General features: G+C 62.6%; 204 protein-coding genes, 1 tRNA gene, 1 other RNA gene, 2 pseudogenes and 1 riboswitch (1 of these 209 running past the window's edge). Of the genes and pseudogenes, 100 read left to right on the forward strand and 108 right to left on the reverse strand.

Annotated elements, in window-relative coordinates:
- The 4 genes from ACU5AY_RS16250 to ACU5AY_RS16265 all read left to right on the forward strand — a co-directional run.
- On the forward strand, positions 1 to 336 hold the 3' end of the coding sequence (locus ACU5AY_RS16250; RefSeq protein ID WP_446829039.1) for a glucokinase. The gene continues 690 nt to the left of window position 1, outside the view; the window shows 336 of its 1026 coding nt (coding positions 691-1026); its start codon lies off the left edge, out of view; the stop codon is at positions 334 to 336.
- 177 nt (positions 337 to 513) lie between these two features.
- Positions 514 to 2241: an ABC transporter ATP-binding protein gene (locus ACU5AY_RS16255; protein WP_446825968.1), complete on the forward strand. Its 1728-nt coding sequence runs from the start codon at positions 514 to 516 to the stop codon at positions 2239 to 2241.
- A gap of 26 nt (positions 2242 to 2267) precedes the next feature.
- Positions 2268 to 3098, forward strand: a complete 831-nt coding sequence (dapB, locus tag ACU5AY_RS16260; RefSeq protein ID WP_446826979.1) for a 4-hydroxy-tetrahydrodipicolinate reductase — start codon at positions 2268 to 2270, stop codon at positions 3096 to 3098.
- A gap of 21 nt (positions 3099 to 3119) precedes the next feature.
- Entirely contained in the window at positions 3120 to 3755 is a 636-nt protein-coding gene (locus ACU5AY_RS16265) for a 2,3-bisphosphoglycerate-dependent phosphoglycerate mutase (RefSeq protein WP_261931615.1), read from the forward strand.
- 69 nt (positions 3756 to 3824) lie between these two features.
- Here the strand turns inward: ACU5AY_RS16265 and ACU5AY_RS16270 are convergent, their stop codons facing one another.
- Entirely contained in the window at positions 3825 to 4913 is a 1089-nt protein-coding gene (locus ACU5AY_RS16270; protein WP_446826980.1) for a citrate synthase/methylcitrate synthase, read from the reverse strand.
- A gap of 77 nt (positions 4914 to 4990) precedes the next feature.
- Here ACU5AY_RS16270 and ACU5AY_RS16275 point away from each other — a divergent pair, with 77 nt between their 5' ends.
- The gene (locus tag ACU5AY_RS16275; protein ID WP_446826981.1) at positions 4991 to 6211 is read left to right on the forward strand and encodes a citrate/2-methylcitrate synthase; all 1221 of its coding nucleotides are present in this window, start codon (positions 4991 to 4993) and stop codon (positions 6209 to 6211) included.
- Between the two features lie 14 nt (positions 6212 to 6225).
- On the opposite strand, the gene polA is transcribed toward ACU5AY_RS16275, so the two are convergent.
- A complete protein-coding gene (polA, locus tag ACU5AY_RS16280; protein WP_446826982.1) occupies positions 6226 to 9183 on the reverse strand; it encodes a DNA polymerase I in 2958 nt (985 codons plus the stop codon).
- A gap of 621 nt (positions 9184 to 9804) precedes the next feature.
- On the opposite strand from polA, the gene ACU5AY_RS16285 reads away from it, so the two are divergent.
- Together ACU5AY_RS16285 and ACU5AY_RS16290 are read left to right on the forward strand one after the other, a co-directional pair.
- Positions 9805 to 10221 carry a MarR family winged helix-turn-helix transcriptional regulator gene (locus tag ACU5AY_RS16285; RefSeq protein WP_446829040.1) on the forward strand — a complete coding sequence of 139 codons (417 nt, stop codon included), beginning with the start codon at positions 9805 to 9807 and terminating at the stop codon, positions 10219 to 10221.
- Positions 10222 to 10321: 100 nt separating this feature from the next.
- Positions 10322 to 11707: a dipeptidase gene (locus ACU5AY_RS16290; RefSeq protein ID WP_446826983.1), complete on the forward strand. Its 1386-nt coding sequence runs from the start codon at positions 10322 to 10324 to the stop codon at positions 11705 to 11707.
- 64 nt (positions 11708 to 11771) lie between these two features.
- On the opposite strand, the gene ACU5AY_RS16295 is transcribed toward ACU5AY_RS16290, so the two are convergent.
- Positions 11772 to 14312 (reverse strand): methyl-accepting chemotaxis protein, encoded by a 2541-nt coding sequence (locus ACU5AY_RS16295; RefSeq protein ID WP_446826984.1) that lies wholly within the window; start codon positions 14310 to 14312, stop codon positions 11772 to 11774.
- 438 nt (positions 14313 to 14750) lie between these two features.
- Between ACU5AY_RS16295 and ACU5AY_RS16300 the strand changes: the two genes are divergently transcribed.
- The 3 genes from ACU5AY_RS16300 (at position 14751) to dnaJ (ending at position 20403) form a co-directional block, all read left to right on the forward strand.
- A complete protein-coding gene (locus ACU5AY_RS16300; RefSeq protein WP_446826985.1) occupies positions 14751 to 16979 on the forward strand; it encodes a transglycosylase domain-containing protein in 2229 nt (742 codons plus the stop codon).
- A 274-nt stretch (positions 16980 to 17253) separates the two neighbouring features.
- Positions 17254 to 19164 (forward strand): molecular chaperone DnaK, encoded by a 1911-nt coding sequence (dnaK, locus tag ACU5AY_RS16305; protein WP_446826986.1) that lies wholly within the window; start codon positions 17254 to 17256, stop codon positions 19162 to 19164.
- Positions 19165 to 19257: 93 nt separating this feature from the next.
- Positions 19258 to 20403, forward strand: coding sequence for a molecular chaperone DnaJ (gene dnaJ, locus ACU5AY_RS16310; protein WP_446825725.1), 1146 nt, complete (start codon positions 19258 to 19260; stop codon positions 20401 to 20403).
- 93 nt (positions 20404 to 20496) lie between these two features.
- Here the strand turns inward: dnaJ and ACU5AY_RS16315 are convergent, their stop codons facing one another.
- Both ACU5AY_RS16315 and ACU5AY_RS16320 read right to left on the reverse strand, forming a co-directional pair.
- A complete protein-coding gene (locus ACU5AY_RS16315; protein ID WP_446826987.1) occupies positions 20497 to 21717 on the reverse strand; it encodes an aminopeptidase P family protein in 1221 nt (406 codons plus the stop codon).
- A 164-nt stretch (positions 21718 to 21881) separates the two neighbouring features.
- A complete protein-coding gene (locus ACU5AY_RS16320) occupies positions 21882 to 22088 on the reverse strand; it encodes a SlyX family protein (protein WP_446826988.1) in 207 nt (68 codons plus the stop codon).
- 102 nt (positions 22089 to 22190) lie between these two features.
- On the opposite strand from ACU5AY_RS16320, the gene recF reads away from it, so the two are divergent.
- The 3 genes from recF to ACU5AY_RS16335 all read left to right on the forward strand — a co-directional run bounded on the left by recF (position 22191) and on the right by ACU5AY_RS16335 (position 24819).
- Positions 22191 to 23315, forward strand: a complete 1125-nt coding sequence (gene recF / locus ACU5AY_RS16325) for a DNA replication/repair protein RecF (RefSeq protein ID WP_446826989.1) — start codon at positions 22191 to 22193, stop codon at positions 23313 to 23315.
- Positions 23316 to 23573: 258 nt separating this feature from the next.
- Positions 23574 to 24350, forward strand: a complete 777-nt coding sequence (locus ACU5AY_RS16330) for a molybdopterin-synthase adenylyltransferase MoeB (RefSeq protein ID WP_446826990.1) — start codon at positions 23574 to 23576, stop codon at positions 24348 to 24350.
- Positions 24343 to 24819, forward strand: coding sequence for a GNAT family N-acetyltransferase (locus tag ACU5AY_RS16335; RefSeq protein WP_446826991.1), 477 nt, complete (start codon positions 24343 to 24345; stop codon positions 24817 to 24819). The genes ACU5AY_RS16330 and ACU5AY_RS16335 overlap by 8 nt, the downstream gene beginning before the upstream one ends.
- Before the next feature lie 16 nt (positions 24820 to 24835).
- Here ACU5AY_RS16335 and ACU5AY_RS16340 read toward each other — a convergent pair whose 3' ends face one another.
- Entirely contained in the window at positions 24836 to 25840 is a 1005-nt protein-coding gene (locus tag ACU5AY_RS16340) for a 2-hydroxyacid dehydrogenase (protein WP_446826992.1), read from the reverse strand.
- Positions 25841 to 26017: 177 nt separating this feature from the next.
- Between ACU5AY_RS16340 and ACU5AY_RS16345 the strand changes: the two genes are divergently transcribed.
- A complete protein-coding gene (locus tag ACU5AY_RS16345; RefSeq protein WP_446826993.1) occupies positions 26018 to 26557 on the forward strand; it encodes an SH3 domain-containing protein in 540 nt (179 codons plus the stop codon).
- Here the strand turns inward: ACU5AY_RS16345 and ACU5AY_RS16350 are convergent.
- Positions 26550 to 27542 carry an adenosine kinase gene (locus tag ACU5AY_RS16350; protein WP_446825733.1) on the reverse strand — a complete coding sequence of 331 codons (993 nt, stop codon included), beginning with the start codon at positions 27540 to 27542 and terminating at the stop codon, positions 26550 to 26552. The two genes, ACU5AY_RS16345 and ACU5AY_RS16350, sit on opposite strands and share 8 nt — an antisense overlap.
- A 355-nt stretch (positions 27543 to 27897) precedes the next feature.
- Here ACU5AY_RS16350 and ACU5AY_RS16355 point away from each other — a divergent pair, with 355 nt between their 5' ends.
- Both ACU5AY_RS16355 and ACU5AY_RS16360 read left to right on the forward strand, forming a co-directional pair.
- Positions 27898 to 28842, forward strand: coding sequence for an AEC family transporter (locus ACU5AY_RS16355; RefSeq protein WP_446826994.1), 945 nt, complete (start codon positions 27898 to 27900; stop codon positions 28840 to 28842).
- A 125-nt stretch (positions 28843 to 28967) separates the two neighbouring features.
- A complete protein-coding gene (locus tag ACU5AY_RS16360; protein WP_446826995.1) occupies positions 28968 to 30131 on the forward strand; it encodes a patatin-like phospholipase family protein in 1164 nt (387 codons plus the stop codon).
- 53 nt (positions 30132 to 30184) lie between these two features.
- Here ACU5AY_RS16360 and ACU5AY_RS16365 read toward each other — a convergent pair whose 3' ends face one another.
- Positions 30185 to 30910, reverse strand: coding sequence for a c-type cytochrome (locus tag ACU5AY_RS16365; RefSeq protein WP_446826996.1), 726 nt, complete (start codon positions 30908 to 30910; stop codon positions 30185 to 30187).
- Between the two features lie 153 nt (positions 30911 to 31063).
- Here ACU5AY_RS16365 and ACU5AY_RS16370 point away from each other — a divergent pair, with 153 nt between their 5' ends.
- A complete protein-coding gene (locus ACU5AY_RS16370) occupies positions 31064 to 31819 on the forward strand; it encodes a 3-deoxy-manno-octulosonate cytidylyltransferase (RefSeq protein ID WP_446826997.1) in 756 nt (251 codons plus the stop codon).
- Positions 31820 to 31845: 26 nt separating this feature from the next.
- On the forward strand, positions 31846 to 32700 hold the full coding sequence (locus ACU5AY_RS16375; RefSeq protein WP_446826998.1) for a prephenate dehydratase: 855 nt from the start codon (positions 31846 to 31848) through the stop codon (positions 32698 to 32700).
- A 52-nt stretch (positions 32701 to 32752) separates the two neighbouring features.
- Here the strand turns inward: ACU5AY_RS16375 and nudC are convergent, their stop codons facing one another.
- Together nudC and ACU5AY_RS16385 are read right to left on the reverse strand one after the other, a co-directional pair.
- Positions 32753 to 33715 carry an NAD(+) diphosphatase gene (nudC, locus tag ACU5AY_RS16380; protein ID WP_446826999.1) on the reverse strand — a complete coding sequence of 321 codons (963 nt, stop codon included), beginning with the start codon at positions 33713 to 33715 and terminating at the stop codon, positions 32753 to 32755.
- The gene (locus ACU5AY_RS16385; RefSeq protein WP_446827000.1) at positions 33712 to 34122 is read right to left on the reverse strand and encodes an HIT domain-containing protein; all 411 of its coding nucleotides are present in this window, start codon (positions 34120 to 34122) and stop codon (positions 33712 to 33714) included. Before ACU5AY_RS16385 ends, nudC begins: the two co-directional genes overlap by 4 nt.
- Before the next feature lie 179 nt (positions 34123 to 34301).
- Here ACU5AY_RS16385 and ffs point away from each other — a divergent pair.
- The 4 genes from ffs (at position 34302) to ACU5AY_RS16405 (ending at position 37376) form a co-directional block, all read left to right on the forward strand.
- Positions 34302 to 34398, forward strand: an RNA gene (gene ffs / locus ACU5AY_RS16390) — signal recognition particle sRNA small type.
- 90 nt (positions 34399 to 34488) lie between these two features.
- A complete protein-coding gene (locus tag ACU5AY_RS16395; protein ID WP_446827001.1) occupies positions 34489 to 36375 on the forward strand; it encodes a DNA polymerase III subunit gamma/tau in 1887 nt (628 codons plus the stop codon).
- Between the two features lie 33 nt (positions 36376 to 36408).
- On the forward strand, positions 36409 to 36732 hold the full coding sequence (locus ACU5AY_RS16400) for a YbaB/EbfC family nucleoid-associated protein (protein WP_446825742.1): 324 nt from the start codon (positions 36409 to 36411) through the stop codon (positions 36730 to 36732).
- A 32-nt stretch (positions 36733 to 36764) separates the two neighbouring features.
- Positions 36765 to 37376 carry a LysE family translocator gene (locus ACU5AY_RS16405; protein WP_446827002.1) on the forward strand — a complete coding sequence of 204 codons (612 nt, stop codon included), beginning with the start codon at positions 36765 to 36767 and terminating at the stop codon, positions 37374 to 37376.
- Between the two features lie 63 nt (positions 37377 to 37439).
- On the opposite strand, the gene ACU5AY_RS16410 is transcribed toward ACU5AY_RS16405, so the two are convergent.
- Together ACU5AY_RS16410 and ACU5AY_RS16415 are read right to left on the reverse strand one after the other, a co-directional pair.
- Positions 37440 to 37961, reverse strand: a complete 522-nt coding sequence (locus tag ACU5AY_RS16410) for a DUF992 domain-containing protein (RefSeq protein ID WP_446827003.1) — start codon at positions 37959 to 37961, stop codon at positions 37440 to 37442.
- Positions 37962 to 38134: 173 nt separating this feature from the next.
- On the reverse strand, positions 38135 to 38749 hold the full coding sequence (locus ACU5AY_RS16415; protein WP_446827004.1) for an MOSC domain-containing protein: 615 nt from the start codon (positions 38747 to 38749) through the stop codon (positions 38135 to 38137).
- Positions 38750 to 38815: 66 nt separating this feature from the next.
- Here ACU5AY_RS16415 and recR point away from each other — a divergent pair, with 66 nt between their 5' ends.
- The 4 genes from recR to ACU5AY_RS16435 all read left to right on the forward strand — a co-directional run bounded on the left by recR (position 38816) and on the right by ACU5AY_RS16435 (position 41743).
- Positions 38816 to 39421 carry a recombination mediator RecR gene (recR, locus tag ACU5AY_RS16420; RefSeq protein WP_446827005.1) on the forward strand — a complete coding sequence of 202 codons (606 nt, stop codon included), beginning with the start codon at positions 38816 to 38818 and terminating at the stop codon, positions 39419 to 39421.
- A gap of 319 nt (positions 39422 to 39740) precedes the next feature.
- The gene (locus ACU5AY_RS16425; RefSeq protein WP_446829041.1) at positions 39741 to 41006 is read left to right on the forward strand and encodes a lytic murein transglycosylase; all 1266 of its coding nucleotides are present in this window, start codon (positions 39741 to 39743) and stop codon (positions 41004 to 41006) included.
- Between the two features lie 108 nt (positions 41007 to 41114).
- Positions 41115 to 41306 (forward strand): hypothetical protein, encoded by a 192-nt coding sequence (locus ACU5AY_RS16430; protein ID WP_446827006.1) that lies wholly within the window; start codon positions 41115 to 41117, stop codon positions 41304 to 41306.
- 17 nt (positions 41307 to 41323) lie between these two features.
- Positions 41324 to 41743 carry a type II toxin-antitoxin system VapC family toxin gene (locus ACU5AY_RS16435; protein ID WP_446827007.1) on the forward strand — a complete coding sequence of 140 codons (420 nt, stop codon included), beginning with the start codon at positions 41324 to 41326 and terminating at the stop codon, positions 41741 to 41743.
- 56 nt (positions 41744 to 41799) lie between these two features.
- Here the strand turns inward: ACU5AY_RS16435 and ACU5AY_RS16440 are convergent, their stop codons facing one another.
- The gene (locus tag ACU5AY_RS16440; RefSeq protein ID WP_446827008.1) at positions 41800 to 43422 is read right to left on the reverse strand and encodes an MFS transporter; all 1623 of its coding nucleotides are present in this window, start codon (positions 43420 to 43422) and stop codon (positions 41800 to 41802) included.
- Positions 43423 to 43741: 319 nt separating this feature from the next.
- On the opposite strand from ACU5AY_RS16440, the gene rimP reads away from it, so the two are divergent.
- The 5 genes from rimP to ACU5AY_RS16465 all read left to right on the forward strand — a co-directional run bounded on the left by rimP (position 43742) and on the right by ACU5AY_RS16465 (position 50708).
- The gene (rimP, locus tag ACU5AY_RS16445; RefSeq protein ID WP_446827009.1) at positions 43742 to 44338 is read left to right on the forward strand and encodes a ribosome maturation factor RimP; all 597 of its coding nucleotides are present in this window, start codon (positions 43742 to 43744) and stop codon (positions 44336 to 44338) included.
- 63 nt (positions 44339 to 44401) lie between these two features.
- Positions 44402 to 46024, forward strand: a complete 1623-nt coding sequence (nusA, locus tag ACU5AY_RS16450; RefSeq protein ID WP_446827010.1) for a transcription termination factor NusA — start codon at positions 44402 to 44404, stop codon at positions 46022 to 46024.
- Positions 46024 to 46716, forward strand: coding sequence for an RNA-binding protein (locus tag ACU5AY_RS16455; RefSeq protein ID WP_446827011.1), 693 nt, complete (start codon positions 46024 to 46026; stop codon positions 46714 to 46716). The genes nusA and ACU5AY_RS16455 overlap by 1 nt, the downstream gene beginning before the upstream one ends.
- A 102-nt stretch (positions 46717 to 46818) precedes the next feature.
- The gene (gene infB / locus ACU5AY_RS16460) at positions 46819 to 49488 is read left to right on the forward strand and encodes a translation initiation factor IF-2 (RefSeq protein ID WP_446827012.1); all 2670 of its coding nucleotides are present in this window, start codon (positions 46819 to 46821) and stop codon (positions 49486 to 49488) included.
- A gap of 392 nt (positions 49489 to 49880) precedes the next feature.
- Positions 49881 to 50708 (forward strand): class I SAM-dependent methyltransferase, encoded by an 828-nt coding sequence (locus ACU5AY_RS16465; RefSeq protein ID WP_446827013.1) that lies wholly within the window; start codon positions 49881 to 49883, stop codon positions 50706 to 50708.
- Between the two features lie 343 nt (positions 50709 to 51051).
- Here the strand turns inward: ACU5AY_RS16465 and ACU5AY_RS16470 are convergent, their stop codons facing one another.
- Complete coding sequence (locus tag ACU5AY_RS16470; RefSeq protein ID WP_446825755.1) at positions 51052 to 51309, reverse strand: type II toxin-antitoxin system VapB family antitoxin; 258 nt, start codon at positions 51307 to 51309, stop codon at positions 51052 to 51054.
- 266 nt (positions 51310 to 51575) lie between these two features.
- Here ACU5AY_RS16470 and rbfA point away from each other — a divergent pair, with 266 nt between their 5' ends.
- From rbfA to ACU5AY_RS16495, 5 genes are all read left to right on the forward strand, one after another.
- Positions 51576 to 51983: a 30S ribosome-binding factor RbfA gene (rbfA, locus tag ACU5AY_RS16475; RefSeq protein ID WP_446827014.1), complete on the forward strand. Its 408-nt coding sequence runs from the start codon at positions 51576 to 51578 to the stop codon at positions 51981 to 51983.
- A gap of 9 nt (positions 51984 to 51992) precedes the next feature.
- A complete protein-coding gene (gene truB / locus ACU5AY_RS16480) occupies positions 51993 to 52922 on the forward strand; it encodes a tRNA pseudouridine(55) synthase TruB (RefSeq protein WP_446827015.1) in 930 nt (309 codons plus the stop codon).
- 377 nt (positions 52923 to 53299) lie between these two features.
- Positions 53300 to 53509 (forward strand): cold-shock protein, encoded by a 210-nt coding sequence (locus ACU5AY_RS16485; protein ID WP_446825758.1) that lies wholly within the window; start codon positions 53300 to 53302, stop codon positions 53507 to 53509.
- A 358-nt stretch (positions 53510 to 53867) separates the two neighbouring features.
- Positions 53868 to 54248, forward strand: coding sequence for a DUF6481 family protein (locus ACU5AY_RS16490; protein ID WP_446827016.1), 381 nt, complete (start codon positions 53868 to 53870; stop codon positions 54246 to 54248).
- Between the two features lie 125 nt (positions 54249 to 54373).
- Positions 54374 to 54649, forward strand: a complete 276-nt coding sequence (locus ACU5AY_RS16495) for a hypothetical protein (protein WP_446827017.1) — start codon at positions 54374 to 54376, stop codon at positions 54647 to 54649.
- Between the two features lie 120 nt (positions 54650 to 54769).
- Here ACU5AY_RS16495 and ACU5AY_RS16500 read toward each other — a convergent pair whose 3' ends face one another.
- Complete coding sequence (locus ACU5AY_RS16500; RefSeq protein WP_446827018.1) at positions 54770 to 55474, reverse strand: anti-sigma factor; 705 nt, start codon at positions 55472 to 55474, stop codon at positions 54770 to 54772.
- On the reverse strand, positions 55471 to 56016 hold the full coding sequence (locus ACU5AY_RS16505) for a sigma-70 family RNA polymerase sigma factor (protein ID WP_446825971.1): 546 nt from the start codon (positions 56014 to 56016) through the stop codon (positions 55471 to 55473). Before ACU5AY_RS16505 ends, ACU5AY_RS16500 begins: the two co-directional genes overlap by 4 nt.
- Before the next feature lie 216 nt (positions 56017 to 56232).
- On the opposite strand from ACU5AY_RS16505, the gene ACU5AY_RS16510 reads away from it, so the two are divergent.
- On the forward strand, positions 56233 to 57024 hold the full coding sequence (locus tag ACU5AY_RS16510; protein ID WP_446827019.1) for a DUF4394 domain-containing protein: 792 nt from the start codon (positions 56233 to 56235) through the stop codon (positions 57022 to 57024).
- Between the two features lie 1065 nt (positions 57025 to 58089).
- Here the strand turns inward: ACU5AY_RS16510 and ACU5AY_RS16515 are convergent.
- The gene (locus ACU5AY_RS16515; RefSeq protein WP_446827020.1) at positions 58090 to 59034 is read right to left on the reverse strand and encodes a DUF4238 domain-containing protein; all 945 of its coding nucleotides are present in this window, start codon (positions 59032 to 59034) and stop codon (positions 58090 to 58092) included.
- Positions 59035 to 60146: 1112 nt separating this feature from the next.
- Entirely contained in the window at positions 60147 to 60452 is a 306-nt protein-coding gene (locus ACU5AY_RS16520; RefSeq protein ID WP_446827021.1) for a hypothetical protein, read from the reverse strand.
- A gap of 479 nt (positions 60453 to 60931) precedes the next feature.
- Between ACU5AY_RS16520 and rpsO the strand changes: the two genes are divergently transcribed.
- From rpsO to ACU5AY_RS16545, 5 genes are all read left to right on the forward strand, one after another.
- On the forward strand, positions 60932 to 61201 hold the full coding sequence (gene rpsO / locus ACU5AY_RS16525) for a 30S ribosomal protein S15 (protein ID WP_261931662.1): 270 nt from the start codon (positions 60932 to 60934) through the stop codon (positions 61199 to 61201).
- 368 nt (positions 61202 to 61569) lie between these two features.
- The gene (gene pnp, locus ACU5AY_RS16530) at positions 61570 to 63705 is read left to right on the forward strand and encodes a polyribonucleotide nucleotidyltransferase (protein ID WP_446827022.1); all 2136 of its coding nucleotides are present in this window, start codon (positions 61570 to 61572) and stop codon (positions 63703 to 63705) included.
- A 123-nt stretch (positions 63706 to 63828) separates the two neighbouring features.
- Positions 63829 to 64848, forward strand: a complete 1020-nt coding sequence (locus ACU5AY_RS16535; RefSeq protein WP_446827023.1) for a class I SAM-dependent methyltransferase — start codon at positions 63829 to 63831, stop codon at positions 64846 to 64848.
- A 125-nt stretch (positions 64849 to 64973) separates the two neighbouring features.
- Positions 64974 to 65996: an AraC family transcriptional regulator ligand-binding domain-containing protein gene (locus tag ACU5AY_RS16540; RefSeq protein ID WP_446827024.1), complete on the forward strand. Its 1023-nt coding sequence runs from the start codon at positions 64974 to 64976 to the stop codon at positions 65994 to 65996.
- A gap of 44 nt (positions 65997 to 66040) precedes the next feature.
- Entirely contained in the window at positions 66041 to 66451 is a 411-nt protein-coding gene (locus tag ACU5AY_RS16545; RefSeq protein ID WP_446825770.1) for a helix-turn-helix domain-containing protein, read from the forward strand.
- 49 nt (positions 66452 to 66500) lie between these two features.
- On the opposite strand, the gene fabI is transcribed toward ACU5AY_RS16545, so the two are convergent.
- From fabI to fabA, 3 genes are all read right to left on the reverse strand, one after another.
- Complete coding sequence (fabI, locus tag ACU5AY_RS16550) at positions 66501 to 67307, reverse strand: enoyl-ACP reductase FabI (RefSeq protein WP_446825771.1); 807 nt, start codon at positions 67305 to 67307, stop codon at positions 66501 to 66503.
- A gap of 5 nt (positions 67308 to 67312) precedes the next feature.
- Positions 67313 to 68536: a beta-ketoacyl-ACP synthase I gene (fabB, locus tag ACU5AY_RS16555; protein WP_446829042.1), complete on the reverse strand. Its 1224-nt coding sequence runs from the start codon at positions 68534 to 68536 to the stop codon at positions 67313 to 67315.
- Between the two features lie 88 nt (positions 68537 to 68624).
- Entirely contained in the window at positions 68625 to 69140 is a 516-nt protein-coding gene (gene fabA, locus ACU5AY_RS16560) for a 3-hydroxyacyl-[acyl-carrier-protein] dehydratase FabA (RefSeq protein ID WP_446825772.1), read from the reverse strand.
- Positions 69141 to 69445: 305 nt separating this feature from the next.
- Between fabA and irrA the strand changes: the two genes are divergently transcribed.
- Positions 69446 to 69865 carry an iron response transcriptional regulator IrrA gene (irrA, locus tag ACU5AY_RS16565; RefSeq protein WP_446825773.1) on the forward strand — a complete coding sequence of 140 codons (420 nt, stop codon included), beginning with the start codon at positions 69446 to 69448 and terminating at the stop codon, positions 69863 to 69865.
- A gap of 38 nt (positions 69866 to 69903) precedes the next feature.
- On the opposite strand, the gene ACU5AY_RS16570 is transcribed toward irrA, so the two are convergent.
- Complete coding sequence (locus ACU5AY_RS16570; RefSeq protein WP_446827025.1) at positions 69904 to 70539, reverse strand: trimeric intracellular cation channel family protein; 636 nt, start codon at positions 70537 to 70539, stop codon at positions 69904 to 69906.
- Between the two features lie 220 nt (positions 70540 to 70759).
- On the opposite strand from ACU5AY_RS16570, the gene ACU5AY_RS16575 reads away from it, so the two are divergent.
- Positions 70760 to 71236 carry a hypothetical protein gene (locus ACU5AY_RS16575; RefSeq protein WP_446827026.1) on the forward strand — a complete coding sequence of 159 codons (477 nt, stop codon included), beginning with the start codon at positions 70760 to 70762 and terminating at the stop codon, positions 71234 to 71236.
- Between the two features lie 72 nt (positions 71237 to 71308).
- Here ACU5AY_RS16575 and ACU5AY_RS16580 read toward each other — a convergent pair whose 3' ends face one another.
- From ACU5AY_RS16580 to ACU5AY_RS16590, 3 genes are all read right to left on the reverse strand, one after another.
- Positions 71309 to 72025 carry an outer membrane protein gene (locus tag ACU5AY_RS16580; RefSeq protein WP_446827027.1) on the reverse strand — a complete coding sequence of 239 codons (717 nt, stop codon included), beginning with the start codon at positions 72023 to 72025 and terminating at the stop codon, positions 71309 to 71311.
- A 125-nt stretch (positions 72026 to 72150) separates the two neighbouring features.
- Positions 72151 to 72783 (reverse strand): nucleoside/nucleotide kinase family protein, encoded by a 633-nt coding sequence (locus ACU5AY_RS16585; RefSeq protein WP_446827028.1) that lies wholly within the window; start codon positions 72781 to 72783, stop codon positions 72151 to 72153.
- A complete protein-coding gene (locus ACU5AY_RS16590; protein WP_446827029.1) occupies positions 72780 to 72941 on the reverse strand; it encodes a hypothetical protein in 162 nt (53 codons plus the stop codon). Before ACU5AY_RS16590 ends, ACU5AY_RS16585 begins: the two co-directional genes overlap by 4 nt.
- Before the next feature lie 60 nt (positions 72942 to 73001).
- On the opposite strand from ACU5AY_RS16590, the gene ACU5AY_RS16595 reads away from it, so the two are divergent.
- Positions 73002 to 74018 carry an NAD(P)-dependent oxidoreductase gene (locus ACU5AY_RS16595; protein WP_446827030.1) on the forward strand — a complete coding sequence of 339 codons (1017 nt, stop codon included), beginning with the start codon at positions 73002 to 73004 and terminating at the stop codon, positions 74016 to 74018.
- A gap of 13 nt (positions 74019 to 74031) precedes the next feature.
- Here the strand turns inward: ACU5AY_RS16595 and ACU5AY_RS16600 are convergent.
- Positions 74032 to 74107: transfer RNA gene (locus ACU5AY_RS16600), tRNA-Ala, on the reverse strand.
- A gap of 151 nt (positions 74108 to 74258) precedes the next feature.
- Positions 74259 to 74651: a TIGR02300 family protein gene (locus ACU5AY_RS16605; protein WP_446825780.1), complete on the reverse strand. Its 393-nt coding sequence runs from the start codon at positions 74649 to 74651 to the stop codon at positions 74259 to 74261.
- A gap of 285 nt (positions 74652 to 74936) precedes the next feature.
- Between ACU5AY_RS16605 and cmk the strand changes: the two genes are divergently transcribed.
- Together cmk and rpsA are read left to right on the forward strand one after the other, a co-directional pair.
- The gene (cmk, locus tag ACU5AY_RS16610) at positions 74937 to 75566 is read left to right on the forward strand and encodes a (d)CMP kinase (RefSeq protein ID WP_446827031.1); all 630 of its coding nucleotides are present in this window, start codon (positions 74937 to 74939) and stop codon (positions 75564 to 75566) included.
- 143 nt (positions 75567 to 75709) lie between these two features.
- Entirely contained in the window at positions 75710 to 77413 is a 1704-nt protein-coding gene (gene rpsA / locus ACU5AY_RS16615) for a 30S ribosomal protein S1 (RefSeq protein WP_446825782.1), read from the forward strand.
- Positions 77414 to 77491: 78 nt separating this feature from the next.
- Here the strand turns inward: rpsA and ACU5AY_RS16620 are convergent, their stop codons facing one another.
- A complete protein-coding gene (locus ACU5AY_RS16620; protein WP_446827032.1) occupies positions 77492 to 79093 on the reverse strand; it encodes a hypothetical protein in 1602 nt (533 codons plus the stop codon).
- 281 nt (positions 79094 to 79374) lie between these two features.
- Here ACU5AY_RS16620 and ACU5AY_RS16625 point away from each other — a divergent pair, with 281 nt between their 5' ends.
- Complete coding sequence (locus tag ACU5AY_RS16625) at positions 79375 to 80763, forward strand: nicotinate phosphoribosyltransferase (protein ID WP_446827033.1); 1389 nt, start codon at positions 79375 to 79377, stop codon at positions 80761 to 80763.
- A gap of 12 nt (positions 80764 to 80775) precedes the next feature.
- Here ACU5AY_RS16625 and ACU5AY_RS16630 read toward each other — a convergent pair whose 3' ends face one another.
- Both ACU5AY_RS16630 and ACU5AY_RS16635 read right to left on the reverse strand, forming a co-directional pair.
- Complete coding sequence (locus ACU5AY_RS16630) at positions 80776 to 81150, reverse strand: hypothetical protein (protein ID WP_446827034.1); 375 nt, start codon at positions 81148 to 81150, stop codon at positions 80776 to 80778.
- 150 nt (positions 81151 to 81300) lie between these two features.
- Positions 81301 to 81924, reverse strand: a complete 624-nt coding sequence (locus tag ACU5AY_RS16635) for a ribonuclease D (RefSeq protein ID WP_446825786.1) — start codon at positions 81922 to 81924, stop codon at positions 81301 to 81303.
- Positions 81925 to 82105: 181 nt separating this feature from the next.
- On the opposite strand from ACU5AY_RS16635, the gene ACU5AY_RS16640 reads away from it, so the two are divergent.
- Genes ACU5AY_RS16640 through ACU5AY_RS16650 form a run of 3 tightly spaced genes read left to right on the forward strand, consistent with a single transcriptional unit; the run spans position 82106 to position 83667 of the window.
- Positions 82106 to 82675, forward strand: a complete 570-nt coding sequence (locus ACU5AY_RS16640) for a nucleoside 2-deoxyribosyltransferase (RefSeq protein ID WP_446827035.1) — start codon at positions 82106 to 82108, stop codon at positions 82673 to 82675.
- A 21-nt stretch (positions 82676 to 82696) separates the two neighbouring features.
- Entirely contained in the window at positions 82697 to 83047 is a 351-nt protein-coding gene (locus ACU5AY_RS16645; protein WP_446825788.1) for a hypothetical protein, read from the forward strand.
- Complete coding sequence (locus ACU5AY_RS16650) at positions 83044 to 83667, forward strand: DedA family protein (protein ID WP_446825789.1); 624 nt, start codon at positions 83044 to 83046, stop codon at positions 83665 to 83667. The genes ACU5AY_RS16645 and ACU5AY_RS16650 overlap by 4 nt, the downstream gene beginning before the upstream one ends.
- Positions 83668 to 83732: 65 nt before the next feature.
- Here the strand turns inward: ACU5AY_RS16650 and ACU5AY_RS16655 are convergent, their stop codons facing one another.
- From ACU5AY_RS16655 to ACU5AY_RS16715, 13 genes are all read right to left on the reverse strand, one after another.
- A complete protein-coding gene (locus ACU5AY_RS16655) occupies positions 83733 to 85454 on the reverse strand; it encodes an ABC transporter substrate-binding protein (RefSeq protein ID WP_446825790.1) in 1722 nt (573 codons plus the stop codon).
- An 83-nt stretch (positions 85455 to 85537) separates the two neighbouring features.
- On the reverse strand, positions 85538 to 85819 hold the full coding sequence (locus ACU5AY_RS16660) for a DUF2160 domain-containing protein (protein ID WP_446825791.1): 282 nt from the start codon (positions 85817 to 85819) through the stop codon (positions 85538 to 85540).
- A 10-nt stretch (positions 85820 to 85829) separates the two neighbouring features.
- A complete protein-coding gene (locus ACU5AY_RS16665; RefSeq protein ID WP_446827036.1) occupies positions 85830 to 86654 on the reverse strand; it encodes a carbohydrate ABC transporter permease in 825 nt (274 codons plus the stop codon).
- A gap of 14 nt (positions 86655 to 86668) precedes the next feature.
- A complete protein-coding gene (locus tag ACU5AY_RS16670) occupies positions 86669 to 87535 on the reverse strand; it encodes a carbohydrate ABC transporter permease (protein ID WP_446825793.1) in 867 nt (288 codons plus the stop codon).
- 3 nt (positions 87536 to 87538) lie between these two features.
- Positions 87539 to 88609 (reverse strand): ABC transporter ATP-binding protein, encoded by a 1071-nt coding sequence (locus ACU5AY_RS16675; protein ID WP_446825794.1) that lies wholly within the window; start codon positions 88607 to 88609, stop codon positions 87539 to 87541.
- 18 nt (positions 88610 to 88627) lie between these two features.
- Complete coding sequence (locus ACU5AY_RS16680; protein WP_446827037.1) at positions 88628 to 89698, reverse strand: ABC transporter ATP-binding protein; 1071 nt, start codon at positions 89696 to 89698, stop codon at positions 88628 to 88630.
- 58 nt (positions 89699 to 89756) lie between these two features.
- On the reverse strand, positions 89757 to 91268 hold the full coding sequence (glpD, locus tag ACU5AY_RS16685; RefSeq protein ID WP_446827038.1) for a glycerol-3-phosphate dehydrogenase: 1512 nt from the start codon (positions 91266 to 91268) through the stop codon (positions 89757 to 89759).
- A gap of 101 nt (positions 91269 to 91369) precedes the next feature.
- Positions 91370 to 92161 (reverse strand): DeoR/GlpR family DNA-binding transcription regulator, encoded by a 792-nt coding sequence (locus ACU5AY_RS16690; RefSeq protein ID WP_446827039.1) that lies wholly within the window; start codon positions 92159 to 92161, stop codon positions 91370 to 91372.
- 129 nt (positions 92162 to 92290) lie between these two features.
- Positions 92291 to 93241 (reverse strand): substrate-binding domain-containing protein, encoded by a 951-nt coding sequence (locus tag ACU5AY_RS16695; protein WP_446827040.1) that lies wholly within the window; start codon positions 93239 to 93241, stop codon positions 92291 to 92293.
- A gap of 113 nt (positions 93242 to 93354) precedes the next feature.
- The gene (locus ACU5AY_RS16700) at positions 93355 to 94374 is read right to left on the reverse strand and encodes an ABC transporter permease (protein ID WP_446827041.1); all 1020 of its coding nucleotides are present in this window, start codon (positions 94372 to 94374) and stop codon (positions 93355 to 93357) included.
- Positions 94371 to 95915 carry a sugar ABC transporter ATP-binding protein gene (locus ACU5AY_RS16705; RefSeq protein ID WP_446827042.1) on the reverse strand — a complete coding sequence of 515 codons (1545 nt, stop codon included), beginning with the start codon at positions 95913 to 95915 and terminating at the stop codon, positions 94371 to 94373. Before ACU5AY_RS16705 ends, ACU5AY_RS16700 begins: the two co-directional genes overlap by 4 nt.
- Before the next feature lie 32 nt (positions 95916 to 95947).
- Positions 95948 to 96697 carry an SDR family oxidoreductase gene (locus tag ACU5AY_RS16710; RefSeq protein ID WP_446827043.1) on the reverse strand — a complete coding sequence of 250 codons (750 nt, stop codon included), beginning with the start codon at positions 96695 to 96697 and terminating at the stop codon, positions 95948 to 95950.
- A gap of 24 nt (positions 96698 to 96721) precedes the next feature.
- A complete protein-coding gene (locus ACU5AY_RS16715) occupies positions 96722 to 98239 on the reverse strand; it encodes a UxaA family hydrolase (RefSeq protein ID WP_446827044.1) in 1518 nt (505 codons plus the stop codon).
- Between the two features lie 115 nt (positions 98240 to 98354).
- On the opposite strand from ACU5AY_RS16715, the gene ACU5AY_RS16720 reads away from it, so the two are divergent.
- From ACU5AY_RS16720 to ACU5AY_RS16730, 3 genes are read left to right on the forward strand one after another with little or no spacing between them, the layout of a single operon-like run.
- On the forward strand, positions 98355 to 99062 hold the full coding sequence (locus ACU5AY_RS16720; protein ID WP_446827045.1) for a GntR family transcriptional regulator: 708 nt from the start codon (positions 98355 to 98357) through the stop codon (positions 99060 to 99062).
- 39 nt (positions 99063 to 99101) lie between these two features.
- Positions 99102 to 100154, forward strand: a complete 1053-nt coding sequence (locus ACU5AY_RS16725) for an aldo/keto reductase (protein WP_446827046.1) — start codon at positions 99102 to 99104, stop codon at positions 100152 to 100154.
- The gene (locus ACU5AY_RS16730; protein ID WP_446827047.1) at positions 100144 to 100575 is read left to right on the forward strand and encodes an RbsD/FucU family protein; all 432 of its coding nucleotides are present in this window, start codon (positions 100144 to 100146) and stop codon (positions 100573 to 100575) included. The genes ACU5AY_RS16725 and ACU5AY_RS16730 overlap by 11 nt, the downstream gene beginning before the upstream one ends.
- A gap of 63 nt (positions 100576 to 100638) precedes the next feature.
- On the opposite strand, the gene ACU5AY_RS16735 is transcribed toward ACU5AY_RS16730, so the two are convergent.
- Together ACU5AY_RS16735 and ACU5AY_RS16740 are read right to left on the reverse strand one after the other, a co-directional pair.
- Positions 100639 to 101808, reverse strand: coding sequence for a nucleotide sugar dehydrogenase (locus ACU5AY_RS16735; protein WP_446825806.1), 1170 nt, complete (start codon positions 101806 to 101808; stop codon positions 100639 to 100641).
- Between the two features lie 154 nt (positions 101809 to 101962).
- Entirely contained in the window at positions 101963 to 104440 is a 2478-nt protein-coding gene (locus ACU5AY_RS16740) for a heavy metal translocating P-type ATPase (RefSeq protein ID WP_446827048.1), read from the reverse strand.
- Positions 104441 to 104638: 198 nt separating this feature from the next.
- Here ACU5AY_RS16740 and ACU5AY_RS16745 point away from each other — a divergent pair, with 198 nt between their 5' ends.
- The gene (locus ACU5AY_RS16745; protein WP_446825808.1) at positions 104639 to 104866 is read left to right on the forward strand and encodes a heavy-metal-associated domain-containing protein; all 228 of its coding nucleotides are present in this window, start codon (positions 104639 to 104641) and stop codon (positions 104864 to 104866) included.
- A 118-nt stretch (positions 104867 to 104984) separates the two neighbouring features.
- On the opposite strand, the gene ACU5AY_RS16750 is transcribed toward ACU5AY_RS16745, so the two are convergent.
- Entirely contained in the window at positions 104985 to 106088 is a 1104-nt protein-coding gene (locus ACU5AY_RS16750; protein WP_446827049.1) for a hypothetical protein, read from the reverse strand.
- 325 nt (positions 106089 to 106413) lie between these two features.
- Here ACU5AY_RS16750 and ACU5AY_RS16755 point away from each other — a divergent pair, with 325 nt between their 5' ends.
- The 3 genes from ACU5AY_RS16755 to ACU5AY_RS16765 are packed head-to-tail and all read left to right on the forward strand — an operon-like array spanning position 106414 to position 109382.
- Positions 106414 to 107331 (forward strand): hypothetical protein, encoded by a 918-nt coding sequence (locus tag ACU5AY_RS16755; protein ID WP_446827050.1) that lies wholly within the window; start codon positions 106414 to 106416, stop codon positions 107329 to 107331.
- Positions 107332 to 107351: 20 nt separating this feature from the next.
- Positions 107352 to 108536 carry an amidase gene (locus ACU5AY_RS16760; protein ID WP_446829043.1) on the forward strand — a complete coding sequence of 395 codons (1185 nt, stop codon included), beginning with the start codon at positions 107352 to 107354 and terminating at the stop codon, positions 108534 to 108536.
- Between the two features lie 57 nt (positions 108537 to 108593).
- A complete protein-coding gene (locus ACU5AY_RS16765; protein WP_446827051.1) occupies positions 108594 to 109382 on the forward strand; it encodes a GNAT family N-acetyltransferase in 789 nt (262 codons plus the stop codon).
- Between the two features lie 22 nt (positions 109383 to 109404).
- On the opposite strand, the gene ACU5AY_RS16770 is transcribed toward ACU5AY_RS16765, so the two are convergent.
- The 8 genes from ACU5AY_RS16770 to ACU5AY_RS16805 form a co-directional block, all read right to left on the reverse strand.
- Positions 109405 to 110169, reverse strand: a complete 765-nt coding sequence (locus tag ACU5AY_RS16770; RefSeq protein WP_446827052.1) for a hydroxymethylpyrimidine/phosphomethylpyrimidine kinase — start codon at positions 110167 to 110169, stop codon at positions 109405 to 109407.
- Positions 110160 to 110765: a thiamine phosphate synthase gene (locus ACU5AY_RS16775; protein ID WP_446827053.1), complete on the reverse strand. Its 606-nt coding sequence runs from the start codon at positions 110763 to 110765 to the stop codon at positions 110160 to 110162. Before ACU5AY_RS16775 ends, ACU5AY_RS16770 begins: the two co-directional genes overlap by 10 nt.
- Complete coding sequence (locus ACU5AY_RS16780; protein WP_446827054.1) at positions 110762 to 111535, reverse strand: thiazole synthase; 774 nt, start codon at positions 111533 to 111535, stop codon at positions 110762 to 110764. The genes ACU5AY_RS16775 and ACU5AY_RS16780 overlap by 4 nt, the downstream gene beginning before the upstream one ends.
- A 2-nt stretch (positions 111536 to 111537) precedes the next feature.
- Positions 111538 to 111735, reverse strand: a complete 198-nt coding sequence (thiS, locus tag ACU5AY_RS16785) for a sulfur carrier protein ThiS (protein ID WP_446827055.1) — start codon at positions 111733 to 111735, stop codon at positions 111538 to 111540.
- Entirely contained in the window at positions 111732 to 112712 is a 981-nt protein-coding gene (thiO, locus tag ACU5AY_RS16790) for a glycine oxidase ThiO (protein ID WP_446827056.1), read from the reverse strand. The genes thiS and thiO overlap by 4 nt, the downstream gene beginning before the upstream one ends.
- A gap of 163 nt (positions 112713 to 112875) precedes the next feature.
- Positions 112876 to 114693 carry a phosphomethylpyrimidine synthase ThiC gene (thiC, locus tag ACU5AY_RS16795; protein ID WP_446827057.1) on the reverse strand — a complete coding sequence of 606 codons (1818 nt, stop codon included), beginning with the start codon at positions 114691 to 114693 and terminating at the stop codon, positions 112876 to 112878.
- A gap of 92 nt (positions 114694 to 114785) precedes the next feature.
- A riboswitch (TPP riboswitch) is annotated at positions 114786 to 114908 on the reverse strand.
- A gap of 60 nt (positions 114909 to 114968) precedes the next feature.
- A complete protein-coding gene (locus ACU5AY_RS16800; RefSeq protein ID WP_446827058.1) occupies positions 114969 to 115751 on the reverse strand; it encodes a LamB/YcsF family protein in 783 nt (260 codons plus the stop codon).
- A gap of 70 nt (positions 115752 to 115821) precedes the next feature.
- Positions 115822 to 116757, reverse strand: coding sequence for a LysR family transcriptional regulator (locus ACU5AY_RS16805; RefSeq protein WP_446827059.1), 936 nt, complete (start codon positions 116755 to 116757; stop codon positions 115822 to 115824).
- 183 nt (positions 116758 to 116940) lie between these two features.
- Here ACU5AY_RS16805 and mmsB point away from each other — a divergent pair, with 183 nt between their 5' ends.
- The 7 genes from mmsB (at position 116941) to ACU5AY_RS16840 (ending at position 123259) form a co-directional block, all read left to right on the forward strand.
- The gene (gene mmsB / locus ACU5AY_RS16810; RefSeq protein ID WP_446827060.1) at positions 116941 to 117834 is read left to right on the forward strand and encodes a 3-hydroxyisobutyrate dehydrogenase; all 894 of its coding nucleotides are present in this window, start codon (positions 116941 to 116943) and stop codon (positions 117832 to 117834) included.
- Positions 117835 to 118031: 197 nt separating this feature from the next.
- Complete coding sequence (locus ACU5AY_RS16815) at positions 118032 to 119243, forward strand: ABC transporter substrate-binding protein (RefSeq protein ID WP_446825822.1); 1212 nt, start codon at positions 118032 to 118034, stop codon at positions 119241 to 119243.
- A gap of 97 nt (positions 119244 to 119340) precedes the next feature.
- The gene (locus tag ACU5AY_RS16820; protein ID WP_446825823.1) at positions 119341 to 120105 is read left to right on the forward strand and encodes an ABC transporter ATP-binding protein; all 765 of its coding nucleotides are present in this window, start codon (positions 119341 to 119343) and stop codon (positions 120103 to 120105) included.
- Entirely contained in the window at positions 120102 to 120824 is a 723-nt protein-coding gene (locus ACU5AY_RS16825) for an ABC transporter ATP-binding protein (RefSeq protein WP_446825824.1), read from the forward strand. The genes ACU5AY_RS16820 and ACU5AY_RS16825 overlap by 4 nt, the downstream gene beginning before the upstream one ends.
- A 13-nt stretch (positions 120825 to 120837) precedes the next feature.
- On the forward strand, positions 120838 to 121734 hold the full coding sequence (locus ACU5AY_RS16830) for a branched-chain amino acid ABC transporter permease (RefSeq protein WP_446827061.1): 897 nt from the start codon (positions 120838 to 120840) through the stop codon (positions 121732 to 121734).
- 23 nt (positions 121735 to 121757) lie between these two features.
- Complete coding sequence (locus ACU5AY_RS16835; RefSeq protein ID WP_446827062.1) at positions 121758 to 122750, forward strand: branched-chain amino acid ABC transporter permease; 993 nt, start codon at positions 121758 to 121760, stop codon at positions 122748 to 122750.
- 266 nt (positions 122751 to 123016) lie between these two features.
- Positions 123017 to 123259 carry a hypothetical protein gene (locus tag ACU5AY_RS16840; protein WP_446825827.1) on the forward strand — a complete coding sequence of 81 codons (243 nt, stop codon included), beginning with the start codon at positions 123017 to 123019 and terminating at the stop codon, positions 123257 to 123259.
- Between the two features lie 19 nt (positions 123260 to 123278).
- Here ACU5AY_RS16840 and ACU5AY_RS16845 read toward each other — a convergent pair whose 3' ends face one another.
- From ACU5AY_RS16845 to ACU5AY_RS16920, 16 genes are all read right to left on the reverse strand, one after another.
- Positions 123279 to 124352 carry an alginate lyase family protein gene (locus tag ACU5AY_RS16845; protein WP_446827063.1) on the reverse strand — a complete coding sequence of 358 codons (1074 nt, stop codon included), beginning with the start codon at positions 124350 to 124352 and terminating at the stop codon, positions 123279 to 123281.
- A 4-nt stretch (positions 124353 to 124356) separates the two neighbouring features.
- Positions 124357 to 127110 (reverse strand): tetratricopeptide repeat protein, encoded by a 2754-nt coding sequence (locus ACU5AY_RS16850; protein ID WP_446827064.1) that lies wholly within the window; start codon positions 127108 to 127110, stop codon positions 124357 to 124359.
- Positions 127111 to 127136: 26 nt separating this feature from the next.
- Entirely contained in the window at positions 127137 to 127766 is a 630-nt protein-coding gene (locus tag ACU5AY_RS16855; protein WP_446827065.1) for an alginate O-acetyltransferase AlgF, read from the reverse strand.
- Positions 127763 to 129133: an alginate O-acetyltransferase AlgX-related protein gene (locus ACU5AY_RS16860; RefSeq protein WP_446827066.1), complete on the reverse strand. Its 1371-nt coding sequence runs from the start codon at positions 129131 to 129133 to the stop codon at positions 127763 to 127765. Before ACU5AY_RS16860 ends, ACU5AY_RS16855 begins: the two co-directional genes overlap by 4 nt.
- A gap of 2 nt (positions 129134 to 129135) precedes the next feature.
- Entirely contained in the window at positions 129136 to 129993 is an 858-nt protein-coding gene (locus ACU5AY_RS16865; protein WP_446827067.1) for a hypothetical protein, read from the reverse strand.
- The gene (locus ACU5AY_RS16870) at positions 129986 to 131128 is read right to left on the reverse strand and encodes an alginate O-acetyltransferase (RefSeq protein ID WP_446827068.1); all 1143 of its coding nucleotides are present in this window, start codon (positions 131126 to 131128) and stop codon (positions 129986 to 129988) included. Before ACU5AY_RS16870 ends, ACU5AY_RS16865 begins: the two co-directional genes overlap by 8 nt.
- Positions 131129 to 131140: 12 nt before the next feature.
- Entirely contained in the window at positions 131141 to 132568 is a 1428-nt protein-coding gene (locus ACU5AY_RS16875) for an MBOAT family O-acyltransferase (protein WP_446827069.1), read from the reverse strand.
- On the reverse strand, positions 132568 to 134127 hold the full coding sequence (locus ACU5AY_RS16880) for a right-handed parallel beta-helix repeat-containing protein (protein WP_446827070.1): 1560 nt from the start codon (positions 134125 to 134127) through the stop codon (positions 132568 to 132570). Before ACU5AY_RS16880 ends, ACU5AY_RS16875 begins: the two co-directional genes overlap by 1 nt.
- Before the next feature lie 12 nt (positions 134128 to 134139).
- Positions 134140 to 135555, reverse strand: coding sequence for a mannose-1-phosphate guanylyltransferase/mannose-6-phosphate isomerase (locus ACU5AY_RS16885; RefSeq protein WP_446825836.1), 1416 nt, complete (start codon positions 135553 to 135555; stop codon positions 134140 to 134142).
- 63 nt (positions 135556 to 135618) lie between these two features.
- Positions 135619 to 136710 (reverse strand): pilus assembly protein PilZ, encoded by a 1092-nt coding sequence (locus ACU5AY_RS16890; RefSeq protein WP_446829044.1) that lies wholly within the window; start codon positions 136708 to 136710, stop codon positions 135619 to 135621.
- A gap of 49 nt (positions 136711 to 136759) precedes the next feature.
- Positions 136760 to 138241, reverse strand: coding sequence for a glycosyltransferase (locus tag ACU5AY_RS16895; RefSeq protein ID WP_446827071.1), 1482 nt, complete (start codon positions 138239 to 138241; stop codon positions 136760 to 136762).
- Positions 138242 to 138252: 11 nt separating this feature from the next.
- Complete coding sequence (locus ACU5AY_RS16900; protein WP_446827072.1) at positions 138253 to 139572, reverse strand: nucleotide sugar dehydrogenase; 1320 nt, start codon at positions 139570 to 139572, stop codon at positions 138253 to 138255.
- 262 nt (positions 139573 to 139834) lie between these two features.
- Positions 139835 to 140503 (reverse strand): response regulator transcription factor, encoded by a 669-nt coding sequence (locus ACU5AY_RS16905; protein WP_446827073.1) that lies wholly within the window; start codon positions 140501 to 140503, stop codon positions 139835 to 139837.
- Between the two features lie 523 nt (positions 140504 to 141026).
- Positions 141027 to 142055, reverse strand: a complete 1029-nt coding sequence (speB, locus tag ACU5AY_RS16910; protein WP_446827074.1) for an agmatinase — start codon at positions 142053 to 142055, stop codon at positions 141027 to 141029.
- A 92-nt stretch (positions 142056 to 142147) separates the two neighbouring features.
- Positions 142148 to 143629, reverse strand: coding sequence for a protein adenylyltransferase SelO (locus ACU5AY_RS16915; RefSeq protein ID WP_446827075.1), 1482 nt, complete (start codon positions 143627 to 143629; stop codon positions 142148 to 142150).
- Positions 143630 to 143721: 92 nt separating this feature from the next.
- On the reverse strand, positions 143722 to 144777 hold the full coding sequence (locus ACU5AY_RS16920; RefSeq protein ID WP_446825843.1) for a LacI family DNA-binding transcriptional regulator: 1056 nt from the start codon (positions 144775 to 144777) through the stop codon (positions 143722 to 143724).
- Positions 144778 to 144942: 165 nt separating this feature from the next.
- Here ACU5AY_RS16920 and ACU5AY_RS16925 point away from each other — a divergent pair, with 165 nt between their 5' ends.
- From ACU5AY_RS16925 to ACU5AY_RS16935, 3 genes are all read left to right on the forward strand, one after another.
- Complete coding sequence (locus tag ACU5AY_RS16925) at positions 144943 to 146466, forward strand: sugar ABC transporter ATP-binding protein (RefSeq protein WP_446827076.1); 1524 nt, start codon at positions 144943 to 144945, stop codon at positions 146464 to 146466.
- 67 nt (positions 146467 to 146533) lie between these two features.
- Positions 146534 to 147544, forward strand: a complete 1011-nt coding sequence (locus ACU5AY_RS16930) for an ABC transporter permease (protein WP_446825973.1) — start codon at positions 146534 to 146536, stop codon at positions 147542 to 147544.
- A 71-nt stretch (positions 147545 to 147615) separates the two neighbouring features.
- Positions 147616 to 148560 (forward strand): substrate-binding domain-containing protein, encoded by a 945-nt coding sequence (locus tag ACU5AY_RS16935; protein WP_446827077.1) that lies wholly within the window; start codon positions 147616 to 147618, stop codon positions 148558 to 148560.
- A gap of 85 nt (positions 148561 to 148645) precedes the next feature.
- On the opposite strand, the gene ACU5AY_RS16940 is transcribed toward ACU5AY_RS16935, so the two are convergent.
- The 10 genes from ACU5AY_RS16940 to ACU5AY_RS16985 all read right to left on the reverse strand — a co-directional run bounded on the left by ACU5AY_RS16940 (position 148646) and on the right by ACU5AY_RS16985 (position 159943).
- Positions 148646 to 149788, reverse strand: coding sequence for a Gfo/Idh/MocA family protein (locus ACU5AY_RS16940; protein WP_446827078.1), 1143 nt, complete (start codon positions 149786 to 149788; stop codon positions 148646 to 148648).
- 42 nt (positions 149789 to 149830) lie between these two features.
- Complete coding sequence (locus ACU5AY_RS16945; RefSeq protein WP_446827079.1) at positions 149831 to 150616, reverse strand: ThuA domain-containing protein; 786 nt, start codon at positions 150614 to 150616, stop codon at positions 149831 to 149833.
- A gap of 82 nt (positions 150617 to 150698) precedes the next feature.
- Entirely contained in the window at positions 150699 to 151703 is a 1005-nt protein-coding gene (locus ACU5AY_RS16950) for an ABC transporter ATP-binding protein (RefSeq protein ID WP_446827080.1), read from the reverse strand.
- A gap of 18 nt (positions 151704 to 151721) precedes the next feature.
- Positions 151722 to 152552: a carbohydrate ABC transporter permease gene (locus ACU5AY_RS16955; protein ID WP_446825849.1), complete on the reverse strand. Its 831-nt coding sequence runs from the start codon at positions 152550 to 152552 to the stop codon at positions 151722 to 151724.
- Positions 152549 to 153529, reverse strand: a complete 981-nt coding sequence (locus ACU5AY_RS16960; RefSeq protein WP_446827081.1) for a carbohydrate ABC transporter permease — start codon at positions 153527 to 153529, stop codon at positions 152549 to 152551. The genes ACU5AY_RS16955 and ACU5AY_RS16960 overlap by 4 nt, the downstream gene beginning before the upstream one ends.
- A gap of 120 nt (positions 153530 to 153649) precedes the next feature.
- A complete protein-coding gene (locus ACU5AY_RS16965) occupies positions 153650 to 154924 on the reverse strand; it encodes an ABC transporter substrate-binding protein (RefSeq protein ID WP_446829045.1) in 1275 nt (424 codons plus the stop codon).
- A 189-nt stretch (positions 154925 to 155113) separates the two neighbouring features.
- Positions 155114 to 156142 (reverse strand): substrate-binding domain-containing protein, encoded by a 1029-nt coding sequence (locus ACU5AY_RS16970; RefSeq protein WP_446827082.1) that lies wholly within the window; start codon positions 156140 to 156142, stop codon positions 155114 to 155116.
- 184 nt (positions 156143 to 156326) lie between these two features.
- Entirely contained in the window at positions 156327 to 157457 is a 1131-nt protein-coding gene (locus tag ACU5AY_RS16975) for an NAD(P)/FAD-dependent oxidoreductase (protein WP_446827083.1), read from the reverse strand.
- 54 nt (positions 157458 to 157511) lie between these two features.
- Positions 157512 to 159029: an amino acid ABC transporter permease/ATP-binding protein gene (locus tag ACU5AY_RS16980; protein ID WP_446827084.1), complete on the reverse strand. Its 1518-nt coding sequence runs from the start codon at positions 159027 to 159029 to the stop codon at positions 157512 to 157514.
- Between the two features lie 86 nt (positions 159030 to 159115).
- A complete protein-coding gene (locus ACU5AY_RS16985) occupies positions 159116 to 159943 on the reverse strand; it encodes an ABC transporter substrate-binding protein (RefSeq protein ID WP_446829046.1) in 828 nt (275 codons plus the stop codon).
- A gap of 255 nt (positions 159944 to 160198) precedes the next feature.
- On the opposite strand from ACU5AY_RS16985, the gene ACU5AY_RS16990 reads away from it, so the two are divergent.
- On the forward strand, positions 160199 to 161266 hold the full coding sequence (locus tag ACU5AY_RS16990; RefSeq protein ID WP_446827085.1) for a LacI family DNA-binding transcriptional regulator: 1068 nt from the start codon (positions 160199 to 160201) through the stop codon (positions 161264 to 161266).
- Positions 161267 to 161270: 4 nt separating this feature from the next.
- On the opposite strand, the gene bglB is transcribed toward ACU5AY_RS16990, so the two are convergent.
- The 5 genes from bglB to ACU5AY_RS17015 form a co-directional block, all read right to left on the reverse strand.
- Positions 161271 to 162359, reverse strand: a complete 1089-nt coding sequence (gene bglB, locus ACU5AY_RS16995) for a beta-galactosidase BglB (protein WP_446827086.1) — start codon at positions 162357 to 162359, stop codon at positions 161271 to 161273.
- Positions 162360 to 162385: 26 nt separating this feature from the next.
- Positions 162386 to 164896, reverse strand: coding sequence for a hypothetical protein (locus tag ACU5AY_RS17000; protein ID WP_446827087.1), 2511 nt, complete (start codon positions 164894 to 164896; stop codon positions 162386 to 162388).
- 209 nt (positions 164897 to 165105) lie between these two features.
- Positions 165106 to 166164: a LacI family DNA-binding transcriptional regulator gene (locus ACU5AY_RS17005; RefSeq protein WP_446827088.1), complete on the reverse strand. Its 1059-nt coding sequence runs from the start codon at positions 166162 to 166164 to the stop codon at positions 165106 to 165108.
- 94 nt (positions 166165 to 166258) lie between these two features.
- Positions 166259 to 167623 (reverse strand): sensor histidine kinase, encoded by a 1365-nt coding sequence (locus tag ACU5AY_RS17010; protein ID WP_446827089.1) that lies wholly within the window; start codon positions 167621 to 167623, stop codon positions 166259 to 166261.
- The gene (locus tag ACU5AY_RS17015) at positions 167620 to 168279 is read right to left on the reverse strand and encodes a response regulator transcription factor (RefSeq protein WP_446825856.1); all 660 of its coding nucleotides are present in this window, start codon (positions 168277 to 168279) and stop codon (positions 167620 to 167622) included. Before ACU5AY_RS17015 ends, ACU5AY_RS17010 begins: the two co-directional genes overlap by 4 nt.
- 138 nt (positions 168280 to 168417) lie before the next feature.
- Here ACU5AY_RS17015 and ACU5AY_RS17020 point away from each other — a divergent pair, with 138 nt between their 5' ends.
- Genes ACU5AY_RS17020 through ACU5AY_RS17040 form a run of 5 tightly spaced genes read left to right on the forward strand, consistent with a single transcriptional unit; the run spans position 168418 to position 172704 of the window.
- Entirely contained in the window at positions 168418 to 168696 is a 279-nt protein-coding gene (locus tag ACU5AY_RS17020) for a PepSY domain-containing protein (RefSeq protein WP_446827090.1), read from the forward strand.
- A 39-nt stretch (positions 168697 to 168735) separates the two neighbouring features.
- Positions 168736 to 169062, forward strand: coding sequence for a hypothetical protein (locus ACU5AY_RS17025; protein WP_446827091.1), 327 nt, complete (start codon positions 168736 to 168738; stop codon positions 169060 to 169062).
- Between the two features lie 32 nt (positions 169063 to 169094).
- Entirely contained in the window at positions 169095 to 169565 is a 471-nt protein-coding gene (locus ACU5AY_RS17030; RefSeq protein WP_446829047.1) for a DUF2271 domain-containing protein, read from the forward strand.
- An 18-nt stretch (positions 169566 to 169583) separates the two neighbouring features.
- Entirely contained in the window at positions 169584 to 171782 is a 2199-nt protein-coding gene (locus ACU5AY_RS17035) for a PepSY domain-containing protein (protein WP_446827092.1), read from the forward strand.
- Entirely contained in the window at positions 171763 to 172704 is a 942-nt protein-coding gene (locus ACU5AY_RS17040) for an FAD:protein FMN transferase (protein ID WP_446827093.1), read from the forward strand. The genes ACU5AY_RS17035 and ACU5AY_RS17040 overlap by 20 nt, the downstream gene beginning before the upstream one ends.
- Before the next feature lie 89 nt (positions 172705 to 172793).
- Here the strand turns inward: ACU5AY_RS17040 and melA (ACU5AY_RS17045) are convergent, their stop codons facing one another.
- From melA (ACU5AY_RS17045) to melA (ACU5AY_RS17070), 6 genes are all read right to left on the reverse strand, one after another.
- The gene (gene melA / locus ACU5AY_RS17045) at positions 172794 to 174146 is read right to left on the reverse strand and encodes an alpha-galactosidase (RefSeq protein WP_446825861.1); all 1353 of its coding nucleotides are present in this window, start codon (positions 174144 to 174146) and stop codon (positions 172794 to 172796) included.
- Between the two features lie 16 nt (positions 174147 to 174162).
- Complete coding sequence (locus ACU5AY_RS17050) at positions 174163 to 175821, reverse strand: ABC transporter ATP-binding protein (protein WP_446827094.1); 1659 nt, start codon at positions 175819 to 175821, stop codon at positions 174163 to 174165.
- Between the two features lie 19 nt (positions 175822 to 175840).
- Entirely contained in the window at positions 175841 to 176962 is a 1122-nt protein-coding gene (locus ACU5AY_RS17055; protein ID WP_446827095.1) for an ABC transporter permease, read from the reverse strand.
- A complete protein-coding gene (locus ACU5AY_RS17060; RefSeq protein WP_446825864.1) occupies positions 176962 to 177969 on the reverse strand; it encodes an ABC transporter permease in 1008 nt (335 codons plus the stop codon). Before ACU5AY_RS17060 ends, ACU5AY_RS17055 begins: the two co-directional genes overlap by 1 nt.
- A gap of 113 nt (positions 177970 to 178082) precedes the next feature.
- Positions 178083 to 180128: an ABC transporter substrate-binding protein gene (locus ACU5AY_RS17065; RefSeq protein ID WP_446829048.1), complete on the reverse strand. Its 2046-nt coding sequence runs from the start codon at positions 180126 to 180128 to the stop codon at positions 178083 to 178085.
- Between the two features lie 148 nt (positions 180129 to 180276).
- Positions 180277 to 181737, reverse strand: coding sequence for an alpha-galactosidase (gene melA / locus ACU5AY_RS17070; RefSeq protein WP_446827096.1), 1461 nt, complete (start codon positions 181735 to 181737; stop codon positions 180277 to 180279).
- A 205-nt stretch (positions 181738 to 181942) separates the two neighbouring features.
- Between melA (ACU5AY_RS17070) and ACU5AY_RS17075 the strand changes: the two genes are divergently transcribed.
- The 10 genes from ACU5AY_RS17075 to ACU5AY_RS17120 all read left to right on the forward strand — a co-directional run bounded on the left by ACU5AY_RS17075 (position 181943) and on the right by ACU5AY_RS17120 (position 190740).
- Positions 181943 to 182785: a helix-turn-helix domain-containing protein gene (locus ACU5AY_RS17075; protein WP_446825866.1), complete on the forward strand. Its 843-nt coding sequence runs from the start codon at positions 181943 to 181945 to the stop codon at positions 182783 to 182785.
- Between the two features lie 201 nt (positions 182786 to 182986).
- Positions 182987 to 183958, forward strand: a complete 972-nt coding sequence (locus tag ACU5AY_RS17080) for a LysR family transcriptional regulator (protein WP_446825867.1) — start codon at positions 182987 to 182989, stop codon at positions 183956 to 183958.
- Positions 183955 to 185424, forward strand: coding sequence for an NAD(P)-binding domain-containing protein (locus ACU5AY_RS17085; protein WP_446827097.1), 1470 nt, complete (start codon positions 183955 to 183957; stop codon positions 185422 to 185424). The genes ACU5AY_RS17080 and ACU5AY_RS17085 overlap by 4 nt, the downstream gene beginning before the upstream one ends.
- Positions 185421 to 185903 carry a CMD domain-containing protein gene (locus ACU5AY_RS17090; protein ID WP_446827098.1) on the forward strand — a complete coding sequence of 161 codons (483 nt, stop codon included), beginning with the start codon at positions 185421 to 185423 and terminating at the stop codon, positions 185901 to 185903. Before ACU5AY_RS17085 ends, ACU5AY_RS17090 begins: the two co-directional genes overlap by 4 nt.
- On the forward strand, positions 185903 to 186466 hold the full coding sequence (locus ACU5AY_RS17095) for a peroxidase-related enzyme (RefSeq protein ID WP_446827099.1): 564 nt from the start codon (positions 185903 to 185905) through the stop codon (positions 186464 to 186466). The genes ACU5AY_RS17090 and ACU5AY_RS17095 overlap by 1 nt, the downstream gene beginning before the upstream one ends.
- Before the next feature lie 72 nt (positions 186467 to 186538).
- Positions 186539 to 187279 (forward strand): amino acid ABC transporter ATP-binding protein, encoded by a 741-nt coding sequence (locus tag ACU5AY_RS17100; RefSeq protein WP_446825871.1) that lies wholly within the window; start codon positions 186539 to 186541, stop codon positions 187277 to 187279.
- Between the two features lie 15 nt (positions 187280 to 187294).
- Positions 187295 to 188122: a transporter substrate-binding domain-containing protein gene (locus ACU5AY_RS17105; protein ID WP_446827100.1), complete on the forward strand. Its 828-nt coding sequence runs from the start codon at positions 187295 to 187297 to the stop codon at positions 188120 to 188122.
- Positions 188123 to 188189: 67 nt separating this feature from the next.
- On the forward strand, positions 188190 to 188897 hold the full coding sequence (locus ACU5AY_RS17110) for an amino acid ABC transporter permease (protein WP_446827101.1): 708 nt from the start codon (positions 188190 to 188192) through the stop codon (positions 188895 to 188897).
- 15 nt (positions 188898 to 188912) lie between these two features.
- On the forward strand, positions 188913 to 189605 hold the full coding sequence (locus ACU5AY_RS17115; protein ID WP_446827102.1) for an amino acid ABC transporter permease: 693 nt from the start codon (positions 188913 to 188915) through the stop codon (positions 189603 to 189605).
- 313 nt (positions 189606 to 189918) lie between these two features.
- A complete protein-coding gene (locus ACU5AY_RS17120) occupies positions 189919 to 190740 on the forward strand; it encodes a M55 family metallopeptidase (protein ID WP_446827103.1) in 822 nt (273 codons plus the stop codon).
- A gap of 16 nt (positions 190741 to 190756) precedes the next feature.
- On the opposite strand, the gene ACU5AY_RS17125 is transcribed toward ACU5AY_RS17120, so the two are convergent.
- The 5 genes from ACU5AY_RS17125 to ACU5AY_RS17145 form a co-directional block, all read right to left on the reverse strand.
- A complete protein-coding gene (locus tag ACU5AY_RS17125) occupies positions 190757 to 191806 on the reverse strand; it encodes a DmpA family aminopeptidase (RefSeq protein ID WP_446827104.1) in 1050 nt (349 codons plus the stop codon).
- Positions 191807 to 191809: 3 nt separating this feature from the next.
- Complete coding sequence (locus ACU5AY_RS17130) at positions 191810 to 192628, reverse strand: ABC transporter permease subunit (RefSeq protein WP_446827105.1); 819 nt, start codon at positions 192626 to 192628, stop codon at positions 191810 to 191812.
- A gap of 105 nt (positions 192629 to 192733) precedes the next feature.
- Complete coding sequence (locus ACU5AY_RS17135; protein WP_446827106.1) at positions 192734 to 193654, reverse strand: ABC transporter permease subunit; 921 nt, start codon at positions 193652 to 193654, stop codon at positions 192734 to 192736.
- Positions 193655 to 193713: 59 nt separating this feature from the next.
- On the reverse strand, positions 193714 to 195249 hold the full coding sequence (locus ACU5AY_RS17140; protein WP_446827107.1) for a glutathione ABC transporter substrate-binding protein: 1536 nt from the start codon (positions 195247 to 195249) through the stop codon (positions 193714 to 193716).
- Positions 195250 to 195288: 39 nt separating this feature from the next.
- Complete coding sequence (locus tag ACU5AY_RS17145) at positions 195289 to 197157, reverse strand: ABC transporter ATP-binding protein (RefSeq protein ID WP_446827108.1); 1869 nt, start codon at positions 197155 to 197157, stop codon at positions 195289 to 195291.
- Between the two features lie 195 nt (positions 197158 to 197352).
- Between ACU5AY_RS17145 and ACU5AY_RS17150 the strand changes: the two genes are divergently transcribed.
- Positions 197353 to 198282, forward strand: coding sequence for an isoaspartyl peptidase/L-asparaginase family protein (locus ACU5AY_RS17150; protein WP_446827109.1), 930 nt, complete (start codon positions 197353 to 197355; stop codon positions 198280 to 198282).
- Between the two features lie 16 nt (positions 198283 to 198298).
- Here the strand turns inward: ACU5AY_RS17150 and ACU5AY_RS17155 are convergent, their stop codons facing one another.
- Complete coding sequence (locus ACU5AY_RS17155) at positions 198299 to 199153, reverse strand: D-amino-acid transaminase (RefSeq protein ID WP_446827110.1); 855 nt, start codon at positions 199151 to 199153, stop codon at positions 198299 to 198301.
- A 120-nt stretch (positions 199154 to 199273) separates the two neighbouring features.
- On the opposite strand from ACU5AY_RS17155, the gene ACU5AY_RS17160 reads away from it, so the two are divergent.
- Positions 199274 to 200203: a LysR family transcriptional regulator gene (locus tag ACU5AY_RS17160; RefSeq protein WP_446827111.1), complete on the forward strand. Its 930-nt coding sequence runs from the start codon at positions 199274 to 199276 to the stop codon at positions 200201 to 200203.
- A 53-nt stretch (positions 200204 to 200256) separates the two neighbouring features.
- Here the strand turns inward: ACU5AY_RS17160 and ACU5AY_RS17165 are convergent, their stop codons facing one another.
- The 3 genes from ACU5AY_RS17165 to ACU5AY_RS17175 are packed head-to-tail and all read right to left on the reverse strand — an operon-like array spanning position 200257 to position 203812.
- Positions 200257 to 201672: an FAD-binding oxidoreductase gene (locus ACU5AY_RS17165; RefSeq protein ID WP_446827112.1), complete on the reverse strand. Its 1416-nt coding sequence runs from the start codon at positions 201670 to 201672 to the stop codon at positions 200257 to 200259.
- Positions 201673 to 201695: 23 nt separating this feature from the next.
- Positions 201696 to 202775: a 2Fe-2S iron-sulfur cluster-binding protein gene (locus ACU5AY_RS17170; RefSeq protein ID WP_446827113.1), complete on the reverse strand. Its 1080-nt coding sequence runs from the start codon at positions 202773 to 202775 to the stop codon at positions 201696 to 201698.
- The gene (locus ACU5AY_RS17175; protein WP_446827114.1) at positions 202772 to 203812 is read right to left on the reverse strand and encodes an aromatic ring-hydroxylating dioxygenase subunit alpha; all 1041 of its coding nucleotides are present in this window, start codon (positions 203810 to 203812) and stop codon (positions 202772 to 202774) included. The genes ACU5AY_RS17170 and ACU5AY_RS17175 overlap by 4 nt, the downstream gene beginning before the upstream one ends.
- A gap of 120 nt (positions 203813 to 203932) precedes the next feature.
- Between ACU5AY_RS17175 and ACU5AY_RS17180 the strand changes: the two genes are divergently transcribed.
- From ACU5AY_RS17180 to ACU5AY_RS17215, 8 genes are all read left to right on the forward strand, one after another.
- Positions 203933 to 204862 (forward strand): LysR family transcriptional regulator, encoded by a 930-nt coding sequence (locus ACU5AY_RS17180; protein ID WP_446827115.1) that lies wholly within the window; start codon positions 203933 to 203935, stop codon positions 204860 to 204862.
- A gap of 173 nt (positions 204863 to 205035) precedes the next feature.
- Entirely contained in the window at positions 205036 to 205863 is an 828-nt protein-coding gene (locus ACU5AY_RS17185; RefSeq protein WP_446827116.1) for a transporter substrate-binding domain-containing protein, read from the forward strand.
- Between the two features lie 92 nt (positions 205864 to 205955).
- Positions 205956 to 206594: an amino acid ABC transporter permease gene (locus tag ACU5AY_RS17190; RefSeq protein WP_446825889.1), complete on the forward strand. Its 639-nt coding sequence runs from the start codon at positions 205956 to 205958 to the stop codon at positions 206592 to 206594.
- Positions 206594 to 207256 (forward strand): amino acid ABC transporter permease, encoded by a 663-nt coding sequence (locus tag ACU5AY_RS17195; protein WP_446827117.1) that lies wholly within the window; start codon positions 206594 to 206596, stop codon positions 207254 to 207256. Before ACU5AY_RS17190 ends, ACU5AY_RS17195 begins: the two co-directional genes overlap by 1 nt.
- A gap of 2 nt (positions 207257 to 207258) precedes the next feature.
- Positions 207259 to 208050 carry an amino acid ABC transporter ATP-binding protein gene (locus tag ACU5AY_RS17200; RefSeq protein WP_446827118.1) on the forward strand — a complete coding sequence of 264 codons (792 nt, stop codon included), beginning with the start codon at positions 207259 to 207261 and terminating at the stop codon, positions 208048 to 208050.
- Between the two features lie 43 nt (positions 208051 to 208093).
- Positions 208094 to 208831 (forward strand): histidine utilization repressor, encoded by a 738-nt coding sequence (gene hutC, locus ACU5AY_RS17205; RefSeq protein WP_446827119.1) that lies wholly within the window; start codon positions 208094 to 208096, stop codon positions 208829 to 208831.
- A 45-nt stretch (positions 208832 to 208876) separates the two neighbouring features.
- Positions 208877 to 209995: a histidinol-phosphate transaminase gene (gene hisC / locus ACU5AY_RS17210; protein WP_446827120.1), complete on the forward strand. Its 1119-nt coding sequence runs from the start codon at positions 208877 to 208879 to the stop codon at positions 209993 to 209995.
- Between the two features lie 520 nt (positions 209996 to 210515).
- Positions 210516 to 211160 carry a BA14K family protein gene (locus ACU5AY_RS17215; RefSeq protein WP_446827121.1) on the forward strand — a complete coding sequence of 215 codons (645 nt, stop codon included), beginning with the start codon at positions 210516 to 210518 and terminating at the stop codon, positions 211158 to 211160.
- A 40-nt stretch (positions 211161 to 211200) separates the two neighbouring features.
- Here ACU5AY_RS17215 and ACU5AY_RS17220 read toward each other — a convergent pair whose 3' ends face one another.
- From ACU5AY_RS17220 to ACU5AY_RS17230, 3 genes are all read right to left on the reverse strand, one after another.
- Positions 211201 to 212265 (reverse strand): NAD(P)/FAD-dependent oxidoreductase, encoded by a 1065-nt coding sequence (locus ACU5AY_RS17220; protein ID WP_446827122.1) that lies wholly within the window; start codon positions 212263 to 212265, stop codon positions 211201 to 211203.
- Positions 212181 to 212417, reverse strand: coding sequence for a hypothetical protein (locus tag ACU5AY_RS17225; protein WP_446827123.1), 237 nt, complete (start codon positions 212415 to 212417; stop codon positions 212181 to 212183). The genes ACU5AY_RS17220 and ACU5AY_RS17225 overlap by 85 nt, the downstream gene beginning before the upstream one ends.
- A gap of 163 nt (positions 212418 to 212580) precedes the next feature.
- Positions 212581 to 213483 carry a formate/nitrite transporter family protein gene (locus tag ACU5AY_RS17230; RefSeq protein WP_446827124.1) on the reverse strand — a complete coding sequence of 301 codons (903 nt, stop codon included), beginning with the start codon at positions 213481 to 213483 and terminating at the stop codon, positions 212581 to 212583.
- 164 nt (positions 213484 to 213647) lie between these two features.
- Between ACU5AY_RS17230 and ACU5AY_RS17235 the strand changes: the two genes are divergently transcribed.
- The 3 genes from ACU5AY_RS17235 (at position 213648) to ACU5AY_RS17245 (ending at position 218727) form a co-directional block, all read left to right on the forward strand.
- A complete protein-coding gene (locus ACU5AY_RS17235; RefSeq protein ID WP_446829049.1) occupies positions 213648 to 214709 on the forward strand; it encodes a DNA topoisomerase IB in 1062 nt (353 codons plus the stop codon).
- Between the two features lie 146 nt (positions 214710 to 214855).
- A complete protein-coding gene (locus ACU5AY_RS17240; RefSeq protein ID WP_446827125.1) occupies positions 214856 to 217180 on the forward strand; it encodes an FdhF/YdeP family oxidoreductase in 2325 nt (774 codons plus the stop codon).
- Positions 217181 to 218013: 833 nt separating this feature from the next.
- Positions 218014 to 218727 (forward strand): sucrase ferredoxin, encoded by a 714-nt coding sequence (locus ACU5AY_RS17245; protein ID WP_446827126.1) that lies wholly within the window; start codon positions 218014 to 218016, stop codon positions 218725 to 218727.
- Here the strand turns inward: ACU5AY_RS17245 and ACU5AY_RS17250 are convergent.
- Genes ACU5AY_RS17250 through ACU5AY_RS17265 form a run of 4 tightly spaced genes read right to left on the reverse strand, consistent with a single transcriptional unit; the run spans position 218724 to position 222467 of the window.
- On the reverse strand, positions 218724 to 219659 hold the full coding sequence (locus tag ACU5AY_RS17250) for an ABC transporter substrate-binding protein (protein WP_446827127.1): 936 nt from the start codon (positions 219657 to 219659) through the stop codon (positions 218724 to 218726). The genes ACU5AY_RS17245 and ACU5AY_RS17250 overlap by 4 nt on opposite strands.
- Complete coding sequence (locus tag ACU5AY_RS17255) at positions 219656 to 220702, reverse strand: FecCD family ABC transporter permease (protein ID WP_446827128.1); 1047 nt, start codon at positions 220700 to 220702, stop codon at positions 219656 to 219658. The genes ACU5AY_RS17250 and ACU5AY_RS17255 overlap by 4 nt, the downstream gene beginning before the upstream one ends.
- Positions 220699 to 221682 (reverse strand): FecCD family ABC transporter permease, encoded by a 984-nt coding sequence (locus ACU5AY_RS17260; protein WP_446827129.1) that lies wholly within the window; start codon positions 221680 to 221682, stop codon positions 220699 to 220701. The genes ACU5AY_RS17255 and ACU5AY_RS17260 overlap by 4 nt, the downstream gene beginning before the upstream one ends.
- An 8-nt stretch (positions 221683 to 221690) precedes the next feature.
- On the reverse strand, positions 221691 to 222467 hold the full coding sequence (locus tag ACU5AY_RS17265; protein WP_446827130.1) for an ABC transporter ATP-binding protein: 777 nt from the start codon (positions 222465 to 222467) through the stop codon (positions 221691 to 221693).
- A gap of 231 nt (positions 222468 to 222698) precedes the next feature.
- Between ACU5AY_RS17265 and ACU5AY_RS17270 the strand changes: the two genes are divergently transcribed.
- Positions 222699 to 224897: a TonB-dependent siderophore receptor gene (locus ACU5AY_RS17270; RefSeq protein ID WP_446827131.1), complete on the forward strand. Its 2199-nt coding sequence runs from the start codon at positions 222699 to 222701 to the stop codon at positions 224895 to 224897.
- A 46-nt stretch (positions 224898 to 224943) separates the two neighbouring features.
- Here the strand turns inward: ACU5AY_RS17270 and ACU5AY_RS17275 are convergent, their stop codons facing one another.
- On the reverse strand, positions 224944 to 226293 hold the full coding sequence (locus ACU5AY_RS17275; RefSeq protein WP_446827132.1) for an aminotransferase-like domain-containing protein: 1350 nt from the start codon (positions 226291 to 226293) through the stop codon (positions 224944 to 224946).
- 257 nt (positions 226294 to 226550) lie between these two features.
- Between ACU5AY_RS17275 and ACU5AY_RS17280 the strand changes: the two are divergent.
- Both ACU5AY_RS17280 and ACU5AY_RS17285 read left to right on the forward strand, forming a co-directional pair.
- Positions 226551 to 226768 (forward strand): annotated as a pseudogene (locus ACU5AY_RS17280) (transposase); the annotation flags it as partial.
- A pseudogene (locus ACU5AY_RS17285) lies at positions 226763 to 227083 on the forward strand (glycine cleavage T C-terminal barrel domain-containing protein); the annotation flags it as partial. The pseudogenes ACU5AY_RS17280 and ACU5AY_RS17285, both read left to right, overlap by 6 nt.
- Positions 227084 to 227244 lie beyond the last annotated feature (161 nt).

Below are 227244 nucleotides of genomic sequence, written 5' to 3' on the forward strand. Positions count from 1 at the left end.
GAAAAGGGCCTCGACGGCTCCGACCCGCAGGCGAAGGAAACCCTCTCCCTGTTCGCAACCTATCTCGGCCGCGTCGCCGGCGACCTCGCCCTCACCTTCATGGCGAAGGGCGGCGTCTTCATTTCCGGCGGCATTCCGCAGAAGATCATGCCGGCCCTGAAGGCCGGCGGCTTCCGCGCCGCATTCGAGGACAAGGCGCCGCACAACAAGGCCATGTCCGGCATTGCGACCTATGTCGTCACCCATCCACTGGCGGCGCTTGCCGGACTTGCCGCCTACGCGCGCGCACCCGGCGGCTTCAGCGTGGCGACCGAGGGCCGCCGCTGGCATCGCTAGGACGGCGTCCCCTGTGGCCTGTCGTCCTATAGCCAAAAGGCAAGCGCTTCTTTATACAGCCGCTTGATCCGGCGCCGGCGGCGCCGGCCATGTTTTCGACAAGACAGGTCACACCTTTTGAGTAAGAAGAAACAGGCCATCGACACGCAAGGCATCTGGGTCATCCTGAAAAGGGTGATGCGGGAAAATGCCAAGGACCATGTCAAGGGCTACGCATTTGCCATCGGCTGCCTCATCACCATCTCCGCCTCCACTGCGTTTACCGCCTGGATCATGAAGACCGTCGTGGACGAGGCCTTCGCCAAGCAGCGCGCCGACATCATCTGGGTGGTCTGCCTGTCGCTGTTCAGCGCCTTCGTTTTGCGCGGCTTCGCGACCTATGGCCAGGCCGTCGCCCTTTCGAAGATCAGCAACAACATCGTCGCCCGCTACCAGCGACGGGTCTTCGCGCATCTGATGACGCTTTCGAGCAGCTTTTATGCCGAAGCCCGCTCCGCGCGCATCGCCGCCCAGCTGAACGGCAACATCGGCGGCATCGCCGGGATCCTCAACCTGACCGTGACCACGGCGGCGCGCGACCTCCTGAGCCTGATCGGCCTGATCGGCGTGATGATCGTCCAGGATCCGGTGCTGTCGTTCTTTGTCCTGATATTCGCCCCGATCCTGCTGTTCGGCATCCGCTACCTGTCGAAGCGCCTCAGAACCGCGTCACGGGAATCGACCCTCGTCGGCGCCCAGGTGTTCGGAGCCATGCAGGAAACGATCGCCGGCATCTCGATCGTCAAGGCCTTCACCATGGAGCCTCAACTCCAGAGCAAGATCGACAAGCTGATCGACTGGTCGGAAAACCGCGCCAACCGGATCGCCCGCCTGAGCGAGCGCACCGCGCCGCTGACCGACACGTTCGCCGGCGTGGCGATTGCCTCGGTACTCGCCTATTCCGCCTATCGCTCGATCTACTTCCATGTCCTGCCCGGCGCATTCTTCTCCTTCGTCACCGCACTCCTGATGGCCTATGATCCGGCGCGGCGCCTGGCGCGCGTGCAGCTCAGCTTCGAGCGGGCCGCGGTCAATGCCAGCATGCTCTATGAAGTGCTCGACATGGAGCCGCCGCAGCGTGACAAGGACGGCGCGAAGGCACTCGTGGTCGACAAGGCCACCGTCGAATTCCGCAACGTCTGCTTCAGCTACAGCGACGGCGGCCGCATGATCCTCGACAATGTCAGCTTCACCGCCGAGGGCGGCAAGACGACCGCGCTCGTCGGGCCGTCCGGCGCCGGCAAGTCGACGGTCATCAATCTCGTTCCGCGCTTTTTCGACCCGGTGTCGGGCGAGGTGCTGATCGACGGGCAGAACATCGCCGACATCACCAAGGTGTCGCTGCGCCACAGCCTCGCCTATGTCTCGCAGCAGCCGTATCTGTTCGAAGGTTCGATCCGCGACAACATCCGTTACGGCCGGCCCGACGCGACCGACGCGGAGGTCGAGGAGGCGGCGCGTCACGCCTATGCCCACGACTTCATCATGCAGCAGGAGAACGGCTACGACACGCCGCTCGGCGAAAACGGAGTCACGCTGTCGGGTGGCCAGCGCCAGCGCCTGTCGATTGCCCGCGCCATCGTCCGCAATGCGCCGATCCTGCTTCTCGACGAGGCGACTTCCGCTCTCGACACGGAATCGGAGGCCGCGGTACAGAAGGCGCTTGATGTCGCCATGAGCGGGCGTACCGTGATCGTCATCGCGCATCGCCTGTCGACCATCGCCGACGCCGACAAGATCGTCGTGATGAACGACGGCCGGGTCATCGAGGAAGGCACGCACGACACGCTGGCGCGGCAGGACAACGGCCTTTATGCACGACTGAACAGCCTGCAGCTGGACGCGCTCGGCCTTCACGCCGACTGACAGGGACCAAGGGACGAGGAACGGGAATGAGCGGATCCGATATGAAGCTGGTGGTGGTCGGCGCGGCCGGGCGGATGGGGCAGACGCTGATCCGTCTCGTCCACACCACGCCGGGCGTCGTCCTGCACGCCACCGTCGAGCGCGAGGGTTCGCCGTTTATCGGCAAGGATGCAGGCGAGCTCGCCGGCCTCGGCCCGATCGGCGTGACCGTCACCGACGATCCGCTGAAGGCCTTCCTCGAGGCGGAAGGCGTCCTTGACTTTACCTCGCCCGCCTCGAGCGTTAAGTTTTCGGGGCTCGCAGCGCAGGCCCGCATCGTGCATGTCATCGGCACGACGGGATGCTCTACCGACGACGAGGCGAAATTCGAAGCCGCGGCGCGCCACGCCCGTATCATCCGCTCCGGCAATATGAGCCTCGGCGTCAATCTGCTCAGCGTCCTGACCGAACAGGCCGCGCGCGCGCTCGGCCCGGACGCCTGGGACATCGAAATCCTGGAAATGCACCACAAGCACAAGGTCGACGCGCCGTCCGGCACCGCCATGCTGCTGGGCAACGCCGCCGCCAAGGGGCGCGGCATCGATCTCGCCTCGCATTCCGTGCGCGTGCGCGACGGTCATACCGGCGCACGCCAGGCCGGCACGATCGGCTTTGCCACGCTGCGCGGCGGCTCGGTGATCGGCGATCATTCGGTCGTCATTGCCGGTGAAGGCGAGGTCATCACGCTGTCCCACAGCGCCGGCGACCGCACGATTTTCGCCCGCGGCGCGCTTACCGCCGCCCTCTGGGCCCGCGGCGAGAAGCCCGGCCTCTATTCCATGCTCGACGTGCTCGGGCTGTCGAAATCCAATTCTTGACCATCAACTGAGGACAAACGGATGAGCGGAACACTTGTGCTGGTGCGCCACGGCCAGAGCGAATGGAACCTGAAGAACCTGTTTACCGGCTGGAAGGACCCGGACCTGACCGAGCTCGGCGTCCAGGAGGCCAATGCCGGCGGCAAGGCGCTTGCCGACTACGGCATCAAGTTCGACATCGCCTTCACCTCGGCGCTGTCGCGCGCCCAGCGGACCTGCCAGATCGTCCTCGACAATGTCGGCCAGTCAGGTCTCGAGACGATCCGCGACGAAGCGCTCAACGAGCGCGACTACGGTGATCTCGCCGGCCTCAACAAGGACGATGCCCGCGAGAAATGGGGTGAGGAGCAGGTTCACATCTGGCGCCGCTCCTACGACGTTCCGCCGCCCGGCGGCGAAAGCCTGAAGGACACCGGCGCCCGCGTCTGGCCCTACTACATGATGGAAATCCTGCCGCGCGTCCTGCGTGGCGAGAAGGTGCTGGTCGCCGCCCACGGCAATTCGCTGCGCTCGCTGGTCATGGTGCTCGACCGGATGAGCCGCGAGGAGATCCTCAAGCTCAACCTCGCGACTGGCGTGCCGATGGTCTACAAGCTCAACGCAGATTCGACCGTCGCCTCCAAGGACGTGCTCGGCGACATGTCCGGCGCCCACTGAGCGGCAGACCGAAACCAACCAAAGGCCGGGCCATCTGCCCGGCCTTTTCTTCTAGCCTCCGCTCGACGCCTATCGCGGCATCTCGCCGATATAGACCGAGGCCGGGCGCAGCAGGCGGCCCTTGCGCTGCTGTTCCATGGCGTGGCCGATCCAGCCGGCCGTGCGCGCGGCGGCGAAGACGGGCGTGAAGGCCTGGCGCGGAATCTGCAGCGCATCAAGCAGGATGGCTGTGTAGAATTCGACATTGGTGTCGAGCTTGCGGTCCGGCTTGTGGATCGCAAGCGCCTTGCGGGCATAGACTTCCACCCTGGCCGCCAGGCCCAGATCGCGGCCGGCCGTGTCCAGCCGTTCCACCGCCGCCTTCAGGACGTCGGCGCGCGGATCGCGGACCCGGTAGATGCGGTGGCCGAAACCCATCAGCCGTTCGCCGCGCGACAGCGCATCGTCGATCCAGCTTTCGATCCGGTCCACCGAGCCGATGTCGTCCAGCATGTTCAGCACGGGTTCCGGCGCGCCGCCGTGCAGCGGGCCGCTCAGCGCGCAATAGGCGGCGGTCACGGCCATGAACAGGTCGGCGCCGGTGGAGGCGACCACCCGGCCGGCGAAGGTGGAGGCATTCATGCCGTGGTCGGAGACGGTGATCAGATAGGCGTTCAACGCCGCCGTCTCGCTGTCCGTTGCCGCCTCGCCCCGAAGCATGCGCAGGAAGTCGGCGGCCTGTCCGAGCCCGGGGTCGGGCCGGACGAGATCGAGCCCGTTGGCACGCCGAACCAGACCGGCGGCGATCACCGGCATCGCCCCGAGAAGGGCGACCTCCGGACGTGTTTCGCCGTGCTGCCGGATGGCGGCGACAGCGGCGCGGAAACCGTCAACGATCGGCATGCCGTCCGTCACCGCGAAGATTGCCGGCATGCGGGCATGGGCGTCGAGGCGGGCGCGGCCAAGGTCGCGCGCCAGGTCCGCCGCGTCATGCGGCGTCCCGCTTGCCAGCGACCATAGCCTTGCCGTCACCGCTTCGAAGCTCTGGCTGAAGGCGAGATCGGCCACGCGCGCGCCGGCGATCACCAGTTCGCCTTTCTCGCCATCGACATGCGACAACAGCGTTTCTGCGGCAACGACACCTTCGAGCCCGACCACGGGCATGGATTGGATGGTCATGGATCATGCTCCTTTCATGTTTGACGAGAAGCATGTCGCTCTTTTCATATTGATCAATCTTGATTAGCATGATCAATATGAAAAACACATCCGATCCGCTCTATCTCAGTGCCCGCGAAGCCGCCGCCGAACTCTCCGTCTCGCCGGCAACGCTCTATGCCTATGTCAGCCGCGGCCTTGTCCGCTCCGAGGCCACCGCCGAGTCGCGTGCCAAGCGCTACCGGGCCGATGATGTGCGCGCCCTGAAGAACCGGCGCGCGCCGGCCGGCACTCCCAAGTCCAGCGATGCCGACAGGGTTGCGGTCCTCGATTCCGCTATCTCGACGCTGACCGCCCACGGCCCGCTTTATCGCGGCGTGCTGGCGGTGCGGCTTGCGGATCATGCGACGCTGGAAGAGACGGCAACGCTTTTATGGGATGTCGACGAGGCCGATCCGTTCTCAGTCGAGAACCTGCCCTCCGCGTCCGAAACGCTGGACGCGGTCCGCCAGTCGACCCTGCCCTTCTCGCCGCTTGCGCGGACAATGGCCATCATGTCGGTCGCCGGCGAGGAAGACCCGCGGGCGTTCAACCGCTCGATAACGGGCAGGACGCAGACCGGCGCACGGGTCATGCGGCTCGCCGCGGCCGCCATTCTCGGGGCACAACCGTCGAGCACGCCGATCCATCGGCAGCTGGCAGAGGCCTGGGCGCCCGACAACCGGGTGGCGGAAGACCTGATCCGCCGGGCGCTGGTGTTGCTCGCCGAACATGAGCTCAACGCGTCCGCCTACACCGTGCGCTGCGCGGTCTCTACCGGGCTCAATCTCTATGACGCCACCGTCGCGGGTCTTGCGGCGGTCAAGGGGCCGCGCCACGGCGGCGCCGGGCCGCTTGCCGCGCGGCTGATCGATACGCTTGCCAATGGCGATCTCGCCAACGGCATTCGGGAGCGGGTGGCGCTTGGCGAACGCTTTGCGGGCTTTGGCCATGCCGTCTACCCCGGCGGCGATCCGCGGGCCGACCATCTGCTCGCAGCGCTCAAGAAGGCAGGCGCGGATCCGCGCTTTGCCGTCGATGCGCCGCGCCTGATCCGCGAGGCAACCGGGCTTCATCCGACGATCGATTATGCGATTGCGGCCATGACCCGCATGCTTGGCCTGCCGGTCGGACATGAACTGGCGATCTTCGCGCTCGCCCGCACCGCCGGCTGGATCGCCCATGCCATCGAGCAACAGGACGCCGACGTGCTCATACGCCCGCGGGCGCGCTACACTGGCCCTGCTCCGGCGCGGATGCAGCCGACCGAAGCGATCTAGCGGTCAAGCGAATATCAGTGCGCCTCGTCCCAGTTGGTCGCGGCGCGGGCATCCACCTTCAGTGGCACCTTCATCGAAAGTGCCGGCATGGTGGCGTTTTCCATGGTGGAAACGACCACCGGGATCGTCTTTTCGACCTCGGCGTCCTCAACCTCGAAGATCAGTTCGTCGTGGACCTGCAGCAGCATGCGGGCCGAAAGCTTCGCGTTCTCCAGCACCGGCTCCATCTGGATCATGGCGCGGCGGATGATATCGGCCGCAGAACCCTGGATCGGCGCATTGATGGCCGCGCGCTCGTTGAAGGCGCGCACCTGCGGGTTCGACGACTTGATTTCCGGATAATGGATCCGACGGCCGAAGATGGTCTCCACATAGCCCTGCTCGCGGGCCGCCGCCTTGGTGCTTTCCATGTAGTCCTTGATGCCCGGAAAGCGCTCGAAATACTTCTTGATGTAGTCGCCCGCCTCCGAACGCTCGATGCCGAGCTGGTTGGCAAGGCCGAAGGCGGAAATGCCGTAGATGATGCCGAAGTTGATCGCCTTGGCGCGGCGACGCACCTCCGACGGCATGCCTTCGACCGGCACGCCGAACATTTCGGATGCCGTCATCGCGTGAATGTCGATGCCGTCGGCGAAGGCCTGCTTCAATTGCGGGATTTCGGCGACATGGGCGAGCACGCGCAGTTCGATTTGGCTGTAGTCGGCCGACAAGAGCTTGTGGCCGGGCGTCGAGACGAACGCCGTGCGGATCTTGCGGCCCTCGGCGGTGCGGACCGGGATGTTCTGCAGGTTCGGATCGGAGGACGACAGACGGCCGGTGGTCGTGGCCGCCAGCGAATAGGACGTGTGCACGCGCTTCGTCTGCGGGTGGATGAAGCCCGGCAGCGCATCGGTATAGGTCGACTTCAGCTTCGTCAGCTGGCGCCAGTCGACGATCTTGCGCGGCAGTTCATGGCCCGTCGCCGCGAGGTCTTCCAGAACCTGCGCCGAGGTCGACCATTGCCCGGTCTTGGTCTTCGAGCCGCCGGGCAAGCCCATCTTGCCGAACAGGATGTCGCCCAGCTGCTTGGGCGAGCCGATGTTGAAGGTTTCGCCGGCGAGCTTGAAGATCTCGTCCTCCAGCGCCGCCGCCCCTTGCGCAAAATCGCCCGAGAGGCGCGAGAGGATCTGCCGGTCGACGGAAATGCCGCGCTCTTCCATACGGGCGAGCACCGGCAACAGCGGCCGTTCCAGCCGCTCGTAGACGCGCGTCAGCCGGTCAGCCGCCAGGCGCGGCTTCAACACCATCCAGAGCCGCAGCGTGACGTCGGCGTCTTCGGCCGCGTAGGCCGTCGCCTTGTCGATCGCCACCATGTCGAAGGTGACGGAGGATTTGCCGGAGCCGGCGACTTCCTTGTAGGGGATCGGCGTGTGGCCAAGCCAGCGCTCCGACAGTGCATCCATGCCATGCGAATTCGCGCCGGCATCGAGCACATAGGAGAGCAGCATCGTGTCATCGAAACTCTTCGTCTCGATGCCGTAGCGCTTCATCAGCAGGTAGTCGTATTTGAGGTTCTGCGCGACCTTGAGGACGGTTTCGTCCTCCAAAAGATCCTTCAGCCGTGCCAGTGCATCCTTCATCGGGATCTGGTTTTCGACGAGGCCGCCGCCCAGAAGATCGCCGGTGCCGCTCTGATGGGCGAGCGGCACATAGGCCGCGCGGATCGACAGGCCGGACGGGTCCTTCTTGTTGTCGGCAAGCGCCAGCGAAAAGCCGACGAGATCGGCCTGCATCGCGTCAAGCGACGTCGTCTCGGTGTCGAAGGCGACGATGCCGGTTTCGCGCGCCGCCGCAATCCACTCATCGAGCGTCTTCAGGTCGCGGATCGTCACATAGGCCGACGGGTCGATCTTGGCGCCGGCAAAGGCCTCGGCCCGCGCCTTGGCGAGATCGGCAGGCGTCGGGTCGCCGCTGCCGGCATCCGAGCTTGCGGCGGACGTGTTGGCGGCAGCTGGCTTTGCGTCACCTTCGCCGACATCCGGTCCATGCGCCTCGTCGGCGGTCTCGACCTCGATGCCGGCGGCGTCGACCGCGGAAGCGTCGGTGCCGGTCGCCTCGGCGACGCGGCGGGTGAGCGTGGTGAATTCCATCGCCTTGAGGAAAGCGATCAGCTTCGGACCGTCCTGCGGCTCGAGGATCAGACCGTCGAGGTCGACCTCCATCGGCGCATCGGTCCTGAGCGTCACCAGCTGGCGCGAGATGCGCACCAGCTCGGTGTTGGCGATGATGTTCTCGCGGCGCTTGACCTGCTTGATCTCTTCCGCGCGCGAAAGCAGCGTATCGAGGTCGCCGAACTCTTCCAGCAGCTGGGCGGCCGTCTTCGGGCCGATGCCGGGAACGCCGGGAACGTTGTCTGTCGAATCGCCGGTCAGCGACTGCAGGTCGATCATCTTTTCCGGCGGCACGCCCCATTTCTCGATCACTTCCGGTATCGAGATCTGCTTGTCCTTCATGCTGTCGTACATGTGGACATTGGCGGTGACGAGCTGCATCAGATCCTTGTCGGACGAGACGATGGTGACGTCGGCGCCGGCCTTTTCGGCATGCCGGGCATAGGTGGCGATAATGTCGTCGGCCTCGAAGCCTTCGGTCTCGATGCAGGGCAGGTTGAAGGCGCGGGTGGCTTCGCGGATCAGGCCGAACTGCGGCACCAGCTCTTCCGGCGGCGCCGAGCGGTTGGCCTTGTATTCCGGATAGATTTCCTTGCGGAAGGTCTTCGAGGAATAGTCGAAGATGACCGCGAAATGGGTCGGTGTGACGCCCACCGAGGTGTCGCGCGCATCCGTCAGGAGCTTCCACAGCATGTTGCAGAAGCCGGAGACGGCGCCGACCGGAAGACCGTCGGATTTGCGGGTCAGCGGCGGCAGCGCGTGAAAGGCGCGGAAGATGAATCCGGAGCCGTCGACGAGGAAAAGATGATCACCTGTTTTCATGGGGAGCATGGATAGCGCGCGTCGAACCAAAGGTCCATCGGGGTTTTGGCGGCACGCGACCGCAAAAATGGATAGCAGACATTGAAATGCCATATTTGCAGGACGATATAATTACTAAGCGGCCCTTACCAAAGCCGCTTGACCGGAGATGATTCCCCCTCATCCCGGCCTCTGCGGACAGTCGATCAGGCCCCCTCTGATGATCCTGTAACCGCATTTATAAAACCGCCACGGCCCGTCCCCCGCCGTGGCGGTTTTCTTTTGCCCGAAGACGGGGGAAAAGCGGTGAAACCGCCTCACCGAAAGCTCACCATTTCGTTACCAATTTGTAATGATCCCGCGGCCTTGTTTCCCTTGAAAAGACACATTCGGAAGTACATTTCTTAGTCATCGGCGCAACGAAAACGCCGCAGTCTGATGCAAGGCCTGTCCCCCGCCTTATCAGACTTCGGACAAAGGCCTTACCCCCCTCTCCGGGCCTTTGTCCCCCCATCCCAGGCCGCCATGGTTTCCCCTCCGACCATGGCGGCCTTTCTTTTTTCATCTTCCTTTTCGTCGATCCGGCGCCACCTTGCCCAAGTGCTGAAACAAGCCTATTCAGAAGGCATGCCAAGCGATCAACTGGATTCGGCCGCCTATCTCGCAGGCCAGCTCGCCAAGGGATTTACCAGGTCCCTGCAGCTGCGCGCCGCCGCACTCGGGTTTTCTCCGGGCCATCTGCCGATCCTGATCGAATTGTGGGCCGAAGACGGCCTGACCCAGCGCCAGCTTCTCGAACGCATAGACATCGAGCAGCCGACCATGGCCAACACGTTGTCGCGTATGGAGAAGGCGGCGCTCATCGAGCGGCGCGCCCATCCGACCGACCGCCGAGCCCAGCTCATTTTCCTCACCGATAAGGCGAAGGCCATGGAGGCCGATGCGCGGCGGGCGGCGGAAGAAGCCGAGGAGGCGCTGTTTGCCGGCTTTCGCCAGTTCGAAAAAGAGCTGATGCTGGAATATATGCGCCGGGCGCTGGGCAATGCCCGCACTCTCTGACCTGGCCTACAGCTGCGGCAAATTCCATCTCGAAAGCCGCTCGCCTTTGTCCTAAGTTGCCCCCCGACTCCATACCTTTGCCCACCACAAGGATTTGCAGATGACCGAACTATCGTCCGTTCTCGATTGCGCCGACAAGAATTTTCCCTCCAGCCTGGAAACGCTATTCGAGCTTTGCCGGATCAAGTCGATCTCGACCGATCCGGCCTACAAGGCCGAATGCCGTTCGGCTGCCGAATGGCTGGCGAAATACCTGACCGGCATCGGCTTCGAGGCATCGGTGCGCGACACGCCCGGCCATCCGATGGTCGTCGGCCATCATGCCGGTGCCAGCGCCGATGCGCCGCATGTCCTCTTCTACGGCCATTACGACGTGCAGCCGGTCGATCCGATCGAACTCTGGGACAATGATCCCTTCGACCCGGCGGTGCGCGAGGTGGAAGGACACAAGGCCATCACCGGCCGCGGCACGTCCGACGACAAGGGCCAGCTGATGACCTTCGTCGAAGCCTGCCGGGCCTACAAGGAAATCCACGGCGCGCTGCCGGTGAAGGTGACCATCCTGTTCGAGGGCGAGGAAGAATCCGGTTCACCGTCGCTGAAACCCTTCCTCGACGCCAATGCCGAGGAACTGAAGGCCGATTTCGCGCTCGTCTGCGATACCGGCATGTGGGACCGCGATACGCCGGCGATCTGCGCCGGGCTGCGCGGCCTCGTCGGCGAGGAAATCACCATCACCGCCGCCGACCGCGACCTGCATTCCGGCATGTTCGGAGGTGCCGCGGCTAATCCGCTCCATATCATGTCCAGCATTCTCGCCGGCCTGCACGACGAGACGGGCCGCGTGACGCTCGACGGCTTCTACGAGGGCGTCGAGGAGACGCCCACGCAGATCAAGGCGATGTGGGACAAGCTCGGCCAGACGGACGAGGCCTTCCTCGGCCAGGTCGGCCTGTCGGTTCCCGCCGGCGAAAAGGGTCGCTCGGCGCTCGAACTGACCTGGGCGCGGCCGACGGCGGAAGTCAACGGCATGTGGGGCGGCTATACCGGCGACGGCTTCAAGACCGTGATTGCCGCCAAGGCCTCCGCCAAGGTGTCGTTCCGCCTGGTCGGCAAGCAGGATCCGAAAGCGATCCGCGAGAGCTTCCGCGCCTATGTGCGCTCCAAGCTGCCGGCCGACTGCAAGGTCGACTTCCATCCGCATGGCGGTTCGCCGGCGATCCAGCTGTCCTACGATTCGCCGCTCCTGAACCGGGCGAAATCGGCGCTCTCCGACGAATGGCCGAAGCCGGCCGTCGTCATCGGCATGGGCGGCTCGATCCCGATCGTCGGCGACTTCCAGAAGACGCTCGGCATGGATTCGCTGCTGGTCGGCTTCGGGCTGAACGACGACCGCATCCATTCGCCGAACGAGAAATACGACCTCAATTCCTTCCACCGGGGCATCCGCTCCTGGGTGCGCATCCTCGACGCGCTGGTCAAGTGACACGCAAAAGGCCCGCCGGTAAAACGGCGGGCCTTCTAGATTTCAGGATTGGCGGCGGGCCCGATCAGGCGGCGGCGTAACGTTCGCCGGACATAGACGCGCCATCGTCGGCAAGGCGGAAGCGAGACACGAGCTCGTTGAGCTCCACGGCTTCCAGCGCCAGCGCGTGGCTCGCGGTGTTCGTCTCCTGCACCATCGCCGCGTTCTGCTGGGTCATCTGGTCCATCGAGTTGACGGCGGAATTGACCTCCTGCAGGCCGGTCGCCTGTTCCTGGCTGGCCTTGGCCATGGTCGAGATGTTGATGCCGATTTCCCCGATCCGGGCGTTGATGCGGGAGATCACCTCGCCGGTCTCGCCGACCAGCTTGACGCCGTCCCTCACCTCTTCGTCGGAGCGGCGGATCAGCTCCTTGATCTCCTTGGCGGAGCTGGCCGAACGCTGGGCAAGTTCACGAACCTCGTGGGCAACGACCGCGAAGCCCTTGCCGGCCTCGCCTGCCCGCGCCGCCTCGACGCCCGCGTTCAGCGCCAGAAGATTGGTCTGGAAGGCGATGTCGTCGATGACGCTGATGATCTGGCCGATCTGCTGCGAGGCCTGTTCGATGCGGCCCATGGCCCTGACGGCTTCCGAGACCACCTGGCCGGACTTCGACGCCTCGCTCAGAATGTCGCGGGTGACGCGATCGGTTTCGGCCGCACGTTCGGACGTCATCTTGACCGTGCCGGTCATCTGGTCGACGGCGGCGGCCGTTTCCTCCAGCGACGAGGCCTGCTGTTCCGTGCGACGCGCCAGGTCGTTGGCGCTGCCGTTCAGCTGGCCGCTCTTCGCCTGGATGGAAAGCGCATTGTCACGGATGCTGGCGAGCGTATCGCGCATATGGGCGACGGACTCGTTGAAATTGACGCGCAATTCATCGAGCTCGCCGGCAAACGGCGTGTCGATGGTGCAAACGAGGTCGCCATGGGCGAGAGCCCTGAGGCTTGAGGCCAGCGCGTCGATGGTCACGCGCAGTTCCTGGGCCGAACGTTCCCTCTCACGGTCGGCGGACTGGCGTTCGGCCTCGGCCCGCAGCCGGTTCTGCTCGGCTTCCCGCTCCGCCTTGATCTTGTCTTCGGCATTGGTCTTGAAGACGCCGAGCGCCCGGGCCATCTCGCCGATTTCGTCACCGCGCTCCAGGCCGGCGACCGCGGTCTGCAGCTTGCCGGAGGCGACGTCCCGCATGGCATTGGTGAGGCGGAGGATCGGCCCCTTGAGGGCGGCGACGAGCAGGAGCGTCGCGACGATGGCAAACGCCACCGCCGAGAAGGCCGCAACGACGGTGATCGTGCGGGCCTGCTCCTGAACCTCGGTCGCCTCACTGCGCTGGCTGCCGGCGAAGGCGACGATGTTCTTCCAGGCTTCGTCGATATCGAGCGAGGCCTGCTTGAAGGAGGTCGTGCGGGTATTGGCGACCTCGACGAGCTTGGCTGCCTGGGCGTTGATCGCATCGATCGGCGCGACCGCCTTCTGGGCCGTATCGAAGACCGACTGCAGGCCGCCCATGATCATCGGGAAGGCCTGGATGACGGATTTGAGCTTCTGCGAGCCGTTCACCAGGTTTTTCAGGCTCTCGGCATCCGCGCGGCCGAGGAAGTCGGCGGCAAGGATCTGCGTGTTGTTGACCTGGATCAGCACGTTCGTCGTATAGGCGACGATCGCCTGCGAATCCGACAGCTGCTCGTCCAGTTCGCCGAACCGCTTGATGGCGTCGCGGGCCGCCGTGGCGCCGAGCGCGCGCAGCTTGATGCCCATCGGGCGAAGTGCCGTGGCGTGCTTCTGGATGGTGATCAGCGATGCATCGACATTCATGTTCTTCTCGGCGGTGTCGAGGATACCCTGAAGGTTTTCGCGGATCGTATCGGCGACGACGGCGCTCGCCTTGGGCACAGCGCTGCCGATATCTTTCGCCAGAGCGCGGATGTCGGAATAGTTCTGCTTGACGATATCGAAGGCCTCCTGCGGCGTTCCGGCCGCGGAGAGGTCGCCGGAGAGGCGGGTGACGAAGGTGGCGCCCTGGCTCAGGACCTCGGAGCCGCGCAACATGTCCTTCGCCTCGTTGTCAGCCTTGCGGGCCTCCTTGCTGACCTTCGAGGATGTGGCGAAGAGCTCGTCCTTGACGGCGGCCAGCTCGGCCAGATGCTTGTCCATCTCGCCGCGGGTCGCCAGTTCGCTCTTGTTCAGCTCCCACAGGTCGTTGACACGGGCAATCAGGTTGCGGGCGATATCCTCGCCCTTCTGCAGTTCGGCGACGTGGCTATTGTCCTGCACGTGGTCGAGAATGGTCTGCATCGCGGTTACCTGCTCCTGCAGGTGCTCAACGACCGCAGCACGGCGCTCTTCGGTAGCCGAGCCGAGGAATTCGTTCATCTCGGCATAGGCCTTCTTGAAGCCGCCGAGCGAATCGATGCTCGCCGCGGTGCCGTCCAGCCGCTGGCCGAGCATGGAACCGGTGACCAGACTGATAAAGGCCAGGCCGGCAATACCGGCAACAATCGGGATGATGAAAACAACGACCTTGGTCTGAATTGAGAGCCGGGAGAAAGCCCGGTCAAAAAAGCTGAACATTTCGAAATGCCTCTACTTGCGCGGTATTCGGGGCCTGCAGATCAAAATTTGGTCGACATCTGACACCCCCGGCGGAGGAGGCGTCTATCTGCAGTTGATAATCGGGCGAGTCTGATTAAAATTGGTTTAAATAAGGCAATCCGGTTTGGATTTGCCTTTTCGCGCGTTGTCCGAAACTGTTGGTTTCCATATCTGCTTCGGTTTTTTGCGCATGTCCGCCCGATAAATTTCGGGTTGGCGACCGGCATCAATGAATTGCGAACCGGGGAAACTAGTTAACTTCCCCTTAAATCGCCGCATTTAGAGTTCAGGGCGACCATATTACCAATGGAGTTTTCATCCGGGCATCCAGACTCGCCCGATCATCATGTTTCATGAAGTGTTCCGGCGTGTCCGCGAAACTTGAATTCTCCCCCAAGCAAGGCTAACCCGTCGGCAATGGCTGGAAACAAGAAATACCGCGACCGGATTGAACCTACCTTCGATAGCCAGGGCTCCCGTGAAAAGCCGAATTCGGGCCGCCGCCCGTCCAAGGGCAAGAAGAAGACCAAGGCCCGTCGCGGCGGATTGATCGGTTTTTTCCGCTTCGTCGCCTACTGGTGCATCGTGCTCGGCATCTGGGGCACCGTCGCGGTCGCGGGCGTGGTGGTCTACTACGGCTCGAAGATGCCGGCTGCCAGCAGCTGGGCCATTCCGGACCGCCCGCCGAACGTCAAGATCATGGCGGTCGACGGCAGCGTGCTCGCCAATCGCGGGCCGACCGGCGGCGAAGCGCTGACGCTCGACGAGATGTCTCCCTATATCCCGATGGCCGTCATCTCGATCGAGGACCGCCGCTTCTACTCGCATTTCGGCATCGACCCGATCGGCCTGGCGCGCGCGATGGTCACCAACGTCCTGACCGGCCACATGGTCCAGGGCGGCTCGACGCTGACACAGCAGCTTGCGAAGAACCTCTTCCTGTCGCCGGAGCGGACGCTGGAGCGCAAGGTGCAGGAAGTCCTGCTTTCCCTGTGGCTGGAGCATAAATTCAGCAAGGACCAGATCCTTGCGATGTATTTGAACCGCGTCTATTTCGGCGCCAATTCCTACGGCGTCGAAGCGGCGTCGCGGCGCTACTTCAACAAATCCGCGCGCGACGTGAACCTCGCGGAGGCGGCCACGCTTGCCGGCCTCCTGAAGGCTCCGTCGCGGCTTTCGCCGTCGACCAATCCGGACGGGGCCAAGGCCCGCGCCCAGGTGGTGCTGGGCGCCATGAAGGACGCCGGCTACATCACCGACAGCGAAATCAAGACGGCCATGAACCAGGAGCCGGCCCAGGCCAAGCATTTCTGGTCCGGCGCGTCGCATTACGCCGCCGACATGGTCATGGACGAGCTGAAGACGCTGGTCGGCGACGTCAACCAGGATCTGGTGGTCGACACCACCATCGACCCGACGCTGGAAAAGGCGGCTGGCGACGCCATCGCCACGGCGATCGACAAAAACGGCAAGAAGCTCGACGTCGAACAGGGTGCGCTCGTCTCGATCGACGGCACCGGCGCGATCCGGGCGCTGGTCGGCGGCAAGGACTATTCGGAAAGCCAGTACAACCGCGCCTGGAAGGCCAAGCGCCAGCCGGGCTCGGCCTTCAAGCCCTTCGTCTATGCGACGGCGCTCGAACAGGGCGACAGCCCGGATTCGATGCGCAACGACGCGCCGGTGAAGATCGGCAACTGGACGCCGGAAAACTACGAGAAGAAGTATGAGGGGCCGGTCACGCTTTCATACGCATTGGCGCATTCGATCAACACGGTCGCAGCCCAGCTGGCGCAGGAAGTCGGCCCGAACAACATCATCAAGCTCGCCCACCGGATGGGGATCGAATCCGAGCTGGAACCAAACGCCTCGATCGCGCTCGGCACGTCCGAAGTTTCGCTGGTCGAGCTGACCGGCGCCTATGCCGCCTTCATGAACGGCGGCTACAAGGCGACGCCGCACATCATCCGGCGGGTGTCCACCACAGACGGCAAGGTGCTCTACGAGAACACCTACGACAAGCCGCCGCGCGTGCTGGAGCCGCAGACCGTCGTCAACATGAACACGATGATGATGGGCGTCGTGAACAAGGGCACCGGGACCGCCGCCAGGCTTTCCGGCTGGCAGGTCGCCGGCAAGACCGGCACCACCCAGTCCTACAGGGACGCCCTGTTCGTCGGCTTCACCAGCAACCTGACGACCGGCGTGTGGTTCGGCAACGACGACGGCCATTCGATGAAGCGGGTGACCGGCGGCGGATTGCCGGCGCGGACCTGGCAGGAATTCATGGCCGCGGCTCATCAGGGCCTGTCGCCCGCGCCCCTTTATGGCGAGGGACAGACGGTCGACCAGCAGCCCCGCCAGCAGCAACAGCAGCAGGCGCCCGGCGACCAGCAGATGGTCCGCGAGGACGACGGCATCGACACGCTTTACGGCCTGATTTCGCGGGTACTGACCGGCGACCAGCGCAAGACCGCCTATCCGCCGGCGCCCGTCGGCGGCGGTGGCAATGACAACCGGCAGCCGGTCGAGGAGATGCCGCAGCAGGTCAATGGCGGACCCGTGCCGCCGGCCGATGTCGGCACCTACGAGCCGCCGCCGCGCGCGCCGCGCAAGACCAGCCTTCTCGGCATCATCATGGGAGAATGACCGCGTCCAGCCGCAAGCCCCGGGATGGCCCGGCGCAAGGCTGGTCCGCTAATGCGAATTGACGTGGATGAGCGATACGGAATTCGCGGCGGGAATCTTTTGATTTTCGTCTTTCGGCCCCCGCCTTCCGCCTTGCAGAGCGCAAAACTGCTACTTATATACGCCGCATAACCGCAGCCTGGATGCTGCGCAATCCCAAAGACCATCCAGTCGAGGGGCTGTCAGCGGAACGCCTGAGCCGGGTTCCGACGGCCTGCTTAAAGGAGAGAATGACATGGCAAAAGTAATTGGTATCGACCTTGGAACCACCAACTCCTGCGTCTCCATCATGGACGGCAAGGACGCGAAGGTGATCGAAAATGCCGAAGGCGCGCGCACGACGCCGTCGATGGTAGCCTTCACGGAAGACGGCGAACGTCTCGTCGGCCAGCCGGCCAAGCGCCAGGCTGTGACCAACCCGACGAACACCCTGTTCGCGGTCAAGCGCCTGATCGGCCGCCGCTATGAAGACCCGACCGTCGAAAAGGACAAGGGCCTCGTTCCCTACCACATCGTCAAGGGCGACAATGGCGACGCCTGGGTCGAAGCCACCGGCAAGAACTATTCTCCCTCGCAGATCTCGGCGATGATCCTTCAGAAGATGAAGGAAACCGCGGAAGCCTATCTCGGCGAGAAGGTTGAAAAAGCCGTCATCACCGTTCCGGCCTACTTCAACGACGCCCAGCGCCAGGCCACCAAGGACGCCGGCAAGATCGCCGGTCTGGAAGTCCTGCGCATCATCAACGAGCCGACCGCTGCCGCGCTCGCCTACGGTCTCGACAAGAAGGACGGCAAGACGATCGCCGTCTACGACCTTGGCGGCGGCACCTTCGATATCTCCGTCCTGGAAATCGGCGACGGCGTCTTCGAAGTGAAGTCGACCAACGGCGACACCTTCCTCGGCGGTGAAGACTTCGACATGCGTCTCGTCGAATATCTGGCAGCCGAGTTCAAGAAGGACAACGGCATCGACCTGAAGGGCGACAAGCTGGCCCTGCAGCGTCTGAAGGAAGCCGCCGAAAAGGCAAAGATCGAGCTGTCGTCCTCGCAGCAGACCGAAATCAACCTGCCGTTCATCACGGCGGATGCCTCCGGTCCGAAGCACCTGACGATGAAGCTGACCCGCGCCAAGTTCGAAAGCCTGGTCGACGACCTCGTGCAGCGCACCGTTGCGCCGTGCAAGGCCGCCCTCAAGGACGCCGGCGTCACCGCAGCCGACATCGATGAAGTGGTTCTCGTCGGCGGCATGAGCCGCATGCCGAAGGTCCAGGAAGTCGTCAAGCAGCTGTTCGGCAAGGAGCCGCACAAGGGTGTGAACCCGGATGAAGTCGTCGCCATGGGCGCGGCCATTCAGGGCGGCGTCCTGCAGGGCGACGTCAAGGACGTTCTGCTTCTCGACGTGACCCCGCTGTCGCTCGGCATCGAAACGCTCGGTGGCGTGTTCACCCGCCTGATCGAACGCAACACGACGATCCCGACCAAGAAGTCGCAGACGTTCTCGACCGCCGAAGACAACCAGTCGGCCGTGACGATCCGCGTCTCGCAGGGCGAGCGTGAAATGGCGGCCGACAACAAGCTGCTCGGCCAGTTCGACCTCGTCGGCATTCCGCCGGCTCCGCGCGGCGTGCCGCAGATCGAAGTGACCTTCGACATCGACGCCAACGGCATCGTCCAGGTTTCGGCCAAGGACAAGGGCACCGGCAAGGAACACCAGATCCGCATCCAGGCATCTGGCGGCCTTTCCGACGCCGAGATCGACAAGATGGTCAAGGACGCCGAAGCCAATGCCGAGGCCGACAAGAAGCGTCGTGACTCCGTCGAAGCCAAGAACCAGGCCGAAAGCCTCGTTCATTCGACCGAAAAGTCCCTGAAGGACTACGGCGACAAGGTTTCGGCCGAGGACAAGAAGGCCATCGAGGACGCCATTGCCGCGCTGAAGACGGCCATCGAGGCTTCCGAGCCCGACGCCGAGGACATCAAGGCGAAGACCCAGACCCTCATGGAAGTTTCCATGAAGCTCGGTCAGGCGATCTATGAGTCCCAGCAGGCTGAAGGCGGCGCTTCCGAAGAGGGCGCAGCCGGCGGCAACGACGACGTCGTCGACGCCGACTATGAGGAAATCAAGGACGACAAGAAGTCGGCCTAATTCGATGACGGGCGCCGACAAGGCGTCCGCCACGTCCTGAAATTCCGGCCGCGTCCTGCGGCCGGACATTTACTTTCCAGGGTTGGTTTCTCCATGGCAAAAGCGGACTACTACGAAACATTGGGGGTCGGCAAAACCGCTGACGAGAAGGAGCTGAAAAGCGCCTTCCGCAAGGCGGCGATGAAGTATCATCCCGACAAGAACCCCGACGACAAGGAAGCCGAACACAAGTTCAAGGAACTCAACGAAGCCTACGAAGTGCTCAAGGACCCGCAGAAGCGGGCCGCCTATGACCGCTTCGGCCACGCCGCCTTCGAACATGGCGGCATGGGTGGCGGCGGTGGCGCCGGTGGACCTTTCGGCGCCGGCGGCATGGGTGCCGGTGGCTTCTCCGATATCTTCGAAGACATTTTCGGCGAGATGATGGGCGGTGGCCGCGGCCGGCGTTCGACCGGCGGACGCGAACGCGGCGCCGACCTTCGCTACAATATGGAAATTTCGCTTGAGGAAGCCTATGCCGGCAAGACGGCGCAGATCCGGGTTCCGACCTCGATCACCTGCGACGTGTGCTCCGGTTCCGGCGCCAAGCCCGGCACCAAGCCGCAGACCTGCGCCACCTGCCAGGGCTCCGGCCGCGTGCGCGCGGCGCAAGGCTTCTTCTCGATCGAACGCACCTGTCCGACCTGCCAGGGTCGCGGCCAGACGATTTCCGATCCCTGTACCAAGTGCCATGGTCATGGCCGGGTCCAGGAAGAACGGTCGCTGTCGGTCAACATCCCGGCCGGCATCGAGGACGGCACGCGCATCCGCCTGCAGGGCGAAGGCGAAGCCGGCGTACGGGGCGGTCCGGCGGGCGATCTCTATATCTTCCTGTCGGTCAGGCCGCACCAGTTCTTCCAGCGCGACGGCGCCGATCTCTACTGCACGGTGCCGATCTCGATGACGACGGCAGCGCTTGGCGGCACGTTCGACGTCGGCACGCTGGACGCGACGAAGTCGCGGGTGACGGTTCCGGAAGGCACACAGGCCGGCAAGCAGTTCCGCCTCAAGGGCAAGGGCATGCCGGTGCTGCGTTCCGCACAGAAGGGTGATCTCTACATCCAGGTGCAGATCGAAACACCGCAGAAGCTCACCAAGCGCCAGCGTGAGCTGTTGCAGGAATTCGAGCAGCTCTCCTCGAAGGAGAACAATCCGGAGACCTCCGGCTTCTTCGCCCGGATGAAGGAATTCTTCGAGTAAGGCGTCTTCGTCTTATGATGGAATACAAAGAGCCGGGCGGCATCGCCCGGCTCTTCTTGTTTCTGCGGAGACCTGTTGGGCCCAGGTTCGGCCCTAGCAGGCAATCACGTTCTTCTCCGGCCCGTAGGGGAAGCCGGTGATGTTTTCGGCGCCGGTCTCGCCGACCACCAGAATGTCGTGCTCGCGGTAGCCACCCGCCCCCGGCGTGCCGTTCGGCACCCAGAGCATCGGCTCGATCGAGACGACCATGCCGGGTTCCAGCACCGTCTCGATATCCTCGCGGAACTCCAGCCCGGCCTCGCGGCCGTAATAATGGCTCAGGATGCCGAAGGAATGGCCGTAGCCGAAGGAGCGGTACTGCAAGAGGCCCTCGTCGGCAAAGAAGCGGTTGATCTCGGCGCAGACAGCGGCGCAGCTGATGCCAGGCCTGATCAGCGACAGGCCGAGTTCATGGGCGGCGACGTTGGCTTCCCACAGCTTCAATGACGCCGCATCCGGCTCGCCGAGGAACAGGGTGCGCTCCAGCGCAGTATAGTAGCCGGAGATCATCGGGAAGGCATTGAGGCTGAGGATTTCGCCCGGCGCGAGCCGGCGCGTGGTGACGGGGTTGTGGGCGCCATCGGTGTTGGGCCCGGACTGGAACCACACCCAGCTGTCGCGCAGCTCGCCGTTCGGATGGGCTCGGGCGATTTCGAGTTCCATCGCATCGCGGCCGGCCATTGCCACGTCAATCTCGCGCGTTCCTTCACGGATCGCCGCACGGATCGCCTCGCCGCCGACATCGGCGATGCGCGCGCCCTCGCGGATGAGCGCGATTTCCTCTGCCGACTTGATCATGCGCGAGGCCATGGTCGCCTGCGCGATGTCGACGAGTTCGACGGTGCCGACGATGCGCTCCAGCGTGGCGCGGGCGGCGAGCGTCATGTGGTCGCCTTCGATGCCGAGCCGGCCGCTCGTGCCGATAAGGCCGGCGACGGCGCGCCAGTAATTGTCGCGCTGCCAGTCGGTGTAGATGATGTTGTCGCCGACCGACCGGCGCCAGGGCTGGCCGCCGTCGATATTGGCGGACACCACCGTCAGCCCCTCGGCGGTGACGACGCAGCCATAGGGCCTGCCGAAGCTGCAATAGAGGAAGCCGGAATAATAGGCGATGTTGTGCATGGAGGTCAGCAGAACGGCCGGCAGGTCGCGTTCCGCCATGATCGCCCGCAGGCCGGCAAGCCGGCGCGCATATTCGGCTTGAGAGAAGGGCAGCGGCACCTTCTCGCCATTGTGGCAGACAAATGTTTCGGGACGCTTGGTGACATCAAGCATGGGTTCATCCTCGTCCAAAAGCCGGGCAGGATGGATAACGCCCGGCGTTCCATCCGGGCGTACAGGACAAGCAATCATCATGGCGATGATCGTGATCCGCGAAAGTGCAGCGACGCCATCGCCGCGCGGTCACGATGAAGAGAATAGCCGAAGATTTGCCGGCGTCAATAATGCGGCGGCTTGGTGATCGGCGGCGCGTCGATGGATTGTTCCTCAAGGCTGAGGAAGCGCTCGGTCAGCCGGTCGAGCTTGGCGCGCACCTGCTCGACGACCTTCCATTGCTCGGCGATCTGGTCCGAAAGCTCCTCGATCACCTTCGCCTGGTGGGCGACGGTTTCCTCGAGCGTGATGATGCGGTCTTCGTCGGACATGGCCTCGTCTCCTGATGTCGGCCTTCATACTGACGCATTGCGGCGACCACAAGATGTCATCCCGCCTTGCACTCGACGGCCGATTCATCGTAGCTGGCTTCGATGCCGGAAAAGATTGCCATCACCCGCCTGAAGCTCACCGACTTCCGCAACTATGCCGAAGCGTCGGTCGCGTTCGACGGGCGGCACGTGGTGCTGACCGGCGAGAACGGCGCCGGCAAGACGAACCTGATGGAAGCCGTTTCCTTCCTCTCCCCCGGCCGCGGCCTGCGCCGCGCCGCCTATGGCGACCTTCCGCGCGCCCACGGCTCCGGCGGCTTCACCATCTTCGCCGATGTCGAGGGGATGGAGGGCGAGGTCAAGGTCGGCACCGGCATGACCGGCGGCGAGGACATTGCCTCGCGGCAACTGCGCATCAACGGCACGCAGGCAAAATCCATGGACGAGCTGCTCGACCATGTGCGCCTCCTGTGGCTGACGCCGGCGATGGACGGGCTGTTCACCGGGGCTGCCGGCGATCGCCGCCGCTTCCTCGACCGGCTGGTGCTCTCCATCGACCCCGCCCATGGGCGGCGGGCGAGCGACTTCGAGCGCGCCATGCGCAGCCGCAACAAACTTCTCGCCGACGGCCGGCTGGACCCGACCTGGCTTTCGGGCATCGAGCAGCAGATGGCGAGCCTCGGCATCGCCATGATGCTCGCCCGGCATGAAATGCTCGGCCTGCTGGCAAAGCTGATCGAGGAGACGGCGGGCGGCTCGCCGTTTCCCTCCGCGACCCTGATGCTCTCCGGCTTCTTCGACGGCGAATATCATCGGCCGGCGATCGATCTCGAGGACGACTATGCCGACATGCTGGCGAAGGGCCGGTACCGCGACCAAGCCGCCGGCCGCACGCTCGAAGGCCCGCACCGCGCCGACCTTCTGGTCCGCCACCGCGAGAAGGACATGGAGGCGGAGCGTTGCTCGACCGGCGAACAGAAGGCGCTGCTGGTCGGGCTGATCCTCGCGCATGCGCGGCTTGCCGCCAACATGACCGGCTTTGCGCCGATCCTGCTTCTGGACGAGATCGCCGCCCATCTGGACGAGGGCCGGCGCGCCGCGCTCTTCGACCTCATCGACAATCTCGGCGGCCAGGCCTTCATGACCGGCACCGACCGGGCAATGTTTTCCGCCCTTGCCGACCGCGCGCAGTTTTTTACGGTTGCCAACGGCGCCGTTTCGGAATGAAGACCGAGGTGAAGAATGCCCCCTCTGGCCTGCCGGCCATCTCCCCCACAAGGGGGGAGAAGACTCGTGGCAGGCCTGGCACCTAAGAACTGCAGCATCCTTATTGATGAAGACAGCTGACGCGGGGTTAGCCCCTCCCCCTCGTGGGGAGGGGTTGGGGAGGGGGCTCTATGCCGGTGCAAATGAACGCAATTCACTCTGCCGGTCTTTGATACTATATGGTGTTGGAATGCAGATCCCCAAAAGGATGCCCGGCCCATGACCGACCCCCTTACCCCCGACGAAATCACCCGCTATGGACGGCATATCCTGCTGCCGGAAATCGGCGGGCCGGGTCAGCAGAAGCTGAAGAACGCGCGGGTGCTGGTAATTGGCGCCGGCGGGCTCGGCGCGCCGGTTCTGCAGTATCTCGCCGCCGCCGGTGTCGGCACGATCGGGATCGCCGACGACGACCGCGTGTCGCTCTCCAACCTGCAGCGGCAGGTCATCCATTCGACCGACATGCTCGGCGAGATGAAGACGCAGAGTGCCAGCGACGCGATCGCCCGCCTCAACCCGCATGTGAGGGTGATCCGCTTCGAGGAGCGCTTCAGCTTCGACAATGCCGACCGGCAGATCTCCGGCTTCAACATTCTCGTCGACGGCTCGGACAATTTCGATACCCGCTATCTCGCCGCCGATAGGGCGGAACAGGCGAAAGTGCCGCTGGTCAGCGGTGCGGTCGGCCGCTTCGACGGGTCGTTGACGGTGCTGAAGCCTTACGAGCGCGACGCCGACGGCGAGTTGCTTCCCTCCTACCGCGATCTCTTTCCCGCCCCTCCACCGCCGGGCATGGTGCCGTCCTGCGCCGAGGCCGGCGTCGTCGGCGCGCTGACGGGCGTCATCGGCACGCTGATGGCAATGGAGGTCATCAAGCTCGTGACCGGGGCTGGCGAGCCGCTGGTCGGCCGGCTGCTGCTCTACGATTCACTCACCTCCCGCTTCGACACGATCAAGTATCGCCGCGCCAAGACAGACGCCCGCAAGCATGCCTGAACTCTACCGGCTCGACGACAGCTTTTCCCGCTGGGACACACTGCTGGCGCTCGTCATGGCGTCGTTTGCCTACATGGATCAGCGGATCGACCCGCCCTCCTCCGCCCACAGGCTGACGCCGGAGGCACTGGCTGAGAAGGCCCGCGACGAAATCGGCTATGTCATTGCCGACGGCGACACGCTGCTGGCCTGCGCCTTCTTCCGGCCGGAGCCGCCGGACTTTCTCTATCTCGGCAAGCTGGCGGTCTCGCCTGCCGCGCAGGGCAAGGGTCTCGGCAAGCTGTTGCTGGCGGCCGCCATGGACACCGCGCGCCAACTCAGCCTGCCGAAGCTGAGGCTGGAGACGCGGATCGAGCTTGTCGAAAACCACGCGACATTCGCCGCCTGGGGGTTCGTGAAGACGGCCGAGAACCGTCATGCCGGCTTCGACCGCACCACGTCGATCGAGATGCAGCGGCCAGTGGCCTGATCTTTCGGGAACGCCCTTAGCTGCGTCCGGGCAGGACGCGGTTCGGCGGCCGGTGGCCGTCGAAATAGGTGCGAATGTTGATGATCACCTTGTCGCCCATGTCGATGCGGCCCTCGATCGTCGCCGAGCCCATGTGCGGCAGGAGGACGACCTTGCCGTCCCGGGCGAGCGACACGAGCTTCGGATTGGCGGCCGGCTCGTTTTCGAACACGTCAAGGCCGGCGCCGGCAATCTTGCCGGCCCTCAGGAGCTTGATCAGCGCCGCCTCGTCGATCACGTCGCCGCGCGCCGTGTTGACGATGTAGCTTTCCGGCCGCATCAGTTCGAGACGGCGGGCTGAGAGAAGATGATAGGTCGCAGGCGTCGACGGGCAATTGACCGAGACGATGTCGACGCGGGCGAGCATCTGGTCGAGGCTGTCCCAATAGGTGGCCTCCAGCTCCTCCTCCGTCGCCGGGCTCACCCGGTTGCGGTTGTGATAATGGATGGCCAGGCCGAATGCTTTTGCGCGACGGGCCACCGCCGTGCCGATACGGCCCATGCCGACGATGCCGATGCGCTTGCCCCAGATGCGGCGGCCGAGCATCCAGGTCGGTGACCAGCCCGCCCATTCGGCGCCCTCTTCGGTGAGGATCTGGGCGCCTTCCGGCAGGCGGCGCGAGACAGCGAGAATGAGCGCCATGGTCATGTCGGCGGTGTCTTCGCTCAAGACGTTCGGCGTGTTCGTCACCGTGATGCCCTTGCGGGCGGCGGCATCGACGTCGATGTGGTCGTAGCCATTCGAATAGCTGGCTATGAGCTTGAGTTGAGGCCCCGCCTGTTCAATGAGCGCCGCGTCGATTCGGTCGGTCACGGTCGGCACCAGCACGTCGGCGGTCTTCATCGCCGCAACCAGCTCGGGCTGCGAGCGTGGGCGATCATCGATGTTCAGCTCCGCGTCGAACAGTTCGCGCATGCGGGTTTCGACGGCGTCCGGGAGTTTCCTCGTGATGTAAACCTTCGGCTTCTTCTTGTTCATCATCGATGATGCTGCGCCTGTTCAGAGCTCGTTAACCAAGACGGGTGATACTTTGATCCGCTTCAATCGTTTCTACCAGACCCGTCAGCGAAGACCAACAGATGTCTGGCGCATTCGCGGGCAGGATGGAAGCAGCGTTAAGCAATCGACCACCCAGGCAACGACCATCGGAAACGTGCAATGCGCGGCGTACTGACAAAAATCGTCTTCTCTTTGCTGGCAAGCTTTCTGCATCTCAGCGCGACGGCGCACGGGACCTATGCCCAGGCGGCCAAGGGTGCCAGCGGCCTGCCGCTGCCGCGTTTCGCCAGCCTGAAGGCGAGCCGGGTGAACATGCGCGTCGGCCCGAGCACGGATTACGCGGTCGAATGGCTCTACACCCGTCACGGCCTGCCGGTGGAGATCATCCAGGAATACGACAACTGGCGGCGCATCCGCGATGCCGACGGCGTCGAGGGCTGGGTCAACCGCTCGCTTCTCTCCGGCGACCGCACCGCCATCACCGCGCCATGGATGCGCGGCAAGGGCGCGGATATCTACATCACCATGCGCAACGAACCGGAGAAGACCGCCCGCGTCATCGCCAAGATGGAACCCGGCGTGGTGCTGACGGTCAAGGAATGCAACGGCGACTGGTGCGAAGTCACCGCAAAGGATCTGGAAGGCTGGGTGGCGCAGGCCGAAATCTGGGGCGCCTATCCCGGCGAAGCCTTCAAATAAGCCCCGCCGTTGCAGCAAGATCTGCAAGCGACGACATCGGCCGCGGGCCGATCTGCTGGATGACGACGCCGGCAGCCAGGCAGCCGAGCTTGCCGCAGGTCTCGAGATCCAGTCCCTTGGTGTAGCCGAACAGGAAGCCGGCCGCGAACAGGTCGCCGGCGCCGGTGGTGTCGACCAGCTGGGCGATCGGGGTTGCCGGAATGCGGATGCGTTCGTCACCACGCACGATGACCGCGCCGTCCTCGCTCATCGTCACAGCGGCCAGCTTGCAATCCTTCGACATGCGGTCGAGCGCCTGATCGAAATCCGTCGTCTCGTAGAGCGACAGCGCCTCGTCCCGGTTCGCAAAGACGATATCGACGGTGCCCGAGCGCATCAGCTCGAGGAACTCGGCCCGGTAGCGGCCGACGCAGAAGCTGTCGGAGAGTGTCATCGAGGTCTCGCGGCCCGCCTCGTGGGCGATGCGGCAGCATTCGACGATCGCCTCCTTCGCCCGCGGCGGATCCCAGAGATATCCCTCGAAATAGGTGACCAGCGCATCGGCGACGACGTCGGCCTCGACGTCCTCCGGGCCGAGCTCGACGCAGGCACCAAGATACGTGTTGAGCGAGCGTTCGCCGTCCGGCGTGACGAAGATCATGCAGCGCGCCGTCGGCGGCGAGATGCCCTTGGCGTGGGTCTTGTAATGGACGCCCTGGGCGCGGATGTCGTGGGCGAAGATCTCGCCGAGCTGGTCATCGGCGACCTTGCCGAAATAGGCGGCGCGTCCGCCGAAATTGGCCACACCGGCCGCCGTGTTGCCGGCGCTGCCGCCTGAGGCCTCGACGGCCGGCCCCATGCGCGAATAGAGCAGTTCGGCACGGTCGCCATCGATCAGGTTCATCGCCCCCTTGATGATGCCGTTGTCGACAAGAAACTTCTCGTCGCAGCGTGCCAGAATGTCGACAATCGCGTTGCCTACCGTCAAAACGTCGAACCTGCTCATCAGCCCTTCCCGGTTATAGTGATGCAGTCTCCGGTAATACCCGATTTTGCCGGCTTGGGAAGACCGGCGCGGGAATTCGCCAAATTTTCGGGACTTCCCGAATTTTTCCGGCTGTCATTGTGCTGATACAATTCATATCTATATGAATACACAGCGGTGGGCCGAAGACGGTTCGCGCTGAAACGCGGGACGGCTGACCACGGATGAACTGGCAGCGGTACCGCAACCTCCCGATGGAGGGCGGAAGCGGGGTTCAACCCCGCTTTTTTGTTGCCCGGTTTTCACCCGACCCGTTTGTCAAACGTAAGTCGGCCTGATAAACGCGGGTCATCCTGCCCACGACACAATCGCCGACATGCTCGTCATCGCTTCCAACGTCCTGCCGATCTTCATTCTCATCCTGATCGGATGGGTGATCGCCCGCACCGGCCTCCTGAAGGCCGAGACCGGCGATGCGATCAGCGATTTCGTCTTCAAGATCGCCGTGCCCTTCATCCTGTTCCGCACGATCGCGGTCGCGGATTTCCACGGGGCCTCGCCGTTCCGGCTGTGGGCCGCCTATTTCTCCAGCGTCCTCATCACGATGACACTGGCGACCTTTGCCGCCCGGCGCATCTTCAAAAGGCCGCCGCGCGAAAGCGTGATTGCCGGCATTTCCGCGGTCTTCTCCAACGCCGTGTTCATCGGCCTGCCGCTGATCGACCGGCTGCTCGGCCCGCCGGGCATGGTCGCCATGTCGATCCTGCTCGCCGTCCACCTCCCCTTCATGATGATGATGGGCACGATCCTGACCGAGCGTGCGGCGGCGCTGGAACAGGGCGTTGCCGGACGCAGCACTTTCGACGTCGTGAAGCAGGTCGGCCGCAATCTTTTGACCAATCCGCTGATCATCGGCATCATCGCCGGCGTCATCGTCCACTTCGCCGGCATTCCGCTCATCGGTCCAATCAAGACGGTCGTCGACGAGCTTGCCGGCATCGCCGGGCCGACGGCGCTGATCGCCATCGGCATGGCGCTGACCCGCTACCAGATTTCCGGCAACCGCATGATCACGGCGATCATGACGCTCCTGAAGCTGATGGTGCTGCCGACGATCGTCTATGCGATGGCGACCCTGGTGGGCCTCAACCAGATCTGGACGACGGCAATCGTGCTGACGGCCTCGGTGCCGACCGGCGTCAACGCCTGGCTGTTCGCCAACCAGTTCAAGGCGGGCCACACGGTCGCTGCCTCGACGATCAGCCTGACGACCGCGCTCGGCGTGCTGACCGTGTCGTTCTGGGCCTATCTGCTGAGCTGATCGCCCGTATCCGTCAGGCCACCATTAAATTTCGTCCACGTGCTTCTCTCGGGCCGATCCTGCGGTACATTCAGATTTATATGCACTGCAATATTTCTGATCCTTGAGAGGACAGCCAAGTGAACATGTCCAGCACCAGAGCCGTCAGCCCCGCCGCAGCCTACCAGCAGAAAGTCCTTGTCCTGCAGGGCGGCGGCGCGCTCGGCGCCTATCAGGCCGGCGCTTACCAGGCGCTTGCGGAAGCAGCGATCGAACCCGACTGGGTCGCCGGCATCTCGATCGGCGCGATCAACGCCGCGATCATCGCCGGCAACGAACCTCAGGACCGGGTGGAGAAACTGACCTCCTTCTGGCAAACGATCGGCGTCGAATTCCCGATGGATTCGATCATGCCGAAGCAGCTTTCCAGCGGCCGGGAATTCAAGCAGGCCAGCAGCCTGTGGTCGATCATGCTCGGCGTACCGGGCTTCTTCACGCCCCGCTTCCCTGGCCCGTGGCTGCAGAAATACGGCAGCGACGAAGCCGCCAGCTTCTACGATACCCATCCGCTGAAACAGACACTGCTGCGTTTCGTCGATTTCGATCGCATCAATGCAGGCAAGACACGGCTTTCGGTCGGCGCGGTGGACGTTGAATCCGGCAATTTCCGCTATTTCGACAATCAGGAGCCGGGCCGCACCTGGACGTTCGGTCCGGAGCACGTCATGGCGAGCGGCGCGCTGCCGCCGGGCTTTCCATCGATCGAGATCGACGGTCGGCATTACTGGGACGGCGGCCTCGTTTCCAACACGCCATTGCAGCAGGTGCTGATCCGCGGCGCATCGGTCGACACCGTCATCTTCCAGGTCGATCTCTTCAATTCCCGCGGAGAGGTGCCCGGCAATCTGGAAGAGGTCGAAGAGCGGCGCAAGGACATCACCTATTCCAGCCGTACGCGCATGATCACCGACGCCTTCCTCGAGCGCCACAAGATGCGCCGTTCGATCGCGACGCTACTCGAGAAGCTGCCGGATGACGCGCTCGACGGCGAGGAGATCGACGAGCTGAAAGGCATGAGCGCCGACTACAGCGTCACCCTCATCCATCTGATCCACCGCAGCAAGAACAGGGCAATCCATTCGAAGGATTACGAGTTCTCGCGCGTCTCGATGCACCAGCATTGGGAAGCAGGCATGGAGGATGGCAGGAAGGCGCTGAAGGCCGAAGACTGGCGCATACCTCCCGGCGCGCTGGACGGGCTGGCGGTCTACGATATCGACAGACCGATATCCCTGCAGGACTGGCAATAGAAAATGGCCCGGAACTCGCGTTCCGGGCCATTTTTACTTCGGCATCTCGAAGATCAGTTCGATGTCTTAGGCGCTTCCGTGGCAGGCGCCTCGGTGGCCGGCGCTTCCGTTGCCGGTGCGGGCGTCTCGGCGGCAGGAGCTTCTGCAGCCGGTGCCGGCGTTTCCGCTGCGGGAGCCTCGGCGGCAGGGGCAGCAGCATCGCCAGCCGGAGCGGCGGCCGGTTCGGCCTCAGGCGTCGGCAGCGGCACCGGATTGTCGGACAACGTCCGCAGGTAGGCGATCAGGTCGGCGCGTTCCTCGTCCTTCTTCACACCCGCAAAGCCCATGGCGGTGCCGGCGATGTAGGACTTGGGACCATGCAGGAAGTGGTTCAGGTGCTCGTAGTCCCAGACCTCGGAGCCGCCCTTGGAGAAGTCCTTCATGGCAGACGAATAGCTGAAGCCCTCATGCGAGGCGATCGGACGGTCAACGACGCCCCAAAGGTTCGGTCCGACCTTGTTCGGACCACCCTTGGTGGCGTCATGACAGGCCTGACACTTCTTGAAGACCTTTTCGCCGGCGGCAGCGTCGGCGCTGGCCAGCAGGACGGCGATCGGCTTGGCTGCCGGGGCTGCTTCCGCAGCGCCGCCTTCGGACGACGCTTCCTCGGCGACGATCTTGAAGCCTTCGCTCTCCGGTGCCTCGGAATGGAAGATCCCTTCCGACGCGATCGACACCGTCATAAGAACGAAAACCGTGCCGAGCAACGCCCCAACGGCCATATTCACCTTCGAATTCATCTGCAAACGCTCCCCTGCAACCGCCAGATATGAAGACCGGACCATCTTGAAATCGCGCGGAACCTATGTCTTTTGCATTTCGGATGCAACACGATATTGATTGTCGGTTGGTGTCTATTTGCCATCTTTCAGCCCGGATTAGAAGAGTCGAGAATGAAGTACCCCCACTTTGACAATACACTTTTCATGATCCCGGCCCGTATGGCGTCGACGCGTCTTCCCGGAAAGCCGCTGGCGGACATTTGCGGGCTGCCGATGATCGTCCAGGTGGCGCATCGCGCGAAGGAAGCCGATTGCGGCCGGGTCGTCGTTGCCGTCGATGACGCCGACGTGCTGCAGGCCGTCAAGGCGGCCGGTTTCGAGGCGGTGATGACCAGCCAGGACCACCAGTCCGGATCCGACCGGATCAATGAAGCGTTGCAGCTCGTCGATCCCGATGGCCGCATCGACTACATCATCAATGTCCAGGGCGACCTGCCGACGATCGAGCCGGAACCGATCCACCAGTCGATCGACATCCTGAAGGATCCGGCTGTCGACATCGGAACACTCACCGTCGAAATTACCGACGAGGAGGAGAAGACCAACCCGAACGTGGTCAAGGTCATCGGATCTCCGCTCTCGCCGACGCGGCTGCGCGCGCTCTACTTTACCCGGGCCACGGCGCCGACCGGCGACGGGCCGCTCTACCATCACATCGGCCTCTATGCCTATCGCCGCTCGGCGCTGGAGCGGTTCGTGTCGCTGGAGCCCTCGACGCTGGAACGCCGCGAGCGGCTGGAGCAGCTGCGGGCGCTCGAAGCCGGCATGCGGATCGACGTCGAAATCGTCGATTCGGTGCCGCTCGGCGTCGATACCCACGCCGATCTCGAAAAGGCCCGCCGGATTCTCTCCGGCCGGACTGCATGATTTCAAGAAGACAGAACGGAAACACGATGACCCAGAAGACCAACCGCATCGCCTTCCAGGGCGATTATGGCGCCAATTCCGACATGGCCTGCCGCGACATGTTTCCGGACATGGACCCGCTGCCCTGCCAGACGTTCGAGGACGCCTTCAACGCGGTCGAGACCGGCGAGGCGGACATCGCGATGATCCCGATCGAAAACACGATCGCCGGCCGCGTCGCCGACATCCATCACCTGCTGCCGGAGTCGCGCCTGCACATCGTCGGCGAATATTTCATGCCGATCCGTTTCCAGCTGATGGCGCTGCCGGGCGTGACGAAGAGCGAGATCCTCACCGTCCACAGCCATATCCATGCGCTCGGCCAGTGCCGCAAGATCATCCGCGCCAACGGCTGGAAGCCGACGGTCGCCGGCGACACCGCGGGCGCGGCCAAGTTCATCTCGGAAAAGGGCGACCGCACCATGGCGGCGCTGGCGCCGCGGCTCGCCGCCGAACTCTACGGGCTGGAAATCCTGGCCGAAAACGTCGAGGACACGGAAAGCAATGTCACCCGCTTCGTCGTGCTGGCGCCGAAGGAGAGCATTCCGCAGCGCGCCAGCGATGACGAGGTCTACATCACCACCTTCATCTTCAACGTGCGCAACATTCCGGCAGCCCTCTACAAGGCCATGGGCGGCTTTGCCACCAACGGCATCAACATGACGAAGCTGGAAAGCTACCAGCTCGGCGGCAAGTTCTTCGCGACGCAGTTCTATGCCGACATCGAAGGCCATCCGAGCGATGCGCCGGTGCAGCGGGCACTGGAAGAGTTGAACTTCTTCTCGGAAAAGGTCCGGATTCTCGGCGTCTACAAGGCCCACCCGATGCGCGGCAAGTTCTAGCCGCGTCGTCTTGCCACGATGAGCCCGGCCTCACGAAGGCCGGGCGCCCGTCTCAGGCGCCGCCCCATTCCAGCCAGTCGCGCATCAGCCGGTGGGCAATCGCGCCCTTCGGCGGCGGCGAAGAGCCGTTTGCACCGCTGTTGTCGAGCATGTCGGCCATTTCCTGCCGGGTGAACCAACGGCAGTCCTCCAGCTCGGCCTCGTCGCGCTTGATGTCGCGTGACAGTGCCTCGCCATAGCAGCCGATCATCAGCGTATGCGGCATCGGCCAGGGCTGCGACGCATGGTAGCGCACGCGGCCGACCTTGATCGCCGATTCTTCATGCGTCTCGCGCCGCACCGCATTCTCGATCGTTTCGCCGGGCTCGACGAAGCCCGCCAGGCAGGAATACATGCCCGGCGCAAAATGGGCGCCGCGGCCGAGCAGGCACAGGTCACGTTCCTCGTCGACGACGAGCATGATCACCACCGGATCGGTGCGCGGAAAGATCATGTGTTCGCACGCCGTGCAGACGCGCTTGTAGCCGCCGATCTTCATCTCCGTCGGCTTGCCGCAGCGGCCGCAGAAGCGATTGTCGAAGTTCCAGGCGATCAGCGCCGCACCCTGGGCGAATTCGCCCAGAAGTTCTTCCGATATCAGCTGGTCGCGGTAGAGCGTGCGGCCGTCGGCGATCTTGTAGTGCTTCTCGATCTCTTCGGCGGGCGCCTTGACCGGCACAGCCAGTCTCGGCTCGCCGTTCTTGTAGTAGCCGAGCAGGATCGCATCGTCGAATTCCGGCTTCAGCTCGGCCAGCTCATAGGGCGCAAACAGCGGATCGAGGACCTGCCGGTCGTGCTTCAGCACGAGATTGCGCCCGGAAAAGGCAAGGATATGCGACCCTTCCTTCGACAGCGCCTCCTCGACGCAGTTCTCGTCGCGGTTTTCCGACCGTCTTTCGAGGCCGTTGCCGGCAAAGGCCGTCATGCTGCTCGGTTCGATATGGGGAGCATGAAGGTCGAACAGGGCTGATGTCATGATGAAATGGCGTCCAGTATCTTCTCGATCAAAGCATTGCGCGTGTCGTCGTCATAGGGCTCAGCCTTGCCGAAACCCCAAACAGGGCCCGGCCAGTTGGCATCGCCCTCGGACCGCGCGAGCACATGCACATGGAGCTGGCGGACGATATTGCCAAGCGCCCCGACATTGATTTTTTCGGCACCGGTCGCCGCCTTCAGCGCGGAGGCGACCTGGTTGGTCTCGAAGGTCAGCATGGTCTGGTCGAGCGGCGTCAGGTCGAACACTTCCGACACGCCGGCGCGCTGCGGAACGAGCACGAGCCACGGCCAGCGGGCATCCGTCATCAGGCGCAGTTGGCACAGGCCGAGATTGGCGACAAGAATGCTGTCGCGCTCAAGGCGGCCGTCGAGTTCGAATTTCCCCACCCGTTCTCTCCAATCATCTGTTTTTCCATGAAGAGTAGATCATCGGCGGGACAATTGGAATGGCAGGATTGGTGCGTATCGGCTTGCCGATGCACGCAAAGTGCTGCGCCAGTGGGTTGGACGAGTTTTTTGCCGACCCGGCTTGCAATTGGGCGGGATATCCCCGATATGTGCGGACGGGAGGTTGGTGGTGGACGAGCCACTCGCCAACCGGGTCAGGTCCGGAAGGAAGCAGCCCTAACGAGCCCGGCACGGGTCGCCGTGCCAGCCTCCCACCTCTTAAGTTACCGGCCGGTTTCGTGAGCGAGCGGATCGATGATCCGCCATGCCGGGCCAGAAAACCAGGCACCCAAGCCGGCGAGGGCAATGAGCACGAGCGGACCCACAGACAAGGCCACCGATCCGCCGCAGGGCGGCTACCGGGTGCTCGCCCGCAAATACCGCCCCAAGGATTTCACCGACCTGATGGTCGGCCAGGAGCCGATGGTCAAGACCTTGACCAACGCCTTCGAGACGGGCCGCATCGCGCAGGCATACATGCTGACCGGCGTGCGCGGGGTCGGCAAGACGACCACCGCCCGCATCCTGGCCCGTGCGCTGAATTACAAGAGCCCGACCGTCGACAAGCCGACCATCGATCTCGCGATCCCCGGCGAACACTGCCAGGCGATCATGGAAGGCCGCCATGTCGACGTGATCGAGATGGACGCCGCCTCGCATACCGGCATCGACGACATCCGCGAGATCATCGAGCAGGTGCGCTACCGCCCGGTTTCGGCGCGCTACAAGGTCTACATCATCGACGAAGTGCACATGCTCTCGACGCAGGCCTTCAACGGGTTGTTGAAGACGCTCGAGGAGCCGCCGGAACATGTGAAGTTCATCTTCGCGACGACGGAAATCCGGAAAGTTCCGATCACGGTCCTGTCGCGCTGCCAGCGCTTCGACCTGCGCCGCATCTCGGCGGCCGACCTCGTGCATCTCTTCTCCACCATCGCCGGCAAGGAAGGCATCAAGGCCGATCCGGAAGCGCTCGCCATGATCGCCCGCGCGGCGGAAGGCTCGGCGCGCGACGGCCTGTCGCTGATGGACCAGGCGATCGCGCATGGCGGCGGACGCATCGATGCCGCCCAGGTGCGCGCGATGCTGGGGCTTGCCGACCGCGGCCGCATCGTCGACCTCTTCGGCCATATCGTCGCCGGCGAGGCCGCAGCCGCCTTGAACGAATTCCAGAGCCAGTACGAATCGGGCGCCAATCCGCCCGTCGTCCTGACCGACCTTGCCGATTTCACCCATCTCGTCACCAAGCTCAAATATGTGCCGGAAGCCGCGAACGACCCGTCGCTCAGCGAAGTTGAGCGCACCCGCGGTGCCGAGTTCGCATCCAGCATTGCGGTGACCACGCTGTCGCGCATGTGGCAGATGCTCCTGAAGGGCATTCCGGAAACGGAAAATTCCTCGCGCCCCGCCGGTGCCGCAGAAATGGTGTTGATCCGGCTGGCGCACGCCGCCCACCTGCCCTCGCCCGAAGACGCCGCACGCCGGCTCCTGGACATGGCCGGAAGCGGCCAGCCGGCCGGCAATGGCAGCGGCGCACCCCGCGGCGGAAATGGCGGCGCGACGGCGAGCTACAGCTCGTCCACGGTCCGCGCCACACAGGCAATGCCGAGCGCGGCTCCTTCTTCCGCGCCGACGGCGATGCTGCGCTCCGTGCCGAAGCCGGAGACCACTCCCGAAGTCGCCGCCGCGATGCAGGCTGCCGTCGAGGCGGCACCGGCCGAAAAGCCCGCGCCGCAGGTGCCGGTCAACTCGCTCTCCGACATTGCCGATCTCTGCTCGCGCCATGGCGACATCCGGCTGCGCGCGCTCCTGCGGATCTACGTGCGCCCCGTGCGCATCGAACCGGGCCGGCTGGAGATCAGCCTCGGCAACGACGCGCCGAAATCCATCGTCAACGATCTCGCCGCCAATCTGAAGGAATGGACCGGCGTCCACTGGATGGTGGTCGTCAGCCGCGACCAGCAGGGCGGGCCGACGCTTGCCGAAGTCGAGGCCAAGGAAAAGGAAACGCGGCTCACCGACGCCCGACAGGACCCGGACGTCGCGGCCATCCTCGCCCAGTTTCCCGGCGCCAAGATCACCGACGTCCGGATCCGCGCCGAGCAGGCGGAGGACGACGAGGATGCGGCGCCGCCGGCGACAGCCGAGTCGGACGAAGGCGACATCCTTCCCGGCGACGACATCGATTTCTGAGACGACACGACCGATATTCCAAGGAGACAGTCTATGCGCGACATCATGGGCATGATGGGCAAGGTGAAGGAAATGCAGGCGAAGATGGAGGCCATGCAGGCCGAAATCGCCGCCATGGAAGTCGAAGGCACGTCGGGCGGCGGGCTCGTCACCGTCAAGCTGACCGGCAAGGGCACGCTCGTCGGCGTCAAGATCGATCCTTCGCTCATGAAGGAAGATGAAGCCGAAATCCTTGAAGACCTGATCGTCGCGGCGCACAATGACGCCAAGGGCAAGGCCGATGCGGCCATGGCCGAAAAGACCAGGGAAATGACTGCCGGACTGCCGATCCCGCCCGGCTTCAAGATGCCTTTCTAAGGAAGGGCCTTTCATCCGGGGGAGGTTTCGGGATGACTATCTCCAGTCTGCTTCTCTTTGCCGGCGCGCTGTTCGTCGCCGCCGGCTCTCCCGGCCCCAACGTGGCCGCACTGGTTGCGCGGGTCCTGTCGAAAGGCACGCGCGATGTGCTGCCTTTTCTCGTCGCGATGTGGATCAGCGAGGCGATCTGGCTGACGCTTGCCGTCGCGGGCCTCGCCGCCATTGCCGAAACATTCCACTACGCCTTCGCCGCCATCAAATGGATCGGCGTCTGCTATCTCCTCTATCTCGCCTGGAAGATGTGGCGTGCGCCGGCGGACACCGAGGGCGAGACGCTTCCCGAGACGCATTCGCTGGCCAAGCTGTTCTTTGCCGGCATGACCGTGACGCTCGGCAATCCGAAGATCATGCTCTTCTACATGGCGCTGCTGCCGGCGATCATCGACATGCATGCCGTCGGCGTGACCGGCTGGGCCGAACTGGTCGCCACCATGTTCGCGGTCCTGATCGTCATCGACCTGACATGGGCAATGCTCGCCGCCAAGGCTCGACGGCTGTTGCGGAGCGCACGGGCAATCCGCATCGCCAACCGCGCCAGCGCTGGCACCATGGCCGGTGCCGCCGTCGCGATCGCCATGCGCTGACATGAAAAAGGCCGGTCGCGTTGGCGACCGGCCCTCTTCTTCCCGTAGCGGGACTATGGCTGATTACGGCTTGTAGACCGGAGCCGCTGCCGGCGTGTAGGTCAGGTTCAGAGCCGTCAGGTTGGCGGCGAGATTGACGCCGAGCGTGCTTTCGATCGACAGCGGCTGCAGGGCGACTGAACCATCGAAACCGCCGACCAGGCCTTCAACGCCGCCGCCGAAGCCGACAGTCACATTGCCGCCGAGACCGCCGTAATTGCCCTGAAGCGCACCTTCATCGATGCTGGACGGTGCGAACACGGCCCAGGCGAACTTGCCGCTCTTGATATAGCCGAGATCGACGCCGACCTTGGTGATCTGGCCCTGATAGTGCTCGACCGGGCCGTTATGGGTCGGCTCGAAGATGCAGTCGAGGCTGCGGCGCGAACCGATGACGGCGCTGATGCCGGGGCTGATGTCGCAGGTCAGCAGGCCCGTCTTGACCATGGCGGCGTTGGCCTGCGTTGCTGCCAGCGGAACGAGCGTTGCGGACGCCAGGGCAACGGCGGAGAGCTTGGCAAAGGAAGACTTGGTGAATGAGGACATGGGAAAACTCCTTCATGCTGAAATTGCTTTGAGCCGCAGCCGATGGCCGGCCGCCGGTTCTCGGATAGGAAACACCCGGCCCGCCGGCATTGTTCCGTTTCCACTGAATGATTTCGGCAGATAATTGTGGCTTTTCCAGCGTGGCGACGTTCTGACGCAGGGTCTATGGCGGCTCAGGCCGCTTCGAGCTTCGCCTTGAGCTTGTGGTGGATCGGCGCGGCCAGAAACCGCGCCCGGTCGGCAGCATCGAGCGGCTTGCCGTAGGTCGCCATCATTTCCGGCATAGTGACCTTCTCGCCGTCGAAGGGCTGGTAGGCGACCCTCTCGCCGGGGCTGATGACGCCGCCGGAAATGACGCGGCAATAGATGCCCGGCCGCCCGGCCTGCGTGTAGCGCTTGACGAACATCGGATCGTCCATGCGGGCGGCAAAGGTGGCGCAGGGAATGCGCGCCGACGTGACTTCCAGTACCGCGTCGGCGACGTGGAATCGGTCGCCGACCGACACCGTGGTGTTGTCCAGCCCCTCGACCACCAGGTTCTCGCCGAACGTGCCGGGTTCGACCGGCCGGCCGAGTTCGCGCGCCCACCAGTCGAGCGTGACCGATCCCTCGACATAGATCGCCTGGTCGACGCCGCCATGATGCTTGCGGTTGCAGATCGCGTCACCGACAATGCCCTCGCTGTCGACGAAGACCGGAACGTCCACCGGACGCTTGAAGATGCCGGTCTTGTAGCTCTTGCCGAGGAGCGTTCGCGCTTCGCCGATGCAGACTGCCAGGATTTTCATCTCTATTTTCCGGCTCCCCTGCCGCAAGCGTTTCTAATGCCGGCAACATGCGCTAAAAGCGCTGACATGGCAAAGCGAGTCACCGGTCCCGAAATCGAAAAACTGATCCAGCTCCTGGCGAAGGTGCCGGGGCTCGGCCCCCGTTCGGCGCGCCGCGCGGCGCTGCATCTCGTCAAGAAGAAGGACCAGCTGCTCGGACCGCTCGCCGATGCGATGTCGGACGCGCACCGCAATGTGAAGATCTGCTCGCGCTGCGGCAATGTCGATACGATCGACCCCTGCACCGTCTGCACCGACATCAACCGCGACCAGACGGTGATCATCGTCGTCGAGGACGTCTCCGACCTCTGGGCGCTGGAGCGCGCAGGCGCGATGAACGCCGCCTATCACGTGCTCGGCGGCACGCTGTCGCCGCTCGACGGCGTCGGGCCGGACGATCTCAACATCCGCGGCCTGATCAACCGCGTCGCCGAAGGCGGCGTCAAGGAACTGATCATCGCCGTCAACGCCACCGTCGAGGGCCAGACGACCGCGCACTACATCACCGACCAGCTGGCCGACCTCGACGTCAAGATCACCCGGCTCGCCCACGGCGTGCCGGTCGGCGGCGAGCTCGACTATCTCGACGAGGGCACGCTGACGGCGGCCTTGAGGGCCCGCACTGCAATTTGAGGACAATGACCTTAGGGAGACGAATATCGTGCCATTGCTGAAAAGCCTCTTCGCTTTTCCGAAACGGAATTCACCCCCCTCTGTCCCTTCGGGACATCTCCCCCACAAGGGGGGAGATTGGCTTGAAATAGCCGCTGGCGGATCTTTCCTCTTCTCCCCTTGGGGAGAAGGTGGCCCGAAGGGCCGGATGAGGGGTTCCCATGCGACCTCTCTTGGAACCCCTCATCGCCTCACTGCGTTCGGCACTTCTCCCCAAGGGGAGAAGAGGAATGGGGATGGACTGCGGATGCCAAGTTCGATCTCCCCCCTTGTGGGGGAGATGCCCGGCAGGGCAGAGGGGGGTAAACGACCGGGCCACTTCCTCGCCGCCGCATTCCTCACCCTCATCCTCGCCACCCCCGCCGCCGCCCTCGACAAGAATGCCGTGACCGCCCAGTTCCGCAGCTGGCTGAAGACCGATCTCTGGCCGAAGGCGGAAAAGGCCGGCATCACGCGCAAGACCTTCGACAGCGCCTTCTCCGATGTCGAGCTGATGTGGAACCTGCCGGACCTCGTGCCACCCGGCACCAAGCCACCGAAGAAGCGCGAACAGAGCCAGGCGGAGTTCTCCTCCCCCGGCCCGTATTTTTCCGAAAAGCGCCTGCAGGCGCTGGCGGCCGGCGGCCAGGCGATGATGCGCAGCCATGCGGCAACACTGAAGAAGATCGAACAGGTCTACGGCGTGCCGGGGCGGATCGTGCTGGCGGTCTGGGGTCGCGAAACCGGATACGGGCGCGCCAGCATCCCCAACCGGGCGATCGACGTGCTCGCCACCAAGGCCTTCATGTCGACCCGCAGGCAAATGTTCGAAGGCGAACTCATCTCGGCGCTTCATATCATTGGCGGCGGCGACAGCACGGTCGACGGGCTGAAGGGCTCCTGGGCCGGCGCACTCGGCCAGCCGCAGTTCATGCCGACGAGCTATCTGCAATATGCCGTCGATTTCGACGGCGACGGCAAGCGCAACATCTGGACCTCGGTGCCGGACACGCTGGCTTCCATCGCCAACTATCTATCCAAGAAAGGCTGGCAGCGCGGCCGCGACTGGGGCTTTGAGGTCACCATTCCGGCCGAGGTCTCCTGCGCGCAGGAAGGGCCGGATCTTGCGAAGCCGATCGGCCAATGGGCGGCGACCGGCATCACCCGCATCACCGGCAAGGACTTTCCGGCGGAGGAAAAGTCGAAGCCGGGCATGATGCTGGTGCCGGCCGGCCGCGACGGCCCGGCTTTCATCGTCACGCCGAACTTCTACATCATCAAGGAATACAACAACTCCGACCTCTACGCCCTGTTCATCGGCAACCTCGCCGACCGGATCGCCTATAATTCCGGCCCGTTCCGCGCGCCCTGGGGCGATATCGGCCACATGCTCCGCTCGGATGTCGCCGCGATGCAGCGCACGCTTGAAAAACAAGGCTACGACGTCGGCGGCGCCGACGGCCTCCCCGGCTACAAGACCCGCCGCTCGCTTGGGGCTTGGCAGGAAAAGAACGGCATGGCCGCGACGTGCTTTCCGGAGGAAAGGTTGAAGGGGATGGTTAGGTAGGGGAGATGGGCAAATTTGGAGCGACACATGATAAAGATCTGGCTTCATGAGCTGCTCGCAAATGGGGCAAATACGCGCTATATATGAGTGATGACCAAGGCTGAGCGCATGAAGGAACCGACCGGCAAGTTGGTGGTACGTGATTCACGGACCGGCCGTTTCCTTGAAGTGCGTGGCGCAGACGCAATGAAATCATCTCCGCTGCCACTGAAGAAGGGCATTGATCTCACCAAGCCGATTGCAAAGCAGGTTCGAGGCAGTTCCGTTCCAAAACAACGAAAACTTCCTTCTCAAGGTTGACACCCTTGGCGGGGGTATTGCTCGATACTCACGCGCTCTACTGGCTGGTTACGGCCGCCGAATCATTGACAGAGGAAGCGCTGATCGAAATTGCCGGCAGTCAGGCCAGCGGTTCACTTTATGTGTCCCCGATTACTGCCTGGGAACTGACAATCGCATCCCGAAAGCCGGCCCATAAGGATCCTCCGAACTTTGGCGCAAACTCGCCATCGAAGTGGTTTTCTCGATCACTGGCGGAGACCGGTGCGAAGATCATCCCCATCAAGCAGCGCATCGCGATCGAAGCAGCCACCGTCGTCTCCGAAACTGGACATAAGGACCCGGGCGACTGTTATCTGATCGCCACGGCGCGCGTCAAAAAGCTCCCGATCATATCAAGAGACAGCATTTTCCAGGCTTTGGCAGCGCAGGGCTATCTCAAGATGATCGTCTGCTGACCCTTGCAGCTCGATCGAAACTGCACGGGACCATCGCCTCTGCAAACGGCTCACCCTCAATGATGATGATGCTGATGAAACACGTCATCGGCGGGCGGGATTGCCTGGCGTTCGATCATGCGGTGAACGCGCGGGCGGGTTGCGCCCTTGTGGAGGGCGTTGAGGCGGTCGCTGGATTCGGCGTCGGCCTTGGTGCGGCGGGTGTTGTGGCGGACATATTCGACCCAGGTCGGCGTGTGGTAGGTCTCGGTCCATAAATCCGGGTTTTCCAGATCGCGCATCAGCGCCCAGTTCTGTGCGCCGTCGCGGATGCGGATGCGCCGGCGTTCGACCATCAGCGCCAGGAAATCCTCGATGTCGTTCTCGTCGATCTCGTAATCGATCTGGATGACGATCGGGCCGCTGCGCGGCTTGATGTCGAGCTGCAGGTGCGGCTCGGCGAAGCGGTTCAGCGGATCGAGGTCGAGCGTTTCGAAGGCGGGCATCGGCAGGCGGAAGCCGATGGCGATGCCGAGCGCCAGCATGATGGCCGAGATGACGAGGGCGATGCTGACGCCGTGGCTTTCGGCCAGCACGCCCCAGATCCACGAGCCGAGCGCCATGCCGCCGAAGGTCGCCGTCTGGTAGAGCGACAGCGCGCGGCCGACCACCCAGCGCGGGGTGGAAAGCTGCACGACCGTGTTGAACAGCGACAGAGACAGCACCCAGCCGGCGCCGGCGATCATCAGCGCCGGAAAGGCCTGCCAGACATGGCTGGAAACCGCGACGATGGCGGCGGCCAGCGAAAAGCCGGCGAACGAACAGCGCACGATCACTTCGCTCGACAGAACCGCGCGGATGGCGTTGTTGGAAATGGCGCCGGCGATGGCGCCCAACCCGAAGGCGCCGAGCAGTCCGCCATAGACGAACGGGCCGCCCTGAATATGCTCGCGCACGACGATCGGCAGCAGCGCCAGGATTGACATGGCGGCGAAGCCGAAAAAGAAGCCGCGGAACATCACCGTCATCAGCTTCGGCGACATGGAGACGTAGCGCAGGCCGGCGGCAATCGCGTGGCCGAGCGATTCGCGCGGCAGCCGGCTTTCCGGATAGATCGGCTTCCAGCGTATGAGCGCGTAGATCATCGCCAGATAGGAAACGGCATTGACCGCGAAGGCCATCGCCGCGCCAGCGATCGCCACGATGATGCCGCCGATCGCCGGGCCGACGCTGCGGGTGATGTTGAAGGCCACGCTGTTGAGCGAGACGGCCGACGGCAGGTCGTCGCGGCTGACGATGTCGCCGACGGAGGCCTGCCATGAGGGGCTGTTGAGGGCCGTGCCGCAGCCGATCAGGAAGGTGAAGGTCAGAAGCAGCCACGGCGTCATGTAGCCGCCATAGGTAAAGAGCGCCAAAAGCGCGGAGACGACGAGCAGGAAGGATTGCGCAAACAGCAGCACCCGGCGGCGGTTGAAGCCGTCGGCGATGGCGCCGGCGATCAGCGAAAACAGCATGATCGGCAACGTATTGGAGGCCTGCACCAGCGCCACCATGTCCTTCGAAGATGAAATCGAGGTCATCATCCAGGCGGCGCCGACATCCTGGATCAACGCGCCGAAATTGGACGTGATGCTGGCAAGCCAGATGGTGAGGAAGACGGGGTTCCTCAACGGCGCCAATGACGATTTCCTATCCTGCACGATGCGATCCGGTGATGCGATTTTGGGGCGTGATTCCTGATATAAGACAAGTCAGGCGCGATGGGCTATGATCGATCTGCAGTTTACTTGAGAAAGTGTTCACTTTCGGACAGACCGTGAAACCGGCGCGTGAACGCGCGGATGGACCGGCCCTGCGCCCCGCCCTTGCATTCGCGGGTGAGGCGGCGTATATACAGCGCAAATTCTTGATCGTTTGATGAAGAGTGGGGCCGCCAAGGACCCGCTCTTTTTTGTTACCTCGATCAGGCTGACTTGCAACGACATGCTCCCGGGAGGGCATTGCTTGACGGAAACACCGATGACCGAAAATGCTGCAGAACCGCGTCTGATCGTCGAAACGGGACTCGATGCGCGCATTGCCGACATCATCGAACCCGTTCTGGCCGACATCGGCTTCCAGCTTGTCCGCGTGCGGTTGAACAGCCAGAACGGCCTGACGCTGCAGATCATGGCCGAGCGGCTCGACGGCACGATGACGGTGGAGGACTGCGAAGAGGTCTCCATGGCTGTTTCGCCGGTTCTCGATGTGGAAGATCCGATCGACAAGCAGTATCATCTGGAAGTGTCGTCGCCCGGCATCGACCGGCCGATGGTCCGCAAGTCGGACTTTGCCCGCTGGCAGGGCCATATCGTCAAGTGCGAGACGTCGATCGTCGTCGACGGCCGCAAGCGTTTCCGCGGCAAGATCGCCGAATGCGGCGACGAAGGCTTCGTGCTCGAGCGCGACCAGATCGCCTATGGCGAGGAGCCGCGGGTGACGATCCCGTTTGCGGCGCTTTCCGAGGCCAAGCTCATTCTGACGGACGAGTTGATCCGCGACGCGCTGCGCGCCGACAAGCTGGCCAAGCAGCAGGCCGCCAATCAGAACGACGAACCTGTCGAAGACGAAGAATAACATTTTGGAATTCAACGCCGGTCAAGCTTGGGGAAGCGCCGGCAGCAAGACGGAGAAGAGAAAATGGCAGTCAGTGCGAACCGGCTGGAGCTTCTGCAGATCGCGGATGCCGTAGCCCGCGAAAAGGTAATCGACCGCGAGATCGTGCTTGCAGCGATGGCCGACGCGATCCAGAAGGCCGCCCGCTCCCGCTACGGCTCGGAGTCCAACATCAGGGCCGACATCAACCCGAAGACCGGCGAGATCCATCTGCAGCGTCTTCTCGAGGTTGTCGATCAGGTCGAGGACTACTCCACGCAGATCGCGCTGGAGCTTGCCCGCGACCGCAACCCGGACGCCGTTATCGGCGACTTTATCGCCGATCCGCTGCCGCCGATGGATTTTGGCCGCATCGCCGCCCAGTCGGCCAAGCAGGTCATCGTGCAGAAGGTGCGCGAAGCCGAGCGTGACCGCCAGTTCGAGGAATTCAAGGATCGCGTCGGCGAGATCGTCAACGGCACGGTCAAGCGCGTCGAATACGGCAACGTCATCGTCGACCTCGGCCGTGGCGAAGGCATCATCCGTCGCGACGAGATGATCCCGCGCGAAAACGTCCGCTACGGCGACCGCATCCGCGCCTATGTCTACGACGTACGCCGCGAACAGCGCGGCCCGCAGATCTTCCTGTCGCGCACGCATCCGCAGTTCATGGTCAAGCTCTTCACCATGGAAGTGCCGGAAATCTACGACGGCATCATCCAGATCAAGTCGGTTGCCCGTGATCCGGGCTCGCGCGCCAAGATCGCCGTCATCTCCAACGATTCGTCGATCGATCCGGTCGGCGCCTGCGTCGGTATGCGCGGCTCTCGCGTTCAGGCCGTCGTCGGCGAACTGCAGGGCGAAAAGATCGACATCATTCCGTGGTCGCCGGAACCCGCCTCCTTCATCGTCAACGCACTGCAGCCGGCGGAAGTCGCCAAGGTCGTGCTCGACGAAGATGCCGAGCGCATCGAAGTGGTCGTTCCGGACGAACAGCTGTCGCTGGCCATCGGCCGTCGCGGCCAGAACGTCCGCCTCGCCTCTCAGCTGACCGGCTGGGACATCGACATCATGACCGAGCAGGAAGAGTCGGAGCGCCGCCAGAAGGAATTCAACGAGCGCACCGCCCTCTTCATGGACGCGCTCGACGTCGACGAGATGGTCGGCCAGGTGCTGGCCTCGGAAGGCTTCGCCGCCATCGAGGAACTGGCCTATGTCGAACTCGACGAAATCGCCTCCATCGACGGCTTCGACGAAGACACGGCACAGGAAATCCAGACCCGCGCCCGCGAATTCCTGGAGCGCCAGGAAGCCGAACTCGACGCCAAGCGCCAGGAACTCGGCGTTTCCGACGAACTGCGCCAGATCGACGGCATGACCACCGCCATGATGGTCAAGCTCGGCGAAGACGGCATCAAGACGATCGAGGACTTCGCCGGCTGCGCAGCTGACGATCTCGTCGGCTGGAGCGAGCGCAAGGACGGCGAGACCAAGAAGTTCGCCGGCCTGTTCTCCGATCTCGACATTTCGCGTGTCGAAGCCGAGAACATGATCGTTCAGGCGCGTCTGGCCGCCGGCTGGATCACCGAAGAGGATCTCGCCACCGAGGAAGTCGAAGTCGAAGCCGAGGACGGCGCCGAAGGCGAAGAGAGCGGCGAGGAAGCGTGATGCCGAACACGGCGCCCGAGACGCAGCCCGACGAGGGCGGCGACGAACTTGACGGCGCCGTCAACGGACGCATGTGCATTGTCACGCGCGAAAGCGGATCGGCCGACGAGCTGATCCGCTTCGTGGCGGCACCGGACGGAACCGTCGTGCCGGACCTGAAGCGCAAGCTTCCCGGCCGCGGCTGCTGGGTGAAGGCCGAACGGCCGCTGGTCGACAAGGCCGTCGCCAAGGGCCTGTTCTCGCGGGCGCTGAAGACGAAGGTGAATGCGGATCCGGCGCTCGGCGCCGAGATCGACCGCCTGCTGGTCGAGCAGCTCGCCGGCATGATGAACCTGGCGCGCAAGGCGGGCCAGTTCGTCACCGGCGCCTCGAAGGTCGACGGCGCCATCCGCAGCGGCCAGGCGATCGCCGTGTTCCACTCGGCGGATGCCGCAGCGGACGGGATCAGAAAACTCGACCAGGCCCGCAAGGCCTGGCATCTCGGAATGGAGACCGAGAGCGAAATTCCGGCCTTCCTGCTCCTCTCGACGGAGGAAATGGACCGGCTGATGGGCCAGAACGCGTTTATCCATGCTTGCGCGCTTGCGGGGCAGGCCGGAGAAGGTGTAGTGAAGCGCGCAAACATGCTCACACGGTATCGCGATGGTGGCCCGAACATGACGAAAGGCGGCAAAAGCCGTATCGAAGAATGAAGCGCCTGCCGGCGGGAGCCGGCTGTGGCGCAGCGTGCATTGATTTGAACGACGGGGTCTGATGCTAAGGTCATCCGCTCCCGTCCCAAGGAACGGAACGGAATGACCGATAGCAAAGACGACAAGACAATCAGCGTAGCGGGCAAGAAGACACTCACCCTGAAACCTTCGGGCGTGAGCCAGGGCACCGTGCGCCAGGATATGGGTCGCGGTCGCACCAAGGCCGTTGTGGTTGAAACCCGCAAACGCCGGATCGCCCGACCGGAAGACGAGAAGCCGGCGGCAGCCCCGGCGGCCGCTGCCGCCCCCGCGCCGCGCGCCCCCGAGACGCCGCAGCCGCGCCCGCCGCAGCCCTCCGTTACCCAGCGCTACAACCGTCCGCAGGGCGGCCCGCAGCAGACCCGTCCGACGGCACCGCGCCCGGGCAACGCGCCCGCTGGAAAGTCGCTTTCCGCCGGAGAGATGGAAGCCCGCCGCCGCGCGCTTGTCGAAGCGCAGGCGCGTGACGTCGAGGAAGCCAAGCAGCGCGCCGAAGATGAGAAGCGCCGCCGCGAGGAGGACGTCCGCCGCGCAGCCGAGCGTGCCGCAGCAGAGCGCGAGGCCGCAGAACGCGCGGCCGCCGCAGCCGCCGAGCCGCAGCAGGCAGCCGAAGAGCCGGCACAGGCCGCTCCCGCCGCCGCAGCAGCAGCAGAACCGGTGCAGGCCCGCAGGGCGCCCGAAGCCGACAAGCCAGGTGCAGCCGTCACCCCGGCCGTCCGTGGCCGTGGCCGCAATGACGACGATGACGACCGCGAAGCATCGCGCGGCGGTCCAGCCCGCGGCAAGGTTACCCGTCCGGAACCGGCCAAGGCCCCTGCCCGTCCGAAGGGCGAGGACGAACGCCGCCGCGGCAAGCTGACGCTGAATGCCGCACTCGACGAGGACGGCAGCGCTCGCGGCCGTTCGCTGTCTGCTATGCGCCGCCGGCAGGAGAAGTTCCGCCGCAGCCAGATGCAGGAAACCCGCGAAAAGGTCATGCGCGAAGTGATCCTGCCGGAAACGATCACTATCCAGGAACTGTCGCAGCGCATGTCCGAACGCGCCGTCGACGTCATCAAGTACCTGATGAAGGAAGGCCAGATGATGAAGCCGGGCGACGTCATCGACGCCGACCTCGCTGAAATCATCGCGACCGAATTCGGGCATACCGTCAAGCGCGTCTCGGAATCCGACGTCGAAGAAGGCATCTTCAACGTTAAGGACGATGAAGGTGAGCTGGTTTCCCGTCCGCCGGTCGTGACCATCATGGGTCACGTCGACCACGGCAAGACCTCGCTGCTCGACGCCATTCGCAAAGCCAATGTCGTGGCTGGTGAAGCCGGTGGCATCACGCAGCATATCGGCGCCTATCAGGTCGAACAGAACGGCCAGAAGATCACCTTCATCGACACCCCCGGCCACGCCGCGTTTACCGCGATGCGTGCCCGTGGCGCCCAGGCGACCGACATCGCGATTCTCGTGGTGGCGGCCGACGACAGCGTGATGCCGCAGACGATCGAATCGATCAACCACGCCAAGGCGGCCAACGTGCCGATCATCGTGGCGATCAACAAGATCGACAAGCATGAGGCAAACCCGGACAAGGTTCGCCAGCAGCTTCTGCAGCACGAAGTGTTCGTCGAATCCATGGGTGGTGAAGTGCTCGACGTCGAAGTCTCGGCGAAGAACAAGCTGAACCTCGACAAGCTCCTCGAAGCCGTGCTTCTGCAGGCCGAAATCCTCGACCTGAAGGCCGATCCGACCCGCACGGCCGAGGGTACCGTCATCGAAGCGCAGCTCGACCGTGGCCGCGGTGCGGTTGCGACCGTGCTCGTCCAGAAGGGCACGCTGAAGCCCGGCCAGATCATCGTGGCCGGCGATCAGTGGGGCCGCGTGCGTGCGCTGGTCAACGACCAGGGCACCCATGTCAAGGAAGCCGGTCCGGCCATGCCGGTCGAAGTCCTCGGTCTTTCCGGGACGCCTGCGGCCGGCGACAAGTTCGCCGTGGTCGAGAACGAGGCGCGTGCTCGCGAAATCTCCGAGTATCGTCAGCGTCTGGCACGTGACAAGGCGGCTGCCCGCCAGTCGGGTCAGCGCGGTTCGCTCGAGCAGATGATGAGCAAGCTGCAGGATACCGGCTTCAAGGAATTCCCGCTGGTCATCAAGGCCGACGTGCAGGGTTCCGTCGAAGCGATCGTGGCAGCCCTCGACAAGCTCGGGACCGACGAAGTGCGGGCCCGGATCGTCCACTCGGGCGCCGGCGCCATCACGGAATCGGATATCTCACTCGCCGAGGCTTCGAATGCCGCGATCATCGGCTTCAACGTGCGTGCCAATGCCCAGGCGCGCACCGCGTCCGAGCGTGACGGCATCGAGATCCGCTACTACAACATCATCTACGACCTGGTGGATGACGTGAAGGCGGCGATGTCCGGTCTGCTCTCGCCCGAACGCCGCGAAACCTTCCTCGGCTACGCCGAGATCCTCGAGGTGTTCAACATCACGAAGGTCGGCAAGGTCGCGGGTTGCCGCGTCACCGAAGGCAAGGTCGAACGTGGCGTCGGCGTTCGCCTGCTGCGCGACAACGTCGTCATCCACGAAGGCAAGCTCAAGACGCTCAAGCGCTTCAAGGACGAAGTCTCGGAAGTCAATGTCGGCCAGGAGTGCGGCATGGCGTTCGAAAACTACGAAGACATCCGCGCCGGCGACCAGATCGAGTGCTTCCGCGTGGAACACGTGACGCGCACGCTGTAACAAGCTGCGAACTCAGAAATCATGAGCGGCCGCCCCGGCAACGGGGCGGCCGTTTATACTAATGCCTCATGTACAATGCGGTGTTTCAATCCATGGAAGCCTTTGCACCTAAATACTACTGAAGCGCACGACGTCCGTCTTTCACATCTTCTCGGCGAAATCGCAGAGGAGGAAGATGAGGCTGGCCGTGGGATGCTTACCGTCTTCGTCGTGCACAAAAATGCGGTGCTATGTAGCAAATGCCACCAGCCGATGATCGTGCGCGGTGGCCGCTTTGCGCCATTTGCGGACATTGCGATTGCCGTTAAACTCCCTATTCTGCGACGTCGCAAAAGTCAGGAAAACAAGTGTCGCTTTAATTAGGATTTTCGCGACAACTACCGAGGAATGCTGTGTCGGATGTAATTTCGCTTGAAGAAGGCCGACGCGCGTTCGGAGCGAACAGCGAAGCCTATAATGATGCAAGGCCCGCCTATCCGCCGCGTGTCTACGATATTTTGCGCGATCAAGGCGCAGTCTCGCAAACCGCTAGAATTTTCGAAATTGGAGCGGGGACAGGACAGGCTACCGCGCCGTTGCTTGCCTTGGGCTGCACGATGACTGCTATCGAACCGGACGCGCGGCTCGCCACGACGCTGGGTGATCGATTGAAGCACTACGGTTCGTCACTGACCATCATGCAATCCTCTTTCGAGAACAGTTTGCTACCTTCTGCCGGTTTCGACCTCGGTGTCGCCGCCATGGCTTTTCACTGGCTCCAGCAGGATAGCGCGCTTGCCAAGGTGTTTCGGGTTTTGCGGCCGGGCGGTTGGTGGGCCATGTGGTGGACAGTCTTTGGCGATCCGGCTGACATGGACCCGTTCCAGTGTCGAACTCAGGCGCTTTTCCAGCCGCTCAGTCTCAGCCCTTCTCATGCGGCCGGCTCCAATCAGCCATTCGCGCTCGACAAGGACGTGCGGATGACCGAGTTGCAAGTGGCGGGTTTCCGGAACGCCACATATGAGGAAATCAGGTGGACCCCAACTTTGACGACCCGACAGGTCGTAGGGTTGACAGCAACGTTCTCGCCAGTCGCCCGCCTGCCTGAAGCGGAACGGTCCCGGTTTCTGAGCGAGATCGGACGCATCGCGGATGAGGAATTCGGCGGGTACGTTCGCCGGAACTTTGTCACGGCGATTTACCTCGCCCGCAAACCTGACGAAATGTCGCAAATATCCTAACTGGCGCGACAGATCGGCCACCGCTGAAATCAAAAGGGAAATTCTGTCACAGAACTCGGTCGCAAAATCAGAGTTTCGCGGCTGATTTTTGCGACGGCGTACGTCCGCAATGGGCCGGAAGCGGCCATCGGTGGCATTTGCTACATAATACCGCAAAAATGGCGATCAGAAGCCGGGTAAGGGCTTCTTTGAAATGGCACAAAAACTAGGCCGGAATGTTCGAGACGAAGATGAATTTTGGATTAGTGAGCTTAAAGCCGTCCGTGATGTTTGGAGTAATAAACTCAGGTAAGGCATGTCCGCGAGGCAGTGCTTTCTTGATTGGCGGACGTATCGATCGCTATCAGCCTGGCAGCCCGTTATCGTCATAGCCGAGAATTTCATCCGCTGTTCGGGGATCGATAATGGGCATCGCAGCCCATCTGCGCCGGCTCTCGGCGAGCTTTCCCCTCAGAAGATCGTTCCTCCCGTCCGTAGGCCCAAGTCGCTTCAGACGGTCTTCGATCGCCTTCCTCGTCGCCTCGATGATACTTTCCCCCGTCCGGCTCGCAAGCATGCGGGCCAACCGCTCGGTCTCGGGATCGTTGATGCTGAGTGCCAATTCACGCCTCTCTACCTGTTTGGGTATATTCCACCTATTCATTCAACAAGTGAACAGGCTCCTCATGGATTGGCGCAGAACAGTTACCATCCGCTGTCCTTCTCCCCGCCGGCGGGGAGAAGGTGCCCGGCAGGGCGGATGAGGGGCAGTCGGTGAGCCCCCACCCTTGACCTTTCGCCCGAAAAGGTTCATTCACCGCCCACTTTGAAATCTCGGGTTCGATCCCCCGGCTGCCGCGCCGTATTGCGGCGCAAGAGTTAGAGACAATGGCAAAAGCTACATCATCGGCGCCCTCGCAGCGCATGCTGCGCGTTGGAGAACAGGTCCGCGCCGCCATCACCCAGGTGCTGCAGCGCGGCGAAGTGCGTGACGATCTTCTGGAAAAGACCGTCGTTTCGATTTCCGAAGTGCGCATGTCGCCGGACCTGAAGATTGCCACGGCCTATGTGACGCCGCTCGGCCTCACCGACCATGACGCGGTCGTCAAGGCGCTGAACAAGAACGCCAAGTACATCCGCGGCCGTATCGGCGGCCAGCTCCGGCAGATGAAATACATGCCGGAAGTGCGCTTCCGCGACGACACCTCGTTCGACAACTACCAGAAGATCGACGAGCTCCTGCGGTCGCCCGAGGTCCAGCGCGACCTCGACCACGATGACGACACCCAAAACTAAGAAGAATATATGTCCAGACCTCGCAAGCCCAAGGGCCGGCCGGTTTCCGGCTGGCTGATCCTCGACAAGCCGTTCGATTTCGGCTCCACCGAGGCCGTTTCCAAGATCAAGTGGCTCTATAAGGCGCAGAAGGCCGGCCATGCCGGCACGCTCGATCCGCTCGCCTCCGGCATGCTTCCGATCGCACTCGGCGACGCCACCAAGACCGTGCCCTACGTCATGGACGGCCGCAAGATCTACGAATTCGCCGTCACCTGGGGCGAGGAGCGCGCGACCGACGATCTCGAGGGCGATGTCGTCCAGTCCTCCGACGCGCGGCCGACGGAAGAGGCGATCCGCGCCATCCTGCCGAACTATACCGGCGTCATCGAGCAGATCCCGCCGCAGTTTTCGGCGATCAAGATCGCCGGCGAGCGCGCCTATGACATGGCCCGCGACGGCGAGACGGTCGAAATCCCCGCCCGCGAGGTCGAAATCTTCCGCCTGACGCTCCTGAAGACCGAAGCCGACCGCGCCTTCTTCGAGGTCGAGTGCGGCAAGGGCACCTATGTCCGCTCGCTCGCCCGCGATTTCGGCCGCGACCTTGGCTGCTACGGCCATGTCTCGGCGCTGCGCCGCACCTATGTCGCCCCCTTCGGCGAGGCGCAGATGGTGCCGCTCGAAAAGCTGACCGCTCTGGAAGAAATCGAGGACCAGGACGCCCGTCTCGCCGCACTCGACGCCTTCCTGATCGACACCGCGGAAGCGCTCTCCTCGCTGCCGCACGTGCCCGTCACCGAAGACCAGGCCCACCGCCTCCGGATGGGCAACCCCATCCTCTTACGCGGCCGCGACGCGCCGCTCGGCGCCGACGACGCCTATGCGACGGTCAAGGGCAAGCTGATCGCCATCGGCGAGATTGCCGGCGGCGAGTTCCGGCCACGGCGGGTGTTCGGCTAGGCGTTCTCTCGCCTGCAAACAGCAGTGTCGCCCAGCCCCGGCCGGGCGTCCGCTCCGGCTTGGAAATCAGCCCTGCGGGTGTCGCGCGAATGGGTCCAAAGGCCCCGTCTTCGCGGCCCGGTGCGCTTTGGCGAAACGCCGGCCTTGCCCCGGCGCGCCGGCAAATAAAAAGTCGATATAGTAATAATAAAAATCCGCCGGTTGACATTCATCCCAAGGCACCCTAAATATAGTTCATCGATCTTTTGCTTGCCGAGCTTTGTCTACCGCGCGATTGGCACCGCGCTCTTAGCGAACTTTTCTTTCAAAAATAGTCGGTTTTATCCGCGTAGCATCCGCTGCACGGTCCTTTAATCTATGCTTTGAAAGGGTTCATCATGACCAATGGCACAGTAAAATGGTTCAATTCCACCAAGGGCTTCGGCTTCATCCAGCCTGACAATGGCGGCGCCGATGCGTTCGTCCACATCTCTGCCGTCGAGCGCGCCGGAATGCGCGAACTCACAGAAGGCCAGAAGGTCGGCTACGAGCTGGAACGCGACAACAAGTCCGGCAAGATGTCGGCCTGCAACCTCCAGGCCGTCTGAAACATCCCGGTATCCGCTCTCCCTTGACCACGGATGTACTGGCACTGTCGAGAGCAAGATACCCGCAAGGTCAGGCAAATTGCCTGGCCTTTTTTGTTGGCGCGGCATCAGGCCGCCCCGACCGGGAAACGACCAATTACCAAGGGCATGGCGGATCTCGCCGGAAGGCGGAGATGGCCTTCACCGATACCCGGTCTCAATTCTTCGCCCGCCCTGGCCCGAACGACAAGCACCCGGCGGCTTCGTGCAGCCCGTCTTGTCAGGGAATTGAGGGCTCGCGAGGCGACGACCGTCTCTCCCCTTGCTGAACGGGCCAGGACAAGCCGGGCTTGATACACACGATTTGCAGGACAAGCATTTGAAGAACTCCAGAAACAACGACATATCCGATCGCCGCGGCGCCTCCATGGATGCCAAGGCCGCTCTTCTCACTGCCTACCAGGCGGCCAAGAGTGCAGCCGATCCCGCCAGGGAAGCAAGACAGGCGGAACGCGCGGTTGCCGCCGCGGCCAGGGAAGAGCGACGCCTCGAGCGGCAGCGGCTGAAGCGTGCCGACGCCGAGAGAAGCGCCAGGGAGGCCCTGGAACGGCAGATGGCTGCGGATGCTGCAGAACGCGCCGAAATCGACGCCCGCGAGTCTGCGGACAAAAATCGCATCGCGCGGGTGCTTGAAGACGAGGCCGCCCGCAAGGCGGAGCGCGACCGGCGCTACGCCAACCGGAAGGCCAGACAGGCCTGACGTCCGGATCCGGGTCATGCGGCCGGCTATGCCAGGCCGCGCGATCCTGCGGCAACGACCAACCGGACGCGCTCGGCGATTTCCACCCCCCGCCAGGTAATCCGTCCTATCGAAAGGTGCCCACCATGCCAGAGACTCCCGTCGAGCTGCAGGCGATCAACACGGCGTGGCAGATCGCCATTCAGGAAATCCTTCGAATGGTGATCCGCGACATTTATCACGCGGATGGAGAGGTCGCCTTTCTTGCGAACATCAAGCGCATCGAGGAGGCCGCCGTCGACAGCATTCATTCCGACCTTCGGCTGCGCGGGACGGATGAATGGACGGAAGTGCTGGTCAAGGAAAAGGCGAGCAACTTCGTGACCTCCTTGCTGACATCGTTCACATACGACCGGCCCTGACCGGGTCGAAGCGCCCGGTTTCTGACGTGTACGTCGGCCGGGCAGCGGGAAGTTCCGGCCGCGGCGGGTGTTCCGGGTAATCGATCACCAATTGCCGCCAAAGCCGCCAGCCTTGCTCCGCTATCGCGGCAACTGTGCGAAGCCCTTGGCGAGGATCGGCCCTGTCGGCCGTCCCGTCGGCGAACCGCCACGCTGCTCGAGCGTGATCTCGTAGAGCTGGTGGTCCTTCGGGCGCGGCAATGCCGGCCCGTCGAGCCGTGTCGAGCGCGTGCCTTCGATCAGGCCGAGTGACACCGGCCCCATCTCCTTCGACGGCAGGGTCCAGACCTGCATCGTCCTGTCGGCCGGAACGGAGATGTCGGCCAGCAGCTGGATGGTGGCGTTTTCATTGCCGAAATCCTCGACCACCGCCTGAACCTGGCCCGTTTCATCGAGCAGCACGGCGATGACGACCGGCTCGACGGTGCGCATGAGCGACGCCGTCAGCCCGCCGACAAGCAGGATGGTCGCAGCCATGGCCGCAATCGCGGTGGCGCGCCAGACCTTGAGGCGATTGTCATTGGCGGGCGGTGGCGACGACCGCGCCGCAACGCGCGACTGCTCGGGCAGTGCGCCCTGTATCCTTTGCCACAGCGCCTCATCGACCGGCGCCGGTTCAATGCTGGTGTCGAGCGGCAGAAACCGCTCGCGGCTGGCGGCCACGGCGTTCCTGAGATCGGCGTCGTGTTCCATCTCGGCCTCCACTTCCGCCGCCTCGGCAGTTTCAAGCAGCCCGAGCACGTATTCGTCGGCGATGGCGTGGATGTCATCTCGTTCGAAGGTCATGCCATGCACTCCCGCAGCGCCGCCAGCCCCCGCCGGATCCAGGACTTGGTCGTCCCCAGCGGCAGGCCGAGCCGTCCCGCGATTTCGCCGTGGGAATAGCCGCCGACATAGGCCATCAGGATGCCGCGCTTGTTCTTCTCGTCGAGCGCACCGAGGCAGCCGTAGAGACGCGAGTTGCGGTCGAGCCGGTTCCAGGCGTCGATGACCTCGTCGGAGGTCTCGCGCTCCTGAAGCGCCACGATATCCTCGCTTCCATATTCCCGCTTGCCGTCGCGCAGCATGTTGAGCGCCCGGTTGCGCACGATGGCGTAGATCCAGCCGCGTGCCGAGCCGCGCGCGGGATCATACTGGTGGGCATGGGTCCAGATCCGGATGAAGGCTTCCTGGACGACCTCTTCGGCCAGGTCACGGCGTCGGACGATGCGCTGCGCCACCGCCACAAGCCGCCCGGCCTCGACCTCGAAGATGGCGCGGAGCGCCGTGCGATCGCCGGCGGCGCAGGCCACCAGCCGGCGTTCGAGTTCCTCCGGCGCGACGCCCATCAGCATTCGGCAGCCTCCTCGTCCAATGCGATCTTGATCCCGCGGATCGGTTTTTCCTTCAACAGCTATAACCGAGAGATGCTCAATTAGATGCAGCGCAAATTATTTTTTTCGGTGCTGCATCCAAATGGCAGCTCCGGCGTGTCTACCCCACAGGAAGCAGGAATTGGCCGCCGCCAGACTGCTTCCGTTTGAAAAACCCAATGGGAGAATGACATGACAAAGACGATCACCCTCAGCCTGCTTGCCTCCGTCCTCGTGGCCGGCACCGCAGTAAATGCCCTTGCCGCCCCCGTTCTCGGCCTCATCGGCGACAAGACCCTCGTGATGTTCGACACGGAGAAGCCGGACGTCGCGAAGACCATGGAGGTCACGGGCGTCGACAAGCTGGTCGGGGTCGACTTCCGCCCCGCAAACGGCACCGTGATCGGTGTGACACCGGACCACAAGATCGTGACGATCGACCCGGAAACCGGCGCTGCCACCGACGTCGCCACGATGGACAAGACGCTGCCGATGACCGACGCCCCCGTCGTCGTCGACTTCAACCCGATGGCCGACCGCCTTCGCTTCATGACGGGCACGACCAATCACCGCGTCCACCCCGATACCGGCGCCGTCACGGTCGACGGCTCGCTTGCCTTCGAGGACGGCGACATGCACAAGGGTGAAACCCCGAACATCGTCTCGGCCGCCTATATCAACTCGATCGGCAAGCCGGAAAAGACCGCGATGTACAACATCGACGCGACGATCGGCGCGCTCATCCAGCAGACCAAGCCGAACGACGGCACGCTGAAGGCCATCGGCAAGCTCGGCATCAAGGACATGCCCGCGACCTACGCCTTCGACATCCAGGGCATGGAAGGCGGCAAGAACACCGCCTATCTGGTCGCCAGCAAGGTGCTCTACACCGTCAATCTGGAAACCGGTGCCGCGACCGAAGTCGGCGCGGTCGGCGGCGTCGACGGCGACCTCCGCGACATCACCGTCCTTCCCGCAATGTAACATCTGATCGGGGGCGGACCACCACGTTCGCCCCCTCAGGTGCCGAGCATACGCGTCTTGACGGCTTCCTCTTCTCCCCTTGGGGGTACGAAGGACGGGCGAGACCGTCGGCTCGCCCCGGTCAAGTGCCGAGCACAGCGAGGCGATGAGGGGTTCCCTCCTCCTGCGCCAGCTGAGAACCCCTCATCCGGCCCTGCGGGCCACCTTCTCCCCAGGGGGAGAAGGGGCGACCCCATCCCCGCCGACGTTCGGCCACTTCACCGACGCCACCCACACACTCCGTCATGCCGGACTTGATCCGGCATCCAGCCGCGCCGTGCCCACGGCGCGCATGACTCCATTTAAAGAATTGTTCTTTCAGCGCGCAGACGCGCGCTGGCTGGATCCCGGTATCCAAGTCCGGGATGACAGGGAGAAATGCTGATCGCGATTGGGAAGTTCACCGGCGGTGAATAGAATTCAAGAAGAATGTTTGGGCAAGCGGCGGAGGACGCTTGACGGCATCCCCTTCTCCCCTTGGGGAGAAGTGCCGAGCACAGCGAGGCGATGAGGGGGTTCCCTCATCTTACGCCAGCTCAGAACCTCTCCTCCGGCCCTGCGGGCCACCTTCTCCCCAAGGGGAGAAGGGGCGACCCCATCCCCGCCGACGTTCGGCCACTTCACCGACGCCACCCACACACTCCGTCATGCCGGACTTGATCCGGCATCCAGCCGCGCCGTGTCCACGGCGCGCATGACTCTGCTTGAAGAATTGTTCTTTCAGCGCGCAGACGCGCGCTGGCTGGATCCCGGATCAAGTCCGGGATGACGGGGAGGTAACAGTAGCTTCCTCTTGCCTTTAACTCTCTAAACGGCTGGTATGCGTCCACATCTCAAGCGTTAGAGCTTTAAGCCTTGCTTCTCAATAGCTGCCGATCGTTGCTATGCGGCAAAGGTCTTTTGTGCGGTGGAGACCATGCTTTCGCTACGGCGTGAGCAAGTGACTATGTTTGGGGACAAAGAAGACTTTTGATCGCGATATGTATTTTGGAGATCGATTCAAAATACCGGCATTGTATCCGACCTCTAATCCTTGAGTTTTCGTACCACTTTCACCTCCGGCCCCGAATAGCCAGACACCAACTGTTGAACCGGTGCGGAGTATTTCATTCCGAGTTTATGAAGGCCATCATGATGGGTGCGATAGTACAGACAATGATCTTTATGTTGCGCTCGCATTTTGTTGGCTAGCTTCGCGCGGCGCTTGTCCAAAAGATGTTTTTGCCAAGGCCGTGGGTTAGCATGATCGATTCGCAGCATTAGTGATGGAGACAAAGGAAATGGAATCACGGCGAGCCTGTGCGCAAGACCAAATCCATAGGGTGAACTTGGAATGGCTTCTGATGGAACCCAGAAAACCGGGTTATCGCTCGTAATCAACTCCTCATCTTTGGAAACTTCAAAGGACCATGTCATATTTTCGATCAGACGAGAGATCGGCTCCAATTGTATAAAGCTCATGAGTCCGGCACGCCTGTCCACATTCATCTTCAAAGCGTCCTTTCTTCCCAAATAATCAAGCACCTCCTCTTCCAGTTTTGTATCTCCACCACATTTCTGCTTGGAATTCAGATCGTGCTCGGCGTGCATTGCTGCGGCCCAACTTGCCATCTCACCAGCATTCACTGCGATTTGGCGAATTTGTGCAGGGCTTCGAACGAACATACTGGCAATGAGACGGGCCATCGTGGCTTTCTCGTCATAATCGAGTTTTTCACCTTTTAGGAGGCGGGTAAGAAGAGGCGCGGCCGCGCCTTCGATCTTAGCAAGAAAATCTTCGATCTCATCAAACCGCTTTCCGCCTTCCACCTCCGGAGAATAAATATTTGTTTCAAAGCCTGTGTTTTCCGGCGTCGAGCGCCTCGCATCACCCCTCCGACTATCATGAGTCCAAATGTAACCGTCCGCATCGCAAAAATTGCTCAAATAGAAACGCGGAACGAAATGCTGTCGTTTGGTTCGATTCGCCATCTACATATTCTTTAATCTACTTATATTTAATTATTTGTTCATACAGCGGGTCTCAGGCGAATGCCAGAAAATGCATGCATAGCGATCATATATGTTGCGAAAAAGCGCCTGTAATAATTGAATTTTGGCTTTTAGGATTGAGCTGGAAGCGATTGAATGTCTTCATTGGGCGCAACGCTGGCATTATCCGAAAGCCAACCAAAGTCCACCTTGTTTATCGGTTGCGTCTAAACCCGCCATTCCACTTCCGGCCCCATATCCGCCATCGAAACCACCCATTCATTCGAACCGTCCTCGCTCGCCCCCCCCTCCCCACCCCCCCCCAAAAAAATTCATCCCCCCTTTTCCACCCCCTCTCCGCACCTGCCATAATACTCCCGTCCCGTACGGATACACCGCCAGGCGTGGCGGCGAGCGGGGCCGGTTCCGGGTTCGGGGGCAGACGCAGCTTCCGGATAGGGTGCTCCCCTTAAAGGAGGACCATCGGTCGTCGTTCGACGGTCGCCGGGCCTTGCGAGAAACGGTGACCCGGCGGAGTAAAGGGAAAGGCAGGCCCTCTCCGACGTGCATCCCAGGGATGCGGAGGCTGACATACGGTTCGCTGCACATCGTCCCGATCCTCTTGGAGGAGACGGAGAACCGGGCTGTGAGATCCAAGTTCGCAAGGCAGCAGCCGAAGGCGGGGCGTTTCGAACGCTACACTATAAAAAATACCCTGAGGCGCTCGAAACGCCCCATCCGATCGCTGGCGGTCGGGACATCGATACGGACGAAAACCCCGGAGGCGGACGCCTGCCGGGCGAAAGGTGTTGCGGATGATGAAGGATGGGCAATATGGCGAACGGCATTTTCTGCCCCCTCTTCTCCCCCTGGGGAGAAGGTGGCCCGAAGGGCCGGATGAGGGGTTCTTATCAAACGTCTATGGGAACCCCTCATCGCCTCACTGCGTTCGGCACTTCTCCCCAAGGGGAGAAGAGGGATTTCGGGCGAGGCGCCACCATCACACGCCCTCATCCTCGCCCTTGTGGCGGGGATCCAGCGCGGCCCGGTCCAAAATCGCGTCTAGATCCCTGGATGCGGGACACTCTTCTTCGGGCCCGCAGGCGACCGGTTCAGATCCCCGAGCCGTCCAGTTCCTCGGCGTCCTCGCCTTCCCAGGGGGCGGGCATGGCGGCGCGGGCGACATTGGCCGACGGCATCGGCATCCAGCATTTGAGCTCCGGCTCGGCATATTCGATGATGCAGCCCGGCGCGCTGTCGGAGGCCCGCCAGCCCTCGCCGCCGTGGTGGTCGCCATGCGCCCAGTAGGCGAGGTCGACTTCCGCCGGCCCCTGTTCGGACGAGCGGACCGTCACCAGAATCCGGCTGCCGTCCTTCGGCGCGCTCGCCATGTGGCGCCACTGGTCCTCACCTGCCATGCGGGTTCCTCCTCCCTTGTCGTTCCCGCAAGTGTCGTCCCGCCCCTGCGGGCGGTCAACAGAAAGTTTGAGGCGCTGGCGTATGGCGGTGCCTCAATACACCTCCCTCATCCTCGCCCTTGTGGCGGGGATCCAGTGCGCCCAAGTCCTTGGGCGCGGAAGACAGTTCCTTCGGCTCGCAGACGCGAGCCGGCTGGATCCCCGGGACAAGCCCGAGGATGAGGGTGTGGTTGTCGGCAGCGTTCACCACATACCCCTCACCAAGCGCGTCCATGCACGCGGCTTCGCCTTGTGCGGACTTGCTGTCCTCTCCGGCGACGGCAGGGAGACGCCCCCAAACGCCGCCCCTTCCATTTGCCATGGTTTTCGGTTATAGCGGCGCCAGCTTTGGGTTATCCCATCGCGTTAACGGCCAAGGCTGGACGACATCCCGGCTTCTGGCGGCTTCTCAATCCTCGTTATCCAAGAAAGGAAACACGATGTCGATCACTGCAGAGCGCAAGGCTGCCCTCATCAAGGAATACGCAACCGTCGAAGGCGACACCGGTTCGCCGGAAGTCCAGGTTGCCATCCTGACCGAGCGGATCACCAACCTGACCGAACACTTCAAGGGCCACAAGAAGGACAACCACTCGCGTCGTGGTCTTCTCAAGCTCGTTTCCAGCCGCCGTTCGCTTCTTGACTACCTCAAGAAGAAGGACGAGGCTCGTTACTCGAAGCTGATCGCCAGCCTCGGCATCCGCCGCTAAGCGAATTTCCGGCGGGCGGCCTGGCCGACCCGCCGGTTCTCATTCGGGGCAGAGCGCCTCGATGAAAAGACCGTCCGCCGCGTTCGCGTCGGACACTGGCAGACCGGATGGGCCGGTCCTGCCGAGACTACAAACGTCGACCTGTCATGGGGCAGGATTGCCGGATGCTTTGCCGGGCTGATTGCCGGCTGCGGCGCATGTCCCCGACCATCGGGAGCTGCGCCGGACTTCCCGCCAAGGGTGGGGGAAGTGACGAAAGCCTCCCGTTGTCTTGCCCGTGATGTGTCGCCCAAAAAGCGGAGCCTGACCATCCTGAAGCGCGCCACGCGCTTTGCCGGACGGTCGGGCCGCATATGTAAGGACAAGATATGTTTGAGACCCACAAGGTGGAAATTGAATGGGCGGGCCGCCCGCTCATCCTGGAAACCGGCAAGATCGCCCGTCAGGCTGACGGCGCCGTTCTGGCGACCTACGGCGAAACCGTCGTTCTCGCCACCGTCGTTTCCGCAAAGGCTCCGAAGCCCGGCCAGGACTTCTTCCCGCTGACCGTCAACTACCAGGAAAAGACCTACGCAGCCGGCAAGATCCCCGGCGGCTACTTCAAGCGCGAAGGCCGTCCGTCGGAAAAGGAAACGCTGGTTTCCCGCCTGATCGACCGTCCGATCCGCCCGCTGTTCCCGGAAGGCTACAAGAACGACACGCAGGTCGTCGTCACCGTCGTCCAGCACGACCTTGAAAACGATCCGGACGTCCTGTCGATGGTTGCCGCTTCTGCCGCGCTGACGCTTTCCGGCGTTCCCTTCATGGGCCCGGTCGGCGGCGCACGCGTCGGCTACATCAACGGCGAATATGTTCTCAACCCGCATCTCGACGAGATGGACGAAAGCGCCCTCGACCTCGTCGTCGCCGGCACGCAGGACGCCGTCCTGATGGTTGAGTCCGAAGCCAAGGAACTGAACGAGGACGTCATGCTCGGCGCCGTCATGTTCGGCCACAAGGGCTTCCAGCCGGTCATCGACGCGATCATCAAGCTCGCCGAAGTTGCCGCCAAGGAGCCGCGCGAATTCGAACCGGAAGATCATTCCGAACTCGAAGCCGAAATGCTGAAGCTCGCCGAAACCGAACTGCGCGACGCCTACAAGATCACCGAAAAGGCTGCCCGCTACGCCGCCGTCGACGCCGTCAAGGCGAAGGTCAAGGCGCACTTCCTGCCGGAAGAAGGCGAAGCCAAGTACACGGCCGAGGAAATCGGCGCGATCTTCAAGCACCTGCAGGCCAAGATCGTCCGCTGGAACATTCTCGACACCAAGAGCCGCATCGACGGCCGCGATCTCGAAACCGTCCGTCCGATCGTCTCGGAAGTCGGCATCCTGCCGCGCACGCACGGTTCGGCGCTCTTCACCCGCGGTGAAACGCAGGCGATCGTCGTTGCCACGCTCGGCACCGGCGAAGACGAGCAGTATGTCGACAGCCTGACCGGCATGTACAAGGAACGCTTCCTGCTGCACTACAACTTCCCGCCCTACTCGGTCGGTGAAACGGGCCGCATGGGCTCCCCGGGCCGCCGCGAAATCGGCCATGGCAAGCTCGCATGGCGCGCCATCCGCCCGATGCTGCCGACGGCGGAACAGTTCCCCTACACGCTGCGCGTCGTCTCGGAAATCACCGAGTCGAACGGTTCGTCCTCGATGGCGACCGTCTGCGGCACCTCGCTTGCTCTCATGGACGCCGGCGTTCCTCTGGCAAAGCCGGTTGCCGGTATCGCCATGGGCCTGATCCTCGAAGGCGACCGCTTCGCGGTTCTCTCCGACATCCTGGGTGACGAAGACCACCTCGGCGACATGGACTTCAAGGTTGCAGGTACCGCCGAAGGCATCACCTCGCTGCAGATGGACATCAAGATCGCCGGTATCACCGAAGAGATCATGAAGGTCGCACTCGGCCAGGCACAGGGCGGCCGCAAGCACATCCTCGGCGAAATGTCGAAGGCGATCAGCGAAGGCCGCGCCCAGCTCGGCGAATTCGCTCCGCGCATCGAAGTGATGAACATCCCGGTCGACAAGATCCGTGAAGTCATCGGTTCGGGCGGCAAGGTCATCCGCGAAATCGTCGAGAAGACCGGCGCGAAGATCAACATCGAGGACGACGGCACCGTCAAGATCGCCTCGTCTTCCGGCAAGGAAATCGAAGCGGCCCGCAAGTGGATCCATTCGATCGTCGCAGAACCGGAAGTCGGCGTGATCTACGAAGGCACCGTTGTGAAGACCGCCGACTTCGGCGCCTTCGTCAACTTCTTCGGTTCGCGTGACGGCCTCGTGCACATCTCGCAGCTGGCTTCGGAACGGGTTGCCAAGACCCAGGACGTCGTCAAGGAAGGCGACAAGGTCTGGGTCAAGCTGATGGGCTTCGACGAGCGCGGCAAGGTTCGCCTCTCCATGAAGGTCGTCGACCAGACGACCGGCGAGGAAATCCCGCAGAAGAAGAAGGAAGAAGCGGCCGAGTAATCGGCCCTCACCTCACATCATTCGAGGCGCGGGGCATATCTCCGCGCCTTTTCTTTATCCGGAGCGCTTCCGCCGAAACGGGACCGCTTGCCATTGTTGCCTGATGCAACCCGAGACACGCCCATGAGCCGCGACGCGCTGAAAACCCTTTTCCATCCCTTTGCCACCGACGTCATCGCCGCGCCGGGCGCAGACGCCCGTATCCTGTTCCTGGGCGCCGAGGCCGGCTTCCAGCGCCCTCAGGGCTTCGATGCGTCGATTGCCTGCGTGCAGGGCTTCCGGCCGCTCTACAACGCGCTGCAGCGCCAGGCGGGCGTCACCGTGACGCCGGAGATCGAAGGCGAAGGCTATGACGGTGCGCTGATCCTCTGCGGCAAGCATCGCGGCGCCAACGAAGCCTGGCTTGCGACCGCGCTGGAGCGCGTCGTGCCCGGCGGCATGATCGTTCTTGCCGGCGGCAAGGAGGACGGCGTGCAGCCGCTCAGAAAGCGCCTCGCCGCCCTCGGCTACGCACCGGAGCACATGCCGAAGTATCATGGCGTCGCCGTCTGGTTTGCCCGGCCCGAGGACATTTCCGGCGCGCTGAAGATCTTTTCGTCTTCTCCGGTTTCCGTCGAGGGACGCTTCAGGGCCGCGCCCGGCATGTTCTCGCATGACCGCGTCGATGGCGGTTCCGAACTGCTGGCCTCGCGGCTGCCGACCGACTTCGACGGCCTCGCCGCCGATTTCGCCGCCGGCTGGGGCTACCTTTCCGTGGCACTGGCCGACAAGTCGCCGGCGACGAAGCGGATCGACCTGTTCGAGGCCGACCACGCATCGCTGGAAGCGGCCAAGGCAAACCTTGCCGCCAATTGCCCGCGTCTCGCCACCCGCTTCTTCTGGCAGGATCTCGCCGGCGAGGCGGTCAAGGAGAAATACGATCTGGTGATCATGAACCCGCCCTTCCACGAAGGCCATGCGGCCGACCCGCTGCTCGGCCAGACGCTGATCAAGGCGGCAGCCGGCGCGCTTCGCAGCGGCGGGCGGCTGATGCTGGTCGCCAATCGCGGCCTTCCTTACGAGGATGTGATGGCGGCAAGTTTCCGGCAGTTCGGCGAGACATGCCGGAACGCCCGCTACAAGGTACTCTGGGGCGCCCGATAACGTTGCCTGCGGTATTAAGCGGTCTTTTCTGGGTGCAAGGTCAATCTCCGCACATTTGTTAGACTCGGCGGGATTTTAGGTTTACTTTTGACGTCAATCTGAATTCTTTTGGCGCCATTCAGTAGATGTCTAACAATATTGACCACCCTGAACCGACCGCTGCCGCGGGCCTTGCCTCGGCAATAGCGAAGCATGCGGAAGGCTACGGTATCAATATTGCGCCTCTGTGCACCAGCCTCGGCATCGACCCCGCCCAGTTCTCCGATATCTCCAGCCGGATCAGTATCGACCGGATCTGCCGGCTCATGGAGGCATGCGCCGTCATCAGCGGCGATGAGGCATTCGGCCTGAAATGCGCCTCCATCTTCACCCTCGGCTCCACCGGACCGTTTGGCTACGGGCTGATGACCGCACCCGATTTCCGGGCGATGGTAACCTTCCTCTGCGACAATATCCAGTTTGCAAGCGAGGTCGATACCATCACGATGACGGCCGACAGCCGCGGCATAGAAGCGGCCTGGACCTTCTCGCCGCTGATCCTCAAGCGGGATCAGTTTGTCGACATGTCGGTGGCACTGATCTTCCGCCATGTTCGTTCGATCGTCGGCGAGAAATCCGATCGCGTGCGCATCTGCCTGGAGCGTCCGCCACCCGAATCCGCAAGTGTTTTCAGGCAGCTGCTGAGCAAGCAGATCTCGTATGCGCACCCGAGAAACATCCTGTTTTTCCCGGCGGCCCTGCTTGACCTGAAAAACCCGCGGGCGGACCAGCGGCTGTTCGAGATGATGTCGCTACTCTGCCGGCAGATGATCCCCGAGAGCCGGCAGGCGACCGATTTCATTACCCGGGTCCGGCAGTATGTTCAGGCCAATACGGAGCGGGGAACCGACGGTATCGGCGACATCGCCAGACATTTCAACATTTCGCAGAGAACGTTGCAGCGGCGCCTTGCCGAGAGCGGCTACAGCCTCCAGAATCTGAAGGACGAGGAACGGCGACAACTCGGTTTCAGGCTCGTCACCAGCACCGATCTTCCCTTCAGCGAAGTCGCCTATCGCCTCGGATACTCGGCTCAAAGCGCTTTGACACGCTCTTTTCTCAGATGGTTTTCCGCCTCCCCCAGTCAGTTGCGCGAGAGCGCACGCTGACGCTGCACAGCGAAAACCGGTCGCGCCTCATAGGATTTCGCGACTTGTCAAAAGGTAAAACTCTGGCACGATCTGTGAAAGACGCAACGGAGGTCTATTCATATATGGGGACTTCAAAAAGCAACACGGCAATTCGCCGTGATTATCCTGGTGCCATGACGCGGACGAATGCCGGTCGGCCAGAGCCGGTGAGCTTGCCGGAATTAGGAAAGAACGCCCGAATGGCCAGCAAGGAACACGCGTCGTCTGCGGCGCCGTATCGTGATTTATCCGAGATTGAACGCACCTGCCTGAAGCTTGTCGCAGAGGGCAAGAAGAACGCGGAAATCTCGATTTCGATGAATATGACGGAACCGGACGTCAATACCGCCCTGACCGACGCCCAGAAGAAGCTCGGCGCCAACAATCGCCTGCATGCCGTCAGCCTGGCGCTGCTGCGCGGCGTCATCCGCTGAACGCAGGCACCGAGGGCCGTTACCGGCCCTCCCGTCCCCCTTTGAAAAACTAGTCCTTGTCGCTGGCGCGCAGGGCTTCGAGCGTCGGCATAGACGTGACGTTGTAACCCGCATCCACATAGTGGATTTCGCCGGTCACGCCACCAGACAGATCAGACAGCAGATAGAGCGCTGAATTGCCGACGTCCTCGATGGTGACGGTCCGGCGCAGAGGCGAATTCTTCTGCTGCCAGGACAGCATGGCTCGGGCATCGGCAATGCCGGCACCGGCCAGCGTGCGGATCGGGCCGGCGGAGATGGCGTTGACGCGCACCCCACGCGGACCGTAGTCGGACGCCAGATAGCGCACCGAGGCCTCCAGCGCCGCCTTGGCAACACCCATGACATTGTAGTTCGGCATGACGCGGACGGAGCCGCCATAGGTCAGCGTCAACATGGCGCCGCCGGGCTCCATCAGCTCGGCCGCCCGCTTGGCGATCTCGGTGAAGGAGAAGCAGGAGATGACCATGGTGCGGGAGAAATTGTCCCGGGTGGTATCGGCGTAAAGCCCCTTCAGCTCGTTCTTGTCGGAGAAGCCGATGGCGTGGACGACGAAGTCCAGCTTGCCCCAGCGTTCCTTGATCGCCTCGATGACACCGTCGACGGATGCGAGATCCTCGACGTCGCACGGCAGAAGGAAATCCGAACCGAGTTCGGCCGCCAGTGGCTTCACCCGCTTGCCGAGCGCCTCGCCCTGATAGGTGAAGGCCAGTTCCGCCCCCTGGGCGGCCAGCGCCTTGGAGATGCCCCAGGCGATGGAGTGGTTGTTGGCGACGCCCATGATGAGGCCGCGCTTGCCGTTCATGATACCGCTCATCGGCATTATCCCTCGTAACGCTGGAAGACGAGCGTGGCGTTGGTCCCGCCGAAGCCGAACGAATTGGACAGCACGGTATCGATCTTGGCGTTGTCGATGCGCTTGCGAACGACCGGCACGCCGGCAAATTCCGGATCAAGCTCGGTGATATGCGCGCTTTCGCCGATGAAGCGTTCCTGCATCATCAGCAGGCCATAGATGGCTTCCTGTGCGCCTGCCGCGCCCAGCGAATGGCCGGTCAGCGACTTGGTCGACTGGATGTGGGGCATCTTGTCGCCGAAGACTTCGCGGATCGCGCCGATTTCCTTCGAGTCGCCGACCGGGGTCGAGGTGCCGTGCGTGTTGATGTAGTCGACCTCGCCCTTAACGGTGGCGAGCGCCTGACGCATGCAACGCTTTGCCCCCTCGCCCGAAGGCGCGACCATGTCGTAGCCGTCGGAGGTGGCGCCGTAGCCGGTGATTTCCGCGTAGATCTTGGCGCCGCGGGCCTTGGCGTGTTCCAGTTCCTCGAGGATCAACACACCGGCGCCGCCCGCGATGACGAAGCCGTCACGCGACACGTCGTAGGCGCGCGAGGCGGTTGCCGGCGTGTCGTTGTACTTGGACGACATGGCGCCCATGGCGTCGAACAGGTTGGACATGGTCCAGTCGAGATCCTCGTGGCCGCCGGCGAACATCACGTCCTGCTTGCCCCACTGGATCATTTCCGCGGCGTTGCCGATGCAATGCGCAGAGGTCGAGCAGGCGGACGAGATGGAATAGTTGACGCCGTGGATCTTGAACCAGGTGGCAAGCGTCGCGGATGCCGTCGAAGACATCGCCTTCGGCACCGCGAACGGACCGACCCGCTTCGGGCTGCCGTTCTTGCGGGTCACGTCGGCTGCCTCGACGATCTGCTTTGTCGACGGTCCGCCGGAGCCCATGATGATGCCGGCGCGCTCGTTTTCGGCGTAGTCCTTTTCCTCAAGACCGGAGTCGGCGATCGCCTGCTTCATGGCCACGTGGTTCCAGGCGCCGCCCTGCGAGAGGAAGCGCATCGCGCGGCGATCGACCAGGTCGGTCGGATCGAGCGAGGGCTTGCCCCATACCTGGCAGCGGAAACCGTGCTCGGCAAAATCGGGCGAGAAGGAAATACCAGACTTCGCATCGCGCAAGGAGGACGTGACTTCCGCGGCGTCGGCGCCGATCGAAGACACAATCCCAAGACCCGTTACAACTACCCGTCTCATCATGGAGGACCTTTTCTTTTTACTGTGCCCGGACGGCCGGAAATGTCGGCCGGACCGGATCGTTCGCGTCAGCGGCGAAGGGTTGGCGTCAGGCCGCCTTTTCCTGGAACAGGCCGACCCGCAGGTCGGAGGCCTTGAACACCAGCTCGCCGTCAGCCTTGACCCAGCCGTCGGCAATGCCGAGGACCAGACGGCCGCGCATGACGCGCTTGAAATCGATTCCGAATTCGACAAGCTTCGTCTCCGGCGTGATCTGGCCGGTGAACTTGACCTCGCCTGTGGACAGGGCGCGGCCCTTGCCGGGCTCGCCGAGCCAGCCGAGGTAGAAGCCGGTCAGCTGCCAGAGCGCATCGAGACCAAGGCAGCCCGGCATGACCGGATCGCCTTCGAAATGGCAGGGGAAGAACCACAGGTCCGGCGTGATGTCGAACTCGGCGCGGGCAAAGCCCTTGTCGTTCGGTCCGCCGGTTTCGGAAATCTCGGTGATCCGGTGCAGCATGAGCATGGGCGGCAGGGGAAGCTGCGCATTGCCCTGGCCAAACATCTGGCCGTGGCTGCAGGTCAGGATTTCCTCATATGTATAGCTGGACTGTCGGGTACCCATGTTGTCTGCTTTCCCCCTCATTTTCTTGTCGGCAACGACACCATGTTTAAAGCGCGCCGCAAGCGATTTGAAGCGTTTCCGTCGGCACGGCACCTTTTTTCCGGGCGCCTGCACCGACGATCCTTGATCGGGCCCGCATACAGGAAGGCGAGGCCAACGGCCAGAGGCAATCGCTTCAATTTTTGGATTTCCGCCATTTTACCGGGCCTTTGGCCCCCTTGAACCTATTGAAAGCGCCGCTTGTTAAAGTTATATCCCAGAGACAAGTTTAACTGCTCGAGCGTTCGGGCTCCGGAGTTTTGTGGATGACCGCTGAAACCGATATGGGTTCAGAAACAAGATTGCGCAAGTGCGGGCTTCGTCCGACGCGTCAGCGGGTGGCGCTGGCCGAGCTTCTGTTCGCCAAGGGCGACCGTCACTTGACGGTGGAGGAGCTCCACGAGGAAGCCACCGACGCTGGCGTTCCGGTCTCGCTTGCCACGGTCTACAACACGCTGCACCAGTTCACCGAGGCCGGCCTGATCCGCGTTCTCGCCGTGGAAGGTGCCAAGACCTATTTCGACACCAACATCTCCGACCATCATCACTTCTTCGTCGAGGGCCGCAACGAGGTGCTCGACATTCCGGTCGGCAATATCAGCATCGACAATCTGCCGGAGCCGCCGGAAGGCATGGAAATCGCCCATGTCGACGTGGTAATTCGCCTGCGCCGCAAGGGCTGTTGACGCCCGGCCGGCTCAAACGGGGCCGGCGACCACCAGGATCACATGACATCATCGGGATGGCGGCCGGCACGCGCCTTGTAGGGCGGTATCGTCCAGCCGAAGGCCAGCGCACCGCCGCGCACGGCAAAGGCCGCCACGAAGCCGACCAGGGCAGCAACGGCAATCCCAAGGCCCGCCAGATCGGCAATGGTGAAGGCCATGGAGCCTGCCATGGCCGCGGTGATGTAGATTTCCGGCCTCAGAAGAATGCTCGGCTCGCCTGCCAGAACGTCGCGGATGATGCCGCCGACGGCTGCTGTCATGATGCCGGTGACAATGGCGATGACCGGCGATCCGGTGGCCGCAAGCCCCTTCGCCGCCCCCATGACGCAGTAGGCGGCAAGCCCGATCGCATCCAGCCAGACAAGCCAGCGATAGCGGGATTCGACCAGGTGGGCGGTGAAATAGATGAGCAGCGCGACAGCCACGCAGACGAGGATGTAGGACGGGTTCTCGACCCAGAAGATCGGACGAGAGCCGAGGATGATGTCGCGAAGCGTGCCGCCGCCGATGCCGGTGACGCAGGCCAGAAACAGGAAGCCGACGATGTCGAGCTGCTTGCGCGATGCGGCAAGGGCACCCGTGGCGGCAAACACGGCCACTCCGGCATAATCGAAAATCTGCAGCAACGGCATTTCCCCCTCCTCAGACGTGAGCCCGGCACAAGCCCCGGATAATATGCCTTTCCCCGCGGCACAAGCGCCAGGCCTCGATCGGTCACGCCCATCGGCGCCTGATGCCGAGAGCGGCGCCTGCCGCAGCAGTCTGCCCGAGGGAGCGGAGCATGATCGTCGGACCGGTTCGGTCCCGGTCCTGGAGCGCCGGGCAAGAAACGACCGAACGGAGATGAAGGCCATGCGCGTGCCTGTCCTTGCGATGCTGCAGATCGTCCTCATGCTTGTGGCGCCGGGGGCCGCGCTGGCGCAGCAGACGCCGGTTGCCGATCCGGAACTCTTCGAGATGAAACATTTCCGCAAGCTCTGCGGCCAGGTCGATTTCGGACCGGACTTCGTCAAAAAGACCGACTTCAACAATGACGGCATACCAGACATGATCGTCAATGAAGGAGAGATCAACTGCGACGGCCACGAGCAGTTCTACTGCGACGACGAGGGTTGCCCGTATAATTTCTACGTCCAGGGCAAGGAAGGCGGCTATATCCTGATCGCCACCGCCCGGCTCTACAGCTACGAGATGGTCAAGCGGTTCGGCAACATGGTCTTCGAGATGGAAATGCCGCCGAGCTATTGCGACCGGCAGCCCGACGAAGCGCGCTGCATCACGACCATCCGCGTGCGCGGCACGCGTTTCGTGACGCTGTTTTCGAAATAGATTGCCGGGAATAAAGGGACGGGAGCGGCCAGCCGCTCCCGTCAAACGTTTCCGAACGCCGGGCGAAGGGCGTCAGAAACGATACGTGATGCCGATGCGGGCGACGGTGGCGGAGAGCGTTCCGGTGATGCGTTCCGAGCCGGGCTCTTCACTTTCCCCGCCGGACGTCTCACCTTGGAAGCTATCCTTGCCGAAGTCGTAGTAGAGCGCCTCCGCACGGACCGACAGGTTAGGCGTGATCCCATATTCGGCGCCACCACCGACGACGTAACCGGTTTTGAAGTCGTGCCCACCGGAGGCATCCCTGAGAGAGTTGTGATGGGCTGTCCATGAGTATTTGCCGTCGGTGTAGGCAAGACCACCCGTGGCGTAGATCAGTATATTTTCCAAGGCGAACCCGACACGCGCGCGTGTTGAGCCGAGCAGACTCATGTCGAAGCTGCCCTCAAGGCCGTCGTAGCCTCCGACGCGCTTGTCTGAGGACGCGTGAAAGGAACCGAGTTCCGTTTCGGCGCCAAAGACAAAGTTTCCTGCCTGCCAGTTGAAGCCTGCAAAGCTTCCGATATTGGCAGCCCTGTCGCTCAGATTCACCGCAAAGGAAGTATCCGTGTTATATCCCTCGGTACGGCTGGTAATATCGCTCTTCGCCTTGCCGCCGCCGGCAAACGAACCTGCGTAGAAGCCGCTCCAGTTATAGGTGGCACCCGGTCCCAAAATGTCCTGCGCATAGGCGTGCGGACACGAGGCCGCGAACACCGCCGCAGCGGTGGCAAGCAACAACCTGTTCATTTCATTGTCCTTCTCGGTGAGTTGGCGCAACCTATGCGAACAGGTGGCCCGCCTTCAATGGCGAAGGCGGGATGCTCCCAAAATTGGACAGTTGATTGCTGCGAGATGCCGCCGGGCGACGCGGTTCAGCTTGCCGAAACGACGTAATCCGGGTCCACGCTGCCGGTCAACACCCGCCGGCCGTTCGGCAGGTCGTTGCCATCGATCTTGTCGATCAGAGCCTGGCCGGTCAGCGCCTTCCAGCGATCCTCAAGGCGCGCGCGCAAGACCGCCTCCGGTTCCTCGATCATCACCGTGATGTCGTAGCAGTCCTTCAAGTCGCGCCAACGATCCTCCTCGAGGAGGAGATAATTGCCCTCGGCGATCAGATAGCGGACCTCGCGGCCGATCATGCGCGCACCGGCGCGGGCGATCTCGATCGAGCGATCGAAGACGGGAACGGCGATCTCCGGCTCGTCATTGGCCTTCAGCCGCAACAGCATGTGGCGGAAGCCGGCGACGTCGAAGGTCTCCGGCGCGCCCTTGCGGGGCCTAAGCCCGCGCGGTACCAGCACCATGTCGTCGTAGTGATAACCGTCCATCGGCAGGACGGCAGCACTTCCGGCCTCCATGGCGTTCAGTCGTTCGACGAGCGCCTCGGCAAGCGTCGACTTTCCGGATCCCGGCGGCCCGGCAACCGCGACGATGATGCGATTGCCGGAAGACGCATTCCTGATGATCCCGACGAGCTCGTCGACCGACACGGATTGTCTGCTCATGGTGCCTCTATTGTTATGCCTGCCCGCTTTGCCGCCTCGGCCAGATACGGAATGCCCTTGGCGACAACGTCATCCAGATTGTCGGCCACCGGACGCCAGACTGCAAGCCCGCCGGCGAGCTCGGGGGCGACACGATGCCCGCTTTGTGTTTCTGACACGGCAATACATCACCATTCTTTTTTTGTAGGATGCCGCAAAACGCATTCGGGAGGAAAAGCATGCGCATCATTCTGGATCCGGCGCCGCGCACGGCCGCCGAGATTTTCGACGCGGAAGACTATCGCCGGCTGATGGCCGAGCATGACGTCGTGGCCTACGAGGGCGGCGACCGGGAGGCGTTCTACAGTCGCCACCTGCCCGACTGCGAAATCCTGATGAGCCAGCAGCCGATGGACCATGCCCGACTCGCCAGCGCACCGAAGCTGAAGGCGATCTTCAACGTCGAGACCAATTTCCTGCCGAACATCGACTATGACGCCTGCTTCGCCCGCGGCATCCATGTGCTGGCACCGAGCGGCGTGTTCGCCCTGCCGGTCGCCGAAATGGGCCTCGGCATGGCGATCTCGCTGGCGCGCGGCATTCACAGCGAGCACAAGCGCTTTGCCGAAGGCAGCGAGCGCTACGGGCTGGAAGGCAATGGCGAGGCGGAACTGCTGACGGGCTCGGAGTTCGGCTTCATCGGCTTCGGCGATCTCGGCCGCGCGCTCTTCGCGCTGCTGCCCGGCTTCCGCCCGAAGACGATCCGCGTCTTCGATCCGTGGCTGCCGGCCGGCCATCTGGAGCGCATCGGCGTGACACCGGCGAGCCTTGACGAGGTGCTGACGAAAAGCCGGTTCGTCTTCGTCGTCGCCTCGATCACCACGGAGAACCAGCATCTTCTGAATGCGAACAATCTGCCGAAGATGCAGAAGGGCGCGTCGCTGATCCTGCTGTCACGCGCCGCGGTCGCCGATTTCGAGGCGGTCGGCGAGCTCGTGCGCTCAGGCCATATCCGCTTTGCGACCGATGTCTTCCCGGAGGAGCCGGTCGCGCCAGACGACCCGGTGCGCGCGCTTCCCGGCACGCTGCTTTCCCCGCACCGCGCCGGAGCGCTCACCAGCGCGCTTCAGGACATCGGCCGTCGCGTGCTGGAGGATGTCGGCCAGATCGCCAAGGGTCTGCCGCCCGTCAGCTGCCGCCGCGCCGAACGCGAAACCGTCATGCGCCTGCGCAGCAAGCCGGTGGACAAGACGTGATATAGGAAAAATTTGGTGGAGCTAAGCGGGATCGAACCGCTGACCTCTTGCATGCCATGCAAGCGCTCTCCCAGCTGAGCTATAGCCCCATTCCAAGGGTTCCGGTCTGACCGGATGCTGGTTCCCGGTGGGCTTCAGCCCGTCGGGTGGCGGCTTACTACTTCCTGTGTCGGAAGATGGCAAGCCCCAAAATCGCGAGCCCGGAATTTTTTTGTCGGCACCGGGCTCGCCTTGGCAAAATCAGGTCTCGTCGTCGTCGCCGCCAACACCGATCAGGCCGGTCATGTCGTCGTCGTCGTCGTCATCGTCGCTTTCGAGGAAGGTGTCGTCATCGTCATCATCGCCGAGGTCGACATCGTCATCATCGCCGATATCCGGGATATCGTCGCCGGAATCGTTGCCGTCGGCATCCTCGAGGGAAACCAGCTCGACTTCGTTGTTCTCGGTATCGACTTCCGCGACGTCCTCTTCCTCTTCCTTCTCCATCACGGCGATGGCGGACGTTTCCTCGAAGAAGGAAAGCGGCCAGGAATTGCCGGAATAGGGAGAAACAACCGGGTTGCGGTTGAGGTCGTAGAACTTCTTGCCCGTGTCGGGGCAGATGCGTTTCGTTCCAAGTTCTGCTTTTGCCACTGTCAAAGCCTCTTGAATATGTGCCGGAAAAAAGCGGTTCATGCCGCCAGACCGGGCCATGCCGGTTAAAAACGTTGGCGGTCCCCATACTGCCTGCGCCCGCTTCTGTCAAAGGCAAAGTTTGATGGATGACAGGGATGGATGACAGACCGCGCACCCGCGTGCGGGCCCGTCGCGCGACGCGGGTGCAACTTGACGCTCCGGCGGGATCGATTATGTCTGGCGCACACTTGCGGCACGGCACCCTTTTTAAAGAAGAGCGAATTAAAGAAGAGCGAAGCGGTCATGACCATCACCATTGCCATCGACGGCCCGGCGGCAGCCGGCAAGGGCACGCTCTCGCGCCGGATTGCCGGGGAATACGGCTTTCACCATCTCGATACCGGGCTCACCTACCGCGCCACGGCCAAGGCGCTTCTCGACGCCGGGCTGCCGCTCGACGACGAGGCCGTGGCGGCCGGGATGGCGGCAAAGGTCGATCTCGCCGGGCTCGACCGCTCGGTGCTGTCGGCCCACGAGATCGGCGAAGCGGCCTCGAAGATCGCCGTCATGCCGTCGGTGCGCCGGGCGCTGGTCGAGGCGCAGCGGGCGTTTTCCCGCAAGGAGCCCGGCACCGTGCTCGACGGGCGCGACATCGGCACGGTCGTCTGCCCGGACGCGGCGGTGAAGCTCTATGTGACGGCTTCGGCGGAGGTGCGCGCAAAGCGCCGTTTCGACGAGATTACGGCGGGCGGCAAGCAAGCCGATTTCGCCGAGATTCTCGCCGACATCGTCAAGCGTGACGCGCGCGACAGCGGACGGGCCGACAGCCCTTTGCGGCCAGCGGAAGACGCGCACTTGATAGATACGTCCGAAATGGGTATAGAGGCCGCGTTTCAGGCAGCGAAGGCAATTGTCGACGCTAGCGTGAAATAGGCTGGAACTTTACTCCCCGCGCCGGATTTGCCTTGTCGCAAAATGAAAAGACGACAGGGCGGAGGAAGCCACAGCCTCGTGTTCAACACAAACCCACCGGCGTATGCGCGGTCCAGAACACCGGATCGCAGTTTGGAGATTTCATGTCAGTAGATACCTCTATGCGGGAGGATTTCGCAGCCCTCCTCGAAGAATCGTTCGCAACGAACGATCTCGCTGAAGGCTACGTTGCCAAGGGCATCGTGACCGCAATCGAAAAGGACGTAGCGATCGTCGACGTCGGCCTGAAGGTCGAAGGCCGCGTACCGCTCAAGGAATTCGGCGCCCGTGCCAAGGACGGCACGCTCAAGGTTGGCGACGAAGTCGAAGTCTACGTCGACCGCATCGAAAACGCGCTGGGCGAAGCTGTTCTGTCGCGCGAGAAGGCTCGCCGCGAAGAAAGCTGGGTCAAGCTCGAAGCCAAGTTCGAAGCCGGCGAGCGCGTTGAAGGCGTCATCTTCAACCAGGTCAAGGGCGGCTTCACCGTCGATCTCGACGGCGCGATCGCCTTCCTGCCGCGTTCGCAGGTCGACATCCGTCCGATCCGCGACGTTACCCCGCTCATGCACAACCCGCAGCCCTTCGAAATCCTCAAGATGGACAAGCGTCGCGGCAACATCGTGGTTTCCCGCCGCACGGTTCTCGAAGAGTCCCGCGCCGAGCAGCGTTCTGAAATCGTTCAGAACCTCGAAGAAGGCCAGGTTGTCGAGGGTGTCGTCAAGAACATCACCGATTACGGTGCGTTCGTCGACCTCGGCGGCATCGACGGTCTGCTGCACGTCACCGACATGGCATGGCGTCGCGTCAACCATCCGTCGGAAATCCTGAACATCGGCCAGACGGTCAAGGTTCAGATCATCCGCATCAACCAGGAAACCCACCGCATCTCGCTCGGCATGAAGCAGCTGGAAGCAGATCCGTGGGATGGCATCGGCGCGAAGTACCCGGTCGGCAAGAAGATCTCCGGTACCGTCACGAACATCACCGACTACGGTGCGTTCGTCGAGCTGGAGCCGGGCATCGAAGGCCTGATCCACATTTCGGAAATGTCCTGGACCAAGAAGAACGTCCACCCCGGCAAGATCCTGTCCACGAGCCAGGAAGTCGATGTCGTCGTTCTCGAAGTCGACCCGACCAAGCGTCGTATCTCGCTTGGCCTCAAGCAGACGCTGGAAAATCCGTGGGAAGCATTCGCTCACTCGCATCCGGCCGGCACTGAAGTCGAAGGCGAAGTCAAGAACAAGACCGAATTCGGCCTGTTCATCGGCCTCGACGGCGACGTTGACGGCATGGTTCACCTCTCCGACCTCGACTGGAACCGTCCGGGCGAGCAGGTCATCGAGGAGTTCAACAAGGGCGACGTCGTCAAGGCTGTCGTTCTGGATGTGGACGTCGAGAAGGAGCGTATCTCGCTCGGCATCAAGCAGCTCGGCAAGGACTCGGTCGGCGAAGCTGCCGCTTCCGGCGACCTGCGCAAGAACGCTGTCGTTTCCTGCGAAGTCACCGCGGTCAACGATGGTGGCATCGAAGTGAAGCTGGTCAACCACGAAGACATCAGCGCGTTCATCCGTCGCGCCGACCTGTCGCGTGACCGTGACGAACAGCGTCCGGAGCGTTTCTCCGTTGGTCAGGTTGTCGACGCCCGCGTCACCAACTTCTCCAAGAAGGACCGCAAGGTCATGCTGTCGATCAAGGCTCTCGAGATCGCAGAAGAGAAGGAAGCCGTCGCACAGTTCGGTTCGTCCGACTCTGGCGCTTCGCTCGGCGACATCCTGGGCGCAGCGCTCAAGAACCGCGGCAACGAGTAATCGTTCCCTTACGGTTTAAAACAACAAGCCCGCCGGAGACATCTCCGGCGGGTTTTTTCTTGCCCGGTTTCAGGGTATTCAGACCAGACCGGCCATGCGCTGGTAGAGATCGTACATCGGATCCTCGACGTCATCGCCAGCCTTCGGGCCGTCCTCGTCGGAGATCATGCGCGGGGTGCGGCGCTCGCCATCCCCGCCTTCATCCGCCTCGCCGTGCTGCTCGCCGGCTGCCTGTTCGTCGCCAGCCTGCCCCTCGGACTCGCCTTCCGGCTGCGCATAACGGCGACGCTTCTTCTCTTCCGGCAGATCGTCCTGCGCTGGCAGGTAACCGACCTGCGCAAACGGAACGCCGTCCTTTGACTGCGCGACCATGGCCTGCGCCGCGAGTGTCTGAGCGCCTTCCTGGAGAAGGGCCTGACGTGCCGTGGACGCATTTGTTGCCAGATCGCGGGAGGGCGCCTGAGGTTCGGCGGCCGCATTGCGCGCGGCTTCTGACGTGGCCGAACGGGAGAGCTCACGCATCAAGGCCGTTTCATCTTCCGCCAGTGCAGGCGCATGCCCGGCCTCGGGCGCAGGCATGGCCGAAGCCTGCGCCGGCAAAGCGTCGGACGGGCGTGCAGCGGCGGAGGCCGATGCCTTGGGCAACTCGGCCTGCGACAGGGCCTTCACCAGTTCGGCGGCCTTCGCCACCTGTTCGGGATCGCGGATGGCATTGGCGATCAGCCGGTCGGTGACGACCTCCGTCCAGCCTTTGAGGATCTGAAGCGTCTGGTGGCGCTCGCCGGCGGCGTTCCTTGCAGCGTTCTGGTTGGCGACCGCCTGATGTTGCGGCTCCGCCCGGTCCGCATCAGCGGCGGGCTGGCCTTCAGGACCGTAAGCGCGTTCAAGGCGCTGGCGAAGCGCCTGCACATCGGCTGCCGGCCGTTCTGCCGAAGGCAGCGGTGCCGTTGCGGTCTGTTGCGCGGACGTCTGCTTCAGGTTCGCCAGGGCGGCGGGCGCCTCATCGTCGGCCTGGGCGACCGTGGTCGGCTGCGCCGGACCCTGCTGATCGGCTCTAGCCGGCGTCTGCGCGGGTGCAGCGGCTGCGGGTCTGGCGGCGGAGCCGGTAACGGGCGCCTCACCACGGGTCTGGAGCGGTCGCCGGGCCGGATCGACGACGGCGTCCGCGTCCTCGCCTTCATTCTGATGATAGGACTCCAGCACATTGCGGGTGACAGCCTCACCGTCACGACCGCGTCCGCCTTCGAGGAGAGCGGCGACACGAGCCGCCTGCACGCCGGCAGGAGAATCCAGGACCTCCAGCAGGGTCTGAAGCTGGATCGTCTGCAGGGACTGGGTGATCATCTTTTCGACTCCGGCGCGCGAGGCGGCCGGCAGGTTGCGGATCGCGGCGGCCAGCCTCTGCGCGAAGGCGGCATCGGTTTCCGCCTCGCCGCGCGTCATGCCGAGAACATCGCCGAGCTGCGTGGCGATCGTGCGCAGGGCGGCGGGGAACGGATCGCTCGACCCGAAGGACAGGATGTTCAACTGGCCGGGCTCGACATTGGCGACATGGGTGAGGGCCCTGGCGACCTCCGGACGCATGACGGCAGCCGGCACGACGGAGGTCTTCGGCACGGCAGAACCTTGGGCCTTGGCTGATACGGCGGAACTGGCTTCCACTCTTACGGGAGGCAGCATCTGCTTTCTCCGGGCGTTTGATCGGGTGAATGTCGCAGGATGGACAGGAGGACCGCTCATGCGACCCCTTGCATTCTCCAGCGGGCGCCTGACGCCGCGTGATGCCTCATGGCATCGCAGAATGCGAAATTTCAGTCTGCAGCATGCCTTCAATATCTTAACAATCTGCTAACCAAGGTTAACAATGTGAGATCATCAGCATCGCGAAAGCCACATAAGCTACGGATCATGCTGATTTGGCAGGTCGCCCTCTGAAAATGCGACCGCCGCGGGGAGCTGCGATGAACAACCTGAATCCGATCCTGAACACAGACAGCTACAAGCTCAGCCATTTCCTGCAGTTTCCACCCGGCACCGCGGCGATCTCGGCGCATATCGAGACGCGCGGACAATCGGAAGTGCCGGACGTGGTCTTCTTCGGGCTGCAGATGTTCCTGAAGGCCTACATGACGCGCGCCGTGACAGCGAGCGACATCGAGGAGGCCGCCGAGATCATCGACGCGCACGGCCTGCCGTTCGATCGCGAAGGCTGGGACTACATCCTTGCCGAACATGGCGGCCATCTGCCCGTCAGGATCGAGGCGCTGGCCGAGGGCAGCGTCGTCAAACGCGGCGTTCCCGTTCTCCAGCTAACGAGCACCGACCCGAAGGTGCCATGGATGGTCTCGCATCTGGAGACGGCGCTGACGCGGGCCATCTGGTACCCGTCGACGATCGCCAGCCAGGCGCGCGGCATTCGCGAGCAGTTGAAGCCGCTGATCGTCCAGACCTGCGACGAGCCTGAAAAGGTGCTGCCCTCCCGGCTACACGACTTCGGTGCGCGTGGCATGGCAAGCCTCGAGCAGGCCGGGCTCGGCAGTGCTGCCCACCTCATCTTCTTCGACCACACCGACACCCTTGCCGGCGTGCTCAACGCCCGCGCCTTCTACGGCGCGGCTATGGCCGGCCACTCCTACCCCGCCTCGGAACATGCGACGATGGCGGCCTGGGGACAGGCGCGGGAGGAAGAGGCCTATGCCCACATGATCGACACGTTCTCGGCCTCCGGCCCTTATGCCGTGGTTTCCGACAGTTTCGATCTCAACTACGCGATCTCGGAAATCTGGGGGAAGGCGCTGCACGACAAGGTCATGCAGCCGCAGGGGCGGCTCATCATCCGGCCGGACCGCGGCGACCCGATCGACACGCCGATCCAGGCGATCTCGCAGCTCGCCTACGCCTTCGGCACGCACCAAAACGCCAAGGGCTACAAGGTGCTCAACGGCAATATTCACGTCATCCAGAGCGGCGGCATCCTGCCGGAGGACATGCTGATGGTGCTGAGGCGGCTGGAGGCGACCGGCTTTTCCGCCGAGAACATCTCCTTCGGCATCGGCGCGGGCCTGCTGCATGACGTCGGACGCGGCAATTACGGCTTCACCATGCGCACCAATGCCCGGCTCGACACCGACGGCAAATGGCACGACATCCAGCTCAGGCCGGGCCACATTCACGAGACGCCGCACAAGACCGGACGGCAGGCAGTCATCGCCGCCGAGAACGGCGAGCTTCAGGCGGCACGGATCGAGAAGGTCGGCAGCCAGAAAAGCCGACTGGTTCCCGTGTGGGAAAACGGCGAATTGCTGCAGGACTGGACATTCGACGAGGTCCGCCAGCGCGCGACCGCGTAGGCGGTCACGAACTCAGTTACTGCGGAAGAAGCGGTAAATCCCATTGTCGTCGGAGTTGACGGCGGAAATGCCCTTTTCCGTCTGCGGCATACCGGTATCGCCGGCCGGCTTGACGGCATCGAGCCAGGTGGCCCTGGCGGAGGCATTTGCGGGCGGGGCAGGCTCTTCCGTCTGCTCATCCCGGTAAACCGGCATTTCGTAATCCGGATCATAGTCGAGCGGCGGCGGCTCGATCTTCACACGCGGGAAATAGGGATGGATTTCGCCGAGTTTCCTCAGGCTTGCCGGCTGGACCCGATGCTCGATTTCCGGTGCCAGCTTCTTCTTCACGCCCGCGGGGGCGGCCAGCGCTGCGGCAATCATGCCCTTTTGCGATCGCTTCTTCATGACACGAAACCGGCACTGTCCTGTTACGCCGACCCGCACACCGTATGGCGCGGATCCTCATAAACGATTGTCCGCCGGTTCCGTTAAGATTCCTTTTACGCGGCCGGCAAAGGACCGGGCCAGATCATCTCAAAAAGGCTCACATGCCGATCAGCTGTGCGCGAAGATGTCCGTCTCTTCCCAGCCCAGGAGATCGAGCTTGGAGCGGGTGGGCAGGAATTCGAAGCATGCCTTCGCATGCTCCATCCGCCCGTCGCGGTTCAGCCGTTCGACGAGCTTGTCGCGAAGCGCGTGGAGATGCAGGACGTCGGAGGCGGCATATTCGAGCTGCGCCGGGCTGAGCTTCTCCGCCGCCCAGTCCGAAGACTGCTGCGCCTTGGAAATATCCACCTCGAGCAGTTCCTTCAGATTGTCCTTCAGGCCGTGACGGTCGGTATAGGTGCGCGTCAGCCGAGAGGCGATCTTGGTGCAGAACACCGGCGTCGTGGTCACGCCGAAGGTGTGGAACAGGACGGCGATGTCAAAGCGGCCGAAATGGAAGATCTTCTGGCGCTTCGGATCGGCCAGCATGGCGACGAGGTTCGGCGCATCCTTCTGGCCGGCGGCGATGCGGATGACATCGGCCGTGCCGTCGCCGGGCGACAGCTGCACGACGCAGAGCCGGTCGCGGCGCGGGATCAGGCCGAGCGTTTCGGTATCGATGGCGATCGCATCGGTGTAGCGCGCCGCGTCCGCTTCGGAAATATCGCCTTCGTGGTACCGGATCTCTGCCATTGTGCTTTCCTTACTCGTCTTCCTGTTCGCCCAAGCGCAAAGGCGCGCTATAGCGCAATTTGGCGCGGGGGGATACCACATTCAACGGCGTCTGACGCGTGCTGTTTCTCCGGAATTTTCTTGCGGCAGAAGCGCCGGACCGTCAAGAATGACGGCCGTACTCAATGGATTCTCGAGGACAATGACCAAGAAAGTATATCTCGCAGGCCCGGAAGTGTTCCTGGCCAATGCCCGCGACATTCTCGACCGCAAGGCGGCGCTTGCCCGCGAAGCCGGTTTGACGCCTCTCTCCCCCGGCGATCTCGACATCGCGCCGACCGAGACCAAGAGGCAGTTCGGGCTGGCGATCAGCGCCGTCGACGAGAAGATGATGCTGGAGGCCGACGCGATCATCGCCAACCTGACGCCGTTTCGCGGCATCGCCGCCGATGTCGGCACGACGTTCGAGCTCGGCTTCATGTGCGCGTTGGGCAAGCCGGTCTTCGCCTATACGAATGTCGCGGCCGGTCACTACGAGCGGGTGATGGGCTATTACAATGGTCTGGCCGCTCCCACGAACGACGGCCATGTGCGCGGCCCGGACGGGCTTTCGATCGAGGATTTCGACATGATCGACAATCTGATGCTGCATGGCGGCGTCGAACGCCGGGGCGGCACGGTCATCGTCGGCAATGCGCCGGCCGATCGGCTTTATACCGATCTGGATGCCTTCAAGCGCTGCCTGGCAGCGGCGAAGGCCGCCTTGCTCTGAAGTCGAAGGGGACAACGCACCATGAACGCCATCCGCACGCTCTGGCACAAAAACAGGATGCTCGTGCTGGCCTTCGTGTTGATGGCGGCCATCACGCTATTCTTCGCCGTCCGTTTCGTGCTGTTTGCGCTCTACTGGAACGATCCGGCGCACTGGAACCAGCCGCTCGAAGGCTGGATGACGATGGGTTACGTCGCCCATTCCTATCATGTCGATCCGCGCGACATCGACGCCGGCCTGGACCTGGCAAAGCCGCATGAACGGCAGACGCTCGAACAGATTGCCAGGGACAACGGCATGACGCTTGAGGAGTTGAAGGCAAAGGTCGAGGCGACGCTGACGAAGCTCAAGGCCGAAAGGCCCGCAGAATGAGCGAGCAGCTGATTACGCTCGCGACGAATTACGGCATTCCCTTCCTGGCGCTGATCGTCTTCCTGAGCTGCCTGGCGCTGCCTGTTCCCTGCTCCTTCGTCATGCTGATGAGCGGTTCTCTGGTGACGTCCGGCGATCTCGCCTTCACGCCCGTCTTCGCCGCCGCTTACGGCGCGGCGCTCGCCGGCGACCAGGCGGGCTTCTTCGCGGGGCGCATCGGCGGGCGGTTCATCATTCCCTATATCAAACGGACGCCGGCACGCCGGGACCTGCTCGAAAAGGCGCAGAACATGCTGGAACGGCGCGGCAATGTCGGCGTCTTCCTGACACGGTGGCTCTTCAGCCCGCTCGGACCCTATGTCAACTTGATCACCGGTGCCGCGGATATGCGCTGGTGGAAATTCTCTCTGCCGGCGGCGCTCGGCGAACTCGTATGGGTTTCGCTCTATATCGGCCTCGGCATGGTCTTCAGCGAGAATATCCTGATGATCGCCAACATCGCCTCCAGCGTGAGCGGCATGCTGGCGGCGGGTGCGATCACCGCCTTTCTCGGCTGGCAGATCTGGAAACAGCTGGCCGGCGCGTCGAAGAGACACAGCAGGCGGACCTCGAAGCGTTAGCAATGACGAACAAAAAAGGCCGGGGATCGCTCCCCGGCCTTCTCCATTCGCGACGGTGAACGGGCTTACTTCTGCCAGCTCTTGACCAGTTCGTCGTAGTTGACGGTCAGTGGCTTTTCCTTCTCGTTCTCGACCTTCAGCTGCGGTGCCAGGTTGCCCTTTGCCACCGCATCTTTGTTCCAGTATTCGAGATCATGCTCCTCAGCGAGCTTCGGACCGATATCGCCCTGTACGCCGGCGCGCTCAAGACGCTGCAGGACCTTTTCCTGCTCGCTGCAGAGCGAGTCCATGGCCTCCTGGGCCGTCTTGGCGCCTGAAGACGCATCGCCGATCGCCTGCCACCAGAGCTGGGCGAGCTTCGGATAGTCCGGAACGTTGGTGCCGGTCGGCGACCACTGCAGACGGGCCGGCGAGCGGTAGAACTCGATCAGACCACCGAGCTTCGGAGCGCGGTCCGTGAAGGACTGGTGATCGAGGGTCGACTGACGGATGAAGGTCAGGCCGACATGGCTCTTCTTGACGTCGACCGTCTTCGAAGTGACGAACTGGGCATAGAGCCAGGCGGCCTTCGCACGATCGTCAGGGGTCGACTTCATCAGGGTCCACGAGCCGGCATCCTGGTAACCGAGCTTCATTCCGTCCTTCCAGTAGACGCCATGCGGGCTCGGAGCAAAGCGCCACTTCGGCGTGCCGTCCTCGTTGACGACCGGCAGGCCTTCCTTGACGAAGTCGGCGGTGAAGGCCGTGTAGGTGAACATCTGCTGCGCGATTTCACCCTGCGACGGGACCGGGCCGGATTCCGAGAAGGTCATGCCGTTGGCCGCGGCCGGGGCATACTTCTTCATCCATTCCAGATACTTCTCGATGGCGTAGACGGAGGCCGGGCCGTTGGTGTCACCACCACGGGCCACGCAGGAGCCGACCGGACGCGAGTTTTCGTCGACCTTGATGCCCCATTCGTCGACCGGCTTGCCATTCGGAATGCCCTTGTCGCCGTTGCCGGCCATCGACAGCCAGGCGTCGGTGAAGCGCCAGCCGAGCGACGGGTCCTTCTTGCCGTAGTCCATGTGACCATAGACCTTCTTGCCGTCGATCTCGCGGCCGGTGAAGAACTCGGCGATATCCTCATAGGCCGACCAGTTGACCGGGACACCGAGGTCATAGCCGTATTTCGCCTTGAAGTCGGCCTTGTTCTTCTCGTCGTTGAACCAGTCGTAACGGAAGAAATAAAGGTTGGCGAACTGCTGGTCCGGCAACTGATAGAGCTTGCCGTCCGGCGCGGTCGTGAAGGACTTACCGATGAAGTCGTCTATGTCGAGGTCAGGATTGGTGACATCCTTGCCTTCGTTCGCCATGAAATCGGTCAGCGAACGGGCCTGCTGGTAGCGCCAGTGCGTGCCGATGAGGTCGGAGTCGTTGATGTAGGCATCGTAGATGTTCTCACCCGACTGCATCTGCGTCTGCAGCTTCTCGACGACGTCGCCTTCGCCGATGAGGTCGTGGGTGATCTTGATGCCGGTGATGGCGGTAAAGGCGGGTGCCAGTACCTTCGATTCGTACTCATGCGTTGTAATGGTTTCCGAGACGACCTTGATCTCCATGCCGTCAAAAGGCTTGGCGGCGTCGATGAACCACTGCATCTCCTTCTCCTGAGAGGCGCGGTCCAAGGCAGAGAGATCACCGATTTCGGTGTCCAGGAACTTCTTCGCTGCGTCCATGTCGGCGAATGCGACGCCCGTCATGGCCAGAAGCATGGCTGCTGTCGTCGTCAAAAGGTGCTTTCGCATATTATCCTCCCAAAGGTTGCGATTGCATTCAGATTTCAGTCTCCAGAATGGCAGCCTCCCGCCGCCATCCGTCTTGTCTTGCCCTAAACGAAGCGGAATACGCCGATGGCGTAGACCACGGACAGGGCGAGAGCCCACCACAGGTTCGGTCCAACAAGACCGAGCCAAGCGAGATTGATGAAAGCCGATCCGAGCAACGACACAAAGAGGCGGTCGCCGCGGGTGGTTTCGAAGCGCAGGATGCCGGTTCGCGGATTGCCGCCGGGCGAAAGATATTCCCAGACGGCCATCGACAGGATCAGGCCGAATATCACGAGGAAGAACACCGCGGTCGGCAGCGTCCAAGCCATCCATGTAAAGTCCATCGGAACCTCCTCAGACGCGGCCCAGGGCAAAGCCCTTGGCGATGTAGTTGCGGACGAAATAGATGACGAGCGCGCCCGGAATGATGGTGAGGACGCCGGCAGCGGCCAGTACGCCCCAATCCATGCCGGATGCCGAGACCGTCCGCGTCATCGTCGCGGCAATCGGCTTGGCGTCCGTCGTCGTCAGCGTGCGGGCGATCAGAAGCTCCACCCATGAGAACATGAAGCAGAAGAAGGCGGCCACTCCGACGCCCGACGCGATCAGCGGCATGAAGATCTTGAAGAAGAAGCGCGGGAAGGAATAGCCGTCGATATAGGCGGTCTCGTCGATTTCCTTCGGCACGCCCGACATGAAGCCTTCCAGGATCCAGACGGCGAGCGGCACGTTGAACAGGCAGTGCGCGATGGCAACCGCGATGTGCGTGTCGATCAGGCCGAAGGCCGAATACAGCTGGAAGAAGGGCAGCGCAAAGACGGCGGGCGGCGCCATGCGGTTGGTCAGCAACCAGAAGAAAAGGTGCTTGTCGCCCAGGAAGCGATAGCGGGAGAAGGCATAGGCCGCCGGCAGCGCCGCCGCCACCGAGATGATGGTGTTCAACACGACGTAGATGGTCGAGTTGATGTAGCCGTTATACCAGGATGGATCGGTGAAGATCACGGCGTAGTTGGCGATCGTGGGATTGGTCGGCCACAGCGAGAAATCCCCGAGGATATCGCTATTGGTCTTGAAGCTCATATTGACGAGCCAGTAGATCGGCAAGATGAGAAAGAGGATGTAAAGGGTGGGAACCAGCCATGAGAAGCGGGAGCCTTCCTTGCGTTTTGCGGTGCTCATCGTCGGCTCTCCCTTCAATTCTTTGCGTCGCTGGTGGTCATGACGGTGTAGAAGACCCATGACAGCAGCAGGATGATCAGGAAGTAGATGATGGACATCGCAGCTGCGGGTCCGAGGTCGAACTGCCCGACCGCCATCTTGACGAGATCGATCGACAGGAAGGTGGTGGAGTTGCCCGGACCGCCGCCGGTCACGACGAAGGGCTCGGTATAGATCATGAAGCTGTCCATGAAGCGCAGCAGAATCGCGATCGTCAGCACGCGCTGCATCTTCGGCAGCTGGATGAAGCGGAATACGGCCCAGCGCGAGGCTCCGTCGATCTTCGCGGCCTGATAATACGCATCGGGGATCGAAGCGAGGCCGGCGTAGCAGAGCAGCACGACGAGGCTGGTCCAGTGCCAGACGTCCATGACGATCACCGTGATCCAGGCATCCACCGGATCCTGCGTGAAGTTGTAGTCGATGCCGACAGCATTCAACGCATAGCCGAGAAGTCCGATGTCAACGCGGCCGAACACCTGCCATATCGTGCCGACCACGTTCCATGGAATGAGCAGTGGCAGCGCCATCAGGACGAGGCAGACCGGGACGCCCAGCCCCTTCTTCGGCATGTTGAGCGCGATCAGGATGCCGAGCGGCACCTCGATGGCGAGAATGATCATCGAGAATATCAGGTTGCGCGCGAGGGCATTCCAGAACCGGTCGGAGGAGAGTATCTCCGTGAACCAGTCCGTTCCGGCCCAGAAGAACTGGTTGTTGCCGAAGGTGTCCTGAACCGAATAGTTGACCACGGTCATCAGCGGGATGACGGCGGAGAACGCCACCAGCACCAGCACGGGCAGGACGAGAAACCAGGCCTTGTTGTTCCAGGGTTTTTCCATCTCTCAGGCCTCCGGTCCGACACGCCAGGAATCGACGTAGACATTGATTGCGGCGGGATCGAAGGACAGCCGGGCATCCGCCGGGATCTCACCATCCTCCGGCACGACGATCGAGAACGGCTGGCCGGCAAATTCGGCGCGGACGATCTTCTGCCGGCCGATATCCTCGACCTTGGCGATGTTGACGGCCATGCCCTCGCGGCCGAGCCTGGCGAATTCGGGACGTATGCCGATCTCGGTGCGCGCGCCGGACCTGAACTCCGGCGCGAAGCCGAGCGCGATCGCCTCCCCGCCGACCACGGCGCTGGCGCCATCGATCTTCGCCGGCAGCACGTTCATGCCCGGCGAGCCGATGAAGTAGCCGACGAATGTGTGGCGCGGACGCTCGAAAAGCTCTTCCGGTGTGCCGATCTGCACGATCTCGCCGCCATACATGACGACGACCTTGTCGGCGAAGGTGAGCGCTTCCGTCTGGTCGTGGGTGACGTAGACCATGGTGAAGCCGAAGCGGCGGTGCAGCTGTTTCAGCTGGGATCGCAGCACCCACTTCATGTGCGGATCGATGACGGTCAGCGGCTCGTCGAACAGGATGGCGTTGACGTCGGAGCGCACGAGGCCGCGGCCAAGCGAGATCTTCTGCTTCTGGTCGGCGGTGAGCCCCCGCGCCTTGCGCTTCGACCAGTCGGCGAGGTCGATGATCTCGAGGACCTCGCGCACCCGCTTGTCAACGTCGCTTTCCGGAACGTTGCGGTTGCGCAGCGGGAAGGCGAGATTGTCGTAGACGGTCATGGTGTCGTAGATGACCGGGAACTGGAACACCTGGGCGATGTTGCGCTCCTGAGTCGACAGGTTGGTGACGTCGCGATCGCCGAACAGGATGCGGCCTTCGGAGGGCTGCAGCAGTCCGGAGATGATGTTCAAGAGCGTGGTCTTGCCGCAGCCGGACGGTCCGAGCAGCGCATAGGCGCCGCCATCGTTCCATTCGTGATGCACTTCCTTCAGCGCGTAATCCGCGTCCGAGCGCGGGTTCGGCATGTAGGCGTGGCGGATATGGTCGAGTTTGATGCGTGCCATTTTATTCTCCCCGCCCCCTTACACGCCTGCCGCCAGCGTCCGGCCATCGGCGCCGAAGGCAAGCAGATGCCGGGTGTCGACATGGACATCCAGCGACTGGTCCGGCGTGATGTCATGGACGCCCGGTTCGATCATGACCCAGCGCTGGCCGGCGTAGCTCATGTGGACGAAGCTTTCCGAACCGGCGATTTCCGAAATCTCGGTGCGGACGGTCATCTTCGCCGCCGTGTCGGATTGCGGCCTGAAGGAAATGTGATGCGGCTGGAATGCGACCATGACCGGCCCGTCGGCAATGCCGGACAGATGGGCCGGGACCGCCATGACCGGCCTTCCGTCGACCGTGAAGTCTGCGCCCGCCTTAACGGCCGACAGCATGTTCAGCGGCGGATCGGCGAAGGTCTGGGCGGTGACCAGATCGACCGGCTTGCGATAGACATCGATGGTCTTGCCGAACTGGGTGATGCGGCCTTCCGAAAGCGTCGCGGTGTTGCCGCCGAGAAGCAGCGCCTCGGACGGCTCGGTGGTGGCGTAGACGAAGATCGCGCCGGTCTGGGCGAAGACCTTCGGAAGCTCTTCGCGCAGTTCCTCGCGCAGCTTGTAGTCGAGGTTGGCGAGCGGCTCGTCGAGCAGGACAAGGCTGGCATTCTTGACGATGGCGCGGGCAAGCGCCGTGCGCTGCTGCTGGCCGCCGGACAGGTTGAGCGGCGTGCGGTCGAGATAGGGCGTCATCCTGAGAAGCTCGGCGGCGTGGCGGACCTCGCGGTCGATGGTCGCCTTGTCCTTGCCCTGCAGGCGCAGCGGCGAGGCGATGTTCTCGTAAACCGTCATCGCCGGATAATTGATGAACTGCTGATAGACCATGGCGACGTTGCGATGCTGCACGGGCACGCCCGTCACGTCGACGCCATCAAAGAAGATCGAACCGCTGGTCGGCTTGTCCAGGCCACACATCAATCGCATCAGCGAGGTCTTGCCGGAGAGCGTCGGCCCCAGAAGGACGTTCAGCTCTCCCCGCTGAAGCACAAGATTGGTTGGGCGAATGTGTTGCTCGCCTCCCACCAATTTGGCCGTATTTCGCAGTTCCAACATCGAAATTACCGGGCCTCCCAACCCTGGCGAACTTCGGCGGAGAGTTTGCGTCTCTCCTCTATGCCGCCTCAGTCGCCGTCATGTATCTCTCCAGCGCCGTCCGCTCCTCGGCAGACAGTCGCAGCCCCATCTTGGTCCGCCGCCAGAGGATATCCTCGGCAGAGCGGGCCCACTCCTCATTCACGAGATATCTGACCTCGGCCTCGTAAAGGTCGGCGCCGAAGAGATGGCCGAGTGCGGCCGCCTCCTTCGCATCGCCAAGCAGCTTCCAGGCACGCGTTCCGTAAAGCCGGACCAGACGCCGGGCGTGGCGGGCCGACAGGAACGGATAATCCGCCTTCAGCCGCGAAACCTCGGCCTCGTAGCCGGTCGGCGGAAAGTCGCCGCCCGGAAGCGTGGCGCCGGCCGTCCAGGACGTGCCCTTCTCGCCAATCGCCGAGCCGATCTTTTCGAGTGCCGACTCGGCAAGGCGGCGATAGGTCGTCAGCTTGCCGCCGAAGACGTTCAGAAGCGGAGCATCGTCCTCTTCCCCCTCCAGGCGCAGCACGTAGTCGCGGGTCGCTTCCTGCGCCTTGCTGGCACCGTCGTCATAGAGCGGGCGGACGGCGGAATAGGTCCAGACGACGTCGTCCGGTGTCACCGGTTCCTTGAAATATTCGCTTGCGGCGCTGCAGAGATAGGAAATCTCCTCGCCGCTGATCTTCACGTCCTTCGGGTCGCCCTGGTAGTCGCGGTCCGTGGTGCCGATCAGGGTGAATTCCTGTTCGTAGGGGATGGCGAAGATGATGCGGTTGTCCGGGTTCTGGAAGAAGTAGGCGCGCGGATCGTCGAACTTCTTCTTCACGACGATGTGGCTGCCCTGCACCAGGCGGACATTGTGGACATTGTTGTTGCCGAAGGTGCCGCTCAAGACATTATCGACCCAGGGGCCGGCGGCATTCACCAGCATGCGGGCGCGATAATCGGTCATTTCACCGGTCAGGCTATCGCGGACGGTCACCTTCCAGACCGCGCCGTCGCGGCGGGCCGAGGTCACCTTGGTGCGACTGAGGATGGTCGCGCCGCGCTCCATGGCGTCGCGGGCGTTGAGGACGACCATGCGGGCGTCGTCCACCCAGCCGTCGGAATATTCGAACGCCTTGTCGAACAGCGGCTTCAGCGGCTTGCCGGCCGGGTCCTGGCGCATGTTGAGCGTCTTCGTCGCCGGCAGAAGCTTGCGGCCGCCCAGGTGATCGTAGAGGAAAAGGCCGAGGCGGATGAGCCAGGCAGGACGAATGCCGCCCTTGTGGAACGGCAGCACGAAGCGCATCGGCCAGATGATGTGCGGCGCCATGGCCCAGAGAACTTCGCGCTCCATCAGGGCTTCGCGCACCAGGCGGAATTCATAGTATTCGAGATAGCGCAGGCCGCCATGGATGAGCTTGGTGGCACCGGACGAGGTGCCGGAGGCGAAATCGTTCATTTCGGCAAGCGCGACCGTATATCCACGTCCGACCGCATCGCGGGCGATGCCGCAGCCATTTATGCCGCCACCTATGACGAATAGATCGAAGATCGATTCCGCTGCCATTGCTCCCCACCTTGTTTTCGCAATGCACAATTTTTCGCATTTGCGAAAGCATGAATATCTAATTCGAAAACAAAACGAATGTCAAACGAAGATTTATGAAATTATTGTCGTCCCGAATTTCGTTCCGTGGCGACCGAAGTTTCGATCAGCCGGACATCGCTTTCGCTGCAGACGTCCCGGATTGCCGCCGACGGACAATGGTCGGTAATGAAGGTGTGGACCTGGGAAATATGCCCGATGCGCACCGGCGCGGTGCGCTCGAACTTGCTGGCATCGGAGACGAGAATGACGTGGCGCGCATTGGCGATGATTGCCTGCGCGACTTTCACTTCGCGGTAGTCGAAATCGAGAAGCGCGCCGTCCTCGTCGATCGCAGATACGCCGATGACGGCGAAGTCGACCTTGAACTGGCGGATGAAATCGACCGCGGCCTCGCCGACGATGCCGCCGTCCGAGCCGCGGACGACGCCGCCGGAAATGACCACCTCGATCGACGGGAAGACCCGCAAGCGATTGGCGACATTGATGTTATTGGTGATGACCATCAGTTCCTTGTGGTCGCTCAGGGCCTCCCCCACCGCTTCGGTGGTCGTTCCGATGTTGATGAACAGGGAGGAATTGTCCGGGATGATCGCTGCCGCGGCCTGGCCGATCGCCTGCTTTTCCGCAGCCGCCATCGACCGGCGCGCTTCGTATTTGACGTTTTCGTTTCCGGTTGGAAACAGCGCGCCGCCATGGATGCGCGTCAGGGCACCGGCGTCGCAGAGATCGTTCAGGTCCTTGCGGATGGTCTGGGGCGTCACGGAAAAGCGGGTGGCAAGTTCGTCGACCAGAACCCGGCCCTGGCCCTTGGCAAGTTCGACGATCTCCGTCTGGCGGCTGGTGAAATGCATGGTCCCCCCTCATGAACTTGCGCTTTTTGCGTTCATCCTAGGGAAAAATGAAAGCGGAGCAACAGAAATGCGAAAGGCCCGGCGAAAACCGCCGGGCCTCCCCTCATGGACCTTGGTCCGCCGTATGGATCAATCGTAGAGAACGGCGGCGATCTTGGGATCTTCCATGTTGGACTTGTCGTACCAGTAGAAGCCGGTGTCGATGTGCTTCTCGACCGGCTCGCCCTTGACGGCGGCGACGGCAGCCTTGACGGTCTCATAGCCGATGCCGACCGGGTTCTGGGTGATCGCGCCGGCCATCACGCCGTCCATGATCGCCTGCTTCTGGCCCTTGCCGGAATCGTAGCCGATGACGACGATCTTGCCGACATTGCCGGTTTCCTTGACGCCGTTGACGACGCCGAGCGCCGAGCCTTCATTGGCGCCGAAGATGCCCTTGATGTCAGGGTTGGCGGCAATGATCGACTTGGTGATTTCGGTCGACTGAAGCTGGTCGCCGGCACCGTACTGGATGTCGACGATTTCAACGTTCGGATGCTTTTCCTTCATCTGGTTGACGAAGCCGTCGCGGCGGTCGATGCCTGTGCGCGAGGTCTGGTCGTGCACGACGAGCGCGACCTTGCCGGAATCGCCGATCATCTCGGCCATCTTGTCGGCAGCGAGCGCTGCTGCGGCAACGTTGTCGGTCGAGCAGGTGGAAACCGGGATATCGCTATCGACGCCGGAGTCGAAGGCAATGACCGGGATGTTTTCCGACTGTGCCTTCTTCAGGAGCGGGATGGCCGCCTGGCTGTCGAGGGCGGCAAAGCCGATAGCGCGCGGATGCTTTGCAAGTGCGGCGCTCAGCATGTCGATCTGCTTGTCGACCTGGGCTTCGGTATCGGGACCTTCGAAGGTGACTTCGACGCCGAGATCGGCGGCGGCCTTGTCGGCACCGGATTTCACGGCCTGCCAGAACTGGTGCTGGAAGCCCTTCGAAATCAGCGGGATGTACATCTTCTCTTCGGCGCTTGCGCCGCCGGCGGCTGCAAGCAAGGCCGTGGCGCTGACGAGCCCCAGGATAGTGCGTCTTGTGAACATGTGTTCCTCCTCAAGTTAACGTTCACTCAGTCTTCGTATTCCATTCCAGGGGCTCTTCACCCCTTCTTGCCTCCGCCGACCTCCTCAGAAGACGGAAGCAAACTCTTGTCCGGTCAGACGCGCTTGCGACGGACCATGTCGGCATAGACGGCCGCAATGATGATCGAGCCGGTGACGACCGTCTGCCATTCCTGCGGCATGGACAGGATGCGCAGGCCATTCAGCAATACGGACATGATCAGCGCGCCGATCACCGTGCCAAGGATCGTGCCGCGGCCGCCGGAGAGCGACGTTCCGCCGATCACCACGGCGGCGATCGCGTCAAGTTCGTAGCCCTGTCCGAGCGCCGGCTGGGCGGAATTGAGGCGCGAGGCGATGACGAGACCGGCAATGCCGCAGATGCCGCCGGCAAGCGCGTAGATCGCCATCTTCCAGCCGTCGACATTGACGCCCGAGAGGCGCGCGGCCTCCTCGTTCGAGCCAAGCGCGAAGCAGTAGCGGCCAAGGACCGTGCGTCCGAGAATGTAGGACGCCAGCCCCGCGACGATGAACAGGATGATGACGCCGTTGGGGACCGGAACGCCGGGGAAGATGTCGCCGACGATCGACCCCGTCGAGATCAGCGAGAATCCCGGCGTATCGTTGAAGTAGATCGGCTTGGTGCCGGAAATGACCAGCGACAAGCCTTTCAATATCAGCATCATGCCGAGCGTGGCGATGAAGGGCGGCACCTTCATCTTGGCAATAACCGTGCCGGAGACGAGACCGACGCAGGCGCCGGTGCCGATTGCGGCAATGACGCCGAGCGGCAAGGGCATGCCCGCATAGGTCAGCACGACACCGGCGATGACGGCGGTAAAGGTCATCAGCGTGCCGACCGACAGGTCGATGCCGCCGGTAATGATGACGAGCGTCGCGGCCACCGCCAGGATGCCATTGACGCTGGTCGCCTGCAGGATCGCCAGGATATTCGACGTTTGCATGAAGTTCGGCGAGGCGATCGAGAACCCTGCGACGAGCACGATCAGCGAGGCGAAGGCCCAGATCTTCTGCTGCGCGGAGGAAAAGCGGCCAGGTGCTTTCGGGGCGGCCTGAGCCGGCGTCTGCGGTGCCGTTGCTTCCTGATTGGTCATCCTGCCCTCCTGGCGCTTGCTTCGTTCTGATCACCGGCCGCCATCGATTCGCGCAGCGTCGCCAGGTGCATGATGTCTTCCTGTTTCGTTGCCGACCCGCCCGGCAGGATGCCGGTCAGGCGCCCTTCGCACATCACGGCGATGCGGTGCGACAGGCGCAGGACTTCCGGCAGTTCCGAGCTGATGACGATGATCGCCTTGCCGCTTGCGGCAAGCTCCATCAGCAGATCGTAGATTTCCGACTTGGCGCCGACGTCGATGCCACGGGTGGGCTCGTCGAAGATGAGGATGTCGCAGTCACGCAGCAGCCATTTGGCGATGACCACCTTCTGCTGGTTGCCGCCCGACAGAAGCCGGACCTCCTGTCGATCGGACGGTGTGCGGATGCCGAGCTGGCGGATGTAGCCGACTGCGGTCTCCTGCATTGCCTTTTCGTCGAGCCGGCCAAGCCCGCTGGTATACTGCTTGAGCGAGGCGAGCGTGATGTTGGCACGCACGTCCATGCCGACGGCGAGGCCGAAGTGTTTGCGGTCTTCGGAAAGATAGCCGATGCCGGCCTTCACCGCGTCATGCGGCGTCCTGATCTTGCAGGGCTTTCCGTGCACATGGACTTCGCCGGATTCGAGCGGGTCGGCGCCGAAGATCGCCCGCGCGACCTCGGTGCGGCCTGCGCCCATCAGGCCGGCAAAGCCGAGGATCTCGCCCTTGCGGACCGAGAAGGACACGTCGCGAATTTCGCGGCCGCGATTGAGCCCGCGCACTTCGAGCGCCACCTCATTGGCCGACGTATCGGGAACGGCGAGCGCCTCGTCCTTGACCTCGCGGCCGACCATCATGGCGATGATCCGGTTGATCGGTGTATCCGCCGCCTCGACGGTTCCGACCCATTCTCCGTCGCGCATGACCGTCACGCGGTCGGCGATGCGCTTGAGTTCATCCATCTTGTGGCTGATGTAGACGACGCCGACACCTTCGGCCTTGAGCTTGCGGATCATCGCGAAGAGTTCTGCGATTTCCGCGTCGTTCAGCGCGGCGGTCGGTTCGTCCATGATCAGGATGCGCGAGCGATAGGACAGCGCCTTGGCGATTTCGACCATCTGCTGCTTGGCGATGGTCAGCCCACCGACGACGACCTCGGGGCTGAGCTTCAGGTGCATGGCGGAAAAGATGTCGGCGGCCTGGCGGTTCAGCGTCTTCTCGTCGAGACGGCCGAAGGACAGGCGTGGTTCGCGGCCGATGAAGATGTTCTGCGCGGCCGTCAGGTCATTCATCAGGCTGAGTTCCTGGTGGATGATGCCGATGCCGGCCGCCTGGGCGGCGCGCGGACCGTCGAGCGTGACGGGAGAGCCGCCGACGAAAATCTCGCCTTCGTCGGGCTGGTAGATGCCGGACAGGATCTTCATCAGCGTCGACTTGCCGGCGCCGTTTTCGCCCATCAATGCATGGACTTCGCCGGGCCTGAGGTCGAAGTTCACGCTCTTCAGGGCATGGACGCCGGGAAACCGCTTCTCGATCCCCCGCATTTCCACCATGTTTTCCATTCTCGGCCCTCCCATGCCTTGAATGTTCTTCGTCAGATCGTCACACCACCATCAACCAGCAATGCCTGACCACTGACGAAGCGACTTTCGTCGGAGAGAAGATAGACGACCATCGGCGCGATGTCGCTGACGGTCGCCAGCCGGCCCATGGGCTGGCGGGCGATGAAGTCCTTCTCCGCCTGCACCGGATCGGCGGCGGACGCGATGCGGCCGCGCAGCGACGGCGTGTCGACAGTTCCCGGGCAGAGCGCATTGCAGCGCACGCCCTGCTTGACGAAATCGGCAGCGATCGCCTTCGTCAGGCCGATGACGGCGGCCTTGCTCGCCCCGTAGACGGCGCGCAGCGGGAAGCCTTTGATCGAAGACGCCATGGACGCCATGTTGAGGATCGAGACGGCACCGGTCACCTGGGCCCGCTCGATCATGCCCGGCAGAAGCGCGCGGCACATGCGCATCATGGCGGTGACGTTCAGGTCCATGGAAAAGGCCCAGTCCTCGTCGCTCACGTCCAGAATGGAGCCGTGATGGACGAAGCCGGCGCAATTGAAGAGACCGTCCAGCGGCGGCAATTCGGCGGCAAGCGCCTTGATGTCGGCCGGCTTGGTCACGTCCAGAAGACGCGTTTCGATGGCGGGATTTTCCTTGGCCAGTGCGGCCAGCGTCTCGGCATTGATGTCGGTCGCGATCACCTTCGCGCCTTCGGCCGCGCAGGCAAGGGCGGACGCCTTGCCGATGCCCTGGCCGGCTGCCGTGATCAGGATGGTCTTGTCTTTCAGTCTCATACCACTCCTCCCCGAGCCCGGCGTCTACATGACCGCGCCGATTTGCCAGGGCACGAATTCCGCCCCGCCAAAGCCCAGTTCCTCGCTTTTCGTTTCTTCGCCTGAGGCGACCCGGATGATCAGTTCGAAGAGTTCGCGACCCTTCTCCTCGATGCTGACGCCATTCGTAACGATGTCGCCGCAATTCAAGTCCATGTCGTCCTTCATCCGCTCGTACATTTCCGAATTGGTGGCGAGCTTGATGCAGGGCGTCGGCTTGTAGCCGGAGACCGAGCCGCGGCCGGTCGTAAACACGATCAGGTTGGCGCCGGACGCGACCTGGCCGGTGACCGAACAGGGGTCGAAGCCGGGGCTGTCCATGAAGACGAAGCCCTTCTGGTCGATCTTCTCGCCGAACTTGTAGACACCGCGCAGCGGTGCCGTGCCGCCCTTGGCGACCGCGCCCAGCGACTTTTCCAGAATGGTGGTCAGGCCGCCGCGCTTGTTGCCAGGCGACGGGTTGTTGTCCATCTCGCCGCCATTGCGGGCGGTGTAATCCTCCCACCAGCGGATGCGCTCGATCAGCTTCTCGCCGACCTCGACAGTCTCGGCGCGGCTCGTCAGCAGGTGCTCGGCGCCGTAGATCTCGGAGGTTTCAGAGAGGATGGTGGTGCCGCCGTGGCGAACCAGCAAGTCTGAGGCATAGCCGAGCGCCGGGTTGGCGGTGATGCCGGAATAGCCGTCGGAGCCGCCGCACTGCATGCCGATGACGATTTCGGAAACCGGCGCCGGGCTGCGGACGGCGCGATTGGCGAATTCGGCCACGCCGCGCAATTCTTCCAGACCCTTTTCGATCGTCTTGCGGGTGCCGCCTTCGTGCTGGATCGTCATGTAGCGCAACATGCCGTCCTTGCGGATGCGGCGACCACCGACGAGATCGGGGATCTGCATGACCTCGCAGCCAAGGCCGACGAGGAGGATGCCGCCGAAATTCGGGTTCTGCGCATAGCCGGAGAGCGTGCGGAACAGGGTGGCGTAGCCCTCGTCCTTGCCGGACATGCCGCAGCCGGTACCGTGGACGATCGGCACGATGCCGTCGACATTCGGGAAGGCATCGAGCATTCCGGATTTCTCGGCCGCCTCGGCGATGAACCGGGCGACCGAGCCGGAACAGTTCACCGACGTCAGGATGCCGATGTAGTTGCGGGTGCCGACCTTTCCGTCTGCGCGGTGGTAACCCATGAAGGTGCGCTTTTCGGTGATCTCCGGCAGCGGAGTATTCCGGCTTGCGAAAGCGTAATCCTGGGTGTGTTCGCCCATGCCGAGATTGTGCACATGAACATGTTCGCCGGCGGCGATGTCCTGCTTGGCCTGGCCGATGATCTGACCGTAGCGCAGCACGTTTTCGCCGGCCGCAATCGCAATCGTCGCGATCTTGTGTCCGCGCGGGACGGCCTGGGAGAGCGTCACACCCTCGACAACACTGCCGGCCGCCAGATCGTCAAGCGCGATCACGACGTTATCGTCAGCCTGCAGACGAATGATCTTCGCGGCAGCGTTCATCCGGAAACTTCCTCCCATGCTCGTCCCGTATTCAAGTTCGGGATTGAACAAGAGGTAGCTTGACTTGGAAGAGCTGTCAACTAACATGTTAGTCAGCAGGAGGACAATTCGGGACATGACGGAAACGCTGGATGCCGCATCATTGACGGCCATTTCAGACCTGCCCGGTTCACTGGCGCAGCGGGTTTATCAGTCGCTTCGCGATGCGATCCTGTCGCTGGCGGTTCCGCCGGGCGCGGTGCTGCGCAAGAGCGTGATCTGCGAGGAACTCGGCGTCTCGCGCTCGCCCGTGTCGGAAGCGATCGCCCGCCTCTCCTCCGAAGGGCTCGTCGACGTCATTCCGCAGTCGGGCACGCGCGTATCGCGCTTCTCCATCGACGAAATCCGCGAAGCCGCCTTCATGCGCGAGGCGCTGGAGCTTGCCGCCGTGGCCAAGGTCGCGACCGAGAGAACACCCGAGCAGCTGGCACAGCTGACCCGCAACCTGCGCCTGATGGAGCTTCTCGCGGAAGACAACGATCAGGCGGGCTTCTACAAGGAGGACGAGGCGTTTCACGCGCTGATGATGGAGTTTACCGGTTTCCCCGGCCTCGCTGCCGCCGTCGCGACCATCTCGCTGAAGCTGAAGCGTCCACGCATACTGCTTCTTCCCTCGCCGGGCAGATCGGCAGAAGTCATCGCCGAGCACAGGGAGGTGCTGGAGGCGATCCGCGAGGGCGACGCCGAAAAGGCGCAGGCTTCACTCCGCTTCCATCTCAGCCAGCTGGTCAGCCGTTTCGACCCGCTGGAAAAGCAACACCCCGAATTCTTCCGCCCGAAATAGGGCGGCAGCAACAACCAGAATGCCCCACGGGAGGACATCATGAAACCATCCGACATCCGTCTCCTCAACGGGAGAACCAAGACGCCCGTGCCATTGACCCGCATGGGGTTTGGCGGCGCGCCGCTTGGCAATCTCTACCGCAAGGTCAGCGACGAGGACGCCCAGGCCGCCCTTCTGGCTGCCTATGACGTCGGCGTGCGCTATTTCGACACCGCGCCGCAATACGGGCTCGGGCGCTCGGAGGAACGCTTCGGAAAGGCGATGAAGGTTTTCGGCCGCGACAACATTCAGCTGTCTACGAAGATCGGCCGGCTGCTTCTCGACTGCGAGCCGGACGAAGTCACGCCGGAAGCCTTCGTCGACGTGCCGCAGAAGCGCATCGTCTTCGACTACACCTATGACGGCGTGATGCGCAGCTACGAGGCGAGCCGCGAGCGGATGGACATCCGCAATGCCGACATCCTGCTCGTCCATGACGTCGACGTGTTCTCTCAAGGGTCGCAGGAAAAGAGCGACGCAAAGGTCCGCGAACTCTTCGACGGCGGTGGCTACAAGGCGCTGGTCGAACTGCGCGACGCCGGGGAAATCGCCGCAATCGGCGCCGGCGTCAACGAATGGCAGGTCTGCGAACGCCTGCTCGGGCTCGGGGACTTCGATTGTTTCCTGCTCGCCGGCCGCTACACGCTTCTGGAACAGGAAGCGCTCGACAGCTTCCTGCCGCTCTGCGAACGCCGCGATGTCGGCATCATTCTCGGCGGCCCCTACAATTCGGGGATCCTGGCGACGGGCGCAATTGAGGGCGCCAAATACAATTATGCGCCGGCGCCGGAGCCCATCCTGGAGCGGGTCCGCCGGATCGAGGAGGTTTGCAGGGCGCACGACACGAGACTGATCGCGGCCGCCCTGCAATTCGTCTTCGGCCATCCCTGCGTCAAGACCGTTATCCCCGGTGCCGTCAACGCCGACGAGGTCAAGGCGAATGCGAAGCTGATGGAAACCCACATTCCGGACGCGTTCTGGTCCGACCTGAAATCGCAGGGCCTTGTTCGTGCCGATGCGCCGCTGCCGACGGAGACTTCACATGCTGCGTGACATTCCGCAAATCCTGTCGCCGGAGCTGCTCTACACGCTGCGCGCCATGGGCCATGGCGACGAAATCGTCATTGCTGACGCCAATTTTCCGGGCTCCAGCATTGGCCCCGACTGCATGCGCCTCGACGGCATTTCGGCGACCGATACGCTGAAGGCGATCCTGACGGTGATGCCGCTCGACACCTTTGTACCCGATCCGGCGCTGACCATGCAGGTGGTCGGCGATCCTGACGCGGTGCCGGAAGTCGTGGCGCAGTTCCAGTCGCTGATCGATTCGACGGCGGACAATCCCGCGAAGATCGGCTCGCTGGAGCGCTTCGCCTTCTACGAACGCGCAAGCAATGCCTTCGCGATCGTCCAGACCGGCGAACAGCGGCTTTACGGCAATATCATCCTGAAAAAGGGCGTCATCGGCCCATAACTGACGCCCGGGCAAAGCCGCCGCTCCCGTCCACAACGGCGGGTGGCGGCTTTTCTTTGCGCTTTAGAGGTCGCCGCCGAAAATGTCGCGGGTATAGACCTTGTCCTTGACGTCATCGAGCTCCGGATGGAAACGGTTGGCCAGGACGACGTCCGACATCGACTTGAACTCTTCCAGGTCGCGCACGACGCGGGAATGGAAGAACTCCTCTTCCTTCATCGCCGGCTCGTAGAGCACGACATTGATGCCCTTGGCCTTGATGCGCTTCATTACGCCCTGGATGGAGGAATCGCGGAAATTGTCTGACTCTGCCTTCATCGTCAGGCGGTAGATGCCGACGACGCGCGGGTTCATGCGAATGACGCTCTCGGCGACGAAATCCTTGCGGGTCGAGTTGGCCTCGACGATGGCCCGGATCAGGTTCTGCGGCACTTCGCTGTAATTGGCGAGCAGCTGCTTGGTGTCCTTCGGAAGGCAGTATCCGCCATAGCCGAAGGAGGGATTGTTGTAGTGCGTGCCGATACGCGGGTCGAGGCTGACGCCGTTGATGACTTCGGAGGCATTGAGGCCGTGCGTCGCGGCATATGTGTCGAGCTCGTTGAAATAGGCAACACGCATGGCAAGGTAAGTGTTGGCGAACAGCTTGACCGCCTCGGCCTCGCTGGATCCGGTGAAGAGAACCGGGATGTCCTGCTTGATGGCACCCTGACACAGAAGGTCGGCAAAGACCTTCGCGCGTGCGGACTGCTCGCCGACGACGATGCGGGACGGGTAGAGGTTGTCGTAAAGGGCGCGGCCTTCGCGCAGGAACTCCGGAGAGAAGATGATGTTGTCCGACTTGAACAATCGGCGGACCGAGTCCGTGTAGCCGACGGGGATGGTCGACTTGATGACGATCGTCGCCGCCGGATTGACCGAGATCGCGTCGCGGATCGCCGCCTCGACGGCGCGGGTATCGAAATGGTTGGTCACCGGATCGTAGTTGGTCGGCGTACCAATGATGACGAAATCGGCACCGGCATAGGCATCGTTGATGTCCGTCGTCGCGCGGAGATTGAGCTCCTTCGTCGCCAGATATTCCTCGATCTCCTTGTCCACCAGCGGTGATACGCGGCGGTTGATCATGTCGACGCGGCTTTCGGAAATATCGACGCCCACGACCTCGTTGTGCTGCGCCAGCGTGATGGCGTTGGAAATGCCCACATAGCCGAGACCGGCAACCGTAATTTTCATGCCCTGCTCCAAATGTCGCGCGTTCGGGCCGGGTCCAGCGCGCACCCGGCGGCGCTGTCGTCTATCCAGTTCCAGCGACATTTGTGTGACGCGGGAGCTGCCGGCGGAAAGCGGTTTCCTGTTGCGCGCCAGCAACCATATCCGACCGATCAGGTCAAGCTTTCAACACCGCCGGACGTGTTTCGGCAAGGACCGGCCGGACGAAGCGCAGCCGCAGGGCATTGGTCAACACGAAAACGGACGACAGAGCCATGGCGCCTGCGGCGATGACCGGAGAAAGCAGGATGCCGTAGGCCGGATAGAGAACGCCGGCGGCCACCGGAATCAGAAGCACGTTGTATCCGAAGGCCCAGAACAAGTTCTCCTTGATATTGCGCATGGTCCGCCGGCTGATGTCGAAGGCGTTGACGACACCGCCGAGCTCGCCCGACATCAGAACCACATCCGCGCTTTCGATCGCCACGTCCGTTCCCGTGCCGATGGCGAGGCCGACATCGGCGCTGGCGAGCGCCGGCGCGTCGTTGATGCCGTCGCCGACAAAGGCAAGCTTGCCGTGCGCCGCCTGCAACCGCTTCAGCGCCTGCACCTTGCCGTCCGGCAGGACTTCGGCGACGATGTCATCGATCCCCAGTTCGGCGGCGATCGCCTCCGCCGTGCGCCGGTTGTCGCCGGTGATCATCGCGATCTTCAGCCCGAGCCGGTGCAGGGCGGACACCGTGGCGCGCGCCGACGGCTTGATCGGGTCGGCGACACCGATGGCGGCGGCCGCGCGACCATCGACTGCGGCGTAGAGCGGTGTGCGTCCGGCAGCCCCGAACTTCGCGCCGGTCTCTGTGAGCGGGCCAAGATCGATGCCTTCCGCTTCAAACAGCCTGTCCGCGCCGACCAGGACCTCGCGGCCATCAATGTTGCCCTTCAGCCCCATGCCGGTGACGGAGGCAAAGTTTTGCACTTCCGAGCGTGCAAGTCCCTTCGCATCCGCTGCGCGGGTGATGGCTGCTGCAATCGGATGTTCTGACAGGCTTTCCAGGGATGCGACGAGGCTGAGGACTTCCGCTTCCTCCAGCCCATCGGCCACGACGATATCGGTAAGTTCCGGCCGACCGACGGTCAGCGTTCCGGTCTTGTCGAAGGCCACGATCCGGCTTTCATGCAGCGACTGCAGCGCATCACCCTTGCGGAAGAGCACACCGAGTTCGGCCGCGCGTCCACTGCCGACCATGATCGAGGTGGGGGTGGCCAGTCCCATGGCGCACGGGCAGGCGATGATCAGGACGGCGACGCCGGCGACCAGGGCATAGGTGAGATCGGGACCGAAGATCAGCCAGACGACAATGGTGGCGATCGCTACGGCGATGACCGCCGGAACGAACCACGAGGTTATCCGGTCGACCATGCCTTGGATCGGCAGCTTCGCGCCCTGGGCCTGCTCGACCATGCGGATGATCTGCGACAGCATGGTGTCGGCCCCGACCTTGGTGGCCTTGAAGGTCAGCGAACCGGTGCCGTTGACCGTGCCGCCGGTGACTGCAGCACCTTCGCGCTTTTCGACCGGCGCCGGCTCGCCGCTGATCATGCTTTCATCAACGAAGGAACTTCCATGGACGACTTCGCCGTCAACGGCGATCTTCTGCCCCGGGAGCACGCGGATGAGGTCGCCGGGGACGATGTCATCGATCGAGACCTCGACGAAGGCTCCGTCACGCTCTACCTGCGCCGTCTTTGCCTGAAGGCCGATGAGCTTGCGGATGGCTTCGCCGGTCTGTCCCTTGGCGCGCGCCTCGAGGTAACGGCCGACGAGGATCAGGACCACGATCATCGCGCCTGCCTCGTAGTAAACGTTGCGTGTGCCGGGCGGGAGAAGACCCGGGAAGAAGGTCGCGATGACGGAGAAGCCCCAGGCGGCCGAGGCGCCGAGCGCGACCAGCGAGTTCATGTCGGGCGCGGCCTTGAACAGGGCCGGAAATCCTATCGTGAAGAAGCGGCGACCGGGCCAGGCAAGAACGATCGTGGTCAGGACAAACTGGATCATCCAGCTCGTCTGCATGCCGATCGTCGCGTGCAGCCAGTTGTGAAAGGCGGGGACGAGATGGCCGCCCATCTCCATGACGAAGACCGGCAGGGTGAGAAGGCCGGCGATGATCGCCTTCTTCCTCAGTTCCGCCGCCTCACTCGCCTTCCGGTCCCTGCCCTCGTCCGCGGTGGCACTTGACTTTATCTTCGCGGGATATCCGGCCTTTGCCGATGCCTCCGTCAGCTGTCGTATCGAGACGGCGCCATCGACTAAGCGAACCGTCGCCGTTTCCGATGCCAGGTTCACAGACGCATCCAGCACTCCGGGAACGGCGGAGAGCGCCTTTTCCACCCGCTTCACGCAGGAGGCGCAGGTCATGGATTCGATTTCCAGGGTCACGGTGTCTTCGACTGCGGGATAGCCCGCCTTCTCCAGCGCCGCGACGAGCGGCGCGCTGCCGGCAGGGCCGTCATACTGAACTTGCGCCGTTTCCGAGGCGAGGTTGACGGCGGCGGACTTGACGCCAGGCACCGCCGAAAGCGCCTTTTCGACCCGCTTGACGCAGGATGCGCAAGACATGCCCTCAACCTTCAGCGTCAGTGTTTCCGAAGAAGACATGGTCCCCTTCCTTTCATTGAAAATTCCCATTGGCACTCAAAATAATCCTTCCCACAATGGGAAGGTCAATAGCGATGGCCGGATGATTTTCGGAAAGGGAAAATTGAAGGCACACTTGACCTTCCTACGGTGGGAAGCCCTAAGTTCACCAAAGCGGCATTGTCAGTGATGCCGAACGGATCGAGAAAGGATACCATCATGAATGGCGACAGCACGCAGACTTCCGCAGCCACGACAGTCTTTCATGTCCCGGACATGACCTGCAATCACTGCGTTGGAACGATAAAGTCGGCGCTCGCGGAACAGATGCCCGAGGCGCCGGTGGCAATCGACCTCGGCAAGGCCGAGGTCCGTGTTGGCGGCGACAAGGCCCGGGCCGAATCCATCATTCGCGACGCGGGCTACACGCCGAGCGTGGTCGGCTGACATCGTGGACCGACAAAGCCCGACACCTCTGGCGGTCGGCTTTCACGATCTTGGATTTTGGGAAAAGAACGGTGGACCGGGCAGAATGTCCCGGTCTCCGTGTCACAACTTGCGGGACTTACTCTTCGCGCAGCTTGCGAACGCGCTGGATATGCTTGGTGAGCCGTTCCCTCGGAGTGAGGTTCTGGCGCTTCTTTTCCGAGGCTGCGATCGACTGTTCCCAGCGCGATTTCTGTGACGGCGGGCGCTCGCGCTCTTCCGGCACATTGCTGTTGCTGGCTCTCATGAACCAGCCTTCCGTCGCGGGCGAATCCACCGCAAACACGGCTTCTGCCGATTTCTGCTGCTGCAAGGGCGTGCCCTGCTGCACCGGCCTGCGGAGAGGCGCCTCCTGATGCTGCGGCGCGGGTCGCGGCCGAGCGGCCGGTGCCATAGGCGCGGCGCGGGTTTGCAAAGGCGCAACGGCGGGTTTCGGCGCGGGCGCAGGCGCCGCGCGCTGCTGCGGCACGCATTCGCCACTGCCCCCGACGCGGCCGATCAGGATCGAATAGACGCGCAGAACCTTCTTCTGGATGATCTCGTGATCCTGCGACGCCTGGATGGCATCGCGGACCTGCACGAATGTGGAGAACATCGCGTTGAAGAATGTCCAGAAATTCTGTTCGCCGAAGTAATGATAATCTTCGCGGATTGCCATCATCCGTTTCAGGTAATGGTCGATGCGCGCCATAGCCTCGATTTCGAGAACGCCCGCACCCATGACAGCATCTGCGGCGGCCTGTACAGCTTCCACGGCCTCATCGATCTCACTCTCGTCGCTTTCGACAATCCCTTCGCTTTGCAACCGAAGCGAGATCGCCTCAAGGATCGCCAGGTTCGTCGCGGAGAAGTGACGCTGGAAATGTGGCTCGGCGCGCAAACCGAAATGCTTTGCCTCAAACGTGTCGGCGACAACGTCCAGGCACTCCATCCATCCATTGCGGACAGACAGCTTACGTAACGGAAGGTGACTGATCTCGACCTTGATGTCTTCACAAAGGCCACGCAAATTGTTCTGCAACGCGGCAAAAGATGCATATTGCAAGGATTGAGTAACATCTTCAATCACTTGCCAGACGAGAGCTGATTGATTGCTGGCCACGTGCGGAATAATGGCCATAGCATTGCCCAATAATGCTGAGCACAAATTCTGAAGCCGCTCCGCTTTATCGACCAATTCCATGCCCCTGAACAATTTCTAACCCGTTATATATTCAATACACGATTTCACCACATTCATGCCACACTTAATTTACACGCTTTAGTTACCATTTTTGGGCCTAATGACCCACCTTCCGTTACGTTATGATTTTTGGTATATGGTTGTCGTATATCGGAAATTTCTAATTTTCGACTGCAAACCCGGCTTCTCAGAAACTGGCATCGAGCAATTGGCCTCACGTTCGCGGAAAGGCCTTTTTCTTGATATCGGGCTCAAAAAGAGGCCGGAGACCCATGCTCGCATTACGCGATTCGTTCGTTAGACATTCAGCTCTTCGTGCAGGATAATGATCAGTTCAACCTCCATCGCCGCTCAGCCCACCGGAAGTCGTCACGGAAGCCCGCTTTCGGCCGTCGAGCTTGCCGCCCATCCGTCGTTCCCGGCAGTCGACCAGGATCTGGCACGCCACCTGATCGCCATTCACCGCGAGACGCCGAAGCTTGCCAGACTGAAGGCATCGCATCGCAAATGGCTGATGACGCAATCCCTGTTCACGCTCTGCCTGGAGCGCAACGAGGCCGATCCGCTGTCCGGCCTGACGATTTCCCGTTTCATCGATATCGCCACATCGATTGGCGCCGTCAGCCGCAACACGGCGGAGTCGTTCATCAAGGAAATGCTGACTTACAAGTTTCTGGAAAAGATACCGAACGATCGCGACCGGCGCTTTCAGATCCTGACAATCACCGATGTCAGCTACGACGCGATGGAAAGCTGGTTCAACGGCCACATGAAGGGCCTGGACCGTCTCGACGGCGGCGACCGATTTGCGGCCTGCACGAACGAGCCCCGGATATTCCGACTTTCACAGCCGCGTGCCGCGGAGAGGCTGGTCAACAACCCGGTCTGGCGGCACCCGGCCGACAGCATAGGCGCCTTCCTGCATTCAGACCTCGGCGGCATGGTATTGCATGAACTCATGTCACATATCACCGATTTCCGTCACGAGCAGGACAGGGTCTGCGTCGCGCAGATCTCCATCACCCACATTGCGCGCACATACATGGTGTCCGTTTCGAACGTGAAGCGCATGTTCAAGCGGGCCGAGGACGCCGGGCACCTGACCTGGGGCGACGAAAGCCGGAAAAAGACGCTTTGGCTTTCCAGAAGCTTCATCGACGACTATCTTGGCTGGCAGGCGGAAAAATTCGCAGCCCTGGACGAAGCGTTTCATTGGAGCGTCGGGCAGTTGGCAGACGGCTGATTTTGGGCCACAACTATGCCATGCTGATTGATCACGACCCACTCCACGCTTTCCTGCCCTATCCCGCCGTTCCGGTCGCCAACGCCGCCGACGGACCACTCGCCGGCCTCACCCTTGCCGTCAAGGACCTCTTCGACGTCGAGGGATACAGAACCGGATGCGGCTCGCCGCTGAAGCTGGCGGCAAGCGACATCAAGGACAGCAACGCGCCCGCCGTGCAGGCTCTGCTCGATGCGGGCGCACGCTTCGTCGGCAAGACGCATACCGACGAACTTGCCTGGTCGCTCTACGGCATGAACCCGCATTTCGGCACGCCGGTCAATCCGGCCGCGCCCGATCGCATTCCGGGCGGGTCCTCCTCCGGTTCGGCCTCGGCTGTCGCCGGCGGCCTCGTCGATATCGCGCTCGGAACGGACACCGGCGGCTCGATCCGCGCCCCGGCAAGCTTTTGCGGCATCTGGGGATTGCGTCCGACGCACGGCCGCATCCCGCTTGCCGGCTGCATGGAGCTTGCTGCCAGCCTCGATACCTGTGGCTTCTTCGCCCGTGACGGCGAAACGCTGATGAAGGTCGGGGCGGTCTTGCTGGACCCGGATGCGGTCGCCCTGTCCGAGGCGCCGCGCTTCCTGCAGCCGATCGATATGATCGAACCCTTGCCGGCGGCGAGCCGGGCGCTCTACGACACGTTCTTCTCCGCCCTGCCCGCAGCGATGGTCACCGTCTATCCCCAAGGTGGAGCGGAGGCGCTCTACCGGGCTTTCCGCGTCGTCCAGACCTGCGACATCAAGCGGTCGCAACTCGATTTCATCCTCGAAAGCGGCATGCCGCTGGCGCGCGGGCTCGACGACCGGGTCGCGTTCGCCCAGGCCGTGACCGAAGAACAGGAGAACGAGGCCATCGCGCTTCGTGAAGAGTTCCGCACGGCGATCGACACGCTGCTCGGCAGCGACGGCGTTCTTCTTGCGCCGGCAGTCCATGACGCTCCCTTCCGGCTGGATGCGCCCGCCAGCGTGTTCGACAGCTATCGCCACGATGCGATGCAGCTCCTCTGCGTTGCCGGAATGGCCGGGCTGCCACAGGTCACCTTTCCAGCCGGCTGGATCGAAGGCGCGCCTTACGGCCTTTCGCTGACCGGGCCGCGCGGGTCCGACCGGTCGTTGATGGCCGTTGCGGCACGGCTTTTCACCGACCGCAAGGCGGGCTAGGCGCCGATGTCTTCGCCGACCGTCAGGCCGCTCACGCCGGAAGAAATCGCCGAACTGGTGTCATGGGCGGGCGAAGAAGGCTGGAACCCCGGCCTCAACGACGCGAGAGCCTTCACCGCAGCGGATCCCGAGGGATTCATCGGCTGCTTCGTCGACGGCGCCGTGGCCGCCGGCATTTCAGCCGTGCGCTACGGACCGGATTTCGGCTTTATCGGCCTCTACATCTGCAAGCCGGAGCACAGGGGCAAGGGCTATGGCCGGCGCGTCTGGGATGCGGGAATGGCAACACTTGCCGGTCGCACGGTCGGCCTCGATGGCGTTCCGGAGCAGCAGGCGAATTATGCCTCGATGGGGTTTGCGCCGGTGTATGAAACCGTCCGCTGGAGCGGAAGGATCACTCCCGCATCTCCCAGCGGGCAGACGCAGCTCGTTTGGGAGCAGGATGACCTTAAGAACATCATTGCTTTCGACCGGGCCTATTTCCCCGGCCCTCGCACAAGCTTCCTGAGCCTCTGGCTCGCCGAGCCACACCGGACGCGCGCGATTCTCCGGGACAAAAACTTAGCCGGCTATGGAGTTTTGCGAAAATGCCTGGACGGCTTCAAGCTCGGACCACTTTTCGCCTGCGATGACGCGGCGGCCAAAGCGCTGCTGCAGGATCTCGCCTGCGATTATGGCGGGCACACGATCCACATAGACGTGCCCGCGCCACAGACCGAATTCTCGCGCCATTTGATGGACATCGGCTTTTCCGCAGGCTTCACCACCGCGCGGATGTACCGTGGTCCAGCCCCAGACATCGACATGAACGGCGTATTCGGCATTTCGACGCTCGAACTCGGCTGAGCTGCAAGGTCAATCGCCGGTCTCAGCCGCCGGCGGCTTGAGCTCGAAACGCATTCGTCAGAAAGGCCTTCGCACGCTCCACCGCCATTTCCAGCGTCTCACCCTGCGCGAGACCGGCTGCAGTGGCTGTTGCCAGCATACAGCCAGTGCCCCGCATCGTCGCCGGAAAGCGCGGGCAGACATAACTCTTCGGCGCGCTTTTCAGTCGGACCAGCGTATCCACGGCATGGGAAACTTCGGAATGCCCACCCTTGACGAGAACCGCCGCCGCCCCCTTCGCCAGCAGCGCCCGCGCCATGATGGTGGCATCAGCGTGAACAGGCAGACCAAGCAAGCTAGCCAGCGCCTCCAGCTCCGGCAGGTTCGGCGTCACCAGCGCTGTCAAAGGCAGAAGCCGGTCGACCAGCAGCCGCATCGCATTGGGCTCCAACAGAGGCTTTCCCGAGCTCGAAACGAGAACCGGATCCAGCACAATCGGGATATTTCTGACTCCGGCTAAGGAACTTGCGACCGTATCGACGATTTCAGCCGTCGCCAGCATGCCGATCTTTACGGCGCCGATACTGCCAGCCTCAAAGGCAGCGCGAATCTGGCTTTCGGCGAGGGCGGCCGGCATGGGCTCGACGGCGCGCACCTCGCCATGCGTCTGCGCGGTAACGGCTGTGATGGCCACCGAACAGCGTATGCCGAAGGCGGACGCCGTCTCGACGTCGCGAACGACACCCGCGCCGCCGGAGGAATCGGAGCCGGCGATGACCAGCAGCCGCGGCGCGGTGTCTACCGCCATGGCGCCGTCCGTTCGATCCATTCGCGCGTGCGGGCTTCCGGATCGGCGTTGAGCGTGATGTCGGTGACCACGGCGGCGCTGTCGGCGCCGTGCCGGAAGACGCCCTCCAGCCGCTCCGGATTGAGGCCGCCGATGGCAACCAGCGGCAAGGGCGCCACCGCGTCCTTCCAGGTGCGGATTCGCTCCAGCCCCTGGGGCGCCCATTTCATCTTCTTCAGGATGGTCGGGTAGACGGGGCCCAGAGCGACATAGTCCGGCTTGGCCGAGAGAGCCGTGTCCAGTTCCTCGCCGTCATGGGTGCTGACGCCAAGCTTCAATCCCGCGCGGCGGATCGCATCGAGGTCCGCTTCCGCCAGGTCTTCCTGGCCCAGATGAACGAAGTCGCAGCCTTCCTCGATCGCCAGCCGCCAGTAGTCGTTGACGATGAGCTGGCAGCCATTCACCTCGCAGACCGCTTTCGCGCGGCGGATATGGGCGCGGATGTCGTCCTCCGCCTTGTCCTTGATGCGCAACTGCACGAGCCGCACGCCGAGCGGCACGAGGCGCTCGATCCAGTCGGCGCTGTCGACGATGAGGTAGAAGGGATCGAGCCTCATGAGAACACCGCCCTGCCGATGACCGGCGTCGAGGGCACCGCCATGGCGCGCGGTTCCAGAAGGCCGGCGGCATGGGCCATTGCGCCGGCGTCGATCGCGTCGGCAAAGGCCTTCGCCATGGCGACCGGGTCGGCTGCGCCGGCAATGGCCGTGTTCAGCAGCACGGCGTCGTAGCCAAGTTCCATGACTGCGGCGGCGTGCGACGGCCGGCCAATGCCGGCGTCGACGATCAGCGGCACGTCGGGGAACCAGGCGCGCAGCGATTTCAGGGCGGCGGGATTGACCGGCCCTTGCGCGGAGCCGATCGGCGAGGCCCAGGGCATCAGCACGCGGCAGCCGGCTTCGAGCAGCCGTTCGGCAACGACGAGGTCGTCGGTCGTGTAGGGAAACACCTGGAACCCCTCGCCCGACAGGATGCGTGCGGCCTCGACGAGACCGAAGACGTCCGGCTGCAGCGTGTCGTGGTTGCCGATCACCTCCAGCTTGATCCAGTCGGTGGCAAAGAGGTCGCGGGCCATCTTCGCCGTCAGTACCGCTTCCTTGACCGTGTGGCATCCGGCCGTATTCGGCAGCACCTTCACGCCGAGGTCGCGAATGATGTCGAAGAACTGCCCACCGCGGGCGCCGCCCGCTGTTTCCCGGCGCAGCGAGACGGTGACAATCTCCGTGCGGGAAGCCTTCACCGCCTCGGCCATGATGGCCGGGGACGGATAACGGGCCGTGCCGAGAAGCAGGCGCGAGGAGACCCGCGTTTGATAGAGCGTCAGCATGCTCAGCCTCCCTGCATCGGGGACAGGACCTCGATCCGGTCGCCATCGGCAAGCAGGCACTCTCCGCGTTCGCTGCGCGGCACAAGCTCGCCATTGACCGCCGTCGCCAGCCAGTCGCCTTCGTAATCGAGCGCTGACAGAAGGGCCGCCAGCGTTTCCGCCGCCATGTCCTGCTCTTCGCCGTTGATCGTCAGTTTCATGCCGAAACCTCCATTGCCGGTTGGCGGCTTTCGATCCCCGCCGCCAATGTCTCCGCGAGATAGGGCGCCATCAGGAAGCCGTGCCGGTACATGCCGTTTATGGAAATATGCCGGCCCGTTCCGCTGATGCGGGGAATGTTGTCGTCGTAAGCCGGGCGCACGCCGCTGCCCGTCTCGATGAGGTCGGCCTCGCCGAAGGCCGGGTGAAGCGCATAGGCCGCATTCAGCAGTTCCATCACCGAGCGGGCCGTGACCGGCCCCTCGCTATCGCTCTCGATCATCGTCGCGCCGACCATGAAGCGATTGCCGGGCTGCGGCGCGACATAGAGCGGAATGCGCGGATGCAGCAGCCGCACCGGACGCGACAGGCTGACCTCCTCGGTCCTCAGATACAGCATTTCACCGCGCACGCCGCGAAGCCGGCCGGTCGCCCCGATCCGGGCGGCCCCGGTGCAGTCGATCACCCGGTCGAAGCCGCTGTCGGGATAATTCGGGCTTTCGAAGCGGAAGATCGCACCGGCTTCCAGAAGTCCGCGATGAAGCCCGGCGAGCGCCATGCGTGGGTCGAGATGCGCTTCGTCCTTAAAGAAGAGCGCGCGGCGGAACCGTCCGGCGAGCGCCGGCTCCCGCCGGGCGATTTCCTCTTCGCCAATCCGCTCGAAATGGCTGGTCCGGCTGGCGAAGCGGTCGAGTTCGGCATCGTCGCGGGGTTGCGCGACGACCAGCGTGCCGTTGCGGACCACCACGTCCGGGACCGCCTCAGCCCACCATTCGAGCGACATCGTTCCAGCCTCGACGACCTGCCGGTCGGCGCTTTCGCCCTCGCACCAGGGCGCGAGCATGCCGCCGGCGAAATGCGAGGCACCAAGGCCGATGGCCGCTTGCTTCTCGGCGATCGTCACATCATGGCCGCGTCGGACCAGCGCATGCGCCGCCGTGAGGCCGGCAACGCCGGCCCCCTTGATCAGGATACGCATGGTCGCAGCTCCGTCTTTCCCCTCCCCAACCCCTCCCCACGAGGGGGAGGGGCTTTACCGCCGGCGCCTCGCGATAGCAAACTGGCCAGGCGTTGCCGGAAGTTTTCTCCCCCCTTGTGGGGGAGATGGCCGTCAGGCCAGAGGGGGTATTGTCGCGGGGTCATCATTTCGCCACCTCATCGACTGGCATGTAGAGGTCGCCGCCCTCGCGGTATTTCGCGGCCATGGCTTCCATGCCCTCCTTCTGCGCCTCGGCGCGGATGTCGTGGGAAATGCGCATGGAGCAGAATTTCGGCCCGCACATGGAGCAGAAATGGGCGACTTTGTGAGCCTCCTTCGGCAGCGTCTCGTCGTGCATGGAGCGGGCCGTTTCCGGGTCCAGCGAGAGGTTGAACTGGTCCTCCCAGCGGAACTCGAAGCGGGCGCGCGACAGCGCATCGTCGCGAATCTTCGCGGCCGGATGACCCTTGGCGAGATCGGCGGCGTGGGCGGCGATCTTGTAGGTGATGACGCCCGTCTTCACGTCGTTGCGGTCCGGCAAGCCCAGATGCTCCTTCGGCGTGACGTAGCAGAGCATCGCCGTGCCGAACCAGCCGATCATCGCCGCCCCGATGCCCGAGGTGATGTGATCGTAGCCGGGCGCGATGTCGGTCGTCAGCGGCCCGAGCGTATAGAACGGCGCCTCGCCGCATACGGCGAGCTGCTTGTCCATGTTCTCCTTGATCTTGTGCATCGGCACATGGCCGGGGCCTTCAATCATGACCTGGCAATCCTTTGCCCAGGCGATCTGCGTCAGTTCGCCGAGCGTCTCCAGTTCGGCAAACTGCGCGGCGTCGTTGGCGTCCGCAATCGAGCCGGGACGCAGGCCGTCGCCGAGCGAGAATGACACGTCATAGGCGCGGCAGATGTCGCAGATCTCCTCGAAATGCTCGTAGAGGAAGCTCTCCCTGTGATGATGCAGACACCACTTGGCCATGATCGAGCCGCCGCGCGACACGATGCCGGTGACACGGTTGATGGTGAGCGGGATATAGGAGAGCCGGACGCCGGCATGGATGGTGAAATAGTCGACGCCCTGCTCCGCCTGCTCGATCAGCGTGTCGCGGAAAACCTCCCAGGTCAGGTCTTCGGCGATGCCGCCGACCTTTTCGAGCGCCTGGTAGAGCGGCACCGTGCCGATCGGCACCGGCGAATTGCGGATGATCCATTCGCGGATGTTGTGGATGTTGCGCCCGGTCGACAGGTCCATGACGGTGTCGGCGCCCCAGCGGGTCGCCCAGACCATCTTCTCGACCTCTTCGGCCATGGACGAGGTGACGGCGGAATTGCCGATATTGGCGTTGATCTTCACCAGGAAGTTCCGGCCGATGATCATCGGCTCGGCTTCCGGATGGTTGATGTTGGAGGGAATGACGGCGCGGCCGCGGGCGACTTCCTCGCGGACGAATTCCGCCGTGACGAAATCCGGGATCGCCGCACCGAAGCTCTCGCCATCGCGGACAAGCTTTTGCTTCAGCGCCTTGCGGCCGAGATTTTCGCGGATGGCGATGAACTCCATCTCGGGCGTGACGATGCCGGCGCGGGCGTAGGCGATCTGGGTGACGGCCTTGCCCTCCTTGGCCCGGCGCGGCGTCTGCAGGTTGGGGAATTCCGGCGTCAGGCGTTCGCCGGTGGCAAAGCCGTTATCCTCCGGCTTGACGACGCGGCCTTCGTATTCCTCCGTGTCGCCGCGGGCGGCCACCCAGTCGGCGCGCAGGCGCGGCAGGCCCTTTTCGATATCGATCGATTGCGCCGGGTCCGTATAGGGCCCGGAGGAATCATAGACCGTGACCGGCGGCTCGCCAGCGGTCGGATGAACAGCGATCTCGCGCATCGGCACACGGATATGCGGATGGATTTCGCCCGGCTTGTAGACCTTGGTGGAAGCGGGCAACGGTCCCTTGGTGATGTCGGGGGTAATATTCTTGGCGGCAATGTTCATTTGAGGCTCCAATGTTTCAAGTTGGAGACCCAGTTCGAAGCCGGAATGATGGTAAGACGCCCGCGACGTCCCGGATTTCGGGTTTCGTCGCATCTGCAGCGCTAGCACCGTCCCTACGCCAGTATGAACTGGATCAGGTTCAACGGGTCACTGCGCTGCTTTCAAGAAAGCCCAGCAGAATCTCAGCCCCTTGCGGGACCCCCCTGGTGAATGCGCCAAGGGTAGGAGCGAAAGCCGGCCGGCGTCAAGAGGCTTGGTGCCGGCGGCGCGAAATGTCAGATTTGCGCGACCGGCATGGCGAAGGGCCGGATGGCGATGCCCTCACCGGTCAGCGCCTCGCGGAGTGCCCGCGCCATCGCGACCGCACCCGGCGTGTCGCCATGCACGCAGACCGTCGCTGCCTCGACCGGCAGCTTCGTGCCCGCCGTCGTCACAATCTGGCCATCGCGCACCATAGAGAGCACGTGATCGGCGCTTTGATTGGGGTCGTGGATCACCGAGCCTTCCATCTTGCGGGAGGTCAGGCGTCCCTCGGGCGTATAGGTCCGGTCGGCGAAGACCTCGCAGACCACCGGCAGGCCGACCTTTTCCGCCGCCGCCGTCATTTCCGAATAGGGCAGGCAGACGAAAACCAGCCTAGGGTCCACCGCCTTGACGGCGCGCACGCAAATGGCCGCCAGATCCGCGTCCTCCGCCGCCATGTTGTTGAGCGCGCCATGGGTTTTCACATGGGTGATCGGCCAGCCGAGCGCGCGGGCCATGCCCTGGATCGCGGCGATCTGGTAGATGAGCTGCGCTTCGAGATCGGCCGGGCTGTCGCCGACGATCCGCCGCCGTCCGAAGCCGTAGAGATCCATGAAGGAGGGATGCGCGCCGATGGCGACACCACGCGCCTTGGCGGCGAGGATCGTGTCGCGCATGACGATCGGATCGCCGGCATGGAAGCCGCAGGCGACATTCGCCGTGGTGACGATGTCGAGCATCGCCTCATCGTCGCCCATCCGATAGGCACCGAAGCTTTCGCCCATGTCCGAATTGAGATCCACCGTCGCGACCATGCCGAAAACTCCTTCCAAATCCAAAACTTCCCGCATTTGAAGCCGATCCGGGGGCGGCAATCAACTCGCATCAGCGTCTTGCCACGTTACCGGTCGTGGCGGATGGTTTGTAGGACCTGACAAAGTCGCGGTGCGACTGCTCCACCTGTTCGGCAATGAACTGGATGACCGTCTGCACCCGGGCCGATTCGCGCGAATCCTCGTGGGCGATCAGCCAGAAAGTGCGCCTCAGCTCGACCACGTCCGGCAGCACGGGAACCAGCGACGGCAGGTCGCCGGCAATGAAATCCGGCAGGATGCAGAGCCCCGTCCCGGCCTCCGTCGCCTTCAGCTGGGCGATGAGATTGGTGCTCGACAGCCGGGCCGAGAGATTTTCGCCGACCGCGTAGAGATATTCGAGCTCCGGCGTGTAGATCAGCTCGGGGATATAGCCGATCAGGAGATGGCGGACGAATTCCTCCTTGCGGGTGATCGGGCCGTGGCGGCGCAGATAATCCTTCGACGCGTAGAGATGCAGCGTGTAATCCACAAGCTTGCGGGAAAAGAGCCGACCGCGCTCGGGCCGCGACAGGCTGATGGCGATGTCCGCCTCGCGCTTGGACAGGTTGAAGACCCTCGGCATTGCCACGATCTGCAGTTCGAGTTCGGGATTGCGCGCGGCAAGCTCGCCGATGCGGGGCGCCAGGAAGAAACTTCCAAATCCGTCGGGCGCGCCGATGCGCACCGCGCCGCTCAACGAAAAGCGCTCGCCGGCAATATCGTTCTGGATGTGGGCGGCCGTGCTTTCGATGTCCTCGGCGTGCTTGAGCAGGCGCTCGCCGATGTCGGTGAGCGTGTATCCGCGCGGCGAGCGGGTGAAGAGCGCGGCGCCCAGCTTTTCCTCCAGCGCGCGTACGCGACGGCTTACGGTGGCGTGATCCGTCCCCATCCGGCCGGCGGCCGCAGTAAGCCGTCCGGTGCGGGCAACGGAGAGAAAATAGCGTAAGTCGTCCCAATCAAAGAGCATGGTATGAGCATAATCGCACAATGGTATGGCGATCAAGCCCGTAGCCTTGCAGAAGCAATCGCATATATGAATTGCGATATGGAGTGTGCTGCACGGACGGCGGGATGGGAGCCCCGCGGCGGTGAAACAGCACAAACCGGAATGCGAACGGGAGGAGGAACCCATGACGCACGAGGCTTTCAAATGGCCAGAGTAGCGTTTGTCGGGCTCGGCAACATGGGCTTGCCGATGGCGATCAATCTCGCCAAGGCCGGCCATGAACTTCACGTCTACGATGCCGTACCCGAAGCGCTCGCGAATGCGAAGGCCGAAGGCATGCATCCCGCAGGCAGCGCCGCGAAGGCCGCAGCCGGTGCGGACTTCATCATCACCATGCTGCCCAACGGGCCGATCGCGCTCAAGGTCTTCGGCGAAATCGTACCGGCCGCCGACAAGGGTGCCGTGATCATCGATTGCTCGACGATCGATGTCGGCAGTGCCCGGGAGGCGCATCGCATGGCTGAAAATGCCGGGCTGATGCCGCTCGATGCGCCGGTGTCCGGCGGAACGTCAGGTGCTGCGGCCGGAACGCTGACCTTCATGGTCGGCGGTTCGAAAGCCGCGTTCGACAAGGCCCTGCCCATCCTGAATGTCATGGGCGGCAAGGTTGTCCATTGCGGCGACGGCGGCGCCGGACAGGCGGCAAAGATCTGCAACAACATGCTGCTCGGCATTTCCATGATCGGCGCCTGCGAAGCCTTCGCGCTCGCGGAAAAGCTCGGCCTGTCGGCCCAGGCGGCCTTCGACGTGATCTCGACGTCGTCGGGGTCCTGCTGGTCGGTCAACACCTATTGCCCGGTTCCGGGCGTCGGTCCCAAGTCGCCCGCCGACAACGGCTACAAGCCGGGCTTTGCCGCGGATCTTATGACCAAGGACCTCGGTCTGTCCCAGCAGGCTGCCGAAGACGTTCACCAGGCAACCCCGATGGGCGCGCATGCCTTGGCACTCTACCGGGAGTTTCTGGACAATAATGGGTCAGGCCGGGATTTTTCGGCTATGATCGAATATCTGAGGTCCATCCAGCGCGATCAGGCCTGAGGAGGACACGCGGAGGGGAATTACGGAACGCTGCGAGCCGAGGGAGAGAATGGCTCGAGGGTTTCGACTTGCATGATCCGGTCAATTTCCGGGAGAGACGCGGGCGTCGCGGGTGCCTGCCTATCCCTTCCGGAGCCAGAACCACGAAGAACACCGGATGATCTTCAAAATCCCGCATGAACCGAAAGGGAGGAACTATGAAGTCGTTTTTTTATGGAAGCGTAAGTGCAGCAGCCCTGCTGATGGCCGCCAACGGCGCCATGGCCGAAGGCATTTCCGATGACGTCGTGAGGATCGGCGTGCTCGGCGACATGTCCGGCGTCTATTCGACCGGCTTCAGCGGCGACGGCGCCGTCGCCGCCGTCAAGATGGCTGTCGAGGACTTCGGCGGCACCGTGCTCGGCAAGAAGATCGAGGTCATTTCCGCCGACCACCAGAACAAGGCCGACATCGCCTCGGCGACCGCCCGCCAGTGGATCGACGAGAACAAGGTCGACATGATCACCGACCTGACCAACTCGGCCGTCGCTCTCGCCGTCCAGCAGTTGGCGTCCGAAAAGGGCGTCATCACCATAGCCACCGGCGCTGCGTCCGCCGACCTCACCGGCAAGGCCTGCACCAAGTACGGCATCCACTACGGCTACGACACCCATGCCCTGCCCGTCGGCACGGCGTCTGCCGTGGTCAAGAACGGCGGCGACAGCTGGTACTTCATCACCGCCGACTATGCCTTCGGCCATGCCCTGCAGGACAACACGTCGGCCGTCGTCAAGGAGCTCGGCGGCACCGTCGTCGGTTCGTCGGACGTGCCGCTGGCGACGACCGACTTCTCCTCCTACCTGCTGCAGGCCCAGTCTTCCGGCGCCAAGGTCATCGGCCTTGCCAATGCCGGCCAGGACACGGTCAACGCCATTCAGCAGGCGCATGAGTTCGGCATCGTCGAAGGCGGCCAGCAGCTTGCGGGCATGCTGGTGCTGATCTCCGACGTGAAAAGCCTCGGAACCAACGTCGCCAAGGGCCTGAACTTCACGACCGGCTGGTACTGGGACCTCGACGACGAATCCCGCGCCTGGAAAGAGAAGTACATGAAGTACTCCAACAACGCGGCGCCGACCTTCGTTCATGCCGCCGACTATTCGCTGACGATGGCCTATCTGAAGGCGATCGAAGCCGCCGGCACGGACAATGCCGACGCGGTGCGCGAGCAGCTTGGCAAGGAGAAGATCGACGACTTCTTCGCCAAGGGCGGCATGATCCGCCAGGACGGCCTGCTGGTGCATGACATGTACCTGCTGCAGGTCCAGGAAGGCGCCTCCGATCCGTGGAACGTCGCCAAGGTGGTCCGCACCATTCCGGGCGACGAGGCCTATGCGTCGCTTGCCGACGGCGGCTGCCCGCTTGTGAAGTGATGAGACTGGCGTAACATGTGAGAAGCGGTCGGCTTGCCGGCCGCTTCCTCCGCAAAGCCGGGCATCGGGATAAGACCCGGCAGGATTGGACGGTTTCATGAGCGATTTCATTCTGGAAGCAAGGCAGCTCAATAAGAGCTTCGGCGGCTTTCATGCCGTCCGCAACGTCAATCTCAATATCGAGCGCGGGACGATCCACGCGCTGATCGGGCCGAACGGGGCCGGCAAGACCACCGTTTTCAATCTCCTGACGAAGTTCCTGACGCCGACATCCGGCCAGATTCTCTTCAACGGCAAGGACATAACCCACTGGAAACCCGTCGATATCGCCAATAACGGCATCGTCCGCTCGTTCCAGATTTCCGCCGTCTTCCCGCACCTGACGACGCTCGAAAACGTCCGGCTGTCGCTGCAGAAGCGGCTGGGCGTCAGCTATCATTTCTGGCGGTCGAAGAGCCTGTTGTCCTCGCTCGACGACGAGGCCATGGAACGGCTGGACCAGGTCGGCCTCAAGCGTTTCGCGCATGTCCATGCCGTCGAACTGCCCTATGGCCGCAAGCGGGCGCTCGAAATCGCCACGACACTCGGCCTCGAACCGGAGCTGATGCTGCTCGACGAGCCGACCCAAGGCATGGGCACCGAGGATGTCGGCCAGGTCGCAGAACTGATCAAGAAGGTCTCCGCCGGACGCACGATCATCATGGTCGAGCACAATCTCGGCGTCGTCGCAGACCTCGCGGACAAGATCACCGTGCTGAACCGCGGCGAAATCCTCGCGGAAGGTCCGTACGAGACCGTCTCGAAGAATCCCGCCGTCATGGAAGCCTATATGGGCATCAAGGCCGAGGAGGCCGGCGCATGACCACTGCGACGCTGACGAAGCCCATGCTGAAAATCAAAGACCTGCACGCCTGGTATGGCGAATCCCACGTCCTGCACGGCATCGACATCGAGCTTGGCGAAGGCCAGCTGATCACGCTGCTCGGGCGCAACGGCGCCGGGCGGACGACGACGTTGCGCGCCATCATGGGCATGGTGTCGCGGCGGACGGGATCGATCACCATCAACGGCGACGAGTTCATCGACAAGCCGGCCCACCGGATCGCACCGCTTGGGCGCATTGGCTACTGTCCGGAAGAGCGCGGCATCTTCGCCAGCCTGACGGTGGAGGAGAACCTGATGCTGCCGCCGGTCGTCGGCGACGGCGGCATGAGCCTTTCCGACATATACGGCATGTTTCCGAACCTGCGCGAGGTGCGCCGGCGCATGGGCACCCGGCTTTCCGGCGGCGAACAGCAGATGCTGGCGATCGCCCGGATCCTGCGCACCGGTGCGCGGCTGCTGCTGCTCGACGAGATCACCGAGGGGCTTGCCCCGGTCATCGTCAAGACGCTCGGCGAAGCGATCCGCCGGCTGAAGAACCAGGGCTACACGATCGTGCTAGTCGAGCAGAACTTCCGCTTTGCCGCGGAAGTCGCCGACCGGCACTACGTGATCGAACACGGCCGGGTGATCGATGCGATCGAGCACGCCGACGTCAAAACGAGCATGGACAAGCTCAACCATTACCTAAGCGTTTGAGGAGGCCTAATTCATGCTAAAGCTGATCCTTGCCCAAGGCATGCTGGGCCTCAACAATGGCGTCTTCTACGCCATGCTCAGTCTGGGGCTCGCCATTATTTTCGGGCTCCTGAACGTCGTCAACTTCGCCCATGGCGCGCTCTACATGACCGGCGCCTTCCTGGCGCTGATCCTCTATTCCTATTTCGGCGCCTGGATCGGGCTCGACGGGCTGCATGTGAATTTCTGGATGGCGCTGGTGCTGGTACCGATCCTGGTGGGCTGTTTCGGCATGCTGCTGGAACGCACGATGTTGAAATGGCTCTACAAGTTCGATCCGATCTACAGCCTGCTTCTGACCTTCGGCGTGACGCTGGTGCTGCAGGGCCTGTTCGTCAACTTCTTCTCGGCCTCCGGCACACCCTACCCCGGCCAGCCGGAATCGCTGCGCGGCGTCGTCAACCTCGGCTTCATGATGTTCCCGAAATTCCGGCTGTTCGCGATCGTCTTCTCCATCCTCGTCTGCCTCGCCGTCTGGTTTGTGATCGAGCGCACGCGCATCGGCGCGATGCTCAGGGCCGGGACCGAAAACCCGGATCTGGTGAAGGCCTTCGGGATCAACGTGCCGCTGATGGTGACACTGACTTTCGGTTTCGGCACCGGCCTTGCAGGCCTTGCAGGCGTGCTGGCCGCGCCGATCTACTCGGTGAGCCCGCTGATGGGGGCCGACCTCATCATCGTCATCTTTGCCGTCGTCGTGATCGGCGGCATGGGCTCGATCATGGGAGCGGTCGTCTCCGGCTTCGCGCTCGGCCTCGTCGAGGGCGTGACGAAGGTCTTCTATGCACCGGCGGCCAATACGGTGATCTTCTTCCTGATGGTCGTCGTGCTGCTCGTCAGGCCCGCCGGCCTGTTCGGACGGCAGAATTGATGGAAAGCGCTCGAGGAGGCAACATGGAACAGGCCGTCGCCGAAACCGCCACGCTCGACGAGCAGGGGCTCCAGGAAACTTCGCCGCGGGCGCGTCTCGCGCGGGCGATCCTCTGGGTGTTGCTGGTCGTTGCCGTGCTCATCGCACCGCTCTTCCTGTATCCGGTCTTCGTCATGCAGCTTCTGTGCTTTGCACTGTTTGCCTGCGCGTTCAACCTGCTGATCGGCTTCACCGGGCTCCTGTCCTTCGGCCATGCCGCCTTCTTCGGGGGCGCGGCCTACATCGCCGGCCACGTGATCAAGGTCTGGGGCTTCCCGCCGCTCGTCGGCATCCTCACGGGCGCCCTCTTCGCGGCCGCTCTCGGTTATGTGATCGGCGCGCTGGCGATCCGGCGCCAGGGCATCTATTTCGCCATGATCACGCTGGCGCTGGCGCAGATCGTCTATTTCTTCGCCCTGCAGCTGCCCTTTACCGGCGGCGAGAACGGCCTTCAGGGCATTCCGCGCGGCACGCTGTTCGGCATCATCGATCTCGGTCAGCCGCTGCAGATGTATTATTTCGTCGCTGCGATCTTCATGGCCGGATTCCTGATCATCTACCGCACCATCCATTCGCCGTTCGGGCAGGTGCTGCAGGCGATCCGCGAGAACGAGCCGCGGGCGCTTTCTCTCGGCTACGACGTCGACCGCTTCAAGCTGATCGCCTTCATCATCTCCGCCTCGCTTGCGGGTCTTGCCGGTGCCACCAAGGCCGTCGTCTTCCAGTTCGCCTCGCTGACCGACGCCCATTGGCAGATGTCGGGCGAAGTGATCCTGATGACTCTGCTCGGCGGCATGGGGACGATCTTCGGGCCAGTGATCGGCGCCGTCACCATCGTCACGCTGCAGCACGAGCTGGCCGGCATCGGCTCCTGGGTGCAGGTGGTCATCGGCGTGACCTTCATCGCCGCCGTGCTCCTGTTCCGCCGCGGCATCATCGGTGAGATCGCCCGCCTCTTGAAGATCTCGTCGGTGTGAAGGGCATGAAATGATGTCGGGCGGAGCGTTATTGGTGGATCACCGCCCGACGGGAAGACATTTGCAGCGGATTTCGGAATAAAATTTCGCGTCCAAATATCCCGAAATCTTACGAATTTACCCGCTTTTTGACCATCTGTGGCTGTATGGCGCTCGATTGGCCGCTCAATCGGTGGTAATTGAGCCGAAAGCTGCAGAGGGACTTAAGCGTTTAGTAGGCCCCCTGCCCTAGTATCGTCGCAATTGCCTCTCGTCGGAAGATTGCCATGGCCCCTGATCGCGAAAACCCTGCTCTTTCCGCAACCCAGCGTACGGCGTCGCTCGTCCATCGCCTGGGAGAGGCACTTGCCGGCAGCCATGGCCGCGCGCCGAACCTCGACGCGATCCGAGATCTCGTGAAGACGGAAGTCCTCGACTGGCAGATCGACGAAGTGCAGAAGGACGCACAGGCCGATAAGCCCATGATCCTCCTGACAGCGTCATCGAAAATATCCGACCTTCAGTCCTGAGACCTGTTGCCGGAGCGGATCAGCCGCCCCCGGTGCTGCAACTGATCGAGCGGTTCGCATAGACTTCGGTCATGTTGCCCCCGAGCTTCGAGTTGGAGAACGGCCTGTAGCCGTCAACCGCCTTCGACAGCGACCGATCATTCGTCATCGCGATGTATGGCTCGACCCAGGCCAGAGAATGGTCGTTGGCCTTGATACCCTTGGAAAACTTCTGTGCCTTGCCGGCAATCGGCTGAACCAGGGACGGGTCGTCAACGGCCTTCATCGTGAACTTGACGATCTTCGCCAGTTTCGCCATGTCCGCTCCGCTATTGCCGTAGCCGGCTTCACACATCAACGCCATAGAGGTCGTCAACGGGCCGAGGGCATGGATCTGGTAGTGGAGCGCATATTTTCCGCGTCCCATCTCCAGGGGCAATGTGCCGTTGGACGAGGCATCCGCCAGCATCGTACGGTTGGTTTCAAGCGTCCAGCCAATGAACTTGGTGTTATTCTGCATGACGCCGATCTGCGCGACCGCAAGACCTGCCCAGGCCCGCAGATTGTTGCGGCTCGCCTTGGGTGGCGCGCGATAGTCGAAGAAGGCCATGGTTTCGTAGGCGCGCACCCGCAGCCAGCGGGCGATACGGCGCCGTTCGTTGGGATAGTGGGTCGCTTCGGAAACGACCTGGGCATAAGCAATGGCGATGCCACCGATGCGCGACGGGACTGCCAGCTTGGCATTGTCCGTCTCCATGTCGCTCAGGGCATCGGCCTTGGCCCAGGTATCGATCGCCTTGATGACGCAGACCGCGAGGTCATGGTTCTTCTGAGGGGCCTCGCGGACCTTGTTGGAATAGCGGGTCAGATCCTGAATGAACTTGTCCACCGGCTTCAGCGCCGCGTCGACCTTGGCGTTCGAGGATTCGTCGATATCGGAGCGGGTCTTGGAATTTGCTTCGTAGCGACTGCCGAAATTCAGGGAGACCACGGGTCGAGGAACGGCAAAGCAGTCCCCCGACCCGCTCGCGCCAGCTGCCGGTTGCGCCAGGAGGACGGCGGATGCGGCACAAAAGCCGGCGACTGAGAGCATTCGGGTGAAATAGTGGGTCAAAACGTCATCCTTCCGGTTGAATCGTCATGAGGGAAAGGGTCTTTCCGGCTTGCTGATACCCCGCATCCGAGGCCTTCTTGAGCCAGAAACGTGCTTTTTCCAAGGAAGGCTCGACGCCAGTGCCGAAGGCGTAAGACTGCGACAGCAGATACATCGCCTCCGCGTCTCCCCCCTTAGCCGAGCGATCGAGCCAGTCGACGGCCTCGCTCGCGGCCGCGGCAGACTTCACCGGGCCGTTCTGGATAAGCTTGGCCAGTTCGCGCATGGCGACCGGCTGGCCCGCCTCGGCCGAGCGTGTGTAGAGATCCTTGATGTCGACCTGCGCAGTGACCGCATTGCGAATGGCGGGCTTCAGCTTGTCCAGCGTTTCCAGTTCGCCCGGAATTTCCTCCAGTGGAGAAATCTTCAGCAGCTCGACGAAAAGATTGCCGGCAGTCTGTGGCGCATAGGCTGCGCTCTGGTCGTTGCCGTAGTATTTGACCAGCCGGAAATAGGCCGAGGTTTCCTTCTGCTTACGGGCTTCCTGGTACATTTCGAGCGCGGTCTGCACGGCCTGCGGCGTGTTCATTGCCTGGTAGGCATCGCCGATCTTGACCTTCCTCCAGGAATCGTCGCCGGCGAGATAGCGGGCAATTGTCAGCCAGCGGTCGGCATCTTCGGCCTTGTTGTTGCGGACGGCGAATTCGGCGAGCGCCATCGTATCGTCGTAATCGCATCCCTGGGAGCCGACCGCGCGCCGGTAGTACATGTCGCGTGTCTGCGCATCGTCCGCCGAACTGGCGAGAATGAGCTGGGCGTACATGTCGCCATAGCGCGCCATGGCCTGCTGGTATTTGGAGACCGTATCGGTCTGGCCGCCGGCCAGCGCCTGTTCGACCTGCTCCAGCAGCTCAACCGCTCGGCCGATGCCGGCCTGCGCAAGCGGCTGGAGGATCACCTGCGCCTGCTGCAGACTGTTGCGGTCGGTGATGTAGTTTTCAATCAGGAAGCGGGCGAAGTTCAGACCGGCATCCTTGTTGCCGGCGCCAGATGCGGCGTCGATGCTCTTTCGTGCCTCCGGGATATTGCCCTTCAGGAGCTTCTGCTTGAAATCGAGCAGCGCCACCGCCGCATCCACGCCAACCTGATTGGCGCCGTACTTCTTCCAGAAGGCGAGAACCTCCTGCGTACGGCCGGTGTCCTGGAGATAGCGCTGGTAGACGGCCAGCGCATTCGGACGCCGGTAGAGTGCCTGCGTCTGCATGGATGCCACCAGCAACGGGTCGTTCTTCTTCGAGATTTCATCGACCTGGTCCGGATCGATCTCGAGTGTCTTGTTACCCGCGGCATCCTCGACGCCGCTCCAGTAGGATGCGGTCTTCACGTCCGGTCCCTTCGGCGAGACGCAGAGAAAGAGCCGGTGCAGATCGGCGATTGCATCGATCTTGCCATCGCCCTCGACCGCGGCGGTCAGCAGGGTCGAGGCCCTGGAGACACCATCAGCGTCGGGCGACTGCCGCAGGATCAGATCGGCAAGGTCGAGCTTGGCATCAGCATCGCCGAGTTCGACGGCCTTTTCGAGAAGTTCGCGCACTTCCGGCGGTTCCTCCCAAATGCCCGTCCTGGCGACAATCAGTCGTGCAAGTCTCGTAAAGGCCCATGGCGGCGGCTGGTCGCGCTTGACCAGCTTGCGAAGCGCCTTCTCATAGGCCTCCCGATCAGCCGGCGAGCGGTCCTTCGTCTCCTCCAGAAGCTGGGCCTCGCGCACGAGCGCCGCCTGGTTTCCGGCAGCAACGGCCATGTCGTAGAACTTGAATGCCTTCTTTCGGTCCTTTTCGATCAGCGAGCCTTCGGCATAGGTGCGGCCCATTTCCAGCATGGCCGACATGTTGCCGCCCTCGGCCGCCTGCTTCATGTATTTGATGAGGACATTGTTGTCCTTGTCGATCTCGTCGCTTTCGAGATTAAACTCCGCCACTTTCCAGGCGGAATAGCTGTCGCCGAGATCGGCCGCGAACCGGTACCAGGCCGCGCTGGCGGTGATGTCCTTCGTCACCAGTTCGCCCTTGGAGAACTCGCGGGCGATGCGGCCGACGCGGTCGCAGATGCCGGCGTTGAGGACGCCGACGAGCGAGCCGAAGGCCATGTTGACGGCGATTTCGGGTTCGATGTCCCAGTCTTCGACCTTCTCGCCGTTGCGGGCGAGGGTCGCGAGATCGAGCATGGCGTCGGCATTCCCGCCATAGGCGGCCTCGACCTTCAGCTTCAGGCCGGCGGCACGGTCGGCTTCGATACCCCGTCCCGCCAGCACGAAGTCGGCAAGCGTATTCAGAGAGCCCGGAGAGAAGTCGGACCTGTCGAGAAGGGTTGCGATCAGCCGCTGGCTTCGGACCTTGTCGGCCTCGCCGAGCGCCAGCATCAGGCGCACGGTGTCGAACTTCTGGTCGGTGTCCGTGTAGCCGGGATCGACCGTCGGCAGGAGGGCTATGATGCGGGTGATGATCTTCTGGTACTTCTCCGCATCGAGATCGCGCAGCCGGCCCATGTCGCGCTGGATCGCATAGGAATCCTTCTTCGGCAGCGCCTTCTGGTCCCAGGCCTGCCATTGCGCGACGATCTGGTCGTCACGCAGGCGCGGGGCGCAGACGTTGTCCGGCAGGCCCTTGACCTCCGGCGGCATGAAGCGGACGGTGATCGGGTCCGATAGCGCCGGAGTTCCGGCGGCCAACGACATGACGCCTGCAATCAGCGAAAGCTTTCGAACGTGCGTTTTGATCATGGTAACCTCCGGAAATCCTGTTGATGTCAGCGGGCAATGGTGCTCGGAACCGCAATGGCGGACAGCTTGTCGCCAGAGCCGGTCAGAACCACGGTGATGCCCGAGCCGCGCTTGAATTCGACCGTGTGCAGATCCGCAACGTCCTTGCCGGACGCCTTCACGACGAGATCGAGCTTGAGCGGCGCGCGCAGCGCTACGGTCTTCGACCCGCCCATCTCGACTTTCGAGATCGCCTCGGACTTGGCCTGCGGCACGAAGACGGCAGCGTCCGCCGCATCCGAAAGGTTGTAGAGCGTCAGGCTGGCCTTGGCGGGGTTCTTGGACATGTCGTCCACCACCGTCTTGGTGCCGTCCTGCGTCAGGATGGCGGTGTAGAACTTGCCGGCTCCGGCCTCGACCTTGGCGTTGGTCAGGCTGGAGGAGACGCTGATATCGCCGGGGTCGACGGCCACGTAGGGCGACACGCCGTCGGTCAAGCCGGAGAACGAGCTGCCCTTCACGGATGCGATGGACGAGCCCGGCGAAATGACCCGCACGAAGGCGGAGTTCGGATCGATCGGCTTGGCATAGAGGCCTGCATCCTGCGCGGATGCGGTGCCGACGAGCGCGGTGAACGAGAAAATGGCGGATGCGCCGAGTGCAAGAATGGTCTTCATGATTGCTCTCCAAGGTTGGTCTTGCAGATATGAAGGGTCGTGTCGGACCCAGCATTGGTGTCAAAGGTGAGATCGAGGCCGTTGAGCGCGCCTTTCGGCATGCCGGCCGTCGAGGCGAAATAGCGGCCGGTCGCACGCAGACGATCGTCACGGCTGATTGTCCGGGTGCGGACTTCGCCATCCGATCCGGTGAAGGCAAAGGTCGCCTTGCGGTTTCCTCCGTCGCCGGCATCGGCGAGCAGAACATCACCCGGCGCGAAGGAAATCTTGGACAGGTCGGCGTGGAAGCTGTTGACTTCGCCCGGGGTCAGCGGGATCGCCTGGTCGCATTCGCCGCGCGAGGCGGCGATGATCTCGAACCACGGGCCATCGCCGTACTGGCCGAGATTGTTGTAGATCGGGTTCTCCCAGATCAGGAACCGCGGCCGCTGCTCCTGAAATTCGCGCGAGGTGATGTAGGACAGGATCGAACCGAACTGGTTGCCGCCCGAGATCGAGTAGTTTTCGACCGGCAGGCCGCTCCAGTACTGCAGCAGGCCGGCGAAGTTGCTGATCGTCTTGTCGGAATAACTGGTGCCGATCAGCGCGATGCTGCCCGTATCCTCGTTGCCGAAGATGTCGAGGCCGCTGCCGGCATCTCCACCGGCTGCCGCGTCGTCATCGCGGGATACTACGTAAGTATGCGCTTTCACTTTCGGCACGCTGTCGAGGCAATGCTGCTGCAGGAGCTTGCGCATGCTGGAGAACTCGCTGGAGACCGGGCCATCATCACGCTTGAACTTCACCGGCGTAACGTCGGCATATTCCGGCAGCGACTTGATCTTCTCGCCGACCGCCTCGGCAGCGGCATTGGCGCCCTGTGCCGTCCAGTGGAAGTCGGACTTGAAGAAGGCGAGTTCGCCGAACTGGTTTTCCGGCTTCTCGCGCATCGGCTCGGCGATATCGACCGTCGTCACGCCCTTCTTGTTCAACCGCTCGACGATGTCATCGTAGACGGCCTTGGCGATCGACGGATCGAAACCATAGAGCTGCGCCCGGTCAGGGGCGTATTGCGGCAGCACCTGCGACTTGGTGGGCACCGGCACGTAGATCAATGTCGTTCCTTTCGCCTCCAGCGCCTTGGCCATCTCCGCCATCCGGTCGGTGACCTCCGTCGTGAAGGCGTGCTGCAGGCGCATGTCGGCGAGGATGCGGTAGAACATGCCGTCCTTGCCTTCGATCATCTGCAACTCGGAAATGTCTTCGAGATTGCTGCAGCCGAAGGCCGAGCGGTCGTCGCCTTCTGCGGAGAACGCGTGGCCCGCGGCAAGGAGTGCGAAAGCCGAAGCCGCCGCTGCAAGGATGGACTGTCTCTTGAAACTGGTCATGGCTACACCTTGTTGTCTTGATCGTCGTTGGGCTTTTCGTCGGACAAGGTCTGGATCAGATTGAATGCGGCAGCGCGGATGCCGATATTGCCGCCCTCCTGCGCAATCGTCAGATATCTGATCGCCTCCTGCCGGGCCTCCGCATCATGGCTGCCGTCGCCCGACAGCAGCAGAACAGCCAGCTGGTAGGCAGCAGCGGCATCGGACTTGCCGGCCCGAGCCTCGAGAAGCTCGGTCGCTTCTTTCGGCTTCGATCCGAAGGGCTGCCCGAGGCGGTAGAAGCGAACGAGCGATTCCAGCGCCTTGTCGTTGCCATCAGTCGCCTGGCGCAGCAGCGCCTTTTCGGCCTGACGGAGATGCGCGGGGTCCATGGTTGCATCCTTCTGGGCCAGGATCTGGACCATTGGGGAAACCGCATAGTCACGGTCGTACATCGCGGCGAAGGCGAAGTAGTGCAGCGCATGGCTGAGGAGTTCCGGCTTTCCCCTCGCCATGATCACCTTGCCGAGGCTGTAGGAGCCCAGGCTGTCGCCGGCATCGGCCAGGGCCTGCAGGTCGGAATAGGGTACCTTCTTGCGGGCGATGACCTTCTTGCGCACCGCTTCGAGGCGCGGAGAAAGAGCCGGCCTGCCGGGGGCTGTCTTTACCGTGTGGGTCTTCTGACGGGCTTTGGCCTTCGGCTTGTTGACGCTGTCCTTGTCGAAGTTCGGATCCATCATGTCCTGCAGCGTATACTTCGCCCACGGTCTTTTCGGGCCCCCGGAAGAGCGTGCAAGGGCCGAGCCATCCATCAGCATCGTCGTGCCGAACAGCGCGGTCAGCACGAGAGCTGCGCGGCGCATCATCTTGCGGTCAGGCATTCTTGCCTCCCTTGGTGGGGTCGGGGGCACTTGCGGACTTCGGTTCGTCGGTACGCTTCCAGAGAATGTCCTGGCTGAGATAGCGGACAGGGAACTCCCAGATGACCAGCTGCGGCGGCGTCGACTTGAACGTGTCGCTCTTCAGGAAATCGAGCATCGGCACGCCCGGCCCCATGCCTTCCTTCGCCAGATTTAGGACATCGGTCGACATCGACATTTCGAGGAAGTCCTGGAAGCTCCAGTTTTCATTGGCGCTGTAGCTGGTCCCGACCAGGACCACCGGCACGCCTTCGTCGTCACTACCGAAGATGTCCGTTGCCGCATCCTCCTTCTGCAGTTCGGCACGGAAGAGCGGCACCTTTTCCTGCTTCAGGCCGGCCGTCGCGGCATAGTCCGGCGAGGTGATGAACTTGGTGAGATCGCCCCAGAACTCGACCGGTTTCTCGCTCTTGCCCTTGACCTCTTCCTTCACGAAGTCGAGGCCGGCGCCATTGACGGCGTTGCCGATCGCGCCCGCCACGACCTGCGCGCCCTCGGGCGTCCAGTGGGTGTCGCTCTGCAGGAAGACGCCGCCTCTTTCCTTGTCCGCGATCAGCGCCTCGCGGCTGTCGACGGTTGTCATGCCGGCGGCCTTCAGGGATGTATTGAAATCAGCGTAGGCCTGGCGAATGGCATCGCCGGACATGATCGAGCCGAGGTGTTCCGCGTAGACATCGGCCTTGGCCGGAATGGGTACGACCACCAGCTGGCTTCCCGCGGCGCGAAGCTCGTCACGCACCTCGGCGATACGGGCGACCGCATCCTTGATGTCGGCGTCGGAGATCGGCCGGAATTCCTCCTCGGTGAAAAGCCAGCCGTCCTTGCCGACGACGACGCCGTCGCGACCGGCGCCGAGAAGCGCGTAGCGCGCTGCGCCAACGACGCCGATCGCGACCTCGCGATGCGGAAGCGAGGTCTTGTAGAGGTGATCCATGTCCTTGGTCGCGTCGCCGTCGACGAAGTAGGAAACGGACAGAGGCTTGGAGCTTTCCTCCTTCGGCGGCGTCATCAGGAGATCGGCGTTGGCATAGATCGCGTAGCCGAAGAAGACTGCCGGAAGCAGGGCGTTCACATAGGTTTTGGAAATCTTGACCATGGTCGCCTCGCGTCAGAACTGGAAGTAAAGGAAGGGGGAGAAGCTCTGCTCGGAGAGCTTGGCGATCGACAGAACCATCAGCGCCGTCATCGTCAGCGAATAGACGAGCGAGGTGTCGAGCACGGCGGTTCCGTCACCGCTGACGGTGAGCTTCTCGAAGGCCGGTTCCTTGAAGTGGCGCTCGGTCGCCGCCACCATGAAGGCCAGCCCCAGGAACACGATGTGCTCGGCACTGATGTTGGCAAGGAAGTCGAGCCGCGGCATGAAGCCGTTGAGGCCGAGCATGCCCTGATACATGGTGATCGCATCACCGACGCTGGTCGCGCGGAACATCACCCATCCGATCATCACGATCAGTAGTGTCAGCGGCAGGGCGAAGGCGTAGTTGCGGGCAACCTTGCTCCAGCCGGTGGCGCGCTCGGCCGCGAGCCATGACCCGTGCCATCCGCCCCAGAGCACGAAGGTCCAGTTGGCGCCGTGCCAGAGGCCGCCGAGCAGCATGACCACGATCAGGTTGACATAGGTGCGCAGCTTGCCTTTGCGGTTGCCGCCGAGCGGAATGTAGAGGTAGTCGCGCAGCCAGGTGGAGAGGCTGATGTGCCAGCGCTGCCAGAACTCGGTGATCGAGGTGCTGACATAGGGCGTGTCGAAGTTCTTCATGAACTTGAAGCCCATCATCAGGCCAAGGCCGATCGCCATGTCCGAATAGCCGGAGAAGTCGAAATAGAGCTGCAGCGTGTAGGCGGCTGCACCCAGCCAGGCTTCGGTCATGGTGACGCCGGGCACGCCGAAGGTATGATCGGCGATGGGCGCGATCGCGTCGGCGAGAAGCACCTTCTTCGACAGGCCGATCGTGAAGACGTACATGCCGGAGCAGAACATCGCCAGACTGTGCGTGCGGGACTCGAACTGGTCGGCAAGGTCGCGGAAGCGCAGGATGGGGCCGGCGATCAATTGCGGGAACAGCGCGATGAAGGCCGCGAAGTCGACGAAATTGCGGGTCGCAGGCGTGTCCTTGCGATAGACGTCGATGACATAGCCGACGGCCTGGAAGATGTAGAAGGAAATGCCGATCGGCAGGATCAGCCGCCAGTGAACGCCTAGGCCGTCCGGGGTGGTGCCGAGCAGCTCGGCGAAGCTGTCGATGAAGAAATTGAGATACTTGAAGATGCCGAGAACAGACAGGCAGCCGACCACGCCGAGGATCAGCGGGATCTTCTGGCGCGCCTGCCCTTCCCATTTCTCGATCATCAGGCCGCAGGCATAGGCCCAGGCGGTGACGGCCACGAACAGGACGAGAAAGTCCGCCCGCCACCAGGCGTAGAAGGCATAGGAGCCGATGAGGATCGTCCAGGACTTGAAGCGGTCCGGCGTCAGGTAATAGACGACCAGGAACAGCGGCAGGAAAAGGAACAGGAATGTTTCGGAGGAAAAGACCATTAGCTTCTGTCTCCCAGATCGCAGGTTTCCAGGCCGTAGGGTGAAATGCCCGACACATCCATCTGGCTCGGCAGCGGGTTGCCGGTCAGCGTCATGTCCGCGCCTTGCAGGCCGGTGTCGGCCTTCAGGAGGGCAGGAACGAAGCGCGCCAGTTCGCCATCGAACAGGATCGGCATCTGGGCGCTGAAGTCGTTGCCGGTAAGCGCGACGGAGCGCACGGCGGCGCCGAACAGGCCGGACTTGTTGCCGTCGAAGACGTTGTCGCTGATCGACAGGTCGCCGGACATCGGTTGCTGGACGACCGAGACCGCCATGCCGTCGTTGCCGACGAGATCGTTGCCGGAGATGGTCACGGAAGAGGTCTGCCTCAGCTTGATGCCGGACTGGCCGTTGCGGAACACGGTGTTGCCCGCAAGATCTGCGCAGACGGACCGAACGAGGCCCACGCCGCCCTGGCGGTTTCCGGCCAGCAGATTGTCCGAAATGGTAAGCTTTCGCGTACCATTGGCTGCGAATACGCCGCTGCCGCCGTTGTCGATCACGACATTGCTCGTAATCTTGGCATCCGACGTGCCGCCCTTGAGGCTGATGCCATGCGACTTGAGGGTTCCGGAGATCAGATTGTCCGCGATGCGGGCGTGGTCGACGCGGTTGAGTTCGATCGCCGGTCCGCTCATTGCCCGGAAGGTATTGCCGCGCAGAACGAGGTTCTTGGCGTTGCGGAACGTCAGCGTGCCGGCATTGTCGAAGACACTTCCGACCACATAGGAGCGGATCTTCGACGGAAAGATCGCCCCGCCAATCAGCGATACGCCCTCCATGGCCGAATAGCCGTCAAAGCCGAGGTTGGAGAAATGCGTGCCGCTGACCTGCATGCCGCCGGTGAGCGCCGTGGTGATGAAGGGGCGGTACTTTTCCTGCCGCGCATTGCCATTGCCGAGACCGGTCACGGTCGCGCCGTCGGCGCGCAGCAGGCCGGCATTGAACAGGAAGACGCCATTGGCATCGTCCAGCCGCAGATCGTCGCCGGGTTCGAGGACGAGTTCGGCGTCGGACCAGACGATGATCGGCCAGTGAGCGACGAACCCTCCGTCTTCGGCGACGATGGCTTGCGGATCGACCTTTGCCGCCGCCGCCGCGAGTTCCTTCAAGGTCATGCGTCCGCCACGGACGAAAAGTGTCGGCGCTTCGCGGGAGGGGAGCGCCTGGCGCAGCTGCAGGTGATAGTTCGCACCCATCTGCATGCGAAGCTGGGCGAGAACGAAATCGACCTTCACGCTGTCGACCTCTCCCGCGCCGGTAGCTGCGCCGAGCGTGAGGATCGACGCCGTCTTCTTGCCCTGCAGGACGCCGAGCATGGCCGGCGTCATGGCGTAGGGTCCCTTGGCCATGTTGCCCACCTCGGCCGCCGGCGGCTCGCCGAGCTGCGCGACCGCCGCGATGTTGGCGACCTGCCGCGACAGATCCTCCGTGTGACGGCGGTCGTTGGGACCGGCGGCATGGGAGGCCGTGGCGAGCAGGGCGCCGATCAGCGCGAGAACCGTGGGGCGGGCAATCATACCAGTTCCCCCCTACTCGCCGGCCATCTGTAGCGAAGCCGCTTGCGCCGCGACCGTTTCGACGACGACGCTGCAGCAGACTTCGACGATCTGCATTGGCTCTTCCGGGCTGCAATAGATGACGCCGCTGGCGCCCATCGGAATTTCCAGCGTCTCGCCGGTCGAAAGCGGCTTGGTGCCGGCATCGCCCTTGAAGACGCCGCGGCCTTCGGCGATCGTCAGCATGCGGTGGGATTGCGGATCTTCCGAGAAGGTGATGGCGGTGCCGGGACGCAGTGTCATCACACGCAATTCGTAGCCGGGGCCTTCCTGGATGCGGCGCACCTCGCCCCAGGTCATCTGGTTGCGGGCATGCTGCATGAGCTCGCGCCGCTTGATCGACTCCAGCTGCTTGACGACCTGTTTGACCTGCTGGGCCTTGTCATGGGACGTGACCAGCAGCGCGTCGTCCGTATCGACGACGACCACATTGTCCATGCCAACGACGGCGATCAGTTTGCCGGAGGCGCGGATATAGGAATTGCGGGAGTCGATGCAGACCACATCGCCGCTGATGACATTGCCGTCCTCGTTCTTGTCGGCGATCTGGTGGAGAGCGCTCCAGGCACCGACATCGTTCCAGCGGACGGCAAGCGGCGCGACCACGGTCAGCGGCGACTGTTCGAAGATGATCGACTCCGTCGGCTGGTTGGAAGCCGCGGAGAAGGATTCCGCATCGAGGAAGATGGCGTGATCCGTCTCTTCGGCAAGCGCCAGGGAGGCGCGCACGGCGGCGAGCGTCGCGGGATCGAGGCGCTGGAACTCGGAAATCAGCACATCGGCGCGGAACAGGCTGATGCCCGAAGACCAGTAGGCGTTTCCGGACGCAATCAGGCGGCTCGCCACTTCGAATGGCGGCTTCTCGACGAAGCTTGCCACGCTGCGGGCGCCCGGCACGTCATCGAGCAGGCCGCCGTCGACGATGTAGCCGTATCCGGTTTCGGGATATTCCGGCTGCACGCCGAAGAGAACGATGCGACCGCTCTGGGCCGCGGGGCGCATGGCCAGCACGCAGGCGGCGAGGTCGCCGCGGACGATATGGTCGGACGGCAGGACGCAGATCAGCGCGTCGGGCTGGGTTTCGGCCAATGTCAGGGCCGTGGCGAGAACCGCCGGGCCGGTGTTGCGGGACAGAGGCTCGGCAATGATCCGGGCCGGGCAATTCAGCTCATGCAGCTGCTGAAGCACGGTTCCGACATGCGCACTGCTGACGGCGACGATCGGATCGCTGAAGCCGTCCTGTCGCTGGCGCTCGATCGTGGCATGGAAAAAGGTGCGGCCAGTGGTGCCTTCGATCCGCTGGAACTGCTTGGGATGCTCTGTCCGAGACAAGGGCCACAGTCGCGTGCCGACACCGCCGCAAAGGATCAGTGGGTGAATGGTCTGCATCGTCTTCTCCTGTTTATTTGGCTTCGGGTCCGATCCGGCGATGGAGATCCATCGCCCGGGAAATCAGACCTGGCCGGGGATCTGGTTGATGAGCCGGGTGACCCTGTCCTTCAGTTTCATGGCGGTGGCATTGACGACACGGATCGAAACCGGCGTTCCGAGCGCTTCGCCGGCAATCGGACCATCCGGCACGAGGCGAACGTCGACTTCATGCTCGCGGCCCGTGGGGCGGAAGGCGTCCGGGGCGTCGGCCGGCTTGGCGTAGACGACGCGGCCGTCCGAAAAGTGCAGTTCGGCCAGCGAACCGTTGAGCAGCATCTTGGCGAGATCGGGTGACATGGTGGCCTCGACCACCGGTTCGACATTGCCGCTGACCGCTTCGACCACCGGATCGCCGGCGAGGACGGTCGCGCCCTCAGCGATCTTGCCCGGCAGGACCTTGCAGTCGCAGGGCATGGTGACATTCAGCGTGTCGCCGGAATTGGACCGCAGCGAATAGACGACATCGCCCTTGGCGGCCGCCGTGTTGAGGTAGGAGATCTGGCCGCTCGCCACGGCTCGCAGCACTTCGCCATTGCCCGTGACCATTCCGAGCTGCGGCACTTCATGCGAGAAGATGCGGCTGTAGGCGAGATTTGCGACAATCCCGGCCAGCGCCAGGGTCAGCACGGATGTGGCGAGGAAGCGGGCGAACCGGCGCGCGCCGCCACCAATGCCCGAGGCCGCCGCCCCCTTTTTGGCTTCCGGACCGGATGCCTTGTCGCGCAGGCCGATGATCCGGTCGACCGACATGATGTCGCCGGCGATGTAGGAGTTCAGCAGATAACGCAGGGCTGGAAGATGATCGCCCGTCGGCTGGGTGAAATCGAGACGCATTTCGCCGGTTTCGCTCTGGGCCCTGGCGATGCGGGCCTCGACCGGCAAGGTGATGGCGTAACCGCTGAAATCGAAACGCAGGACTGCGAGGCGCTTCTGGCCATCCAGCTCAGGTCCGGACAGGCCGGCGACATGCGCGTTCACCAGCGAAATGCTGGAGCCGGTATATTGCCGCCCGTCGATGATGGCGCGGAAGGGAATGCGCACGGACGGGTGTTCGCTGCCATTGTCGAGCGGCATCGGGCCCAGGCCCGGTTCTACGTCGGACTGCACGGACATACTCTTGGGAGCAGTATTTTCAATATCCATTGTCGACTATCCTTTCATATCAGATGAGGCCGCCGATATAGGCGATGCCGAGGACCAGCCAGCCAACGGCCAGCGCATGCATGTGAGTGGAGCCCGCTGCCCGCCAGCGCTGTGCGATGCCCTGCGAGGTGGCGCGTCCCTCGGTCGTCTGGCGGGTCCACTTCTGCCGGTCGAGGCGGAAGAGAACGAAGCTCTTGATGAGGGCGCCGCCGATCTGGCTGAAGTAGAGAAGGAACGGGTAGCTGATGGGAAAGCTGCGGCCGCGCGCGCCGAGGATGATCGTGCAGGCAACGTATCGCGTCAGCATCACCCAGGAGAGGTAGACCGGCAGGATCCAGGCGCTGACGAAAACGGCGGCGAGCAGGACGCTGGCGGGACCGGCAAGCGTCGTCCAGATCGACACCGCCTGGTCGAGGATCGACCACCAGGTGAAGTAGCCGATGCGTGACGGGCCCAGGCTCAGCGCCCGCCCGTTGGTGCGCAGCATGTTGCCGAACCAGCGGATCATCAGCACGCCGGCGGATTCGAAGAAGCCGGGCTTCGGCTGGGTTTCGATCGCCGTCGTCAGCAGGTCCGGCAGGTACAGCATCTTGTAGCCGCGCTTGAGAAGCCAGAACCATGTCGACTTGTCGTCGCCGGTCAGGAACTGAACGCGGCCGAGGCGCCAGTGATCGATGTGATCGTTGCGGACCATCTCGATGAAGCCGGTCTCGGTGGCGAGGCTGGCACGGAAGACGGACATGCGGCCGGTCAGCGTCAGCACGCGTTCGCTGAGCGCCATCGACGACATCATCACGTGACGCTGGGCGAAGCGGAGCTCGAACCAGTCGCGGAAGAACCTGCTGCCCTGGGTTTCGCTTCTCTCGTCCGTTGTCACGGCACCGACGGCCGGGTCGGCGAAGAACGGGATGGACCGGTCGACGACATCGAGGGGAACGCAACTGTCGCCGTCCACGAGAAGGATTACGTCGTCGCGGCCGGGATTGAGAGCGGCAATGGAGCGCAACGACGTGGCGAGCGCATCCCGCTTGCCCGTGCCGGGGATCTTGTCGATCTGCAGGTGGATTGCCGGCTTGCCGGCGCCCTGTTCTTCCATCACCGAGGCCATCACCTGGCGGATCAGCCGGCGGTCGGATTCATCAACGATGGAAGCGATCACCGAGGCTCCGCCCTTCGCGTGGCACGCAGCTTCGAAGACGCTGCGGTACACGCGGGCCGAGATCTCGGAAGGGATCTTGTAGGTGGTCACCAGGAAGAAGGCGTGATTGCGCTTGCCGCGCCGCTGATATTCGGCCTCGGCCGCCGCCCGGCGACGGGGATAGGCCACCTTCTGATAGTACATCGCGCGCACGATGTTCGTCGCTGCCCAGCCATATCGCCAGAGGCCGATCGTTCCGACCGTGATCAGCGCACCCGTGTAATTGTCGAACGGTGAGTTCGGAACGCAAAGCGCAAGCGCGGTGATCGCCAGAAGATAGAGGATGTGGCCGGGCAGTGTCATTGTCGCGCCCCTTACCAGCAGATGCCCTGATAGGTGCCGTGCGAGCGCATCTCCGGACGAATGCGCAGAAGGTCCACCATCGGAACGTTCAGCGAGTGTTCCATCAGGAGCGGCATCGCCTCATCGTAATGATTGCCGACGAGGATGATGTCGGCGCCCTTGATGAGATCGCTGACATCGGCGACCAGGCGGCTCGAGAGATCGTTGACCGCGTCATTGCCACGACCGGCGCCGCTCATGCCCTCGCTGAAGGCCGTCTGCACGAAGGGATCATAGATCTTCAGGTCGTAACCCTTGTCGATCAGCCGTCCGGCGAGCTTGGCGAGCGGGCTTTCGCGCAGATCGTCCGTGCCGGTCTTGAAGCTGATGCCGACCATGCCGATCGACTGGCCGCCAAGTTCTGAGACCATGGTTTCGGCGCGCGCGATCTGCGCCTGGTTGGCCTCCAGCACGGCATCGAGGAGATGTGAGCTGACATGCTTTTCCGAGGCCAGATGGCGCAGGGCGCGCACGTCCTTCGGCAGGCAGGAGCCGCCGAAGGCGAAGCCGGGACGCATGAAGTAAGGCGAAATGTTCACCTTCAGGTCCGAGCAAAGGATCTTCATCACCAGCTGACCATCGACGCCGGACGCTTTGGCGATATTGCCGATCTCGTTTGCAAAGGTGACCTTGACCGCGCGCCAGGAATTGCTGGTGTACTTGATCATTTCCGCCGTCGCGAGACTGACGGAATGGCACTCGCAGGGCAGCTTGGCGTTGATCGCGTGAAGGATTTCATCGGTCGGCTTGTCGAGTGTGCCGAAAACGATCAGGCCCGGGTCGTAGTTGTCGGCAATCGCCGTGCTTTCCCGCAGGAACTCCGGATAGTAACCGACACCGAAGTCGCTTCCGGCCTTCAGTCCCGACGCTGCTTCCAGGGCGGGGACACAAACCGAATCCATGGTGCCGGGAACGATGGTCGAACGGATGACCACCGAATGGAACGCTCCCTTTGCAGCGATGGCCGCGCCGATCATCTCGCAGGCCGACACCACATAGGTCAAACCGACCGATCCGTCCGCAGCGCTCGGCGTTCCGACGCATACGAAGGAAATATCGGTGTCAGCCACCGCTTCGGCCGTGTCGGTGGTTGCCGTCAGCCGACCTTCCGCGACAGCCTTCTCGATCATTTCGCCAAGCCCGCGCTCGACGATGGGAGTCCTGCCGGAATTGATGGCCTTGACCTTCTCGGGATCGACATCGCAGGCCACGACCTGATGGCCGTCATTGGCCAGGCATGCCGCCGACACCGCACCAACATAACCGATTCCGAACACGCTAATTCTGGCCATCGCCTTCACCTCTCAGCTGCTGCGGACGCTATCGAGGCACCGCGCATCTTGGTTAACAGAACTTTAGTCTGCCCTTAGATAAGCGCTTCAAATCCAATCGATGGAAGTCAGGAATAGCTTGACAGCTGTAAGGAAAACCCGAAATTTTTTGACGAAAATTAGGCATAAAAATCAATCATTTAGCCTAATTATTGTGCAACGCAAAAAGCCGCTGGCGGTCAATGACCGGCAGCGGTGTCACTATGTACTGGAATGCTCTTGATTAACTCAGCCAGCCGTTCCTGATGGCGTATTGGACAATTTCGGAGCGGCTCGACAACGAGAGCTTCTTGACCGCCCTCGACTTGTAGGTTTCGACCGTCTTCTGGCTGAGGCTGATGTCGGCGGCGATTTCCTTGGTGGCGAGGCCCATGGCCACGTAACGCAGGACCGCTTCTTCCCGGTCGGTCAGCGGGCCGCGTGGCGCACTCGCCGACACAGCCCCTGTCAGGCCGGTGCTCTCGGCACGATAGGTGATCGGCTCCACCATTTCTTCGGGCGGCTCGAGAACTCCGCCATGGCCGAGAACATTTATGGCCTTGAGGATTTTCTGGACCGATGCTGTCTTGGGGACGACCCCTGCATAGCCGAGATTCATATAGTGACGCGACGAATGCGGATCCGTCACCGCGCAATAGGCAAGGGCCCGTGTCTGCCTGCTGGCTTCACTGACGGCGACAAGCCCGGCCGGAACGGACCTTTCGAGAAACTCAGGGTCTGTCACAAGCACGTCGGGACGCAACCTGCTCACCTGAATCGACACGTCGTCGATAGCGTCAAATGGCCTTACGGCCCTTAAATTCTTGGTTGAATTGAGGAGTGCGGCCAACCCGTCCGCCAAGACCGGGTTTTCGTCCAAAATCAACACGCGAATGAATTCGGAATTATCCATATCTTTCCCTCTCACGCAGGTAATTCGGGGTTTGGCGCGTTAGGCGCGCGCTTCAACCACAAGAGACCTTCCCCAAAGGGTTCAATGCTCAGTTCAAAATGTCTGTTGGTATGCCTTTCCAAGTATGCTTGATTATACAGACCAGGTCGCCTAGACCCGGCGCCATGAAACTGGCTCGCAGAATATTGCGGTGCAATATGTCAAGTGTAAGGCAGTTTGAACTGCCGCCCGGGCGGAACGAGGACTTGGCATACCTCACACCCATCAGGCCGCGCATAAGAATGATGCTGCAACCGGACACGAATTCGGCATTATACAAATGAATGAATGTGCTTAGTGCAATTGCAGGCGCGCACGACTCGCGGGCCAAAAATTTGTCGTACGAGTCAGCTTTAGACCGCCGGAATGCGACGCATGCGCGAATTTTCGTGCCGGCGAGCACGAATAGGTTAGGCAGACCGGCAAATTTGGCGCGCCGATCACAATTCGGATGTGTCGGTTTCCTTCCGCGTCGTGCCGCCGATCAGCACATCAGCGACAGTATCTCGAACAGCATCTGCGCGCCGGCATGGGCGGTGTTGGTGGTGGCGTCATATTGCGGCGCGACCTCGACGACGTCACCGCCGACAATGTTCAGCCCGGCCAATCCCCGCAGCAGCGCCTGTGCTTCGCGCGTCGAGAGGCCGCCGATTTCCGGCGTTCCGGTGCCAGGTGCGAAGGCCGGATCGAGGCTGTCGACGTCGAAGGACACATAGACCGGCCTGTCGCCGACCAGATCCCGCGCCCGGGCGATAACCGAATCGAGGCCGATCGCGTTCAACTCTTCCGCGTGGATGACGGTCATGCCGGAATCATAAGAGAACTCCCACAGCATCTCGGAAGAGCCGCGAATGCCGATCTGGATCGTATGGCGCGGATCGAGTGCGCCTTCGAGCACCGCATGGCGGAAGGGGCCACCATGGTGGAAGCGGCATTCCTCGTAAGGTCCGCCGGTATCGCAATGGGCGTCGATATGGATCATGGCGACCGGCCCATGCTTCTTGGCAACCGCACGCAGGATCGGCAGCGAGATCGAATGATCACCACCGACCGAAAGCGGCCTTGCACCGCCAGCGATGATCGCGTCGATCGCCTTTTCGATATCTTCGTGGCAACCGATCAGATCGTAGCGGCTACGGAAACTGACGTCGCCGACATCGGCGACCTTGAGTTCGAAGGTCGGGGCGACTTTCAGCACGTGATTATAGGGTCCGATCCGCTCGATCGCCCGCAGGGCCCGCGGCCCGAAACGGCAACCGTTGCGGTTGGAAATCGCCAGATCCATCGGCATGCCGATGATCGCCACATCGAGACCGGAGAAATCCGGATTGGCCCAGTCGATCGGCCGATAGGGCGCATCGAGGAAGGTGGGCAGGCCGGTATAGGGAGCGGCGCGCTTTCCGGTCTTGTCGATCACCTTGCCGACGATCTTGCTGAAATGCTCGTCGTGGACGGCCTTCTCGTTGTCGCCGGTATAGCGGGCTTTCAGGTATTCGAGATGATCGTCGGACATGGTCTTCCCCTTTGCGGCACAGTCGACGAACTTATCGCGAGCGGCGGGGGAAAAGGCAACCGGTTTGCCGGAGGATCATGCCCGTTTGCGGCTCAGGTGCCGCAGAACGTGCGCGCGACCTCTTCGTCCGGCATCGGCGGTTCGGCGTAGCGGGCAAACGCCGGCTGATCCTCGTAGGGATTGGCAAGCACGCGCATCAGCGCCTCGAACAGGGAGAAATCCCCCTCCTCCCGTGCCGCGACAATCGCCTGCTCGATGCGGTGATTGCGGGGAATGAAGGCGGGATTGGCGCGGCGCATCGCTGCGGCGCGGTCTTCCGGTGCAATCCCGTCGCCATCGACATGGGCCCGCCACTCGGCAAGCCATGCCAGCGCAGCCTCGCGATCGATGAACTCGGCAGCAAAGTCGGCATCCGCCGTCGAAGACAGGGCGCTGGCGGTGAGCGCCCGAAAGCTGCGGGTGAAATCGGCGCGTCCGTCTTCCATCAGCTTCAGGAGCTTCTGCGCCAGATCGAAATCGCCTTCGCCCGGCGTCGCAATGCCGATCTTGGCGCGCAACACCTCCAACCATCGGTCGTTGAAACTATTGCCGAACGCCTTGATGGCTTCGTTGGCGCGCTCGACGGCCTTGTCCATGTCCGTGTCGAGCAGCGGCAGGACGGCTTCGGCGAAGCGCACCAAGTTCCATTGGCCGATGGTCGGCTGGTTGGCGTATGCGTAGCGGCCGTGGGCGTCGATCGACGAGAACACCTTGTTGAAGCTGAACGCATCCATGAAGGCGCAGGGACCGAAATCGATGGTCTCGCCGGAGACCGCCATGTTGTCGGTGTTCATGACGCCGTGAATGAAGCCGACGCGCATCCATTCGGCGATCAGCGACGCCTGGCGTCGGCAGACCGCTTCGATCAGCAGAGCGTAGCGGTCTTCCTCACCGTCCAGCTCCGGATAGTGGCGGGCGATCACATGGTCCGCCAAGAGGCGCAGGGCCTCCTCATCCTGGCGGGCGGCGAAATACTGGAAGGTGCCGACACGGACATGGCTGGCGGCGACGCGGGTGAAGACGGCGCCTGGAAGCTTCGTTTCGCGGTAGACTGTATCGCCGGTGGTGACAGCCGCCAGCGCGCGGGTGGTCGGAATGCCGAGCGCATGCATGGCTTCCGACACGATATACTCCCGCATCACCGGACCAAGCGCGGCGCGGCCGTCGCCATTGCGTGACCAAGCCGTCGGACCGGCGCCCTTCAACTGGATATCGCGGCGATGGCCTTCACGGTCGACGACCTCGCCCAGAAGCAGCGCGCGTCCGTCGCCAAGCCGGGGCACGAAGTGGCCGAACTGGTGGCCGGCATAGACCTGCGCCACCATCGCGGCACCGGGCAGCGGTTCGTTGCCGGAGAAGATCTCCGCGCCGTCCCGTTCCAGAAGGGCGACATCGAGACCCAATTCGCCGGCAAGCGCATGGTTGAAGGCAAACAGCCGCGGCTCGCTGGCATGAGCCGGACGGGCGTCGGCATAAAAGCGCGCCGGCAGCAGCGTATAGGAATTGTCAAATCGGATCGGCGGGGACGCGTCCATTGGTCTTGCCCTTCTCTTCAAGCCCCAAAGATGGGGCAGGAAAGGCTCAATTCCAAGCCTGTCTTTCGGGATTGAGCCGGCATAAAGCAGGATCAGTCGCCGCCGGCCGGTACCCGCGTCGGCAATGGCTGGGTCTTGCGCGGCGGCGCCACCGAATTGCGGATCACCAGATCCGGCATCAGCAGGATTTCCTCTTCCGGCGGCTTGGCGCCCGACAGCATGTTCAGGAGCAGCGCCATCGCCTGTTTGCCGATCGCAGTGCGCGGCTGGCGGATGGTGGTGAGCGGCGGCGACATGAAGCCGGCCTGCGGCACGTCGTCAAAGCCCGTGACGGAGAAGTCCCGCGGCATGTCGTAGCCGCGGGCGGTGAGGCCGAGCATGACGCCGACCGCCGTCTGGTCGTTGACGCACATGAAGGCGGTCGGCAGCGTGTTGCGCATGAACAGCTGCTCGAGCGCGAGCCGGCCACTCTCGATCGTGCCGTCGCCCTCGATCACCATGCGCTGATCGACCGGAATGCCGGCGGCCTCCATGCCTTCGTCATAACCCTGCCGGCGCCGGCTGTAGGAGAGCCGCGTGCGGGAATCACCGATGAAGGCGATCCTGCGATGTCCCTCGGCGAGAAGCAGATCGGCGACCTTGCGGGCGCCGACGACGTCGTCGACGCCGACATAGGGAATGCCGCCATTATAGACCGGCTCGAACACGCCGACCGTCGGCGGCAGCCGCGCCGTCATCGCCTGATGGCCAAACGGAAGGACACCGGTAAACAGGATGAGGCCGGTCGCCTGGTTCGAGTTGAGGAATTTCAGATATTCGACGCCGCGCTGCGGATCGTTCTGCGTGTGGCCGATCAGGATGCCGTAGCCATGCGAGCGCGCCTCGTTTTCAAGACCGACGAGAATATTGGAAAAATTCGGGTCGCCGATATCCGGCGCGACGACGAGAATGATGTTGGAGCGTCCGAGCCGCAGGCTGCGGGCCATGGCGTTGGCCGTGTAGCCGGTGACGGCAATCGCGTGGTTGACCTTGTGAAGCGTCGAATTGGCGACCTTCTCGGGCGTGTGGATCGCGCGCGACACCGTGGCGATGGAAACCTCCGCGATTCGGGCGACGTCTTCGATGGTTGCGGAGGGGGAATTCGACACGCCGGCCTGCCTCGGGTCTGATTTTCGACGCGACACTACATCGGGCGGCGCAAAGGTCAAATCCCGCGCCTCACATTTTCGACATTAGACCTTAATGTAAACCTTTACACGGCCTATGTAAAGGTTTACATATGCCCTTGCGGATGGGAGCCGCGGGAGGAATCAATGCGTTTCGAGACTGCCGAGGCGGGCGAGATCGTTCTCGCCGCGCGACGAATCTCCAAATCATTCAGTGGCGTACAGGTGCTTTTCAGCGTCAATTTCGAGCTGAAGGCAGGCGAGATCCATGCGCTGGTCGGGGAAAACGGCGCCGGCAAGTCGACCTTCGTGAAGATCATGTCCGGCTTCGAACAGCCGACAGCGGGAGAGATCCTGCTCGACGGAAAGCCTGTCACCCTGCCCGCGAACGGCGCCGCCGAAGCGCTCGGCATCGTCATCATCCACCAGGAATTCAATCTCGCCGAACATCTGACGGTCACCGAAAGCCTGTTTCTGGGCCGCGAACTGACACGCTTCGGCGTCCTCGACCGGAAGCGCATGCGGGCAGAAGCCCGGCGCGTGCTGGACATGCTCGGCTCGCACATCGACGAGAACGCGCTGATCAGCTCCCTGCCGGTCGCCGACAAGCAGATGGTGGAAATCGCCAAGGCGATCAGCAAGGACGCCCGCGTCGTGTTCATGGACGAACCGACGGCGGTCCTTTCCCAGGAAGAGACCAAGGTTCTCTTCGAACAGGTGCGCAAGCTCAGGGCGAGCGGCACCAGCTTCGTTTTCGTGTCGCACAAGCTGGACGAAGTGCTGGAGCTGACGGACCGGGTCACGGTCCTGCGTGACGGCCAATGGGTGAAGACGGCGCCGACCGAACTTCTCGACGGTGAATCCATCGCCCAGCTGATGGTCGGCCGCGAGCTTTCCAGCCTTTACCCGACGAAGCGCGAACCGGATGTCGACGAGACGATGGCGGTCAGTGTCAAGAACCTGACGACCGGCTTCGTGCGCGACGCGAGCTTCGAGGTACGCAAGGGCGAGATCATCGGTTTCTCCGGACTGATCGGCTCCGGCCGCACGGAACTGATGGAGGCCGTGGCCGGCCTGCGCCCGCGGCTCGAGGGCGAAGTCGTCATCCAGGGCGAAACCATCGCTTCCGGCGATTCGCGCGGCGCGATCCGCGCCGGCCTCGCCTACATGACCAAGGACCGCAAGTCGAAAGGTCTGCTGCTCGCCTCCGGCATGGGCGTCAACCTGACCCTGCAATCGCTCGAACAGCACAGCCGCTATGGCTACCTGCATCCGAAAAGCGAAGCCGAGGCCCTGGCAAGGGCACGGCGCCGGTTCGACATCCGCGTGCGCGACAGCAACGTCGTCGCCGGGCGCATGTCGGGCGGCAACCAGCAGAAGCTGCTGCTCGCCAAGGTGATGGAAACCGAGCCGGACATCATCATCATCGACGAACCGACCCGCGGCATCGACGTCGGCACGAAGCAGCAGATCTACCATTTCATCTCGGCGCTGGCGCGCGACGGCAAGTCGATCATCGTCGTGTCTTCCGAGATGCAGGAGATCATCGGTCTGTGCAGCCGTGTGGCGGTCATGCGCGAGGGCCGGATCGTCGGCTGGCTGGAAGGCGGCGAGATCAACGAGCAGGAAATCATGCGCTACTCCGCCGGCCTGAAGAGAATGGCCGGCTGAGACAAGCAGGACAAAGACAAACGGCCGGGGACAACAGGGCCGAAACAGTGGGAGGCTGAACTTGGACATGAGTGCTGAAGGCAACGAGCCCGAAAAGGATCGCAAGGCGCCGTTCTGGTCGGATATCGACCTGAGGGCGGTCGCACCTTTCGTGGCTCTCATACTGCTGCTCATTCTCGGCGCGCTCGCCAATCCGAACTTCATCGGGCTCAACAATCTCGCCAATGTCGCGACGCGCAGCGCCTTCATCGCCATCATCGCCGTCGGCGCGACCTTCGTCATTTCGGCCGGCGACCTCGATCTTTCCGTCGGCTCGATGCTGGCCTTTGTCGCCAGCCTGATGATCCTGTTCATGAATTCCGGCGCGATCGCCGATCCGGCGCTGATGCTGACAGCGGCCGTGGTGATGGCAATGGTCGTCGGTGCGCTTTGCGGGCTGGCGAACGGACTGATCACCACGGTCGGGAGGATCGAACCGTTCATCGCCACCCTCGGCACCATGGGCATCTATCGCGGCCTGACGATCTGGCTGTCGCAGGGCGGTGCCATCACGCTCAAGTCGCCGGAAATCCAGCAGATCTACGGGCCAGCCTATTTCGGCTCGATCCTCGGCATTCCGGTGCCGATCGTCGTCATCCTCGCCGTCACGCTGGTTGCCGCATTCGTGCTCTACCGCACGCGCTATGGCCGCCATGTCGTCGCCGTCGGCTCGAACAGCGACGTGGCGCGCTATTCCGGCATCGCCGTCAACCGCGTGCGCACCATCGCCTTCATGATCCAGGGGCTCTGCGTCGCCGTCGCGGTGCTGCTCTACGTGCCCCGCCTCGGTTCGACATCGGCAACCACCGGCATTCTCTGGGAACTCCAGGCGATCACCGCCGTGGTGGTCGGCGGAACGGCACTGAAGGGTGGCGCGGGCCGCGTCTGGGGCACGATCTGCGGCGCCTTCATTCTGGAGCTCGTCGGCAACATCATGCTGCTGTCGAACTTCATCAGCGAATATCTGATCGCCACCATCCAGGGGTCGATCATCATCATCGCCATGCTCGTGCAGCGCTCGCTGACGCGCAAGGTATGACCGAAATGACCGGGCTCGGGGCACCCGGTCTTGAGGAGGAGAAGACCCCGATACGCATTAGGGAGTGAGACATGTTGAAGAAGCTTATGGGCGTCGCATTTGTCGCCGCCACATTGACGGGCACCGCCTATGCCCAGGAAGCGAAGACGATCGGGGTATCGATCCCCGCCGCCGACCACGGCTGGACCGCCGGCGTCGTCTATCATGCCGAGCGCGTGGCCGCACTTGTGCAGAAGGAGTATCCGGACGCCAAGGTGATCGTGAAGACCTCGCCGGATCCGGCAAGCCAGGCAAACGCCATCCAGGACCTCGCCGTTCAGGGGCTCGACGCACTGGTGATCCTGCCGACCGATCCGGATCCGCTGGTCAACGCCATCAAGCAGGTGAAGGAAAAGGGCACGTTCGTCACGATCGTCGACCGTGCGCCGAGCGTGAACGACAGTACGGTTCGCGACCTCTATGTCGCCGGCAACAACCCGGCGCTCGGCCGCGTGGCTGGTGAATACATCAAGGAAAACACGCCTGACGCCAAGGTCGTGGTGATCCGCGGCCTGCCGATCCCGATCGACCAGCAGCGCCAGGACGGCTTCGATGAAGGCATCAAGGGCTCCAACGTCGAGGTTCTCGATCGCCAGTTCGGCAACTGGAACCGCGACGACGCCTTCAAGGTCATGCAGGACTACCTGACCAAGTACCCGCAGATCGACGTGGTCTGGTGCCAGGACGACGACATGGCCGTCGGCGTGCTGCAGGCCATCGAGCAGGCCAAGCGGACGGACATCAAGTATGTCATTGCCGGCGCCGGCTCGAAGGACATGATCAAGAGAGTCATGGACGGCGACAAGATGATCCCGGTCGATATCCTGTACCCGCCGGCAATGGTCGGCACGGCGATCGAGCTGACCGTCGCTGCCCTCTATGACAAGATCCCGGTCCACGGCACCTACACGCTCGATGCGACGCTGGTGACCAAGGACAATGCCGCGAACTACTACTTCCCGGATTCGCCCTTCTGACAGCGCCTCCGCTCTCAGTGAAGACGCCCGCCCGGATGCCTCAGAAACATCCGGGCGGGCGTTGTCATTTAAAGCGTCAAGGCGTTCAGCCGGTGTGCGCCCTGGACGGCTCGGTAGCTGGCGCCACCGATGCGTCGCCGTCCAATGCCAGGGCCTGCTCGCCAACCTTCATCGACAGACCGCCGGCAACACTGGAATCCTCGGCAAGATCGAGGATGCGCTGCAGTGCGGCACCTCGACCGAAGTCCGGCTCTATCGGCCCCTTGCCCATGCAGGCTGCAGCAAAGCGCTCGTACATGTCCGGCACGTTATCGAGCGGCACGTCGCGCCATTCTTCCGTCAGCATATCCTCACCAAGGCAAACGCGCAGATAGCCCTTGTTCTTGATGAGCGAGACTTCCATGCCGCCGAAGTCGCCATGGATGCGCAACGTCAGGTCATTGTGGTGACCGGATGCGAAACGCGTGGCCGTGATGGTGCCGATGGCGCCGTCGGCAAGCTCGGCATGCATGACGAAGCTGTCATTGGCGTCGAGATCATACTCGCCGATCTTGTCGCCCGGCGCCTTGCTGAAGGTCTTCAGGCGGCTGGACACCTCGACCGGCAGGCTGTCGGCGATATAGGTCGCGAAGTCGATGATGTGGATACCGACGTCGCCGAGCACGCCCTTCGAGCCATGCCGCTTCGACAGGCGCCACAACCATTTCGATTCCGTGCGCCAGTCACCCCATTTGGACTGGGTCAGCCAGCTCTGCAGGTAGTTGGCCTCGAAATGGCGGATCGTGCCGAGCGTGCCGGCCTTGATCATTTCCGCGGCCTTCTGCGTTGCCGCGAAGTTGCGATAGCTGAGGTTGACCATGTTGACCACGCCGGCAGCCCTAGCCGTTTCCGCCATTTCGCTGGCGCGGCCGAAATCGGTCGACAGCGGCTTCTCGCAAAGCACGTGCTTGCCGGCAGCAAGCAGCGTCAGCGTCGTGGCGTAGTGGACGGAGTCCGGCGTGACGTTGGAGGCTGCGTCGAAGCCACCCCATTCGATCGCCGCTTCGAGCGAGGTGAAGCGATGCTCGATGCCGTGGGTATCGCAGAAGACGTCCAGCGCATCGGCGCGCATATCGACCCCGGCGACGACCTCGACGCCGGGGATCTTCTTGAAGGATTCGGCGTGGACGCGTGCCATGCCGCCGGTGCCGAGGATCAGCACCCGAAGGGATGTGTTGGCCTGTTTCATTGTCCTGTTCCTGATCTTTGACTGCGCTTGAGCGACTTGCGCTCAGCGGTAGCCTTCCTCGCCGGCCTGGTGCAGTTTCGGGCCGCGCTCCTCGATCTTCTCGGGTGCGGTCTCGACCGGCACATTCGGAGCAGCGGTGACGTTCTCAACGCGCGCCATCGGGTTGTAGGCCCAGCGAACGGCGTTGCGGATGACGGTCTGCACGTTGCCGTCGTGATATGTCGGGTAGGTCTCGTGGCCGGGGCGGAAATAGAAGACGTTGCCAGCGCCGCGCTTGTAGGTGAGACCCGAGCGGAAGACCTCGCCACCCTGGAACCAGCTGACGAAGACCGTTTCCAGCGGTTCCGGCACGCCGAAGGGCTCGCCGTACATTTCCTCGTTCTCAAGCTCGAAATGGTCGGGCAGATCTTTCGTGATCGGATGGTTGCGGCTGGTCACCCACAGGCGCTCACGCTCGCCGGCCTCGCGCCAGGTCAGGTTGCACGGCGTGCCCATCAGCCGCTTGAGCGGCTTGGAGAAATGGGCCGAGTGCAGCAGGATCAGGCCCATGCCGGACCAGACCGCTTCGCAGACGCGCTCTACGACCGCATCGGAGACGTCGCCATGGGCGGCGTGTCCCCACCAGATCAGCACGTCGGTCTTGGCGAGGCGTTCCTGCGTCAGCCCGTGCTCCGGCTGCTGCAGGGTCGCCGTCGTCGCCTCGATGTCGCCGTTCGCATTCAGCGCGTCGGCGATGCAGGCATGCATGCCCTTGGGATAGAGATCCGAGACAATCTTGTTCTTCTGTTCGTGGACGTTTTCGCCCCACACAACGGTTCTGATCTTCATGAATAACTCCAGCATCCGGCGCCAGGCGTTGCCGGATTGAAAATGGACTTGGGGTCCGCCGTGCCTGACGGCGGGGGCTCAATCAGCTGATGGGCTTCCCGTTCGCATCGAAGCGATGGAAGTGCTGTTCCTGCGGTCTAAGGTTGATCCTCGATCCGTATGTTATCTTCAGTTTTCCGGGCTGGCGGACCAGCACGGGTTCGCCGACGCCGATGTCGACGAAAAGGTAGTTGTCCGAGCCGAGATCTTCGGCATGGACGACCTCGCCCGACCACAGCCCCTCGCCTTCGACGATGTCGATATGCTCGGAGCGGATGCCCAGCGTTTCGCATCCGAAGGACTTGGCGATGTCTCCGGTCAGGAAGTTCATCTTCGGCGAGCCGATGAAGCCGGCGACGAAAATGGAAGTCGGGCGCTCGTAGAGCTCGGCGGGCGTGCCCACCTGCTCCACCCGGCCGTCGCGCAGCACGCAGATCCGGTCGGCGAGCGTCATCGCCTCCACCTGGTCGTGCGTGACATAGATCATCGTGGCGTTTTCCATACCATGATGCAGCTTGGCGATCTCGAGGCGTGTTGCCACACGCAGGGCCGCGTCGAGGTTGGACAGCGGTTCGTCGAAAAGGAAGACGCGCGGATCGCGCACGATCGCCCGGCCGATGGCGACGCGCTGGCGCTGGCCGCCGGAGAGCTGCTTGGGCAGGCGGTCGAGCAGATGGCCGATCTGCAGCATGTCGGCGGCTTTCCGCACCCGTTCGTCCATCTCCGCCTTGGTGGCGTTGGCGAGCTTCATGCCGAAAGCCATGTTGTCGTAGACCTTCATGTGCGGGTAGAGCGCATAGGACTGGAAGACCATGGCAATGCCGCGCTTGGACGGGATGACATTGTTCACCCGCTCGCCGTCGAACAGGAGGTCTCCGGAGGTGATGTCCTCCAGTCCGGAGATCATCCGCAACAGGGTCGACTTGCCGCAGCCGGAGGGGCCGACGAAAACCATGAACTCGCCGCTCTTGATATCAAGGTCGATACCCTTGATGACTTCCAGCGCGCCGAAGCTCTTGCGGACATTCTTGAGATTGATCTGGGCCATATGTGTGAGCCTCCAAACCTAGCCTTTGACGCCACCGGCGGTGAGGCCGGCCACGATCTTGCGCTGGAAGATGAGAACGAGAATGATCAGCGGTACGGTGACGATGACCGACGCCGCCATGATATTGCCCCAGGGCGTTTCGAATTCCGAAGCGCCGGAGAGAAGGGCAATGGCGACAGGCACCGTACGCTGCGTTTCCGATGAGGTGAATGTGAGGGCGAACAGGAACTCGTTCCACGCACCGATGAAGGCAAGCAGCCCGGTGGTGACCAACGCCGGCCACAGGAGCGGCAGGAAGACCTGGGTGATGACAACCCAGGGCGTCGCCCCGTCGACGATAGCCGCTTCCTCGATCTCGACCGGCAGGTCGCGCATGAAGGTCGTCAGCACCCACACCGTGAACGGCAGTGTGAAGATCGTGTAGCTGAGGATCATCGCCCAGGGTGTGTTGTAGATGCCGATATAGCGGACCATCTCGAACAGGCCGGCCAGCACGGCGATCTGCGGAAACATGGAGACGGCGAGGATCGTCATCAGCAGGAGCGCACGGCCGCGAAACCGGACGCGGGCGAGTGCGTAGGACGCCGTCACCGCGAGGAACAGCGAGAAGATGACGGTAACTCCGGCGATGAACACGGAGTTCAGGATGCTGCGGGTGAAATTGGGTGCCGACAAAACGGACCTGTAGTTGGCGAGATCGAAGCTCGTCGGGAAATAGTTGACCTCAAACAGCGCCGTCCCGGTCTTGAAGCTGGTCAGGATCGCGTAATAGAACGGGAAGACAGAGATCACGACGATCAGAACGACGACGGCGTAGAAGGCCGTCTTCTTGACGATATCCATGGTCATCGTTCGCCCTCCCCGCTCAGGTTGACCTTGCCGATCCAGATGTAGAGCGACACGAAGATCGCGATGATGGCGAAGAGCAGCGTCGACTGCGCCGAGCCGTAGGCGAACTTGTCGAAGTCGATGAGGTTTTCGCGGCTGATGATCGACATGGTCTTGGTCGCCTTCGAATTCGGCGTCAGCACGTAGACGAGGTCGAAGATGCGCAGCGCATCGAGCGCCCGGAAGATGACCGCGACCATGAGCGCCGGACGGACCAGCGGCAGCGTCACCTTGAAGAAGACCTTGACCGGGTGGACGCCATCGACCCTGGCGGCCTCGTAGATGTCACGCGGGATCATCTGCAGGCCGGCGAGGCAGAGGAGCGCCATGAACGGCGTCGTCTTCCAGATGTCGACGATCAGGACCGCGAACATGGCGGTGTCGACATTCGCCGTCCAGGCAATCTTGTGGTCGATGATGCCGAGATTGAGCAGGATGTCGTTAATGATGCCGAACTGGTCGTTCAGCATCCAGCCCCACAGCCGCGCCGACACGATCGTCGGGATCGCCCAGGGAATGAGGATGGCGGCGCGCACGATGCCGCGTCCGACGAAATGGGCGTTCAGGACCAGCGCGACCATGAGGCCGAGCACGGTTTCGAACGCGACCGAGACCATCGAGAAGCGAACGGTGTTCCAGACGGCGTTCCACCAAGCCGGATCGACCAGCGTGCCGCGCCAGAGGATGCGGCCGGAGCTCAGTTGCCGGAAGGAGAGGTAGTTGTCGAAGCCGACCCATTTGCCGCCATAGAGATTGGTGAGCGACGTGTCGGTAAACGAGAAATAGATGGTCCTGAACAGCGGCCATGCGGCAACGCAGACAAGCGCGAACAGCATGGGTGCGAGGAACCAGAAGGCGGCACGGGCACGCTGCTGCTGCAGGCTTGGCCCTCTGTCGGCCGCCGGGGATGGATAGGTCTCGGTCTGAATGCTCGACATGACGGGCTCCCATGCCAGTGTCGCAATTCGTTGCGGCCTTCGAGAGGCGCAATCCGGGAATGCTGGTCAGCGGACGGGGCCGTCGAAGACCGCCCCGTCCTGCCTGCGGCTGGCCGGAGGCTACCAGCCGGATCCCTTGAGGTCTTCGAGATCGGCCTCAAGGATTTCGAGATTGTCCGCCGCGCTGCCGTCGCCGGAGAGCGTGTTGTGAACCGCGGACCAGAACTTCGACGACACCTCGTTGTACTTGCCCTTGGTCGGCGCGGACGGACGCGGCACTGCATTCATGAAGACGTCCTTCCAGCGCGGGACGATCGGCTGCTTGGCCGCGATATCCGCATCGTCATAAAGACTGACGATGGTCGGCAGGTTGGAGGCGATCAGCGCGCGGGTCTTCTGCGCTTCCGGTCCGGACAGATAGAGCGCCAGCGAAATGGCCGCGTCCTTGTGCTTGGAATACTTGGACACGGCGACATTCCAGCCGCCCAGCGTCGCGGCCGACGTCTTGTTGTCGCCGCCGGTCGGCAGCGTGGTCACGTCGAACTTGCCCTTGACCGCGCTGTCGTCGCCATTGCCGAGCGTGTAGGCATAGGGCCAGTTGCGCATGAAGACGGCATTGCCGGTCTGCCAGACGCCGCGGGCTTCTTCTTCCTGATAGGCCAGCACGCCTTCGGGCGATATATTGCCGGGCCAGGTCTTGGCCAGCTCGAGAGCGGCCACCGCCTTCGGATTGTTGATCGAGATGGTACCGTCCGGCTCGACGATCTGGCCGCCGCCGAAGGACTTCACCCATTCCAGCGCATTACAGGTCAGGCCTTCATAGGCATTGCCCTGCCAGACATAGCCCCACATGTCCTTGCTGCCGGCGGCGCGCTCGCCGTCCTGGATCTTCTTGGCCGTATCGGTCAGCTCTTCCCAGGTCTTTGGCACTTCCATGCCGTATTTCTCGAGCAGGTCCTTGCGGTAGAAGAGCGCCGGCGCATCGGTGAAGATCGGCAGGGCGACCAGCTTGCCGTCGACCGTCTGCGACTCGATGATCGAAGGAAAGTGCTGCGGAATGAGATCCTTGGCCACGTCCGTCAGGTCGACGAACTGGTCGGCCAGCTGCGGCGCCCAGATGACATCCGTCTGGTAGAGGTCGATATCGGCATTGCCGGCGGCAAGCCAAAGGCGATACTGGCCGAACTGGTCGCTCGTCGAAGCCGGCATCGGGACAAGGGTCACCTTGTTGCCGGTTTCCTTCTCCCACGGCGCGACGATCGTCTTGAAATCCCGAACCGCGTTGCCGACGGCGCCGGAGACGTAGGTGATCTCCTCCGCCTGCGCCAGGCCGGCCACCGAAACAAAGGCGAGCGTTGCCGCCGTGCCGCGCAGTGCACGGCAAATTCCCTGCATATCCATGCCAATTTCCTCCCGTTGAATTGCGGAACGGGCACTCCCACGCCCGTTGCGACTTCTAACGCTCCGTGTTTCCTCTATTGCGAGGCCGAAAATCCGAAACGTTTCGGAAAGCTAACACCAGCCATTATGGCTGTCAATACGACTGACCATCGAAGATATCGGAGGTTGCAGAAACGCGTTGCTTCAGGACTTCGGAGGCGCGACGGAGGCCCGCTCGATGAACTCGGAAACCGCGACTTCCTGCAGGCTCTCGACCGGCTCGCCATTGATCGCACCGACAAGATAGGCGGCCATCGGCGCCCAACTGTTGCGGAGCGCCGCCTTCGTTACCGTCAAGGCCGGATAGAAAGCGGAGCCGCGCACATCCGGCAGCACGTCGTCGTGGGCGACGACCGAAACATCATCCGGGACGGTGAGGCCGAGCGACTTCAGCGTGGCGTAAACACCGCGCGCAACCAATGTGTTACCGCAGATCACGGCAGTCGGCCTTGGGGCCGCCCCGGTGAAAAGCTGGACCGTCGAAATCATGCCCAGAGCATCATTCATTCGACCGTAGCGCATCAGATCGGGATCAAACGCGATGCCTGCCTCCTCCAGCGCCTTGCGGTATCCGTCGGTTCTGGCGAGCGAATAGTTTCTCTTTTCCAGACCGTTGATGAATGCGATCCGCCTGTGGCCCTTGTCGAGCAAATGGCGCGTGAGATGATAACCGACGCCATCATTGTCGATATCGTAATACGGGTAGTCCGTCTGCGTCCGCGTGCGCCCGTGCACAACGAACGGCACCCGCCGCTCGCGCAGGAAATTGATGCGCGGGTCTTCCAGAAGCGGCTCGACCACGACGAAGCCGTCCAGTGCGCCACGGTCGATCAGCTTGCGGTAAACGGAAATGATCTCGTCGTCTTCGCGCGCGATATGCAGCACGAACTGCATGTCGCGGCTGGAAAAGACCTGCGATAACCCGCTGACGACTTCGAGGAAATTGTTGTCCGACGACAGCTGCGGGTGCTTGGGCAGCACCAGGGCGACCATGCCGGAGCGGCCGGATACCAGCTTCTGCGCGGCAATATTCGGATGATAATTCAATTCCTTGGCGGCTTCGAGAACGCGCTTTCGGGTGTTCTCGTTGACATCCGAGTAGCCGTTCAGGGCGCGACTGACCTGTGTCACCGACAGATTGAGATGCCGGCTGATATCCTTCAAGGTCGCCATTGCAAAAGCCCTTCCTCACCCACTTCGTGAGGCAATTTACACAGATGACGCCATTGTCCAAAGCGTTTACGTCAAAATTCCCCGAAACGTTTTGGAATGTTTATAACTTTCGTTCATCCAAAACGCGATACCGGCCGCAGATCAACTGCGGCCGGTCCCATTCTCAACGATAACAAGAGGTGCCTCAGCCGGCTGCGCTGAAGCGCTCCGGGCGGAAGGGCTCCAGCATGGGATGGCGCTTGCCCGTCGCCATTTCGTAAGCCAGCAGTTCTCCGGCAATCAACCCCAGGGTGGCGCCGCTGTGGCTGAAGGCAACGAAGCAGCCGGGAATCGCGACAAATTCCCCGAAGACCGGCTCGCCATCGCCCGGGATGGGCTTGCGCCCGGCGCCGTAGCTAGCCAGTTCCAGTTTCGGGTTGCCTTCGAGAACGCGCGAGGCTTCGGCCAGCAGCCCGTCCAGCGTCTCCTGCCGAACCTTGACGGTGCCGTCCGCCTGCTCCTCCACCTCTTCTTCCGACCACCCAGAATCGAGCGCGAAGGTCCTGTCCGGCGTCGGGCGGATCGCCACGCGCGGCGTGTTGAGGACCGCTTTCAGCGGATGGTCGATCGGCTTTGTGGTCACCAGCAACGAGATCGGCGTCGCATCGCCGATGGTCTGACCAAGTTCGGCGGCCATCATCGGAACCGAGGGCCCAGTTGCCAGGAGTACGGCATCGGTCAGGATCTGCTGGCCGCCGGCCATTTCCACGCCCGTCGCCCGACCGGCCTCGATGATGACACCCGCCTTGCCGGCATCGGTGATGAGGCGGCCGCCGCGCTCATGAAACTCCTCCAGCAGCACGGCGATCAGGCTCGGCAGATCGACCCAGCCTTCGCCGGGATTGAAAATGGCGCCCTGAGGCGTGATCGTTGTCGGATCGACGCCGGGGGTTACGGCAGCCACATCGCCCGCGGCAAGATGGACGGCATCATAGCCAAGCTTCACCTCGTGATCGTATGCGGCAGCGATCTCGTTCCTGTCGTTGTCCGCATCCCAGGTCAGGCCGCCGTCGAACCGCAGCCATTTTGCGTCCGGGTAGCGGGCGGCCAATGAGCGGTACCGGTCGATGCCGGCCATGCGAAGTCGATGATAGGCATCGGAGCGCATGCGGGAGGAGTTCAGCCAGGACAGCGAGCGTCCGGAAGCGCCGTTCGAGACCGCCCCGTCATTGACGAGCGTGACCTTGACGCCGCGGCGGGCAAGCTGCACCGCGGTCGATACGCCGAAGATGCCGCCGCCGATGACAACCGCACTGGCAATTCTGTTCTCTTTCATTGTTTCTGCTTTCCTGATTTCCATCATTATGTTCTCCGCTGCTTACGGAGTTTTTCAGAGCACCTCGGCGAGGAATCGCTTCAGGCGCGGGCTTTGCGGATTGTCGAACAGGTCGTCGGGCGTCCCGATCTCGACGATCCGGCCTTCATCCATGAACACCACCTGGTCGGCCACCCTGCGGGCAAAGCCCATCTCGTGGGTGACGACGACCATGGTCATGCCCCTCGAGCCAAGATCCGCCATCAGGTTGAGGACGCCTTTGACCAGCTCGGGATCGAGCGCGCTGGTGACCTCGTCGAACAGGATGACTTCCGGCTCCATCGCCAGTGCGCGGGCGATAGCGACGCGCTGCTGCTGGCCGCCGGACAGCCTGCCGGGCCGCTGGTGCTGGCGGTTCGCCAATCCGACATCGGTCAACCGGGCGGTGGCGATCGCACGCGCCTCCTCTCTCGGCAGACCCTTGATCCTGGTCAGCGACAGCATGACGTTCTCAAGTGCCGTGTGATCCGGAAAGAGGTTGAAGTGCTGGAACACCATGCCGACCCGGCGGCGCAGCCGCTCCGGCTTCATCTTCAGGATGCTGTCTCCATCCAGGCGGATATCGCCGGCGGCCGGCTCGACCAGGCGATTGAGGCAGCGCAGCAGGGTGGACTTGCCCGAGCCGGACGGACCGATGATGCAGGTCACGGTGCCCGGAGGGATGGTCAGGTTCACGTCCTTCAGTACCTGCAGGGCGCCGTAGGCCATGCCGAGATTGTGCGTCTCCAGACTGCCACCCTTGAAACGCGGCACCTCGCCGGCACCCCGCTCCTCGGTTGTCTCGAGTTCGCTGATTTCCGCAAGGCCGCTGGTGACCGCGGTCGGCGTGTTCTTCCCCGTTCTCAGGCGATTGTCGATGTAGTTGACGACGTGCGTCAGAGGGACGGTAATCGACAGGTAGAATATTCCGGCCAGCAGCAGCGGCGAGAGATTGCCCGTCACCACCGCCTGATCCTGCCCGACGCGAAAAATCTCGCGTTCGGAGGCCAGCAGGCCGAGAAAGTAGACGAGGCTCGAATCCTTCACATTGCCGATGAACTGGTTGACCAGCGCCGGCAAAACGCGACGGATGCCCTGCGGCACCACGATGAGCCGCATGCCCTGTCCGTAGCTCATGCTGAGCGCCCGGCAGGCTTCCATCTGTCCCCGCTCGACGCTCTGGATGCCGGCGCGGAAGATCTCGCCGATATAGGCGCCGGCGATCAGGCTCAGCGCCATGATGCCCAAGGGAAAGGGCGACGGGCCGAAGAGATCGCGACCGAAGCGGGCAAAGCCCTGGCCGACGAGCAGGATCGTCAGAATGGCCGGCAGGCCGCGAAAGATGTCGGTGTAGATGCGGGCCGGAATGCGCAGCCAGGGAGACTGCGAAATGCCCATGACGGCGAGCATCATGCCGAGGATGACGCCGATGATGGTGGACGCCACGGCGAGTATCAGGGTATTTTTCAGGCCGACGGCAAACATGGTCGGCAAGACTTCCGCCATCGCATCCCAGTCCAGGAACGTGCGGTGCAGGCTTTCAAGAAATGTCATTCAGAACAGTCCTTCCCAGTCGAATGCCCTGTCTGCGGGCACGGCTTCCCGCCCGCAGGCCTTTCAGCCTGCGGGCGGTCGGCAGCTTACTTCTTGGGAAGATACTCTTCCGGCATGGGCGAGCCCGGGAACCACTTTTCGTAAAGCGTTTTCCAGGTACCGTCCTGCATCGCCTCGTGAATGCTCTTGTTGAGCGCTTCGCGGAAGGCGTCGTTGCCCTTGCGGATGACGAAGCCGGCCGGTGCGTCGAAGCTCGGAATGTTGACGGTGATCTTCAGACCGTCATAACGACCCGCGTAGTCCTTTGCGGCTTCGTAGTCGAGGAAGTGGGCGTCGATGGTGCCGTTGTTCAGCGCCACGATTGCGGAATTGTTGTCAGGGAACTTGACGAGATCCGTACCGGGGAAGTTTTTCGTCGCGTAAATCTCCTGCAACGTGCCCTGCACGACCCCGAGGCGCTTGCCCTTCAGCGTCACGGCATCCTTGATGGCAGCGTCGGACGTCAGAACGGAAAGATAGCCGGCAAGGTACCCATCGGAAAAGTCGACAGTTTCCTTGCGCTTGTCGGTGGTGCCGATGGCGGCAACCGCCACGTCGAAGCGGCCGTTGGCGACCGACGGCATGAGCGCCGCGAAATCCTGGCCCGTAAAGACCACCTGGTCCTTCTTGAAGCCCATCCGTTCCACGACATTCAGGAAGAACTCGATGTCGAAGCCGGTAAACTGTCCGTCGGCCGTGACGAAGGCGTAGGGCTTGGCATCCCCCATCGTGCCGACGCTGATCTGGCCGGGGTCGATCAGGCTGTAGGGATTGTCGGCTGCTGCCAGGGGCGCTGAAAATCCGGTAAAGGCGAGAACCGTTGCGGCTGCAATGGTCCGGCATCGATTGAGAAATGCTCTAGTGGCGTTTTGCATTGTCATCGTGGCGTTCTCCGCTCTGTTGGCATGATTGCTGATCCGGCTTGGCGGCCGCTGGCAGAAGACAAAGTTTCCCCCTTGCCGACAGACGGACGAAACCGCCCGTCCGATCGACACAGCCGCGCCTACCGGTTTTTCTTATTTTCGAGTATGAGACCGGTCTCTTTCTATATTGAGACCGGTCTCATTACGATTTGATAATTGTTATATTCACATTGACCGGTCGTCAACATGTCTTGTAAAGCTGATGGAATGAACGACGAAAGCACTGCAAAACCGTCCATCACCGTCGCCGACGTCGCCATCATGGCGGGCGTCTCCAAGGCGACCGCCGCGCGCGTGCTTGGAAAGTATGGCGTGGTCAGCGACACGGTGCGGCAGAAGGTGCTGGCGGCGGCGGCCAAGCTCGACTATCGGCCGAATGAACTGGCGCGCAGCATGACGACCGGACGCTCCGGCGCCATCGGCGTGGTCGTCGCCGATATCGAGAACCCATTCTTTTCGTCGGCGGTGCGGGGCATTGCCGACGTCGCGCGCGCTGCCGGTTTCACGGTGATCCTTGCGAATTCGAGCGAGAAGATCGAGGCGGAGAAGGCGGCGGTCAGAACGCTTCTGGCCAAGCGTGTCGACGGCTTTATCGTCACGCCATCTCGCCGCAGCGAAATCGACCATCTGAACGACATCGTCCGCACCGGCCGGCCGCTGGCGCTTCTCGACCGCGCCGTGCCGGAGCTCGATGTCGACACGGTGACGGTCGACGATCGCGAGGCCGCCGAGAGCGCCACGGACCTGCTGCTCAAGAATGGTCACAGGCACGTCGTCTACATGACGGCCTGCGATACGCCGGAGCGCATCTATGACGAAACGAGCGACATCTTCACGGCGTCCGTGCGCGACCGCATCCAGGGCTTCATGAATGCCTGCCGGCGCTTCGGTATTTCATCACCCGAACGTCTCGTCCGCCTCGGTGCAAAAGGCCCGGAAGACGCGGGAAGGCTGGCGAAGGAACTGCTTGGCGCCGCAGATCGGCCGACCGCGATCCTTGCCTCCGACAGCCTGATCGCGCTGGAGGTCTTTCGCGCTGCCCGAGCCATGGCGCTGTCGATCCCCGATGATCTGTCGCTGATCACCTTCCATGACGCGGACTGGACGAGTGTCACGACGCCCCCCGTCACGGTCATCAACCAGCCCGTCTATGAACTGGGCAAGACCGTTGCCGAGATGCTCGTCGAGCGGTTGAAGGGCGGCACCGGCCCGGCAAAGCGCATCATCATTCCGACGGAGTTGATCGAGCGCAGCTCGGTCGCTTCCCTCGGTTGAACGCTCAGGCGGCAACCGTCTCCGCTTCCATCATCACCCGCACCAGCAGCAGCATGACGAGGGCCTGGCCGTAGGGCGCCGGGACGTTGGGGATCTGGCGGTAGAAATCGAGCGAATGGCCCATCGGCGTGCCGTCGGAGACCTCGAGCACGATGCCGTTTTCGTCGATGCGCGCAAGCACGGCGTCAAGCGCCTTGTCGGCCGCCGGCCGGAAACTCTCGTCGAGCAGGCCGAGATCGATGCCGAGGAGGATGCCGTAGGCGATCGCCGCCGTGGCCGATGTTTCCGGCGGAGAACCCGGATCGCAAACCAGCGTGCAGAACATGCCGTTGTCGAGCTGATTGGCGACGAGCGTCCTGACCTGCGACGACAGAATGAAGGTGAGATGCCGGCGCAGGTGATCCGGGACTTTCGAGACGAGACTGAAGAGTTCCGGAATGGCCACCGTGATCCAGGAATTGCCGCGCGCCCAGAAGGCGTTGGCGAAATTGTTGCGGCCGTTGAAGGTCCAGCCGTGATACCAGAGCCCGGTGACCGGATCGGCAAGGTAGCGCTCATGCACGAGGAACTGGTAGAAGGCCTCCTCAATCCAGTCCTGCCGGCCGAAGCGTTCTCCGGCACGGGCGAGGAACAGGCAGGTCATGAACAGCGTATCGTCCCAGAGCTCGCCGTCGTTCATGCGCTCCTTGACGACGTGCTGGAAACCCTGGTCTTCGGTGCGGGCGAGCCGGGTCACCAGCCACTCCGCCCAGTCCTTGACCAGCGCTTCCCAATCCGGCCTGTCGACATGGTCGATCAGGACGGAGAGCGCCAGCATGGGCGAGGAGGAGTTGACCTGGCGCGGCGGCAGGCCGCGGCCGATCTGCCAGTCGTACCAGCGGGCAATCGCCGCCATCAGCGACTTATCCTTGACCGCTTCAGCGTGACGGATGAGGCCATAGATGCCGACACCGACCTCCCAGTCCCACTCGTCGAACTGGAGCTCGTAAATGCCCTCGGCAATCGCGGCGGTTTCGTTCATGCCCTTCAGACGGGCAAGACCCGTCGCCACGCGGGAGAGGGTTTCGGAAAGGGTATCTCGGTCGATCGGCATCGGCGGTCCTGTCAGCAAGCACTTGGTCAAAACGAGAAGGCATCGATGGTCCGGATGGCCGGATCGAGGCTTCTGTTGGGAAAGATGTATGGCGTTTGGCCGCACGAGAGGCCGGCGCTCCAGTCAAGCGTAAGTTTATCCTGACCTTTGCGCTCAAGCGTCAGGCATGTCCCCGATTCAGCGAGCGACAGCGTCACGCCTGCGAGATGGTCGATGAAGGCAGCGTAGCCGGCGTCACCATCACCCTCGCCCATCACCGCGACCCAGCCGCACCGGCGGCCGGCTGCCCGGAATTCGATGTTGGCGCCCGGCCCCTCGGTCACGGCCTCTATCGGCGCCGTCGCATTGATGGCAGCAAAGCCACGGCCGCCCCTCAGCACGATCCAGTTGCCGTGGCGCTCGACCGCGTCGAATGCGCCAGCCTCGACATAGGCGTGCGTGAAGGTCTGGCGGGCGTCCTCGCCGAGATCGAAGAGGAGAAGCGCAACGTTCTCGTATTGCGCAGCGCGCGGCATGGAGCCATTGCCGGCCCAGTAGGAGGGACGCTGGCTGCCCCAGGGATCATCTTCGCCCGGATGGTTGATCCAGGCTCGCGCGAAGGGATTGGAGGCAAAGCGCAGGTCGACGATGTGCTGCTGGTGCCCGCGCCCACCGGGCTTGCCGTCCATCATCGAGGAGAGCTGGACGGCGGCCGACTTGTAGAGCACCAGCCGGGCCGCCTCGTCATGGCCTTGCACGTAATGCGCCGTCAGCGCCTTGCCGGGTGCGGGCTCGACGACGGACAGGGCCGCTACCGGCGGCTCACAGGCTCCGGCACAGAACATCGGCAGGGCCGCAACGCCATCATTCAGCCAGCCCTTGCCGAAGGCGACGGTGGCGAAAGGCGCAAGCTCGGTCAGCGGGCCTGCGCGCAGTTCCTTGTCATAGGCGCGCCCCATCGTACCCGCGGGAACGCCGGCGAGCGTATGAAGGCCGATCATCACCATCAGCCGGTCGAGAAGCGCAGTTGCACGCGCCTTGATGGAGCCGTCGGCGAGGTGATGGAGCGCCAGGAGGCCGATGAAATCGATCGGGTAGTAGGCGGCGGAATTCCATTCGGCGAGCCCATGTTGTTCGACGGAATCGAACCACTTTCCAAGCCGTTCCTCGCCGATCCGTGCCTGTTCGGCGCCGCTTCGGCCCGAGCAGCGGAATGTCTCGTCCGGAAGTAGCCGTCCGGCGAGGTATTGCGAGACATGGAAGCAGAGCACGTGGTTCTCGCTCCAGAACCACATCACATCGTTGCCGGGCTCATCCACCCAGTAGCGATAGTCGAGCATGGCGCGGCGGATCTCGTCCTGCAGATCCTTCGGCAGGCTTTGGCCGTGGTCCGCATAAAGCCAGAGAAGCGGGACCATGACGAAATCGGAGCAGTCGCGCCGCTCGTCGATGCCGGCAATTGTATCGGAGAGGATTTTCCGGAAGACTTCGTCCACCGGCTCGCCGATCGCCAATTTCGCGAGCGCTCGCCCGATCCGGGCCTCACCCTTCGCTGCGGCGTGGGTGAGCGCCAGCCGCTTGCGCTCGGCCAGCGGGCGGCCCGCCATGTCCAGGAAGGGTTCCGTGAAGGTGGCAGAGGCGATATGCCGCGCGACCCGGCATTCGCCGACGGAGAATGTCAGGTCGAGCGGATGGTAGCCGTCCGGCAGCGCTTCGGCGCCCGGCAGGTCCACAAGCGTCGAGCCCGCTTTCAAAACGCCGCTCGAATCGAGAAGCGGCGGCGTATGGCGCATATGCACGCTCGGCAGGATGCGGGCGTGAACCGTCACGTCAACAGCCGCCGGGAGACCGACCTTCAAACGCAAGCGACCGTCACGCACATGCATTGGTTCAGGATGAACGTCGGTGGCAAGGTCCTTCAGCAAGGCAATGGTGGCGCCGGACACGGCAACGGGCAGACGCACGACGAGGCGCTCCTCGGTGAGCGACGTCAGCTCGAAATACCAGAGCGCGTCGCGCTCGGCGAGCTCCTCGGTCAGCACCAGAACCTCCGAGCCGCCAGCCTTCAAAGGCAGGTGGACGACGGTTTCGGATTCGCGGTTGCGCTGGAAGGGCTCGAAAACGACGCATTCGACACCGTCGACCCAGATCCGGACACCGCCGCAGGTCGCCAGCCGGAAGGCGTTATCACCGGCACTGCCGGGAACGATCGTCGTCTTCAGCCAGCGCGCCAGCCGTGTCGGCCGGTGCCAGAAGCCGGAGAACTCGACCCGGCGGCTGAAGCCCGGGAGGTAGAGGCTGTCGACGGCAAAGTCGACATTGGGCTCGACGGTCCGTGTCTTGATCTCCTGCCAGAGAGCCACGCGGCAAGGCAGGTCGCCGACATCGACGAAGCCGTTGATGAAGCGGTAATTGACGCGATCTTCCGCAAGCGTCGACTTACCGGGAAAATACCAGGCATCGATCGCCGACATCGCCCAGGCGGTGACCGTCTCTCCGCGGCCGACCGCGAAACCGGCGTCTTCATTTGCGAATTCCGTGATCTTGGGCTCAGGCATGAAGAAGTCTCTATCGGCAGAACTGGTACAATGTCATGAGGCACGCATCCGTAAAGCCAAAACCCAATCGTGAAAATATTTCTATTCACGTATGCGCCATGATCGAGCCATGGACACGAAGAATTGCGCTATAAGGACGCTATAAAGCTCTGTGTTTGACAATTGGTCATCACAGGCTGAAATGCAAACTAAAAATTATTTTCACGAATTCAGGCGCCCTGCAGAGCCCCCGCGCTGTCGCGTTCCACGAGACGGCAGCCAAGCTCGATGCGTGTCGCCGGCTTGACGCCGCCGACGCTCGAAAGGCGCTGTTCGAGAACCTGCATGGTGGCCGCGGCCAGTTCGTCGAGCGGGACGCGGATGGTGGTCAGCGATGGCTGAGTGAGGTCCACGGGCGCCACGCCATCGAAACCGACGACGGCGACGTCGGCCGGAATACGGAAGCCGAGCGCCTGCAACTCGCCGAGCGCACCGATTGCCAGATTGTCGGCAGCGCAGAAGACTGCGGTAAAGCCGTCCAGGCCGCCATGCTCGGCCACGAAAGCCCGCAATGCCTCGCGCGCATGCGCCGGCTCGTAGCCTTCGGTATAGAGAACACGGCCTTGCTCCGGGGCCAGCCCGTGTTCGCCAAAGGCATCGTGAAACCCGTCCTCGCGCCTGAGAATCGTGCTGCGGCCGCGCCAGGTGAGATGCAAGATACGGCGGTGGCCGCGCTCGATCAGCCATTCGGTGGCAAGCCGCGCGCCATAGCGATTGGCCGGAGCGACAGTGTCGACCTTCATCGACGGATCCTCGCCGTTCAGGAGCACGACCGCCATCTCGCTGGCCGTCAGGCCCTTGAGGAGCTTCGAACTGTCGTCATAGACGACCACGATCCCCTCGGCCCCGGCCGCCCGGGCGCCGGCGATGATTTCGGCGGCGTCGAGCTGCGGAGAGCCGTTATGGGCAACGACACGAATGCCGCGCGCTTCGCATTCCCGCGACAGTGCGGTCAGCAACGTCCAGGAGACGAGATTGATGTCGTTATGGGGAAGGTTGCCCGGGGGCACTGCCAGATAGAGCGTGCTCAGCGACGCGATGGCGCCCTTCTGCTGACGCTTCGCCAGATAGCCGAGGGCACGGGCGGCCTCCAGAACGCGGGCACGCACCTCCTGCGAAATCGGCGCAGTGCCATTGAGGACATGCGAAACGGTGCTGACGGCAACCCCTGCCTCCCGCGATACGTCCTTGATGCCGACTTTCCGCGGCTGTCGTTTCTCGGATGGCACGCCGTCTATTCCCCTCGCGTCATTTCAGTCTCCGGCTGCATATCATAGAGAAAGCCGGAAGGCACCAACAGGCCATATTTCTTGGCCCCTTACATCAGGCGACAGGAAGCCGGACCTTGACCTCGACGCCACCCTCGCCGAGGGGTCGCGGCGAGAGCACTTCAAGAGTTGCCCCGGCGCGGTCGGCGATCGCCTTGACGATGGCGAGGCCGAGCCCGGCGCCGCCGATCTTGATATTGCCGCGCTCGAACCGGTGCATCAGCCTGTCCATCGCCTCCGGCGGCAGGGGCGCTCCGGCATTGGCAATGGTCAGCAGGCCATCAGCGTCCAGCGTGACCTCCACCGGGCGATCCTTCGCGCCGTGCTTCAACGCGTTCTCCACGAGGTTGCGCGACAATATGCCGACCGCATCCGGATCGAGGAGCGACAGCACCGGGGTCTCGGGCAGGGTCAGCTCGATGCGAGCCTCTCCCATGCGCTGAAAATCCTCGACGATCATCGTGACGACCGTCCGCAGGTCGGAAGCCTCGTCCGACCGCAAACGCCCGCCTTCGGCACGGGCAAGCTGCATGAGCTTTTCCGACATCCGCATCAGCCGCTTCAGCGTCGTCTCGATCTCGTTGACGCGCCGGGCGGTGAGCTCCTCCTTCGTCTCCGAACGAATGCGCTGCGCCTGGGCGATCGCGCCGGCGACCGGCGTGCGAAGCTCATGCGCTGCGTTGGCGGCAAAGGCCCGCTCGGCGTTGAAGGCGGACGACAGCCTGTCCATGAGCTGATTGACACTCGCCGAGATCGGCAGGAGTTCGGACGGCAGGCCGCTGTCCGGCAAAGGAGACAGATCCTGTGCGCCACGGCTGGCGAGCCCTTCACGCAGAGCGCGCACCGGCCGCAACGAGTAGCGAACCGCAAACAGAATGGCGAGAAGGCTCAACGGAATGACGACCAGCAACGGCAGCAGGAGGCCGATCAGCATGCGGCGCGACAGATCGCGGCGATGGTCCAGCGGCTCGGCGACGGCGATCGTCAGCCTGCCATCCGGGGAGGCGTCATAATAAAGCCGGTGCGTGTCGGTGCTCTGGAACCCCACGTCACTCATGGCCGGGAAAATGGCAGCATCGGCGCCCTTGGATGCGATCAGGACCTGCCCGGACCGATCCCGCACCACGAACGTGACGTCCTCGCCATAGCGGGCCTCGCCGGCGCCGCGCAGATCACTCCCGTCGTCGTCACCATCGTCATTGTCTTCGGTCTCGTATTTCCTTGCATGCCCCTCGCGCAGGTCGTGGCGGGCGATCGGCAGGATGCGCTCGGCGGTCGCCTTCAGCCCGTCGTCATAGACCGTCTCCATTTCCTCATTCAGACGATGGGCTGTCACGGCTGCGGCAGCCAGCCACAGCAGCGTCACGCAAACACCGATGACGATCGCCAGCCGGGCCTGAAGCGAAGAGATCATCCTCATGGGCGACCCAGCCGGTAACCGAGGCCGCGTTCGGTTTCGATGACATTGGCGCCGAGCTTCTTGCGCAGGCGGCTGACATGCACCTCGATGGCGTTGCTTTCGACTTCGGCATCGAAGGAATAGAGGCGCTCTTCGAGCTGCGACTTCGATAGCAGTTGGCCTGGACGCTGGACGAAGGCTTCGAAGAGAACCCATTCGCGCGCGGTCAGCACGACCGGCTTGCCGTCGACCCGCACGCTGCGGCCGGCGAGATCGATGGTGATCGGTCCAAGGGCAATGATGGGATTGGGATTGCCGGTGTAGCGGCGGGCGACCGAGCCGATTCGGGCGGAAAGTTCCGCGAGATCGAAGGGTTTGACCATGTAGTCGTCGGCGCCGGCATTCAGCCCGGCAATCCGGTCAGTCACCTGGTCCAGCGCGGTCAAGATGATGACCGGCGTCACGTCGCCGCGCGCCCGAAGCGTCTTGAGAAACGGGATGCCCAGTCCGTCGGGAAGCATGAGATCGAGAAGCACCAGATCGTAGTTGGCCGCGGCGAGCGCGTCGCGGGCCTGGTCGAGACGGGTCATCCAGTCGACGGAGTGACCATCGGCGGCAATCTGGTCGCGGATCGCCGCGCCCAGCGCCGCATCGTCTTCGATCAACAGAACCCTCATGGACGACCTTTCTCGCTCTACCTGTCCCTTCTAGTCCACCCGCCACCTTACGGGAAGCTGAAGCAATGCGTCGGCGCTCGTCAGGTGCCCGTCAGGCTGGCGGCAAATGATCGCTTTGACAACGAGAGGACGTGATTGATGAAAACCGGCATCCTGCCCACCGTCGCCATGGCGATCATGGCAGCAACATCCGTACAGGCAAGGGACGACTGCGAACAGCCGACCCGCGACTGGAAGGGCCGCGACGCCGTTCGCGCGCTGGCGGAGGAACGCGGCTGGCTGCTGAAGCGCATCAAGATCGATGACGGCTGCTACGAGGTCTACGGCCAGGACGAAAGCGGCCGCCGGTTCGAAGCGAAGATCGATCCCGTCACGCTCGAGGTCATCGAAATCGAGGAACGCCACGGCCATCGCTGACGGCGTATTGCCTCCCTTTTCAACACCGAGGACCAGACCATGAAACAGACCAAGCTTGTTCTTGCCGGCCTCGCCGGTGCCGGCATCATCGCCCTCTTCGCCAGTCAGGCGCAATCGTTCGACGGATGGAAGCATCTCGGCATGCGAACCGGCCTCTGGCAGTCGGAGGACCACGAAGGCGGCCGTCATCAGGACGGCGATGACGATCATTACGCGGCAAACGACTGTCGCTGCCAGGCAGAAGAGGACGACGACGATGGCGTTGGCGGATGCGGCAATCCGGGAATGCCGATGATGCAGCAGGCCAACCCGCCAGCCAACGGCCTGTTCACGCCGGGCAGCAAGCCGCAGGTCCAGATCAACTGACCCACGGACAGACGAAGGAGACTGGAATGAGACTGAAATCGCTTCTGGCCGCTTTGGCGGTCACCACCGCGCTGACCCTTCCCGGCATCGCTTCCGCGGGACAGGTGACGCTGACGACAAACCTGCGCGACTACGGCGGCAACGGTGCCTATCTCGCCTACTATCTGACCGACGCGCAGGGCAACTATGCCGGCAGTCTCTGGATGGCCGGCGGCCGTTCGCGCTATTACCGGCACTTGAGCGGCTGGTACCGCGCCACCGGCGGCAACACCGCCGAGATCAACGGCATCACCGGCGCCAGCGTCGGCTCGGGGCAGTCTCTGAAGATCTCGCTCGACCTGACCGACGCCCTGTTCGATGCCGGCTATCAGCTGCACATCGACGCCGCGGTCGAGGACATGCGCGAAAGCCCGAACGAGATCGTCGTGCCGCTGACCTCCGCCGGTTCCGGCAAGGCTGTCTCCGGCACCCGCTATATTTCCGATTTCACCTATACGCATTGATATTGAAGGACTGTTGCCATGATCCGGTCGCTCCACCGCTGGTTCGGGCTGATCGCCGCCGTGCTGCTCGTCGTCATCGCGATGAGCGGTGCGGCCCTGTCGGTCTTCCCCGCCTTCGAGGCGGTCACCACACCTGCCGCGCAACAGATCAGCGTGGCGGAACTGGCCGCAAGGGTGCGGTCAGCGGAACCATCGGTCGAGCAGATCAAGCGCGCGCCCTCGGGCCGGATCACCGCCTATTATTTCCACGGCGACCAGCCGGTCTCGTCGGTCATCGATCCGTCAACCGGCCAGCCGGTCGGCAACGCCGACCAGTCACCCGTCGAGCGCTGGCTGACCAATCTGCACCGTTCGCTGTTCCTCGGCGACTACGGGCGCATCGCGATGGCGGTCGGCGCGGTCGCCATGCTTGCGCTGACGATGTCCGGCCTCTTGATTCTCGCTCGCCGCTCCGGCGGGTGGCGACATATCCTGAAGCCCGCCAGAGGTCGCGGCAACGGACGGCTCCATGCGATCGTCTCCCGCGCCGCGCTCCCCGGCCTCTTTCTCTCTTCGCTGACAGCGCTGTGGATGTCGTCCGCGACCTTCGGCCTCCTGCCGGAAGGCGCGGACGGAGCGCCCTTCCCTACTGACGTCAGCGGCAAGACCGGCATGCCGGTCGGTACCATCGAACGACTCCAGCAAACGCCCGTCGAAACGCTTGTGTCGCTGAGCTTCCCTGCCAATGGGGATGCCACCGACGTCTACACGCTGACGACCGATGCGGGCGAAGGCTATATCGACCAGGGCAACGGCACCTTGCTCGGCTGGCAGAATGCGAGCTTCGTCGATCGGGCAAGTGCGTTCGTCATGATGCTGCACACCGGACGCGGCCTCGCCTCGCTCGGACTGCTTCTCGGCCTCTCGGCATTGTCCGTTCCCTTGCTGAGCTGGACCGGGATCGCCGTCTGGCTACGGGGGCGTGGCAAGCGCCGGCCAAAGTCCGTCGCGGCAAGCCACGCCGACACGATCATTCTCGTCGGCAGCGAAGGCGGCTCCACCTGGGGCTTTGCGGAAACCCTGAGGGCCACGCTCACCCGGGAGGGCCGGCAGGTGCATGTCGGTTCCATGTCGGACTTCAACCCGGCCCGCTGGCACAAGGCGGAGCGTCTTATCCTGTTTGCTGCCACTTACGGAGACGGCGAAGCACCGACATCCGCAAAGGGATTTCTCGACCGCTTCCGGGCAACGCCTGCCGCGCAGCACCTGCCGCTTGCCGTTCTCGGCTTCGGCGACCGGAGCTTCTATCACTTCTGCGGCTTCGCCAGAGACATTGCCGAGGTTGCCAAGGAGAACGGCTGGCCGACGCTCATCCCCTGTGACACCGTCGACCGACAATCGCCGCAGGATTTCGCGCGCTGGGGCAGACAGCTGGCAGAGGCGCTCGATCTCGACTTCGAGCTCAATCACCAGCCGGAGGTGCCGAAGACCTGGGAGCTTCAGCTTGCATCCCGCCGCGACTATGGCGCCAGCGTGCAGGCTACGACGGCGATCCTGCGTTTCGACCTGCCGAAGGTTTCGCTCTGGCAGCGGCTGACGGGCAACGCCGTTCCAATCTTCGAGGCGGGCGATCTCGTCGGCATCGTGCCGGAAGGCTCGGAGGTCCCGCGCTTCTATTCGCTGGCTTCCAGCTCCCGAGACGGCTTCCTCGAAATCTGCGTGCGCAAGCAGCCGGGCGGCCTCTGTTCCGGGCAATTGACCGCGCTGGAACCCGGCGACACGGTTTCGGCCTTCGTGCGGCCCAATCCGGGCTTCCGCCCGGCGGCCAACCGCAAGCCGGTCATCCTGATCGGCGCCGGCACCGGCATCGGGCCGCTCGCGGGCTTTGCCCGCGCCAATCATGCCCGCAAGCCGATGTTCCTCTATTTCGGCACGAGGCACCCGAAGAGCGATGCGCTCTATGAGGAAGAGCTGACCGACTGGCAGAAGGACGGCCGACTGACGGGCGTTTCCACCGCCTTTTCGCGGACGGCGAGCCCGGCTTATGTGCAGGACATCATCCGCAAGGACGGCGTAAAGATTGGCAAGCTGATCGCGGCCGGCGGACAGGTTCTCGTCTGCGGTGGTCGCGACATGGCGGCCGGCGTTGCCGCGGCTCTCGCGGACATCCTGACCCCGCACGGGGTAAGCCTCGTGACATTGAAGGCGGAGGGCCGTTATGGCGAAGACGTTTACTGATTTCACCCGGCATGCACTGAACGGCCCGACCATGGGAACACGCTGGTCTGCGCTCTTCCACATGCCGCACCACTTCGACGCCAGCGAGGTGGAGCGGGAAATGGCGGATGCCGTGAGCGCGGTCGATCGGCAGATGTCCACCTGGAAACCGGAGAGCGACATCAACCGGCTCAATGCGGCACCGACAGGCGAATGGTTGAACATGCCGCAAGAGATCATCGAGGTGCTGGCCGCCGGACTTGCGATCGGCCAGGCCTCCGGCGGCGCCTTCGACATTGGCATGGGCGATGCGGTGACCGCCTGGGGATTCGGTCCGGATACGGCCAACGAGACGGCTATCCGAACTGCCCGCATCGCGAAGCGATACCCGGCACATCAGGCGCTGGAACTGGACATCCGCAATGGAAAGGCGCGCAAGCACGCAGCGATGCGCTTCGACCTCAACGGCATCGCGAAGGGCTATGGCGTCGACCGGCTCGCGGCGGTGGCGGCCCGGCATGGGATCAAGGCGGGCCTGTTTGCCATCGACGGCGAACTCGTCGGTCGCGGCACGCAGCCGGACGGCTCACCCTGGACCGTCGCGGTGGAGAGACCCGACCTCGGCCAGCGGGCACCGCATTCCATCGTCGAACTGGACAACGCCGGCATCGCCACGTCGGGCGACTATCGCCACTGGGTGGAGCTTGGCGGACGCCGACTATCGCACACGATGGATCCCCGCCGCGGCATGCCGCTCATCAGCGCTCCGGCCTCGGTCACCGTGATCGCCCGCGACTGCATGAGCGCGGATGCCTGGGCGACGGCGATGATGGTACTTGGCGAAAAGGATGGACGAGCACTCGCCGATCGACTTGGCCTGTCGGTGCTGTTTCTGCACCGCAATCAGGCGGACAGCACCGGGTGCGGCGCGTTCGCCGCCTGAAACTGCATTAGTTAGTATTAACTTACAATTTGTCCGCCATTGCGCTGAAAAAAAAGGAGGAGCCTTGCGGGGCTCCTCCCTTGCTTCATTCAGCCACGGGCCCAGGCGGGGAGCCATTCGCCATGCGCCTTGAGGAGATCGTCCGTCAGCGACCAGATCTGGTCGAGATCGAGCTCCGCTGCGGTGTGCGGGTCCATCATCGCGGCATGGTAGATGTGCTCGCGGTTTTCCGTCATCAGTGCCTGGACGGTGAGTTCCTGGACGTTGATGTTGGTGCGGATCAGCGCGGTCAGCTGCGGCGGCAGGGCACCGATATAGGTCGGCTGGATGCCGCTCGCGTCCACCAGGCAGGGCACTTCGGCGGCGCAATTTGCCGGCAGCGAGGTGATGCAGCCATTGTTGCGGACATTGCCGTAGATCACCGAGGGCTCGCCGGTCCAGACCGAATTGATGATCGACGAGGCATATTCATGGCTCGGCTTCACATCGATCGTGTCGGCATCCTTGTATTCCTGCGCCTGCGACTTCCAGCGCTCGATCTGCTCGATGCAACGCTTCGGATATTCGTCGAGCGGAATGCCGAACTTCTCGATCAGGTCCTCGCGGCCCTCCTTGATGAAGTAGGGCGTGTATTCGGCGAAATGCTCCGAGCTTTCGGTGACGAAATAGCCGAGGCGGGTCAGCATCTCGTAGCGCACCTTGTTGGGGCAGCGCGGGTTCCAGTGGCTGGGCTTCGGGAAGCGGCCTTCACGATAGCCCTTCAGGAGGTCCGGATAGAGGTTCTTGTAGCTGCCGTCCGGCTGGCGGTGCTCGAACTTCAGATAGAAGGCCATGTGGTTGATGCCGGCGGCGCGGTAGCGGATCTCGTCAAGCGGAATGTCGAGATCGCGGGCGAGTTCGTAGGCCGTGCCCTGGACAGAATGGCAGAGACCGACCTGCTTGATCGTCGGGTATTTCTCGGCGATGGCCCAGGTGTTGATCGCCATCGGGTTCACATATTGCAGCATGATGGCCTCGGGGCAGACGGCCAGCATGTCCTCGCAGATCTTCCAGAGATGCGGGACCGTGCGCAGGCCGCGCATGATGCCGCCGACGCCGAGCGTATCGGCGATCGTCTGGCGCAGGCCGTATTTCTTCGGCACCTCGAAATCGGTGACGGTGCAGGGCTCGTAGCCGCCGATCTGGAAGGCGACGACAACGAAATCGGCGCCCTCAAGCGCCTTGCGCTGGTCGGAATAGGTCTCGACCTTCGCCTGGGTGTTGAGCGTCTTCGCCAGCTTGCTGGCGACGATCTCGCTTTCGGCCAGTCGCTGCGGGTTGATGTCCATCAGCGCGATCGTCGCGCCGGACAGGGCCGGGCGATGCAGGAGGTCGCCGATGATGTTCTTCATGAACACTGTCGAGCCGGCGCCGATGAACGTGATCTTTGGTTGTCTTGACATACGGATCTCCACGGGATCAGGCCGCAACCTCGAAGGCTGCCCTGACGAGTTTTTCTGTGTATTCGGTTTTCGGATTGGTCAGAACTTCATCGACCGGGCCTTCCTCCATGATCCTGCCATGCTGCATGACGATGACCCTGTGGCAAAGCGCCCGGACGACCTTCAGGTCGTGGGAAATGAAGAGGTAGCTCAAGCCTCTTTCGTCCTGAAGTTTTCTCAAAAGCTCGATGATCTGCGCTTGCACCGACAGGTCGAGTGCGGAGGTTGGTTCATCGAGGAGAACGAATTCCGGCTCCAGCGCGATGGCACGCGCGATCGCGATGCGCTGGCGCTGGCCGCCGGAGAATTCATGCGGGAACCGGCTGGTGATGTTGTCCGGCAGACCAGAGGCGACGAGCGCCTCGCGGACCCGGTCCAGCCGCTCCTTGCGGCCCGTGCCGATATTGTTGACCACCAGGCCTTCGCCGATGATCTGGCCGATGGTCATGCGCGGGTTAAGCGAGGAGAAGGGATCCTGGAAGACGATCTGCATACGCGAGCGCAGCGGCCGCATCTGGTCGCGGTTGCACCCATGGATCGGCTTGCCGTCGAAGAAGATCTCGCCGCCGTCATTCTCGATCAGCCGGGTCAGCGCCTGGCCGAAGGTGGTCTTGCCGGAGCCGGATTCACCGACCAGCCCAAGCGTCTCGTGACGGCGCAGCGTCAGTGACAGGCCGTTGACGGCAATCAGGTCATGCGTGGTGGGCTTGAAGATGCCGCCGCCCCTCAGCGTGAAGGCAACCTTGACGTCGCGGCCTTCGAGGATGATCGGCTGGTCCGCCGGAAGCGGCTTCGCCTTGCCGGTCGGCTCGGAGCCGAGCAGATGGCGGGTATAGGCATGGCGCGGATTTTCGAACAGCGTCCCCGTCCTGTTGTGCTCCTTCAACTCACCCTTCTGCATGACATAGACATAGTCGGAGAATTTCCGCACCACGGTCAGGTCATGGGTGATCAGGATGACCGCCATGCCATGCTTCTTCTGCAGATCGCGCAGCAGGTTGAGGATCTGTGCCTGCACGGTGACGTCGAGCGCCGTCGTTGGCTCGTCGGCGATCAGCACGTCGGGATTGTTGGCGAGCGCCATGGCGATCATGACGCGCTGGCGCTGGCCGCCGGAGAGCTGGTGCGGGTATTGGTCGACCCGCAGTTCCGGCTGCGGGATCTGCACTTCGGCGAGCAGCTCGACGGCCCGCTTGCGCGCGGCGGACTTGCTCATCTTCTGGTGCGCGCGGATCGCCTCGGCGATCTGGCTGCCGATGGTGTAGATCGGGTTCAGCGAACTCATGGGCTCCTGAAAGATCATCGCGATGCGGCCGCCACGTAGCGCCCGCCGCTTCTCGCTCGAAAACTTCAGGATGTTCTGGCCGTCAAGAAGCACGGTCGCGTTCGGGTTGACCGTCGCGCGCTTGGTGAGCAAGCCCATGATCATGCGCGCCGTCACGGACTTTCCGGAGCCGGATTCGCCGACGACGGCCACTGTTTCTCCGCGATAGAGCTGCAGCGAGATGTCGCGCACGGCTTCCACCGAACCGTGTTCGGTCTTGAAGGTAACGCCCGCATTGCGCACGTCGATGATCGGCTTGTCGCCTTTCTCGTCCGCGTCCAAACGTACCGCCGGGATCAGATCTTCGGTCATTGCTCGTCCTCCTTCCGGCTCAATAGGGGTCGATCGCGTCGCGCAGGCCATCGCCGAGCGCGTTGAACGCGAAGACGGTGACGAGGACGAAGCCGACCGGCGTCAGGATCCAGGGATAGGAGCCGATGACCGAATAATTGGCGGTATCCTGCAGCATCAGGCCCCAGGAAATGAGCGGCGGTTTCACCGCAAAGCCGAGGAAGCCGAGGAAGGATTCCAAGAGCACGACCGTCGGGATGGCAAGCGTCACGGCGACGATCACGTGGCTCATGACGTTCGGGAAGATGTGCTGGAAGATGATGCGCCGGTCGGTCGCACCGATCGCCATCGCCGCCTTCACATATTCGATGCGGGCGAGCGCCAGCGTCTTGCCCCGCACCTCGCGCGACATCTGCGCCCAGCCGAGCGCCGACATGACGACAATGACGAAGGCGAGGAAGACGTTGGTCGGCGCGGTGACCGGAATGAGCGAGGTGAGCGCCAGATAGAGCGGCAGTTGCGGGAAGGCGAGCACCAGTTCGACGAAACGCTGGATCCAGGCATCGACGGCGCCGCCGAAATAGCCGGAGATCATGCCGATCGTCGTGCCGACCACAGTAACCACGAAGACCACCGTCAGCGCGATCATCAGCGAGATGCGCGACCCGTATATGGCGCGCGACAGCACGTCACGGCCGAACTTGTCGGTGCCGAGAATATGGATCGGCTTGCCGCCGACGGAACCCAGGAGATGGGTCTTCATCGGGATGATGCCCAGGAACCGGTATTCGAAGCCGGAGACGAAGAATCCGAGCATGCGCGGATTGTCGTAGTCCGGGCCGCTGATCGGCTGGAAGGTCACGGGATCGAGTTCGTCGCCGTCGACGATCGGATAAACGCGCGGCGAGACGAGATTACCGTCCTTGTCGTGGATCGCGATCGATTCCGGCGGCATGTAGGCACTGTCGGTCAACTTCGGATCGACCGGCGACAGGAAGCCGGCGAAGACGGCCATGAACAGCAGCAGTGCCACGAGGATAAGGCCGAGCATGCCGGTCACGGAATGCCTCAGGCGGCGCCAGACGAGTGCCGCGTAGCTCTCGCTGCGACCGGCCTCCTGCGGGACGTCGTTGTCGATGGTGGATTCAGCGGGTGTCAGCATCAGCGTGCGCCTCCCAGTCTGACGCGCGGATCAAGGGCGGCGAGAAGCATGTCGGCGATGATGTTGCCGACGATCAGCGTGGCCGAGAGAACGAGCATGAAGGTCGCCGTGACATAGACGTCACCGACATACATGGAGCCGACGATCGCCGGACCGACGGTCGGAAGGGCGAAGATGATCGCGACCTCGATTTCGCCGGTCAGCATGTAGGGCAGAACGACGCCCTGATACATGACGAGCGGATGCAGGGCATTGGGAACGGCATGGCGCATGATGACCGTGCTTTCCCGGAGGCCCTTGGCCCGCGCCGTCTCGACATACTGCGCATTCAGCGTGTCGAGCAGATTGCCGCGCATGACGCGCATGTTGTAAGCGAGGCCGCCGAGCGTGGCGATCGCGACCACCGGCCAGATATGGCTGACGAGATCGACGAATTTTCCCCATGACCAGGGAGCGCCGCCGTAGCGGGGCGAGAAGAAGCTGCCGATCTCGCTGACGTTAAAATGGAACACCAGGACATAGACCATGATCAGCGCCATCAGGAAGCGCGGCACGGTCATGCCGAGGAAGGCGACACCGGACAGAAGCGTGTCGACCCAGCTGTACTGGCGCGTGGCGGCCAGGATGCCGAAACTGATACCAAGGATCGACGCGAAGATGTGGCAGGTGAGCGCCAGAAGCAGCGTGCGCGGCAGGCGCTCGGCGACGACGTCCGCCACCGGCTTGTTGTAATAGAGGCTGGTGCCGAAATCGCCTTCGGTGACGATGCCCTTGATCCAGTTGAGGTACTGGACCGCCATCGGCTTGTCGAGCCCGTGTTCGACCGCATAGGCCTTGGCCTGGGCGTCGGCCTGCTCGAATGAAGCGCCGCCGAGATTGATGAGCTGCGAACGGATGTAATCGCTGTAGTCGCCGGGCGGAGCCTGAATGATCGCAAACGTCACGACGCTCAGGACAAAGAGGACCGGTATCGCCGACAGGATGCGGAGGATAAGAAATCGGATCATTCATGCGCTCCTGCAAGAAGGGTGCTGTCCATGGTCAAGGATCGTGTCGCCCTGGTTGCACAATCCGCACCCCTCCCCGCCGAAGCAGGAAGGGATGCGGCGCTGGGAGGTGGTTACTCGGTGATCGGACCTGCGCCGCCGGGCTTGCCGGGGAGCGAGTCCTTGTGCAGTTCGTAGCCGCCCTGCTTGTCGGTGGGCACATAGAGCCGCTCGCGCATGATGGCTCCTTCAGCCCAGTTGAACATGAAGATCGGCGCTCCGTTCGGAATGTTGGCGAAACGCTTGTTGATGATCAGGGCGCCGGGATACTCGACCAGGCCAACGGTGTTGACGTTGGTCGTGTAGACCTTCTGGTATTCCTTCATCAACGTCGCCTTCTCCTCCGGATCGCTGGAGGCGATGAACTTGTTGACGATGTCGACCAGCTGCTTTTCGAACGGCATCAGGTCAAGCTCGTCCTTGCCGTTGGCACGGTGGAACCAGCTGGTACGCGGGCCGGTCGGCGCAAGCTGCGGCGTGTTCTGCACGACGGAGGCCAGTTCGGCATTGGTGCGCAGCACCATCCAGTCGAATTTGCCGCCGTAGTTGGCCTGGTCGCGGTTCTTGCCGTCCTGGGAGTTTAGGACGACCCGCAGGCCGAGCTTTTCCATCTGGCCGATCACGCCTTCGGCGAGGTTCTTGTCCGTGCCGTAGGTGTTGTTGACCAGAAGCGAGACTTCGACATCCTTGCCGCCTGCGGTTCCGGCCGGGAAGTTGACGATGCCGTTGCCGTCGGTGTCCTTCAGGCCGGCTTCCGCCAGCTCCTTCTTGGCACCTTCGAGATCGAACGGATAGTACATGGTCGATTCGCGGTCGTAGAAGTTCGAGCCGGAGAGAATGCCGCCGGGATAGGTCGCGACGAAGGGACCCTTCACCAGCGCCTCGCCGAGCTTCTTGCGGTCCATCGCCATGGTGACGGCCTTGCGGAAATGCTCATTGCGGTTCAGCTCGCGGATGGCCTGCTCACGCTCGTCCGGATCACCCCAGCCATTGCCCGAGAAGTTCATCATCAGATTGTAGCCGATGAGGCGCGGACCGAAGGCGAGGCGGGCCGGCGCATCCGGCTGGGCCGCGCGCTTCAGCGACGAGACGAAGTTCTCCGGCTGCTCAAGGTTCGAGAGATCGGCGGAACCGGCAACGGCCTGCACGTCACGGTCGGCCCAGGTCGACAGCTTGTAGTGGACCTCGTCGAGGTAAGGCAGCTGATTGCCCTTCTCGTCAACCTTCCAGTAGTAGGGGTTGCGGCGCAGCACGATGATGTCGTCCGGACGGTACTCGACCGGGACCCACGCGCCCATGACCGGGAAATTCATGTAATCCGGCGGGAAGGCGTTCTTGTACTGCTCGTATGTGTTCTTCGAATATTTCGGATGCTGCGGCTGAAGAACATGCGCAGGGCCCGGGCAGAAGGTGCCGTAAGCCATGTTGTAGAGGAACTGCTTCGGGAAGGCGTCCTTGAACGTCCACTCGATCGTGTACTTGTCGATCGCCTTCAGCGTCGTGCCCTGGCCGAAGGTTTCCTGCGTCGCGCCGTTCAGCGGATAGACGTTCGGATCGAGAACGTTGTCGTTCCAGTAGAACATCACGTCGTCGGAGGTGAAGTCGACGCCATCCGACCACTTGGCGCCCTCGATCAGGTGCATGGTCAGCTTGTGGCCGTCGGCCGACCAGTCCCAGCTCTTGGCGAGGTTCGGCAGCGGCTCCAGTTCGTCGGCCTTGACCTGAAACAGCGGACCGGTGCGCGTCAGGCACTCATACATGCCGATATCGATGCCGCCCCAGCCCTGGTTCTGGCCGGCGCTGTAGTTCCAGCCTTCGGGCCGACCGCCGATGACATGGCGAAGCGTGCCGCCATAGGCGCCGATGCCGTCGGGCATGTTGCCGGCCTTGTAGACCATCGGCTCCTTCGGCAGACGATCCTTGACCGGCGGCAGCTTGCCGGTGTCGACGAAATCCTTCGTGACCCAGGCCGGCTCGTGATATTCCGGCAGCGCCTTGAATTCGAGTATGTCCTTGATGCCCACATACTGGACCTTGGTCTGCGCCGGAAAGTCCGGCGGCGCCGGCACGGGCTGCAGATCGGAGGCCCGGACCTGGACGGTAAGGGCGGCTGTGCCCATGAGCAGCGCCGCAGTCAGCTTGAGATATCGGCTATTCATTTTCACTCCCCTGTTTGACGATGACGGTTTGACCGTCGCCAAGTGTTCGGCGCTTCCATCCTCGACGGAAGGCCCGGGCGATTCCTCCAACCGCCCATCCCTTTGCAGCCTAGCCGGCCTTGCGCTCCAGCTTTGCGGCGCGAAGCTCCTCGATCGAGCGAACCTCGCGGCGGGCCGAGCCCTGCCAGTCGCGTGTCTTAACGGTCGCCTTCGACAGCCGCTCCTTTGCCGCTGGTACGGCGTCGGCAAACTGCGGCAGCCAGCGGGCCTGGGCGACGAGCATCTCATCGACCATCTGCCAGACCTCTTCCGGCGTGCAGATCGCGCCGACCAGCGGGTCGTGCAGAACGGCCTGCTTCAGGAGATCGACATCGCCGGTGACGGCGGCGTGAACCGACATGCGCTGGACATTGATCGAGGCCATGCAGGTGGCGGCAGCGGCTTCCGGCAGCGTGATGCCGGCGGCCATGTTGATGCCGAAGCGGTCGACAAAGCCGGGCGATTCGATGATCGCATCGGCCGGCAGATTGGTGATGACGCCCTTGTTCTTCTGGTTGAAGTGACCGCGATAGACCCGGCCGGTTTCCAGCGCCTCGAGAATGTAGCTCGCATGCTCGTTGGAGCGCTCGTATTCGCCAAACGGACGTCGGGCGGTTTCGAGAACGCTCGGGAACTCGGTTTCGAACCAGTTGCGGTTTTCCGTCGTGTAGCGCAGGTAGCCGCCGGTCTCGCCGTGAATCCAGTCGGACATGTCGATCCACTTGGCGATCTCGTCCGGGCGCTTGCGGTACCAGGGCAGGTATTCCGAGAGGTGGCCATTGCTTTCGGTCGAATAGACGCCGAAACGCTTCAGGACGTCGATGCGGACCTTTTCCTGCTGGCTGATCACCGGATGACGCTCGAAAGCGGCGACAAGTTCGTCCTTGCCGATCTTGCGGCCCTTGACGCGGACGTCGACGAACCAGGTCTGGTGGTTGATGCCCGAGCAGATGAAATCGAGGTCATCGTGGCTGACGCCGAGCACCTCGGCGATCTGCTCGCCGCCGTGCTGCACGCCGTGGCAAAGACCGATCGTGTCGACCTTGCCGTATTCGATCGCCGCCCAGGTGTTCATGACCATCGGGTTTGCGTAGTTCAGGAAGCGGGCGCCCGGCTCGGCGACTTCGCGGATGTCCTTGCAGAAATCGAGGATCACCGGAATGTTGCGCTGGCCGTACATGATGCCACCGGCGCAGATGGTATCGCCGACGCACTGGTCAATGCCGTATTTCAGCGGAATGCGGATGTCGTCCGCATAGGCCTCAAGGCCACCGACGCGCACACAGGACACGATGTAGCGCGCGCCCTCGATCGCCTTGCGGCGGTCCGTCGTCGCGCTGATGCGCACCTTCAGGCCATTCGCCTCCTTGATCGTGTTCAGGACTTTTTCGATGAGGGAGAGATTATGCTCCGATATGTCGGTGAGGGCGAATTCGACGTCCTGAAATTCCGGCACGGACAGGATGTCCGAAAAAAGCTTGCGCGTGAATTCGACGCTGCCGGCGCCGATGATCGCAATCTTGAAACTCATGTGACTCTCCATCCTCCATGCCCTACAAAACAAAGCCTATCCAGTCCGCCCCGGATGTCCGGCACGCGGTTCTCAAAGGCCAGATTGTCGGCAACTCCTCGTTCTTCGCCGTTGAATATGCCAAGATTTGATGAGATGAAAAGAGGAGCATTATGCTATTGAGGGTAAAATTGTGCTGCAGGAATTAATCTCTCACGGCGAAGGCATGCGCAGCCTTTCCGTCGTCCGGTCGCGCGTCAATCTTCACACCATGCCGACCAGCGCCGGTTATGAAGTGCGTGAAAACACTAACTATTCCTGGGACGGAAGGTTGCGTGGCAACACCCCCTTCACCGTCCTTCAGCATACAATCAGCGGCCGCGGCTCCCTGCGCTACGAGAACCGCGACATAAAGATTCATGCGGGTGAAACGCTGCTTGTGATCATCCCGCACAATCACCGCTATTGGCTCGAAAAAGGTGATCGCTGGGAATATTTCTGGATCTCGATGAACGGCATCGACGCCCTGCGCATCCACGAAACCGTGCTCAACGCGCACGGCCCGGTCCTGAAACTGAAGACGAAGACCATCGACCGCCTGGCCAATTGCACGCTGCGGCTTCTGAAGGGAGAGGCCGAAACGCCGGGCGCGGCCTCGGCGATCGCCTATGAGGCCGCAATGCATCTGCACGACGACGTGTTCGGACCGTCGGACCGGGTGCTGAAGGAGCAGAACTCGATCACCCGCACGATAGAGCACATCGCCGCCCATCTCAGCGCCGATCTCAGCGTCGACGTGCTGGCCTCCGTCGCCGGGCTCAGCCGCGCCCATTTCTCACGCAGCTTCGCATCCATGACGGGCCTGCCGCCGGCCGAATATGTCCAGCAGCGACGCATGCGCCGGGCGGCGCGGTTGCTGACCGCCAATCGCGAGATGAGCGTAAAGGAAATCGCCGCGCTGTGCGGCATGCCTGAGAACAATTATTTCTCGAAGGTCTTCCGCAAGACCTACGGCATCAGCCCGACCGAATTCCGCACCAACGGCATGTACGCCTCGGCAGAAAAATGACGACGCACTAGGTCGCCGCCAAGGCATCCTGGCGCTCCGCAGCATCGCCGATGCCGGTTGCCACAATCCGTCCGGCCAGCCGCCTTCAAGCCCAGTAAATAGGCAGAGATAGAATCTGCCCAGGGATTGAACGCGTCGTATTGACATATGCTAAAATTGGATGACATGATTTGATTTATACAAAATCTGCATCAAGGCCCCATGGAAACGCGTGATCTTCAGACCTTTCTGGCCGTGGCTGACAGCGGCAGCATTACCAAGGCGGCCGAAGCGCTCGGCCGTTCGCAGCCGTCGGTCACGCGCACCATCCAGGATCTGGAGGCCGAACTCGGTTTCGAACTGCTCCACCGCGTGGGTCGACGGGTGCAACTCTCCGAGGAAGGCGTCGCGTTCGAGGAGGAAGCCCGGCGCCTGCTGATGTCGTTCACCGAACTCGCGGCCCGGGCCAAAACGATCGCAGCCGGCAAGGGGCGCATCCTGCAGATTGCCACGACGTCGGCGATCGGAACCGCCCTCATCCCGACGGCGCTCGCCGAACTCAAGAACGCGACCTTGCCACATGAGACGCATCTGGGTCAGTTCCTGCCGCCGGTGGTCGCTCAGGAAGTGCGCAGCGGGCGGGCCGAGATCGGCTTTTCAAGCCTGCCGCTCGACACGCCGGGGCTCGATGTCCTGCGGCTTTATTCGGCACCGGACGTCATTGCGCTGCGCGAAGACGATCCGCTCGCAAGTCTCGACGTGGTCCCGCTCTCGGCACTGGCCGGGCGCCGGCTCGCCACCATGCTCAATCCCTTGCGCTTCCAGCTGCATGTGGCGCGCGCGCTGGCATCCCAGGGCATCGAGACCGGACCGGTTATCCGCACCAATATTTCCTACGGTGCCCTGCAGCTGGTCCGCGAGACCGGAGTTGTCGCGGTCATCGAGCCGGTCACGGCCTATGGCCTCAGCCTGCCGGGCGTAGTCATCCGGCCGATCGACGTGACGGTTCCGTTCTATTGGGGTGTGATCGCTGGCGAAAGGCGGCCGCTACGCCCGCTGGCGGAAGCACTGATCGACGCGGTGGAAGCTGTCGCCGCACGATCGATTGCCGGCTTCAGAAAGCTCGACCCGGCCCTTGCCGGCCAATTGGTGACAGGCCCCACCTCGGGCACAAACCACGGAAATGAAGCATGACCGACACAACGACAACGCCAAACGCGGAAGGCCTTGCTGCCCTTGAGGCGCAGCTGGCACGAGACCTCGACTATCTCGAGATGCCCGCAAAGTCCTGGGTGCCGGAACACTATACGGGAGGCGAGCGCGTGCGCGATGTCGTCGTCATCGGCGCCGGCATGTGCGGGCTGGCGGCAACCGCGAAGCTTATGCTGACCGGCATCACCAATGTCGTCGCCTATGACGCCGCGCCGGAAGGCCTTGAAGGCCCGTGGGTCACATTCGCCCGCATGGAGACACTGCGCTCGCCGAAGTCGCTGACCGGCCCGGCCCTTGGTCTGCCGCAGCTTACATTTCGCGCCTGGTTTACCGCACAATGGGGAACCGAGGCATGGCAGGCGCTCGACAAGATCCCGCGGGTCCAGTGGATGGATTACCTGGTCTGGTATCGAAACGTCCTGAACCTGCCCGTGCGCAACGGCGTGAAGATGACCGGCATTTCCTTCGAAGGCGACCTGATCGCGATCGATCTTGAAGGCGCGGAAACGGGGCGGGTCCATACCCGCCGTCTGGTGCTTGCCACCGGCCGCTCCGGCCTCGGCGGCTTCGCGGTCCCGGATTTCCTCAAGGGCATCGACCGTGCCTTGTGGGCGCATTCGGCCGACGACGTCGATTTCGAGGCGTTGAAGGGCAAGCGGATTGCCGTAATCGGTGCCGGCGCCTCGTCCATGGACAATGCGGCGACGGCACTCGAGGCTGGCGCGGGGGCCGTCGATCTTTTGATCCGGCGCAAGGAAATGCCGCGCATCAACAAGATGACCGGCGTCGGCAGCCAGGGCATGGTGCACGGGATGCTGCCGCTTCCCGATCACTGGAAGTGGAAGTTCTTCGACTATTCTGCCGCGACGCAGACGCCGCCGCCGCGATCCTCGACACAACGCGTCTCACGGCACGAGAATGCGCGCTTCCTTCTCGATTGCGGCATCGTCTCCGTAGCCGAGCAGGATGGCGAACTGCTGATCGAGACCACGCAGGGACCGCTGCGCTACGATTACCTGATTGCCGCCACCGGCTTTACCAACAATTTCGATGGCCGGCCGGAATTCGCCGCGATCGCACCGCATATCCGCAAATGGTCCGACGGCAGATACAAGCCGGACATGGGGCCGCCGCGCGAGTCGCTGATCGAGGCACCGGATCTCGGGCCTGTTTTCGAATTCCAGGAAAAGGTGCCGGGCGAGTGCCCAGAGCTGAGGCACATTCACTGCTTCAACGACGCGGCCATGCTCACCCACGGTAAGGTCTCCGGCGACATTCCCGCCGTCAGCGCAGGTGCCGACCGTCTTGTTCGTGGCATCGCCGCATCGCTCTTCGCCGAAGATGTCGAAACCCATTACGCCAATCTCGTCGCCTATGACGTCCCCGAGCTCATTGGCGACGAATGGACAGATTCAACCCCTCTCTTGCAGAAGGAGACCGCATTGTGATCGATGCCATGGACAAGGCCGCCGGGCTTACGCCGGACGACGCCGTTTTCGAAGCGCGGCGGTTCCGCCCCGAATTCGTCGAGGGCGCGGAGCTCTGCCGTCTTTCGGTGCTGGCCCCGAAGACCGACCAGGGCCTGCCGCCCGTTCTTCGCCTGGCACTCGCCCGCCGCATGGCCGCGTTCAACGCCGACCAGGTGCTGATGGACGGCTATGACGCGGAACTCGCGTCTCTTGAGACCTCGCCGGGACATCTGGCGCTGGCCCATGGTGAAACCGATCTCGACGAGCCTCTGGCAACGATCGCCCGCCACGTCGATCTCGTCACCATGACGCCGAGCAAGGCGGCAAGGGGCGACATCGAGAAGCTCGAAGCGGCAGGGCTCAGCAATCCCCAGATCGTCGCGCTCTCCGAACTGATCGCCTTCGTCAACTTTCAGACCCGGGTTGCTGCGGGTCTCAGACTGCTGAGGTCGGCATAATGTCTTCCGTCCGTTTGAAGCCCTTGAACTGGCATCCCTATATCGAACCGGTCGTGCTCAGCGAAGCAACGCCCGAGCAGCTGGATGCCATGAAGGTCACGCCGTCCGCCAAGAAGGTGTCGGACTATGTGCTGACGTTGGCGCATGATCCGGAAAGCTACGTGGCCCGCACCGTGCTCTTCAACGCCATCATGTATGTCGATGGTGGCCTTGCCCGGGCCGATCGCGAGCTTGGTGCGCTTGGCGCGTCAATGGTCAACGGCTGCAAGTATTGCGCCGTCGTGCATGCCCGCCGGCATGCCGAGCTGACGAAGAACGACGACGTGGTCACCGCCCTCTATCTCAACCGGCCGGAGGATCTCGGTCCCCGCGACGCGGCGATCCACGCCTTTGCCAACCGTCTGTCGGCGGCGCCTTCCGAGGCGACGGCGGAGGACATCGCGGCACTTCGGGCCGTCGGCATGAACGACGTCGAGATCATCGACCTCATCCACGCCATCTCGATCTTCGGCTGGGCCAACCGGCTGATGCATGTGCTCGGCTACGCCGACAGCGAAAAATAGCGGTGACGGCAACCATATCGCCACGCCGGACACGATCTCCATCGCCACGAAACAAGGGGACACCAACCAGAAATGCTCGAAATCAAAGACCTGAAGCTGTCCTACGGAAGCTCCCGGATCCTGAACGGTGTCGACCTGTCGGTAAAGCGCGGTGACGTCGTCTCGATCATCGGTCCCAGCGGGACCGGCAAGACGACGCTGCTCAAATGCATCAACTATCTCGCCAAGCCGGCATCGGGCACGATCACCTTCGACCAGATCCACATGGATTACGAACGCGCCGACAAGGCCGCCATCCGGGCGATCCGGCTGCGCACGGCGATGGTGTTCCAGCAGTTCAACGTGTTCAAGAACATGACGGTCATCGAAAACGTCATGGACCCGCTTGTCGTGGTGCAGCGCAAATCCAAAGAGGAAGCGCGCGCGATCGCGCTGCAGGAGCTGGATCGCGTCGGGCTTTCGGACAAGCTCAACCACTATCCCTCCCAGCTTTCGGGTGGCCAGCTTCAGCGCACCGGCATCGCCCGTGCTCTCGCCGTCAAGCCAGACGTGATGCTCTTCGACGAGCCCACATCCTCGCTCGACCCCGAACTGGTCGGCGAAGTCCTCAAGGTGATCCGCGATGTCGCGTCGTCGGGCATGACGTCACTTCTCGTCACCCACGAGATGAAATTTGCGCGAAGCATTTCCAACCGGATCGTCTTCATGGACGGCGGTGTCGTCGCAGCCGACGGCAGTCCGGACGCCATCTTCGACGAACCCTCCACGCCTCGCCTCGCGCAATTCCTGCAGTCTGAATACTCGTTTCAATAAGAAGGGAACTTAGACATGTCCATCATCCATTCGATTACCCGCCGGCAGTTCGGCTTCGCTCTGGCCGGCGGCGTCCTCATGGCGCTGACGCTCTCCGGTCCCGCCGGCGCGGAAGACGTCCGCACCATCAAGATCGCCACGGCGGCGGAATCCAAGCCGCTCTCCTGGGGCGCGCTCGGCGAGGAGCCGCAGGGCTATGAGCCCGAACTCCTGAAGGCCATCAACGCCAAGCTGCCGCAGTACAAGTTCGAGATGGAAGGTGCCGCCGACATCGCCCAGGAAACAGGCCTCGTCACCGGCAAGTACGACATGGCGACCGGCGGCTACTACTGGTCCGACGCCCGCGCCAAGCAGTTCCTCATCCCGAAGAACCCCGAAGGGGCGAGCATGATGAAGATCTACAGCCGCAAGGACAGCGGCATCAAGGAGATGAAGGATCTCGTCGGCAAGAAGATCGTGCCGGTGACCGCCGGCGGCGGCGTCTACCGCTTCGTCACCAAGTGGCAGGAAGCCAATCCCGACTACAAGATCGACGTTTCGACCTCGAGCGCCGGCATTCCGTATCCGGACCGCCTGAAGGAAGTTCAGAACGGCAAGTACGACGCGCTCATCCTGCCGTCCAACCTCGGCGAGCAGACGGTGATCGACAACCAGAAGCTCGACATCGAGGCCTCCGAGCCGGTGGTGATCAACAACACCTACATCCTGATCCACAAGTCGGCGGAAAACGAGAAGCTGGCCGAGGACATCAACACGGCGCTCGGCGAACTGCGCGAAGACGGCACGATCGACAAGCTGTCCCAGAAGTGGTTCGGCGAAGAAATCAGCCAGTACATCAAGTAATCCGGCCTCCGGATTTCCTGAAATATCGTCAGCGGCAGGCTGAAGACACACCAAGGAGTGTTTCAACGTGAATCTATCCGAGATGATTCCCGAATTGCTTTCGGCACTGCCGCTGACGCTGGCAATCATGTTCGTCGCGATGGCCGCCGGCTTCTGCCTGGCGCTCCTTGCGACGACCCTCAGGGTTCGCAGGATCCCTGTCCTGAGCCAGTTCGCCGATCTCTATGTCTCCTATGCCCGCAGCGTGCCGGTCGTCTTGCAGCTGTTCGTCGCCTTCTACGGCATGCCGCTGGTGGTCGCGCATGTCGGTGTCGCGGATTTCTTCTCGGCAAACGTCGCCGCCATGGTCGGGCTCAGCCTCTATCACGGCGGTTACCTTTCGGAGGTGATGCGGCCGGCCTATCTCGCCGTCGACCGCGGCCAGCATGACGCCGCCGACAGCCTTGGCTACACCTTCCGGCAGAAGGTGACCCGAATCGTCGGGCCGCAGGCCGTGCACATCGCCCTGCCCGGCTACGGCAACTCGATCATCTACCTGATCCACAACGTCGCCCTGGTCATGTATATCGGCGCCGCGGACGTGATGGCGACCGCCCATCTCGTCATGGAGAGGGACTACAACCAGTACCAGTTCGAGACCTATCTCCTCCTGGCGGTGATCTACTCCATCCTCTGCCTCATCACCTGGCTCATCGTGCGCTTTTTCGAGCAGCGTTCCGCGAAATATACGGTCAAGGGCGCGCAGGTGAAACTCGTCGCCATGCCCAGCGTCTGATCAGGGAAAAGATCCATGTTTGACATCAGTGTCCTCTGGCCGGATTTCGTGAGCATCATGAGCGCGGTTCCGCGCACGCTCGCCATGGCCGTCGCAATCTTCGTCCTGTCGACGCTTGTCGGCAGCCTGTTCGCGCTCGCCGAATACCGCCGGATCCCGATCCTCAGGCACCTCGTCATCGCCTACAAGATCGCCTTCAAGGGCGTGCCGATGGTCGTCGTGGTCTTCCTCGCCTATTACGGCCTGCCCGCAACGCTGCACTTCCTCGCGGGGGCGCTCGGCATCGACTTCAACGGCCACACGACCCCGAACTGGGTCACGCTGATCGTGGCGCTCACCGCCTGCGTGGCGGCCTTCCAGGCCGAAGTGGTGAAGGGCGCGCTGAACTCGTTCGACACTGGGCAGGCCGATGCGGCCTATTCGCTGGGCTATCGGGGCACGCAGATGTTTCGCCGCATCCTCCTGCCGCAGGTGACCGTCGCCGCTATTCCCGATCTCGCCAACTCGTTCATGGTGATCATGAAGGCGCTGTCACTTGGCTTCGCGATCGAGGTCGTCGACATCTTCGCCCAGTCGCAGCTGACCGCAGCCCTCAATTTCTACTACCTCGAAGCCTTCCTCGTCGCCGTGGTGATCTACATGGTCATCGCCTACCTCGTCACCCAGATCGCGGACAGGACGGAACGGGCGTTGCGCATGCGCGCCTGACGAAAGACCCGTGACCACTCGCCGCCAGCACCGGATGGAGCAGTAGCGGAAATCAAGCCCGTCGAGCGCGCTACCTGCCTCCGCATGCAAGCGATGCATAGCCCGTGCAAAATCGGAATTGGCCGGCGTCAAGTTGCCTTGCTAGAACGCCAAGGTGGGACTCAGTGGCTGCGGGCCTCATCCAGCAGTCCATTTTCCCCGAACATGCCCGGCCAGCCGCTTTCCCACCGATCGGCCGATCCCCGATCTCCCGGCCGCTTGATCGAATATGCGAAAGCGGCCTGAAACGCAGTGCACCCAGCGAGGCAATTTCATGAAGATCTTCATTTCCGTCGACATCGAGGGCATTGCCGGCGTTGCCGAGAAAATTCAGGGAAGCCGGGGCAATCCGGAGTACGAGGTGGCACGCCGGCTGATGACCGAGGAGGCCAATGCCGCCATTCGTGGCGCATTTGCCGGCGGAGCAACGAGCGTAACCGTTGCCGATTCCCATGGTCCGATGCGCAACATCATCGCCGAGGACCTGGATCCCCGCGCCCGGCTCATATCCGGAAAGCCGCGTCCGCTGACCATGATCGAGGGCATCACGGAGGAATACGACGGCGCGCTCCTCATCGGCTATCACGCCGCAGCCGACAACTACGGCACCTTGTCCCACACGATCAGCGGCATCGCCTTCCGGCGCATCGAGATGAATGGCGTGCTGACCGGTGAACCGACGCTTTTTGCAGGACATGCCGCCTCGATCGGCGTCCCGCTCCTCGCCATCAGCGGCGACGACCGGCTGGCAGGAGAGATCGGCGAACAATTTCCGTCGGCAAAATGCATCGTGGTCAAGCGCGCGATCGGCGCCAATGCCACCGACAGCCTGTCACCTGGTGAATCCCGCGCGCTGATCGAAAAGGATGTGGCGGATGCCGTTTCCAAGGCAAAGACAGCGCCTGTCGAAACGCCCTGCACGCCGCCTCTTTCCCTGAAGGTGCTGTTCCATCATCAGCAGCAGACGGACGCCGTCAGTCTCCTGCCCTTCGTCATCCGCACCGGACCTCGCGAAATCACCTTCGCGGCGGAAAGCCATCGTCAGGCCATCGGCTGCCTGGCGGCCATGGCGCTGATTGCCGGAGCGATGGTCTGACGCCTGTCAGGCGTGTTCAGCTTGCCAGTGAGGGCGTGCCGCCTGCTTCCAGCTGGTCACGCAGGGTCGGCAGCTTGCGGCCGGAATAGCCCTCGATTGTCTCCGCATTCCAGAGTGCGTTGAGGACGGCTTCTTCGGCCGCCTCGACAGCGGCATGGAAGAAAATATTCATATGCTGCTCGGGCAGGCGCGTGGCGGAAACGACGTCTTGCTTCGACGACATGTTACGGCAGTTGGCGGTGGAGAAGGCAAGTGCGATGTCTCCGCTTCCGTGCCCCAGGTGGCTGCCGAGCCGCCCGAGGGCGGCGCTCGCCCGGCGCGCGAGCCGGGTCAACTGTCGGGATTCCATCGGCGCGTCCGTCGCATAGACGACGATGATCGACCCCTTGTCCTTTTCCTCGGCCGGCGGCGGCACCTGCTTGCCGACCCTCTGGCCGAAAATGCGGAATTCGGAAGCCTGGCCGAAATTGGAGAGCACCAGCGCCCCAAGCATGAACTGGCTCTTGCCGGGAAGGCGGATGCGCCTGGAGGCGCTGCCGATGCCGCCCGCCAGACCGAACGTCTTCATGCCCGTTCCGGCGCCGATCGTTCCCTGGGCAACATCCGTCGAGGCATGTCCGATCGCCGCCGTGGCGAGATCCTCGCCAACCGCCATCGCCTGGATATCGTTGATCTGCCCGTCATTGCATTCGAAGACCAGCGGATTGACCGTGCTGTCACGCCGTCCGATCGCCGGATTGGCGGTAATTGCCCTACGGATCAGGGCGGAGGCGCAGGCATGAACGCCGAAGGTGTTGGTCAGCAGGATCGGCGTTTCGATTTCGCCGAGCTCCGCGACCTGGATGAGACCGAGGCTCTTGCCGAAGCCGTTGAGGACGGCGGCGCCTGCGGGAGGGCGAAGGCGGAACAGGTCACCGCCGTGCGGCAGGATGGCGGTGACACCCGTTCTGGCCGTCCCTTCGAGAAGGGTCGCATGGCCGACGGTCACGCCTTCGACATCGGTGATCGCATTTCGGGGACCTGGCGGTATGATCCACCAGCTCTCAGCCTGCGGAAAATGGCGCATGCCTCATCTCGAATCGTTCAGTTTCGGATCAAGGGCATCCCGTAGCCCGTCGCCCAGAACATTGAAACACAGAACGGTGATAAAGATGGCGAGGCCGGGAAAGAAGGTCAGGTGCCACGCGCCGGCCATGATGTATTCCCTCCCCGCCGACAGCATCGCGCCCCATTCCGATGTGGAAGGCTCGACGCCGAGACCCATGAAGGACAGGCTTGCGGCCGTCAGCATCGACGAACCGATGCGCATGGTGAGGTAGACAATCACGCTGCCCATGACACCCGGCAGGATATGGCGGAACATGATGATCCCGTCGGAGGCGCCGGCGGCACGGGCGGCCTCGACATAGGTCGTCTGCTTCAATCCCAGTGTTCCGCCGCGAACGATCCGCGCGAAGGCAGGAACGGAGAAGATCGCGACTGCTATGATCACATTGTTGAGGCCGGGGCCGAGGACAGCGATGATGCCGATCGCCAGCAGAATGCCCGGAAAGGCAAACAGCACGTCACACAAGCGCATGATCACGGCATCGAGCCAGCCGGCGTAATATCCGGCGATCAGGCCGAGGAATATGCCGAGGACCGCGCCGGCGGCCACCGATGCAAAGCCGATGTAGAGCGAAAGCTTGGCGCCCGAAAGAATTCGCACGAGAATGTCCTGTCCGAATTCGTTGGTGCCGGCCCAATGGGCGAGCGTCGGGCCGGCAAGGGTCTGTTCGTAGTCATAATCGTCCGGCCCGAAGGGCATGAAAGGAGGCGCCAGAAAGGCAGCAACGAGCATGGCGAGAAGCACGATGCCGGCCGCGAGCGCCAGTTTCTCCTTGCGCATCCGCCGCCAAAATTCTCCGAGCGGGGAGCGCAGAGTTGCCCTGGTGGTTGAGGCGACCATTTCAGGTAGAGTGATCTCTGTCGTGTCTGTCATGGACGGTGAGCCTCACTTGTACCGGATTGCGGGGTTGATCAGCGCGTAGAGAATATCGACGACGAGATTGATCAGCAGAAACTCGAGCGAAAAGAGCATGAGCTCCGCCTGGATGACCGCGTAATCGCGGTAGGCGACCGCCTCCACCAGGATGGAGCCAAGCCCCGGCCAGCGGAACACCCGCTCCACCACGATGGAGCCGCCGAGCAGAAATCCGAACTGCAGTCCGGTCATGGTCACGATCGGGATCAGCGCATTGCGCAGCGCGTGTTTCCAGATCACGAGGCGTGGGGCCAGCCCCTTGGCACGGGCGGTGCGGATGTAGTCCTCGCGGACCACCTCGATCAGCGCGGAGCGTGTGAAGCGGGCCATGACGGCGGCAACCGTGGTGCCGAGCGTGATGGACGGCAGGATCAGGTCGCTCGGCTTTTCGAAACCGCTCGTCGCCAGCCATTTGAACTTGAGCGAGAAGAGCTGCATCAACAGGATGCCGAGCCAGAAATTGGGGATGGAAATACCCGAAACCGCGATCACCATCCCAAGCTTGTCCTGCAGCTTGCCATGCCGGACGGCGGAGAAGACCCCGATCAGAAGCCCGAAGACCATCGACCAGCCGATGGCACAGATCGACAGCCAGAACGTCGGCATGAAGGCGCGCGCCAGCATGTCGTAGACCGGTTCGCCGGTTCGCAGAGAATTGCCGAGTTCGCCGGTGGCGAGGTTTTTCAGGAAGCCGAAATACTGGATGAACAGGGGTTGGTCGAGGCCGAGCTTCTTGCGCAGCGCGTTCACGTCATCGATCGTCGCCTGTTCGCCCGCCAGCATTCTCGCCGGATCGCCGGGCAACACGTGCACGAATGAGAAGACGAAAAGGGAGATGATCGCCAGAACAGGGATCAACGCCAGCAGACGCCGTAAAATGTAGCTTGTCATCAGCCGGTTCCTGAAAGGGAGCCCGGCGGGTTCAGCCCGCCGGGTCGCTTTGCGGTTGCTTATTTGAAATCCGCGTCGGCGTAGACCATCGTGCCGTCGGGCATCGGGTAAACACCTTCGAGATTGGCCGTCGCGCCGGCGAGCTTGTTGTCGACGGCGAGCCAGATGACCGGCTTGTCATCCCAGATCCGCTTCTGCGCATCGGCATAGGCGTCGCCGCGGATCTTGTCGTCGGCCGAGCTCAGGCCCGTCTCGATGTCCTTGTCCACATCGGAGTTCGAGTAGAAGCCCATGTTGTAGATCTTCGGAACCCAGCCCTCCGTGCCGTAGACCGGACGCAGGTGCCAGTCGGCGTCACCCGTGGAAGGCGACCAGCCGCCGACCGCCAGGCCAAAGGGCTGATCTTCCGGCTTCACATCGCCAAACAGCTTGGCGGAGCGGGTCGCCGGTTCCAGCGGGAAGATCTCGACATCGACATTGATCTTCGCAAGCTGCTGCTTGAGCATCTGCAGGATGCGCGTTTCCTTGGTCGTATTGCGGGCCCAGGCCTCGATCTTGAAACCGTCTCCATAGCCGGCTTCCTTCATCAACGCCTTGGCCTTCTCGACGTCGTGCGGATAGGGCTGCTGGGCGGAGTAGAAGGCCGTGTTGGGAGCAAGCGGGGAATCCGGAACCTTGCCGTGTCCGGAGAAGACGACCTGGACAAAGGCCTGCTTGTCGATGGCGAGGTTGAAGGCCTCGCGGACGCGCGGATCCTGGAATTCCTTCTTCAGCATGTTCATCGATGCGGTCCACACCGTGATGCCCGGCACCTCGAGAACCTTGTAGCCGGATTCCGCTTGTATGGACTTAACCAGTTCCGGCGACATGTTGTCGACATACTGCACCTCACCGGCCCGCAACATCGCAACGCCGGTCGCTGCCTCCTTGACCTTCAGGAAAGTCACGTCGTCGACCTTCGGCCAGCCCTTCTTCCAGTATCCGTCGAATTTCTCGACCGTCAGATGCTCGCCCGGAACCCATTCCTTGAATTTGAACGGACCCGTTCCGACGGGATGCTTGCTGACGTCCTTGCCGTATTTGGCGAGCGCCGCCGGGCTTTCCATGACAATCGACGGATGCGCGAGCGTTGCCAGCATGGCGCCGAAGGGCTCGGAAAGGTTGATGCGGACAGTGTATTCGTCGAGCACGTCCGTCGACTTGACAATGCGCATCATACCGTTGCGCTTCAGCCCCTGCGACTGGTCGGCCAGGCGATCCATGTTGACCTTGACGGCCTCGGCATTGAAGGGAGTGCCGTCATGAAACATCACGTCCTGACGCAGACGAAACGTGAACTCCGTGGCGTTGTCGTTCACTTCCCAACTCGTCGCCAGCATCGGCACCAGCTTCATGTCCTTGTCGAAGCCGATCAGGCGCTCCATCATGCCTGAGGAGACGGATGCGACCGCATTGGCCGTGCTGTCCTGCGGGTCGAGCGTATCGACGTCGGAGTCCATCGCGATCTTGAGCGAGGCAGCGCCGGCAACGGCCGGCAGCATGGCAAGGCCGACGACAAGCGCCGTACCGAGGCTCAGTTTCCTGATTAAATTCATTTTGTTCTCTCCTTCTGGGATTATGACTTTGTTGTTGATTTATGCGTGCATCTCACGAGCAACGAAGTGCGCCTTGTCGACTTCGTCGAACTGAACCAATTGTGGAGGATCATCGAGAGCCCGGACCGGGCTCGGGATTTCGCCGGTTATCAACGGACGGTCTCTGTCGCGCAGAGCGGGGTCGGGGATCGGGACGGCCGACATCAGGCGCCTGGTGTAGCTGTGCTGCGGATTTTCAAAGACGTGCTGGCGGGGGCCATGCTCGACGATCTGCCCGAGATACATAACCGCGACCCGATGGCTGATCCGCTCAACGACGGCCATGTCGTGCGATATGAACAGATAGGAAATCCCGAAACGCCGCTGCAGATCGATCATCAGATTGATGACCTGGGCCTGGACCGAGACGTCGAGCGCCGAGACCGCCTCGTCGGCGATGATCAGCTTCGGATTGGTGGACAGAGCCCGGGCAATCGCGATGCGCTGCCGCTGACCGCCGGAGAAGGCGTGCGGATACCGCTGCGCATGGTCGGCCTGCAGCCCCACCTGCTCGAGCAGCCAGACTGCGCGATCCATGGCGTTGGCCTTGTTTTCAATGCCGTGTATCAGCATCGGCTCGCAGATCGAGAATCCGACCGTCAGGCGCGGATTGAGAGAAGCATAGGGGTCCTGAAAGATGAACTGCACCTGCCGGCGCAGGCGCTGAAGATCGGCTTTGGCGAGGTCCGACATGTTGTGGTTGTCGAACATGAACGACTGGTAGCTCGATCCGACCAGGCGCAGCAGCGACCGGCCGGTGGTCGACTTTCCGCATCCCGATTCCCCGACCATGCCAAGCGTCTCGCCCGGCCATATGTCGAGATCGATCCCTTCGACCGCATGGACCCGGGACTGGGTGCGTCCGAACAGGCCACCCGTAATATCGAAGCGCGTCGTCAGGCCCCGTACCGAAAGGAGCGGCGGAGCCTTGTAGTCGACGCGCGGCGCGTCTCCCGCAGCGGCAGCGGCCGCCTTCCTGTCGCCGAACGCCAGATGCTCGAAGGGCGCCGGCGAGGTCGTGCCGCGCATCGCGCCGAGACGGGGCACGGCGTTGAGGAGCGCCTTCGTGTAGGCGTGCTGAGGTGTCTTGAACACCGTTTCCACATTGCCTTCCTCGACCTTCTCGCCACGGTACATGACCACGACCCGGTCGGCGACCTCGGCCACTACGCCCATATCGTGGGTGATGAACAAAACCGACATGCCGGTCTTCTTCTGAAGATCACGGATGAGGCGAAGGATCTGGGCCTGGATTGTGACGTCGAGCGCCGTCGTCGGCTCGTCGGCGATCAGGAGCTGGGGATTGCAGCAGAGCGCGAGCGAGATCATGACGCGCTGGCGCATGCCGCCGGAAAGCTGATGCGGATAGCGCTTCATCACGGCTGCTGCATTCGGAATGCGCACCGTCTCCAGCATGTCCAGAGCGATCCGGCTTGCTTCCTTCTTCGTCTTGTCCTGGTGGGTGACGATCGCCTCGATGATCTGATCGCCGATCAGCAGAACCGGATTGAGAGAGGTCATCGGTTCCTGAAAGATCATGGCAATCTCATCGCCGCGGATCCCGCGCACTTGCTCCTCCGGCAAGGTCTCGATCGACGTGACCGAGCCATCCCGCCTTTGAAGCCGGATCGAACCGCCGGCAATCCGTCCGCCACCGAATTCGACGAGCCGCATGATGGACAGCGCGCTGACAGACTTGCCGGAGCCGGATTCGCCGACGATCGCGACGGTCTCTCCGCGCCTTATCGACAGGTCAAGATTGCGAACCGCCGTGAAGGTGGCCGGACCGTGGCCGAACGCGATGTCGAGGCCTTCGATTTCCAACAGATTGCCGTTACGTCCAACCCCATCGGGCTCGCCGTTTTCCATGCAAAATTGTTCCCCTTGGCGGCAATTGTTAGATCTGTTGCGCCGCACAATAAACCTATCAAAGACGGCTATTTCCTTGCTGTCCAAGGCAAAGTCGGCATGTCGTATGCCGTCTTTGCATAGCAGCAAGCATTGATGGAACGCGCGCCGCATGCTTGGCTGAGCCGACTGCTTTGAAAACGACGAGAACGAGACATGGCCAACGGCTGGGCGATCGCGCTACATGGTGGCGCCGGAACCATATTGAAGGAAAGCATGACGGCAGAGCGCGAAAGCGCCTATCGAAAGGGTCTCGCCGATGCGTTGGCGCGCGGGCGCGAGGTGCTTGAATCCGGCGGCGCCAGCGAGGTGGCGGTGGAAGCCACCGTCAACGCACTGGAAGACAATCCTCTATTCAATGCCGGATATGGCGCTGTTCTCACGGCCGATGAAACAGCCGAGCTTGACGCCGCGATCATGCGCGGCTCCGATCTTGCCGCCGGGGCTGTGGCCGGCGTTGCCGACATCCGCAATCCCGTGAGCCTCGCCCGCCTGGTCATGGAACGGTCGAGCCACGTCATGCTGGCGGGCGAAGGGGCATCACGCTTTGCCCGGGAGCAGAACGCGGCCATGGTCCCGAATACCTATTTCATAACGGATTTCCGGCTGGAACAGCTGCGCAAGGCGATGGCAAAGAACCAGGTTTCGCTCGATCACAACGACAATAAATACGGAACCGTCGGCGCGGTCGCGCGCGATCGCATGGGCAATGTGGCGGCAGCCACCTCGACGGGCGGCATGACCAACAAGCGGCGCGGGCGGATCGGCGACAGCCCGCTCATCGGGGCCGGAACCTATGCCAGCAACCGGTCCTGCGCCGTCTCGGCGACCGGACATGGCGAGATGTTCATCCGGCTGACAGTCGCCCGCGATATCGCCGCGCTGATGGAATATGCAGGCCTGTCGCTGGCGGACGCCGCGTCTCGCAAGGTGATGAAGGAACTCATGGAAATCGACGGACGCGGCGGCATCATAGCGGTCGGTACATCCGGAGATCCCGTGATGATCTTCAACACGCCCGGCATGTACCGCGCCGCCCAATGCGAGGGCGGCGAACCCGAAATCGGCATCTATGGGGCGGAGTGAAGCCTCGTGGCAGCGCTCAGAGCGCCATCGCCTTGCTGGCTTCGATGTAGACTTCCCGCAATCGCCGGGCGACCGGCCCGGGCAGACCGTTGCCGATCTGCGTGTCATCCACCTTCACGACCGGATTGACGAAACCCGATGCCGACGTCGAAAACGCTTCCCGGGCGTTCCTGATTTCCTCGACGGAAAAGGCACGTTCCTCCACCTTGATCTGCAGGTCGGAGGCGCATTTCAAAACCGAGTGACGCGTGATCCCCGCGAGAATGTCGCTCGACAGTTGGCGGGTGACCAGCGTGCCGTCCTGCGTGACGATGTAGGCATTGTTGGAACAGCCCTCGGTGACGTAGCCCTCCTCGACCATCCAGGCATCATCGGCGCCCTTTTCCCGGGCGAGGTTCTTGGCGAGGACCGGATAGAGCAGCTGAACCGTCTTGATGTCGCGCCGGCGCCAGCGATCGTCCGACACGAGGATCACATGCTGCCCGCGTTCGGCGACCGGGTTGTCCACCAACGTCTTCTTCTGGGTGAACATGATGACCGTCGCGTCGGTTCCTGCCGGGGGAAAGAGAAAATCACGGTCCGCCGCGCCGCGTGTCACCTGCAGATAGATCAGGCCTTCCACCAGTCCGTTGAGCTCAATCAGCTGCCGGTGCGCGGCCAGCAAGGCGTCGTCGCCCATCGTCAGGGTCAGCTTGATCTCGGCCAAAGAGGTGCGAAGACGGGCAAGATGGCCGGGGAAATCGACGAGCCTGCCATCGATGACGGCGGTCACTTCATAGACCGCGTCGGCGAAAATGAAACCACGATCGAAGATGGAAATTGTTGCTTCGTTTTCAGGAAGATAATTGCCGTTGACGTAAACGGTGCGCATGCTGGCGGTGCTCCGATGAAACAGGCTGGATGAAAGCGTGTTTCATCGATCATGCATCTGGCTCCCGTTGTGGCAAATGCCATTTCCTTATAACCTATGCGCATTTGACGAGGGCAACGCTTGGAATTGATTTGGCTTGAGGATTTCGTTGAACTGGCGGCGGTACGCAATTTCTCCGTCGCCGCCGCGGCGCGCCACGTGACCCAACCCGCCTTCAGCCGGCGCATCAAGGCTCTCGAAAACTGGGTGGGCACCGAACTCATCGACAGAAGCAGCTTCCCGGTCAAGCTGACCAGAGCTGGTGAAATTTTCTTCGAAACCGGCCGCGACCTGATGCGCGAAATTTACCGTCTGCGCGACGATTGCCGCCAGCAGGCGAGTGCGAGTTCGGAGGCAATCAGCTTCAGCGCATTGCATACCATCGCACTCAGCATTTTTCCCGAGCTGCTGACCAACATCGAAAAAATGGCGGGGCCGTTCATCACCCGAATGAGCGCCACCGATTTTTACGACTGCATCGAAGCGCTGTCGCTCGGAAGATGCGAGATCGCGCTCTGCTACGGCCACCCGCTGGGGCCACCGGTGCTGCAGGCGGGGCGGTTTCTTTCCAGAAAGATCGGAACGGATCCCTTCCTTCTCGTGACGAAGACGAAGGAGGACGGGACTGCGCTCTACTCGCTGGAAATGGATCGCAAGAGGACCGGAATACCGCTCGTGTCCTACAGCATGGATTGCTTTCTGGGAAAGGTGCAGGCCGACCTCATCCGCAAGATGCGGTCGTCGGCACCCGAACTGCACGCGGTCTTTGAAAACTCGATGTCCGAAGCCGTCAAGCGCATGATCCAGCAGGGCAAGGGAATAGGCTGGCTGCCGTACAGCGCCGTATCGGAAGAGCTCAAAAACGGATCTCTTGTTCCGCTGGATAACGGCCTGGAGGAGGTCAATCTCGATGTCCTGGCCTTCCGCCGGGATATCCCCGGAAGTTCGGCAATGGAAAATTTCTGGTCGCACCTGTCGAAGGCTTATCCAGAGCCGGAACCGGCAAGCTGAACGCGATTCACATCTCTGGCGGCGACCAGGCTGCCGTGCTGATTGGCGGCTTCCTACAACACAAGCTTGCCGGGATTGAAGAGGCTATCCGGGTCGAGCAGACGCTTCATCTGGCCGATCCAGTGCAGCTTCACCGGGTCGGCGGTCTCGTTCAGCGAGTGGATGCGTTTCGAGCCCACGCCGTGTTCCGCCGAAAACGAGCCGCCGAGGGAGCGGATGTCCTTGTAGATGACGGCTTCTGCGGCGGCGAGCGTTTCGGCGGGCATGTCGCCACCGCGCCGGTTCAGGATGATGTGCAGGTTGCCGTCGGCGATATGGCCGAAGATAAAGGGCTTCAGGTCAGGATCGACCAACCGCAGGCCCTCTTCGAGACGCGCCACATAGGCCTCGGTCTCGGAGAGCGGGACCGACACGTCGTAGGACGGGGCCGCCGGGTAGGCGTGATAGATCTGTTCGGTGTCTTCCCGAAGCCGCCAGAGTGCGTCCCTCTGGGCAAGCGAGCTCGCCAGCACCGCCTCGGTTTCGGGGAATTGCTCCAGCATCGCCTCATAGAGGCCGGCAATCTCGTCGCTTATGCGCGCTTCGTCGTATCCGGAAAAGGAAAGAAGAAGGTTTACCGGATTGTCGGTGCGATATCCCGGCGCGCTCCAGCCATGATTGGCGGCCGAAAAGCCGAAGAAGCCGCTCCACATGGCTTCGCAGGCGGCAAGCTGGCCGGATCCGAGACAGCGAGCCTTCGTCAGCAGCGCGAAGACGGCGGCGAGCGACGGCAGCCCGAAGAGCGCGGTCGCGGCCTCCGGCACCACCGGCTCCAGCTTCACGGCGACCCGCGTCACGATGCCGAGCGTGCCTTCCGCGCCGATGAAGAGATGCTTGAGATCATAGCCAGCGGAATTCTTGACGACGCGGGTCAGATCCGAGAACACGCTCCCATCGGCGAGGACGGCCTCGAGCCCGAGAACGCGGTGCCGCATGACGCCGTTGCGGAAGGCCATGATGCCACCGGCATTGGTCGACACCATCCCGCCGATCGTCGCCGATCCGCGGGCGGCGAGATCGATGCCGGGGCTGAGACCCTCAACGGCGGCCGCCTCCTGCAAGGTCTGCAATATGGCGCCCGCCTCGACGACGGCGACCTGCTCGATGGAATCGAGACGCTCGATGCGGTTCATGCGTTCCAGGCTGACGACGATCTCGCCGGCCTTCGAGATGCCGCCGCCCACCAGCCCGGTCTTGCCGCCATGCGGCACGATGGCGATGCGGTGTTCCCGGCAGAGCCGGACGACGGCTGAGAGCTGGTCGGTGGAGCCCGGATAGACGATGACACCGCAGCGCAGATTGTCTGGATGCCAGCCCGGATCGATGGCCGGCACATCCGCGCCGGTCTTCACGTTCCGCGGTCCGAGCGCGTCTTCGAGTGACGAGAGAAAACCCGCGGGCAGGATGGCACTGTTATCGATCGCGTTCACGGCGGTGTCTTTCTTCGGGGGCGTTACAGGTCCAGCACCAGTGGCTGCAGCGGCCTGGAGCAGCAAAGCAGAACATCGTTCTCGCCCAACTCGTCAAGCGGTTCCTCGAAATGCTCCACCCTTCCTTCGGTAATCTTGCACTTACATGAACCACAGATCCCGGCACGGCAGCTGAACTCGGGCGACAGGCCCTGGTCCTCGAGGAAGGAAAGCAATGAGGAGGCGGACGGGTCCCAGATCAGGTTCTTTTCCGACTTCGAGAGACGAATGGCGAGACCGGAAGACGCATCGGCCGGCGCGGCAGGCGCCTCATCCTTCCGGATCGGCGCTGGAGTCGGCGCACCGAGCTTCTTGCCGGTCGTGAAGAACTCGTAGGCGATCCGCTCTTCGCGAATTCCAAGACCGGTCAGGAGCTCGAACATGGCCTGCATGAATGGCTCGGGTCCGCACATGTAGACGTCGTAATCGTCAAGCGGCAGGAATCCCTGCAGGACCTCGCGCGTGATCGTTCCCGCCGTCTGGAAGCGGACAGCGGCGTGGTCTTCATCCGTCGGCATCCGGTAACAGATGTGGCTGTGGATGCCGGGCCTGATGCCTTGCAGCGCACGCACCTCGTCGTCCAGGGCCTGCACCTCGCCATTCTCACAGGCGTGCAGGAAATAGACCGGACGGTCGCTCTGGTACGCGAGCTCGTGCAGCATCGAAATCATCGGCGTCAGCCCGACGCCTCCGCTCAAGAGGAGGACCGCGCGCGGGCTGTCTGTATCGAGCGTGAAATCACCCGACGGCCCCGCGATTTCGAGCTCGTCGCCCGGATTGACCGTGTCATGCAGCAGCGCCGAAGCGTGCTCGACACCGGGAGCGCTCTCGCGCTTGACCGTGATCCGGTAACGTCCATGAAGGCTCGGCGGCGAAGACACAGTATAGGTACGGCGCAGTGATCTGCCCGCTTCGCCCGTGAGGGCGGGAATATTGACCGTCAGGAACTGGCCTGCCTTGAAAGGCAGCCAGTCCCCTTCCTTTGCCGGCTCGAGAAGGAAAGACGTGATGACCGCGCTTTCTCTAACCTTCTCGACGACGGTGAACTTGCGAAAGCCGCTCATTCCGCCGCTTCAGCCGTCACTGTGTTTTCCGCCTCGATCAACTGCGCCAGACGCCGGCGGAAGCGCAGCGGGCCGACGTCGATCTTGAGGTCGAGGTTGGGTGTGTGCTTGTTGGCCATTCCATGATGGACGGCTTCGAGCACTGCCTTGTCCTCTTCGAACGCGCCGCGAACCGACTTGGCGAAGCGGGCCGAAACATCCGGGTCATCGGGTGCGAAATTGCGCATCTGGAACCAGAAGTACCGGGTGCTGTTCTCGTCGACCGGCGTCATGAAGTTGTAGCTGTCCATCCAGAAGGCGTTGGGCGGCAGGTTGGTCTCGTCACCGCCAGTACCGACCGGCGTGAAGATGGCCTTGATGATGGCGTTCGACGGATAGCGCACCTCGTAATGCTGCTTGCGGTCGCAATTGCCGGAAAACCGCAGGAAAGGCGCGTAGAAGGGCGCCGGCTCGCTGTCGAGCATCCACCGCCATACGACGACGCCATCATCCTTGATCGTCGTCTGCAGCGGCGTCTCCTCGCATGCAGAACTGGCGAAGGAGGTCTGATGCACCCAGGCGACGTGCGAGGGGTCGAGCAGGTTGTCGGTAAGGTAGAGGTAGTTTGCGGCAAGCTGCATCGAGTCGCCACGATTGATGCCCCATGTCGGGTCGTCATAGTGCTCGACTTCGAAAATCTCGTCGGGATTGGCCTTCTCGGCCTCGCCCATCCAGATCCAGACCAAGCCATAGCGCTCTTCGACAGGATAGGACCTGACCTGCGCCACATGCGGAATGCGCTCCGCACCCGGCACGCGGGTACAAGCGCCGGAACAGTCGAACGTCAGGCCGTGATAGCCGCATTCGACCTGGTCGCCCTTCAACCGTCCCATCGAGAGCGGCAGCTTTCTGTGCGGACAGGCATCTTCCAGCGCCACCGGCCGGCCGTCCGCGGTGCGGTAGAGCACAATAGGCTCGCCGAGGATCTTCATCGGGGTCAACTGCCGGCCGACCTCATTGTCCCAGGCGGCGGCGTACCAGGCGTTTTTCAGAAACATGTTACCCTCTTTCGTTCTTGATCTCCCTGATGTTCATCGCGATCCGGCTTCCAGACAAGCAATCTGAGTTGCTTTTAATTTTAGCTGAGCTAAACTATTGGGAAAATCGCCACGTGTCCCATGCCAGAACAGCCATCCTTGAGAAACCTGCAGGCCTTTGAGGCGGTCGGCCGCTGCGGCGGCGTCACGGCCGCCGCGCGCGACCTCGGCGTTTCGCCGGGCGCGATCAGCCAGCACGTCCATCTCATCGAGGAAAACCTCGGCGTGAAGCTGATCGAGCGGAGAGGCCGGACGGTGGAACTGACCTCCTGGGGCAAGCTCTACTATCAGGAGATCGCCAAGGGATTTTCGCTGATCCGCGGTGCCGAGGACATGATCCACCGCGCTCGCAACGCAGACGCCATCATTCTGAGCGCCCTCCCGTCGGTGGCCTCACGCTGGATCGGCCAGAGGATCTTCGACTGGCACGAAAAGCACCCCGAATCCAACATCCGGATCGTCGGGACGGACAACGAGCCGCGGCTGGGCCGAGATGTCGCCGATTTCCGCATCACCTATGGCGAAGCCATTGCGGCGCATGAGCATTTCGTCGAGCTTTTCACCGATTGGGCGGTGCCGGTGTGCTCGCCGAAGCTTCTTGTCGGACATACGCTTGAACGGCCGGAGGACCTGTTCTCGCTGCCGCTTCTCTACATCGCCTGGGATCCGATGTATAAGCCGCCGCCGCGCTGGGCCGACTGGGCGTCCCTGATCTCCGCCCCCTTCAGCCGAACGGACAGCGGCCTTTCGTTCACGCTCTCGAGCGGCGCCATCGATGCCGCCGTCGCCGGCCGCGGCATCGTGCTCGCCCAGATCTCGATGATCACCGACGAACTGGCGACGAAAAGCCTCGTCATACCATTCGACATCCGCCTGAAACTTGCCGAAAGCTATTGGCTCGCATGGGATCGCGCCGCCCTTCAGAAGCCGCATGCCCCCGCCTTCAAGTCCTGGCTTGTCGGCATTTCGCGCGAGCAGGCGAAGCTGTCCGCACCTCAGGTTGCGGGCTAGGCAGACGACCGCACGGGCCGGTATCGATGCCGTTTCTGAATCCGACACAAGCATATTGACAGATCGTTTTCTTCTCGATCTATTTGTATAGTCAAATACAGAAGCGGGACCAAAACCCGCGCCATAACCGGGAACAATCACCCCTGTCGTCACGGGGAAAACTGGAGAGAACCATGCGGATGAATCGTATTCTGAAGGCGGCCGCAGCCACCGCCATCATTCTTGCCTCGTCGCTGACCGCGCATGCGGCGGACGTCCTCGAAAGCGTCAAGAGCTCCGGCGTCCTGAAGGTCGGTACGGAAACCGCCTTCGCGCCGTTCGACTATATCGACGCCGGCGATCATGTCGGCCTCAACGTCGATCTCTTCGCCGAAATCGGCAAGGAACTGGGTGTGAAGATCGAATGGGTCGCCCTGCCGTGGGAGGGCGTTCTGCCTGGCCTCGAAGCCGGCAAGTTCGACATCGTTGCCGGTCCGGCAACCATCACCAAGGCCCGCACCGAGCGTTACCGCTTCACGCCGCCGATCGCCGAAGCCACCGTCGCCATCCTGAAGAAGGCCGGCGATGACACGATCAGCAAGCCGGAAGACATTGCCGGCAAGGCAATCGGCGCCGGCAAGGCCTCCGCCCAGCTCGATCAGCTGAAGGCCTTCGGCGATAAGCTCGACAAGCCGGTCGAAATCCGCGAATACCCCGGCAACACCGAAGCCTATGCCGACCTCGCCGCCGGCCGCATCGCCGGTGTCGCCAACTCCCTGCCGAACATTTCCTTCGTCGCCAAGCAGCGTCCGGACACGTTCGCCGTCGTGCTGCCACCCTTCGGCGTGAAGGCCTATTTCGGCTATCCGGGCATGAAGGACGCCGACCATGCATCGCTGATGGACGCGATCGACCAGGCCATGCTGAAGATCAAGGCCGACGGCCGCCTCGCCGAGATCCAGAAGAAGTGGTTCGGCGCAAGCTTCGACACGCCGGATTTTGTCAAGGACCCCGCACTCTGACATTCATCGGCCGGAGGCCGGACGCGGGCACGACAGGCTCAGCATCCGGCCTCCTCCCCTCCGCCGTCGAACCAATGCGGACGACCTAGGCAATGTCTACAAAATTGTTCTGGCTGCTTGTTCAGGCGTCCGTCCACACGGTCGTCATCAGCGTCATCTCGATCGTGATCGGCCTCATCCTGGCGATCCTGATTTCGGCCTGCCTGCTTTCGGGCAAGCGGTGGCTGGTGAAGCTTGCGCGCATCTATGTCAGCTTCTTTCGCGGCGTGCCGCTGCTGGTGCAGCTGCTGCTGATTTACAATCTCCTGCCGGTCATCGGCATCAACGTGCCGAGCGTGGTCGCGGCAATCGCCGGCCTGGCGCTGTGCACGTCGGCCTACCAGGCGGAAAATCTGCGCGGCGGGTTTGAAAGCGTACCGACAGGCCTGATCGAATCCGCCGACATGGCCGGATTGAACCCGCGCCAGACCTTCACGCGCATCCGCGTGCCGCTCGCCGTGCGGATGACGCTTCCCGCCCTGATCAACGAAGCCATCCTGATCCTGAAATCCTCGTCCCTGATTTCCGTGGTCGGCGTCGTCGAACTGACCCGCATGGCGCAGGACCTGTCAGCAAGCACCTTCCAGCCGCTGCAGATCTTTGCCGCCGCCGGGCTGCTCTACCTGATCATCAACTGGGTGGTCGCGCTGCTCGGACGCGTCGTCGAACGAAACCTGCCGGGGCAAGCCTGATGACTTTCGATATCGATCTGATCCTTGCCAGCCTGCCGGCGATCTTCAGGGGAGCGCTGGTGACCCTGTCGCTCTGGATCGGCGGCACGATCGGTGCCGTGATCCTCGGCTTCTTCGTGGCGGTCGTGCGGCGCTACGGTCCGAAGCCGGCCGCTGCGGCCCTCGCCCTTTGCGTCGAGGTTCTTCGCGGCACGCCGTTCCTGATACAGATCTTTCTTCTCTATTATGGCGGCCCCTATGCCGGGATCGCGCTCGATCCCATTCCGGCCGGCCTGTTCTGCCTCTGCATCTACGGCGCGGCCTATTTCAGCGAGATCTTCCGCGCCGGCTTCGTCGCGGTGCCGAAGGGCCACATCGAGGCTGCGGAATGCCTCGGCTTTACCCGTGGCCAGATCATCCGGCGGATTCTGCTGCCGGAGATGACCATGCTGGTTCTGCCGCCATCGACCAACATGTCGATCATCCTTCTCAAGGAAACGGCAGTGCTCTCGATCATCACCGTTCCCGAGATGACGCTGACGATCAGCGCCCTCGGCTCCCAACAATATGCCTTCCTCGAAGCCATCTTCCTGCTCGCCATCATCTATTGGGGTCTGGTGGAACTGGCCGGCCGATTGGGCCGGGCCGCCGAAACCCGGCTCTCCAGATACAGGTTCTCCTAGCCATGACGACACCCGCCATCGAAGTCAGAAACCTCGCCAAGACGTTCGGAGACGTCACCGTTCTTCAGGACATCGATCTTGAAGTCGCACAGGGCCAGGTGGCCTGCCTGATCGGCCCCTCCGGCTCCGGCAAGAGCACGCTGCTCAGATGCATCGCCTTCCTCGAGGAACATACGCAGGGCACCATCTCGATCGATGGCCAGGCCCTGGGCTTCTTCGAGAACGCAAAAGGTGTGCGCGAACGGCTGCCCGTCTCCTCCATCCGTGAGGTGCGCTCGCAGATCGGCATGGTGTTCCAGCAGTTCAACCTGTGGCCGCACATGACCGCGCTCGGCAATGTCAGCGAGGCGCTGAAGACGGTCGACGGCATGAAGAAGGCCGACGCCGAAGAGCTTGCCATGATCCAGCTGAAAAAGGTCGGGCTGGAACACCGCGCCTCGCATTACCCGTCGCAGCTCTCCGGCGGCCAGCAGCAGCGCGTGGCGATCGCCCGGGCGCTGGCACGCCAACCGAAGATCATGCTGTTCGACGAGGCGACATCGGCCCTCGACCCGGAACTGACCGGCGAAGTGCTGAACGTCATGCGCAGCCTCGCGGAGGAAGGCATGACGATGGTCGTCGTCACGCATGAAATCGGTTTCGCCGCCTCTGTCGCCAACCAGATCAACTTCCTCGACCATGGAAAGCTGCTCTTCAAGGGCCCGCCGTCGGAGGTCTTCCAGAAGCCGCGCCATCCCCGGCTCGAACAGTTCCTGGACACCTACCTGGACCGCGGCGCGTCCGCCCTGCTTTGAGGATGGACCGGCCCCAACAGGAGATGCGAGACGAGATGATCCGATGAAGGACAGAACCAAGGCATCGACCGTCGCACCGTCACTACATCAGCGCATCCTCGGCGAAATCGAGCAGAACATCCTGACTGGCGCCTGGCCTCCCGGGCACAGGGTACCCTCTGAAATCGCACTGACCGAGCAGTACCAGTGCTCGCGCATGACGGTCAGCAAGGTCCTGGCCCAGCTTGCCCGGGCCGGCCTGATCGTCCGGCGCCGAAAGACCGGAAGCTTCGTTCTGCCGCAACGAACCCACAGCGCCATCCTCGAGATCTCGGATGTCAAGGACGAGGTGAAAGCACTCGGCCTGCCATATCGCTATCAGATTCTGGTGCGGCGCATCCGGCCGATTTCCAAGGATGAGGAAGCCGGATCGCAGCCATCCAAACGGCAGCAGATGCTGGACATCGAGTGCCTGCATCTGGCGGACGAACAGCCATTCTGCCTGGAGGAGAGAAGCATACATCTGGCCGCCGTGCCGGATGCGGCAGAGGAGGAATTCAAGACGCTGTCGCCGGGCGCCTGGCTTCTCAACCATGTGCCATGGACGGCGGCCGAACACCGGATCGCGGCCATAGAAGCTTCGGAGGCGACGGCGAAAAACCTCGACATGGCCGTCGGCGCGCCATGCCTCGCCATCGAGCGGCGCACATGGCGCGCCGGCGAACCGGTGACCTTCGCCCGGCTGACCTATCCGGGCCACAAATGGACGCTGACCGCACACTTCATTCCCTCGCAGAACTGAGGGTAGCCGCATATCCAACATCCTTTCCGCGAAGGGGAGAAGACCATGCCATTGGGCAAGCATATACGCGATGAAGTCCGGGCACTGACACCCTACAATGCCGGCCTGACGATCGAGGAAGTGATGGCGGCCTACCAGCCCGCAAGCATCGCCAAGCTGGGCTCCAACGAAAATCCGTTCGGACCGTCGCCGCAGGCCGTTCAGGCGATGAATGCGCTTGGTACGTCGATCGCACTCTATCCCGACCCCCTGGCCCGCAGCGTCGGCGCCGCGCTGGCCGACAAATTGTCCGTCGATCCGCAGACGATCATCTTCGGCAACGGCTCGGAGGACCTGATTGGCGCAGTCTGCCGCGCGGTCTTGAACCCCGGCGACGTGGTGGCGACGCTCTATCCCTCGTTTCCGCTTCACGAGGATTATGCGACGACAATGGGTGCGACAGTGGATCGGGTCGTCATCGGCAGCGACTTCGCGATCCCGCTCGACGCCCTGATCGAGGCAGGCAATCGCGCCAAGATGCTGATCTTCTCCAACCCGATGAACCCGGTCGGCGCCTGGCTGGGCACGGACGCGTTTCGCCGGCTGATCGGTTCCCTGTCGACGGACACGCTGCTGGTCGTCGACGAAGCCTATTTCGAATATGCGGCGCTGGAAGAGGATTTCCCCTCCGCGCTTGAAGAGCTGAAGGGGTCGGGCCTCAACTGGATTGTCCTGCGGACGCTCTCGAAAGCCTATGGCCTTGCGGGATTGCGGATCGGCTACGGCATTGCCAGCAGCCCTGAATTCAAATCCTACCTCGACAGGGTCCGCACGCCGTTCAACATCAACGCGGCCGCCCAGGCCGCCGCGCTGGCCGCCATAGCCGACGAAGACCACGTCCAGATCGGTGTGCGCTATATCCTCTCCGAACGGGAGAGGCTGGCGCGGATGCTTACGGGGAAGGGCTTCCGGGTCGCTCCATCGGCGGGCAATTTTCTCTTCTTCGACGCCGGCCAGCCCTCGGACGCCGTCGCAACCGCGCTTCTGAAGACGGGCACCATCGTCAAGCCGTGGCGTCAGGAAGGCTTCCGCGATTTCATCCGCGTCAGCATCGGCAAGGCCGAGGATAACGACAAGTTCGCCACCGATTTCTTTGCGCTTAAACCATCCGTGGGTTCACCCTGAATCACGGACACCATTTGGCGGCATCGCGCCAGGTCGAACGGTCGCATCTTTCAGTCGGGCAAACCATCGACCGGATCCGCGTACTGGAAACGGTTAGATGCAAAAGACGTTAAAGGCTTCCGAATGCAAAGGAGCCGAAGCCCTATCCGGCACTTCGGCTCACTTTCAAGACCTTGGTCGTCAGCGGACACTCATGCAAAACCGAGCATCGAGAGAATAAATCCCACAACGACCACCAGGCCAACGAGATAAATAATTCCATTCATGACATCTCTCCTTTGTAGGCCTAGTGGAAACGAAGTCGTCAGCGGTTTGTTCCTCGGTCAAATACGAAATACCTGCAGCCGTTTCGAGAAAAAGAGGAAAAGCCAGCTGAAAACAAATTCTCGAAGGGAACAAATATACCCAGCCACGCGTATTGGAGCTGAGGCAAGAGGGCCAAGGCAACAGGCGCAATATTCAAGTTCTTCTGAAGCCTGCCCGATGAATAAGCGAAATCCGTGGTTATCAGGAGGTTCAAATGCGCTCGGCTGCAACGCTTACCTTTGGAATTGCCAGTTCCATCGCAATGGTCTGGACGGGGGTGGCGGTGGCGTCTCTGGTCACACCTTCATCGGGCAGCAGCCCGCTACGTCCGATGGAATCCGATCAGCTTTGGGTGTCAAAACCCGTGCGCATCGACACTGCCAGACAGAGCCTGGAGCGCTTGACCCCACGGTTTTCTTCCTATGTGACAGACGACGAGCGTAAGACGATCGAACTTGCGTCTTTGAATCCCAAATCGACGTCTGCCACGCTCCCTGTCGACAGTGCTAGCGAAACGGCGTCGGCTGAAGACCGCAACGCAATGCACACCAATGACCAATCCGGTGGCACCGTCGCGCAGGTGTCGCCTGAACAGCTTGCCTGGTGCGGCGCCCGTTACCGTTCCTACGACCCGCAAACCAATACATACCGGGCCTATAGCGGTGAAATTCGCACATGCGCGTTTCCCGGCTCGGCAAACAATCCCACCGAGCAGGCGATGGCTCAAAAGGATGCCGGCGGCGATCCGGCGCATGTGGCCTGGTGCCAGTCCCGCTATCGTTCCTACGATACCGGCACCGATACGTACCGCTCCTATAGCGGCGCGATCCGCCCCTGCATTTCGCCGGTCAGCCAGTAATTTCCCAAAGCCCAGCCAGGCCATTTCTGCACCTCGCGTGTCAGCGAAAGGCGAAAAGATCGCTGTCCGGATCGGACTTGCCGGATATGCGGCTCTTTATGATCTGACCGGCAATCATGCTGAAGGTGATGCCATTTCCCCCGAAGCCCATGACGGAGAGAACCCGGCTGCATCCGGGCACGTGATCGATGATCGGAAGACCGTCATCCGTCGTTCCGAAACGCGCCGACCACCGATAGGCGAATTTGCCGACCCGCCGCCCAAGCAGCGCTTCGAGCTTGTCGCCTATGCGGGCGACCTTCCGCCTCATGATGTCCGGATCGGTGATGTTTGCCGCCGTTATTTCGTCCTCGCCTCCGGCAATGATGCGACCGTCCGGCGTGGCGCGGAAATAGAGATACGGATCGCTCGCCTCCCAGACGATGTGAGAGCCTAGCCATGCCGGCCTCGGTGCATGCGGGCGTGTCGCGACAGCCCATGTGGCCATGACCTGGTGGTGCTGGCTCCGCATCGGCTTTAAAAATTCGTAACCGGTGCAGAAGACGGCGTGTCCCGCGGAAAGCAGTTGACCGTCGGCAGTCGCCAGCACCACTTCGTTGCCGCTTTCCCGATAGTCGGTGATCTCGACCGGACTGCACACGGTCACGTCGGCTTGCGACAGCGAACGGAAGAGTCCCGCGGTCATGCGAGCGGGATTGGCGGAGGCCGAACAATCCGAGCGGATCGCACCCGTCCTTTCGAGCCGGTATTCTTCAACCAGCCGCGATCCCTCAAGATATTCCGCCGAGAGATCGTTGGCAGCGCGCAATTCCGCTTCCTTGCGCAGCGCCCTGTAGCCCAGGTCGTCGCCGGCGAGAAAGAGCGTCTTCTTTTCCTCCAATGCGCAATCGATGGAATGGTCCTTCAACATATCGACAAGATCCTTCACGGCCCTGGCAGACCTCCGCCAGGCCCTCACGGCCTTGTCTTCCCCGATCATTGCGGAGAGCTTGAAGAGCGGCACATCGATCTCGTATTGGATCATGGCGGTGCTCGCCATCGTCGAACCATGGACTGGCGATCGTCTGTCGAGGACCAGAATGCGACGGTTGCCGCCTGCCAGCATCCGGGCAACGATCGCACCGGAAACACCGCCACGACGATGATCACGTCGTAATCCCTGCGTCCCGGGAGCGCCTGCGTTTCGACGCTGATGTCCGGGGTGGCGGCCCAGAATGGTCTTGCGGCGCGAAGGTCCACCTTTGTGGTGATTGTCATGATGCAAATCCTGGCCCGGCTGTGATGGCGGCAATCCCGCCCGATGTTATCGAAATGCTGACGGGGAACACGGCTGGAGCGGCCTAGACCACAACGCCTTGTTTCGCCGGACAAGGCTGCTCCGATGCAGGGGAAGTCGACCCTGCATCGGATGTGCCCGTTCCTATTTCTGATCGACAGACGTCTCGAGTTCTTCGGCAATCTGGGCGTAGCTGACGAGAGCAAAGAGAGCGCTGCCGCCGATCACATTGCCGAAAAGTGTTGGAAGATAGAAATTGGTGATGGCGGGTCCCACGTCGAGACCGCCGGAAAAGATGAGCGAAGCAGCTTCCACCGAACCGGCAACAATGTGCGAAAGGTGGAACAGGGCGATAAGATAGGTCAGCAGCGCGATGACCGGGAAACGAGAGCTTTCCGCTGACGGCAACAGCCATACGACTGTGGCGATCAGCCAGCCGGCCGCAATGGCGCGCAGGAACATGTAGCCGCGCGAGGGCTCCATGGCTTCCCGGGCGATCTCGAGCGCCGCGGCCCTGACCTCGGGCGTGTGAAGGATGTCGAACGCGATTCCCGCTCCGAAAATCAGCGTGCCGGCCAGATTGGCCGCAAAGACGAGCGACCAGAGCCTGGCGATGGCACACATGCATTTGACGTTCGGCTTCGCCAGAAAGGGCAGCATGGCGGTCAGCGTGATCTCGGTGAAGAGCTGCTGTCGGGCTAGAATGACGATCAGGAAGCCGACGGCGTAGCCCCAGCACTCCACCAGCGGTCGCCAGTCCGCGTCCGGGAGATAGTGGCGTAGCGCCGCCTGGCTGAAGACCGAAAATCCGATGGACAGACCCGCTGCAAATCCCGACCACAGGAGGCTGCTGGTCGGCCTGGCGAGTTCCGACTCCCCCTCCTTCCTGACAATCTCGTAAACGGCGACCGGCCTGAGCTGGGCGCGTTCGTCCACTTCCTGCTTTTCGTTCCGGCTCAAATGCTCGTCGTCATGATTCGTAGCCGAATTTTCGTCCGCCGGCATTTTGCCGTCGTCCTCTTCTTCTGTTCCGGATGTCGGAGCCATGTTCATTCCTTCAACGAGCATCTGGATGAACCAGAGCGGTCACCTTCAAAGCCGGATTTTCGACCCGAACCTCTTCGCACCGTCAGGAACAATTCCACGCCCAATCTGTTCCCTCCGTCTGGGAGGAAAACATGGCAGGTCAGCCGGTTGATGCATCGTCCATGATGTCTAGCCTTGGCAATCCGTTGAAAAACGGGCGCAAGGCGATCTCACATCTGGGCCTCGTGTTCTCGAGCGATTGCGAGCCGGGGATCTCGCGTCGCGCCGGCGCCGATGGTTTCAGCTACCATACGCCGGACGGCAAGCGGCTACGCAACAAGGCCGAGATCCTGAGGATAAACGGACTGGCCGTTCCACCGGCCTATAGCGATGTCTGGATATGCCTCGATCCGCTCGGGCATCTTCAGGCAACCGGTTTCGACGCGCGCAAGCGAAAGCAATATCGCTATCACCCCGACTGGCATGAGCATCGCAGCGGCCAGAAATTTGCCCAGCTCCAGCAGATGGGCAGCGCATTGCCACGCATCCGCCGACGGATTGCCCGTGACCTCGCCAATGGTCCCGACACGGAGAAGGTCGTCCTTGCGGCGCTCGTCATGCTTCTCGATCTCACGCATATCCGTGTGGGAAACGAGCGCTACGCCATCGAAAACCGGACGTTCGGCGCGACGACCCTCGAAAAGAGACATCTGAAAATCGAAGACGGTCGGCTGAAGCTGCGCTTTGTCGCGAAGGGCGGCAACCGCGTCCAGAAGACGCTCAAGAACAGGCGTCTCCAGAAGGTTCTGGAAGAGATCGCCGATCTTCCGGGGCGGCAGCTGTTTGCCTGGCGGGACGGAGAAGGGCGCCGCGCCGCGATCGATTCCGGCAGGCTCAACGACTATCTTAAGACCATTTCCGGACAGGCGATTTCGGCAAAATCCTTTCGCACCTGGGGCGGCTCGGTCGCGGCCTTCGGTTCGGCCCTCGCGGCCCTGGATGCAGGCGAGCGCCCAACCATCAAGTCACTGTGCGAGGCCGCAGCGGCTGAACTTCACAACACGCCGGCCATATGCCGCAAGAGTTATGTCCATCCACGCGTTCTGGCGCTCGCCTCGGGTGATGCGGACATGCTGAAGCGTTTCCGCAGCTGGCGCGGCCGGCGGGCGAAACTCCATTCCGGATTGAGCACGACTGAATCCCTGCTGCTGGCATTTCTGAGAAGCCGGATCGCGGAACGCGTCTGATCCGGCCCGGCACCAATGTCGCGCCCAGGAACAAAGACTGACGGCCCGGCGTTTTCCTGTCGAACTCCCGACAATGGATTTGCAGCTGCATGCGACCGTCTGCGGAAATCTCTGTCCTTCGATGTCGCCGGGAGCATGAGGAGAAAATGGCAATGAACGACAATGATGAAGGCAGGTCGCACAGCGCGGTCGGGCATGATCCGGAAACGCCCGAATACGAACACGCAACTGGCGGCTGGGGTTCACTGGAAGGCGTGGTGAGAATATACGGCGAGGAGCGCAGCTCTCCCATGGCGCTCAAGGTGCTCGCGAAACTCAACAAGCCGAAGGGCGTGATGTGCTCTTCCTGCGCGTGGGCGAAGCCAGCAAACCCAAAGACCTTCGAATTCTGCGAAAACGGCGCCAAGGCTACGCTTTGGGAAATCACGCCGAAGCGTGTCACGCCCGCCTTTTTCTCCGAACATACCGTGACGGAACTCAGAACCTGGCCGGATCACAATCTCGAACATGCCGGCCGCCTGACGCATCCGATGCGCTATGATGCAGCGGCCGACCGCTATGTTGCCGTGGAATGGGACGAAGCCTTTCGCGAGATCGGCGCAGAGCTGACGGCGCTGGACCCGAAAGAGACCGTCTTCTACGCATCGGGCCATGCGGGCCTGGAAGCCTCCTATCTCTACGCGCTCCTCGCCCGCGTCTACGGCAACAACAACCTGCCGCAGTCGTCCAACATGTGCCACGAGACGACATCCGTTAATCTCAAGACCTTTATCGGCACGCCCGTCGGCACCTGCACGCTGGAAGATTTCGAAAAGTGCGATGCGATCTTCTTCTTCGGCCAGAACACCGGCACGAACAGCCCGCGCTTCCTGCATCAACTGAAGGCGGCAGTCGACCGCGGCTGCAAGATCGTCACGTTCAATCCCTTGCGCGAACGCGGGCTGATCGAATTCGTGAATCCGCAGAACATCGTCCAGATGACAGTGGGGAAGCCGACGAAAATTTCCAGCCGGTATTACCAGGTGCGGCCGGGCGGTGATATCGCGGTGCTGGCCGGAATGATGAAATGCGTGTTCGCCGCGGAGGAGGCGGCTCCCGGAACCGTCTTGGACAGGCCTTTCATCGACAACGAAACCACGGGTTTCCGGTCGATGCGAGCGGCCGTCGAAGCCATGCAATGGGCGGACATCGAGGCGCATTCGGGCCTCGACCGGGCCATGATCGCGGAAGCGGCGGACATCTATCTCGCCTCTCCGAGGGTTATCGGCATTTACGGCATGGGCCTGACGCAGCATGTCAACGGCTGGCTGAACCTTGGAATGCTCGTCAACCTGCTTCTGCTGCGCGGCCATATGGGACGCCCGGGCGCCGGCATCTCACCGGTTCGCGGCCACTCCAACGTACAGGGCCAGCGCACGGTCGGGATCGGCGAGAAGACGGCGAGCATTCCGCTCGACAAGCTCGAAGAGATGTTCAACTTCACCGCCCCGCGTGAAGACGGTCGCAATGCCGTCGAGACCTGCGAGGGCATTCTCGACGGTTCTGTGAAGGCGCTGGTCTCGCTTGGCGGCAATCTCGTACGGGCTCTGCCCGACCGGACAAGAATGGAAGAAGCCTGGCCGCGCCTTCAATTGACCGTCAGCGTTGCCACCAAGCTCAACAGGTCGCACCTGACACCCGGTGCCGTCTCCTACATCCTGCCCTGTCTCGGCCGGACCGATATCGACAAGCAGGCGACCGGTCGTCAGGCGGTGTCGATGGAGGATTCCCTCAGCCACGTCTACGGCTCCATCGGCAATGCAGAGCCGCCAAGCGATGCCCTGCTTTCCGAGGTCGCCATCGTCTGCGGCATCGCCAAGGCAACCCTCCCTGAAAATCCCAGGCTGCAGTGGGATGAGTGGACCGCAAACTACGACCTGATCCGCGATCTGATCGCCGAAACCTATCCGGACCAGTTTCACGATTTCAACGCGCGGCTTCACCAGCCGGGCGGCTTTTATCGCGGCAATTCGGCCCGCGAGCGCAAGTGGGACACCGAAAGCGGCAAGGCGGAATTCACGACGCCGACGACGATCACCAGCCTCGGCGAGGATGCCGGCGCCACCGGGCCCGCTCCCGACCGGATGACCCTCATCACGCTCCGCTCCAACGACCAGTTCAACACGACGATCTACGGCTATTCGGACCGGCTGCGCGGACTTGAGGGAAGCCGCGACGTGGTTCTGATCAACCGCGACGAGATGCTGCGTCTGGGGCTTAACGAAGGCCAGACCGTATCACTGACATGCGACATCAACGATGGCATAGAGCGGACTGTCTCCGGCCTGACCGTTACCCCCTACGATCTGCCGCCGGGATGCGTCGCCGGCTACTACCCCGAGCTCAATCCGCTCGTTCCGCTGTCCTATCACGAGAAGCACTCGAAGACGCCGGCCTACAAGGGCACACCGGTGCGCATTCTTCCGGAGTGACGGCGCAGCAAGCCATCAGGCGAAAGCCCCATGGCTTATCCGAGGAGGAGTTATGGTTGAAGCGACGTCTTAGCTTTGTGAGAGCTTTTGCCTGCATTGGACGAACCGGGTCCAGAACCGCCATAGGCCCTACGATGGCTTTGCCTATTTGCGGGCTGTGAAGAGGGGTTCAATTCTGGACGCGTTGACAATAAAAAACCCGCCTTTAGGGCGGGTTTTTTATTGGTTGCGGGGCCTGATGACACCGAGACTTGAAAATTTCGCCCGTTTTTTTGAGACAAGAGCAGTTTGGCAATAGGTAAACACAAACTGGAAAAAACTGGACAGTGCCATGACCTCCCATAATGGCAGAAAAAGTGCCTTCACTCCAGCGGTACAGGCCGTCACTGCCCTCCCCCGAAAACAGTCGTTAAAAGATTGCAATTGTAGCGATCCGAAGAAGACTGCCCAGGACGCTCACGGAGGCATACAAACTGAAAGTATCACTGACGTTAGCAGGGTCTTAGGGGAATCGTTACATAGGGAAGGTTTCAGCTTAACGGCGATCAAGCCGCGTATCTCCAGAAAGATGGGCTATGAAAGCGTGCCACGGGTGTTCATCGAGACAGAAGGCCCAAATGCGCCAAAACCTTAAGGAGCTAAGCCTCCCTCCATGCCATCTCAGTCCTCGATCCGCGCTGCGGGACATAGCCGATGTGGCTGGCGAGCCGGTGCCTGGGACTGGTAGTGCAGCCGGCCGCTACGTTCTTCTTCGCTGGCCGCGTGGTCGCTGGCGCGTGCCGCGTACGCAAGTCCTTGGCATGGACGACGCTATAGCCTAAGCCATAGTGGCCGTGAACCTTGCCGGCATCCATGTCGCGCTGGTCGATGGTGATGACATTGCTCTCTCGGCCAATGGTTCGATTATCCGCGCTGTGGGTTCCGCTGACATTGCCAAGCAGTTGATGTGTTTGGCAGCCGGCGAAGAACTTTCGGGAGAACGTGACGACCGCATCACGATCCTCTGCTGCACGGATTCCAAGCACGACCCGTGCTGCGCGCGTTATGGTTTTTCCACTTGGAAGGCATTGCCGGCCCACGCCAATCCTGCCGTCTTTCGCGTTCTTCAGTCTACCCATATCGGGGGCTGCCGTTTCGCAGCCTCCATTCTCGTCTTACCGATACGGGCGCGATACGGGCGCCTGAAGCCACGGGAAGTGCCAGATTTCCTTGCCTGCCTTCAACGCGACGAACTCTATCTGCCGGCTTATCGTGGCAATCCGGAATTGGACGCCATCAGCCAGGTTGCCGAGTGCGCGGCGCGGTACTTCCGGAAGGATCTCGGTTTCGCAGACAAGGTTGTTCTCGACCACAAGTCAGGTAGCGAAGGCGAGGGAGCAGTCGAAGTTTTTGCGTCGCTGGCCTCACAGCGGTTGCTGACCCGGCTGCAGGCGGAGACTTTCGAGGTCGCGACCCGCCGCAGCAGCCTGAGGCCAGGTGGGCAGACCAATCAGGTAGCGCGCCGGCGTGCAGTCTCGCTCAAGCCCCTGACTGAACCCGTCGACTAATTGGTCTCCTGCCGCAATATCTGGCGCTCACCGATGTGGGAGAAAAGCAGGGTTGCCGAGCCGATCAGCCCCTCCATGGTCTCCCCATAGCGGCTGCGGTCGAAGTACAGGAATTGCCGGTTTCGCACGGCATACATGTTTTGCCATTGTGCCGTCGCGCGAAAGGCACGGGTTTCAGCTTCTTCGCCCAGCATTTCCTCATAGGTGTCGATGATGACGTCACTGTCAAAATCTGACAGCCGCTCCAGGCTATAGGGAATGTTGCGGGAGCTGTTCTCATAGGCGGGCATGTGGCCAAGCCCGAAATCGGCGATGACCTGCTCGATGCCGCCGCGGCCAATGATCCTGAAACCGTCGCGGTAAATCTCCATGGGGGTCACCGTGATCTGGGAAGGATTAGCGACGCGTCGCCGGAATGCGGCGACAATGCCATCGTATTCTCGTCGCATCTCGTTGTAGCGCGGCGTGCGTCCAACAAGGTCGGCCAGTTGGCCGGCGTAGGAGACGATGCCTTCCTCGCGTACCGGCAGCAGCACCACTGGAGCGATTGCCGACAATTTGTCGCGCAGGGCAGCATGATAGGAAAGGCCGACGATCAGGTCCGGTTTCAGCGCGGCAATCGTTTCGATATCCGGTGCCTGATGCGTGCCGATATAATGGATCGCTGCGGTATCGTATCGTTGCGCCGCGCCGCGATAGAAAGTGTCCTCCAGCAGTCTTTTTCGCCCAGTTGAGCCACAGGGCACGATGCCCAGTTCGAGGAGTTGGGTTGTCAGGCTGAAGTCATGCAAGGAGACAACGCAGCGCGGTGCCACGGGCACCTCCACCGTGCCGAATTGATTGGAGAAGCTCCTCATCTCGGCTGCCAGCGTCGGGAAGGCGAAGCCGCAGATCATGGAGATAAGACACAGGGCCGAGGCGGTTCTGGTCATCGGGCGGATCCTTTGCGGGAAAGCAGAAACAGGAGATAAGGTGCACCAATCACCGCGACAACGAGGCCGGCCGGGATCTGGAGCGGTGCAAACGCGGTTCGGCCGATCGTGTCACTGACGAGCACGAGGAAGGCACCGAGCAGGCCCGCAAGGGGCAGGAGCAGTCCATGCCGGTCGCCCACAAGCAATCGGGCCGCGTGGGGTGCGAGCAGTCCGATGAAGCTCATCGTCCCGACATTGGCAACCGCAGACGCGCTTAGCATGACACTTAGCAACAGCGCGATGGCCTGGAAGCGGCCGGTATCGAGGCCGCGGGTCTCGGCAACTGCATTGCCGAGCTGAAACAAGTCGAACTGGCGCGCAAGAAGGAGAACAGGGCCGCTCGCCAAAAAAAGCCAGAGGAACTGGCTGCGGACATTGGCCCATCCGGCGCGGTGCAGGCTTCCCGACAGCCATAGAAGGGCGGACTCGACCTGCTCTATGCGTCCGTAGGTAATCAGAAGGTCAGCCACAGCACTCAAAATGGCCGTCACTCCAACGCCGACCAGAATCAGACGCAAGGGCGCAACCCCTCTGTTCCAGGCGAGAGCGACCACCAGCAAAGCGACAAGAATCCCTCCGATCAGTGCGGCTATCGGATAGAGCTCTACCGGCAGGGCTGTCGGCCAGAGCACGAGTGCAGCAAGTACGGTAATGCCGGCGCCTGCCTCGACGCCAACGAGCCCGGGGGCGGCAAGAGAGTTGCGGGTCAGGGCCTGCAGGATCACGCCGGACAGAGCCAGAGCCATGCCCGAGAAGATGGCAAGCAGGATGCGCGGCAGCCGAATGTCGAAGACGATCTCGGCCAGGATGTCATCTGTGCCGCTGTCGTGACCGACGAGCGCACCAATGGCCTGGCTGAGGGTCATTGGATACGTGCCGAGGACGAGTGCACCAACTGCTGTAAGCAGGAGCAATCCTGCGGTCAGCATGAGCATTGCAAGGCCGCTCGAGAATCGGTGGATCGATGTCCGTTTCCGGACAGGCGCATTGGTAAAGCTCATCTGACCCTACCCAGAACCAGTGCAATGAAGATCGGCCCGCCGATCAGTGCCGTCACGATGCCCGTATTTATCTCGAGAGGACGCACCGCTGTTCGCGACGCAATGTCCCCCATCACCACGAGCAAGGCACCGACGAGCGGTGCCGAGGGTACAAGCAGGCGATTATCGCCTCCGAAAAGGATGCGGGCGATATGGGGTGCAACGAGCCCGACGAAGCCGATGGGGCCGGCAATGGCAACAGACGATCCGGCCAGCAAAACGATGGCGAGCAGACAGGTCAGCCGCAAACGCCCGACATGCAATCCCATAAGCATGGCCGATTGCGCGCCCAGGCGATGAAGGTTCAACGCCGGAATGTTGACGACTGCAATCACTCCGCCCAGAACGAGAAAGGGCAGTGTCTCACGTCTGGCATCGGCGGTGTCGAAAGCGAGTGAACCGACGAGCCAACGCCGCAGGGTTTCGAGGCCCTGCTGATCCAAGATGAGGAGCACGGATGTCAACGCGCTGAACAATGCGGCCACCATTACGCCTGACAAGACCAGGCGAACCGGATTGGGGTCGGTGCCGCTATTGAGGAGAACTATCCCGGCTGCCACAATCGCGCCAGCAAAGGCCAGATACGGGATCATCGCCATCGTCGTGCCCGGCATCACCAGCAACCCCGCCACCACAAAGAATGCGGCACCGCTGTTGACGCCCATCAGGCCTGGATCGGCGAGCGGATTTTCGCTGATTGCCTGCATCAGCGTTCCGGCAAGGCCAAGCGCCAACCCTACTGTTATGGCGCCAAGTAGGCGCGGCAATCGCATCTCGACGACGATGTTATGCAGTGCATCGGCCGGGGTATAGTCGACCAGCGCCGCCCAGACGACACCCCATTCGAGCGGGCGTGCACCGAGCTTCAAGTGCAGAAGCGAAGCCACGCCCAGCAGTAAGAAAAGAAGAGAGAACTGTGAAAGGCGACCGAGTGTAGACACGACTGCACCTATCGTGCCAGCGAGGTCGGAACGCACACCATCGCTCCCGTCTCGGGATCGTTGAGCATGCGTGAGCGCACCGAAAAGACGTTTTCGATATTGGCTGCGTGGAACACCGTCCCGGTTGCGCCCTCTGCCACGACGCGGCCGTCCTTGAGCATGACCAGGAAATCGGCGTAGCGGGCCGCCTGGTTGAGATCGTGAAGGATCGCGACAACCGTGCGCCCCGTATCACGGAGGACCAGAAGGAGGTCGAGCAGGCTGAGCTGGTTTGCTACGTCGAGAAAAGTCGTCGGCTCGTCAAGCAGGATTATAGGCGTGTCCTGTGCCAGGGTCATGGCAATCCAGGCTCGCTGCAACTGGCCCCCGGAGAGGCTTTGCAGTGATCGGCTCATCAGGTGACCGATACCGCACAAGGCAACGGCCCGGTCTACGGCGTCTTCATCGCTCTTGGACCAACCCCCTAACCAGGGTCGCCAGGGAAAACGGCCCTGCACCAGCAATTCTCGCACGCTCATGCCCTGAGGCGTGTAAACGTGCTGGGGCAGGAAGGAGATCAGCCGCGCAAGTTCACGTTTGGAATAGTTCGCCGTCGGTTTTGATCGGAGCTGCAGCGCTGCCCCCTGCACGGGCATGGCACCGGCCATGCTGGCCATTAGGGTAGACTTGCCAGATCCGTTTGGTCCGATCAGCGCCGTAAATTGTCCTTCTGGAATGGTCAGGGTGATGTCGTGCAAGACTTGCTCGCCGCCGCGATAGACGTCCAGTTTCCTGATCTCGAGCATGACCTGCAACTCCTGGTCCCAACTGTGAAAAAGGGCCTCGAAGCGGCTCCTCCGTTGCGCCTGTAGCACTCACGGAAGATGAGAGAATCCCCAATAAGTGTGTTGTGACACTTTAAATATTTATCAAAAGTGAATCACATGATAGCCACAAACTATCTTTGTTGAGCATATTTGTCATGTTTATTTCGGACGAAAATGCGTGTCTGGAAATTTGAATTCAGGAGTGGGGAAATGGCGAGCAGGAAACGGAATCTGAGGCCGGGTTTTAACAGTTGGCCGCTGTTGTCAGCATTGCCCATGACAATACCTTGCGCCCTTGGCTTCGCGGCCATCTCGGCAAACAACGCCCTCGCTCAGGACGGATCTGACGGCACAGTGCTGGACACCATCGTTGTTCAGACCGACGGTCAACGCAGCGCCACGGCACCTATCGACGGATATGTTGCCAAAGTCAGCGGAAGTGGCACCAAGACGGACACGCCCATCCTGCAGACACCGCAGTCTCTGTCGGTTGTCTCGGCGGAAGAGATCCGGGACCGCACTGTGCGCACTCTTGCCGAAGCACTTGCCTACACGCCAAGCTTCACGGCGCAGCCGCGCTCGTTCTCGCGCGTCTCCGACCGGTTCCGTATTCGTGGCTTTGATGTTGAGCCGGGTACCGGCGGCCTGCTGCGCGATGGCATGAGACTTCAGAACAATTCCTATGACGGAGCGCAGGAACCTTTCGGCTTCGAGCGTGTGGATGTGGTGCGCGGTGCCGCCTCCGTGCTCTATGGTCAGCTCTCGCCCGGCGGCTTTGTCAATGGTGTCAGTAAGCGGCCGACCGAGGAACCCCTCCGGGAGGTGACGCTTGAAGGCGGCATGTATAATCACAAGCAGGCCACAGTCGATATCAGCGACGCCATTACGGACACTCTGTCCTATCGGCTGACCTTCCTTGGACGCGACAGTGATACGAGCGTGGACCACGTGAATGATGACCGCATCTATGTGGCTCCGGCCCTGGAATGGAAGCCGGATGAGGACACGACGCTGACCATGCTCGGCTTTTACCAGCGTAGCAGCACGCGCTTTTCCGCTCCGCTGCCCTATCAGATTGTCGAGGGGATCGGTGATGGGCCGTTCATCCTCGACCGCGACACCTTCATAGGCGAACCGGACTATGACCGCATGATCAGCAACATGGGCGCGCTGGGCTACGAATTCTCGCACCGCTTCGACAATGATATCCGCGTTTCGGCAAAGTCGCGCTACTACGAGTCCGATCTCGACTGGCGCTACCTGCAGGCCCAGACCAGTGCCACCGCAGTCGACGCCGTCTCCAATACCGGCATCCTGGCCCGCCAATACAGCGACCGACATGACCGTGCCAAGGGTTTCACCCACGACATGAATGTGCAGTTCGGGCTCGACACCGGTCCGCTCTCGCACGAATTCCTGGCCGGTTACGATTTCTATGACACCACCTATACGTCGGACAATTTCCGCGCTGCCGTGTCGTCAATCGACCTGAATGATCCGGCTTATGGTGCCGATATCGTCGTCGACCGTGACCCGAGCCGAAATCGTGGCGGCCAGACGGATACGATCCAGCACGGTCTCTACCTTCAGGATCAGATCACCTTTGACGAACGCTGGAACGTTCTGTTGGGTGTAAGGCATGACTGGGCAGACCAGAAGTTCAGCTATCATGCCGTTGACGGCTCGACCGACAGAAAATCGGAAGCGACCACCTGGAGGGCAGGCATCGTTTATGAAGCGGACAACGGACTCGCACCTTATCTCAGCTATTCGCAGTCGTTCTTCCCGATCTCGGTTGCGGAATATGTCGATGATCTAAGCTTCAAGCCGATGACGGGCGAGCAATTCGAAGCCGGTATTCGATATCAGCCGCTCGGAACGAACATGCTGTTCAGCGCCGCCGTCTACCAGTTGACGCAGGACAACGTGGTGTCACGCAATCTCGCCGGCGACCTGACCCAGATCGGTCAGCAGAGGGCGCGCGGCTTTGAACTGGAGGCCAAGGCCGATCTGACGGACGACCTGACCATGATCGCTTCCTACGCCTATACCGACGCCCGCATCACCAAGAGCGAAGACGCCTCGCAGATCGGTCAGCGCAGTGAAAATACGCCCTATCATCAGGCTGCACTCTGGCTAACCTATGACGCTTCGCAGCTTGGCGTGGAAGGCCTGACCATCGGTGGTGGCGTGCGTTACACCGGCTCGACCAAGGCATCGGGTATCCCCGACGAAATCCCTGGCTACGCCCTCGTGGATGCAATGGTGAGCTACGACGTCAATGAGAACCTTACGCTGGCGCTGAACGCCAACAATATCTTTGACAAGAAATATGCTTACTGCGAATTCTCCATTTGCCGATATGGAGATCGCGCGGAAGTCATCGCAACTGCGCGTATTCGCTGGTGAGCTAGCGCTGCCGAGAGTCGCATAGCCCTGCGGCTCTCGCTCGTGCCTATAGGCAGTTCTTCAAGCGCGAAAGCAATGACAGGCCAGTCGTCAGGTCTTCTAGCGTCGGACCGCCAAGGCAGAGCCTAATTCCGGTGGCGTCGTCATTGGGGTCGGTGCGTACTGCGTCAGGTGGTGTCACCACTACTCCAAGCGCTTCCGCCGCCAGGGCGAAGGCCTCCGCTTCCGCGTGAGGCATAGGCAGCCATACATGAAATGCATCCTCATGAGAGACAATCGCTCGATCTGGGAGCAGTGTCTTGGCGAGGGTGGCGCGCTTTCGGGCCTCGGCACGCAATGACATGCGCACGGATTCCATCACACCGCTGGTGATCCACTCCTCCAGCAGAGCATAGTCGACTGGTGACGACGTTAGTGGGAGCGCTCGCAATGCCTCCTCCGCTTGTCCTTCCCGACCCGAAGGCAGCACCAGAACGCCAAGCCGCAAACCAGGGCTCAGCGATTTGGAAAGGCTCGTGACATGAAAGACGCTGTCGGGCATCAGGGCGACGAGAGGGGGGAGATCGGCGGTTTGGCCCAGGGTGTAGACACCATCCTCGACAACGGGGACGTTGAAGTTTCGACAGACATCGACAATCGCCTCACGGCGATCCTTACCCATAGAGGCTGTTGTCGGATTGTGGAGGGTCGGGGTCAGGTAGACGAGCCGGCGCCTGGGACTGTCTTGTTCTTCACGCAACACCCGTTCCAGATCGCCGGGCAGCATGCCCTCGGCATCAATCTCTACGCTTCGCATCGGATGGGCCCTGTACCGCGCCAAGGCAATTGCTCCCGCATAGCTCAGCCGCTCGGTGATAATGAGGCCTCGACCGCCGCACAGTATGTCGAACGCAAGCCAGAGCGCCTGCTGGCCGCTACCGGTCAGGATGATGCGTTTCGGCTCGGCAACAATCCCCAAGCCTTCGAGCCAGCGACCGAGAAGGCGACGATGTTCGTCATGCCCGGCCGGCGGCGGATAGAGATTGATATGGGCCGAATCTATCTTCTTCGAGATCGTCGACAGCGTGCGCGCCAGCAGCCGATCGCTCAGCATGACCGGCAGCCGGTTTTCCGAGAAGTCGATTGCCGGTCCCTTGTGCGCCTGAAATGCTGCAACGAAGGTGCCACTGCCTTTCACGCTGCGTGCCTGACCACGCCGTTCCAGCATGGCATAGGCTTTCGTGACGGTTCCGACGGCAAGATTGAGCTTCCAGGCGAGGTCGCGATGCGCCGGAAGGCGATCACCGCCCTTGAGCAACCCCGCAAGGATATCCTCGGATAGGGCCTCCATGAGACGATCGGCGGGGCTGTGGCCGTTTTCGGATAGCCTGGGAATCCAGGGCGATTGGAGACGCATACTGCTTTTCAATCAAAGTGTTCGGTACACTTTCAGTATATGTAAAACGCGTCGCGGAAAACTGGAAACGCACTTGGCATGGGCAAGGCGACATTCGCTTGAGAAAGGTCGGCCTTTCCTTTTTCATCGGGCAGGGGTGCCCCCCCTACCGCCCAGTCAAATTTAAATGGGTTGCGGCGCGATCCTTCCGACTGACATGCCCCCAGAAGAGTGATCCTTCATGAAGAATGGCTTATGAGCTTCAGAAGGACATTGAAATGGCAGCGAGAAGATACAAGGCAGAAGAGACCGTCACGAAGCTTCGTCATGTTGATGTGCTGAATGCGCAGGGAAATCGATGGCGGAGGCGATCCGGTCGATAGGCGTGACAGAAGTTACATACTACCGGTGGCGGTCCGAGTACTGCGGCCTGAAGGGCGACCAGGTGAAGCGGTTGAGAGAGGCGGAGGCCGAGAACGCCCGGCTCCGGGGAGCCGGTTCTGTTGTCAGGAAGAAGGAGGAGGGTCTCAAACGTCGCCTGCTTCAGTTCAAGCTTCGCGATCCCGAACCGCTGTTGTTCCACAACGAAGCTCTGGTGCGCGACGGACAGATTGTCTCGATCATCACCTCCGGCAATTACGGTCACTTCCTGGGTGGTGCCATCGGCATGGGCTACGTGCCTTGCAAGGGAGAAACCGAGGAGCAGGTTCTCGCATCGGTCTACGAGATCGAGATCGCCGGCAAGCGCTACGTCGCCGATGCCTCCATTCGTCCGATGTACGATCCGAAGTCGGATCGTACCAAACTCTAACCCGCTCGATAAGGATCAGCACCCTGTCTATCGCTGACACGCAGAAGCTGACAAGCCAATGGATGCGTTCACGACGGACCGGCAGTTCCAGAAGGAACCACGTATCCTGGCATCCGTAAATTCTCGACGCGTTGACAATAAAAAACCCGCCTTTGGGGCGG

The sequence above is a fragment of the Rhizobium sp. PAMB 3174 genome (genome assembly GCF_052908375.1).

What these genes read in the sequence shown, in the direction of transcription:
- ACU5AY_RS16255 (WP_446825968.1), top strand. Translation starts at nt 514, where the DNA reads ATGCGGGAAAATGCCAAGGACCATGTCAAGGGCTACGCATTTGCCATC.
- dapB (WP_446826979.1), top strand. Translation starts at nt 2,268, where the DNA reads ATGAGCGGATCCGATATGAAGCTGGTGGTGGTCGGCGCGGCCGGGCGG.
- ACU5AY_RS16265 (WP_261931615.1), top strand. Translation starts at nt 3,120, where the DNA reads ATGAGCGGAACACTTGTGCTGGTGCGCCACGGCCAGAGCGAATGGAAC.
- ACU5AY_RS16270 (WP_446826980.1), bottom strand. Translation starts at nt 4,913, where the DNA reads ATGACCATCCAATCCATGCCCGTGGTCGGGCTCGAAGGTGTCGTTGCC.
- ACU5AY_RS16275 (WP_446826981.1), top strand. Translation starts at nt 4,991, where the DNA reads ATGAAAAACACATCCGATCCGCTCTATCTCAGTGCCCGCGAAGCCGCC.
- polA (WP_446826982.1), bottom strand. Translation starts at nt 9,183, where the DNA reads ATGAAAACAGGTGATCATCTTTTCCTCGTCGACGGCTCCGGATTCATC.
- ACU5AY_RS16290 (WP_446826983.1), top strand. Translation starts at nt 10,322, where the DNA reads ATGACCGAACTATCGTCCGTTCTCGATTGCGCCGACAAGAATTTTCCC.
- ACU5AY_RS16295 (WP_446826984.1), bottom strand. Translation starts at nt 14,312, where the DNA reads ATGTTCAGCTTTTTTGACCGGGCTTTCTCCCGGCTCTCAATTCAGACC.
- ACU5AY_RS16300 (WP_446826985.1), top strand. Translation starts at nt 14,751, where the DNA reads ATGGCTGGAAACAAGAAATACCGCGACCGGATTGAACCTACCTTCGAT.
- dnaK (WP_446826986.1), top strand. Translation starts at nt 17,254, where the DNA reads ATGGCAAAAGTAATTGGTATCGACCTTGGAACCACCAACTCCTGCGTC.
- dnaJ (WP_446825725.1), top strand. Translation starts at nt 19,258, where the DNA reads ATGGCAAAAGCGGACTACTACGAAACATTGGGGGTCGGCAAAACCGCT.
- ACU5AY_RS16315 (WP_446826987.1), bottom strand. Translation starts at nt 21,717, where the DNA reads ATGCTTGATGTCACCAAGCGTCCCGAAACATTTGTCTGCCACAATGGC.
- ACU5AY_RS16320 (WP_446826988.1), bottom strand. Translation starts at nt 22,088, where the DNA reads ATGTCCGACGAAGACCGCATCATCACGCTCGAGGAAACCGTCGCCCAC.
- recF (WP_446826989.1), top strand. Translation starts at nt 22,191, where the DNA reads ATGCCGGAAAAGATTGCCATCACCCGCCTGAAGCTCACCGACTTCCGC.
- ACU5AY_RS16330 (WP_446826990.1), top strand. Translation starts at nt 23,574, where the DNA reads ATGACCGACCCCCTTACCCCCGACGAAATCACCCGCTATGGACGGCAT.
- ACU5AY_RS16335 (WP_446826991.1), top strand. Translation starts at nt 24,343, where the DNA reads ATGCCTGAACTCTACCGGCTCGACGACAGCTTTTCCCGCTGGGACACA.
- ACU5AY_RS16340 (WP_446826992.1), bottom strand. Translation starts at nt 25,840, where the DNA reads ATGATGAACAAGAAGAAGCCGAAGGTTTACATCACGAGGAAACTCCCG.
- ACU5AY_RS16345 (WP_446826993.1), top strand. Translation starts at nt 26,018, where the DNA reads ATGCGCGGCGTACTGACAAAAATCGTCTTCTCTTTGCTGGCAAGCTTT.
- ACU5AY_RS16350 (WP_446825733.1), bottom strand. Translation starts at nt 27,542, where the DNA reads ATGAGCAGGTTCGACGTTTTGACGGTAGGCAACGCGATTGTCGACATT.
- ACU5AY_RS16355 (WP_446826994.1), top strand. Translation starts at nt 27,898, where the DNA reads ATGCTCGTCATCGCTTCCAACGTCCTGCCGATCTTCATTCTCATCCTG.
- ACU5AY_RS16360 (WP_446826995.1), top strand. Translation starts at nt 28,968, where the DNA reads ATGTCCAGCACCAGAGCCGTCAGCCCCGCCGCAGCCTACCAGCAGAAA.
- ACU5AY_RS16365 (WP_446826996.1), bottom strand. Translation starts at nt 30,910, where the DNA reads ATGAATTCGAAGGTGAATATGGCCGTTGGGGCGTTGCTCGGCACGGTT.
- ACU5AY_RS16370 (WP_446826997.1), top strand. Translation starts at nt 31,064, where the DNA reads ATGAAGTACCCCCACTTTGACAATACACTTTTCATGATCCCGGCCCGT.
- ACU5AY_RS16375 (WP_446826998.1), top strand. Translation starts at nt 31,846, where the DNA reads ATGACCCAGAAGACCAACCGCATCGCCTTCCAGGGCGATTATGGCGCC.
- nudC (WP_446826999.1), bottom strand. Translation starts at nt 33,715, where the DNA reads ATGACATCAGCCCTGTTCGACCTTCATGCTCCCCATATCGAACCGAGC.
- ACU5AY_RS16395 (WP_446827001.1), top strand. Translation starts at nt 34,489, where the DNA reads ATGAGCACGAGCGGACCCACAGACAAGGCCACCGATCCGCCGCAGGGC.
- ACU5AY_RS16400 (WP_446825742.1), top strand. Translation starts at nt 36,409, where the DNA reads ATGCGCGACATCATGGGCATGATGGGCAAGGTGAAGGAAATGCAGGCG.
- ACU5AY_RS16405 (WP_446827002.1), top strand. Translation starts at nt 36,765, where the DNA reads ATGACTATCTCCAGTCTGCTTCTCTTTGCCGGCGCGCTGTTCGTCGCC.
- ACU5AY_RS16410 (WP_446827003.1), bottom strand. Translation starts at nt 37,961, where the DNA reads ATGTCCTCATTCACCAAGTCTTCCTTTGCCAAGCTCTCCGCCGTTGCC.
- ACU5AY_RS16415 (WP_446827004.1), bottom strand. Translation starts at nt 38,749, where the DNA reads ATGAAAATCCTGGCAGTCTGCATCGGCGAAGCGCGAACGCTCCTCGGC.
- recR (WP_446827005.1), top strand. Translation starts at nt 38,816, where the DNA reads ATGGCAAAGCGAGTCACCGGTCCCGAAATCGAAAAACTGATCCAGCTC.
- ACU5AY_RS16425 (WP_446829041.1), top strand. Translation starts at nt 39,741, where the DNA reads ATGCCCGGCAGGGCAGAGGGGGGTAAACGACCGGGCCACTTCCTCGCC.
- ACU5AY_RS16430 (WP_446827006.1), top strand. Translation starts at nt 41,115, where the DNA reads ATGAAGGAACCGACCGGCAAGTTGGTGGTACGTGATTCACGGACCGGC.
- rimP (WP_446827009.1), top strand. Translation starts at nt 43,742, where the DNA reads ATGACCGAAAATGCTGCAGAACCGCGTCTGATCGTCGAAACGGGACTC.
- nusA (WP_446827010.1), top strand. Translation starts at nt 44,402, where the DNA reads ATGGCAGTCAGTGCGAACCGGCTGGAGCTTCTGCAGATCGCGGATGCC.
- ACU5AY_RS16455 (WP_446827011.1), top strand. Translation starts at nt 46,024, where the DNA reads ATGCCGAACACGGCGCCCGAGACGCAGCCCGACGAGGGCGGCGACGAA.
- infB (WP_446827012.1), top strand. Translation starts at nt 46,819, where the DNA reads ATGACCGATAGCAAAGACGACAAGACAATCAGCGTAGCGGGCAAGAAG.
- rbfA (WP_446827014.1), top strand. Translation starts at nt 51,576, where the DNA reads ATGGCAAAAGCTACATCATCGGCGCCCTCGCAGCGCATGCTGCGCGTT.
- truB (WP_446827015.1), top strand. Translation starts at nt 51,993, where the DNA reads ATGTCCAGACCTCGCAAGCCCAAGGGCCGGCCGGTTTCCGGCTGGCTG.
- ACU5AY_RS16485 (WP_446825758.1), top strand. Translation starts at nt 53,300, where the DNA reads ATGACCAATGGCACAGTAAAATGGTTCAATTCCACCAAGGGCTTCGGC.
- ACU5AY_RS16495 (WP_446827017.1), top strand. Translation starts at nt 54,374, where the DNA reads ATGCCAGAGACTCCCGTCGAGCTGCAGGCGATCAACACGGCGTGGCAG.
- ACU5AY_RS16500 (WP_446827018.1), bottom strand. Translation starts at nt 55,474, where the DNA reads ATGACCTTCGAACGAGATGACATCCACGCCATCGCCGACGAATACGTG.
- ACU5AY_RS16505 (WP_446825971.1), bottom strand. Translation starts at nt 56,016, where the DNA reads ATGGGCGTCGCGCCGGAGGAACTCGAACGCCGGCTGGTGGCCTGCGCC.
- ACU5AY_RS16510 (WP_446827019.1), top strand. Translation starts at nt 56,233, where the DNA reads ATGACAAAGACGATCACCCTCAGCCTGCTTGCCTCCGTCCTCGTGGCC.
- ACU5AY_RS16515 (WP_446827020.1), bottom strand. Translation starts at nt 59,034, where the DNA reads ATGGCGAATCGAACCAAACGACAGCATTTCGTTCCGCGTTTCTATTTG.
- ACU5AY_RS16520 (WP_446827021.1), bottom strand. Translation starts at nt 60,452, where the DNA reads ATGGCAGGTGAGGACCAGTGGCGCCACATGGCGAGCGCGCCGAAGGAC.
- rpsO (WP_261931662.1), top strand. Translation starts at nt 60,932, where the DNA reads ATGTCGATCACTGCAGAGCGCAAGGCTGCCCTCATCAAGGAATACGCA.
- pnp (WP_446827022.1), top strand. Translation starts at nt 61,570, where the DNA reads ATGTTTGAGACCCACAAGGTGGAAATTGAATGGGCGGGCCGCCCGCTC.
- ACU5AY_RS16535 (WP_446827023.1), top strand. Translation starts at nt 63,829, where the DNA reads ATGAGCCGCGACGCGCTGAAAACCCTTTTCCATCCCTTTGCCACCGAC.
- ACU5AY_RS16540 (WP_446827024.1), top strand. Translation starts at nt 64,974, where the DNA reads ATGTCTAACAATATTGACCACCCTGAACCGACCGCTGCCGCGGGCCTT.
- fabI (WP_446825771.1), bottom strand. Translation starts at nt 67,307, where the DNA reads ATGAGCGGTATCATGAACGGCAAGCGCGGCCTCATCATGGGCGTCGCC.
- fabB (WP_446829042.1), bottom strand. Translation starts at nt 68,536, where the DNA reads ATGAGACGGGTAGTTGTAACGGGTCTTGGGATTGTGTCTTCGATCGGC.
- fabA (WP_446825772.1), bottom strand. Translation starts at nt 69,140, where the DNA reads ATGGGTACCCGACAGTCCAGCTATACATATGAGGAAATCCTGACCTGC.
- irrA (WP_446825773.1), top strand. Translation starts at nt 69,446, where the DNA reads ATGACCGCTGAAACCGATATGGGTTCAGAAACAAGATTGCGCAAGTGC.
- ACU5AY_RS16570 (WP_446827025.1), bottom strand. Translation starts at nt 70,539, where the DNA reads ATGCCGTTGCTGCAGATTTTCGATTATGCCGGAGTGGCCGTGTTTGCC.
- ACU5AY_RS16575 (WP_446827026.1), top strand. Translation starts at nt 70,760, where the DNA reads ATGCGCGTGCCTGTCCTTGCGATGCTGCAGATCGTCCTCATGCTTGTG.
- ACU5AY_RS16580 (WP_446827027.1), bottom strand. Translation starts at nt 72,025, where the DNA reads ATGAACAGGTTGTTGCTTGCCACCGCTGCGGCGGTGTTCGCGGCCTCG.
- ACU5AY_RS16585 (WP_446827028.1), bottom strand. Translation starts at nt 72,783, where the DNA reads ATGAGCAGACAATCCGTGTCGGTCGACGAGCTCGTCGGGATCATCAGG.
- ACU5AY_RS16595 (WP_446827030.1), top strand. Translation starts at nt 73,002, where the DNA reads ATGCGCATCATTCTGGATCCGGCGCCGCGCACGGCCGCCGAGATTTTC.
- cmk (WP_446827031.1), top strand. Translation starts at nt 74,937, where the DNA reads ATGACCATCACCATTGCCATCGACGGCCCGGCGGCAGCCGGCAAGGGC.
- rpsA (WP_446825782.1), top strand. Translation starts at nt 75,710, where the DNA reads ATGTCAGTAGATACCTCTATGCGGGAGGATTTCGCAGCCCTCCTCGAA.
- ACU5AY_RS16620 (WP_446827032.1), bottom strand. Translation starts at nt 79,093, where the DNA reads ATGCTGCCTCCCGTAAGAGTGGAAGCCAGTTCCGCCGTATCAGCCAAG.
- ACU5AY_RS16625 (WP_446827033.1), top strand. Translation starts at nt 79,375, where the DNA reads ATGAACAACCTGAATCCGATCCTGAACACAGACAGCTACAAGCTCAGC.
- ACU5AY_RS16630 (WP_446827034.1), bottom strand. Translation starts at nt 81,150, where the DNA reads ATGAAGAAGCGATCGCAAAAGGGCATGATTGCCGCAGCGCTGGCCGCC.
- ACU5AY_RS16635 (WP_446825786.1), bottom strand. Translation starts at nt 81,924, where the DNA reads ATGGCAGAGATCCGGTACCACGAAGGCGATATTTCCGAAGCGGACGCG.
- ACU5AY_RS16640 (WP_446827035.1), top strand. Translation starts at nt 82,106, where the DNA reads ATGACCAAGAAAGTATATCTCGCAGGCCCGGAAGTGTTCCTGGCCAAT.
- ACU5AY_RS16645 (WP_446825788.1), top strand. Translation starts at nt 82,697, where the DNA reads ATGAACGCCATCCGCACGCTCTGGCACAAAAACAGGATGCTCGTGCTG.
- ACU5AY_RS16650 (WP_446825789.1), top strand. Translation starts at nt 83,044, where the DNA reads ATGAGCGAGCAGCTGATTACGCTCGCGACGAATTACGGCATTCCCTTC.
- ACU5AY_RS16655 (WP_446825790.1), bottom strand. Translation starts at nt 85,454, where the DNA reads ATGCGAAAGCACCTTTTGACGACGACAGCAGCCATGCTTCTGGCCATG.
- ACU5AY_RS16660 (WP_446825791.1), bottom strand. Translation starts at nt 85,819, where the DNA reads ATGGACTTTACATGGATGGCTTGGACGCTGCCGACCGCGGTGTTCTTC.
- ACU5AY_RS16665 (WP_446827036.1), bottom strand. Translation starts at nt 86,654, where the DNA reads ATGAGCACCGCAAAACGCAAGGAAGGCTCCCGCTTCTCATGGCTGGTT.
- ACU5AY_RS16670 (WP_446825793.1), bottom strand. Translation starts at nt 87,535, where the DNA reads ATGGAAAAACCCTGGAACAACAAGGCCTGGTTTCTCGTCCTGCCCGTG.
- ACU5AY_RS16675 (WP_446825794.1), bottom strand. Translation starts at nt 88,609, where the DNA reads ATGGCACGCATCAAACTCGACCATATCCGCCACGCCTACATGCCGAAC.
- ACU5AY_RS16680 (WP_446827037.1), bottom strand. Translation starts at nt 89,698, where the DNA reads ATGTTGGAACTGCGAAATACGGCCAAATTGGTGGGAGGCGAGCAACAC.
- glpD (WP_446827038.1), bottom strand. Translation starts at nt 91,268, where the DNA reads ATGGCAGCGGAATCGATCTTCGATCTATTCGTCATAGGTGGCGGCATA.
- ACU5AY_RS16690 (WP_446827039.1), bottom strand. Translation starts at nt 92,161, where the DNA reads ATGCATTTCACCAGCCGCCAGACGGAGATCGTCGAACTTGCCAAGGGC.
- ACU5AY_RS16695 (WP_446827040.1), bottom strand. Translation starts at nt 93,241, where the DNA reads ATGTTCACAAGACGCACTATCCTGGGGCTCGTCAGCGCCACGGCCTTG.
- ACU5AY_RS16700 (WP_446827041.1), bottom strand. Translation starts at nt 94,374, where the DNA reads ATGACCAATCAGGAAGCAACGGCACCGCAGACGCCGGCTCAGGCCGCC.
- ACU5AY_RS16705 (WP_446827042.1), bottom strand. Translation starts at nt 95,915, where the DNA reads ATGGAAAACATGGTGGAAATGCGGGGGATCGAGAAGCGGTTTCCCGGC.
- ACU5AY_RS16710 (WP_446827043.1), bottom strand. Translation starts at nt 96,697, where the DNA reads ATGAGACTGAAAGACAAGACCATCCTGATCACGGCAGCCGGCCAGGGC.
- ACU5AY_RS16715 (WP_446827044.1), bottom strand. Translation starts at nt 98,239, where the DNA reads ATGAACGCTGCCGCGAAGATCATTCGTCTGCAGGCTGACGATAACGTC.
- ACU5AY_RS16720 (WP_446827045.1), top strand. Translation starts at nt 98,355, where the DNA reads ATGACGGAAACGCTGGATGCCGCATCATTGACGGCCATTTCAGACCTG.
- ACU5AY_RS16725 (WP_446827046.1), top strand. Translation starts at nt 99,102, where the DNA reads ATGAAACCATCCGACATCCGTCTCCTCAACGGGAGAACCAAGACGCCC.
- ACU5AY_RS16730 (WP_446827047.1), top strand. Translation starts at nt 100,144, where the DNA reads ATGCTGCGTGACATTCCGCAAATCCTGTCGCCGGAGCTGCTCTACACG.
- ACU5AY_RS16735 (WP_446825806.1), bottom strand. Translation starts at nt 101,808, where the DNA reads ATGAAAATTACGGTTGCCGGTCTCGGCTATGTGGGCATTTCCAACGCC.
- ACU5AY_RS16740 (WP_446827048.1), bottom strand. Translation starts at nt 104,440, where the DNA reads ATGTCTTCTTCGGAAACACTGACGCTGAAGGTTGAGGGCATGTCTTGC.
- ACU5AY_RS16745 (WP_446825808.1), top strand. Translation starts at nt 104,639, where the DNA reads ATGAATGGCGACAGCACGCAGACTTCCGCAGCCACGACAGTCTTTCAT.
- ACU5AY_RS16750 (WP_446827049.1), bottom strand. Translation starts at nt 106,088, where the DNA reads ATGGAATTGGTCGATAAAGCGGAGCGGCTTCAGAATTTGTGCTCAGCA.
- ACU5AY_RS16755 (WP_446827050.1), top strand. Translation starts at nt 106,414, where the DNA reads ATGATCAGTTCAACCTCCATCGCCGCTCAGCCCACCGGAAGTCGTCAC.
- ACU5AY_RS16760 (WP_446829043.1), top strand. Translation starts at nt 107,352, where the DNA reads ATGCTGATTGATCACGACCCACTCCACGCTTTCCTGCCCTATCCCGCC.
- ACU5AY_RS16770 (WP_446827052.1), bottom strand. Translation starts at nt 110,169, where the DNA reads ATGGCGGTAGACACCGCGCCGCGGCTGCTGGTCATCGCCGGCTCCGAT.
- ACU5AY_RS16775 (WP_446827053.1), bottom strand. Translation starts at nt 110,765, where the DNA reads ATGAGGCTCGATCCCTTCTACCTCATCGTCGACAGCGCCGACTGGATC.
- ACU5AY_RS16780 (WP_446827054.1), bottom strand. Translation starts at nt 111,535, where the DNA reads ATGCTGACGCTCTATCAAACGCGGGTCTCCTCGCGCCTGCTTCTCGGC.
- thiS (WP_446827055.1), bottom strand. Translation starts at nt 111,735, where the DNA reads ATGAAACTGACGATCAACGGCGAAGAGCAGGACATGGCGGCGGAAACG.
- thiO (WP_446827056.1), bottom strand. Translation starts at nt 112,712, where the DNA reads ATGCGTATCCTGATCAAGGGGGCCGGCGTTGCCGGCCTCACGGCGGCG.
- thiC (WP_446827057.1), bottom strand. Translation starts at nt 114,693, where the DNA reads ATGAACATTGCCGCCAAGAATATTACCCCCGACATCACCAAGGGACCG.
- ACU5AY_RS16800 (WP_446827058.1), bottom strand. Translation starts at nt 115,751, where the DNA reads ATGGTCGCGACGGTGGATCTCAATTCGGACATGGGCGAAAGCTTCGGT.
- ACU5AY_RS16805 (WP_446827059.1), bottom strand. Translation starts at nt 116,757, where the DNA reads ATGCTCTTTGATTGGGACGACTTACGCTATTTTCTCTCCGTTGCCCGC.
- mmsB (WP_446827060.1), top strand. Translation starts at nt 116,941, where the DNA reads ATGGCCAGAGTAGCGTTTGTCGGGCTCGGCAACATGGGCTTGCCGATG.
- ACU5AY_RS16815 (WP_446825822.1), top strand. Translation starts at nt 118,032, where the DNA reads ATGAAGTCGTTTTTTTATGGAAGCGTAAGTGCAGCAGCCCTGCTGATG.
- ACU5AY_RS16820 (WP_446825823.1), top strand. Translation starts at nt 119,341, where the DNA reads ATGAGCGATTTCATTCTGGAAGCAAGGCAGCTCAATAAGAGCTTCGGC.
- ACU5AY_RS16825 (WP_446825824.1), top strand. Translation starts at nt 120,102, where the DNA reads ATGACCACTGCGACGCTGACGAAGCCCATGCTGAAAATCAAAGACCTG.
- ACU5AY_RS16830 (WP_446827061.1), top strand. Translation starts at nt 120,838, where the DNA reads ATGCTAAAGCTGATCCTTGCCCAAGGCATGCTGGGCCTCAACAATGGC.
- ACU5AY_RS16835 (WP_446827062.1), top strand. Translation starts at nt 121,758, where the DNA reads ATGGAACAGGCCGTCGCCGAAACCGCCACGCTCGACGAGCAGGGGCTC.
- ACU5AY_RS16840 (WP_446825827.1), top strand. Translation starts at nt 123,017, where the DNA reads ATGGCCCCTGATCGCGAAAACCCTGCTCTTTCCGCAACCCAGCGTACG.
- ACU5AY_RS16850 (WP_446827064.1), bottom strand. Translation starts at nt 127,110, where the DNA reads ATGATCAAAACGCACGTTCGAAAGCTTTCGCTGATTGCAGGCGTCATG.
- ACU5AY_RS16855 (WP_446827065.1), bottom strand. Translation starts at nt 127,766, where the DNA reads ATGAAGACCATTCTTGCACTCGGCGCATCCGCCATTTTCTCGTTCACC.
- ACU5AY_RS16860 (WP_446827066.1), bottom strand. Translation starts at nt 129,133, where the DNA reads ATGACCAGTTTCAAGAGACAGTCCATCCTTGCAGCGGCGGCTTCGGCT.
- ACU5AY_RS16865 (WP_446827067.1), bottom strand. Translation starts at nt 129,993, where the DNA reads ATGCCTGACCGCAAGATGATGCGCCGCGCAGCTCTCGTGCTGACCGCG.
- ACU5AY_RS16870 (WP_446827068.1), bottom strand. Translation starts at nt 131,128, where the DNA reads ATGGTCAAGATTTCCAAAACCTATGTGAACGCCCTGCTTCCGGCAGTC.
- ACU5AY_RS16875 (WP_446827069.1), bottom strand. Translation starts at nt 132,568, where the DNA reads ATGGTCTTTTCCTCCGAAACATTCCTGTTCCTTTTCCTGCCGCTGTTC.
- ACU5AY_RS16880 (WP_446827070.1), bottom strand. Translation starts at nt 134,127, where the DNA reads ATGATTGCCCGCCCCACGGTTCTCGCGCTGATCGGCGCCCTGCTCGCC.
- ACU5AY_RS16885 (WP_446825836.1), bottom strand. Translation starts at nt 135,555, where the DNA reads ATGCAGACCATTCACCCACTGATCCTTTGCGGCGGTGTCGGCACGCGA.
- ACU5AY_RS16890 (WP_446829044.1), bottom strand. Translation starts at nt 136,710, where the DNA reads ATGTCCGTGCAGTCCGACGTAGAACCGGGCCTGGGCCCGATGCCGCTC.
- ACU5AY_RS16895 (WP_446827071.1), bottom strand. Translation starts at nt 138,241, where the DNA reads ATGACACTGCCCGGCCACATCCTCTATCTTCTGGCGATCACCGCGCTT.
- ACU5AY_RS16900 (WP_446827072.1), bottom strand. Translation starts at nt 139,572, where the DNA reads ATGGCCAGAATTAGCGTGTTCGGAATCGGTTATGTTGGTGCGGTGTCG.
- ACU5AY_RS16905 (WP_446827073.1), bottom strand. Translation starts at nt 140,503, where the DNA reads ATGGATAATTCCGAATTCATTCGCGTGTTGATTTTGGACGAAAACCCG.
- speB (WP_446827074.1), bottom strand. Translation starts at nt 142,055, where the DNA reads ATGTCCGACGATCATCTCGAATACCTGAAAGCCCGCTATACCGGCGAC.
- ACU5AY_RS16915 (WP_446827075.1), bottom strand. Translation starts at nt 143,629, where the DNA reads ATGGACGCGTCCCCGCCGATCCGATTTGACAATTCCTATACGCTGCTG.
- ACU5AY_RS16925 (WP_446827076.1), top strand. Translation starts at nt 144,943, where the DNA reads ATGCGTTTCGAGACTGCCGAGGCGGGCGAGATCGTTCTCGCCGCGCGA.
- ACU5AY_RS16930 (WP_446825973.1), top strand. Translation starts at nt 146,534, where the DNA reads ATGAGTGCTGAAGGCAACGAGCCCGAAAAGGATCGCAAGGCGCCGTTC.
- ACU5AY_RS16935 (WP_446827077.1), top strand. Translation starts at nt 147,616, where the DNA reads ATGTTGAAGAAGCTTATGGGCGTCGCATTTGTCGCCGCCACATTGACG.
- ACU5AY_RS16940 (WP_446827078.1), bottom strand. Translation starts at nt 149,788, where the DNA reads ATGAAACAGGCCAACACATCCCTTCGGGTGCTGATCCTCGGCACCGGC.
- ACU5AY_RS16945 (WP_446827079.1), bottom strand. Translation starts at nt 150,616, where the DNA reads ATGAAGATCAGAACCGTTGTGTGGGGCGAAAACGTCCACGAACAGAAG.
- ACU5AY_RS16950 (WP_446827080.1), bottom strand. Translation starts at nt 151,703, where the DNA reads ATGGCCCAGATCAATCTCAAGAATGTCCGCAAGAGCTTCGGCGCGCTG.
- ACU5AY_RS16955 (WP_446825849.1), bottom strand. Translation starts at nt 152,552, where the DNA reads ATGACCATGGATATCGTCAAGAAGACGGCCTTCTACGCCGTCGTCGTT.
- ACU5AY_RS16960 (WP_446827081.1), bottom strand. Translation starts at nt 153,529, where the DNA reads ATGTCGAGCATTCAGACCGAGACCTATCCATCCCCGGCGGCCGACAGA.
- ACU5AY_RS16965 (WP_446829045.1), bottom strand. Translation starts at nt 154,924, where the DNA reads ATGCAGGGAATTTGCCGTGCACTGCGCGGCACGGCGGCAACGCTCGCC.
- ACU5AY_RS16970 (WP_446827082.1), bottom strand. Translation starts at nt 156,142, where the DNA reads ATGGCGACCTTGAAGGATATCAGCCGGCATCTCAATCTGTCGGTGACA.
- ACU5AY_RS16975 (WP_446827083.1), bottom strand. Translation starts at nt 157,457, where the DNA reads ATGAAAGAGAACAGAATTGCCAGTGCGGTTGTCATCGGCGGCGGCATC.
- ACU5AY_RS16980 (WP_446827084.1), bottom strand. Translation starts at nt 159,029, where the DNA reads ATGACATTTCTTGAAAGCCTGCACCGCACGTTCCTGGACTGGGATGCG.
- ACU5AY_RS16985 (WP_446829046.1), bottom strand. Translation starts at nt 159,943, where the DNA reads ATGCAAAACGCCACTAGAGCATTTCTCAATCGATGCCGGACCATTGCA.
- ACU5AY_RS16990 (WP_446827085.1), top strand. Translation starts at nt 160,199, where the DNA reads ATGAACGACGAAAGCACTGCAAAACCGTCCATCACCGTCGCCGACGTC.
- bglB (WP_446827086.1), bottom strand. Translation starts at nt 162,359, where the DNA reads ATGCCGATCGACCGAGATACCCTTTCCGAAACCCTCTCCCGCGTGGCG.
- ACU5AY_RS17000 (WP_446827087.1), bottom strand. Translation starts at nt 164,896, where the DNA reads ATGCCTGAGCCCAAGATCACGGAATTCGCAAATGAAGACGCCGGTTTC.
- ACU5AY_RS17010 (WP_446827089.1), bottom strand. Translation starts at nt 167,623, where the DNA reads ATGAGGATGATCTCTTCGCTTCAGGCCCGGCTGGCGATCGTCATCGGT.
- ACU5AY_RS17015 (WP_446825856.1), bottom strand. Translation starts at nt 168,279, where the DNA reads ATGAGGGTTCTGTTGATCGAAGACGATGCGGCGCTGGGCGCGGCGATC.
- ACU5AY_RS17020 (WP_446827090.1), top strand. Translation starts at nt 168,418, where the DNA reads ATGAAAACCGGCATCCTGCCCACCGTCGCCATGGCGATCATGGCAGCA.
- ACU5AY_RS17025 (WP_446827091.1), top strand. Translation starts at nt 168,736, where the DNA reads ATGAAACAGACCAAGCTTGTTCTTGCCGGCCTCGCCGGTGCCGGCATC.
- ACU5AY_RS17035 (WP_446827092.1), top strand. Translation starts at nt 169,584, where the DNA reads ATGATCCGGTCGCTCCACCGCTGGTTCGGGCTGATCGCCGCCGTGCTG.
- ACU5AY_RS17040 (WP_446827093.1), top strand. Translation starts at nt 171,763, where the DNA reads ATGGCGAAGACGTTTACTGATTTCACCCGGCATGCACTGAACGGCCCG.
- melA (WP_446825861.1), bottom strand. Translation starts at nt 174,146, where the DNA reads ATGTCAAGACAACCAAAGATCACGTTCATCGGCGCCGGCTCGACAGTG.
- ACU5AY_RS17050 (WP_446827094.1), bottom strand. Translation starts at nt 175,821, where the DNA reads ATGACCGAAGATCTGATCCCGGCGGTACGTTTGGACGCGGACGAGAAA.
- ACU5AY_RS17055 (WP_446827095.1), bottom strand. Translation starts at nt 176,962, where the DNA reads ATGCTGACACCCGCTGAATCCACCATCGACAACGACGTCCCGCAGGAG.
- ACU5AY_RS17060 (WP_446825864.1), bottom strand. Translation starts at nt 177,969, where the DNA reads ATGATCCGATTTCTTATCCTCCGCATCCTGTCGGCGATACCGGTCCTC.
- ACU5AY_RS17065 (WP_446829048.1), bottom strand. Translation starts at nt 180,128, where the DNA reads ATGGGCACAGCCGCCCTTACCGTCCAGGTCCGGGCCTCCGATCTGCAG.
- melA (WP_446827096.1), bottom strand. Translation starts at nt 181,737, where the DNA reads ATGAGTTTCAAGATTGCGATCATCGGCGCCGGCAGCGTCGAATTCACG.
- ACU5AY_RS17075 (WP_446825866.1), top strand. Translation starts at nt 181,943, where the DNA reads ATGCGCAGCCTTTCCGTCGTCCGGTCGCGCGTCAATCTTCACACCATG.
- ACU5AY_RS17080 (WP_446825867.1), top strand. Translation starts at nt 182,987, where the DNA reads ATGGAAACGCGTGATCTTCAGACCTTTCTGGCCGTGGCTGACAGCGGC.
- ACU5AY_RS17085 (WP_446827097.1), top strand. Translation starts at nt 183,955, where the DNA reads ATGACCGACACAACGACAACGCCAAACGCGGAAGGCCTTGCTGCCCTT.
- ACU5AY_RS17095 (WP_446827099.1), top strand. Translation starts at nt 185,903, where the DNA reads ATGTCTTCCGTCCGTTTGAAGCCCTTGAACTGGCATCCCTATATCGAA.
- ACU5AY_RS17100 (WP_446825871.1), top strand. Translation starts at nt 186,539, where the DNA reads ATGCTCGAAATCAAAGACCTGAAGCTGTCCTACGGAAGCTCCCGGATC.
- ACU5AY_RS17105 (WP_446827100.1), top strand. Translation starts at nt 187,295, where the DNA reads ATGTCCATCATCCATTCGATTACCCGCCGGCAGTTCGGCTTCGCTCTG.
- ACU5AY_RS17115 (WP_446827102.1), top strand. Translation starts at nt 188,913, where the DNA reads ATGTTTGACATCAGTGTCCTCTGGCCGGATTTCGTGAGCATCATGAGC.
- ACU5AY_RS17120 (WP_446827103.1), top strand. Translation starts at nt 189,919, where the DNA reads ATGAAGATCTTCATTTCCGTCGACATCGAGGGCATTGCCGGCGTTGCC.
- ACU5AY_RS17125 (WP_446827104.1), bottom strand. Translation starts at nt 191,806, where the DNA reads ATGCGCCATTTTCCGCAGGCTGAGAGCTGGTGGATCATACCGCCAGGT.
- ACU5AY_RS17130 (WP_446827105.1), bottom strand. Translation starts at nt 192,628, where the DNA reads ATGCGCAAGGAGAAACTGGCGCTCGCGGCCGGCATCGTGCTTCTCGCC.
- ACU5AY_RS17135 (WP_446827106.1), bottom strand. Translation starts at nt 193,654, where the DNA reads ATGACAAGCTACATTTTACGGCGTCTGCTGGCGTTGATCCCTGTTCTG.
- ACU5AY_RS17140 (WP_446827107.1), bottom strand. Translation starts at nt 195,249, where the DNA reads ATGAATTTAATCAGGAAACTGAGCCTCGGTACGGCGCTTGTCGTCGGC.
- ACU5AY_RS17145 (WP_446827108.1), bottom strand. Translation starts at nt 197,157, where the DNA reads ATGGAAAACGGCGAGCCCGATGGGGTTGGACGTAACGGCAATCTGTTG.
- ACU5AY_RS17150 (WP_446827109.1), top strand. Translation starts at nt 197,353, where the DNA reads ATGGCCAACGGCTGGGCGATCGCGCTACATGGTGGCGCCGGAACCATA.
- ACU5AY_RS17155 (WP_446827110.1), bottom strand. Translation starts at nt 199,153, where the DNA reads ATGCGCACCGTTTACGTCAACGGCAATTATCTTCCTGAAAACGAAGCA.
- ACU5AY_RS17170 (WP_446827113.1), bottom strand. Translation starts at nt 202,775, where the DNA reads ATGAGCGGCTTTCGCAAGTTCACCGTCGTCGAGAAGGTTAGAGAAAGC.
- ACU5AY_RS17175 (WP_446827114.1), bottom strand. Translation starts at nt 203,812, where the DNA reads ATGTTTCTGAAAAACGCCTGGTACGCCGCCGCCTGGGACAATGAGGTC.
- ACU5AY_RS17180 (WP_446827115.1), top strand. Translation starts at nt 203,933, where the DNA reads ATGCCAGAACAGCCATCCTTGAGAAACCTGCAGGCCTTTGAGGCGGTC.
- ACU5AY_RS17185 (WP_446827116.1), top strand. Translation starts at nt 205,036, where the DNA reads ATGCGGATGAATCGTATTCTGAAGGCGGCCGCAGCCACCGCCATCATT.
- ACU5AY_RS17190 (WP_446825889.1), top strand. Translation starts at nt 205,956, where the DNA reads ATGTCTACAAAATTGTTCTGGCTGCTTGTTCAGGCGTCCGTCCACACG.
- ACU5AY_RS17195 (WP_446827117.1), top strand. Translation starts at nt 206,594, where the DNA reads ATGACTTTCGATATCGATCTGATCCTTGCCAGCCTGCCGGCGATCTTC.
- ACU5AY_RS17200 (WP_446827118.1), top strand. Translation starts at nt 207,259, where the DNA reads ATGACGACACCCGCCATCGAAGTCAGAAACCTCGCCAAGACGTTCGGA.
- hutC (WP_446827119.1), top strand. Translation starts at nt 208,094, where the DNA reads ATGAAGGACAGAACCAAGGCATCGACCGTCGCACCGTCACTACATCAG.
- hisC (WP_446827120.1), top strand. Translation starts at nt 208,877, where the DNA reads ATGCCATTGGGCAAGCATATACGCGATGAAGTCCGGGCACTGACACCC.
- ACU5AY_RS17215 (WP_446827121.1), top strand. Translation starts at nt 210,516, where the DNA reads ATGCGCTCGGCTGCAACGCTTACCTTTGGAATTGCCAGTTCCATCGCA.
- ACU5AY_RS17220 (WP_446827122.1), bottom strand. Translation starts at nt 212,265, where the DNA reads ATGCTGGCAGGCGGCAACCGTCGCATTCTGGTCCTCGACAGACGATCG.
- ACU5AY_RS17225 (WP_446827123.1), bottom strand. Translation starts at nt 212,417, where the DNA reads ATGACAATCACCACAAAGGTGGACCTTCGCGCCGCAAGACCATTCTGG.
- ACU5AY_RS17230 (WP_446827124.1), bottom strand. Translation starts at nt 213,483, where the DNA reads ATGGCTCCGACATCCGGAACAGAAGAAGAGGACGACGGCAAAATGCCG.
- ACU5AY_RS17235 (WP_446829049.1), top strand. Translation starts at nt 213,648, where the DNA reads ATGTCTAGCCTTGGCAATCCGTTGAAAAACGGGCGCAAGGCGATCTCA.
- ACU5AY_RS17240 (WP_446827125.1), top strand. Translation starts at nt 214,856, where the DNA reads ATGGCAATGAACGACAATGATGAAGGCAGGTCGCACAGCGCGGTCGGG.
- ACU5AY_RS17250 (WP_446827127.1), bottom strand. Translation starts at nt 219,659, where the DNA reads ATGACCAGAACCGCCTCGGCCCTGTGTCTTATCTCCATGATCTGCGGC.
- ACU5AY_RS17255 (WP_446827128.1), bottom strand. Translation starts at nt 220,702, where the DNA reads ATGAGCTTTACCAATGCGCCTGTCCGGAAACGGACATCGATCCACCGA.
- ACU5AY_RS17265 (WP_446827130.1), bottom strand. Translation starts at nt 222,467, where the DNA reads ATGCTCGAGATCAGGAAACTGGACGTCTATCGCGGCGGCGAGCAAGTC.
- ACU5AY_RS17270 (WP_446827131.1), top strand. Translation starts at nt 222,699, where the DNA reads ATGGCGAGCAGGAAACGGAATCTGAGGCCGGGTTTTAACAGTTGGCCG.
- ACU5AY_RS17275 (WP_446827132.1), bottom strand. Translation starts at nt 226,293, where the DNA reads ATGCGTCTCCAATCGCCCTGGATTCCCAGGCTATCCGAAAACGGCCAC.